165 protein-coding genes and 3 pseudogenes are annotated in these 192,615 nt (G+C 72.1%); 83 read left to right on the forward strand and 85 right to left on the reverse strand.

The window, feature by feature from the left end; all coding sequences use genetic code 11:
- The 7 genes and pseudogenes from ACWD4O_RS31040 to ACWD4O_RS31070 all read left to right on the forward strand — a co-directional run.
- On the forward strand, nucleotides 1–8,208 hold an 8,208-nt coding region (locus ACWD4O_RS31040), incomplete at its 5' end, for an SDR family NAD(P)-dependent oxidoreductase (RefSeq protein WP_451284896.1).
- A 12-nt stretch (nucleotides 8,209–8,220) separates the two neighbouring features.
- Nucleotides 8,221–11,079 (forward strand): aminotransferase class III-fold pyridoxal phosphate-dependent enzyme, encoded by a 2,859-nt coding sequence (locus ACWD4O_RS31045; protein WP_451284898.1) that lies wholly within the window; start codon nucleotides 8,221–8,223, stop codon nucleotides 11,077–11,079.
- Nucleotides 11,080–11,147: 68 nt separating this feature from the next.
- The gene (locus ACWD4O_RS31050; RefSeq protein ID WP_451284900.1) at nucleotides 11,148–12,659 is read left to right on the forward strand and encodes an MFS transporter; all 1,512 of its coding nucleotides are present in this window, start codon (nucleotides 11,148–11,150) and stop codon (nucleotides 12,657–12,659) included.
- Nucleotides 12,660–12,889: 230 nt separating this feature from the next.
- Nucleotides 12,890–14,092 carry an acyl-CoA dehydrogenase family protein gene (locus tag ACWD4O_RS31055; protein WP_451284902.1) on the forward strand — a complete coding sequence of 401 codons (1,203 nt, stop codon included), beginning with the start codon at nucleotides 12,890–12,892 and terminating at the stop codon, nucleotides 14,090–14,092.
- Between the two features lie 217 nt (nucleotides 14,093–14,309).
- Nucleotides 14,310–22,610: a type I polyketide synthase gene (locus ACWD4O_RS31060; RefSeq protein ID WP_451284904.1), complete on the forward strand. Its 8,301-nt coding sequence runs from the start codon at nucleotides 14,310–14,312 to the stop codon at nucleotides 22,608–22,610.
- A 49-nt stretch (nucleotides 22,611–22,659) separates the two neighbouring features.
- Nucleotides 22,660–26,328: pseudogene (locus ACWD4O_RS31065) on the forward strand (type I polyketide synthase); the annotation flags it as partial.
- A gap of 183 nt (nucleotides 26,329–26,511) precedes the next feature.
- A pseudogene (locus tag ACWD4O_RS31070) lies at nucleotides 26,512–28,095 on the forward strand (type I polyketide synthase); the annotation flags it as partial.
- Between the two features lie 64 nt (nucleotides 28,096–28,159).
- Here the strand turns inward: ACWD4O_RS31070 and ACWD4O_RS31075 are convergent.
- From ACWD4O_RS31075 to ACWD4O_RS31095, 5 genes are all read right to left on the reverse strand, one after another.
- The gene (locus ACWD4O_RS31075) at nucleotides 28,160–28,951 is read right to left on the reverse strand and encodes an MBL fold metallo-hydrolase (RefSeq protein WP_451284906.1); all 792 of its coding nucleotides are present in this window, start codon (nucleotides 28,949–28,951) and stop codon (nucleotides 28,160–28,162) included.
- Between the two features lie 62 nt (nucleotides 28,952–29,013).
- On the reverse strand, nucleotides 29,014–29,811 hold the full coding sequence (locus tag ACWD4O_RS31080) for an alpha/beta hydrolase (RefSeq protein WP_451284908.1): 798 nt from the start codon (nucleotides 29,809–29,811) through the stop codon (nucleotides 29,014–29,016).
- A gap of 35 nt (nucleotides 29,812–29,846) precedes the next feature.
- On the reverse strand, nucleotides 29,847–30,677 hold the full coding sequence (locus ACWD4O_RS31085) for an alpha/beta fold hydrolase (protein ID WP_451284910.1): 831 nt from the start codon (nucleotides 30,675–30,677) through the stop codon (nucleotides 29,847–29,849).
- 27 nt (nucleotides 30,678–30,704) lie between these two features.
- Nucleotides 30,705–31,529, reverse strand: a complete 825-nt coding sequence (locus ACWD4O_RS31090) for an alpha/beta fold hydrolase (protein ID WP_451284912.1) — start codon at nucleotides 31,527–31,529, stop codon at nucleotides 30,705–30,707.
- Between the two features lie 96 nt (nucleotides 31,530–31,625).
- Nucleotides 31,626–34,370 carry an AAA family ATPase gene (locus ACWD4O_RS31095; RefSeq protein WP_451284914.1) on the reverse strand — a complete coding sequence of 915 codons (2,745 nt, stop codon included), beginning with the start codon at nucleotides 34,368–34,370 and terminating at the stop codon, nucleotides 31,626–31,628.
- Nucleotides 34,371–34,508: 138 nt separating this feature from the next.
- Between ACWD4O_RS31095 and ACWD4O_RS31100 the strand changes: the two genes are divergently transcribed.
- The 3 genes from ACWD4O_RS31100 (at nucleotide 34,509) to ACWD4O_RS31110 (ending at nucleotide 35,947) form a co-directional block, all read left to right on the forward strand.
- Nucleotides 34,509–35,003, forward strand: a complete 495-nt coding sequence (locus ACWD4O_RS31100) for a MarR family winged helix-turn-helix transcriptional regulator (protein WP_451284916.1) — start codon at nucleotides 34,509–34,511, stop codon at nucleotides 35,001–35,003.
- A gap of 147 nt (nucleotides 35,004–35,150) precedes the next feature.
- Nucleotides 35,151–35,570, forward strand: coding sequence for an aspartate 1-decarboxylase (gene panD / locus ACWD4O_RS31105; protein ID WP_451284918.1), 420 nt, complete (start codon nucleotides 35,151–35,153; stop codon nucleotides 35,568–35,570).
- 29 nt (nucleotides 35,571–35,599) lie between these two features.
- Complete coding sequence (locus tag ACWD4O_RS31110; RefSeq protein WP_451284919.1) at nucleotides 35,600–35,947, forward strand: GNAT family N-acetyltransferase; 348 nt, start codon at nucleotides 35,600–35,602, stop codon at nucleotides 35,945–35,947.
- Between the two features lie 422 nt (nucleotides 35,948–36,369).
- On the opposite strand, the gene gndA is transcribed toward ACWD4O_RS31110, so the two are convergent.
- On the reverse strand, nucleotides 36,370–37,809 hold the full coding sequence (gene gndA / locus ACWD4O_RS31115) for an NADP-dependent phosphogluconate dehydrogenase (RefSeq protein ID WP_451284921.1): 1,440 nt from the start codon (nucleotides 37,807–37,809) through the stop codon (nucleotides 36,370–36,372).
- A 206-nt stretch (nucleotides 37,810–38,015) separates the two neighbouring features.
- On the opposite strand from gndA, the gene ACWD4O_RS31120 reads away from it, so the two are divergent.
- The gene (locus ACWD4O_RS31120) at nucleotides 38,016–39,233 is read left to right on the forward strand and encodes a transglycosylase family protein (RefSeq protein ID WP_451284923.1); all 1,218 of its coding nucleotides are present in this window, start codon (nucleotides 38,016–38,018) and stop codon (nucleotides 39,231–39,233) included.
- On the opposite strand, the gene ACWD4O_RS31125 is transcribed toward ACWD4O_RS31120, so the two are convergent.
- Nucleotides 39,223–40,434 (reverse strand): DMT family transporter, encoded by a 1,212-nt coding sequence (locus tag ACWD4O_RS31125; protein ID WP_451284924.1) that lies wholly within the window; start codon nucleotides 40,432–40,434, stop codon nucleotides 39,223–39,225. The genes ACWD4O_RS31120 and ACWD4O_RS31125 overlap by 11 nt on opposite strands.
- A gap of 209 nt (nucleotides 40,435–40,643) precedes the next feature.
- On the opposite strand from ACWD4O_RS31125, the gene ACWD4O_RS31130 reads away from it, so the two are divergent.
- The 5 genes from ACWD4O_RS31130 to ACWD4O_RS31150 all read left to right on the forward strand — a co-directional run bounded on the left by ACWD4O_RS31130 (nucleotide 40,644) and on the right by ACWD4O_RS31150 (nucleotide 46,990).
- Entirely contained in the window at nucleotides 40,644–41,423 is a 780-nt protein-coding gene (locus ACWD4O_RS31130) for a (2Fe-2S)-binding protein (RefSeq protein ID WP_451284926.1), read from the forward strand.
- A 37-nt stretch (nucleotides 41,424–41,460) separates the two neighbouring features.
- A complete protein-coding gene (gene glgA, locus ACWD4O_RS31135; protein WP_451284928.1) occupies nucleotides 41,461–42,624 on the forward strand; it encodes a glycogen synthase in 1,164 nt (387 codons plus the stop codon).
- 53 nt (nucleotides 42,625–42,677) lie between these two features.
- Nucleotides 42,678–43,898 carry a glucose-1-phosphate adenylyltransferase gene (gene glgC, locus ACWD4O_RS31140; protein WP_451284929.1) on the forward strand — a complete coding sequence of 407 codons (1,221 nt, stop codon included), beginning with the start codon at nucleotides 42,678–42,680 and terminating at the stop codon, nucleotides 43,896–43,898.
- 102 nt (nucleotides 43,899–44,000) lie between these two features.
- Nucleotides 44,001–45,377: a wax ester/triacylglycerol synthase family O-acyltransferase gene (locus ACWD4O_RS31145; RefSeq protein WP_451284930.1), complete on the forward strand. Its 1,377-nt coding sequence runs from the start codon at nucleotides 44,001–44,003 to the stop codon at nucleotides 45,375–45,377.
- Nucleotides 45,378–45,481: 104 nt separating this feature from the next.
- Nucleotides 45,482–46,990 (forward strand): SDR family NAD(P)-dependent oxidoreductase, encoded by a 1,509-nt coding sequence (locus ACWD4O_RS31150; RefSeq protein WP_451284932.1) that lies wholly within the window; start codon nucleotides 45,482–45,484, stop codon nucleotides 46,988–46,990.
- 9 nt (nucleotides 46,991–46,999) lie between these two features.
- On the opposite strand, the gene ACWD4O_RS31155 is transcribed toward ACWD4O_RS31150, so the two are convergent.
- Together ACWD4O_RS31155 and ACWD4O_RS31160 are read right to left on the reverse strand one after the other, a co-directional pair.
- Entirely contained in the window at nucleotides 47,000–47,758 is a 759-nt protein-coding gene (locus ACWD4O_RS31155; protein WP_451284934.1) for an SDR family oxidoreductase, read from the reverse strand.
- Between the two features lie 25 nt (nucleotides 47,759–47,783).
- Nucleotides 47,784–48,233: a hypothetical protein gene (locus ACWD4O_RS31160; RefSeq protein WP_451284935.1), complete on the reverse strand. Its 450-nt coding sequence runs from the start codon at nucleotides 48,231–48,233 to the stop codon at nucleotides 47,784–47,786.
- Between the two features lie 457 nt (nucleotides 48,234–48,690).
- On the opposite strand from ACWD4O_RS31160, the gene ACWD4O_RS31165 reads away from it, so the two are divergent.
- Entirely contained in the window at nucleotides 48,691–48,864 is a 174-nt protein-coding gene (locus tag ACWD4O_RS31165; RefSeq protein ID WP_451284937.1) for a hypothetical protein, read from the forward strand.
- Between the two features lie 99 nt (nucleotides 48,865–48,963).
- Here the strand turns inward: ACWD4O_RS31165 and ACWD4O_RS31170 are convergent, their stop codons facing one another.
- Nucleotides 48,964–50,307 carry an amidase gene (locus ACWD4O_RS31170; protein WP_451284939.1) on the reverse strand — a complete coding sequence of 448 codons (1,344 nt, stop codon included), beginning with the start codon at nucleotides 50,305–50,307 and terminating at the stop codon, nucleotides 48,964–48,966.
- Nucleotides 50,308–50,416: 109 nt separating this feature from the next.
- Complete coding sequence (locus ACWD4O_RS31175) at nucleotides 50,417–51,130, reverse strand: FadR/GntR family transcriptional regulator (RefSeq protein WP_451284941.1); 714 nt, start codon at nucleotides 51,128–51,130, stop codon at nucleotides 50,417–50,419.
- Nucleotides 51,131–51,308: 178 nt separating this feature from the next.
- On the opposite strand from ACWD4O_RS31175, the gene ACWD4O_RS31180 reads away from it, so the two are divergent.
- Genes ACWD4O_RS31180 through ACWD4O_RS31200 form a run of 5 tightly spaced genes read left to right on the forward strand, consistent with a single transcriptional unit; the run spans nucleotide 51,309 to nucleotide 55,501 of the window.
- Nucleotides 51,309–52,652: an L-fuconate dehydratase gene (locus tag ACWD4O_RS31180; RefSeq protein ID WP_451284942.1), complete on the forward strand. Its 1,344-nt coding sequence runs from the start codon at nucleotides 51,309–51,311 to the stop codon at nucleotides 52,650–52,652.
- Nucleotides 52,649–53,404, forward strand: coding sequence for an SDR family NAD(P)-dependent oxidoreductase (locus tag ACWD4O_RS31185; protein WP_451284944.1), 756 nt, complete (start codon nucleotides 52,649–52,651; stop codon nucleotides 53,402–53,404). Before ACWD4O_RS31180 ends, ACWD4O_RS31185 begins: the two co-directional genes overlap by 4 nt.
- Nucleotides 53,401–54,369, forward strand: a complete 969-nt coding sequence (locus tag ACWD4O_RS31190) for an aldo/keto reductase (RefSeq protein ID WP_451284946.1) — start codon at nucleotides 53,401–53,403, stop codon at nucleotides 54,367–54,369. The genes ACWD4O_RS31185 and ACWD4O_RS31190 overlap by 4 nt, the downstream gene beginning before the upstream one ends.
- Nucleotides 54,366–54,680, forward strand: a complete 315-nt coding sequence (locus tag ACWD4O_RS31195) for an L-rhamnose mutarotase (protein ID WP_451284948.1) — start codon at nucleotides 54,366–54,368, stop codon at nucleotides 54,678–54,680. Before ACWD4O_RS31190 ends, ACWD4O_RS31195 begins: the two co-directional genes overlap by 4 nt.
- Entirely contained in the window at nucleotides 54,677–55,501 is an 825-nt protein-coding gene (locus tag ACWD4O_RS31200) for an amidohydrolase family protein (RefSeq protein ID WP_451284950.1), read from the forward strand. The genes ACWD4O_RS31195 and ACWD4O_RS31200 overlap by 4 nt, the downstream gene beginning before the upstream one ends.
- Here ACWD4O_RS31200 and ACWD4O_RS31205 read toward each other — a convergent pair.
- Nucleotides 55,489–56,910, reverse strand: coding sequence for a lipase maturation factor family protein (locus ACWD4O_RS31205; protein ID WP_451284952.1), 1,422 nt, complete (start codon nucleotides 56,908–56,910; stop codon nucleotides 55,489–55,491). The genes ACWD4O_RS31200 and ACWD4O_RS31205 overlap by 13 nt on opposite strands.
- Nucleotides 56,911–57,062: 152 nt before the next feature.
- Between ACWD4O_RS31205 and ACWD4O_RS31210 the strand changes: the two genes are divergently transcribed.
- The 3 genes from ACWD4O_RS31210 to ACWD4O_RS31220 all read left to right on the forward strand — a co-directional run bounded on the left by ACWD4O_RS31210 (nucleotide 57,063) and on the right by ACWD4O_RS31220 (nucleotide 60,620).
- Nucleotides 57,063–57,563 (forward strand): hypothetical protein, encoded by a 501-nt coding sequence (locus tag ACWD4O_RS31210; protein ID WP_451284954.1) that lies wholly within the window; start codon nucleotides 57,063–57,065, stop codon nucleotides 57,561–57,563.
- A 74-nt stretch (nucleotides 57,564–57,637) separates the two neighbouring features.
- The gene (locus tag ACWD4O_RS31215) at nucleotides 57,638–59,725 is read left to right on the forward strand and encodes a SpoIIE family protein phosphatase (protein WP_451284955.1); all 2,088 of its coding nucleotides are present in this window, start codon (nucleotides 57,638–57,640) and stop codon (nucleotides 59,723–59,725) included.
- A gap of 31 nt (nucleotides 59,726–59,756) precedes the next feature.
- Nucleotides 59,757–60,620, forward strand: a complete 864-nt coding sequence (locus ACWD4O_RS31220; RefSeq protein WP_451284957.1) for an Fpg/Nei family DNA glycosylase — start codon at nucleotides 59,757–59,759, stop codon at nucleotides 60,618–60,620.
- Between the two features lie 94 nt (nucleotides 60,621–60,714).
- Here ACWD4O_RS31220 and ACWD4O_RS31225 read toward each other — a convergent pair whose 3' ends face one another.
- The 3 genes from ACWD4O_RS31225 to ACWD4O_RS31235 all read right to left on the reverse strand — a co-directional run bounded on the left by ACWD4O_RS31225 (nucleotide 60,715) and on the right by ACWD4O_RS31235 (nucleotide 62,716).
- Nucleotides 60,715–61,377: a zf-HC2 domain-containing protein gene (locus tag ACWD4O_RS31225; protein ID WP_451284959.1), complete on the reverse strand. Its 663-nt coding sequence runs from the start codon at nucleotides 61,375–61,377 to the stop codon at nucleotides 60,715–60,717.
- Between the two features lie 141 nt (nucleotides 61,378–61,518).
- Nucleotides 61,519–62,031, reverse strand: a complete 513-nt coding sequence (locus ACWD4O_RS31230; RefSeq protein WP_351914007.1) for a hypothetical protein — start codon at nucleotides 62,029–62,031, stop codon at nucleotides 61,519–61,521.
- 136 nt (nucleotides 62,032–62,167) lie between these two features.
- A complete protein-coding gene (locus ACWD4O_RS31235; protein ID WP_451284962.1) occupies nucleotides 62,168–62,716 on the reverse strand; it encodes a sigma-70 family RNA polymerase sigma factor in 549 nt (182 codons plus the stop codon).
- Between the two features lie 222 nt (nucleotides 62,717–62,938).
- Here ACWD4O_RS31235 and ACWD4O_RS31240 point away from each other — a divergent pair, with 222 nt between their 5' ends.
- Nucleotides 62,939–64,096, forward strand: coding sequence for a CapA family protein (locus ACWD4O_RS31240; protein ID WP_451284964.1), 1,158 nt, complete (start codon nucleotides 62,939–62,941; stop codon nucleotides 64,094–64,096).
- Nucleotides 64,097–64,167: 71 nt separating this feature from the next.
- Here ACWD4O_RS31240 and ACWD4O_RS31245 read toward each other — a convergent pair whose 3' ends face one another.
- Nucleotides 64,168–64,641, reverse strand: a complete 474-nt coding sequence (locus tag ACWD4O_RS31245; protein ID WP_451284966.1) for a universal stress protein — start codon at nucleotides 64,639–64,641, stop codon at nucleotides 64,168–64,170.
- 88 nt (nucleotides 64,642–64,729) lie between these two features.
- On the opposite strand from ACWD4O_RS31245, the gene lysX reads away from it, so the two are divergent.
- Entirely contained in the window at nucleotides 64,730–67,996 is a 3,267-nt protein-coding gene (gene lysX / locus ACWD4O_RS31250) for a bifunctional lysylphosphatidylglycerol synthetase/lysine--tRNA ligase LysX (protein ID WP_451284968.1), read from the forward strand.
- Nucleotides 67,997–68,113: 117 nt separating this feature from the next.
- Nucleotides 68,114–68,953 carry a polysaccharide deacetylase family protein gene (locus tag ACWD4O_RS31255; RefSeq protein ID WP_451284970.1) on the forward strand — a complete coding sequence of 280 codons (840 nt, stop codon included), beginning with the start codon at nucleotides 68,114–68,116 and terminating at the stop codon, nucleotides 68,951–68,953.
- Between the two features lie 52 nt (nucleotides 68,954–69,005).
- On the opposite strand, the gene ACWD4O_RS31260 is transcribed toward ACWD4O_RS31255, so the two are convergent.
- On the reverse strand, nucleotides 69,006–69,677 hold the full coding sequence (locus ACWD4O_RS31260; RefSeq protein ID WP_451284972.1) for a class F sortase: 672 nt from the start codon (nucleotides 69,675–69,677) through the stop codon (nucleotides 69,006–69,008).
- A 333-nt stretch (nucleotides 69,678–70,010) separates the two neighbouring features.
- Here ACWD4O_RS31260 and ACWD4O_RS31265 point away from each other — a divergent pair, with 333 nt between their 5' ends.
- A complete protein-coding gene (locus ACWD4O_RS31265; RefSeq protein WP_451284974.1) occupies nucleotides 70,011–70,517 on the forward strand; it encodes a hypothetical protein in 507 nt (168 codons plus the stop codon).
- Nucleotides 70,518–70,601: 84 nt separating this feature from the next.
- Here ACWD4O_RS31265 and ACWD4O_RS31270 read toward each other — a convergent pair whose 3' ends face one another.
- The 3 genes from ACWD4O_RS31270 to ACWD4O_RS31280 form a co-directional block, all read right to left on the reverse strand.
- On the reverse strand, nucleotides 70,602–71,114 hold the full coding sequence (locus tag ACWD4O_RS31270) for a hypothetical protein (protein WP_451284976.1): 513 nt from the start codon (nucleotides 71,112–71,114) through the stop codon (nucleotides 70,602–70,604).
- A gap of 196 nt (nucleotides 71,115–71,310) precedes the next feature.
- On the reverse strand, nucleotides 71,311–72,075 hold the full coding sequence (locus ACWD4O_RS31275; protein ID WP_451284978.1) for a bestrophin-like domain: 765 nt from the start codon (nucleotides 72,073–72,075) through the stop codon (nucleotides 71,311–71,313).
- Nucleotides 72,076–72,096: 21 nt separating this feature from the next.
- On the reverse strand, nucleotides 72,097–72,735 hold the full coding sequence (locus ACWD4O_RS31280; protein WP_451284980.1) for a hypothetical protein: 639 nt from the start codon (nucleotides 72,733–72,735) through the stop codon (nucleotides 72,097–72,099).
- Between the two features lie 344 nt (nucleotides 72,736–73,079).
- Between ACWD4O_RS31280 and ACWD4O_RS31285 the strand changes: the two genes are divergently transcribed.
- From ACWD4O_RS31285 to ACWD4O_RS31295, 3 genes are all read left to right on the forward strand, one after another.
- Nucleotides 73,080–74,063 carry an SCO0930 family lipoprotein gene (locus ACWD4O_RS31285; protein WP_451284982.1) on the forward strand — a complete coding sequence of 328 codons (984 nt, stop codon included), beginning with the start codon at nucleotides 73,080–73,082 and terminating at the stop codon, nucleotides 74,061–74,063.
- A 326-nt stretch (nucleotides 74,064–74,389) separates the two neighbouring features.
- Nucleotides 74,390–75,202 (forward strand): SAM-dependent methyltransferase, encoded by an 813-nt coding sequence (locus ACWD4O_RS31290; RefSeq protein ID WP_451284984.1) that lies wholly within the window; start codon nucleotides 74,390–74,392, stop codon nucleotides 75,200–75,202.
- The gene (locus ACWD4O_RS31295) at nucleotides 75,199–77,334 is read left to right on the forward strand and encodes a putative bifunctional diguanylate cyclase/phosphodiesterase (RefSeq protein WP_451284985.1); all 2,136 of its coding nucleotides are present in this window, start codon (nucleotides 75,199–75,201) and stop codon (nucleotides 77,332–77,334) included. The genes ACWD4O_RS31290 and ACWD4O_RS31295 overlap by 4 nt, the downstream gene beginning before the upstream one ends.
- A gap of 73 nt (nucleotides 77,335–77,407) precedes the next feature.
- On the opposite strand, the gene ACWD4O_RS31300 is transcribed toward ACWD4O_RS31295, so the two are convergent.
- Nucleotides 77,408–78,253, reverse strand: a complete 846-nt coding sequence (locus ACWD4O_RS31300) for a LysR family transcriptional regulator (protein ID WP_451284987.1) — start codon at nucleotides 78,251–78,253, stop codon at nucleotides 77,408–77,410.
- A gap of 124 nt (nucleotides 78,254–78,377) precedes the next feature.
- Between ACWD4O_RS31300 and ACWD4O_RS31305 the strand changes: the two genes are divergently transcribed.
- Nucleotides 78,378–79,268, forward strand: coding sequence for an NAD(P)H-binding protein (locus ACWD4O_RS31305; RefSeq protein WP_451284989.1), 891 nt, complete (start codon nucleotides 78,378–78,380; stop codon nucleotides 79,266–79,268).
- A 65-nt stretch (nucleotides 79,269–79,333) separates the two neighbouring features.
- On the opposite strand, the gene ACWD4O_RS31310 is transcribed toward ACWD4O_RS31305, so the two are convergent.
- On the reverse strand, nucleotides 79,334–80,218 hold the full coding sequence (locus ACWD4O_RS31310; RefSeq protein ID WP_450944753.1) for a LysR family transcriptional regulator: 885 nt from the start codon (nucleotides 80,216–80,218) through the stop codon (nucleotides 79,334–79,336).
- 130 nt (nucleotides 80,219–80,348) lie between these two features.
- On the opposite strand from ACWD4O_RS31310, the gene ACWD4O_RS31315 reads away from it, so the two are divergent.
- The 6 genes from ACWD4O_RS31315 (at nucleotide 80,349) to ACWD4O_RS31340 (ending at nucleotide 86,791) form a co-directional block, all read left to right on the forward strand.
- Nucleotides 80,349–81,020 (forward strand): succinate dehydrogenase, encoded by a 672-nt coding sequence (locus ACWD4O_RS31315; protein ID WP_451285178.1) that lies wholly within the window; start codon nucleotides 80,349–80,351, stop codon nucleotides 81,018–81,020.
- Nucleotides 81,021–81,022: 2 nt separating this feature from the next.
- Nucleotides 81,023–82,975, forward strand: coding sequence for a fumarate reductase/succinate dehydrogenase flavoprotein subunit (locus ACWD4O_RS31320; RefSeq protein ID WP_451284992.1), 1,953 nt, complete (start codon nucleotides 81,023–81,025; stop codon nucleotides 82,973–82,975).
- Nucleotides 82,972–83,721, forward strand: a complete 750-nt coding sequence (locus ACWD4O_RS31325; RefSeq protein WP_450944755.1) for a succinate dehydrogenase/fumarate reductase iron-sulfur subunit — start codon at nucleotides 82,972–82,974, stop codon at nucleotides 83,719–83,721. The genes ACWD4O_RS31320 and ACWD4O_RS31325 overlap by 4 nt, the downstream gene beginning before the upstream one ends.
- 225 nt (nucleotides 83,722–83,946) lie before the next feature.
- Complete coding sequence (locus tag ACWD4O_RS31330; protein WP_451285180.1) at nucleotides 83,947–84,711, forward strand: GNAT family N-acetyltransferase; 765 nt, start codon at nucleotides 83,947–83,949, stop codon at nucleotides 84,709–84,711.
- Nucleotides 84,711–85,613, forward strand: a complete 903-nt coding sequence (locus ACWD4O_RS31335; protein WP_451285182.1) for a lysophospholipid acyltransferase family protein — start codon at nucleotides 84,711–84,713, stop codon at nucleotides 85,611–85,613. The genes ACWD4O_RS31330 and ACWD4O_RS31335 overlap by 1 nt, the downstream gene beginning before the upstream one ends.
- Nucleotides 85,614–85,729: 116 nt before the next feature.
- A complete protein-coding gene (locus tag ACWD4O_RS31340) occupies nucleotides 85,730–86,791 on the forward strand; it encodes an NAD-dependent epimerase/dehydratase family protein (RefSeq protein ID WP_451284994.1) in 1,062 nt (353 codons plus the stop codon).
- On the opposite strand, the gene ACWD4O_RS31345 is transcribed toward ACWD4O_RS31340, so the two are convergent.
- On the reverse strand, nucleotides 86,788–87,804 hold the full coding sequence (locus tag ACWD4O_RS31345) for an LLM class flavin-dependent oxidoreductase (RefSeq protein WP_451284996.1): 1,017 nt from the start codon (nucleotides 87,802–87,804) through the stop codon (nucleotides 86,788–86,790). The two genes, ACWD4O_RS31340 and ACWD4O_RS31345, sit on opposite strands and share 4 nt — an antisense overlap.
- 64 nt (nucleotides 87,805–87,868) lie before the next feature.
- Nucleotides 87,869–88,039 (reverse strand): 50S ribosomal protein L32, encoded by a 171-nt coding sequence (gene rpmF, locus ACWD4O_RS31350; RefSeq protein WP_451284998.1) that lies wholly within the window; start codon nucleotides 88,037–88,039, stop codon nucleotides 87,869–87,871.
- A gap of 92 nt (nucleotides 88,040–88,131) precedes the next feature.
- Between rpmF and ACWD4O_RS31355 the strand changes: the two genes are divergently transcribed.
- Nucleotides 88,132–88,623 carry a phosphatase domain-containing protein gene (locus ACWD4O_RS31355; RefSeq protein ID WP_451285000.1) on the forward strand — a complete coding sequence of 164 codons (492 nt, stop codon included), beginning with the start codon at nucleotides 88,132–88,134 and terminating at the stop codon, nucleotides 88,621–88,623.
- 45 nt (nucleotides 88,624–88,668) lie between these two features.
- Here the strand turns inward: ACWD4O_RS31355 and ACWD4O_RS31360 are convergent, their stop codons facing one another.
- Nucleotides 88,669–88,884 carry a dodecin gene (locus tag ACWD4O_RS31360; RefSeq protein WP_351919604.1) on the reverse strand — a complete coding sequence of 72 codons (216 nt, stop codon included), beginning with the start codon at nucleotides 88,882–88,884 and terminating at the stop codon, nucleotides 88,669–88,671.
- 267 nt (nucleotides 88,885–89,151) lie between these two features.
- Here ACWD4O_RS31360 and ACWD4O_RS31365 point away from each other — a divergent pair, with 267 nt between their 5' ends.
- Nucleotides 89,152–90,411, forward strand: a complete 1,260-nt coding sequence (locus ACWD4O_RS31365) for an extracellular solute-binding protein (protein ID WP_451285002.1) — start codon at nucleotides 89,152–89,154, stop codon at nucleotides 90,409–90,411.
- Between the two features lie 28 nt (nucleotides 90,412–90,439).
- Here ACWD4O_RS31365 and egtD read toward each other — a convergent pair whose 3' ends face one another.
- Genes egtD through egtA form a run of 4 tightly spaced genes read right to left on the reverse strand, consistent with a single transcriptional unit; the run spans nucleotide 90,440 to nucleotide 94,849 of the window.
- On the reverse strand, nucleotides 90,440–91,402 hold the full coding sequence (gene egtD, locus ACWD4O_RS31370) for an L-histidine N(alpha)-methyltransferase (RefSeq protein ID WP_451285004.1): 963 nt from the start codon (nucleotides 91,400–91,402) through the stop codon (nucleotides 90,440–90,442).
- On the reverse strand, nucleotides 91,399–92,190 hold the full coding sequence (gene egtC, locus ACWD4O_RS31375) for an ergothioneine biosynthesis protein EgtC (RefSeq protein WP_451285006.1): 792 nt from the start codon (nucleotides 92,188–92,190) through the stop codon (nucleotides 91,399–91,401). The genes egtD and egtC overlap by 4 nt, the downstream gene beginning before the upstream one ends.
- On the reverse strand, nucleotides 92,190–93,551 hold the full coding sequence (egtB, locus tag ACWD4O_RS31380) for an ergothioneine biosynthesis protein EgtB (RefSeq protein WP_451285008.1): 1,362 nt from the start codon (nucleotides 93,549–93,551) through the stop codon (nucleotides 92,190–92,192). Before egtB ends, egtC begins: the two co-directional genes overlap by 1 nt.
- Nucleotides 93,548–94,849 carry an ergothioneine biosynthesis glutamate--cysteine ligase EgtA gene (egtA, locus tag ACWD4O_RS31385; protein WP_451285010.1) on the reverse strand — a complete coding sequence of 434 codons (1,302 nt, stop codon included), beginning with the start codon at nucleotides 94,847–94,849 and terminating at the stop codon, nucleotides 93,548–93,550. Before egtA ends, egtB begins: the two co-directional genes overlap by 4 nt.
- A gap of 306 nt (nucleotides 94,850–95,155) precedes the next feature.
- On the opposite strand from egtA, the gene ACWD4O_RS31390 reads away from it, so the two are divergent.
- On the forward strand, nucleotides 95,156–96,028 hold the full coding sequence (locus tag ACWD4O_RS31390; RefSeq protein WP_451285012.1) for a TIGR02452 family protein: 873 nt from the start codon (nucleotides 95,156–95,158) through the stop codon (nucleotides 96,026–96,028).
- Here ACWD4O_RS31390 and ACWD4O_RS31395 read toward each other — a convergent pair.
- From ACWD4O_RS31395 to ACWD4O_RS31410, 4 genes are all read right to left on the reverse strand, one after another.
- On the reverse strand, nucleotides 96,013–96,459 hold the full coding sequence (locus ACWD4O_RS31395; protein ID WP_451285014.1) for a type II toxin-antitoxin system PemK/MazF family toxin: 447 nt from the start codon (nucleotides 96,457–96,459) through the stop codon (nucleotides 96,013–96,015). The genes ACWD4O_RS31390 and ACWD4O_RS31395 overlap by 16 nt on opposite strands.
- A 74-nt stretch (nucleotides 96,460–96,533) precedes the next feature.
- Nucleotides 96,534–97,916, reverse strand: coding sequence for a flotillin family protein (locus ACWD4O_RS31400; protein ID WP_398421022.1), 1,383 nt, complete (start codon nucleotides 97,914–97,916; stop codon nucleotides 96,534–96,536).
- 157 nt (nucleotides 97,917–98,073) lie between these two features.
- Nucleotides 98,074–98,292, reverse strand: coding sequence for a hypothetical protein (locus ACWD4O_RS31405; RefSeq protein WP_351919620.1), 219 nt, complete (start codon nucleotides 98,290–98,292; stop codon nucleotides 98,074–98,076).
- Between the two features lie 27 nt (nucleotides 98,293–98,319).
- Entirely contained in the window at nucleotides 98,320–99,753 is a 1,434-nt protein-coding gene (locus ACWD4O_RS31410; RefSeq protein ID WP_451285016.1) for an amidase, read from the reverse strand.
- Between the two features lie 252 nt (nucleotides 99,754–100,005).
- Here ACWD4O_RS31410 and ACWD4O_RS31415 point away from each other — a divergent pair, with 252 nt between their 5' ends.
- Nucleotides 100,006–101,394, forward strand: a complete 1,389-nt coding sequence (locus ACWD4O_RS31415) for a glycoside hydrolase family 43 protein (RefSeq protein ID WP_451285018.1) — start codon at nucleotides 100,006–100,008, stop codon at nucleotides 101,392–101,394.
- Nucleotides 101,395–101,475: 81 nt separating this feature from the next.
- Here ACWD4O_RS31415 and ACWD4O_RS31420 read toward each other — a convergent pair whose 3' ends face one another.
- The 4 genes from ACWD4O_RS31420 to ACWD4O_RS31435 all read right to left on the reverse strand — a co-directional run bounded on the left by ACWD4O_RS31420 (nucleotide 101,476) and on the right by ACWD4O_RS31435 (nucleotide 106,487).
- Complete coding sequence (locus ACWD4O_RS31420; RefSeq protein ID WP_451285020.1) at nucleotides 101,476–102,816, reverse strand: DUF3500 domain-containing protein; 1,341 nt, start codon at nucleotides 102,814–102,816, stop codon at nucleotides 101,476–101,478.
- A gap of 201 nt (nucleotides 102,817–103,017) precedes the next feature.
- A complete protein-coding gene (locus ACWD4O_RS31425; RefSeq protein WP_451285022.1) occupies nucleotides 103,018–104,535 on the reverse strand; it encodes a sensor histidine kinase in 1,518 nt (505 codons plus the stop codon).
- Nucleotides 104,532–105,257, reverse strand: a complete 726-nt coding sequence (locus ACWD4O_RS31430) for a response regulator transcription factor (protein WP_451285024.1) — start codon at nucleotides 105,255–105,257, stop codon at nucleotides 104,532–104,534. The genes ACWD4O_RS31425 and ACWD4O_RS31430 overlap by 4 nt, the downstream gene beginning before the upstream one ends.
- Nucleotides 105,258–105,356: 99 nt before the next feature.
- Nucleotides 105,357–106,487, reverse strand: coding sequence for a PP2C family protein-serine/threonine phosphatase (locus tag ACWD4O_RS31435; protein ID WP_451285026.1), 1,131 nt, complete (start codon nucleotides 106,485–106,487; stop codon nucleotides 105,357–105,359).
- Between the two features lie 90 nt (nucleotides 106,488–106,577).
- Here ACWD4O_RS31435 and ACWD4O_RS31440 point away from each other — a divergent pair, with 90 nt between their 5' ends.
- The 3 genes from ACWD4O_RS31440 (at nucleotide 106,578) to ACWD4O_RS31450 (ending at nucleotide 108,872) form a co-directional block, all read left to right on the forward strand.
- Nucleotides 106,578–107,228 carry a TetR/AcrR family transcriptional regulator gene (locus tag ACWD4O_RS31440; RefSeq protein ID WP_451285028.1) on the forward strand — a complete coding sequence of 217 codons (651 nt, stop codon included), beginning with the start codon at nucleotides 106,578–106,580 and terminating at the stop codon, nucleotides 107,226–107,228.
- 7 nt (nucleotides 107,229–107,235) lie between these two features.
- Complete coding sequence (locus ACWD4O_RS31445; RefSeq protein WP_451285030.1) at nucleotides 107,236–108,291, forward strand: threonine aldolase family protein; 1,056 nt, start codon at nucleotides 107,236–107,238, stop codon at nucleotides 108,289–108,291.
- Nucleotides 108,292–108,395: 104 nt separating this feature from the next.
- A complete protein-coding gene (locus ACWD4O_RS31450) occupies nucleotides 108,396–108,872 on the forward strand; it encodes a hypothetical protein (RefSeq protein ID WP_451285032.1) in 477 nt (158 codons plus the stop codon).
- 25 nt (nucleotides 108,873–108,897) lie between these two features.
- Here ACWD4O_RS31450 and ACWD4O_RS31455 read toward each other — a convergent pair whose 3' ends face one another.
- Nucleotides 108,898–109,353 carry a MarR family winged helix-turn-helix transcriptional regulator gene (locus ACWD4O_RS31455; RefSeq protein WP_351919640.1) on the reverse strand — a complete coding sequence of 152 codons (456 nt, stop codon included), beginning with the start codon at nucleotides 109,351–109,353 and terminating at the stop codon, nucleotides 108,898–108,900.
- Between the two features lie 133 nt (nucleotides 109,354–109,486).
- Between ACWD4O_RS31455 and ACWD4O_RS31460 the strand changes: the two genes are divergently transcribed.
- Nucleotides 109,487–110,944 (forward strand): MFS transporter, encoded by a 1,458-nt coding sequence (locus tag ACWD4O_RS31460; RefSeq protein ID WP_451285035.1) that lies wholly within the window; start codon nucleotides 109,487–109,489, stop codon nucleotides 110,942–110,944.
- A gap of 74 nt (nucleotides 110,945–111,018) precedes the next feature.
- On the opposite strand, the gene ACWD4O_RS31465 is transcribed toward ACWD4O_RS31460, so the two are convergent.
- The 8 genes from ACWD4O_RS31465 to ACWD4O_RS31500 all read right to left on the reverse strand — a co-directional run bounded on the left by ACWD4O_RS31465 (nucleotide 111,019) and on the right by ACWD4O_RS31500 (nucleotide 116,024).
- Entirely contained in the window at nucleotides 111,019–111,663 is a 645-nt protein-coding gene (locus ACWD4O_RS31465) for a response regulator (protein WP_451285037.1), read from the reverse strand.
- Nucleotides 111,660–111,836 carry a hypothetical protein gene (locus ACWD4O_RS31470; RefSeq protein ID WP_451285039.1) on the reverse strand — a complete coding sequence of 59 codons (177 nt, stop codon included), beginning with the start codon at nucleotides 111,834–111,836 and terminating at the stop codon, nucleotides 111,660–111,662. The genes ACWD4O_RS31465 and ACWD4O_RS31470 overlap by 4 nt, the downstream gene beginning before the upstream one ends.
- Nucleotides 111,833–112,009 (reverse strand): hypothetical protein, encoded by a 177-nt coding sequence (locus ACWD4O_RS31475; protein ID WP_451285041.1) that lies wholly within the window; start codon nucleotides 112,007–112,009, stop codon nucleotides 111,833–111,835. Before ACWD4O_RS31475 ends, ACWD4O_RS31470 begins: the two co-directional genes overlap by 4 nt.
- Nucleotides 112,006–112,182, reverse strand: a complete 177-nt coding sequence (locus ACWD4O_RS31480; protein ID WP_451285043.1) for a hypothetical protein — start codon at nucleotides 112,180–112,182, stop codon at nucleotides 112,006–112,008. Before ACWD4O_RS31480 ends, ACWD4O_RS31475 begins: the two co-directional genes overlap by 4 nt.
- Complete coding sequence (locus ACWD4O_RS31485) at nucleotides 112,179–112,355, reverse strand: hypothetical protein (protein ID WP_451285045.1); 177 nt, start codon at nucleotides 112,353–112,355, stop codon at nucleotides 112,179–112,181. The genes ACWD4O_RS31480 and ACWD4O_RS31485 overlap by 4 nt, the downstream gene beginning before the upstream one ends.
- Nucleotides 112,352–113,605, reverse strand: coding sequence for a histidine kinase (locus ACWD4O_RS31490; protein WP_451285047.1), 1,254 nt, complete (start codon nucleotides 113,603–113,605; stop codon nucleotides 112,352–112,354). Before ACWD4O_RS31490 ends, ACWD4O_RS31485 begins: the two co-directional genes overlap by 4 nt.
- An 89-nt stretch (nucleotides 113,606–113,694) precedes the next feature.
- Entirely contained in the window at nucleotides 113,695–114,843 is a 1,149-nt protein-coding gene (locus ACWD4O_RS31495; protein WP_451285049.1) for an ABC transporter substrate-binding protein, read from the reverse strand.
- A gap of 176 nt (nucleotides 114,844–115,019) precedes the next feature.
- Nucleotides 115,020–116,024 carry a helix-turn-helix domain-containing protein gene (locus ACWD4O_RS31500; RefSeq protein ID WP_451285051.1) on the reverse strand — a complete coding sequence of 335 codons (1,005 nt, stop codon included), beginning with the start codon at nucleotides 116,022–116,024 and terminating at the stop codon, nucleotides 115,020–115,022.
- Between the two features lie 142 nt (nucleotides 116,025–116,166).
- On the opposite strand from ACWD4O_RS31500, the gene ACWD4O_RS31505 reads away from it, so the two are divergent.
- The gene (locus tag ACWD4O_RS31505) at nucleotides 116,167–117,501 is read left to right on the forward strand and encodes a TerD family protein (RefSeq protein ID WP_451285053.1); all 1,335 of its coding nucleotides are present in this window, start codon (nucleotides 116,167–116,169) and stop codon (nucleotides 117,499–117,501) included.
- A 97-nt stretch (nucleotides 117,502–117,598) separates the two neighbouring features.
- Here the strand turns inward: ACWD4O_RS31505 and ACWD4O_RS31510 are convergent, their stop codons facing one another.
- The gene (locus ACWD4O_RS31510; protein ID WP_451285055.1) at nucleotides 117,599–118,576 is read right to left on the reverse strand and encodes an alpha/beta hydrolase; all 978 of its coding nucleotides are present in this window, start codon (nucleotides 118,574–118,576) and stop codon (nucleotides 117,599–117,601) included.
- 288 nt (nucleotides 118,577–118,864) lie between these two features.
- On the opposite strand from ACWD4O_RS31510, the gene ACWD4O_RS31515 reads away from it, so the two are divergent.
- Nucleotides 118,865–119,836, forward strand: a complete 972-nt coding sequence (locus ACWD4O_RS31515; RefSeq protein ID WP_451285057.1) for a TerC family protein — start codon at nucleotides 118,865–118,867, stop codon at nucleotides 119,834–119,836.
- A 105-nt stretch (nucleotides 119,837–119,941) separates the two neighbouring features.
- Here ACWD4O_RS31515 and ACWD4O_RS31520 read toward each other — a convergent pair whose 3' ends face one another.
- Complete coding sequence (locus ACWD4O_RS31520) at nucleotides 119,942–120,889, reverse strand: FkbM family methyltransferase (protein ID WP_451285059.1); 948 nt, start codon at nucleotides 120,887–120,889, stop codon at nucleotides 119,942–119,944.
- A gap of 101 nt (nucleotides 120,890–120,990) precedes the next feature.
- Nucleotides 120,991–121,554: an NAD(P)H-dependent oxidoreductase gene (locus ACWD4O_RS31525; RefSeq protein ID WP_451285061.1), complete on the reverse strand. Its 564-nt coding sequence runs from the start codon at nucleotides 121,552–121,554 to the stop codon at nucleotides 120,991–120,993.
- Nucleotides 121,555–121,673: 119 nt separating this feature from the next.
- Between ACWD4O_RS31525 and ACWD4O_RS31530 the strand changes: the two genes are divergently transcribed.
- The 4 genes and pseudogenes from ACWD4O_RS31530 to ACWD4O_RS31545 all read left to right on the forward strand — a co-directional run bounded on the left by ACWD4O_RS31530 (nucleotide 121,674) and on the right by ACWD4O_RS31545 (nucleotide 125,318).
- Nucleotides 121,674–122,390 carry a TetR/AcrR family transcriptional regulator gene (locus ACWD4O_RS31530; protein ID WP_451285063.1) on the forward strand — a complete coding sequence of 239 codons (717 nt, stop codon included), beginning with the start codon at nucleotides 121,674–121,676 and terminating at the stop codon, nucleotides 122,388–122,390.
- A gap of 66 nt (nucleotides 122,391–122,456) precedes the next feature.
- Nucleotides 122,457–123,494, forward strand: coding sequence for a LacI family DNA-binding transcriptional regulator (locus tag ACWD4O_RS31535; RefSeq protein WP_451285065.1), 1,038 nt, complete (start codon nucleotides 122,457–122,459; stop codon nucleotides 123,492–123,494).
- Between the two features lie 46 nt (nucleotides 123,495–123,540).
- Nucleotides 123,541–123,842, forward strand: a pseudogene (locus ACWD4O_RS31540) (4-hydroxybenzoate 3-monooxygenase); the annotation flags it as partial.
- A gap of 39 nt (nucleotides 123,843–123,881) precedes the next feature.
- On the forward strand, nucleotides 123,882–125,318 hold the full coding sequence (locus tag ACWD4O_RS31545; protein WP_451285067.1) for a benzaldehyde dehydrogenase: 1,437 nt from the start codon (nucleotides 123,882–123,884) through the stop codon (nucleotides 125,316–125,318).
- 31 nt (nucleotides 125,319–125,349) lie between these two features.
- Here ACWD4O_RS31545 and trxA read toward each other — a convergent pair whose 3' ends face one another.
- On the reverse strand, nucleotides 125,350–125,724 hold the full coding sequence (gene trxA, locus ACWD4O_RS31550; protein ID WP_450944793.1) for a thioredoxin: 375 nt from the start codon (nucleotides 125,722–125,724) through the stop codon (nucleotides 125,350–125,352).
- A 119-nt stretch (nucleotides 125,725–125,843) separates the two neighbouring features.
- Here trxA and ACWD4O_RS31555 point away from each other — a divergent pair, with 119 nt between their 5' ends.
- Nucleotides 125,844–127,265 (forward strand): dihydrolipoyl dehydrogenase family protein, encoded by a 1,422-nt coding sequence (locus ACWD4O_RS31555; RefSeq protein ID WP_451285070.1) that lies wholly within the window; start codon nucleotides 125,844–125,846, stop codon nucleotides 127,263–127,265.
- A 36-nt stretch (nucleotides 127,266–127,301) separates the two neighbouring features.
- Here ACWD4O_RS31555 and ACWD4O_RS31560 read toward each other — a convergent pair whose 3' ends face one another.
- Complete coding sequence (locus ACWD4O_RS31560; protein WP_451285072.1) at nucleotides 127,302–127,946, reverse strand: peptide deformylase; 645 nt, start codon at nucleotides 127,944–127,946, stop codon at nucleotides 127,302–127,304.
- Between the two features lie 224 nt (nucleotides 127,947–128,170).
- On the opposite strand from ACWD4O_RS31560, the gene ACWD4O_RS31565 reads away from it, so the two are divergent.
- Nucleotides 128,171–129,568 (forward strand): PepSY-associated TM helix domain-containing protein, encoded by a 1,398-nt coding sequence (locus ACWD4O_RS31565; RefSeq protein WP_451285074.1) that lies wholly within the window; start codon nucleotides 128,171–128,173, stop codon nucleotides 129,566–129,568.
- Nucleotides 129,569–129,727: 159 nt separating this feature from the next.
- Here ACWD4O_RS31565 and ACWD4O_RS31570 read toward each other — a convergent pair whose 3' ends face one another.
- Genes ACWD4O_RS31570 through ACWD4O_RS31580 form a run of 3 tightly spaced genes read right to left on the reverse strand, consistent with a single transcriptional unit; the run spans nucleotide 129,728 to nucleotide 131,060 of the window.
- Nucleotides 129,728–130,084, reverse strand: coding sequence for a tetratricopeptide repeat protein (locus tag ACWD4O_RS31570; protein ID WP_451285076.1), 357 nt, complete (start codon nucleotides 130,082–130,084; stop codon nucleotides 129,728–129,730).
- A 50-nt stretch (nucleotides 130,085–130,134) separates the two neighbouring features.
- The gene (locus tag ACWD4O_RS31575; protein WP_451285078.1) at nucleotides 130,135–130,584 is read right to left on the reverse strand and encodes a MarR family winged helix-turn-helix transcriptional regulator; all 450 of its coding nucleotides are present in this window, start codon (nucleotides 130,582–130,584) and stop codon (nucleotides 130,135–130,137) included.
- Nucleotides 130,581–131,060, reverse strand: coding sequence for a MarR family winged helix-turn-helix transcriptional regulator (locus ACWD4O_RS31580; RefSeq protein ID WP_451285080.1), 480 nt, complete (start codon nucleotides 131,058–131,060; stop codon nucleotides 130,581–130,583). Before ACWD4O_RS31580 ends, ACWD4O_RS31575 begins: the two co-directional genes overlap by 4 nt.
- A gap of 187 nt (nucleotides 131,061–131,247) precedes the next feature.
- On the opposite strand from ACWD4O_RS31580, the gene ACWD4O_RS31585 reads away from it, so the two are divergent.
- Nucleotides 131,248–132,018, forward strand: coding sequence for an isoprenyl transferase (locus ACWD4O_RS31585; RefSeq protein WP_451285184.1), 771 nt, complete (start codon nucleotides 131,248–131,250; stop codon nucleotides 132,016–132,018).
- 28 nt (nucleotides 132,019–132,046) lie between these two features.
- Here ACWD4O_RS31585 and sigJ read toward each other — a convergent pair whose 3' ends face one another.
- Entirely contained in the window at nucleotides 132,047–132,988 is a 942-nt protein-coding gene (sigJ, locus tag ACWD4O_RS31590) for an RNA polymerase sigma factor SigJ (RefSeq protein WP_451285082.1), read from the reverse strand.
- A 158-nt stretch (nucleotides 132,989–133,146) separates the two neighbouring features.
- Here sigJ and wrbA point away from each other — a divergent pair, with 158 nt between their 5' ends.
- Entirely contained in the window at nucleotides 133,147–133,758 is a 612-nt protein-coding gene (gene wrbA, locus ACWD4O_RS31595) for an NAD(P)H:quinone oxidoreductase (RefSeq protein WP_451285084.1), read from the forward strand.
- A 175-nt stretch (nucleotides 133,759–133,933) separates the two neighbouring features.
- Here wrbA and ACWD4O_RS31600 read toward each other — a convergent pair whose 3' ends face one another.
- From ACWD4O_RS31600 to ACWD4O_RS31655, 12 genes are all read right to left on the reverse strand, one after another.
- Nucleotides 133,934–134,653, reverse strand: coding sequence for an SGNH/GDSL hydrolase family protein (locus ACWD4O_RS31600; RefSeq protein ID WP_451285086.1), 720 nt, complete (start codon nucleotides 134,651–134,653; stop codon nucleotides 133,934–133,936).
- On the reverse strand, nucleotides 134,650–135,120 hold the full coding sequence (locus tag ACWD4O_RS31605; protein ID WP_451285088.1) for a cupin domain-containing protein: 471 nt from the start codon (nucleotides 135,118–135,120) through the stop codon (nucleotides 134,650–134,652). The genes ACWD4O_RS31600 and ACWD4O_RS31605 overlap by 4 nt, the downstream gene beginning before the upstream one ends.
- Before the next feature lie 82 nt (nucleotides 135,121–135,202).
- Nucleotides 135,203–136,039: a helix-turn-helix domain-containing protein gene (locus ACWD4O_RS31610; protein WP_451285090.1), complete on the reverse strand. Its 837-nt coding sequence runs from the start codon at nucleotides 136,037–136,039 to the stop codon at nucleotides 135,203–135,205.
- Between the two features lie 342 nt (nucleotides 136,040–136,381).
- On the reverse strand, nucleotides 136,382–137,074 hold the full coding sequence (locus ACWD4O_RS31615) for a class II aldolase/adducin family protein (RefSeq protein ID WP_451285092.1): 693 nt from the start codon (nucleotides 137,072–137,074) through the stop codon (nucleotides 136,382–136,384).
- A 156-nt stretch (nucleotides 137,075–137,230) separates the two neighbouring features.
- On the reverse strand, nucleotides 137,231–138,109 hold the full coding sequence (locus tag ACWD4O_RS31620) for a fumarylacetoacetate hydrolase family protein (protein WP_451285094.1): 879 nt from the start codon (nucleotides 138,107–138,109) through the stop codon (nucleotides 137,231–137,233).
- A gap of 51 nt (nucleotides 138,110–138,160) precedes the next feature.
- Entirely contained in the window at nucleotides 138,161–139,486 is a 1,326-nt protein-coding gene (locus ACWD4O_RS31625; protein WP_451285096.1) for an MFS transporter, read from the reverse strand.
- 132 nt (nucleotides 139,487–139,618) lie between these two features.
- Nucleotides 139,619–140,518 (reverse strand): MBL fold metallo-hydrolase, encoded by a 900-nt coding sequence (locus ACWD4O_RS31630; RefSeq protein ID WP_451285098.1) that lies wholly within the window; start codon nucleotides 140,516–140,518, stop codon nucleotides 139,619–139,621.
- Between the two features lie 60 nt (nucleotides 140,519–140,578).
- Nucleotides 140,579–141,589, reverse strand: a complete 1,011-nt coding sequence (locus ACWD4O_RS31635) for an amidohydrolase family protein (RefSeq protein WP_451285100.1) — start codon at nucleotides 141,587–141,589, stop codon at nucleotides 140,579–140,581.
- Nucleotides 141,590–141,636: 47 nt separating this feature from the next.
- A complete protein-coding gene (locus ACWD4O_RS31640; protein WP_451285102.1) occupies nucleotides 141,637–142,872 on the reverse strand; it encodes a flavin-dependent oxidoreductase in 1,236 nt (411 codons plus the stop codon).
- Nucleotides 142,873–142,874: 2 nt separating this feature from the next.
- Nucleotides 142,875–143,996 carry a cupin domain-containing protein gene (locus tag ACWD4O_RS31645; RefSeq protein WP_451285104.1) on the reverse strand — a complete coding sequence of 374 codons (1,122 nt, stop codon included), beginning with the start codon at nucleotides 143,994–143,996 and terminating at the stop codon, nucleotides 142,875–142,877.
- 86 nt (nucleotides 143,997–144,082) lie between these two features.
- Nucleotides 144,083–145,186, reverse strand: coding sequence for an NAD(P)-dependent alcohol dehydrogenase (locus ACWD4O_RS31650; protein WP_451285106.1), 1,104 nt, complete (start codon nucleotides 145,184–145,186; stop codon nucleotides 144,083–144,085).
- Nucleotides 145,187–145,213: 27 nt separating this feature from the next.
- Complete coding sequence (locus tag ACWD4O_RS31655) at nucleotides 145,214–146,665, reverse strand: aldehyde dehydrogenase family protein (protein WP_451285186.1); 1,452 nt, start codon at nucleotides 146,663–146,665, stop codon at nucleotides 145,214–145,216.
- 334 nt (nucleotides 146,666–146,999) lie between these two features.
- Here ACWD4O_RS31655 and ACWD4O_RS31660 point away from each other — a divergent pair, with 334 nt between their 5' ends.
- A complete protein-coding gene (locus ACWD4O_RS31660) occupies nucleotides 147,000–149,423 on the forward strand; it encodes an ATP-binding protein (protein WP_451285108.1) in 2,424 nt (807 codons plus the stop codon).
- A gap of 59 nt (nucleotides 149,424–149,482) precedes the next feature.
- Nucleotides 149,483–149,668, forward strand: a complete 186-nt coding sequence (locus ACWD4O_RS31665; RefSeq protein WP_451285110.1) for a hypothetical protein — start codon at nucleotides 149,483–149,485, stop codon at nucleotides 149,666–149,668.
- 65 nt (nucleotides 149,669–149,733) lie between these two features.
- On the opposite strand, the gene ACWD4O_RS31670 is transcribed toward ACWD4O_RS31665, so the two are convergent.
- A complete protein-coding gene (locus ACWD4O_RS31670) occupies nucleotides 149,734–150,504 on the reverse strand; it encodes an IclR family transcriptional regulator (protein WP_451285112.1) in 771 nt (256 codons plus the stop codon).
- 78 nt (nucleotides 150,505–150,582) lie between these two features.
- On the opposite strand from ACWD4O_RS31670, the gene ACWD4O_RS31675 reads away from it, so the two are divergent.
- From ACWD4O_RS31675 to ACWD4O_RS31690, 4 genes are read left to right on the forward strand one after another with little or no spacing between them, the layout of a single operon-like run.
- Complete coding sequence (locus tag ACWD4O_RS31675) at nucleotides 150,583–151,737, forward strand: cupin domain-containing protein (protein ID WP_451285114.1); 1,155 nt, start codon at nucleotides 150,583–150,585, stop codon at nucleotides 151,735–151,737.
- On the forward strand, nucleotides 151,734–152,567 hold the full coding sequence (locus ACWD4O_RS31680) for a fumarylacetoacetate hydrolase family protein (protein WP_451285116.1): 834 nt from the start codon (nucleotides 151,734–151,736) through the stop codon (nucleotides 152,565–152,567). The genes ACWD4O_RS31675 and ACWD4O_RS31680 overlap by 4 nt, the downstream gene beginning before the upstream one ends.
- On the forward strand, nucleotides 152,567–153,211 hold the full coding sequence (locus tag ACWD4O_RS31685) for a maleylpyruvate isomerase family mycothiol-dependent enzyme (RefSeq protein ID WP_451285118.1): 645 nt from the start codon (nucleotides 152,567–152,569) through the stop codon (nucleotides 153,209–153,211). The genes ACWD4O_RS31680 and ACWD4O_RS31685 overlap by 1 nt, the downstream gene beginning before the upstream one ends.
- A gap of 17 nt (nucleotides 153,212–153,228) precedes the next feature.
- Nucleotides 153,229–154,494 (forward strand): FAD-dependent oxidoreductase, encoded by a 1,266-nt coding sequence (locus tag ACWD4O_RS31690; protein WP_451285120.1) that lies wholly within the window; start codon nucleotides 153,229–153,231, stop codon nucleotides 154,492–154,494.
- Nucleotides 154,495–154,810: 316 nt separating this feature from the next.
- Here the strand turns inward: ACWD4O_RS31690 and ACWD4O_RS31695 are convergent, their stop codons facing one another.
- The 3 genes from ACWD4O_RS31695 to ACWD4O_RS31705 form a co-directional block, all read right to left on the reverse strand.
- Nucleotides 154,811–155,776 carry a pirin family protein gene (locus ACWD4O_RS31695; RefSeq protein WP_451285122.1) on the reverse strand — a complete coding sequence of 322 codons (966 nt, stop codon included), beginning with the start codon at nucleotides 155,774–155,776 and terminating at the stop codon, nucleotides 154,811–154,813.
- Nucleotides 155,777–155,811: 35 nt separating this feature from the next.
- A complete protein-coding gene (locus ACWD4O_RS31700; protein ID WP_450944803.1) occupies nucleotides 155,812–156,255 on the reverse strand; it encodes a hypothetical protein in 444 nt (147 codons plus the stop codon).
- A gap of 67 nt (nucleotides 156,256–156,322) precedes the next feature.
- Nucleotides 156,323–156,784 (reverse strand): ATP-binding protein, encoded by a 462-nt coding sequence (locus tag ACWD4O_RS31705; protein WP_451285125.1) that lies wholly within the window; start codon nucleotides 156,782–156,784, stop codon nucleotides 156,323–156,325.
- Between the two features lie 129 nt (nucleotides 156,785–156,913).
- Here ACWD4O_RS31705 and ACWD4O_RS31710 point away from each other — a divergent pair, with 129 nt between their 5' ends.
- Nucleotides 156,914–157,144, forward strand: a complete 231-nt coding sequence (locus ACWD4O_RS31710) for a DUF397 domain-containing protein (protein ID WP_451285127.1) — start codon at nucleotides 156,914–156,916, stop codon at nucleotides 157,142–157,144.
- Nucleotides 157,145–157,295: 151 nt separating this feature from the next.
- Nucleotides 157,296–158,210 (forward strand): helix-turn-helix domain-containing protein, encoded by a 915-nt coding sequence (locus tag ACWD4O_RS31715; protein WP_451285129.1) that lies wholly within the window; start codon nucleotides 157,296–157,298, stop codon nucleotides 158,208–158,210.
- Between the two features lie 18 nt (nucleotides 158,211–158,228).
- On the opposite strand, the gene ACWD4O_RS31720 is transcribed toward ACWD4O_RS31715, so the two are convergent.
- Nucleotides 158,229–159,047: an SAM-dependent methyltransferase gene (locus ACWD4O_RS31720; protein ID WP_451285131.1), complete on the reverse strand. Its 819-nt coding sequence runs from the start codon at nucleotides 159,045–159,047 to the stop codon at nucleotides 158,229–158,231.
- A gap of 171 nt (nucleotides 159,048–159,218) precedes the next feature.
- On the opposite strand from ACWD4O_RS31720, the gene ACWD4O_RS31725 reads away from it, so the two are divergent.
- The 3 genes from ACWD4O_RS31725 (at nucleotide 159,219) to ACWD4O_RS31735 (ending at nucleotide 161,401) form a co-directional block, all read left to right on the forward strand.
- On the forward strand, nucleotides 159,219–159,920 hold the full coding sequence (locus tag ACWD4O_RS31725) for a helix-turn-helix transcriptional regulator (RefSeq protein WP_451285133.1): 702 nt from the start codon (nucleotides 159,219–159,221) through the stop codon (nucleotides 159,918–159,920).
- A complete protein-coding gene (locus tag ACWD4O_RS31730; RefSeq protein WP_451285134.1) occupies nucleotides 159,917–160,903 on the forward strand; it encodes a threo-3-hydroxy-L-aspartate ammonia-lyase in 987 nt (328 codons plus the stop codon). Before ACWD4O_RS31725 ends, ACWD4O_RS31730 begins: the two co-directional genes overlap by 4 nt.
- A 141-nt stretch (nucleotides 160,904–161,044) precedes the next feature.
- The gene (locus tag ACWD4O_RS31735; protein WP_351918497.1) at nucleotides 161,045–161,401 is read left to right on the forward strand and encodes a cupin domain-containing protein; all 357 of its coding nucleotides are present in this window, start codon (nucleotides 161,045–161,047) and stop codon (nucleotides 161,399–161,401) included.
- Nucleotides 161,402–161,422: 21 nt separating this feature from the next.
- Here the strand turns inward: ACWD4O_RS31735 and ACWD4O_RS31740 are convergent, their stop codons facing one another.
- Together ACWD4O_RS31740 and ACWD4O_RS31745 are read right to left on the reverse strand one after the other, a co-directional pair.
- Nucleotides 161,423–162,775: a VWA domain-containing protein gene (locus ACWD4O_RS31740; RefSeq protein WP_451285136.1), complete on the reverse strand. Its 1,353-nt coding sequence runs from the start codon at nucleotides 162,773–162,775 to the stop codon at nucleotides 161,423–161,425.
- Entirely contained in the window at nucleotides 162,772–163,629 is an 858-nt protein-coding gene (locus ACWD4O_RS31745) for an AAA family ATPase (protein WP_451285188.1), read from the reverse strand. Before ACWD4O_RS31745 ends, ACWD4O_RS31740 begins: the two co-directional genes overlap by 4 nt.
- Nucleotides 163,630–163,754: 125 nt before the next feature.
- Between ACWD4O_RS31745 and ACWD4O_RS31750 the strand changes: the two genes are divergently transcribed.
- Nucleotides 163,755–164,327: a hypothetical protein gene (locus ACWD4O_RS31750; RefSeq protein WP_451285138.1), complete on the forward strand. Its 573-nt coding sequence runs from the start codon at nucleotides 163,755–163,757 to the stop codon at nucleotides 164,325–164,327.
- Here ACWD4O_RS31750 and ACWD4O_RS31755 read toward each other — a convergent pair.
- From ACWD4O_RS31755 to rhaI, 6 genes are all read right to left on the reverse strand, one after another.
- The gene (locus ACWD4O_RS31755; protein WP_451285139.1) at nucleotides 164,318–164,977 is read right to left on the reverse strand and encodes a LutC/YkgG family protein; all 660 of its coding nucleotides are present in this window, start codon (nucleotides 164,975–164,977) and stop codon (nucleotides 164,318–164,320) included. The two genes, ACWD4O_RS31750 and ACWD4O_RS31755, sit on opposite strands and share 10 nt — an antisense overlap.
- Nucleotides 164,974–166,461: a LutB/LldF family L-lactate oxidation iron-sulfur protein gene (locus tag ACWD4O_RS31760; protein ID WP_451285141.1), complete on the reverse strand. Its 1,488-nt coding sequence runs from the start codon at nucleotides 166,459–166,461 to the stop codon at nucleotides 164,974–164,976. The genes ACWD4O_RS31755 and ACWD4O_RS31760 overlap by 4 nt, the downstream gene beginning before the upstream one ends.
- Nucleotides 166,458–167,213: a (Fe-S)-binding protein gene (locus ACWD4O_RS31765; protein WP_451285143.1), complete on the reverse strand. Its 756-nt coding sequence runs from the start codon at nucleotides 167,211–167,213 to the stop codon at nucleotides 166,458–166,460. The genes ACWD4O_RS31760 and ACWD4O_RS31765 overlap by 4 nt, the downstream gene beginning before the upstream one ends.
- A 73-nt stretch (nucleotides 167,214–167,286) precedes the next feature.
- On the reverse strand, nucleotides 167,287–168,723 hold the full coding sequence (locus ACWD4O_RS31770) for a rhamnulokinase (protein ID WP_451285144.1): 1,437 nt from the start codon (nucleotides 168,721–168,723) through the stop codon (nucleotides 167,287–167,289).
- Between the two features lie 5 nt (nucleotides 168,724–168,728).
- Nucleotides 168,729–170,768, reverse strand: a complete 2,040-nt coding sequence (locus tag ACWD4O_RS31775; RefSeq protein ID WP_451285145.1) for a bifunctional aldolase/short-chain dehydrogenase — start codon at nucleotides 170,766–170,768, stop codon at nucleotides 168,729–168,731.
- A gap of 141 nt (nucleotides 170,769–170,909) precedes the next feature.
- Nucleotides 170,910–172,070 (reverse strand): L-rhamnose isomerase, encoded by a 1,161-nt coding sequence (rhaI, locus tag ACWD4O_RS31780; RefSeq protein WP_451285147.1) that lies wholly within the window; start codon nucleotides 172,068–172,070, stop codon nucleotides 170,910–170,912.
- Between the two features lie 282 nt (nucleotides 172,071–172,352).
- Between rhaI and ACWD4O_RS31785 the strand changes: the two genes are divergently transcribed.
- From ACWD4O_RS31785 to ACWD4O_RS31830, 10 genes are all read left to right on the forward strand, one after another.
- Complete coding sequence (locus ACWD4O_RS31785; protein WP_451285149.1) at nucleotides 172,353–173,870, forward strand: sugar ABC transporter ATP-binding protein; 1,518 nt, start codon at nucleotides 172,353–172,355, stop codon at nucleotides 173,868–173,870.
- Nucleotides 173,867–174,961 (forward strand): ABC transporter permease, encoded by a 1,095-nt coding sequence (locus ACWD4O_RS31790; protein WP_451285151.1) that lies wholly within the window; start codon nucleotides 173,867–173,869, stop codon nucleotides 174,959–174,961. Before ACWD4O_RS31785 ends, ACWD4O_RS31790 begins: the two co-directional genes overlap by 4 nt.
- The gene (locus ACWD4O_RS31795) at nucleotides 174,954–175,931 is read left to right on the forward strand and encodes an ABC transporter permease (RefSeq protein ID WP_451285152.1); all 978 of its coding nucleotides are present in this window, start codon (nucleotides 174,954–174,956) and stop codon (nucleotides 175,929–175,931) included. Before ACWD4O_RS31790 ends, ACWD4O_RS31795 begins: the two co-directional genes overlap by 8 nt.
- 124 nt (nucleotides 175,932–176,055) lie before the next feature.
- Nucleotides 176,056–177,138: a rhamnose ABC transporter substrate-binding protein gene (gene rhaS, locus ACWD4O_RS31800; RefSeq protein WP_451285153.1), complete on the forward strand. Its 1,083-nt coding sequence runs from the start codon at nucleotides 176,056–176,058 to the stop codon at nucleotides 177,136–177,138.
- 33 nt (nucleotides 177,139–177,171) lie between these two features.
- The gene (locus tag ACWD4O_RS31805) at nucleotides 177,172–177,492 is read left to right on the forward strand and encodes an L-rhamnose mutarotase (protein WP_351918476.1); all 321 of its coding nucleotides are present in this window, start codon (nucleotides 177,172–177,174) and stop codon (nucleotides 177,490–177,492) included.
- 17 nt (nucleotides 177,493–177,509) lie between these two features.
- Nucleotides 177,510–178,934 carry a BNR repeat-containing protein gene (locus tag ACWD4O_RS31810; RefSeq protein WP_451285155.1) on the forward strand — a complete coding sequence of 475 codons (1,425 nt, stop codon included), beginning with the start codon at nucleotides 177,510–177,512 and terminating at the stop codon, nucleotides 178,932–178,934.
- Nucleotides 178,935–179,025: 91 nt separating this feature from the next.
- Nucleotides 179,026–180,060, forward strand: coding sequence for a LacI family DNA-binding transcriptional regulator (locus tag ACWD4O_RS31815; protein WP_451285157.1), 1,035 nt, complete (start codon nucleotides 179,026–179,028; stop codon nucleotides 180,058–180,060).
- A 104-nt stretch (nucleotides 180,061–180,164) separates the two neighbouring features.
- A complete protein-coding gene (locus tag ACWD4O_RS31820) occupies nucleotides 180,165–181,466 on the forward strand; it encodes an alpha/beta fold hydrolase (protein ID WP_451285158.1) in 1,302 nt (433 codons plus the stop codon).
- Nucleotides 181,467–181,494: 28 nt separating this feature from the next.
- Nucleotides 181,495–182,238 (forward strand): PIG-L deacetylase family protein, encoded by a 744-nt coding sequence (locus ACWD4O_RS31825; protein WP_451285160.1) that lies wholly within the window; start codon nucleotides 181,495–181,497, stop codon nucleotides 182,236–182,238.
- 25 nt (nucleotides 182,239–182,263) lie between these two features.
- Nucleotides 182,264–183,154 carry a pentapeptide repeat-containing protein gene (locus ACWD4O_RS31830; RefSeq protein ID WP_451285162.1) on the forward strand — a complete coding sequence of 297 codons (891 nt, stop codon included), beginning with the start codon at nucleotides 182,264–182,266 and terminating at the stop codon, nucleotides 183,152–183,154.
- On the opposite strand, the gene ACWD4O_RS31835 is transcribed toward ACWD4O_RS31830, so the two are convergent.
- Nucleotides 183,116–184,717 carry a cytochrome P450 gene (locus ACWD4O_RS31835; RefSeq protein ID WP_451285164.1) on the reverse strand — a complete coding sequence of 534 codons (1,602 nt, stop codon included), beginning with the start codon at nucleotides 184,715–184,717 and terminating at the stop codon, nucleotides 183,116–183,118. The genes ACWD4O_RS31830 and ACWD4O_RS31835 overlap by 39 nt on opposite strands.
- A 108-nt stretch (nucleotides 184,718–184,825) precedes the next feature.
- On the opposite strand from ACWD4O_RS31835, the gene ACWD4O_RS31840 reads away from it, so the two are divergent.
- The 3 genes from ACWD4O_RS31840 to ACWD4O_RS31850 all read left to right on the forward strand — a co-directional run bounded on the left by ACWD4O_RS31840 (nucleotide 184,826) and on the right by ACWD4O_RS31850 (nucleotide 186,609).
- Nucleotides 184,826–185,440: a TetR/AcrR family transcriptional regulator gene (locus tag ACWD4O_RS31840; protein WP_351918463.1), complete on the forward strand. Its 615-nt coding sequence runs from the start codon at nucleotides 184,826–184,828 to the stop codon at nucleotides 185,438–185,440.
- A 114-nt stretch (nucleotides 185,441–185,554) separates the two neighbouring features.
- Nucleotides 185,555–185,857: a hypothetical protein gene (locus ACWD4O_RS31845; RefSeq protein ID WP_451285165.1), complete on the forward strand. Its 303-nt coding sequence runs from the start codon at nucleotides 185,555–185,557 to the stop codon at nucleotides 185,855–185,857.
- Between the two features lie 26 nt (nucleotides 185,858–185,883).
- Entirely contained in the window at nucleotides 185,884–186,609 is a 726-nt protein-coding gene (locus ACWD4O_RS31850; RefSeq protein ID WP_451285167.1) for a DUF2470 domain-containing protein, read from the forward strand.
- Here ACWD4O_RS31850 and ACWD4O_RS31855 read toward each other — a convergent pair.
- From ACWD4O_RS31855 to ACWD4O_RS31865, 3 genes are all read right to left on the reverse strand, one after another.
- The gene (locus tag ACWD4O_RS31855; RefSeq protein ID WP_451285169.1) at nucleotides 186,577–187,854 is read right to left on the reverse strand and encodes a lactonase family protein; all 1,278 of its coding nucleotides are present in this window, start codon (nucleotides 187,852–187,854) and stop codon (nucleotides 186,577–186,579) included. The genes ACWD4O_RS31850 and ACWD4O_RS31855 overlap by 33 nt on opposite strands.
- A 114-nt stretch (nucleotides 187,855–187,968) precedes the next feature.
- On the reverse strand, nucleotides 187,969–189,030 hold the full coding sequence (locus tag ACWD4O_RS31860; RefSeq protein ID WP_451285171.1) for a hypothetical protein: 1,062 nt from the start codon (nucleotides 189,028–189,030) through the stop codon (nucleotides 187,969–187,971).
- Between the two features lie 45 nt (nucleotides 189,031–189,075).
- Complete coding sequence (locus ACWD4O_RS31865; RefSeq protein ID WP_451285172.1) at nucleotides 189,076–190,329, reverse strand: FUSC family protein; 1,254 nt, start codon at nucleotides 190,327–190,329, stop codon at nucleotides 189,076–189,078.
- A gap of 252 nt (nucleotides 190,330–190,581) precedes the next feature.
- Here ACWD4O_RS31865 and ACWD4O_RS31870 point away from each other — a divergent pair, with 252 nt between their 5' ends.
- Complete coding sequence (locus ACWD4O_RS31870; RefSeq protein ID WP_451285174.1) at nucleotides 190,582–191,964, forward strand: erythromycin esterase family protein; 1,383 nt, start codon at nucleotides 190,582–190,584, stop codon at nucleotides 191,962–191,964.
- On the opposite strand, the gene ACWD4O_RS31875 is transcribed toward ACWD4O_RS31870, so the two are convergent.
- Nucleotides 191,928–192,615: CGNR zinc finger domain-containing protein (locus tag ACWD4O_RS31875; protein ID WP_451285176.1), on the reverse strand; the 688-nt coding region annotated here is incomplete at its 5' end. The genes ACWD4O_RS31870 and ACWD4O_RS31875 overlap by 37 nt on opposite strands.

Below are 192,615 nucleotides of genomic sequence, written 5' to 3' on the forward strand. Positions count from 1 at the left end.
GCCGAGGAGGTCGTCACCCGGATCGCCGACGAACTCCGCAGCCAGGGACGCAAGACCAACCGGCTCACCGTCAGCCACGCCTTCCACTCCCCCCTCATGGACCCCGTGCTGGAGGAGTTCAGCGCGGTGGTGGGGGCGGTGGAGCTGGCGGAGCCGGTGATCGCGATGGCGGCGGGCAACGAGGAGGTGTGTTCGGCCGGGTACTGGGTCGATCACATCCGTCGGCCGGTGCGGTTCGCCGACCATGTCGTACGGCTCCGTGAACTGGGCGCGACGAGGTTCCTGGAGATCGGCCCCGACGGCGTGCTCAGCGCCATGGGCCCGCAGAGCGTGGACGCGACGTTCACCGCACTGCAACGCCGCGACCAGCCCCAGGCCCGAACCGCCCTCACCGCGCTCGCCCAGCTCCACACCCACGGCCACACCGTCGACTGGAAGCAGCTGTTCACGGACGCCGGGGCGGCCCTGGTGGACCTGCCCACCTACCCCTTCCAGCACCAGCACTACTGGCTGGAGGAGGCGTCGGCCGGTGGTGTCGTCTCGGCGGGGCAGGCGGCCGCGAGCCATCCGATGCTGGACGCGGTGGTGCGGGTGGCCGGCGCCGACGAGGTGGTGTTCACCGGCAGGCTCTCCGCGCGCACGCACGCCTGGATCGCCGAGCACGAGCTGGGCGGCCGGGCGCTGGTGCCCGGGACCGCGCTGATCGACATGGCGATCTGGGCCGGCGACGAGGCGGGCTGCGCCGGCGTGGACGAGATGGTGGTGACCGCGCCGCTCGTCATCCCCGGGACGGGCGGGGTGCGGGTCCAGGTCGTGGTGAAGGAGCCGCAGGACAGCGGGCACCGGCCGTTCGCGATCCACTCCTGCGGTGAGACCGATCAGGAGTGGACCTGCCACGCCACCGGTCTGCTCGCCGCCTCGGCGCCCGAGCCGCGCTTCGAGCTGAGCGAATGGCCGCCGGCGGGCGCCGAGCCGATGCGGACGGAAGGGTTCTACGACCGGCTCGCGGAACACGGCTACGTCTACGGCCCGGTGTTCCGCGGGCTGCACACGCTGTGGCGCCGTGACAGCGCCGCCGGCACCGAGTTCTTCGCCGAGGTCGCGCTGCCGGAGCACACCGACACGGCGCGGTTCGGCATCCATCCCGCCCTGTTCGACGCGGCCATCCACCCTCGGGTCGTCGCCGCGATCGCCGACGCGGGCGATGACTTCACGCTCCAGCTCCCGTTCGTGTGGAACGGCATCAGCCTCTACGCCACCGGGGCGACCGCGCTGCGGGTGCGGCTGGTCGTCGAAGGCGAGACCGAGGGCAGGACCTCCTGCCAGGTGCAGCTCGCCGACGCGTCGGGACAGCCGGTCGCCGAGGTGCGGTCGGTGGAGGCCCGCCCGGTGTCGGCCGCGCTGCCGGCCGCGCGGAACGAGACGGCCGGCTCGCTGCTCGGCGTGGACTGGGTCCCGGCCGAGCTGAGCCCGACCGAGCCGACCGGGCGCTGGGCTCTGCTCGGCGGCCCCGGCCGGGACGTCGACGCGACGCTGTCCCTCGACCGTTGCGCGACGCTGTCGGAGGCGGCCGGAGCCGATGTGCTGGTCGTCCGCTACGCCGGACGGCCGGACGGCGAGGTCGTCGTGTCCGTGCACGACACGGCCGTCGAGGCGCTGGACCTGGTGCGGGAGTGGCTGACCGACGACCGTTTCCTGGCCGGCCGCCTCCTGGTGCTGACCCGAGGCGCGGTGGCGACCGGTCAGGACGACGCCACCGCACCCGACCTGGTGGGCGCCGCGGTGTGGGGTCTGCTGCGGTCCGCGCAGTCGGAGCATCCCGAGCGGATCGTGCTGGCCGACGTCGACGACGACCCCGCCTCGCTCGTGATCCTCCCCGCCGTGCTGGCGGCCGGCCACGACCAGGTCGCGGTCCGCGCCGGCACGGTGAGCGTGCCACGGCTGGCTCCGCAGCCCGCGACGGACGCCGCCGGGCCGAAGACGCAGCCGCAGGGCACGGTCCTCGTCACCGGCGGCACCGGCGCGCTGGGCGGCCTCTTCGCCCGGCACCTGGTCACCGACCACGGCGTCACCCACCTGCTCCTGACCAGCCGACGCGGCCCCGACGCCCCCGGAGCCGGCGCACTCGCCGACGAGCTCACCGCCCTCGGCGCCACCGTCCGGATCGTTGCATGCGACGCGGCCGACCGCTCGGCCCTGGCCGCCGTGCTCGACTCGATCCCCGCGGCACACCCGCTCACCGGCGTCGTGCACACCGCCGGCGTCATCGACGACGGCGTCGTCACCGCGCTCACCCCCGACCGCATGACGTCCGTGCTCCGCCCCAAGGTGGACGCCGCCTGGCATCTGCACGAACTCACCCGCGATCGGCCGCTCACCCTGTTCGTGCTGTTCTCCTCGCTCGCCGGCACGCTGGGCAACGCGGGACAGGCCAACTACTCGGCGGCCAACTGCTTCCTCGACGCACTCGCGCGGTACCGCCGCGCCCACGACCTCCCCGCCGTCTCGCTCGGCTGGGGTCTGTGGGCCGCGGAAGGCGGCCTGCAGACCGGGGTCGCCGCCGACGACCGGCTGCGCCACACCGGCATGCGGCCCCTCTCCCCGGCGGCCGGGACCGCGCTGTTCGATCGCGCGCTGGCGGCGGACCGGCCGGTGAGCCTGCCGGTGCGGCTCGACACGCGCACGCTGCGGGGCGGGGCGGCCTCCGTCCCGCCCATGCTGCGCGGCCTAGTCGGCGGCCCGGCCCGCCGGGTGGTCCGGCGGGGCGCGGGCGACCAGCGGTCCCTCGCCGACCGGCTGGCCGTGCTGCCCGAGCACGAGCGGCAGGAGCAGATCGCCGACCTGGTGCGGTCCGAGGTGGCCGCGGTGCTCCAGTTCGGCGCGGGCGAACGGGTCGGCGAGACCGTGCCGTTCCGCGAGCTGGGCTTCGACTCCCTGACCGCGGTCGAACTGCGCAACCGGCTGTCCACGGCCAGCGGCCTGCGACTGTCGCCCAGCGTGGTCTTCGACTATCCGACGACCTCGGCGCTCGCCCGGTACCTGCTCGCCGAGCTGAGCGGCGACCTGCGGGCACCGGCGGCGGCCGTCGCCGCGGCCGTCCCGGGTTCCGGCGGCGAGAACGAGCCCATCGCGATCGTCGGGATGGCGTGCCGCTTCCCCGGCGGGGCCACCACCCCCGAGGAACTGTGGCGGCTGGTCGCCGACGAGGTGGACGCGATGTCGGACATGCCGGCCGACCGCGGCTGGGACATCGAGCGGCTCTGGGACCCGGACCCCGACAAACCGGGCACGTTCTATCCCCGGGTCGGCGGATTCGTCTACGACGCGGCCGAGTTCGACGCGGGCTTCTTCGGCATCTCGCCGCGCGAGGCGCTGGCCATGGACCCGCAGCAGCGGCTCCTCCTGGAGACCTCGTGGGAGGCGCTGGAGAGCGGCGAGATCGACCCGCTGTCGCTGCGCGGCAGCGACACGGGCGTCTACACCGGGTTGACCGCGCAGGAGTACGGGGCGGGCGCCGACGCGGCCGAGTCGGGCGCCGAGGGCTATCTGCTGACCGGCTCCACGACGTCCTTCGGTTCCGGCCGGATCTCCTACGCCCTCGGGCTGGAGGGCCCGACCATGTCCATCGACACGGCCTGCTCGTCGGTGCTGGTGTCGGTGCACCTCGCCGCCAACGCGCTGCGCAGCGGCGAGTGCGGCCTGGCGCTCGCGGGCGGCGCGACGGTGATGGCGCAGCCCATCGGGTTCGTCGAGTTCTCCCGGCAGCGCACGCTGTCGCCCGACGGCCGGTCCAAGGCGTTCGCCGAGTCCGCGGACGGCACCGGCTGGTCGGAGGGCGTGGGCCTGTTCGTCCTGGAACGGCTCTCCGACGCCCGGCGCAACGGGCATCCGGTGCTCGCGGTCATCCGGGGCAGCGCGGTGAACTCCGACGGCGCGTCCAACGGCCTGACCGCGCCCAACGGCCCCTCGCAGCAGCGGGTGATCCGGCAGGCGCTGGCCAACGCCGGCGTGGCGCCCGCCGAGGTGGACCTCCTGGAGGCGCACGGCACCGGCACCCGGCTCGGCGACCCCATCGAGGCCGAGGCGCTGATGGCGACCTACGGCCGGGACCGGGCGGCGGACCGTCCGATCTGGCTGGGATCGGTGAAGTCGAACATCGGGCACACCCAGCACGCCGCCGGGGCCGGCGGGCTGATCAAGGCGGTCATGGCCATGCGGCACGGCCTGATGCCGAAGACCCTGCACATCGACGAGCCGACGTCCGCGGTGGACTGGTCGTCGGGCGCGGTGCAGCTGCTGACCGAGTCCCGCCCGTGGCCGGAGCTGGACCGGCCGCGCCGGGCCGCGGTCTCCGCCTTCGGGATGAGCGGCACCAACGCGCACATCATCCTGGAACAGGCGCCCGAGGAGCCGGTCCGGGCTCCGGCGCGGGCCGAGACGCCCCTGCCGGTGGCGCCGTGGGCGCTGTCCGCCAAGTCGCCGCGGGCGCTGCGCGCCCAGGCCGCCGGTCTGCTGTCCCTGCTGGACTCCGCCGGCGCGCCGGACCCGCTCGACATCGGGCTCTCGCTGGCGACCCGCTCGGTGTTCGACCACCGCGCCGTGCTCGTCACCGGGGGCGGCGAGGAAGCGCTGGCCGGCCTGCGGGCGATCGCCGAGGGCGACGCGCCCCTCGCCGGGGACGGCCGGACCGCGTTCCTGTTCACCGGCCGGCCCGCCGACCGCCCGGAACGCGCCTTGTACGAGACGTTCCCGGCCTATGCCGAAGCCTTCGACCGGACCCTGTCCGGGCTCGGGCTCGACGGCCCGGGGGACGACGCGATCCTGTTCGCCGCCGAGGTGGCGCTGTTCCGCCTGCTGGAGTCCTGGGGCGTCACGTTCGGCTGCGTGGCCGGCGCCGGGGTCGGCGAACTGGCCGCCGCGTTCGTCGCCGGGGCGCTCCCGGCGGACGCCGCCGGCCGGCTCCTGTCGTCCGGGGACCGGGCCGCGGTGACGCTCGCCGAACCGCGGTTCCCGGTGGTGTCGCTGCGGACCGGCCGGCCGACGACCGTCGACGACCCGCTGGGCCTGGACGGCTCCGAGGGCGTCGCCGCCGCCGAGCGGTGGATGGCCGAACAGCGCATGACCCGGTTCGCGGAGTCGGGTCCCGGGCGGCTGCTCGAAGGGTCGGTGCTGCTCCAGGACGGCCGGCCGTCGGTGCGCCGGCTGTTCGAGGCCGTGGGCGAACTGTTCGTCGCCGGTGCGGCGGTCGACTGGACGACCGTGTTCGCCGGCACCGGGGCCCGCCGCACGTGCCTGCCCACCTACCCGTTCCAGCGCGAGCGGTACTGGTCGGTCGAGTCCGGCGAGATCGCGGGCCTCGACGTCGACTCCGCGCAGCACGCCCTGCTCGGCACGGCCGTAGAGGTCGCGGGCCGGGACGAGCTGGTGTTCACCAGCCTGCTGTCCCTCACCACCCATCCCTGGCTGGCCGATCACCTCGTCGCCGACCTGCCCGTGCTGCCCGGTTCGGCCCTGGTGGACCTGGCGATCCGGGCCGGCGACGCGACCGACTGCCCCGAGCTGGCCGCACTCACGGTCACCGAGCCGCTCGTGCTGCCCGAGCAGGGCGGCGTGCAGGTGCAGGTCGTCACCGGCGCCCCGGGCGAGGCCGGACGGCGGACGGTGGGCGTCTACAGCCGGCCCGCCGACGGCCCGGCCGGCGACGGCGCCGCCCGGGACCGGACCTGGACCTGCCATGCCACCGGCGTCCTCGCCCCCGCCGCCGACCGGCCGCAGACCGAGCCGGCCGCCTGGCCGCCGGCCAAGGCCACGGCGGTGGACTGGGCGTACGAGGACCTCGCCGACGCGGGCCACCGCTACGGCGCGGTGTTCCAGGGCCTGGAGTCCGTGTCGCGCCGCGGGGACGAGCTGTTCGCCGAGGTCCGGCTGCCCGAACGGGCCCTCGCCGACCTCGGCGGGTTCGGCGTCCACCCCGCCCTGCTGGAGGCCGCCGTCCAGCCCCTGCTGCTCGGCGACGCACAGATCGACGGTGCGCAGAGCGGTCCGCAGAGCGCGTCGGACGGCACGACCCGGCTGCCGCTCGCCTGGGAGGGCGTCGTCCTGCACGCCACCGAGGCAACGGCCCTGCGCGTGCACCTGGCCCCCGCCGGAGCGGACGCGTTCCGTCTGGCGGCGGTCGACGAGGCCGGACTGCCGGTGCTGACGGCCGAGTCGGTACGCCTGACTCCCGTCGCCCTGACGCCGAGGGAAGACGCGGCGCCGACGCCGTCCGGCACGGCCTCGCTGTTCGAACTGCGCTGGACCACGGTCGAGACGACGGACGACGACGAGCCGGACACCCTGCTCGCCCTGCTGGGCGACGGCACCGGCGACACCATCGGTGACGGCTCCCTCGACGGCTTCGGCGACCTGACCGCGGTGGCGCCGCTGAGGTTCGCCGACGTCAAGGAGGCGGCGGCCGCCTACACCCCGTGGGACGCCCTGCTGATCCAGCCGTCCCGGCCGGACCCGGCCGGTGACCAGGTCGCCGCGGTGCACCGGGCCGTGGAACGCGCGCTCGGCGTGGCGCAGTCCTGGCTGACCCAGGAGGACCTGCCCGACAACCGCCTGGTCGTGGTGACCCGGGGAGCGATGGCCGTCGAGGCGCAGGACGACATCCGGGACCCGGCCGGGGCCGCCGTCTGGGGCCTGCTGCGGTCGGCCCAGGCCGAGCACCCCGACCGGATCGTGCTGGTCGACCTGGACGACGACCCGGCCTCCACCGAGCTGCTGTTCGCGGCGGCCCTCGGGGGCGAGCCCCAACTGGCCGTCCGTGCCGGCCGGTTGCTCGCGCCGAGGCTCGTGCCGTCGACCGCGCAGGGCACTTCGCCGGCGCCGTCCCCTGCGCCGGAGGCCGGCGGGACCGTGCTGGTCACCGGCGCGGACGGGCCGCTGGGCGCGCTGTTCGCCCGGCACCTGGTCACCGCGCACGGCGTGCGGCGCCTGCTGCTCGCCGACCCGCACGGGCGGCCGGACTCGTCCGCCGGGCGGCTGCGCGACGACCTGGCCGCGCTCGGCGCGACGGCCACAGTCGCGGTGTGCGACCTGGCCGACCGGGAGGCCGTGCGCGGGATGCTCGCGGGCATCCCCGCCGAGCATCCGCTGACCGGGATCGTGCACACCGAGAACGTCCTGGACGACGGGGTGTTCACCGCGCTCACCGCGGAGCGCGTCGCGCAGGTGCTGCGGCCCAAGGTGGACGGGGCGTGGCATCTGCACGAGCTGACCGTGGACGCGCCGCCCGCACTGTTCGTGCTGTTCTCCTCGGTGGTCGGCGTCCTCGGCAGCCCGGGGCAGGCCAACTTCGCCTCGGCGAACGCGTATCTGGACGCGCTGGCCACCCATCGCCGGGCCGGTGGACTGCCCGCGGTGTCGCTGGCCTGGGGCCGGATGGTCGCCGGCGGACAGTCCGGGCTGCGGGTGATCGCCGAGGACGAGGCGTGCGAGCTGTTCGACGCCGCGCTCGCCACCGGGCACGCCGTGGTCGCGCCGGCCCCGCTCGATCTCGCCGCGCTGCAACGCGACACCGCGCAGATCCCGGCGGTGCTGCGCGGGCTGGTGCCGCGCGGGGTGCGCCGGAAGGCGAGCGCCGACCTGCCGGCCGACCGCTTCGCGGACCTGACCAGGACCGAGGTCGAGGCATATCTGCGGGACCTGGTGCGCGCCGAGGCGGCCGGGGTGCTCGGCCACGCGACCCCGGAGAACCTGCGCTGGGAGGTGTCGTTCCGGGACTCCGGATTCGACTCCCTGTCCGCCGTGCAGTTCCGCAACCGGCTGGCCGAGCAGACCGGTCTGTCGCTGCCGACCACGCTGGTCTTCGACTACGCCTCTCCCGGCGTGCTGGTGGACCACCTGCTCGAACGGCTCGCCACCGCCGACGGGGTCAGCCGCCGCTCCGCACTGGCCGAGCTGGACAAGCTGGAGGCCGTCCTGATGGCCGTCCCGGTCGACGTCGGACCGGCGGACGACACGGGGTTCGGGCAGTCCGAGATCGCCGACCGGCTGACCGCCATCCTCACCCGCTGGAACAAGGCATGGACCGACGCGCGGCCCGACGCGCTCCACGGCCCCGGCGAGAGCACCGACCTGGCCGACGCGACCGAGAACGAGGTCCTCGACTTCATCGACAGGGAACTGGGCCGCTCCTCCTCCGCACACCCGAACCGCTGAACACCAGGAGACATGGTGAACGCACCGACCCGATACGCCGAAGCCCTACTGACCGGAATGCTCGGCACCTTCGGCCTGGACATCGAGTACGTCCGGGCGGAGAAGAACAGCCTGTACTACCTGGACGACACCGGTGCGGAGGTGCCGGTGCTCGACCTGATCGGCGGCTGGGGCTCGCTGATGCTCGGGCACAACCACCCGGAGATCGTGGCCTACGCGAAGGAACTGCTGGACGCGGGCTGGCCGGTGCACTCGCAGCACTCCGCGCACCCGGTCGCCGACCAGGTCGGCGCGGTGCTGAACGGGGTGCTCGGCCGGGAGTTCCCCGGCGCCGAGCCGTACGCCATCACCTTCGCCAACAGCGGCGCGGAGGCGGTCGAGGCGGCGGTCAAGCACTGCGAGTTCGACCGTGTGCTGCGGATGAAGGCCCTGTTCGAAGAGATCGAGTGGAACGTCGACGTCGCGCTGCGGGCGGTCGGCGAGGGGACCGCGGCGCTGCCGGACGACGTCTCCCTGCTGCCCGGCGAGGTGTCCGCGCCGACGAACGCCGAGGAGTTCGGGGCGCTGCTCGGCGCGGTGGCCGCGCACAACATGGCGCGGGCGGGCACCGGCCCGGTGTTCTTCGCGCTGGAGCGGGCCTTCCACGGAAAGCTCGTCGGCAGCCTCCAGTTCACCTTCAACCCGCTCTTCCGGGCGGCCTTCGCCTCGCTCGGGCAGCCGGTGAGATTCGTGCCGCCGAACGACGCCGCGGCGTTCGAGAACGCGGTCGCCGAGCAGCGGGTCAGCGTGCTCGACGTCCAGGTCCTGGACGGCCGGGTCACGCTCGTCGAACGGGACTTCCCGGTGATCGCCGGACTGATCGTCGAGCCGATCCAGGGCGAGGGCGGGATCCACGAGCTGACCGCCGAGTATGCCGCCCGCGTCAGGGAGATCTGCGCCGAGGTCGAGTGCCCGGTCGTCGTCGACGAGATCCAGAGCGGCATGGGGCGCACCGGGAAGTTCTTCGCCAGCTCCCATATCGGGCTGCTCGCCGACTACTTCGTGCTGGGCAAGTCGCTCGGCGGCGGCATCGGCAAGACCTCCGCCCTGCTCGTCCGGCAGTCGCGCTACCGCCCCGAGTTCGAGCTGGTGCACAGCTCGACCTTCGCCAAGGACGGCTTCTCCACGGCCATCGCCCTGCGCACGCTCGAACTCCTCGAGGCCCACGACGGCGCCGCCTACGAGCGTGCCGCCGAACGCGGCGAGCGCATCCTGGGCATGCTGCGCGAACTGGCCGCCGCATTCCCCGACGTGGTGGCCGACGTCCGCGGCAAGGGCCTGCTCATCGGGCTGGAGTTCGCCGACCAGAGCCAGGCCTCGTCCCCGGTCATCCGGGAGAAGGCGCTGGCCGGCCTGCTCGTCTTCCAGCTGGGCAGCTATCTCCAGGCCGCGCACCAGATCCGCACCGGCCCGACCGCGAGCGTGCCGAACATGCTGCGGATCGAGCCGTCGATCTACATCAGCGACGAGCAGATCGAGCAGCTGCGGGGCGGTCTCACCGAGGTCTGCACGATCCTGCGCCACCAGGACGCGCTGCCGTTGGTCCAGGTGCTGACCGGGGCCGCGGAGGACGCTCCGCGCGCGGACATCAGGGACTTCCGGCCGGCCGCGGCCGAGGAGAGCGCCCCGGCCGAGCCGGCTGCCGCGAAGGTCGGGTTCGTCGGCTACCCGCTGACCCCGGACATGCTGCGGGAGTTCGACCCGTCGCTCGCCGACCTGGACGACGAGCGCCTGTTCGCCTACGCCCGGCGGTCCGAACTGCTCAAGGACCTGCCGGCGTTCGCGCCGGTCCGGTTCGACTCGCCGCAGGGGACGTCGGTGGACCTCACCGTCTACCCGCTGCTGGTGACCCAGGCGCAGCTGCGCGAGTACCAGGTCTCCGGGCAGACCTTCCTGATCGGCCTGGACCTCGACCGCCGGGTGCGCGCGGCGAAGGCCGACGGCTGCGAAACCGTCGGCCTCGGGTTCGGACTCGGCGCGGTGAGCGGACACGGCAGCGCGCTGCGGGTTCCCGGGATCACGGTGACCGCGGGCGGCGCGCTCACCGTCGGCTCGGCCCTGGCCGCCGTCCGGCCCGCCGCGGCCGAGCGGTTCGGCGGGCTCGACGGGACGACGGTGGCGGTCGTCGGCGGCGGCGGGCACCTCGGATCGGCCCTCGGCGCGATCAGCGCGCTGGAGGCCGCCAAGATCGTGCTGGTGGGCAGCGGCCGGTCGGGTTCGGCCGAGCGGCTGCGGGCCGCGGAGCGCCGGATCTACCAGGAGGCGTGGGAGCGGATCGTGGCCGGCGGTGCGCTGACCGGCATCCCGGCGGCGCTGTCCGTCGAGCCGCTGATCATCCGGTGGCTGTCCGAAGGGCGGGGCGGCGACGAGCCGAGCGGTGCGCAGATCGCCGCCTATCTCGACGACGCCTACGACCTGAACCCGTTCGTCGTGGTGACCGACGATCTTTTGTCGGTGCGGAATGCTCAGGTGGTGTTCTCGGCCCATTCGAGTCCGGTTTCCGTACTCGACGAAAAACATCTCGGAGACGGTGCCGTGATTGCCGACCTGTCCTTTTTCGGGACCGGTTCGGATGCTTCTTCGGTGGCTTCTCGTGGCGATCTACGCTACGTGCGGGGTGGTATACTTTCTGCGTCCAACCGCGGTATTCTGCCGCGTGGCCTCGGTGCCTCACAGGGTGCGGGTGAATTGTTGGCTGGGGTGGCGGAAGCAGTCACTCTCGGGTTGTCCGGCAAGAGTGGATCGATGGGCAACGGCCTCATTACCCGTGAACGGGTACACGCCATTGTCGACCTCGCGAAGCAGCACGGATTCGAGACAATTTCCACCTGATTTCCGCCAAACGCCAGTTTGCCGGCCATCGGCCGATGGTCCGGCCTGATCAATAGAGGGTAAGTGGAATGTCAGAGTCAGCAGATTCCGAGTCGAGGGTGGCGGCGAAAGGTGCGCCCGACCCCCACTACGCCAACCGCTGGTTGATCCTGGCGGTCATCGGCGTCGCGCAGTTAACGATCTTCCTGGACACGACGGTCGTCAACATCGCGCTGCCGTCTGCACAGGCGGATCTCGGGTTCGGCGACGGCGACCGGCAGTGGGTCGTCACCGCCTATGCGCTGGCCTTCGGCAGCTTGCTGCTGCTGGGCGGCAGGATCGTCGACCTCATCGGCGCCAAGCGATCGCTGATGATCTCGATCGTCGGGTTCGGCGCCATGTCGGTACTGGCCGGCGCGGCCAACGGCTTCGCCATGCTTATCACGGCCCGCGCACTCCAGGGCGGGTTCGCCGCGCTCGTCGCACCGGCGGCGCTGTCGTTTCTGCTGACCGTGTTCAAGGATCCGAAGGAGCGGGTCAAGGCCTTCGGCGTCTACGGCGCGCTGGGCAGCGGCGGCCTCGCGCTCGGTCTGGTCCTCGGCGGCGCGCTGACCGACTGGCTGGACTGGCGCTGGTGCCTGTACGTCAACGTGATCTTCACGGCCGCCGTGTTCGTCGGCGCGCTGCTCACGATGCACAACCGGCAGGCCGAACACCGCGCGGAGCGGCTCGACCTGCCCGGCACGGTGACGGCCTCGGTCGGCCTGTTCTGCCTGGCCTACGGTCTCTCCAACGCCGACGACGGCGACTGGGGCAAGACCGACGTCTGGGGCTTCCTCGTCGCCAGCGCCGTCCTGCTGGTCGCGTTCGTGCTGTTCGAGCTCCGCTCGCGGACGCCGCTGCTGCCCATCCGGATCGTGCTGCACCGCAACCGGGGCAGCGCCTACCTGGCGATGTTCCTGCTGGGCATCGGGCTGTTCGTGCAGTTCCTGTTCCTCACCTACTACCTCCAGCTGATCCTGGAGTTCTCCGCGATCGAGAGCGGCCTGGCCTTCCTGCCGATGATCGTCGGCATCGGCATCGGCGCGACCACCATCCCGCCGGTGCTGGAGCCGAAGCTCGGGACCCGTGTGCTGATCCCGGCCGGTCTCGTCCTGGCCGCGGTGGGCTCGTTCTGGCTCAGCCGGCTCACCGTCGACAGCTCCTACCTCGCCGGTGTGATGGTCCCGTCCCTCATCGCCGGCGTCGGCTTCGGCCTCGTCGTCTCGCTGGGCGCCGCAGTGGCCACCGTCGGGGTCGAGCCGCAGGACGCCGGCGCGGCGTCGGCGCTGGTCAACACCGTGCAGCAGGTGGGCGGCTCGATCGGCACCGCGCTGCTCAGCACCCTGGCCATCACCGCGGCGGACTCGTTCGTCGAGGGCAAGAAGCCGACCCCGCAGCTGATCTCGGAAGCCGCCGTGGAGAGCTACACCACCGCGTTCTTCTGGGGCGCCGTGGTCTTCCTCGGCGGGGCGATCCTGTGCGGCCTGATGTTCGACCGCCATGTGACGTCGCAGGCAGACCCGGAGGTCGGCCAACCGGCCGCCGTGCCCAGCGTCTGATCCGCTTCAGCAGCTGAACGGTCCGGCCCGACGGCGGATCGTCCGGCGGCGTTCGACCGGAAACCGGTCGTCGGCCGGCACTTGGTTCCCAGTGCCAGCCCGGCGGCCGGTTTTTGGGTGCTCGGCGCTGGGACCGCAGGCCCGCAGCCGATTGACTCGTCCGTGAGACGCGGTGCGATGAGCCTCCCCGATCGGGGCCGGCCCACGACGCGCAATCCAAGGAGGACTTCGTGACAGCAGTGGCCGGTGAGCTGGCGGACGAGACGACCGTGTCCACGGTCGACGTGGCGAAGATCGTGGCGCGCACCCGCGAGCTTGTGCCGCTGATCCGCGAGCACGCTGTGAAGACCGAACAGGACCGCAGGCTCGCCGAGGAGGTCGTCGTCGCGCTGCGCGACGCCGGGCTGTTCCGCCTCACGACGCCGACCCGCTACGGCGGCTACGAGCTTCGGATGCCGGATCTTCTGTCGATCATCGCGGAGGTCGGCAAGGGCTGCGGGTCGGCCGCCTGGAACCTGGCCATCGACACCGCGTCGACCCGGTTCGCGCTGACCGGGATGCCCGAGAGCGCGCTGTCGGACATGTTCGCGGACAACCCCGACGCGTACGTCATCTCCACCGCCCACCTGACCACGACGAAGGCCTCGCGCGTCGACGGCGGATACCAGGTGACGGGCACGTTCCCGTGGAGCTCGGGCTGCGAGATCGCGGACTGGGCCTACATCCCCGTCGTGCCCATCTTCGACGGCGAGGAGCCGACCACGGACCTCGTGGGCGTCGTCGTCCCCATGAACGAGGTGAAGATCGAGCGGACCTGGCACTCGGCCGGTCTGGCCGGTTCCGGCACCCACACGGTCGTCGCCGAGGGACTGTTCGTCCCGGAGCGCCGGGCGAAGGAGTTCAGCCTCACGGATCTGCCGGGCGAGGACGACCGGGACACCATGCTCGTCCAGGGCAGCACCCAGTCGCTCGCCGCGATCGTCGGCGCGGCGCAGGGCGCGCTGGAGGTCACCCGGGAGCTGCTGGACAAGAAGCGGCCGATCACCTACGTCAACTACGAGGCCGCCGCCGACGCGCCCTCGGTGCAGATGTGGTTCGCCGAGGCCACGCACCTCGTCGAGACCGCCCAGATGCATCTGCGCGAGATCGGCGACACCTTCGACGGGGTGCCGGAGATCGACCCGATGCCGTGGGTCGACCGGGCCCGGGCCCGTATGCACCAGCGGTCCGCCCAGGAGAAGTCGCGGGAGGCCGTGGAGAAGCTGCTCGACATCGTCGGCGGCAGCGCGTTCGCCCTGTCCAACCCGCTGCAGCGCCTGTGGCGCGATATATCGGTGATGAGCCGCCACACCGCGCTCAACGCACCGATCATCCTGGAGGACTACAGCCGCGCACTGCTGGAAGTCCGCCCGTCGGTGACCCTGCTGTACTGAGACGTTCATCCGGGGGTTTCCCCCTGACGTCGATGTGAATGCATCGGCATTGTGCCGCGGTCGAAACAATTCGATGTCCGCGGCACAATGCCGATGCATCTTTTTGTGCACAGATCAATGTCGATCAGTCCAGACTGTTATCGGCCACCAGATTTGCACCGGCATTTTGGGTCGGTGAAACAAGCCATATCGGCGACCCCCATTGTTGACTGTGGACATGAGACGGATCGCCATGGTGGGATTGGCTTGTCGGTTGCCCGGGGCCGGCGACGGCCACGCGTTCTGGCGGTTGCTGCGGGACGGGACCGACGCCGTACGCGAGGCTCCGCAAGGCCGCTGGCCCGGCGCCGGACTGCCGCACCGCCTCGGCGGATTCCTCGACGGGATCGAAGGCTTCGACGCGGGATTCTTCGGGATCTCACCGCGCGAGGCGGCCGCCATGGACCCCCAGCAGCGCCTCATGCTGGAGCTCGCCTGGGAGGCGCTGGAGGACGCGCGGATCGTCCCCGCCGAACTCGGCGGCGGCGACACCGGGGTGTTCGTCGGCGCCATGTGGGACGACTACGCGGCGCTCCAGGACCGGCTCGGCGACGCGGGCATCGGCCGGCACACCATGACCGGCACCCGCCGCGGGATCATCGCCAACCGGATCTCCCACCACCTCGGCCTGCGCGGACCGAGCCTGACGGTCGACACCGCGCAGTCCTCCTCGCTGGTCGCCGTCCAACTGGCGTGCGAGAGCCTGCGCCGCGGCGACTGCGCGGTCGCCGTCGCCGGGGGAGTGAACCTGAACATCCTGGCCGAGACGACCCTCGGCGCCGTGCGGTTCGGCGGTCTGTCACCGGACGGCCGGTGCTTCACCTTCGACGCGCGGGCCAACGGGTTCGTGCGCGGCGAGGGCGGCGGGGCCGTCGTCCTCAAACCGCTGGACGCCGCGCTCGCCGACGGCGACGACATCTACTGCGTCCTCACCGGCGGCGCCGTGAACAACGACGGCGCGGGGGAGGGCGAGCACACCGGCCTCACCGTGCCGAGCAGGTCCGCGCAGGAGGACGTCGTCCGGCAGGCGTACCGGCGGGCCGGCGTCGCACGGCGGGACGTGCAGTACGTGGAACTGCACGGCAGCGGCACCAAGGTGGGCGACCCGATCGAGGCGGCCGCGCTCGGCGCCGCGCTGGGGCGCGCGCGGCAGCCGGAGGCGCCGCTGCGGGTGGGCTCGGTCAAGACCAACATCGGGCACCTGGAGGGCGCGGGCGGCATCGCCGGGCTGCTCAAGGTGGCGCTGAGCATCCGGCACCGGATGCTGCCGCCGAGCCTGAACTTCGCTGCCCCGCACCCGGACATCCCCCTCGACGACCTCGGGCTGACGGTGCAGACCGAGCTGACGCCGTGGCCGGAACCGGACCGGCCGCTGGTGGCCGGCGTGAGCTCGTGGGGCATGGGCGGCACGAACTGCCACCTGGTGGTCGCCGAACCCCCGCCGGCCGGCCCGTCGACCGGCCCCGTGCCCCGTACGCCCGAGGCGGCCGGCGCGCTGGCGTGGCCGCTCTCCGGCCGCACCGACGCGGCGCTCCGCGCCCAGGCCGCCCGGCTGCTGTCCTTCGTCGAGGAACGGACCGAGCCCGCCGCGGACATCGGCCTCTCCCTCGCCACCACCAGGACCGCCTTCCGTAGCCGTGCCGTCGTCGTCGGCGACGACCGCGCCGAACTGCTGCACCGGCTCGCCGCGTTCGCCGAGGGCAGGGCCGTCGCCGGCGTCGTCGAGGGACAGGCCACGGCGGCCGGGAAGGTGGTGTTCGCCTTCCCCGGGCAGGGAGCGCAGTGGGCGGGCATGGCGGTCGGACTGCTGGAGGACGTACCGGAGTTCGCCGAGTCGATACGCGCCTGCGAGGAGGCGTTCGCACCCCATGTCGACTGGTCGCTGAGCGAGGTGCTGCGCGACGCCGACGCACTGGAGCGGGTGGACGTCGTCCAGCCCGCGCTGTTCGCGGTGATGGTGTCGCTGGCCGCCCTCTGGCGCTCCTGCGGGGTCGAGCCGGCGGCGGTGGTCGGGCACAGCCAGGGCGAGATCGCCGCCGCGTGCGTGGCGGGCGCCCTGTCGCTGCAGGACGCCGCGCGGGTGGTCACCTTGCGCAGCCAGGCCCTCTCCGCACTGTCCGGGCAGGGCGCGATGGTGTCGGTGCTGCTGTCGGCCGACGACGTCCGCGACCGGCTCGCCGAGGGGGACGGCGCGGTGTCGGTCGCGGCCGCCAACGGCCCCTCGTCGGTGGTGCTCTCCGGCGACCCCGAGGCGCTGGACGCACTGGTCGAGCGATGGACCGCGGAAGGCGTCGAGACCCGACGGATCGCCGTCGACTACGCCTCCCACTCACCCCAGGTGGAACAGATCCGGGAGCGCCTGCTCACCGTGCTGGACGGCATCCGGCCGATGTCGTCGCCCGTGCCGTTCTACTCCACGGTGACCGGCGCACCGATGGACACCGCCGGGCTGGACGCCGCGTACTGGTACCGGAACCTGCGGCAGACCGTGGAGCTGGAGCGGGCCACCGAGGCGCTGGTGCGCGACGGCCACACGGTGTTCGTCGAGTGCAGCCCGCATCCGGTGCTGCTGCCGGCCCTGCGGGACACGACGGAGCAGGCCGGGCTGGAGTCCGGCGTGGTCACCGGCTCGCTGCGGCGGCGCGAGGGCGGCCCGAGACGCTTCCTCGCGTCGCTCGCCGAACTGCATGTGCGCGGTGTCCCGGTGGACTGGTCGCGGGTGTTCGCCCTGCGCGGCGCCCGCACCGTCGGCCTGCCCGCCTACGCCTTCCAGCGCGAGCGCCACTGGCTCACCGAGCCCACGGACGGGACGGTCGTACGGGCCGCCGACCGGGCCGCCGACCGGACCGCGGTCCCCGCCCCGGGACCCGCGGCGGCGGCCGCCGCTGCTCCGGCCCGGCCCGAGCTGCTCGGGCTGGTCCGGTCGACCCTCGCGGTCGTGCTCGGCTACGCGGGCGGCGACGCGGTGGACGCCGGCACGACCTTCAAGGAGCTCGGGGTCGACTCGCTGTCCTCCGTGGAGCTGCGGGACCGGCTGAGCGCGGCGATCGGACGCACCCTGCCCACCGGCGTGCTGTTCGGCCACCCGACCCCGGCCGAACTCGCCGACCACCTGCGGACGTTGACCTCGGGCGACGAGGAGACCACCGCCGCCGGTCCCGCCGGTCCCGCCGTCCCCGCCGCCCTCGCCGGCGCCGACGACCCGATCGCGATCGTCGGGATGGCCTGCCGGCTCCCCGGCGGCGTCGCCTCCCCGGACGACCTGTGGCGGCTGGTCATGGACGGGACCGACGCGATCTCGGAGTTCCCCGCCAACCGCGGCTGGGACACCGACCGGCTCCACGACCCCGACCCGGACCGGACGGGCACGTCCTACACCCGGCACGGCGGCTTCCTGCACGACGCCGACCGGTTCGACCCCGAGTTCTTCGGCATCTCGCCGCGGGAGGCGCTCGCCATGGACCCCCAGCAGCGGCTGCTGCTGGAGACGTCCTGGGAGGCACTGGAACGGGCCGGCATCGACCCCGGCGGCCAGCGCGGCACGCCCGTGGGCGTCTTCGTCGGGGCCATGGCACAGGACTACGGCCCCCGGCTGCACGCCGCGCACGCCGAGTCCGACGGCTACCGGCTGACCGGCAGCACGATCAGCGTCGCGTCCGGCCGGATCGCCTACACGCTCGGACTCCAGGGTCCCGCGGTCACCGTCGACACCGCCTGCTCCTCGTCGCTCGTCGCGCTGCATCTCGCCGCGCAGGCCCTGCGCGCCGGGGAGTGCTCGCTGGCCCTGGCCGGCGGCGTCGCGGTGATGTCCACGCCCGGGATGTTCGTGGAGTTCAGCCGGCAGCGCGGACTGGCCGAGGACGGCCGCTGCAAGGCGTTCTCCGCCGCCGCCGACGGCACCGGCTGGTCCGAGGGCGCGGGGATCCTCGTCCTCGAACGGCTGTCGGACGCGCGACGCAGAGGCCACCGGGTGCTGGCCCTGGTGCGGGGCAGCGCGACCAACCAGGACGGCGCGTCGAACGGGCTCACCGCACCCAACGGCGTCGCCCAGGAACGGGTGATCCGGCAGGCGCTCGCCGGCGCCGGGATGTCCACGGCGGACGTGGACGTCGTCGAGGCGCACGGCACCGGGACGACGCTCGGCGACCCGATCGAGGCCGAGGCGCTCGCCGCCACCTACGGCCGCGACCGGGACCCGGGCCGCCCGCTGCTCCTGGGGTCGCTGAAGTCCAACATCGGCCACGCCCAGGCCGCCGCCGGGGTGGCCGGAGTCATCAAGACGGTGCAGGCGCTGCGGCACGGGGTGGTGCCGAGGACCCTGCACGTCGACGAGCCGACCCCCCATGTCGACTGGTCCGCCGGCGCGCTGGAGCTGGTGACCGAGGCGCGGGAGTGGCCGCAGACCGGCCGGGCCCGCCGGGCCGCGGTGTCCTCCTTCGGCATCAGCGGCACCAACGCCCACGTGATCATCGAACAGGCCCCGCCGGAGCACCCGCCCGGGGCGCGGCACCTCGCCCCCGTGCTGCCATGGGCGTTCTCCGCGAGCGGCGAGGACGCGGTGGCGGACCAGGCCGCCGCCCTGCTGTCCTTCGTGGACGCGAACCCCGGGCTGGACCCGGCGGACACCGCGTTCTCGCTGGCCGCCGCCCGCGCCGGCCTGCCGCACCGCGCAGCCGTCGTCGCCGCCGACCTGCCCGCGCTGCGCCGCGGCCTGACCGCGCTCGCCACCGGCGCCGAGGCGCCCGGCGTGGTGCGCGGGACCGCGCAGGAGGCGGGCGGGGTGGTGTTCGTCTTCCCCGGCCAGGGCGCGCAGTGGACCGGGATGGCGGCCGAACTGCTGGACTCCGCACCGGTGTTCGCCGAATCGATGAAGGCCTGCGCGGACGCCCTCGCCCCCTACGTCGACTGGAACCTGTTCGAGGCGCTGCGCGACCCCGACGCACTGGAACGGGTGGACGTCGTCCAGCCCGCCCTGTTCGCGGTGATGGTGTCGCTGGCCGCCCTCTGGCGCTCCTACGGTGTCCGGCCCGCCGCGGTGGTGGGCCATTCGCAGGGCGAGATCGCGGCCGCCTGTGTCGCCGGGGCGCTGGACCTCGCGGACGCGGCGAAGGTCGTCGCCCTGCGCAGCAAGGCCATCCTGGCGCTGTCCGGCGCCGGCGGGATGGTCTCGGTCGCCCTGTCCGAGGACGAGGCCGCCGAACGCCTCGCCCGGTGGGACGGCCGGATCTCGGTGGCGGTGGTCAACGCCCCGGGATCCGTCGTCGTCGCGGGCGACCTGGACGCGCTGGACGAACTCGTCGCCGAGTGCGAGGCCGCCGAGGTGCGGGTCAAGCGGCTACCGGTGGACTACGCCTCGCACTCGGCGCAGGTGGAGCGGATCGCGGACGAACTGGCCGCCGTCCTGGCCGGCCTGACCCCCCGTCCGTCGGCGATCCCGTTCTACTCGACGGTGACCGCCGGCCTGCTGGACACCACCGGTCTGGACGGCGGCTACTGGTACCGCAACCTGCGCCGCCAGGTCCGCTTCGCCGAGACGGTCGGGGTGCTCGCCGAACAGGGGCACTCGGTGTTCGTCGAGGTCAGCCCGCATCCGGTGCTGACGGCCGCGGTCGAGGACGTGACGGAGCACGCGGTCGCCGTCGGCTCGCTGCGCCGCGACGACGGCGGCCTGGCGCGGTTCCTGACCTCGCTGGCCGGCGCGTACACGCGCGGCGTGAACCCCGACTGGCGGGCCGTCTTCCCCGGTGCCCGGCAGATCGACGTGCCCACCTCCGTGTTCCGGCGGCGGCGCTTCTGGCTCGAACCGACGCCGGTCGGCGACACGGCGGACGTGGCGGCGGCGGGACTGGCCGCGGCGGACCATCCGCTGCTCGGCGCCGTCGTCGAACTCCCCGACTCCGGGGGCCTGGTCCTGACCGGCCGGCTGTCCCTGCGGGCCCAGCCGTGGCTGGGCGACCACGGGCTCGGCGAGTCGGTGCTGCTGCCCGGTGCCGCCTTCGTCGAGCTGGCCGTCCGCGCGGGCGACGAGGCGGGCTGCGCCGAGGTGGCGGAGCTGACCTGCGAGACGCCGCTGGTCCTGCCGCCGCACGGCGCGGTCGACATCCGTGTCACGGTCGGCGAGCAGGACGCGTCCGGCCGTCGTGAACTGGCCGTCCACGCCCGCCCGGCCGACGGCTCCGGCGAGTGGCGCAGACATGCGAGCGGGCTGCTCGCCGACGGAACCGTCCACCGGGCCGAGGAGTTCGACCTGACCTCCTGGCCGCCGCCGGGCGCGGTCGCGGTGGAGTGGGACGGCGGATACGAGCGCTGGACCGAACTCGGCTACCGCTACGGCCCCTCGTTCCGGGGCCTGCGCTCCTGGTGGCGGCGGGGCACGGAGATCTTCGCCGAGGTCGCGCTGCCGAAGGAGATCGAGGCGGACGCCGGCCGCTTCGGACTCCACCCGGCCCTGCTGGACGCCGCGCTGCACGCCGCCGTCGCCGACGGCTCCGACTGCCGGCTGCCGTTCTCCTGGCAGGGCGTGTCGCTGCGGGCCACCGGCGCGTCCGCACTGCGTGTGCGGATCTCGCCGGACGGCCCGGACACGGTCTCGCTGCGGCTCGCCGACACGACCGGGGCGCCCGTGGCGTCCGTGGAGTCGCTGGCGCTGCGCCCGCTCCCGGCCGGCGCGCCCGCCGCCGGACCGCCGGACGCGTTGTTCCGGGTGGACTGGGCCGAGACACAGGTGCCCGAGACGTCCGTCGACCCCCGGCCCTGGGCGGTCGTCGGCGCCGACGACCTCGGGGTCGCCCGCGGGGGAGTGCCCTCGCACGCCGATCTCGGCGCGCTCGCCGACCACGGACCGGTACCGGAGACGGTGTTCGCCGCGCTGACCGGGGAGCCCACCGCGGGCGGCGCCCACGCCGTGGCCGGCCGGGCGCTGCGACTGATCCAGCAGTGGCTCGCCGACGAGCGGTTCGCCGGCGCACGGCTGGTGCTGCTCACCCGGAACTCGGTGGTCGTGGAGCCGGCCGAGACGGACGCCCTCGGCGCGGCGGGCGCCACGGTGTGGGGCCTGGTCCGTTCGGCGCAACGGGAGCACCCGGACCGGTTCGTCGTCGTCGACCTGGACGGTCACGAGGCGTCGGTCGCGGCCCTGCCGGCCGCCCTGGCCACCGGCGAGCCGCAGCTCGCCGTCCGCAAGGGACGGCCCGTCGCGCCCAGGCTGGCCAGGATCACCGGCTCGCCCGCGACCCGGCGGGGCCTCACGGCGGGCACGGTGCTGCTCACCGGCGCGAGCGGCACCCTGGGCGGCCTGTTCGCCCGGCACCTGGTCTCCCGCTACGGAGTGACCCGCCTGCTGCTCACCAGCAGGCGCGGACCGGAGGCCCCCGGCGCCGCGGAACTCGCCGCGGAGCTGACCGGGTCGGGCGCGACGGTCACCGTGGCCGCCTGCGACACGGCCGACCGGGACGCACTGGCCGCGCTGCTGGCGTCGATCCCCGCCGAACACCCGCTGACCGGTGTGGTGCACGCCGCCGGGCTCCTCGACGACAGCGTCGTCGACGCGATGCGACCGGAGCAGCTCGAACGCGTCCTGCGGCCCAAGGTCGACGCCGCCCTGAACCTGCACGAGCTGACCCAAGGGCTCGACCTGTCGATGTTCGTGCTCTTCTCCTCGGTCGCCGGGATCCTCGGCCTGCCCGGCCAGGCCAACTACGCCGCCGCCAACGCCTACCAGGACACCCTGGCCCAACACCGCGCCGCGCGAGGCCTGCCGGCCGTGTCGCTCGCCTGGGGCCTGTGGGCCGAGGCCAGCGGCATGACCGGCCACCTCGCGGACGCCGACCTGAGCCGGATGCGCCGGGTGGGCCTCGCCCCGCTGTCCACGGCGGACGGACTGGCCCTGTTCGACGCCGCGTTCGCCTCCGGCGAGGCCCTGCTCGTCCCGGCCCGGCTCGAACCCGCCGCGATACGCGCCCAGGGCGTCGTGCCGGCGCTGCTGCGCGGGGTGGTCCGCGACCGGGTCCGGCGGGCGGAGGCCGCCGCCGCGGGCGGACCGGGCGGCGCCGCGCCGCTCGGCGACAGCCTGGCCCGGATGACCGAGGCCGACCGGGCGGAGGCCCTGCTCGGCCTGGTACGCGAGCACACCGCCGGCGTACTGGCCCACGGCACACCCGGCGCGGTCGACCCCGGCCGCACCTTCAAGGAACTCGGGTTCGACTCGCTGACGGCGGTGGACCTGCGCAACCGGCTGGGGACGGCGACCGGCCTGCGCCTGCGCGCCACCCTGGTGTTCGACTACCCGACGCCGACGGCCCTCGCCGCCCATCTCGGCGCCGCCTTCGGCCCGACCGATCCGACCGGCGCCACCCGGGAGACCTCTCCGACCGACCCGACCGACCCGACCGCGAAGCCCGCGCGGCCGGCCCGCGAGCTGGACGGGCTGGAGCTCGACGAGCTCTTCGACCTCATCGACGGCGAACTTGGCATGCCCTGACGGAGGACCCGTGAGCAACGAAGAGAAGCTGGTCGAGTACCTCAAGCGGGTCACGGCCGAGCTGCAGCAGACCAGACAGCAACTCCGGGACGCCGAGCAGTCCGGCTCGGAACCGGTCGCCGTCATCGGCATGGCGTGCCGGTTCCCCGGCGACGTCGGCTCGCCCGAGGACCTGTGGCGGCTGCTGGACGCCGGCGAGGACGCCATCACCGAGTTCCCCGCCGACCGGGGCTGGGACCTGGAGGCGCTCTACGACCCGGACCCCGACACCCCGGGCCGCACCTACACCCGGCGCGGCGGATTCCTGCGCCGGGCCGCGGAGTTCGACCCGGAGTTCTTCGGGATCTCGCCCCGCGAGGCGGTCGCGATGGACCCGCAGCAGCGGCTGCTGCTCGAGACCTCGTGGGAGGCGCTGGAGCGGGCCGAGCTGCGCCCCGCCGCGCTGCGCGGCACCAGGGTCGGGGTGTTCGCCGGGGCCATGGCCGCGGACTACGGCCCCCGGCTGCACCAGGCCGTCGGCGGCGCGGAGGCGCACCTGCTCACCGGCACCACGAACAGCGCCGCCTCCGGCCGGATCGCGTACACCTTCGGCTTCGAGGGGCCCGCCGTCACCGTCGACACGGCCTGCTCGTCGTCGCTGGTCGCGCTGCACCTGGCGGTCCAGTCGCTGCGCCGCGGGGAGTGCACGCTGGCGCTGGCCGGCGGCGCCACGGTGATGTCCACCCCGGGCATGCTCGTCGCGTTCAGCCGCCAGCGCGGGCTGTCCCCGGACGGGCGCTGCAAGTCCTTCTCCGACGCGGCCGACGGCACCGGCTGGGGCGAGGGCGTCGGCATGCTCCTGGTGGAGCGGCTCTCGGACGCACGACGGCTCGGGCACCCGGTGCTCGCCGTGGTGCGCGGCAGCGCGGTCAACCAGGACGGCGCGTCGAACGGCTTCACCGCCCCGAACGGACCGTCCCAGCAGCGCGTCATCCGCCAGGCGCTGGAGGACGCCGGGCTGTCCCCGGCGGACGTGGACGCGGTCGAGGCGCACGGCACCGGCACCAGCCTCGGCGACCCCATCGAGGCCCAGGCCGTCCTGGACGCCTACGGCGTCGACCGCGAACGTCCGCTGTGGCTCGGGTCGTTGAAGTCCAACATCGGACACACCCAGGCGGCGGCCGGGGTCGGCGGCGTCATCAAGATGGTGCTGGCGCTCCGCCACGCCGTGCTGCCGAAGACCCTGCACGTGGACACCCCGTCCTCGCACGTGGACTGGTCGGCGGGGACGGTCGACCTGCTGACCGAGCGGCGCGAGTGGCCGGCGACGGACGGGCCGAGACGGGCGGCGGTGTCGTCGTTCGGCATCAGCGGCACCAACGCGCACGTGATCCTGGAACAGGCGCCGGACGCCGAGCCGGCCGAGCCGCAGGCGGCTCCCGTGCCGCTGCCGCTCATGCCGCTGGTGCTGTCCGGCAGGACGCCCGAAGCGCTGGCCGGCCAGGCCGAACGGCTGCTGCCCGCCGCGGACGCCCTGGACCCGCTCGACGTCGCGTTCACGCTGGCCACGACCCGGACGGTGTTCGAACAGCGTGCCGCGGTCGTGGCGGCGGACCGGGACGGGCTGCTCGCCGCCCTGCGGGCCGTCGCCCACGGCGACACGGCCTCCGGTGTGGTGCGGGGCGTCGCCCGCCCCGGCCGCACCGCCTTCCTGTTCGCCGGACAGGGCACCCAGCGGCTCGGCATGGGCCGCGAACTGTACGCGGCGTTCCCGGTGTTCGCCGCGGCCCTGGACGAGGTGTGCGCCGGCTTCGACGGCCTCCTGGACCGCCCGCTGCGCGAGGTACTGCTCGGGGAGACGGAAACCAAGACGGAAACCAAGACGGACAGGGAGAAGGGCTCGGGCGGGGCGGGACTGCTGGACCGCACCGGCTGGGCGCAGCCCGCGCTGTTCGCGGTCGAGGTCGCGCTGACCCGGTTGCTCGGCTCGTGGGGCGTACGGCCGGACGCGCTGGCCGGGCACTCCATCGGCGAGCTGTCGGCGGCGTTCGTCGCCGGGCTGTGGACGCTGCCGGACGCCTGCCGGGTGGTGGCCGCGCGCGGCCGGCTGATGGAACGACTGCCCGAGGGCGGCGCGATGGCGTCGATCCAGGCGACCGCGGACGAGGTCGCGTCGGCGCTGACCGGCGACGACACGGGCGGGATCGGCGCGGCCGGCGAGGTCGGCGCGGCCGGTGTCGCCGCCGTGAACGGCCCGCGGTCGGTGGTCGTGTCGGGCGAGGAGGACGCGGTGCTGCGCTGCGCCGAGCACTTCGCGTCCCTGGGCCGGCGGACCAAGCGCCTACGGGTCAGCCACGCGTTCCACTCGTCCCTGATGGACCCGATGCTGGAGCCCTACCGCGCGCTGCTCGCCGACGTGACCTTCCACGAGCCGGTGCTGCCGATCGTGTCCACGCTCACCGGCGAGCCGGCGTCGGCCGAGGAACTGCGCTCACCGGAGTACTGGGTGCGCCAGGTCCGCGAGCCGGTGCGGTTCGCCGACGCGGTACGCCGTCTGCGCGAGGACGGCGTCACCCGGTTCGTCGGCGTCGGACCGGACGCCGCGGTCACCACGATGGCCGAGGGCTGTTTCCCCGAAGGGGACGCGCTGCCGGTCGCGGTGCCGGTGCTGCGCGCCGACCGCCCGGAACCGGTCACCGCGCTCACCGCGCTGGCCGCGGCGCACGTCCACGGCATGGAGGTCGACTGGCCCCAGGTGTTCGCCGGCACGGGTGCGACCGCCGTGGACCTGCCGACCTACGCCTTCCAGCGCGACCGGTACTGGATGGACGCCGCGACGCAGCCGGGCGACCTGCGGGCCGCGGGCCTGGCCGCCGGGGAGCACCCGCTGCTCGGCGCCGTGCTGACCCTGCCGGAGTCCGGCGCGACGGTGCTGACCGGCAGGCTCTCGCTGGAGACCCAGCCCTGGCTGGCCGACCACGCGGTGCTGGGCCGGGTGATCGTGCCGGGCGCGGCGTTCGTGGAGATGGCGCTGCGGGCGGGCCGCGAGCTCGGCTGCCAGCTGCTCGACGAACTGACCGTGCACACACCGCTGGTGCTGGGGGAGCGCACCGGCGCCCGGATCCAGGTCGTGGTCGGCGACGCCGACGAGTCGGGCCACCGGACGGTGTCGGTGCACGCCCAGCCGGACGGCGGCGAGTGGATCCGGCACGCCGACGGCTCACTGGCCGACGCGCCCCGACCGACGGAGTTCGAGGCCGCCCACTGGCCGCCGGAAGGCGCGGACGAGATCGCCGTCGGCGATGTGTACGCCGACCTCGGCGCGCGTGGTTACGACTACGGCCCGGCCTTCCAGGGCCTGACGGGACTGTGGCGGCGCGGCGACGAGATGTTCGCCGAGGTCGCCCTGCCGCCGGAGCCGGCGGCCGACGCGGACCGCTTCGGCCTGCACCCGGCGCTGCTGGACGCCGCGCTGCACACGGTCTGGTACGGCGGCTTCCTCGACGCGATGGACGGCGCCGTCCTGCCGTTCGCCTGGTCGGGGGTGTCCCTGTCGGCGGTCGGGGCGTCCGTGCTGCGGGTGCGGATGGCGCCCGCCGGCGAGGACGCGGTGACGATCCAGCTCGCCGACGCGGCCGGTGCGCCGGTGGCGTCGGTCGAAGAACTGCGGTTCCGTCAACTGCCGACGACCGGTTCCGGCGGGCCCGCGGAGTCGATGTTCCGGGTGGACTGGTCGGCGGTGCCCGCCGAACCGGCCGAGCGCGTCCGCTGGACGCTCGCGCACGGCACCGCGGACCTTCCCGCCGACCCCGAGGTGGTGTTCCTGCGCTGCCCGGCCGGCCCGGACGCCCGGCAGGTCACCGGCGCGGTGCTCGCCGTCATGCAGGAGTGGCTCGCCGACGAGCGGTTCGCCTCCGGCACGCTCGTGCTGGTCACCGAGGGCGCGGTCGGCGCCGAGCCGGGGGAGCGGGTCGGCGGCCTCGCCCAAGCGGGCGTGTGGGGCCTCGTGCGGTCGGCGCAGACCGAGAGCCCCGGCCGGTTCGGGCTGATCGACGTGGACGCCGAGCCGGTGCCGTGGGACGCGGTGGCGGAACTGGTCACCCTGGAGCCGCAGTTGGCGGTCCGCAAGGGCCGGGTGCTGGTGCCCCGACTGGTCCGGGCCGAGGTCGGCAGCGGCGCCGCCCCACCGGCGGCGTTCGGCGCCGGGACGGTGCTCGTCACCGGCGGCACCGGCATGCTCGGCGGCGTCGTGGCACGGCACCTGGTGAGAGCCCACGGCGTGCGGCGGCTGCTGCTCGTCAGCCGCGCCGGGGCCGGTTCCGCCCGGGGCGTGGACCTGGCGGCCGAGCTGACCGGGATGGGCGCCGAGGTCGTCCTGGCCGCCTGCGACACGGCCGACCGGGCCGCGCTGTCCCGGCTGCTCGCCGACATCCCGGCCGAGACCCCGCTGACCGGGGTCGTGCACGCGGCGGGCGTGGTCGACGACGGCGTCCTGACCGATCTGACCCCGCAGCGCCTCGACACCGTGCTGGGCCCCAAGATGGTCGCCGCCTGGAACCTGCACGAACTGACCCGCGACCTCGACCTGTCGGCGTTCGTGCTGTTCTCCTCGATGTCCGGCCTGATCGGCCCGGCGGGCCAGGCCAACTACGCGGCCGGCAACGCCTACCTGGACTCCCTCGCACAGTACCGGCGGGCCCAGGGGCTGGCCGGGGTCTCGCTGGCCTGGGGCATGTGGGCCGAACGCAGCACGATGACCGAGCAGCTCTCCGATGTGGACCTGGCCCGGCTGGGCCGGCTCGGGGTGAGCCTGTTCTCGTCGGAGCAGGGCCTCGCCCTGCTGGACGCCGCGCTGGGCCTCGAAGAGCCGGTGCTGGTCCCCGTCACCCTGGACCTCGCCTCGACGCGCGCCCAGTCGGACGTGCCCCCGATCCTGCGCCGACTCGCCGGCCGCACCGTCGTACGCCGCACCCCGCGTTCGGCGTCGAGCCGCTCGGGCCCGGTCCTCGACCGACTGGCCGGCCTGCCGGAGGACCGGCGCTTCGACGTGCTGCTCGACCTGGTGAGCACCCAGATGGCGGAGGTCCTGGACTACCCGACGGGACGCGCGATCGAACCCGACCGCGCGTTCTCCGAGCTGGGGGTCGACTCGGTGTCCGCCGTGGAGTTCCGCAACCGCCTCAGCGCCGAGACCGGCCTCCGACTCGCCCAGACGCTGGTCTTCGACCACCCGACGGCGTCCGCCGTCACCCGTGAGCTGATCCGGGAACTCGCGGCCCGAGCACCGGCCCCGACCGGCTCGGTGCTCACCGAACTCGCCCGCGTCGAGTCCGCCCTGACCCTGTCCTCGGTCACCGGCCCGGACGGCGACGAGGTCACCGACCGCATAGAGAGCCTCCTGGCGAAGGTACGCGCGTACCGCGACTCCACCGACCACCCCGAACCGAGACTCGACGTCACGGCGGCGACCGACGAGGAGCTCTTCCAGTTCCTGGACGGCAGCTGACGTGGCACGGGCCACCGTGCCCGGAGCGGACAGCCGCATACGCCGGTCGGCGTCGCCGTCGCCGTCACACGCTGACGTCGACGCCCGTTCCGGCGGGCAGCCAGCGGAAGCGGTCCCGGATGTCGGCGGGGGCCGCGGCCAGCTGCCGTTCGACGGCTTCGCGGTTCTCGTGGAAGTGGTGCCAGCCCTCGTAGTGGAGGGGGAGGACGGTTCGCGGGGTGAGCAGACTGCACAGCTCCACGGCCTGAGCGGCCGTCATCGTGTACCGGATCGGGCCCGTCAGCGGGAAGCGCACGCCGCCCATGTGCAACAGGGCGGTCCCCACGTCGAGGCGGCGGGCAAGGTGTCGTACGCCGTCGTGCAGGACGGTGTCTCCGGAGATCCACAGCACGCCGTGCTGTTGTCCCTTCCAGTGGAGTGCGAAGCCGGTGACGTCCCCGGTGATCGGCCGGGACAGCGGCGGTCCGTGGCGGGCGGGGGTCGCGGTGACGTCGATCGTCGTGCGACCCGGGGCCTGGAGGCGCGTGGCCGTCCAGGGCGTCAGGCCGCGGGCGTTGCCGCCGAGGCGTCGTGCTCCGGACGGCGTGGTGAGCACGGTGTCCACGGTCGGCAGCAGGGCGCGCCCGGCCGTGTCCAGGTTGTCGCCGTGGTGGTCGTGGCTGAGCAGGACGGCGTCGACCGGCGGCAGGTCCGCGACGGAGAGGGCGGGGCCGGACACCTTGCGGGAGGACGTGCCCCAGCCGAACGAGTAGCGGCGCCCCGGCGGATCGAACGTCGGGTCGGTCAGCAGCCGCCAGCCGCCGACCTCGATCAGTGCGGTCGGACCGCCGATGTGGGTGACGCGGACGTCGGTCATGCCGTGATCCCTTCCGGTGGCCCGGGACGGCGGATACGACCGTCCCGGGCGTGCTGGTACGCCTAGCGGGCGTGCGACAAGGCCCACGACAGCGCGTGGTCCGCGATCTCTTCCCAGCCCGGCGAGGCCGGCATCAGGTGCGGCTGCCCCGGATACACCTTGACCTCGGTGACGGTGTTCGACCTGTAGTGCTGGGCGTTGGACTGCTGGACCTTGGGCGGCATGAGGTGGTCCAGCTCGCCGGAGAGGAACAGCAGCGGTGCCCGGTCGTCGTTGTGGTAGTTCACCCAGATGTCCTGGTGGCCGGGCTGGAGGTTGGCCAGCACGCTGTTCCACAGGATGCGGCCCGACGCGGGAATCGCGTAACGCTCGTAGAGCGCCCGGGACTCGTCCTCGGGAAACGTGTTGGTGAAGGCGTAATGCCACTGCTCAGGGGTGAGGCCGACCGCCTTGTGGTGGTTGGCGGGGTTCTTGAGCACGGGGAAGGTCGCCTTCACCTGGCTCAGCGGGGTCACCTTCACGCCCTCGGTGGGCGCGGAGTTGACGGCCACTCCGGCCGCGCCGAAGCCGTGGTCGAGCAGGACCTGGGTGAACGCGCCGCCCGCGGAGTGACCGATCAGGACGGGCGGTCTGTCGAGCCCGCGGACGACGTTCGCCAGGCTCTCCAAAATCTGCGGGGCGGTCACCTTCTCGATCGGGGTCGGGTCGGCGTTCAGGGACTCGACCTCTGCCTCGAAGCCGGGGTAGGCGGGCGCGAGCACGCGGTAGCCCTGCTTCTCGTAGTGGTCGATCCAGTGCTCCCAGCTGCGCGGAGTCACCCAGAAGCCGTGGATCAGGACGATGGTGTCCGGTGCGCTCATCGGTGTTCCTTCCGACGTCAATGACGTCAATGACGTCAGCGGGTGGCGCGGTGGGCGGCCAGGATCTGGCGGACCACGATGTCGGGGTGCGACATCATCACGACGTGGGAAGAGCCCCTCACCTCGACGGTCGTGCTCCCGGCGCGCTCGGCCATGAAGCGCTGCACCGCGGCCGGGATGACGTTGTCGGCGGTGGGGATCACATACCAGGACGGCAGGCTCCGCCAGGCCGGGACGCCGCTGCCGGACGCCAACCCGCCCACACTGCCCGGGCGTTGGGCGGCCGCCATGAGCCGCGTCACGGAGGCCGGCAGATCCTGGGCGAAGACCTCGTGGAACTTCGCCTGGTCGATGTAGCCGTCGGTGCCGGTCGTGCCGTCGGGCAGCGGGAACGGGCGGGTCACCAGCGCGTCCTTCAGCCTGCTGCCGGGGAACATGTCGGCGAGCTGCAACGCGCTCTCGCCCTCGTCGGGCGCGAAGGCACCGACGTACACCAGTGCCTTGACCTGGGGGCGGCCGCGTCCGGCGTTGGTGATGACCTCGCCGCCGTAGGAGTGGCCGACCAGGATGACCGGGCCGGGGATCGTGTCGACGACGCTGGAGACGTATGCCGAGTCGCCCGCCAGGTCGCGCAGCGGGTTCGCCGGGGCGACGACCGGGAATCCGGCCTTCAGCAGCCGGGCGACGACGTCGTTCCAGCCGGAGGCGTCGGCGAACACGCCGTGGACGAGCACGACCGTCGGTTTTGCGCCGCCGCCCGCGCGGGCGGCGGCGGAAGCGGGGGCAGGGGCGGCGCCGAGCGTGACCGCTCCCGCCGCGAGCAGCCCGCCGAGCACTCGGCGGCGGGGCTGACCTTCGGGAATCATGTGGTGGTTCCTTCTGTGGTCAGGAGTTCAGGAGTTGAGGAAGTCCAGCAGGTCGGCGCCGAGCTGTTCCTTGTGCGTGTCCGTGATGCCGTGCGGCGCGCCCGGGTAGACCTTCAGCGTCGCGTTCTTGATGCGGGCCGCCGACGCCTCGCCGCCCACGTGGAAGGGCACGACCTGGTCGTCGTCGCCGTGGATGACCAGCGTGGGCACGTCGAAGGCGTCCAGGTCGGCGCGGAAGTCGGTGGCCGAGAAGCCCGCGATGCACTCGTAGGCGCCCCGGTGTCCGGCCTGCAGGCTCTGGCGCCAGAAAGCGTCCCGGATGCCCTGGGACACCTCGGCGCCGGGCCGGTTGTTGCCGAAGAACGGGCCGTCGGCCAGATCGCGGTACAGCTGTGAGCGGTCGGCGAGCGACCCGGCGCGGATCGCGTCGAACGCCTCGACCGGTACACCGCCGGGATTGTCGTCGGTCTTGAGCATGAACGGCGGCACGGCGGAGACCAGCACGAGCTGCGCGATGCGGGCGGTGCCGTGCCGTCCGACGTAGCGGGCGACCTCCCCGCCGCCCGTGGAGAAGCCGACGAGCGTCGCGTCGCGCAGGTCGAGCGTGTCGATGAGGGTGGCGAGGTCGTCGGCGTAGGTGTTCATCTCGTTGCCGTGCCAGGTCTGGGAGGACCGGCCGTGCCCACGACGGTCGTGGGCGACGGCGCGGAAGCCGTTCGCGGCGAGGAACAGCTGCTGTGCCTCCCAGCTGTCGGAGTTCAGCGGCCAGCCGTGGCTGAGCACGACCGGCCGGCCCGTGCCCCAGTCCTTGTAGAAGATCTGTGCTCCGTCGCTTGCGGTGACATAGGGCATGGACTGCTCCCGTCTCACAGGGTCTGTTCGGTCGCCCCAGCCTCGGCCAGGACGGTCGGTGCTCGAATCCCGTGAAGCGCGTAGGCGTGGCCGCAGTCAGTCCTCGAACACGTGGCGGAGTTGGCGCCGGGACGTCACGTCGAGCTTCCGGAAGACCTTCCGCAGGTGGTAGTCGACGGTGCTGGCGCTGATGTACAGCTGGGCCGCGATCTCGGCGTTGGTGGCGGCGCCCTTGGCGAGCCGGGCGATCTGGAGTTCCTGCGGGGTGAGCGTGCTCGTCGTCCCGGCCGTCCCGCGCCGGGGGTGCGCCCCGGTGGCGGCGAGCTCCTTGGCGGCGCGCGCCGCGTATCCTGTGGCCCGCATGGCGTCGAACATCGAGACGGCCGTGCGCAGGTGCTCGCGGGCGTCCTTGCGCCGCTTGCGGCGGCGCAGCCACTCGCCGTACAGCAGGTGGGCGACGGCGAGATCGGCGCGGGCTCTCGTGCCCGACAGGAGGGTGATCGCCTCGTCGTACAGCGGCTCGGCGTCGTCGACGGCCGCGAGCAGGGCGCTCGAGCGGGCCAGCAGGCCCAGGGCCCAGGGCGTGCCGGAGGCCGTGGCCCGGGAGGCCAGGGTGGCCAGCGCGGTCGTGGCCAGGACCCGGTCGCCGCAGCGTACGGCGGCCTCGACAAGGTAGGGGAGCAGCCGGGAGTGCACCGCGAGCACGTCCTGTTCGATCAGTTCGTGTGCGACGGTGCGGGCCTCGGCGTAGTCGCCGCGGCTCAGGGCCAGCACCACCATGCCGATGCGGGCGATGGACTCGACCGCCCCGCTGCCGAGCCAGGCGCCGGCCTCCAGCGACCCGCGCAGCACGGCGTCCAGGTCGTCGCGTTCGCCGTGCCAGGCCAGCAGTTCGGGATGCCGGTAGATGGCCCACACGTCGTCGTTCGCGCCGATCGCCGCGCGAATCTGGTGGCCCTCGGTCAACAGGTCGTCGGCGGCCGCCAGTTCGCCGAGATTGGTCTTGGACATCGTGGCGCAGTACAGCGCGGAGTCCAGCTGCCAGAGGGAGCCGGTCCGCCGGGCCACGTCGGCCGCCCGCCCGATGACAGCGGTGTGCGTCCGCTCATCCCAAAGGATCATCGACAGGGTGACGGCGGGCAGATAGGCGCGCAGCACCTCCTCCTCAGGGGTGTCCGGGTCCAGCACCATGGCGCAGGCCCGCCGCAGGTGCGGTACGGCCTGTTCGTAGCCGTCGGTGGCCAGGACCGCGAAGCCGCGCAGCACGAGGTCGACGCCGGTCGCCGCACCGGTGCGCGGCACGAGTGTCTCCACGGCCCGGGCGATCTCGGCCGGCGTCGTGTCCCGGATGAGGTGCTCCGCGGTGATCACGCGGTCGATCGCCCGCAAGAGCGCCTCACGGGCCAGGTCCGGAGCGCCGTCGGAGAGGAACCGGGCGGCGCGCACGCACAGCGCCGGCGCCTGCGCGAACGAATCCGCGCGGCCCAGCGCGATGCCCGTGTTCGCCCGGACGAGCAGTGCCCGGCCCTGGCCGACCTCCCCGAGCAGTTCCCCGTCGATCCCGTCCAGCAGCGACTCCGCCTGCAGCGGCGCCCCGGACCGCAGCGCCGCCTCGGCCGCCGCCAGCAGGCGCCCCACTCGTACGTCGCTCTCGGGCGTCAGCTCGGCTGCCCGGGTCAGGAAGGTGGCGCGTGCGGCGTAGCCGCCCCGCGCGCCCGCCCGGTCGGCCACGCGTTCCACCTCCGCGGCGACGGCGGCATCGGTCCCGATCGCGGCCGCGGCGAGATGCCAGGCCCGCCGGTCGGCGTCGGCGGGGCGGTCGGTGACCTGGGCCAGCGCGTGGTGCGCCCGCCTTCGCTCGACGCTGGTGGCGCCGCTGTACACCGCCGACCGCACCAGCGGATGGCGGAACTGCGCGGCGGCGTGCAGCACCACCAGACGCGCGGTCTCGGCCGGGCCGGAGGCCTCCGCGTCGATCCCGAGCCGGCCTGCCGCGCTCGTGAGGTACCTCAGGTCGCCGCCCGGCTCGGCGGCGGCGAGCAGCAGCCAGGTCTGCGTCGGCTCCGGCAGCTCACGGACCTGCTCGAGGTAGTGCGCCTCCAGCCTGCCGCCCACGGGCAGCGGTTCGGGCAGGGCGAGCCCTCCGGAGAGCTGGTCGGCGGACAGTTCCTGGCCCAGGTCGGCCAGTGCCAGCGGATTCCCGGCCGTGGCGGCCACGATCCGCGACGCGACCCGGGCGTCGAGCTGTCCGGGGACGGCCTCCCGCAGCAGTTCCAGAGCGAACTCTTCCTCCAGCCCGGCGACTTCGGTGCAGGGAATGCCCGCAGGCGCGTCGAAACCGGTCCGAGCGGCGAACAGCAGACCGACGCCGTCGGCGTGCACCCGCCGACCGACGAAGGCGAGCACGCCCAAGGACTCCTTGTCGAGCCACTGGACATCGTCGACGCAGGCCAGCACAGGTCGTTGCGTCGCGGCCTCCGCAAGCAGACTGAGCGTCGCGAGCCCCACCAGGAACTGATCGGCGGCCGGGCCGTCGGCCAGCCCACAGGCCACCCGCAGCGCCGCGCGCTGGGCCGCGGGCAGCGCGCCGGGCTCCTTGAGGCCGTCCAGGAACGGCAGGAGCAGACGGTGCAGCGCGGCGAACGGGAACCCGGACTCCGCCTCCACCCCCGCCACCCGCAGGACGCGCAGGTCGGCGGCCTCCGCGGCCGCATGATCCAGCAGGACGGTCTTGCCGATCCCGGCGTCACCGCGCAGGACGACGACACCGCTCAACCGCTCGCGCAGGTCCGCAACCAGTCGACTGAGGGCTTCACGTTCCCTGACCCGCCCCTTGAGCATCACGCCGACAGTCCGTTCACTGCCACGGTCAGAGCCCTCTTGCGTAACCTGCCCCCCACGACAACCCCTCCCGGGTCGCTCGGCATTCGACTATCTTGATAGTCGAGAGATGTTTAGCTTGATTGTCGTGTTACTTGAATGTCAAGGGAACCAGTGGAGTCCGTCGAAGAACTGCGCGCCCGGCTCGGCGAGGAGGCGCAGGCGTATCAGGCCGCGTTCGACGCTGTGGACGAGGCCGCCGCCTCACTCCTCGGTGTCAACCGCACCGACCTGCGCTGCCTGGAGATCCTGGTCGGGCAGGACAGCGTGCCCCCGAGCCGGCTCGGCGCCGCGCTGGGCCTCACCACCGGCAGCGTCACCGCGATGCTCGACCGCATGGAACGCCTGGGCTATCTGACCCGCACCCCGGACCCGGACGACCGTCGCAGGACCCAGATCCGCATCACCCCCGAAGCCGCCCGCCTGGCCTGGGAGATCTACGGGCCCATCGCCGAGGAGGGCGCCGCCGAGATCGCCGCCTACACCGGCGACGAACTCGCCGCGATCATGAACTACCTGCGCCGCAGCCGGGCTCTCCAGGACCGCCACCGCATCCGCATCGCAGCCATGCCCCCGGCTACCGGCCGCAGGTGACCTGGGGGGAGAGCTGCAGGTGAGGAGCCTGCCCGCGGCTGTGTGTCGATTTTCATAGACATCTTTGGGTCCAGGCGTGTCATTGTGCGGTGAAGAGTGCCTCTGACCTGCAGAAAGCGGGCGGAGAGCCGTCTTCCGGGAGTCCAGATGCTGCGCACCATGTTCAAGTCCAAGATCCACCGCGCCACCGTCACCCAGGCCGACCTGCACTACGTGGGATCGGTGACCATCGATGCCGACCTGTTGGACGCCGCCGATCTGCTGCCCGGCGAGCTCGTCCACATCGTCGACATCACCAACGGGGCACGGCTGGAGACGTACGTCATCGAGGGCCAGCGGGGGTCGGGGGTGGTCGGGATCAACGGAGCCGCCGCCCATCTCGTCCACCCCGGCGATCTGGTGATCATCATCAGTTACGCTCAGGTGACCGATGCCGAGGCGCGGGTGCTGGAGCCACGGGTCGTGCACGTGGACCGCGACAACCGGATCGTGTCCCTCGGGGCCGACCCGTCGCAGCCGGTACCGGGCTCCGACCAGGAGCGCAGCCCGCACGCGGTGTCGGTCTGACCGAAGCAGCCTTCGCACCGGGAGTGCCCATGAGCGACATCGAGATCCGCGACGACCGGGCGGCGGGCCGCCTCGAAGCCGTCGGCGACGGCGGCGAAGTCGTGGGCCGCATCGAGTACTTCGTCCTGGAGTCGCCCGGGCGCGCGCTGGTCCCGGTGCACACCATCGTCGAGCCCGCCCACGAGGGCAAGGGCATCGCGGGGTCGCTGGCGCGCGAGCTGTACGCCGTCTCCGAGCGCGAGGGCGTCCCCGTGGCGCCCCTGTGCCCGTACGTCGTGAAGTGGGCCGCACGCCATCCCGACGAGGCCCCCGCGGCCGACCCCGAGCTGCTGGCCGCGGCCAAGGACTGGCTGCGCGGGCACCCCGGCCGGTTCTGACCGACGCGGCCTGCGGCACGTCGGCCACCCGGGTGAGTGGCCGCGGCCGCCCCGGGTACGCGGGGGAGTAGTCCAGAGCCAAGCGTGACAACTGGCCGGAGGACACCATGACCGACCCACTCCCCACCCCGCCCCCGGTCCCCCCGGACCCCTTCCCCACCCCGGTACCCGCCCCGGAGCCGTCCCCCGCCCCGGAACCGACCACACCCCCACGACCGGGCCCGCCCCCGGACCCGTCCCCCTCCCCGATCCCCCCGGGCCCGGAACCGACCCCCGCCCCGGAACCGGGCCCACCCCTGACCTGACCGTCGACGATCCCCGACACCCCCAGGGGCGCACACCCAAGGGGCGCGGGGAACTGCGCGAGCAACCCCCGCCCACGCGCACCCGCGCCCCCACAGAACCGCCCGACCCACTGGGCGCTACGCGGAGACCTCCGACCGATCCCCGCCCCACAGCGTGTGGAAGGACCCCTCCCGGTCCACCCGCCGATACGTGTGCGCGCCGAAGAAGTCCCGCTGCCCCTGCGTGAGCGCCGCAGGCAACCGCTCCGCACGCAGCGCGTCGTAGTACGCGAGCGCCGCCGCGAAGCCGGGCGTGGGCACCCCCTGGAGCGTCGCCGACACCAGCACCTCACGCCACGGGTCCTGCGCCGCCGCGATCTCCGAGGCGAACGTCGCGTCCGACAGCAGGCTCGGCAGGTCGGCCCGGGCGTCGTACGCGGCGCGGATCCGGTCCAGGAAGGCCGCGCGGATGATGCAGCCGCCGCGCCAGATCGCGGAGACCGCACCGAGGTCGATGTCCCAGCCGTACTCCTGGCTGCCCGCGGCGATCTCGTGGAAGCCCTGGGTGTACGACACGATCTTCGAGGCGTACAGCGCCTGCTCCACCCGGTCGGCGAAGGCCTGCGCCTCCGCCGCGCCCAGCGCAGACGCCTTCGGCCCCGCCAGGCCGCGCGAGGCCTCGCGCAGCGCCGCGTGCCCCGACAGCGACCGCGCGAAGACGGCCTCGGCGATGCCCGAGACCGGCACGCCCAGGTCCAGCGCGATCTGGACCGTCCAGCGGCCGGTGCCCTTCTGCTCCGCCTGGTCCACGACGACGTCCACGAAGGGCCGGCCCGTGGCCGCGTCCACATGGGACAGCACCTCGGCCGTGATCTCGATCAGGTAGGAGTCGAGGCGTCCGGTGTTCCAGGTGCGGAAGATGTCCGCGATCTGCGCCGGCTCGTACCCGGCGACGTCGCGCAGCAACTGGTAGGCCTCGCCGATGAGTTGCATGTCGGCGTACTCGATGCCGTTGTGGACCATCTTCACGAAGTGGCCGGCGCCGTCCGGGCCGACGTGGGTGACGCAGGGCGAGCCGTCCGCCGCCTTGGCGGAGATCTTCTCCAGCATCGGGCCCAGTGAGTCGTACGACTCACGCGGCCCGCCCGGCATGATGCTCGGCCCGTGCAGCGCGCCCTCCTCGCCGCCGGAGACACCCATGCCGACGAAGTGGATGCCCTGCTCGCGCAGCGCGGCCTCCCGGCGGCGGGTGTCCGCGAAGTGCGCGTTGCCACCGTCGATGATCATGTCACCGGGTTCGAGGAGCGGGGCGAACTCCTCGATCACCGCGTCGGTCGGCCCACCGGCCTTCACCATGATCACCAGTCGGCGGGGGCGCTCCAGCGCCGCGACGAAGTCCTTGGCGGTCTCGGCCGCCACGAACGCGCCCTCGTGCCCGAACTCCTCCACCAGGGCGTGGGTCTTCGCCGCCGTGCGGTTGTGCAGGGCGACCGTGTAGCCGTTGCGAGCGAAGTTGCGGGCGAGGTTGCGGCCCATGACCGCGAGGCCCGTGACGCCGATCTGGGCTGAAGTGCTCATACGGTTGGCTCCTCCAAAGGTGTGCCCGTCGGTACGGTCCATACGGCACCGTCCCTGAGGACCATCTTGACGGGTTTCGCGAGCGGTTTCCCGACGGGGTCTCCCCGTGCTCCCGGCGGAGCCCACGCGGCCGGTTGTGGTCTTGTCATGGCCTGTTCGCAGCTCGTACTTTTGCTGCTCCTGACGCATGTCGATGGGGGATCTCCATGGCCGTACGCGGCCGGCACCGCCGGTATCAGCCGAACAGGATCAACCGCGCCTCACTCACCGTCACGGCGGGCGGCGCCGGCATGGCGATACCGCTGATCGGCACCGGAGTCGCCCAGGCGGCCGACGTGGACACCTGGAACAAGGTCGCCGCGTGCGAGTCGACCAACGACTGGAACATCAACAGCGGCAACGGCTTCTACGGCGGACTGCAGTTCACCCAGTCCACCTGGGAGGCGTACGGCGGCACGCGGTACGCGCCCCGTGCGGATCTGGCCACCAAGGACCAGCAGATCGCCGTGGCCGAGAAGGTGCTGGACGGACAGGGCCCCGGCGCCTGGCCGCTGTGCTCGGAGCGGGCCGGGCTGACCCGGGGCGGCGACGCGCCCGACGTTCACCCGAACGGCACAGCCTCGAAGGCGGCCGACAAGTCCGCCAAGACGTCGAAGACAGCGAAGACGTCCCTGGACGACGTACGGCCCCAGAGCACGCCCCAGTCCCGGGCCGGCACCGCGGAGGTGTACACGGTCGTCCACGGCGACACCCTCTCCGGCATCGCCGACACCGAGGAGGTCAAGGGCGGCTGGCAGGGGCTGTACGCGGCCAACCGGACGGTCGTAGGGGCCGACCCGGACCTGATCCTCCCCGGCCAGCGGCTCAGCCTCCAGGAGACGGCGCAGCAGAAGACCTCGCCGAAGACCTCCCCCAAGACCTCCTCGGGTGCCAAGGAGAGCAAGAAAGAGACCAAGAAGGAGAGCAAGCCGGCCAAGAGCTCCAAGACCAAGGAGACCGACGGCAAGGCGACGACCGGCCATTCCCTGGTCGCGCCGGTCACCGCCGCCACCGGAACGCCGTACCACGCGAGCGGCTCGTCCTGGTCGAAGGGCTACCACACCGGCGTCGACTTCCCGGTGCCCACCGGAACGTCCGTGAAGGCGGTCTCGGCGGGCGAGGTGGTCAGCGCGGGCTGGGGCGGCTCCTTCGGCTACCAGGTGGTCGTCCGGCATGCCGACGGCCGCTACTCGCAGTACGCCCATCTCTCGGCGATCTCGGTACGGGACGGTCAGTCGGTGAGCGGCGGCCAGCGCATCGGCCGGTCCGGCTCCACGGGCAACAGCACGGGCCCGCATCTGCACTTCGAGGTGCGGACGGGGCCCGGTTTCGGTACGGACGTCGACCCGGTGGCCTATCTCAGGGCCGGCGGCGTCAGGATTTGACGCGCACCCGGTGCCGGTCGGGGGCCGGCGCCGGGACGTACAGGCCACCGGGGAAGGTGTGGTGGAGGAGGAGAACCGGAGGTTCGTCCTCCGCCGGCATGTCGACGGGGACCGACTCACCGGCTTGGGCCGGCACCAGTGGCTGCGCTCCCTGCGCCGACACCGGCAGGTTCGCCTGCTCCTCCAAGGCATCCTCCAAGGCCTCTTCCAAGGCCTCCTCCAACGTGTCTTCCAGAGCCTCCTCCAGCGCCTTCCCGAGCGCCTCTTCCCGGCGCGGCTGCTGCGGAAGGCCCGTCGACGGGGTCCGGTCGTCGGGGTCCGGCGTCAGCGCCGGGGCGGCCTGGGCAGCCGGAAGCCCGGCCACTGGGGATCCGCTTTGAAGACGCTCTGTCGTCAGCAGGATCAGTCCGCCCGCCGCCACCACGCCGCAGCTCAGCGCGAGCGCGGTGCCGGTCGTGCCGTAGCGGAAGGTCTCGCCGAACATCGTGATGCCGACGGCGGCCGCCACCACCGGGTTGACCACGGTCAGCGTCGCCAGCGGGGCCGCGAGGCCCGCACCGCGGTAGGCGGCCTGCGACAGCAGCATGCCGGCCGTGGCCAGCACCCCGATCACGGCCAGGGACGGGAGGTCGGCGGCCGAGACGCCGCCGGTCCAGTCGACGGCGACGGTCTTGGTGAACACCGACGACATGCCGAACGCGATGCCCGACGCGGTCGCCAGCAGCATGCTGCGGACCGCCGGGTGCCGATGCGCGGCCCGCGCGGCGATCATCAGGGCCACGACCGCGCCGGCGGTGACCACGGCCACCGTCACCCGCTGCGGCGTGCTCAGGGACTGCGCGTCGGACGCCCCGACCAGGGACAGCAGACCGGCGAGACCGACCGTCGCCATGATCGCGCCCCGCCAGGCCGTCGCCCCGGCCTTGCGGCCGACGAACAGCGCGGCCATCGGCAGCGCGAACACGATGGTCAGCGCACCCAGCGGCTGGACCAGACTGAGCGGGCCATAGGCCAGCGCCACCACGTGGAGAATGCCGCCGAGGCCGTTCAACGCCACCGCGCCCCACCAGCTCAGCCGACGCAGCGGCGCGTACTCCTCGCCCGGCGAGGACTCCGCGACCCGCTCCTGCACGATCGCCCCGCCGGCGTACGCCACGGCGGAGACGAGCGACAGGACCACGGACAACGCGAGGGCGCTCATGAGCTGCTCCTCTGCGTGAGGCGGGGGCGCGGGGCCCGGCGCGGCGAACGGCTGGCTCTCATAACCAACACGATGCCTTGTGGATCTGTTCCCGTCGTCGTCCCTGAGCACGCAATGAGTCCTACTACCGATGGAGTACGAAGCCTCCGCTGTCCTCCCTCAGGCGGGTGACGTACCGGGGATCCCCCTGAGCGCGACCCCTACCGACCTTGGTACTACTGCACCTCGTGGACCTCGACCCGCAACTCGCCGCGCTCCGCCCGCTCGGCGGCTTCTTCGCCCTGCGCACCTCACTACCCGGCTCAGGAGAGCCGCCCCGGCCCCTGCCGACCCTGGCGCAGGCCTACGGGGAGATCCCTGACGGCGCGGCAGCGGACGTCCACGCGGATCCCCTGACCTTCCGGGTCCGCAAGGTGAACCGGACCCTGCGCGCCCCCGAGGACCGCATCGGCGCCTCCGTGGCGCAGCAGGGGCTCGCGGCCCGGCTGTGGTCGGTCACGCTGGGCTGCGCCGTCCTGTACGGGTCGATCCCCGACCTCTCCCCGAGGCTGCTGCGCTGGGACCCGGACGCCGGCGCCCCGGACGACCTGTGGCTGACCCAGGTGCGGCCGAGGCCCGCGGACGCGGCGACCGTGGCCGCGACCGTCCTCGACGGCCACCTCGAACCCCTCTCCGCCGCCCTGCGCGTCCGCCACTCCGTCGCGCCGGGCCTGCTGCGCGGCAACGCCGCCTCCGCGCTGGCCTCGACCGCCCGTCTGCTGGACCGGTGGGCGCACGCCCGGCGCCGCCCCGACGTCGCCGCACACGCGCGTGCCCTCACCGGCGAACTCCTCGCCCACCCGCTCCTCGCGGACACCGGCGCCCTGACCGGCACCGCGTTCCGCCGCCGCAGCTGCTGTCTCTACTACCGGGTGCCGGACGGCGGTGTCTGCGGCGACTGTTGCTTCACACGACCCCCGCGCTCTTCCCCACACGCCCCGTCTGGGTGACCATGAAGGGAGCCGACCGCTGAGATGGGGGTTCCGGGTGCGAGTGGGACTGCTGACCCGGGAGTATCCCCCGGACGTGTACGGCGGAGCGGGCGTCCATGTCGAGTTCCTCGCCCGGGAGTTGAGGCAGCTCATCGACCTCGAGGTGCACTGCTGGGGCGAGGTCTCGGGCGCGGACCGGGCGGTCGGCGTCCAGCGTCACCGCCCCTGGTCCGCGCTCGACGGCGCCAACGACGCGCTGCGCACCTTCTCCGTGGACCTCGCCATGGCGGCCGCCCTCGAAGGCCGCGAACTCGTCCACTCCCACACCTGGTACGCCAACCTCGCCGGACATCTCGCGAAACAGCTGTACGGCGTCCCGCATGTCGTCACCGCGCACTCGCTGGAGCCCCTGCGGCCCTGGAAGGCCGAGCAACTCGGCGGCGGCTACGCCCTGTCGAGCTGGGCCGAGCGGACCGCGGTGGAGGCGGCCGACGCGGTGATCGCCGTCTCCGGCGCGATGCGCGAGGACATCCTGACCTGCTATCCGTCGCTCGCCCCGGGCCGGGTCCACGTCGTGCACAACGGCATCGACACCGCCCTCTACCGCCCCGACCACGGCACCGACGCCCTCGCCCGGATCGGGCTCGACCCGGACCGTCCGTTCGTGCTGTTCGTCGGCCGCATCACCCGGCAGAAGGGGGTGCCCCATCTGCTGCGCGCGGTCCGGGACATCGACCCCGCGGCGCAGGTGGTGCTGTGCGCGGGCGCGCCCGACACCCCGGAGATCGACCGGGAGTTCCGTGACCTCTTCGCGGAGCTGAGCGGCGCCCGCGACGGCGTGCACTGGATCCCGAAGATGCTGCCGCGCCCCGAGGTGATCCAACTCCTGACGCACGCGGCGGTGTTCGTCTGCCCGTCGGTGTACGAGCCCCTCGGCATCGTCAACCTGGAGGCGATGGCGTGCGGCACGCCCGTCGTGGCCTCCCGGGTGGGCGGGATCCCGGAGGTCGTCGAGGACGGCGTGACCGGCACGCTGGTCACCGTCGACGACGATTTCGAGGCGGGCCTCGGCCGCGCGCTGGACGCGCTGCTCGGCGATCCGGAGGCGGGACGCCGGATGGGAGAGGCCGGCCGGGCCCGCGCGGTGGACGAGTTCGGCTGGGACGCGGTGGCCCGGCGGACGGTGCGGCTGTACGAGGAGATCCTCAAACAGGCGTAGAGGGCCCCGTGCCTGGGCAGCCATGGGTATCCAACAGGGTGAGGGGAGCGGCCATGCGTCGTGGTGGACCTTCGGTGCTCGGGATCGTGCTGGCCGGCGGCGAGGGCAAACGCCTGATGCCCCTCACGGCGGACCGCGCCAAACCGGCGGTCACCTTCGGCGGCACGTACCGGCTCGTCGACTTCGTGCTGTCCAACCTGGTCAACGCCGACATCCTGCGCATCTGCGTGCTGACGCAGTACAAGTCGCACTCGCTGGACCGGCACATCACCACCACCTGGCGGATGTCGAGTCTGCTCGGCAACTACGTCACACCGGTCCCGGCCCAGCAGCGGCTCGGCCCGCGCTGGTACCTCGGCAGCGCCGACGCCATCCTGCAGTCGCTGAACCTGATCTACGACGAGCGGCCCGAGTACGTGGCCGTGTTCGGCGCCGACCACGTCTACCGCATGGACCCGCGCCAGATGCTCACCCAGCACATCGACAGCGGCGCGGGCGTCACGGTGGCCGGGATCCGGGTCCCGCGCGGCGAGTCCTCGTCCTTCGGGGTGATCACTCCCGGCTCGGACGGCCAGACGGTCGAGGGCTTCCTGGAGAAGCCCGCCGACCCGCCGGGGCTGGCGGACGACCCGGCGTCCGTGTTCGCCTCGATGGGCAACTACATCTTCACCACCAAGGCGCTCATCGAGGCGCTCCAGCGGGACGCCGAGGACGAGACCTCCGTCCACGACATGGGCGGCTCGATCCTGCCTCAGCTCACCCAGCGCGGCGAGGCCCAGCTGTACGACTTCCGCGACGGCCATGTGCCCGGCGAGACCAGCCGCGACCAGGGGTACTGGCGGGACGTCGGCACGCTCGACGCGTACTACGACGCCCATATGGACCTGATCGCCGAGCGCCCCGCCTTCAATCTCTACAACCGCAGCTGGCCGATCTACACCCACTCGGGCCAGCTCTCCCCGGCCCGTTTCAGCGCGGGCGGCATCGCCGGTGAGTCGATCATCAGTTCGGGGTGTCTGATCCGCGGTCAGGTCACCCGGTCCGTGCTGTCCCCGGGGGTCGTGGTCGATCCGGGGGCGGTCGTGCAGGGGTCGATCCTGCACGACAACGTGCGCATCGGGCGGGGTGCGGTCGTGCGCGGGGCGGTCCTGGACAAGAACGTCGAGGTCCCTCCGGGTGCGACCATCGGCGTGAACCCGGAGCGGGACACGGAGCTCTACACGGTGTCCAAGGGCGGCGTGATCGCCCTGGGCAAGGGTCAGCAGGTGTCCTGAACTTAATGCGCTGTTAACTGTGCGTAGCATGATCGTACTTGACCGTAATCGCCCGGCGCGATTGACTGCTTGCCTCACCCTTCGTCGACGCGAGGCAAGTCCTTGACTGCTGATGATCTGCTGGCACCTCTCGACCTGGCGTTCTGGAACCTCGAGTCGGCCGAGCACCCCATGCACCTGGGCGCGCTCGGCGTCTTCACGGCGGACTCGCCCACCGCGGGCGCCCACGCCGCCGACCTGCTCGCCGCCCGCGCGGCCGCCGTCCCCGGGCTGCGCATGCGCATCCGCGACGTGTGGCGGCCGTTCGACTCCGCCCAGCCGTTCGACCTGCGCCGTCCGTTCGACCTGCGGCTGCCGCTCGCCTTCGGCGGCGCGACCCGGGAGCCGGACCCCGAGTTCGACCCCCTCCACCACGTCACGCTGCACGCGCCCACCGCCGACTTCCAGGCCGACGCCGGCCTGCTCATGCAGCGGCCCCTGGAGCGCGGCCGCCCGCCGTGGGAGGCGCATGTGCTGCCGGGCGAGGACGGCGCGTCCTTCGCCGTGCTCTTCAAGTTCCACCACGCCCTCGCCGACGGACTGCGCGCCCTGACGCTGGCCGCGGCCGTCCTCGATCCGCTGGACCTGCCCGCGCCCCGGCCCCGCCCCGCCGAGCCGCCCCGCGGGCGCCTCCCCGACGTCCGCAGACTGCCCGACCTGCTGCGCGGGGCCGTCTCCGACGTGGGCCGCGCGCTCGACATCGGCGCCTCCGTCGCCGTGCACACCCTGGGCATGCGCCCCAGCCCCGCCCTCACCGCCCGCTCCAGCGGCACCCGCCGCACCGCGGGCGTGGTCATCGACCTCGACGATGTGCACCGGATCCGCAAGGTCGCCGGCGGCACCGTCAACGACGTGCTGATCGCCGTGGTCGCCGGCGCCCTGCGCCGCTGGCTCGACGAACGCGGCGACGGCAGCGACGGCGTCGTGCCGCGCGCCCTCATCCCCGTCTCCAAGCGCCGCCCGCGCACCGCCCACCCGCAGGGCAACCGGCTCTCCGGGTATCTGGCCCGGCTCCCCGTCGACGACCCGGACCCGCTGAGCCGGCTGGCCACGGTCCGCACCGCCATGGACCGCAACAAGGACGCGGGACCGGGCCGGGGCGCCGGGGCCGTCGCCCTGCTCGCCGACCATGTCCCGGCCCTCGGCCACCGGCTCGGCGGCCCGCTGGCCGGGCAGGCCGCCCGGCTCTGGTTCGACATCCTCGTCACCAGCGTCCCGCTGCCCAGCCTCGGCCTGAAGCTCGGCGGGAACCCGGTCACCGAGGTCTTCCCGTACGCCCCGCTCGCCCGCGGGCAGGCCCTCGCCGTCGCCGTCTCGACCTACCGCGGCCAGGTCCACTACGGGCTCGTCGCCGACGCCGAGGCCGTTCCCGATCTCGACCGGTTCGCGCGCGCCCTGACCGCCGAGGTGGAGACGCTCATCACGGCCTGCGGCTCTTGACGGGAACGGGTTTGGAGGAGAGGCCCGGCGCTCCGTAAAATTCCCTGTTCGTAGGGCGGGCGCGGTCGGAGCGCCACCCGGGTCAGCAGGGAAGCGGCAGCGCGATGACGGTGACAGAGGACGGCTCGGCGACGATCACCGAGGAGGCCGTGGACGAGGGTCTGTACGGCCCCGGCATCGACCCGGAGCGGCTCGCCGTCTGCCTCGCGGTGCTGGACGAGCTCGACAAGCTGGACGTCGACCACCCCGACGCGATCACCGTGCGCCGGGCCACCGCAGGCGTCTACCGCACCGTCAAGCAGCGCCGCCGCCAGGAGCGCCGGGCCGCCAAGACCGCCCATGACAAGGCGGTCACCGAGGCCACCGCCACCGGCTCCGCCCAGCGCATCGACGACGAGACCGAGGGCATCCTGCCGTCCTCCGTCACGGAGGAGGGCAAGATCGCGGGGATACTCCAGCGCCCGCGCTCCTGCTACACCTGCAAGGCCCGGTACGTGGAAGTCGACTACTTCTACCACCAGCTCTGTCCCGACTGCGCCGACCTGAACCGCACCAAGCGCGACGTCCGCGCCGACCTCGCGGGCAAGCGGGCACTGCTCACCGGCGGCCGCGCCAAGATCGGCATGTACATCGCGCTGCGGCTGCTGCGCGACGGCGCGCACACCACGATCACGACCCGGTTCCCGAAGGACGCCATCCGCCGCTTCAAGGCGATGGACGACTCGGCCGACTGGATCCACCGCCTGGAGGTCGTCGGCATCGACCTGCGCGACCCGGCGCAGGCCGTGGCCCTCGCCGACCAGGTCGCCGAGGCCGGCCCGCTCGACATCCTCATCAACAACGCGACGCAGACCGTGCGCCGGCTGCCTTCCGCCTACGCCGCCCTGGTCGGCGGCGAGAGCGCGCCGCTGCCCGCCGGCGAGCTGCCCGCCCACCACGTCATCGGCGCCTTCGGCTCCGGCGCGGTCGACGGCCTCGCCGCGCTGCCCGCCGGCATCAGCGGCATGGACGCACAGCAGGTCGCCGACCTCGCCCTGGTCGCGGGCAACGCGAGCGTCGCCCGGCACCTCGACGGCACCGCCATCGACGCGGGCGGTCTGGTGCCGGACGTCGTCGACACCAACACCTGGGTGCAGACCATCGAGCAGATCTCCCCGGTGGAACTCCTCGAGACCCAGCTGTGCAACTACACGGCGCCGTTCATCCTGATCAGCAAGTTGCGCCCGGCCATGTCCGAGGCCGCGAAGCGGGCGGCGAGCGGGCGGGCGTACGTCGTGAACGTCTCGGCTATGGAGGGCGTCTTCGGGCGCGGCTACAAGGGTGCGGGGCATCCGAACACGAACGCGGCGAAGGCCGCGATGAACATGGTCACGCGCACCAGCGCGCAGGAGATGTTCCAGGCCGACGGGATCCTGATGACCTCCGTCGACACGGGCTGGATCACCGACGAGCGTCCCCACTACGACAAGCTGCGGCTCGCGGAGGAGGGGTTCCACGCGCCGCTCGACCTCGTCGACGGGGCGGCCCGGGTGTACGACCCCGTGGTGCGCGGTGAGGCGGGCGAGGACGTGTACGGGGTCTTCCTGAAGGACTACGCGCCCGGGAAGTGGTAGCCCGCCCCTTCAGGCCGGTGGACGCGCCGCTCTTACATTCGTGCCGCCGTCCACCAGCAGGTCGGCCCCGGTGATCCACTCCGCGGCGTCCGAGCACAGCCACAGCACCGCCCTCGCCACGTCCTCGGGCTCGCCTATGCGGCCCAGCGGCAGGGTCGGCGCGATCTCCGGCTCTCTCGGCTCCCACATGAAGCGGGCCATCTCGGTGCGTACGAGGCCGGGGGAGACGGAGTTGACCCGTACCCCCGGGCCCAGCTCGCCCGCCAGCTGCCGGGTGAGGTGGCGCAGGGCCGCCTTGCTGGTGCCGTAGGCGCCCACGGACGGGCCGACGTGGGTCGCGCCCTCCGTGCAGACGTTGACCACCGCCCCGCCGTGCTCCCGCATCCAGCCGCGCCACGCGCACTGCACGAGCCGTAGCGGCGCCTCGACGTTCACCGTGAACGTCCGGCGCCAGACGACGGGATCGGCGTCCATCAGCGGGCCGTACGGCTGGTTGGACGCGGCGTTGTTGACCAGTACGTCGAGCCGGCCGAACGTCCGCAGGCACAGCTCCGTCAGCTCCTCGGGGAGCCCGGGGTCCGTGATGTCGCCCGCGAGGCCGATCCCGCCCAGCTCCGCGGCCGCACGGCGCACCTCGTCGGCGTCGCGCGCGCTCACGCACACCTGCGCCCCGGCGTCCGCGAGGGCCCGCGCCACCGCCCGGCCGATGCCCCGGGTGGCGCCGGTCACGACGGCAGCCCTACCGCTCAACCCGTACGACGACGTCATCGGCGCACGGTCTCACGGCCCACCCTCAATCGACAGCCCCGAGACGTGAGTTCCGCGCCGCCACCAGTTCCAGCACCGTGCGCCAGTCCTCCAGCACCCCCGCGTCGAATCCGGCGACCCGGCCGTCCTCGTCGGCCTGACGCAGGCTGAAGAGATCGTCGTCGGCGGGAGCCTCGTGCCAGGGGTGGAGGCCTATGAGGCGGGAGACACGGGCGCCGAGCAGGGGCCGTACGGCGTCGGCGGCGCGCTCCGAACGGACGCCGGCGTCGGTGGGGCACAGGAGCCGGCCGATGGGGTGGACCAGCCCGGTGAGCTGGAGTTCCTTGTCGGCGGGGCGACTTCGGCGCAGCAGTGCCGCCGTCTGCAGCGCGTGATCGTGCAGATCGACGCCGACGACACCGCCGTCCGGGGCGTCCGACACGCCCCGGCAGGCGTACAGCAGGTCCATCAGCTCCTCGACGCTGCGCAGCTCCATGCGTCTGTCCTTCCGCGAGACAGCCGTTGCCGGACGCCACCAGATCATGTCCGGCTTGCGACCGGACGAACGGCACTTGAACGGCGCGACGGACCGGCAGGCGCGTTCGCCGGTGTAGGCCGGACGGGTGAACTCAAAGGGTGCGAATGTGACGGAAGGAGTTCAATTCACTTGCGAGGACATGCGGGTGACGCGCCATGGTTACCCCAAATTTTCAGCCCTATCGAGCGGCACCCCGCTCATTTGGTTAGTCTGTGTCGGACGGACAGCACGACGGAGTGCCACCCACACCCACCGTCCGTCTGGGACAAGCCGGTTCACAACGGCCAGCCCTCCTGGGAGTCACCGGCGCCACAGTGTCGCCACCGACTCCAGCCAGACCCGAGGGAGCGTCGAGCGCCGGATCGCAGACCGACCGGCACGCCCCGAGGGTGACCCGACACATAAGGAGTGCGCGGTGACACCGGAGAAGACGAATCGCGAGCAACGTCCCAAGGAACGCCCGGAGCAGGCCGGCCGCAGGCCCGGTGAGATCGGCAGCCTGGACGTGTGGGCCCGCTCCGCCCCGATCCGCCTCGCGGGCTACGAGGACGACCTCGCCGAGGACCACATCCTGCCCAGCGTGGACTGACCCGCTCGCGACCGCCCACCGCATGGGCGTGCGCCGCATCCGGCACGCCCATGCCGAGCGCTTCCGTCGTCTTCCCCCCGCCCCTCGCTTCCCCGTACCTCAGTCGAGCGGCGCCGTCCGCCGCCACGGCCGCAGGCTCTCCAACTGCTCCGCCAGCCGCAGCAGTTCGCCCTCCGTCCCCGGCCGGCCCACCAGCTGCACAGCGGTGGGAGCGCCCGACGGCAGCGTGCCGAAGGGGACCGCCATCGCGGGCCGGCCGGTCAGGTTCCACGGCGGGGTCAGCGGCGAGTAGTTCGTGTTCACCAGGACGTTGCGCAGCCAGCCCCGCTCGTGCCACGGCGCCGACTTCGGCGACCGCCGCGCGAGCGCCGGTGTGAGCAGCACGTCGTACTCCGCGAAGAACGGCTCCAGCCGGCGACGCAGCGTCTCCCGCCCCGAGCCGTCGCGCACCCCGGCCAGGAAGCGCCGGCCGAGGGCCGCGTGCACCCGGGTGCGCCGGGTCAGCAGCCGTGCGTCGAGGCTCGCGGCGTCCACCGCGGTGCCGGCCGTCCAGTGCGCGAGCGAGGTGACGCCCAGCGACAGCGGATACGGCGGGTCCGCCCGCTCCACGTGATGTCCCGCCCGGACCAGTACCCCGGCCGCCTCCCGTGCCGCGTCCGTGTACGGCCTGCTCACCGTGGTTCCGGCCAGCGGACTGCGCACCGACACCGCGATCCTCAGCGCGCCGGGCTCCTCGGCCGCCGTCACGTCGGCGCCGGCGAGGACCGACAGCATCAGCCGCGCGTCCTCGACCGTCGTCGCCAGCGGACCGTTCTCCGACATCCCGAACCAGTCGCCGTCCCCGATCCCGGCCGGCACCACCCCGTGACCCGGCTTGATCGTCACCAGGCCGCAGTTGGCCGCCGGTATCCGCAGCGACCCCATGCCGTCGTTGCCCAGCGCGATCGGCGTCATCGCGGCGGCGACCGCGGCCGCGCTGCCGCCGGACGAGCCGCCGGCCGTGCGGGAGGTGTCCCACGGGTTGCGGGCGGTGCCGTGGACGCCCTCCGTGGTGCCGAAGACGCACAGCTCCGGCACATTGGTCAGCCCCACGACCACGGCGCCGGCCGCCCGCAGCCGGGCCACGGTGACATGGTCGGCGTCGGCCGGGGTGTCCGGGGTCGCGGCCGAGCCGACCCGCGTCGACTCGCCCCGCACGCCGAGGTTGTCCTTGACCGCCACCGGCACCCCGGCCAGCGGCAGTTCGGCCAGGTCGCCGCGGGCGGCCACCGCGTCGGCCTCGGCGAGCGCCGCCTCGGCGCGCACCACCCGGAACGCGCCGATCCGGCCGTCCAGGCGCTCGATCCGCGCGAGATGCTCGGCCACCACCTCGCGCGGCGTGACTTCCTTCTCCCGAACGGCGGCGGCGATCTCGACGGCGGTCCGGCCGACCCAGCTGGTCACGGCGGCTCCTCGGTCCTACTGGTGAGTATGTGAGGAGAACTGTGCCCCGCCTCCACGCCCCGCGTCGAGAGCCCGCCGCCGTCCTGGCCGCCCGCCCGTCACTTCCCGGTCAGGGGCCCACCTGGGCCCTGAGCCACTCCGCGACCTCGCCGACGTGGGCGGCCGCCGCCGCGCGGGCCGCCTCCGGGTCGCGGGCGGCCAGGGCGCGGTGGATCGCGGCGTGTTCGCGGCGGGTGCGGTCGAAGGCGCCCTCCTCGCGGTAGCCGCGCCAGACCCGGGCCCGGAAGGTGCGCGAGGACAGGCCCTCCAGGATCGCCGCCATCGTCTCGTTGCCGGCGGCCGCCGCGATCGCGCGGTGGAAGGCGAGATCGTGGGCGAGGATCTCGTCGGGGTCGTCGGTGGCGTTCATCGCGTCCAGGTGGCCCTTCACGACGGCCAGCCGGTCGGGGGTGATCCGCGCGGCGGCCAGCGCCGTCGCCGTCGACTCCAGGATCCGCCGGACCTCCAGCAGCTCCACCAGCCGGGGTCCGCGCGACAGATCGGCGACCACCCCGAACGTCTCCAGCAGGTCCCCGGCCTGGAGCTGGGTCACATAGATGCCCGAGCCGTGCCGGGCCTCCAGCACGCCCAGCACCGTGAGCGCCCGGATCGCCTCGCGCATCGAACTGCGCGAGATGCCCAGCTGGGCCGCGAGATCGCGCTCGGTCGGCAGCCGCTGGCCCGGCTCCAGCAGCCCCTCGCCGATCATCGCCTTGATCCGCTCGATGGCGCGCTGCGTCACCGTGCCCTTGGGTGCTGGCGTGCCCTGCCGCGGCTCGTCCACGTGCTCTCTCCTGTCGCCGGTGCCGCGCAGTCTAGTCATCGATGTGGTCGGACCACTTGTGGCAACAATGGGCCCAAACTCGCCTCTGAGGGTGTTGTGAGGGGGAAGTGGTCTGATAAATATTGCGGCTGTCGCACGAAGCGCGACGTACCGAGCACGCCAGATGAGGAGCCGACCGATGGCGCCCCCGCCCACCGCCCGCGTCACCGCGGTCGACACCCACGACATCCGCTTCCCCACCTCGCGCGAGCTCGACGGCTCCGACGCGATGAACCCGGACCCCGACTACTCGGCCGCCTATGTCGTCCTGCGCACCGACGCGCCCGACGGCCACGAGGGGCACGGCTTCACCTTCACCATCGGCCGGGGCAACGAGGTACAGGTCGCCGCGCTCGACGCACTGCGCGAGCACATCGTCGGCCGGTCCGTCGACGAGCTCTGCGCCGACCCGGGCACGCTCAGCCGCGACCTGATCGGCGACAGCCAGCTGCGCTGGCTCGGCCCCGAGAAGGGCGTGATGCACATGGCGATCGGCGCGGTCGTCAACGCCGCCTGGGACCTGGCGGCCAAGCGCGCCGGCCTGCCCCTGTGGCGGCTGCTCGCCGACGCCGAGCCCGAGTGGCTGGTGCGCCAGATCGACTTCCGCTACCTCACCGACGCCCTCACCCCCGACGAGGCCCTCGACCTGCTGCGCCGCGGCAAGGAGGGCACCGAGGAACGCCGGGCCCGGCTGCTGGAGCGCGGCTACCCCGGCTACACCACCTCGCCCGGCTGGCTCGGCTACGACGACGAGAAGCTGACCCGCCTCGCCACCGAGGCCGTCGCCGACGGCTTCCGGCAGATCAAGCTCAAGGTCGGCGCGGACCTGGCGGACGACATCCGGCGCTGCCGCGTCGCCCGCTCCGTGGTCGGCCCGGACATCCGGATCGCGGTCGACGCCAACCAGCGCTGGGACGTCGACGAGGCGATCCGCTGGACCCGTGCCCTCGCCGAGTTCGACCCGTACTGGATCGAGGAGCCCACCAGCCCCGACGACGTCCTCGGCCATGCGGCCGTCCGCCGGGCCGTCGCCCCCGTCAAGGTGGCCACCGGGGAGCACGTCCACAACCGCGTCGTCTTCAAGCAGCTCCTCCAGGCCGGTTCCCTCGACGTCCTCCAGCTGGACGCGGCCCGGGTCGGCGGGGTCAACGAGAACCTCGCCATCCTGCTGCTGGCGGCCAAGTTCCGGGTCCCGGTGTGCCCGCACGCCGGCGGCGTCGGCCTGTGCGAACTCGTCCAGCACCTGTCGATGTTCGACTACGTGGCTCTCACCGGCACCACCGAGGACCGGGTCATCGAATACGTCGATCATCTGCACGACCACTTCCTCGACCCGGTGGTGATCCGCGAAGGTCACTACACGGCACCCACCGCGCCGGGTTTCTCGGCCGCCATGCGGCCCGAGTCGATCGCGCGGTACACGTATCCCGGCGGCGACTTCTGGGCCGCCGATCTCAAGGACCGGAAGGAGCAGACGCAGTGAGCGACTTCGAAGGGCTGACGGCCCTGGTGACGGGGGGCGCCTCGGGCATCGGCCGGGCGACCGCGGAGCTCCTGGCGGAGCGCGGCGCCCGGGTCGCCGTCCTCGACCTGGACCCGTCCAGCGTCGAGAAGCCTCTGCTCGGCTACCGCGCGGACGTCGGCGACGACGCCTCGGTGCGCGCGGCCGTCGAGGCGGCCGTCGGCGAACTCGGCGGGCTCGACATCCTGGTCAACAACGCGGGCATCGGCGCGCAGGGGACCGTCGAGGACAACGACGACGCCGAGTGGCACCGGGTGCTGGACGTCAACGTCGTCGGCATGGTCCGCACGGCCCGCGCCGCCCTGCCGCATCTGAGGCGCTCCGCGCACGCGGCCGTCGTCAACACCTGCTCCATCGCCGCCACCGCGGGCCTCCCGCAGCGCGCCCTCTACAGCGCGACGAAGGGCGCGGTGTACTCGCTGACCCTCGCCATGGCCGCCGACCACGTCCGCGAGGGCATCCGCGTCAACTGTGTGAACCCCGGCACCGCCGACACCCCGTGGGTCGGCCGGCTGCTCGACGCGGCCGACGACCCGGCCGCCGAGCGCGCGGCGCTGGAGGCCCGCCAGCCCACCGGCCGTCTGGTCAGCGCCGCCGAGGTCGCCGCGGCCGTCGCCTACCTGGCGAGCCCGCTGTCCGGCGCCACCACCGGCACCGCCCTCGCCGTCGACGGCGGTATGCAGGGCCTCAGGCTCAGGCCGGTCGGGAGTTGAGCGGGCTCGGGCGCAGCGGCGTCCCCGTCAGCCCGCTCGGCTTCGGCGCCGCGGTCATCGGCAACCTGTTCACCGAGGTCGGCGAGGAGCAGGCGCACGAGACCGTGGCCACCGCCTGGCAGCAGGGCATCCGCTACTTCGACACCGCGCCGCACTACGGCCTCGGTCTGTCCGAACGCCGCCTCGGCGCGGCCCTGCGCGAGCACTCCCGCTCGGAGTACACCGTCTCGACCAAGGTCGGCCGCCGTCTGGAGCCGACCGGCCGGGGCGGCGACGACCTGGCCGACGGCTTCGCCGTCCCCGCCACGCACGAGCGCGTGTGGGACTTCAGCGCCGACGGCGTCCGCCGCACCCTGGACGCGAGCCTGGAGCGCCTCGGCCTCGACCGGGTGGACGTCGTCTACCTCCACGACCCCGACGACCACGCCGAACAGGCCTTCCGCGAGGGCTACCCGGCGCTGGAGAAGCTGCGTTCGGAGGGCGTCGTCGGGGCGATCGGCGCCGGCATGAACCAGGCGGAGATGCTCACGCGCTTCGTCACCGACACGGACGTCGACGTGGTGCTGTGCGCGGGCCGGTACACCCTCCTCGACCAGCGGGCCCGGACCGAGCTGCTGCCCGCCGCCGTCGAGCGGGGCGTGTCGGTGGTCATCGGGGGCGCGTTCAACTCCGGCCTCCTGGCGGACCCGCGGCCCGGCGCGACGTTCAACTACGCACAGGCACCGGCCGAGTTGCTGGACCGGGCGCTGCGCATGAAGGAGCTCGCCGACCGGCACGGCACCACCCTGCGGGCCGCCGCCCTGGCCTTCTGCTCCGCCCACCCGGCCGTCGCGAGCGTCCTGGTCGGCATGCGCTCGCCGGACGAAGTGCGCGACTGCGCCGAACAGTTCGCGGCCCCGGTCCCCGCCGCCTTCTGGCAGGAGCTGCGGGACGCGGGCCTGCTCGCCGACGAGGAGCCGTCATGAGGGTCGCCCTGCACACCAAGGTCCGCGCGGACCGCGTCGCCGAGTACGAGGCCGCCCACCGCGAGGTCCCCGAGGAGCTGACGGACGCCATCCGGGCCGCCGGGGCCGCCTCCTGGACGATCTGGCGCAGCGGCACGGACCTGTTCCACGTCCTGGAGTGCGAGGACTACGCCCGTCTCCTTGCCGAGCTGGAGAAACTGCCGGTCAACGTGGTGTGGCAGGCCCGGATGGCCGAGCTGCTCGACGTGGCGCACGACTACTCCGACGAGGGCGCGGGCGCGGGCCTGCCCGTCGTCTGGGAGCTGCCGTGACCGTCGACGCGCACCACCACGTCTGGGACCTGTCGGTCCGCGACCAGGACTGGATCGCCGAAGACAGCCCGCTCCGGCGGGACTTCACCGTCGACGACCTCGCACCCGAGGCGCGTGCGGCCGGAGTCGACCGCACGGTCCTGGTCCAGACGGTGACCGTGGCCGAGGAGACCCCGGAGTTCCTCGCCCTCGCGGCCGGGAGCGACCTGATCGCGGGCGTCGTCGGCTGGACCGACCTCACCCGCCCGGACGTCGCCGACGAACTGGCCCGGCTGCGGGAGCTGCCCGGCGGCCGGTACCTCAAGGGCGTCCGGCACCAGGTCCAGGGCGAGCCGGACCCGGAGTGGCTGCTGCGGGCGGACGTACGGCGTGGTCTCGCCGCGGTCGCCGACGCCGGACTCGTCTACGACCTGGTCGTGCTGCCCGGCCAGCTCCCGGCCTGCGTGCGGGCGGCCGCCGGCCTGCCCGAACTCACCTTCGTCCTCGACCACTTGGGCAAGCCGCCGATCGCCACCGGCGCGCTGGAGCCGTGGGCCTCGGCCGTCCGCGCCCTCGCCGCCCTGCCCAACACGGTCTGCAAGCTGTCCGGCCTGGTCACCGAGGCCGACCCCGAGTCCTGGACCGTCGACGACCTGCGCCCGTACGCGGACACCGTGCTCGCGGCCTTCGGCCCGGACCGGCTGATGTTCGGCTCGGACTGGCCGGTGTGCACGCCCCTGGCGTCGTACGGCGAAGTCCTCGCTGTCGCAGGCCGGTTGACCGATCCGGGCGAACGGACCCAGATCTTCGAGACCACCGCCGTCCGCGTCTACGGCCTCTGAGCCGCCTCCGCCAGCCGGGTCGGCGGCAGATACTCCCGCACATAGGTCCGCTGCCACCAGGCGCCCGTCTCCCGCAGCTCCCGCCACGTCGTGTACCGGTAGCGGAAGAGGCGGGCGCGGATGTGGCGGGGCGGCTCCCCGGGCGGGAACGGGGAGCCGCGCAGCAGCTTCAGCGTGTCGCGGTCGTTCTCCAGCAGCCGCTCCACCAGGGCGCCGAACCACGGCCCGGCGTACGAAGGGGAGAGCGCCGCGAACCACATCAGCCAGTCGAGCCGCAGATGGTACGGCGCGAACTGGCGTGGCCGGCGCCGGGGATCGCCGGGCTTGCCCTTGAACTCGTACTCCCGCCAGTCGGAGTCCTCGCGCGGCACGTCGTCGAGCGTGCCCTCGACCACCACCTCGTAGCGGATCCGGCTGACGCTGCCGAACGCGCCGTAGGTGTTGACCAGGTGCAGCGGATCGAAGGAGCGGTTCATCACCTGGCGGCGGGAGAGCATGTTGACCACCGGGTGATAGCTGAGGAACAGCAGCAGCGCGGCGACGGCGAGGACGACCGCCTCGTACCAGACCGGGGCGGCCGGGAAGGACCGCTGTCCGCCCGGGAGTTCGAGCGCGGGCACGGCCAGGACGATCGCGATCCAGTTCAGCCAGGCGAAGTTGCCCGACGCCACCAGCCACAGCTGGGTCAGGATCATCAGCGACGCGGCCGCGGTCGCGACCGGCTGCGGGGCGAACAGCAGGAACGGCACGACGAGTTGGGTGACGTGGTTGGCGGCCGCCTCGACACGGTGCAGCGGTTTCGGCAGCCGGTGGAAGAACCAGCTCAGCGGGCCGGGCATCGGCTGCGTCTCGTGGTGGTGGTAGAGACAGGTGAGCTGGCGCCAGCAGGCGTCGCCCCGCATCTTGATCAGGCCCGCGCCGAACTCGACCCGGAAGAGGATCCAGCGCATCAGGAACAGCACGAGGATCGGCGGGCCCACCTCGTCGTTGCCGAGGAACACGGCGAGGAAGCCCGTCTCCAGCAGCAGTGACTCCCAGCCGAACGAGTACCAGGTCTGCCCGACGTTGACGATCGACAGATACAGCGCCCACGGCACCAGCCACAGCGCCATCGCCGCCCCGAGGGGCAGCAGGCCGTCCAGCCCGGCCAGCAGCGCCGCGGACACCGCGCAGCCCGTCCAGGCGCAGGCCGCGAACAGGCGGTCGGAGTAGCGCAGGTGGAACAGGCTCGGCGCGCGCCGGAAGGGCACCTGCTCGACGAACCGGGGCACCGGGAGCATCCCCCGCTCGCCGAGCAGCGCCCGGAACTGCAGGGCCGCCGTCAGGAACGCGACCAGGTACACACCGGCCAGGGCCCGCTGGAAGACCAGCCGGCTCAGCCCGTACTCGGGTGCGGTGAACCACTCCACGGACCTGCGCTCCTCTTCTCCGATCCGGCCGGGTCACTGTGCGTGAGGTCGTGCTCCACTTGCGTGACCCGGGCGGGTGAAGCAGACAATAGTGGGCGAATCACCTCCCGGTGGATTCATCTGGACTGACCGAGACGATGTGGGAGAACGTGGTGCGACTACCCATTGCCGCTCTCCTCACCGCCTGCGCGCTCTCGGCGGCGCTTCTCGTCGCCGGCCGTGACGGTGCGGGAGTGGACGGCACGATGCCCGGCTCGGAGGTCGTCCTCCCGGCGGCCGAGGGGCGGGCCCTCTTCGCGGACTCGGCCGCCGAGGCCGAGAGCACGGCCGAGACCGAGGGCGCGGCCGATCCCGACGCCGACCTGGGCGCCGACCTCGGGCCCGAGGCCGGCTCCGACGCCGAATCCGACCCGGGTCTCGACGCCGACGCCGGCACCGACATCGGCCTCGACCGCGGTCTCGCCCCCGAGGTGTTCGACCCGAACGCCGTCGGCCCCGAGACCGTCCCGGAAGTGCCCGATCTGCCCGACGGCGGCGGGCTGATCCCCGACGGCCCCGACGAGTCGGAGGAGTCCGGCACGTCCGGCGCGTCCGACGCATCCGGCGCGTTCGGCATCGTCTTCGGCAGCCCGGCCGACGCCCTCAGCGGCTGACCATGGGCGCCGCCTGGTCAGGCGAGCCCCGCCCCCCGGTCGAAGAATCGGGCAAATCCTGGCAAGGTGGGCGCATGGCTGATCGGGGAGCGAGGGCCCCGTCACTCCCGGACGACTGGCCCGCCCACCCGGATCCGATCCTGGCGCTCAACCGCATGGGCACCTTCGACTGGGACCTGGACTCGGGTCTGTTCCACATGGACGCCCGGGCCCACGAGATCTTCGACCTGCGCCCCGACGAATACGACGGGAACCCGGCCAGCCTCGCGATCCGGGTCCCGCCGACCGAGGGCATCCGGCTGGACGAACTGGTCGCCCAGGCCATCAAGGACGGCAGCGAGAACTACGGCGTCTACTTCCGTCTGCGCCGACGCGACGGCGTCCTGCGCTGGACCCACACCCAGGGATACATCCACCGCGACGACACCGGCCGGCCGCGCCGTATCGTCGGCATCATCCGCGACGCCGCCGACGAGCTCAAGGACCTCGCCGACCGCACCGAGGCGGCCGACCTCGACGACGCGCGCCGCGAGCAGACCAACGTCGTCCAGCTCACCACCGCCGCCCTCGCCCACGCGCGCACCGTGCAGGACGTCATCGACGTCCTCAAGGACACCCACGGCCTCACCCATCTCGGCGCGACCAGCCTGGTCATGGGCCTGGTCGAGGCCGGCCGCATCCGGCTCATCGCGGAGGGGCCGGAGGGCAGCTTCGTGCCGGGCACGCTGGTCACCCGGATAGACGAGCCGTACCCGATGAGCGAGGTCGTCCGCACGCTCACCCCCCGCTTCATCGAGTCGTCGCAGGAGTTCGCGGCCGGCTACCCCGTGCTGTGGCCGCACATCACCGATCTGAAGATCACCTCCGCGGCCTATCTGCCGCTCATCGTCCAGGCCCGCCCGATCGGCGCGATGGGCCTGCTCTACAGCAATCGCGAGGGGTTCACCCAGGAGGAGCGCAACATCCTCGTCGCCCTGGGCAGCAGCATCGCGCAGAGCCTGCAGCGGGCCATGTTCTACGAGCAGGAGAAGGACATCGCCCAGGGCCTCCAGCAGGCGATGCTGCCGCGCACCATCCCCAGCGTGCCGGGCGCCGACGTGGCCGTCCGCTACCGCGCCGCCACCATCGGCGGCTCGCTGGGCCGCGACATCGGCGGCGACTGGTACGACCTGATCCCGCTGCCCGGGGGCCGGGTCGGGGCCGTCATCGGCGATGTGCAGGGCCACGACACGCATGCCGCGGCCGTCATGGGCCAGCTGCGGATCGTGCTGAAGGCCTACGCGGCCGAGGGGCACACCCCGGCCACCGTGATGGCCCGTGCCTCCGTCTTCCTGCACGAGCTCGACACCGACCGCTTCGCGACCTGCCTGTACGCGGAGGTCGACCTGACCACCGGGGTCGTCCAGGCGGTCCGCGCCGGGCACATCGACCCCCTGCTGCGCCGCCCCGACGGGAGCTGCCGGCGCGTCCCGGTGCCCGGCGGGCTGCCGCTCGGCCTGTCCGCCGAGTTCGGGCAGCTCGACTACCCGGTGGGCACGGTCGAGCTCGACCCCGGCCACACCCTGCTGCTGTGCACCGACGGACTGGTCGAACAGCCCGGCGCCGACCTCGACGACGGCATGCGGGCCCTGGCCGCCTTCATCGCCGCGGCCCCCGACGACGTACGCAAGCTCGCCGACCAGCTCATCGAGGTCGCGGAACGGCAGGGCGGGGACGACGACGTGGCGCTGCTCCTGCTGCGCCGGCGCGGCCCGGACACCCCGCAGGCCGGGAGCCGGCTCCAGCAGCATGTGGCGCCCGGCGATCCGGAGGCCCTCAGCGAGGCCCGGCACATGATCCGCGCCGCCGTCCGCGCCTGGGGCGTCCGGGACCGCTCCGACGAGATCGAGCTGGTCGCCGACGAGCTGATCACCAACGCGCTGATGCACACCGAGGGCGCGGCGATCGTCACGCTGCGGGTCCTCACCGGCGGGGAGCGCCGGCTGCGGGTCGAGGTCGAGGACACCTCCAGCGCGCTGCCGCGCCGCCGTGAGGCCGGCGAGTCGGGGGTCTCCGGGCGGGGCCTGCTGCTGGTGGACCTGCTCGCCGACGCCTGGGGCGTGGAGGCGCGGGGCGGCGGCAAGTGCGTGTGGTGCGAGTTCGTCGCGTCGGAGCGGAGCTGACCGCTCCGGCGGCGGATGGCACTCTGGACGTATGCCGGAACTCCCCGAGGTCGAAGCGCTGAAGGACTTCCTGACCGAGCATCTCGTGGGCCACGAGATCGTCCGGGTGCTGCCCGTCGCCGTCAGCGTCCTGAAGACGTACGACCCGCCCGTCACCGCCGTCGAGGGGCAGCAGGTCACCGCCGTGCACCGGCACGGCAAGTTCCTCGACCTGGCGACCGGCGAAGGCCTCCACCTCGTCACCCACCTGGCCCGCGCGGGCTGGCTGCACTGGAAGGACCGGCTGCCCGACGGTCCGCCCCGCCCCGGCAAGGGGCCCCTGGCGCTGCGCGTCGCCCTGGAGACGGGGGAGGGCTTCGACCTGACGGAGGCCGGCACCCAGCACCGGCTCGCGGTGTACGTGGTCCACGACCCGCACCAGGTGCCCGGCATCGCCCGCCTCGGGCCCGACCCGCTCGCCCCCGACTTCGACGAGGCCCGCTTCGCCGCACTGCTCGCGGGCGAACGACGTCGGCTGAAGGGCGCCCTGCGCGACCAGAGCCTGATCGCGGGCGTCGGCAACGCCTACAGCGACGAGATCCTGCACGCGGCGAAAATGTCCCCGTTCAAACTCGCGGCCTCCCTGACGCCCCAGCAGACCCACACCCTGTACGAGGCCCTGCGCACCACGCTGACGGAGGCGGTCGAACGCTCGCGGGGCCTTGCCGCCGGGCGTCTCAAGGCCGAGAAGAAGAGCGGCCTGCGGGTCCATGGCCGCACCGGCGAACCCTGCCCGGTCTGCGGCGACACCGTCAGGGAGGTCTCCTTCAGCGACTCCTCGCTCCAGTACTGCCCCACCTGCCAGACGGGCGGCAAGCCGCTGGCGGACCGCAGGATGTCCCGACTGCTCAAGTGACCGATGCTCGAGTGACCGATGCCCGAGCAGCCGACCGGGGCAGCCGACTCGTGCGGCCGACGTCGAAGTGACCTGAACTCACTCCGGGCCGGTCTCACTGGGCGTCGAGCGTCACCAGGTGCTCTCCGGAAGCCGTGCGCAGCTCGTAGCGGGCGATCTCGTCGGGGTGCCAGGCCGCGGCGCCCTGCATGGTGTTGGGGCGGGCGTCGTGCTCGGGGACGCTCCAGCTGGTGACCGTCTGCTCGGAGCCGTCGAGGCCGATGGCGATCAGACGGCAGGAGCGCGGGCCGGCGCCGTCCTTGACCTCGAGCTGCACATGGCTGCCCCAGGTCTCGTTCTCGGTGGTGACCTGCGCCCACACCCCGGACTTCTCGTCCGTCGCGGTGAGCCGCACGGCGTCCTGGGTGTCGCCGCTGCCTGCGCCCGCCATCATCACCAGCGCGGGCGCGGCCACGGCGACCACCACCGAGGCCGCGAGGGCGAACATCAGCCGCCGACGCATCGCCCGGTGCCGGGTCGCCACCTCGGCGAGCAGCCGGTCGAGCAGCTGCGGGCCGGGGCCGGCGAAGGGGTGCACGGCGCGCGGGGTGGCGCGCCGGTAGAGCATCATCTGCCGTGCGGTGGGCCCGAACTCGGTGACCTGCGCCGCACACTGAGGACACTCCATGAGGTGGTCCTCAAAGCGGAAAGCCTCCGCTTCGTCCAGCACGCCGAGCGCGTACGCGCCGACGTCGCGATGCCTTTCCAGGGACCTCATGCCGAAACCTCGTGCCGTTGAGTGCCAGTGGGGTTACTCCTTGCTCCCACCGGTACGCACCCGACCGTCGAATCACTCAAGCCACGTACCGAATCGTGACCCAGATGTTCGGAGCGGTCCGGCCCGCGGATTGGTGTGAATCTAAAAAAGATGAATCGCCAAGTGGCCGAGGGGCAGTCCGAGCTGCCACGCGGGCGTCCAGACCTTGGGTCCTTCGTCCTCGCCGGGCGGGGCGCCGCCCGGCACCGCGTTGAGGTCGGGGGCCAACAGCTCCGTCTCCTCGAGCCAGCGCCACGCCGCGGCCGCCAGTTCGAGATCGGGCGCGGGCCCCTCCAACTCAGCGGCTTCGGCTGTCAGTTGGGACATACGTTCGTCGACCCAGTCCTGCCACGGCTGGTCGTACGCCGTGAGCGAAAGCCAGGTCTCGAGTTGGGTCACGACCCGGATGCCGGGCAGTTCGCCGTCGGTGTCGGACAGGAAGATGGTGAGCGCGAGGGCGTCGCGCCCGGCGCGGAACTCGAAGGACGTCGGCGGCATCAGATCGCCGGTCCGCAGCAGTTCGTCGGCGATGTACTCGGCATACAACCAGGCCATGGGGACGGTCAGTTCACCGCCGCCGGTGCCGTCCGTGCTCTGGTGACCTCTGTGCAGCATCCCTTCCTGCCTTCCTCCGGTGCTTGCGCGTCGCCCGTTGCCGGGACCCCAGTCCGGAACACGGATAAGGACACCCGATTACTCAAAGGGGGTCCTCGGCAAGGCGCTTTACGGAGGCTTGACCCAGCCGTGGGTTTCAGTGCAGGTCGGCTGCGTATCCCGGAAGCACCCTGCGCAGGGCGCGCAGCGCGTAGTAAGCGCGCGACTTCACGGTACCGGGAGGAATTCCGAGCGTTTCTGCGGCCTCCGCCACACTCGCCCCTTGGAAATACACCAGCACCAGTACTTCACGGTGTTCCGGAGTGAGTGTCTTCACAGCCTCGCGCACATCGAGGGCCGCCGCGGCCCGCTCGGCGTGGTCGGCGCAGACGGGCGCGTTCTCCAGTATCGCGTCCCCGACCTCCGCGGGCCGTGCCTGCCGGGCCCGCCGTGCGTCGATCGCGAGCCGGCGGCCCACGGTGAGCAGCCAGGGCCGGACGGATTCGAAGGCGTCGGTGCGCAGTGCCTCGGGATGCTGCCAGGCGCGCACCAGGGTCTCCTGGACGAGGTCCTCGGCGCGCTGGCGGTCGCCGTCGCACAGCCTCAGCAGCAGCGCGAAGAGCGGCCTGCCGTGCTCACGCTGCAGCGCGGCGAGCTCGTGCTCGGCGGTCGTCGTCCTGGCTTTGAGGGCGGTTCCGGCGGTCATGCGCGTATGGCACCGCAGTGCGCCGGTTCGGGACAGGGTGCGCACAACGTTCTGCGGCGGACGGTCGATCGAGTCGACGAACGGTTCGACGAACGGTCCGGGCTACGCCGATCGCGGGCATCGGTCCTGGACGAAGGGAGTGCCGGGCCGGTCGGGCGTCCGTCATGGACTAGTAGTGATACGTGCGTAAATACGACAATCCATGCGAGAGGGGGTGACCCGGTGATCGCCCGCAGACACCAGGTGGCTCTGGCTCTGACGGCCCTCCTCACATCGGCCGCCGCCTGCCAGGCCCGAGACCACCAGCCGACCGACCGGCCCGGACGCCCGGCGCCGTCCGCCGCCCGCGGCTTCACCCTCGTGGCCTCGGGCGACATCCTCCCGCACACCGCCGTCATCGACCGCGCCCGCTTCGACGCCGGCGGCGCCGCGGGCTCCGGTTACGACTTCCGCCCCATGCTCGAAGGGGCCAGGTCCGTCGTCTCCCGCGCCGATCTGGCCCTGTGTCACCTGGACACCCCGTACGGCGCGAACGGCGACTACACCGGACACCCCCTTTTCAGGTCCCCGCCCGAGATCGCCCAGGCCCTCGCCGCCACCGGCTACGACGGCTGCTCCACCGCCTCCGACCACAGCCTCGACGACGGAGCCGCCGGCGTACAGCGCACCCTCGACGCGCTCGACGCCGCAGGCGTACGGCACGCGGGCACCGCGCGCACCGAGGCGGAGGGCAACTCGGTGACGCTCCTGCGCGCCGGGCCGGCGACCGTCGCCCACCTCGCCTACACCGACGACACCGGCGGGCAGCCGCTTCCGCCGGGGCAGCCCTGGACCGTCAACCTCGCCGACGAGAACCGGATCGTCGCCGACGCCAAGGCTGCCCGGAAGGCGGGCGCCGACGTGGTCGTCGTCTCCGTGCACGGCGGCACCGCCTGGCAGGACGCCCCGGACGACCGCCGGCTCGCCCTGGCCCGCACGCTCACCGCCTCCCGCACGGACGGCCGCCCCGACATCGACCTGATCCTCGGCGCCCGCGCACACGTCCCGCAGGCCTACGAGAAGGTCAACGGCACCTGGGTCGTCTACGGGCTGGGCGACCAGATCGCCGGCGAGATGGTCAACCCGCAGGGCGTCCCGGACCCCCGCGGCAGCCAGTCCACCGTCGCCCGCTTCACCTTCGGCCCGCCCGCCCGGCCCGGCGGCCGCTGGGAGGTGCGCAAGGCCGAGTTCGTGCCCCAGATGTTCGACATCGACGCGGGCCGGGTGGTCGACCTCGACCAGGCCCTCGCCCAGGGCGCCGGGGTCGCGGGCGTACGCGACCGCATCCGCGACGTCGTCCTGAGCCGGGGCGCGGCCAAGGACGGGCTGGTGATGGGATAGCGACGACCCCGGGTCCCCGGGTCCCCGGGTCCTCGGGTCCTCGGGTCCTCGGGTCCTCGGGTGACGGGGTGCTACGGCACCACCGTCACCGGCCACCGTCCCGCCTTCACCAGCCGCACCGCGACGGATCCCACGATCCGGTGGCCGGCCTGTTCGGAGGCGCCCACCACCACGGCGTCCGCCTTCAGTTCGTCCGCCGCCTTCACCAGGCCGTTGAAGGGGTCGCCGCGGAAGGTGCGGAACTCCCAGCGCACGTCGAATATCCCGCGCATCTGCTCGGTGGCCTGCCGGATCTGCGCGGCCAGTTCCTCGGCGATCGCGTCCGTCGCCTCCGTGACCGGCGCTCCGAACGCGGCGCCCGTCGCCATCACCGGCTGCACGTACACCAGGGCGAGCAGCGCATGCTGCCGACGGGCCAGACCGGCGGCGTAGGCCGCGGCCCGCAGCGAGGACTCGGAGCCGTCCACGCCGGCCAGGATGACCTTGGGCCCGTCCGTACCCCGCTCGAACCGGTGCTCGGGCTGCTGCGAGTGCTGTTCCGTCACGGCGCAGAGGCTATCGGAACCCGCAGGTCCGGCCGGTGGGAGGGCCGCTCGACGGGCGGCCCGGCCCGGGTGTTCCTACAGTCGGAGCATGAGTGCCACCGTGGACACCGCCACGGCGAAGCGCGCCTCCGGCCCGTCCCGACGGCTCGCGGGCCGCTCCCTCGAACGGGTGCCCGAAGTCTTCGCCGCCTTCTTCGGCGCCCTCGCCCTGCTCTGCGTCCTGCTGGCCCTCATCCCGCCGCTGCGCCGCCTGCTGCGCCCGGTCGTCCGCTTCCTGGACCTCCTCATCGTCCCGGTCAGCGCCAACCTCGCCTACGCCGTCTTCCTCCTCCTGCTGGCCGCCGCCACCGCCGCCCGCAAGAAGGTCGCCTGGTGGCTGGTCGTCGTCTACCTCGGCCTGCTCGTCCTCACCGACATCCTCGGCGTGGCCCTCGGCCTCTACGCGCAGTCCATCCCGTCCCTGGCGGTCTGCGCGCTCGCCCTGGGCCTGCTGGTGCTCGCCCGCGGCGAGTTCTACGCCGCCTCCCGCCGCGGCGCGGTCCGGCGGGCGCTCGCCGTCCTGCTCGTCGGCCTGGCCCTGGCGATCCTCGCGGGGTGGGGCCTGGTGGAGCTGTTCCCGGGCACGCTGCCGGCCGGCCAGCGCTTCGGCTGGGCCGCCAATCACGTCCTCGGCGGCCTGGTCTCCACCCGCTCCTTCGACGGCCGCCCGCCCCGCGCCCTCTACTTCGTCCTCGGCCTCCTCGGCGCCCTCGCCCTCCTCAACGCCGCCGCCGCCCTGTTCCGCTCCCAGCGCATGGAAGCGGCCCTGCACGGCGACGAGGAACCCCGCATCCGCGCCCTGCTGAACGCCTACGGCGAGGCGGACTCCCTCGGCTACTTCGCCACCCGGCGCGACAAGGCCGTCGTCTTCTCGCCCAGCGGGAAGGCCGCCGTCACCTACCGCGTCGAGGCCGGCGTCTGCCTGGCCGGCGGCGACCCCGTCGGCGACCGCGAGGCCTGGCCGCACGCCATCGCCGTCTGGCTGGACGCGGCCCGCCGGCACGCCTGGGCGCCCGCGGTCCTGGGCGCCTCCGAGGACGGCGCGAAGGCCTTCGCCCGCGCCGGCCTGGGCGCCCTGCAACTCGGCGACGAGGCGATCCTGCACGTCGCCTCCTTCGACCTCGCCGGACGCGAGATGAGGGTCACCCGGCAGGCCGTCAACCGGGTGCGCCGCACCGGCGCCCGCTGCCGGGTCCGCCGCCACTCCACCCTCACCGACGAGGAGATGGAGGAGATCGTCGACCGGGCCGACGCCTGGCGCGACACCGAGACCGAACGCGGCTTCTCCATGGCCCTGGACCGCCTCGGCGACCCCGCCGACGGCGACTGCCTCCTCGTCGAGGCACTGGACCGGGGCGGCCGCCTCCTCGCCCTGCTCTCCTTCGTCCCCTGGGGCACGGACGGCGTCTCCCTGGACCTGATGCGCCGCGACCGCTCCGCCCCCAACGGCGTCATGGAGTTCATGGTCGCCGACCTGTGCGCCGCCGCCCCCAAACTCGGCGTGCACCGGATCTCCCTCAACTTCGCCGTCTTCCGGTCGGCCTTCGAGGAGGGCGCCCGCATCGGCGCCGGACCGGTCCTGCGGCTGTGGCGCCGGCTGCTGCTGTTCTTCTCCAAATGGTGGCAGCTGGAGGCCCTCTACCGGTCCAACGCCAAGTACCGCCCCGAGTGGTACCCCCGCTTCCTCTGCTACGGCGACGCCGGCTCCCTCGCCCGGGTGGGCCTCGCCTCCGGCATCGCCGAGGGCTTCGTCTCCGTGCCCTCGCTGCGCAAGCTCTGGGGCAAGCGGAATCCGAACGGCGGGCCGCGCCCCGCCACCACCGGGAGCCTGCCGCCCCTGGCGGCGCTCGGCCTCGACGGAGGGGACGAGGCCGGGGGCACCGGCCCGGACGCGGGCCTGCCCGAACAGGTCCGCGTCCGGCGCCGCAAGCTCGACCGGCTGCGCGCCGCCGGCGCCGACCCCTATCCCGTGGGCGTCCCGCCCCGCACCCACACCCTCGCCGAGGTGCGCACCGGCGAGACGGTCACCGTCGCCGGCCGGGTCATGCGGGTGCGCGACTTCGGCGGGATCGTCTTCGTGACGCTGCGCGACTGGTCGGGCGACCGCCAACTCGCCCTCACCCGCGAGGCCCTCGGCGGCTTCCGCGCCGACACCGACCTCGGCGACCACCTCACCGCCACCGGCACGGTCGGCACGAGCGACAAGGGCGAGCCCACCGTCTTCGTCACCTCCTGGCAGCTCACCGCCAAGTGCCTGCGCCCCCTGCCCGACAAGCGCCGCGGCCTCACCGACCCCGAGGCCAAGGTCCGCATGCGCTATCTCGACCTCATCGCGAGCCCCGCCGCCCGCGACGTCGTCCGCGCCCGCTCCACCGCCGTACAGGCCCTGCGCCAGGGCCTGTTGGAGCGCGGCTACCTGGAGGTCGAGACGCCGATGCTCCAGCAGATCCACGGCGGCGCCAACGCCCGCCCCTTCACCACCCACATCAACGCCTACGACCTCGACCTCTACCTGCGCATCGCCCCCGAGCTGTACCTCAAGCGGCTGTGCGTCGGCGGCCTGGAGAAGGTCTTCGAGATGGGCCGCACCTTCCGCAACGAGGGCGTCTCCTACAAGCACAACCCCGAGTTCACGATGCTGGAGGCCTACCAGGCGTACGCCGACTACGACGTGATGCTCGACCTGGCCCGCGAGCTGATCCAGGGCGCGGCCACGGCCGCCTTCGGCTCGCCGGTCGCCCGCAAGGACGGGCGGGAGTACGACATCTCGGGGGAGTGGCCGGTGCGAACGGTCCACGGCGCGCTCTCCGAGGCGCTCGGCGAGGAGATCGACGCCGACACCCCCCTGACGGTCCTGCGACGGCACTGCGACCGCGCCTCGGTCCCGTACACACCGGACGACGGCCGCGGCGACGTCGTCCTGGAGATGTACGAGCGGCTCGTCGAGGAGAAGACCCGACTCCCCACCTTCTACAAGGACTTCCCCACCGACGTCTCCCCGCTCACCCGGCAGCACCGCACCGACCCCCGGCTCGCCGAACGCTGGGACCTCGTCGCCTTCGGCACCGAACTCGGCACCGCCTACTCCGAGTTGACCGACCCCGTGGAGCAACGCCGCCGTCTCACCGAGCAGTCCCTGCTGGCCGCGGGCGGCGACCCCGAGGCGATGGAGCTCGACGAGGACTTCCTCGACGCCCTGGAATACGCGATGCCCCCGACCGGCGGCCTCGGCATCGGCGTCGACCGCCTGGTCATGTTCCTCACCGGCCTCACCATCCGCGAGACCCTGCCCTTCCCGCTGGTACGCCACCGCTGACGGGAGCGGACGAGACGGGGACAGGGACGGGACGGCACTGCGCCAGGCGGGTGGAATCGTGCCGCCGGAGCGGTGTCGCTGGGGTGGGCCGGGGCTCGGCCGGGCGACTGATAATGCATGAAGAAGGATCAGTTGTTCACGCGGCGCCGGGCGTTGCTCGCCGGGGCCGCCGTCGTCGCAGGCGTCGGCACGGCCCAGGTGTTCGTGCGGGGCGAGAACGGCAGGCCGGTCCGGGCCGCCGTCCCCGCCGCCGGCGCCCCGCCGCGTGGCGTCCCGCTGAAGCCCTCCGCCTACCGCCTCGAGCCGCTGACCGGCTACGGCCCCCCGCGCACCGCGCCGGCCCGCCCGCCGGTGCGCCGCGAACCGCTGCTGCGGATGACCGGCCACGGCCGCGCCATGGTGCTGACCTTCGACGACGGACCCGACCCCCGCTACACCCCCGGCATCCTCGACACCCTGGCCGAGTACGAGGTGCCCGCGATGTTCTTCGTGTGCGGGGAGATGGCGGCCGACCACCAGGACCTGCTGGGCCGCATGGCCGACGAGGGCCATATCGTCGGCAACCACACCTGGTCCCACCCCCTCCTCACGGGACTGACCCGCCGCCGGATCCGCTCCGAGATGTCCCGCACCTGCGACGTCATCGAGGAGGGGTACGGCGAACGGCCCCGCTGGTTCCGCGCCCCCTACGGCGCCTGGAACCGCGCCGCCTTCCAACTCGGCGCCGAACTGGGCATGGAACCCCTCGCCTGGACGGTCGACACCCTCGACTGGACCTCTCCCGGCGCCGGCGCCATCGTCGAGCGGGTCGAGCAGGGCGCCGCGCCCGGCGTCGTGGTGCTCTCGCACGACGCCGGCGGCGACCGCTCGCAGAGCGTGCGCGCGCTGCGCAGCTATCTGCCGGAGCTCCTGGACTCCGGCTACCACCTCACCGTCCCGCACCGGCCGTACGTCTGAACGGGCGGGGGCCGACGGCCCCTCGGCCTCCGCCCGCCCGGTCGGGCACCGCTCAGCGGACCTCGACCAGGCGGGCGAAGGCGACGACGTTCCCGTCGTATCCGTTCGCCTTGGAGAAACCGCCGCCGCAGGTGATGACGCGCAATTCGGGGGCGCCCTTGGAGGCGTAGACGCGGTCGCCGGGGAAATTGTTCTTCTCGAAGACCTCGATGCCGTAGATCTCGAAGATCGCGGTCTTTCCGTCCTTACGCGCCACCTCGACGCGATTTCCCTTCTTCAGGGCGCCGAGACCGTAGAAGACCGCCGGTCCCAGTTGGTTGTCCACATGGCCGACGACGACCGCGGTTCCCTTTTCGCCGGGCGATACGCCACCGGTGAACCAGCCGGCCAGATTGGGGTCCTCCGGCGGCGGCGCGCCGACCCAGCCGTCCGCGTCCAGACCGACCGCCATGACCGGCGCGTTCACCTGGATGGCGGGGATCCGCACCCGGTCCGGCTCGGCGTAGGGCAGCGGAGTCGGGGTCCGGCCGAAGGCGCCGCCCGCGGTGCGGCCGTCCGCGGCCGCCGCCGAGGCCGGCTGCGGCGGGCCGATGTCGAACTCCCCCGACCCGTTCCGGATGAGCGCGAGACCGGTCAGCAGAACAAGCGCTATCACGCCCCAAGGGGCGCGCTTCTTCCGCCGCTCCTCTTCTTCCGCCGCCTCGGACAGCTCGTACGCAGACATTCGCCATCCCCTTTCGACGCGGCCGTCGCCACGTCCTTTCGCGCATACGAGAACGCTAAGTCCCCCGGCCCGAACCGGCGACGGGGCGACAGCGAACGGGTGGCCCGGTGTCCTTGCGGTGCGCCATCCGAGTTGCCGACGGCAGGAATTTTCTGACGGGTCGTGACCTGCGGCGATATCCCTTTGCAAGCATTTTGCTCGGCGTGTCCGCTCACCAGGACGGACCATTCCCGAAATGCGGGCGCGTGCACGGCATCTGAGGGTCTTTTTGGGAGGCGCTTTCTCGCCGACATGCCGGGGACGGGCCCCGGGGCGCCTTCCGCGGAGGATCACATGCGTACCACTCGTGTTCTGGCGGCGTCAGCGGTCTCCGCTGTCGCGGTCGCCACCCTGGGAGTCGCCGCCCCCGTCGCCGTCGCACGCGACGGCATGGGCGCCAATCCGAGCAACATCGTCGTCCTGCCCGCCGTCATCGCCCGCGGCGGCCAGATCACGGTCACCGTCGACGGCTGCCCCACCGGCGGCACCATGACCTCGAACGCCTTCCGGCAGGCCAACCTGACGCCGATCGCCGGCGCCAACCAGACCGCCAAGGGCACCGCGACCATCGACGACAACGCCCGGCCCGGCACCTACGACATCACCGTCAACTGCTCCGGCCGGACCCTGACCCGCCCGGCCGCCTTCACCGTCATCGGCGGTGTCCGCGGCGGTCTCGGCGGCAGCACCACCACCGGCGCCACCCCCACCGACATGGCCATCGGCGGCGGACTCGTCGCCGCGGCCCTGCTCGGCGGCGGACTGTTCTGGATGCGGCGTCGCACCGAGCGCCGCATCTGACCCGTGAACAGGCCTTCGCCCCGGTCCCTGCTGGGATCCGGGGCGAAGGCCTGCGCGCGAACGGGGCTGCGCCTGCCCGAGCCGTCAGCCGCCGTCCTCTGCGGTGCGCCGCCGGGCGAAGCAGTACGCGGCGCCCACCGAACCCGCGATGAGCGCCGCGCCCAGCCCGATCTCCTTGAGGTCGAACCCGCCGACGGTGCCGCCCTCACCGGCGTGCACGCCCTGTGGGACCGGACGGCCGCCGACGATCGTCAACTCCTTGACGGCGCTGAGGCCACCGCAGCTGAACGTCACCCGGTACGACGCGCCCGCCTTGGCGTACCGGTCGACCAGGACCACCGCCGACGAGGAGCCCCGCGGGATGACGACCGAGTCGAACACCCCCGAAGTGACCGTCACGGAGCTTCTGCAGCCGCTGGTGTGGCGGTCCACCTGAACGGTGACCTGCCCGCCCGCCGAGACGGCCGAGGGCAGCAGGCTGTAACCGTTGGACATGACGTAGTGGTCGTCCTCGCCGCTGGCGACGGCGACCGGTGCGCAGAAGGTCAGGGCGGTGACGCCCAGCAGGGCGGCCGAAGCGACGCGTATCGCGCGCATGGTGGATCCTCCGGTCCCCGAGGAGCAGCTGCGGACCTGTTCCGCTTGCGCCATAAATGCACCTCGATGACCGAAACGCTAGGAACATGTGTGCGCTCGCGCGATCGCAGTCGGGCGAATGGGGCACGCGTGTGGGCCGCACAGGGGACGGCGCCGGCGTGGCGGCCGCCCCCGAACGCCCGAGCCGTTCAGGATCTCAGCCCTTGATGCCGGGGAAGAGGTGGAGGAACGGTTCCGCCGACGCGGTGATGCCCCGGCTGTAGGGCGCGTCGAAGTCCCAGATGAGGAAGAGCAGGAAGGCGATGAGTGCGGAGAACAGCCCGGCGAGGACGAGTTCGCGCGGGGTGCGCCGGATCTGCAGCGCGAACACCATGCCGATGGTGATGGCCGCCCCGGCCAGCAGCCCGAACCACACCACCCCGGGCATGGTCGCCCCGGTCGAGGCGGCGCGGGCGTTGCGTGCCTGGTCGGCCGCGGCCATCTGGTCGAGCAGCGGCTGGTAGGCCTGCGCCTGGAAGTCGGTCTTCGGCTCGTAGTCGGTGACGTCCACCCGGACCTGCTGCAGGAGTTCGTCGCCGCGCTCCGTCACCTCGCCGTCGTCGGCCATCTTCTTCCACTCGGTGGTGACGACGTGTCCGACATAGGCGTTGACATCCTCCCGAATACGGTCACGGGCGTCGGCCGGGTAGACCCGCACCCGCTCCGAGATCTCGTGCAGCGCCTGCGCCTCCGCCTGGACGTGGTCCTGTGCGACGCTGCGCGCCTCCCAGACCCCGGCGATGGCCAGGCCCAGGACGATGGCGTACACCACGCCGATCCACATCGTCATGTACTCGATGACGTCCGGGGTCTCGGAGGGGTCCTCGTCCTCGGGCGCCCTGCGGTGTCGAACGAGGGTCACGACGACCACCACCGCACAGGCGGCGAGCATCGCGAGGGTGAGAACAAGCCATTCCGGCAAGAGATGCCTCCAGCATCGGTGTCAGCGCGGTCGCAGCGCGGCGACGGCGATCACCGCGGGCACGGTGATGAGCAGGACGTAGGTGACCGGCGACTGGCCGCCGCGGGCGGGCCGCTGATGCGGCGAGGAGTGGTACACCGGATAGCTCACCGGGGTCGGGGAGGGCCGGGGTGTGGGCTTGGGCGGGGGCGTCGGCTCGGGGGTGGGAGTCGGCGTGGGTGTGGGGACCGGCCGGGGGAGCGGCGCCGCGGGCCGGGGCGCGGGCGCCGGCGGTGGCGGCGTCGGGCGCGGCTTCGGCGCCGGCGGCCTGGGCTTCGGGGGCGGCGCGGGCTCGGGTGGCGGCTTCGGCGTCGGCTTCGGAGGTGGGGGCGGGGTCGGTGTGGGGGTGGGAGCGGGGGGCGGCGTGGGCGTGGGCTTGGGCGGTGGCTTCGGCTTCGTCGGGGTGGGCGTCGGCGTCGGCTTCGGACACACCGGGGGAGACGGCCACTTGTGGCCGCCGGCGACCGCCACCGCCTCGGTGCCGTCCGGGCCCGTCGAGGCGTACGCGCACGCGTCGGCCGTGGCCACCCCGGCCGGTGCGGCCGCGAGGATCCAGGCCACGACTCCCAGGGCCACTGCCCTGGTGACGAGGGCGGATCGGGTCGGTTCGGATCCATGCACGACGGAGATCATGCGGCCTCGCGCACCGCCCTACGCCCGCGCCCTACGAGGATTGCCCCGAACGGGGGAAGTTCCGCTCCGCAGGTTTGCCCGCGATGCGCGCGCACATCCGGATGCCTCGTGCGCATGTACGACCGGCGCGGGCCTTCGCGGGCCCTTCGCGGCAGGTCACGGCACCCGCCGCGGTCGTCGCCACGGTGGCCGGTCGCGGCCCGCGTCACAGGTCGCAGAAAGAATTTTGTGCCGGGTTTGAACGCAACGACCACCCCCCTGCGTACTCAGGGCCGTGCGGCGGCGCAGCAGGGCGCTGCAACACCCTTGTGACGATCGGGGAGTTGTTGACGATGAAGACCACCTGGCGGAGCGCCTCACTCGCGGCGAGCGCTGTGGCCGTTCTGGCGCTGACGACGGCGTGCGGTTCTGAAAGCGGCACGTCGTCGAGCCAGAACGTCGGGGCCACGGCCCCGGCCGGTGGCATCGCGGGAGTCGGTGTCGGAACCGGCGTCGGCAGCGGTGTCGGCTCCAGTGCGAGCGCCAGCGCGACCGGCGGTGCCGGTGCCCAGGGCGCAGCGGGCGAACTGGCCATCTCCGCGAACACGGACCTCGGCAAGATCCTTACCGACGGCGCCGGCAAGACCCTCTACCGTTTTGACGCGGACACGGCCGAACCGCCGAAGTCCAACTGTGACGGCGACTGCGCGACCACCTGGCCGCCGGTCTCCGCCGATGACATCAGCGCCGGCGACGGCATCGACAAGTCGCTGCTCGGCGAGGTCACCCGCACCGACGGCAGCAAGCAGCTGACCGTGGCCGGCTGGCCCGCCTACTACTACGCCAAGGACGCCAAGGCCGGCGACACCACCGGTCAGGGCGTGGGCAACAAGTGGTTCGCGCTGACGCCCGAGGGCAAGAAGGCCGCCAAGTCGGGCGCGGGCTCGGGTTCCGAGGCCGGCACCGAGCTGCCCGGTCTGTCGGTGCGCAACGACCCCAACCTCGGCAAGATCGTCGTCGACAAGGACGGCATGACGGTCTACCGGTTCATCAAGGACAAGGCGTGGCCCGAGCCGGTCTCGAACTGCAACGGCGCCTGCCTCGAGAAGTGGCCGGCGGTCGCGCCCGTGGACTTCGCGGAGACCAAGGGCATCCAGGAGAAGGGCTACATGAACTTCACCCGGGGCGACGGCACCAAGCAGCAGACCATCAACTGCTCGCCGATCTACACCTTCTCCGGTGACAAGGCGCCCGGAGACATCAACGGCCAGGGCGTCGGCGGCACGTGGTACGCCGTCGCACCCGACGGAAAGCTGGTCGGAGCGCCGGAGCAGTAGAGATCACCTCCCCAGGGTTGATCCCCGCAACTGCCCCATAGCGCACGACCGTTGGTCCGCCCCCTCCGCGCCGCACGGAGGGGGCGGACCGCTGTGCTTGTCCGCCCCCCGCTTCCTGTGCGTAGACTTTCGCCGCCCTGTGGACCGCCCGGAACTCTCCGGAACGTCCCGGGCACCCTTCGTAGCCCCACGGGGGGCGTCGATTCGGCACGTGCCGCAGGCAGTGACCGGGAACGGACGGTCAATTTCCGTTTCCACTCGCCCGTTTGGCGGGCGATCAGTAGCCTCAGCTCGAACACCGGATCGCCTACGCCTTGGAGAGATTGATGGAGCGTCCCGCCTGGGCCCCTCGGAGCATCGACATCTCGGTGCCGAGTGTCTCGCGGATCCACGACTACTACCTGGGCGGTTCGCACAACTTCGAGGTCGACCGGGACGCCGCCCGCAGGGCCATGGAGTTCATGCCGGGGCTTCCCAAGATCATGCAGGCGAACCGGGCGTTCATGCGCCGGGCCGTGCGCTGTGCGGCGGCCGAGGGCGTCACCCAGTTCCTGGACATCGGCTCCGGCATCCCCACTTTCGGCAACGTCCACGAGGTCGCCCGGGCGGCGAGCCCCGGGGCGCGCGTGGTCTACGTCGACCACGACCCGGTGGCCGTCGCGCACACCCAGGCGGTGCTGGCGGACAACGCCGACGCCGACGTCGTGGCCGCCGATCTGCGCAAGCCGCACGACATCCTGAGCAGCCCGCAGGTGGAGCAACTGATCGACCTGGAGCGACCGGTGGCGCTGCTGCTCGTCGCCGTACTGCACTTCGTCGAGGACGCGGACGACCCGTACGCGGCGGTGGCCGCGCTCGGCGCCGCGCTCGCACCGGGCAGTCTGCTGGTGCTCACGCATGCCTCGTACGAGGGAATCCCGCAGCCGTCGGACCGGGCCGAGGGCGCGGTGGACGTATACAAGGACATTCGCAACCCGCTGATCATGCGCTCGCGTGACGAGATCGCGCGGTTCTTCGAGGGGTACGACATGGTGGAACCGGGACTGGTGCCGACGCCGCACTGGCGGCCGGACACGGCGCCTGAGGACGAGGACCCCTGGGCCTTCACCGGTTTCGCCGGCCTGGGGCGTACCGCGTGAGCGCGGAGCCGGACGGGCCGCAGGACAGACTGCGGCGGTTCGCGACGATCTGGAGCCGGGCCGTGTTCCCGGTGACCGCGACGTCGCTGACCCGGCCCGAGCTGGAGGAACAACTTCTGCCGCTGGCCCGGCGGTTGCGCGAGGCGCTGCTGGAGCGGGCCTTCGACGCCGCCGCGGGCAAGGCCGTCGGCGCCGCCCTCGTCGACGTGCACTGCACCGACCCCGAGGCGCTCAGCCGGTCCCTCGACTGCGTCGACGCCTACCTGGTGCTCTACTGCGGCGAGGACGGTCCCCAGGAGGACCTGCGCACCCGCGCCTCACGGCTGCAGCACGCCATGGCGGCCGGGTACGCGCACGCGCTGCGCGAGCGCACGCTCGCCGAACAGGAGACCATCGCCAGGGCCGCGCTGCAGGCCCAGGGCGTGGTCGCGCAGGCGCTGCACGCGAGCGAGGCCCGCTTCCGCGCGGTCTTCGAGGGCGCCGCGATAGGAATCAGCATCGCCGACCTGGAAGGCAACGTCCTCCAGGTCAACGGGGCGCTGCTGCGCATGTTCGGCGGGTCCGAGCAGAGTCTGCGCGGCCGCAAGGTCGAGGATCTGACGCATCCCGAGGACGCGCCGCAGATCTGGAAGCTCTACGACGAACTCGTCCGCGGCGAACGCGAGCACTTCCACACGGAGAAGGCGTTCAGCCGCCCCGACGGAACGGTCCTGTGGACCAACCTGACGGTCTCCCTGCTGCGGGACGCCGACGGCGCACCGCAGTACATGCTGGCCCTGATGGAGGACACCACCGAGCGCCGGCTGCTCAACCTCCGGCTGCGCTACGAGGCCACCCACGACGCGCTCACCGGCCTGCCCAACCGCACGCTGTTCTTCGAACGTCTGGAGAAGGTGCTGGGCGCCGGCGAGAGCAAGCGCTTCGGCCTGTGCTACCTCGACCTGGACGGCTTCAAGACCATCAACGACAGCCTCGGACACGCGGCCGGCGACCGGCTGCTCGTCGAGGTCGCCGACCGGCTCCAGTCCTGCGCGACCGCGCCCGGCGAGATGGTCGCCCGTCTGGGGGGCGACGAGTTCGTGGCGCTGACCACCGGCCGGGACACCCGCCACGAGGTCGACGAACTCGCCGCCCGCATCATGAACGCCCTGATCGCGCCGGTGAGCATCGACGGCCGGGAGCTGACCGTGCGCGGCAGCATCGGCATCGTCGAGGGCCCGGCGGGGGAGCGCAGCGCGGCGGAGGTGCTGCGCAGCGCCGACATCACCATGTACCGGGCCAAGTCGGCGGGCGGCAACCGCTTCGAGCTCGCCGACCCGGAGGCCGACGCCCGTGCGATCACCCGGCACGGTCTGACCACGGCGCTCCCGGCGGCCCTGGAACGCGGTGAGTTCTTCATCGAGTACCAGCCGCTGGTCCACCTCGGCGACGGCAGTGTGCGCGGCGCGGAGGCCCTGGTGCGCTGGCTGCATCCGCAGCACGGGGTGCTCGGCCCCGACCGGTTCATCCCGCTCGCCGAGCACACCGGGCTGATCGTGCCGCTGGGCCGCTGGGTGCTGGAGGAGTCGGTCCGCCAGGCCGGCGAGTGGCGGGAGCGGGGCGGGGACACCGACCCCCTCCGCATCAACGTCAACCTCTCCCCCTGCCAGCTCACCCACCCCGGGCTGGTGCAGGACACCGTCGACATCCTGGAACGCGCGGGCGTCGCACCGGAGGCGCTGTGCCTGGAGGTGACCGAGTCGGCGTTGATCGGCGCCGACGACGATCTGCTCAAGCCGCTGCGCCGGCTCGCCGAGATGGGCGTCGACATCGCCCTGGACGACTTCGGGACCGGCTACTCCAACCTCGCCAATCTGCGCCGCCTTCCGGTGAGCGTGCTCAAGCTGGACCGCTCCTTCACCCAGGGCATGCAGCAGTTCCCGGCGGACCCCGTCGACCTCAAGATCGTGGAGGGGATCGTTTCCCTTGCCCACAGCCTGAACCTCGCGGTCACGGTGGAGGGCGTGGAGACCGGCGCCCAGGCCGAGCAGCTGCGCATACTGGGCTGCGACACGGCCCAGGGCTGGTACTACGCCCGCCCCGGCCCGCCGGACAGGCTCCACGAGCTGGCCCTGGTGGACGCGACGGCCTGAGCGGCCAGGGGCGGACGACCACGCAACCCCACCGCAGCCAGGGGACGCCGGTACCGCCCGAGGCGGTCCGGCGTCAGCCCGCCCGCCGTTCCCGGACGTCCTCGGCGACCGCCGTGGCCGCCCGGACGAAGGCCGCCGTGGCCGTCGAGCGGGACTGCTGCGGCCAGGCCACGACCAGGACGGCATGCGGCGCGTCCAGGACCGGCCGGTAGACGACGCCCGGCCGGGGATACCGGTCGGCCACCGACGCCGGCAGCAGGGGGACGACCTCGCCCAGGCCCACCAGGGTGAGGAGCTGGGCGAGGTCGTTCCCCCTGCCGCGCACCTCGTCCATGTACGCGTGCGCCTCGTCGGGGCGCAGCCCCAGGTCGGCGAGGGTCAGCGCGACCCGGGCCGCGAGCGGATGGGCCACGGCGAGGGCGGCGACGCGCGGCTCGGCGGCCAGCTGCTCGGCATCGAGGCCGCCGCGGTCGTAGGGCTCGTAGACCAGGGCGACATCGGCCTCGCCCCGGCGCAGCAACCGGGTCTGCTCGTGCCATGCGCACAGCCGCACGGAGACCGGCGCCGCCGCGGGGTCGGCCGCGTAGCGCGCGAGGATCGCCTCCAGCAGCCCGGCGTCCCCGTCGGCCTTCACCGCCAGCGCCAGCTTCGGCTCGTCGGAGGCCGCACGCCGGGTCCGTCGCTCCGCGGCCTCCAACGCCTCCAGCGCGAACCGGGCCTCCGCCAGGAGCACTTGACCGGCGGCGGTCAGCGTCACGCTGTGGGTCGTCCGCTCGAACAGGACCGCTCCCAGCTCCGTCTCCAACTGACGGACGGCCCGGGACAACGGCGGCGGCGAGATGCCCAACCGGTCCGCCGCGCGGGCGAAGTTGAGCTCCTCGGCGACCGCGACGAAATAGCGCAGCGGACGGGACTCCATCGGCCTGCCCTTCGATCGGTATTGCCCTGAGGGTAACAAGCGGGAGCGAAGCGGTCCTTCAGTTCGGCGGGGTCCGGCGGCAGGCTCGACGACATCCCGACCACCGTTCTTCCAGGAGCAGTTCATGATCGTCGTCACCACTCCGACCGGCCAGATCGGCCGTGAGGTCGTCGCCCGTCTCCTCGACGACCCCGCCGCGGCCGCACCGGTCCGGGTGATCGTCCGCGACCCCGCCCGGCTCGACCCGCAGGTCCGTGACCGGGTGGAGGTCGTCCGGGGCTCGCACGCCGACCCCGCCGTCCTGAAGGAGGCGTGCGAGGGCGCGGACCGCGTGTTCTGGCTGGTCCCGCCGGACCCTGCCGTCGACAGCGTCGAGGGACAGTACCGGGCCTTCAACGAGTCGCTGTGCGAGGCGATCGGCGCCCAGGGCATCACCCGGGTCGTGGCCGTCTCCACCCTCGGCCGCGGCGTCGCGAGGAACGCCGGGCTGATCTCGGTGGGCCTCGCCATGGACGAGGAGATCGCCGCCACCGGCGTCCACTACCGGGCCCTGTGCCCGCCGGCCCTCATGGAGAACACCCTGCGCCAGGCCGCCGCGATCCGTGCCACGGGCGTCTTCGTCACGCCGCATCTGCCCGACCGGGTGCTGCGGCTGTGCGCCACGCGCGACATCGCCGCCGCGGCGGCCCGGCTGCTGCTCGACGACTCCTGGACCGGGCGGGCTGACGTCCCCCTGGTCAGCCCCGACGACCTCACCCCCGAGGGCATGGCCGCTGTTCTCGCCGAGGTGCTCGACCGGCCCGTGCGCGCCGAGTTCGTCACCGTCGCGGCACAGCAGGCCGCGATCCTGCGCTCCGGAGCGACCGAGGCCTGGGCGCAGGCGTACGCCGACATGATCGACGCCCAGAACGACCAGGGCTTCTACGGCGCCGTCCAGCTCCCCACCCCCGACCTCGCCCCCACCGGCTTCCGCCAGTGGTGCGAGGAGGTGCTCAGGCCGGCCGGGCCGGCCTGAGAGCCGGTGGTCCACCGGGTCCGAGCACGGATCAGCCCTGGTGGTTCACCGGGTCCGAGCCCGGATCAGCGCTCCAGCAGCATCCGCTGGAGCTCCCGGGCCGCCCGTGGCGGCGCGACGTCGCTGCGGTGCGCGAGGGCGATCGTGCGGTGCAGACCGGGCCGGGCGAGCGGGGTGACCCGCAGCCCGCGCCCGGACCGGGCGGCGACCATACGCGGGACGACCGCCACGCCCAGCCCGGCCCGCACGAACCCGAGCACCGCGTCCATCTCCCCGCCCTCCACCGCGAAGTCCGGTTCGAACCCCTCCGCACGGCAGGCGGCCACGGTGAGTTCCCGCAGGTCGTAGCCGTGCCGGAACATCACCAGGGGCTCGCGCTCCAGATCGGCGATCCGCACGGTCCGGCCCCCGTTCCCCGGCCTGGCGGCCTCGGGGGAGGACACCACGACCAGGTCCTCCCGCAGCAGCTCCACCGTCGTCAGGGCGGGGGACGGCGTCGGCAGGGGCAGGACGACCAGGGCCAGGTCGAGGGCGCCGCGGGCCAGCTCGCGGACGAGATCGTGCGAACCGCCCTCCTCGATCATCAGCCGGATGCCCGGGTAGCGGTCGTGGAAGGCGCGCAGCACGTCCGGCAGCAGGCCGGTGCACACGCTGGGCGTGGCCCCGAGCCGCACCCGCCCGCTGCGCAGCTGCACCAACTCCTGCACCTCGTACCGCGCGGTCTCGGTGTCCGCGAGGATGCGCCGGGCCAGCGGCAGCAGCGCCTCGCCCGCGTCGGTGAGCGTGATGTTGCCGCGCGCCCGCAGGAACAGATCCGCCCCCAACTCCCGTTCCAGCGCCTTGATCTGCTGCGACAGCGACGGCTGCGCGACATGCACGAGCTCGGCGGCGCGGGTGAAGTGCCGGGTCTCGGCGACGGCCACGAAGTACTGGAGCTGCTGGAACTGCATGCCGCAAGCCTAAACCGCCGATAGTCATCTCCTATGGAAACCAGGCAGACCATGTCTTGGACCGATGGGGTGGGCCGGTCCTACCGTCGGACCCATGGCTCTGGCACCGGGGACGGACCGAAAACCGTCCATGACGCGCATCATGTGGGACTCGTCCGTCGGCAAGAAGACCGTGATGGCCGTCAGCGGTCTGATCATGCTGTCGTACCTGGTCGTCCACATGCTGGGCAACCTCAAGATCTTCTTCGGATCGGGCGACTTCAACCACTACGCGCACTGGCTGCGCACCCTCGGCGAGCCCTTCCTGCACTACGAGTGGGCGCTGTGGATCATCCGCGTGGTCCTGGTCGCCGCCGTCGTCGCGCACGCCGTGTCCGCGTACCAGCTGAGCCGCCGCGGCATCAGGGCCCGTCCGACGAAGTACGTGCACAGCAAGCCGCGGGCCGACTACGCCACGCGCACCATGCGCTGGGGCGGAGTCATCCTCGCGCTGTTCATCGTCTGGCACATCCTGGACCTGACGACCGGCACCGTGCACAGCGGCGGCTTCCAGTCCGGACACCCGTACCAGAACGTGGTCGACACCTTCTCCACCTGGTACGGCAACGTCATCTACATCGTCGCGATGCTCGCGCTCGGCCTGCACGTCCGGCACGGCTTCTGGAGCGCCGCACAGACCCTCGGCGCCGGCAGCCGCACCCGTGACCGTGCCCTGAAGGCCGGCGCCGACGTCCTCGCGCTGCTGCTCACGGCCGGCTTCATCGCCGTCCCCGTGGGCGTCATGACCGGAGTGGTGAGCTGAACATGACTACCGAATACGCGGACTACCCGACCGGCGAGCCGATCGTCGACGCCAAGGCCCCTTCGGGCCCCATCGCCGAGCGCTGGGACAAGCGCCGGTTCGAGGCCAAGCTGGTCAACCCGGCCAACCGGCGCAAGCACACCGTGATCGTCGTCGGCACCGGGCTCGCGGGCGGCTCGGCCGGCGCCACGCTCGCCGAACAGGGCTACCACGTCGTCCAGTTCTGCTACCAGGACTCCCCGCGCCGCGCCCACTCCATCGCCGCGCAGGGCGGCATCAACGCGGCGAAGAACTACCGCAACGACGGCGACTCCGTGCACCGCCTCTTCTACGACACCGTCAAGGGCGGCGACTTCCGGGCGCGGGAGTCCAACGTCCACCGGCTCGCGCAGATCTCGGTCGAGATCATCGACCAGTGCGTGGCACAGGGCGTGCCCTTCGCCCGGGAGTACGGCGGTCTGCTCGACACCCGTTCGTTCGGCGGTGTGCAGGTCTCCCGGACCTTCTACGCCCGCGGCCAGACGGGCCAGCAGCTGCTGCTGGGCGCCTACCAGGCCCTGAGCCGGCAGATCGCCGCCGGGAACGTGGAGATGCACCCGCGCACCGAGATGCTCGACCTGATCGTCGTCGACGGGCGGGCCCGCGGCATCGTGGCCCGGGACCTCATCACCGGAAAGATCGACACGTACTTCGCGGACGCCGTCGTCCTCGCCAGCGGTGGTTACGGAAACGTCTTCTACCTGTCGACGAACGCGATGAACTCCAACGCCACCGCGATCTGGCGGGCGCACCGGCGCGGCGCGTACTTCGCCAACCCCTGTTTCACCCAGATCCACCCCACCTGCATCCCGCGCACCGGCGACCACCAGTCGAAGCTGACGCTGATGAGCGAGTCGCTGCGCAACGACGGCCGGATCTGGGTGCCGAAGGCCAAGGGCGACGACCGGCCGCCGAACAAGATCCCCGAGCAGGAGCGCGACTACTACCTGGAGCGGATCTACCCCTCCTTCGGCAACCTGGTCCCGCGCGACATCGCCTCCCGCGCCGCGAAGAACGTCTGCGACGAGGGCAAGGGCGTCGGCCCCGGCGGACAGGGCGTCTACCTGGACTTCGCCGACGCCATCGGGCGCATGGGGCGCAAGGCCGTCGAGGCCAGGTACGGCAACCTCTTCGACATGTACCAGCGGATCACCGACGAGGATCCGTACGAGGTGCCGATGCGGATCTACCCGGCCGTGCACTACACGATGGGCGGACTCTGGGTCGACTACGACCTGCAGACCACCGTCCCCGGCCTGTTCGCGATCGGCGAGGCCAACTTCTCCGACCACGGGGCCAACCGCCTCGGCGCCTCCGCACTCATGCAGGGCCTGGCCGACGGCTACTTCGTCCTCCCGGCGACCATCAACGACTACCTCGCCCGCAACCCGGACCAGGACGAGGTGAGCGACGAACACCCCGTCGTCCGCGAGGTGTTGGCCGAGACCCAGGACCGGCTCAACCTGCTGCTCGCGGTCGACGGAGACCGCACCCCGGACTCCTTCCACCGCGAAGTCGGCGAGCTGATGTGGGAGTTCTGCGGCATGGCCCGCACCGACTCCGGTCTGCGCAAGGCGCTGGAGCGCATCCCGCAGATCCGCGAGGAATTCTGGCGGCGCATCAAGGTCCCCGGCGTCGGCGAGGAGTTCAACCAGTCCCTGGAGAAGGCCAACCGGGTCGTCGACTACCTGGAACTCGCCGAGCTGATGTGCCTCGACGCCCTGCACCGCGCCGAGTCCTGCGGCGGCCACTTCCGCGAGGAGTCGCAGACCCCGGACGGCGAGGCCGCCCGCCGCGACGACACGTTCGGGTACGCGGCCGCCTGGGAGTTCACCACGACCGGCGAAGCCCCGACCCTGCACAGGGAAGACCTGGTCTTCGAGTACGTCCACCCCACCCAGCGGAGCTATGCATGAAGCTCAAACTGCGCGTCTGGCGGCAGCGCAACGCCGACGCCGACGGCCGGATGTCTACGTACGAGGTGGACGGCATCTCGCCCGACATGTCCTTCCTGGAGATGCTCGACACCCTCAACGAGGAGCTCATCCTGCGCGGCGACGACCCCGTCGCCTTCGACCACGACTGCCGTGAAGGCATCTGCGGCGCCTGCTCGCTCGTCATCAACGGCGACGCGCACGGACCGGAGCGCACCACCACCTGCCAGCTGCACATGCGGTCCTTCCGGGACGGCGACACGATCGACGTCGAGCCGTGGCGGGCCGCCGCCTTCCCCGTCGTCAAGGACCTGGTCGTCGACCGCGGCGCCCTCGACCGGATCATCCAGGCCGGCGGCTACATCACCGCCCCCACCGGCGCCGCGCCCGAGGCCCACGCCACCGCGGTGCCCAAGCCGGACGCCGACCTCGCGTTCGAGCACGCCGAGTGCATCGGATGCGGGGCATGCGTGGCCGCGTGTCCCAACGGGGCGGCGATGCTGTTCACCTCCGCCAAGGTCAACCACCTCAATGTGCTGCCCCAGGGCGCTCCCGAGCGCGAGACCCGGGTGCTGGACATGGTGGCGCAGATGGACGAGGAGGGCTTCGGCGGCTGCACCCTCGCGGGGGAGTGCGCGACGGCCTGTCCGAAGGGCATCCCGCTGATGTCCATCACGAGCATGAACAAGGAGTGGCTGCGGGCCACCCGCAAGGTCGCCAAGCGGTAGCGGCGCGGGGAGGTCCGCAGTCCGCGGGGCGCGCGTGCATCGTCGCTGGTCGCACGGTTGCCCGCGCCCCTCGTGGGCGGCGTCGCCCGGGATTCAGCAGCCGCACATCCCCGGGTTCCGCGCAGGACACGCCGAGGCCAGCCGGCCGCGGAAGAAAGCAGGTGCACATTCCCCATGCACCGTCCCCATCTTCTTCCGCTCGGCGCAGGAGACCTCATGACCGCCATGCCGCTCTCGCCCCCCGCCCTCGCCGTCCCGCCCGGCGGCAACGGCTACCTCGTGTCGCTGGCCCGGGACCAGGACGACGTCCGGGCCGCACAGCGACTGCGCCACCAGGTGTTCGCCGGGGAGCTCGGCGCCCGGCTCGACGGCCCCGAACCGGGCCTCGACACGGACGCCTTCGACGCCTACTGCGACCACCTTCTCATCCGGGACCGCGTCACCGGAGAGGTGGTCGGCACCTACCGGCTGCTGCCGCCCGAGCGCGCCGCGGTCGCCGGACGGCTGTACTCCGAGGGCGAGTTCGACCTGAGCCCGCTCGACGCGATCCGGCCCGGCATGGTCGAGGTCGGCCGCTCGTGCGTGCACCCCGACCACCGGGACGGCGCCGTCATCGGCCTCATCTGGGCCGGCATCGCCCGCTACATGGTGGACCGCGGCCACGAGTGGCTGGCCGGCTGCTGCTCGATCCCGCTGGCCGACGGCGGCACGCTGGCCACCGCGACCTGGGACCGGGTGCGCGACAAGCACCTGGCGCCGCCGGAGTTCCGGGTCCGGCCGCTGCTGCCCTGGACCCCCAGCGGCGTCGGCCCGGTCGCCCGCACCGAGCTCCCGGCCCTGCTGCGCGGCTACCTCCGCCTCGGCGCCTGGGTGTGCGGCGAGCCCGCCCACGACCCCGACTTCGGCGTCGCCGACCTGTACGTGCTGCTGTCGATGCGTCGGGTCAACCCGCGCTATCTGCGGCACTTCCTCTCGCTCGTCCCGGCGTGATGAGCGTCTGGCTGCCCAGCGCGCCCTGCACCCCGCGGGCGTGCGTGGAGACGACGGCGTCCCTCACGGGCCTGCCGCGGGCCGTGCTGCGGCTCACGACGGTCGTCCTGCTGGTCCTGGTCGGGGTCGTGCTGGCGCCGATCAGCGCCTGGATACCGTCCCGCGTGGTCCGCTCGTGGAGCCGGACCGTGGTGCGGGCGGCGGGGGTCCAGGTCCGGGTGACCGGGGCGACCGCGCCCACCTCGACCGGGCTGCTCCTGGTCGCGAACCACATCTCCTGGCTGGACATCCCGCTGCTGGCCGGCGTCCGCCCGGCCCGGATGCTCGCCAAGGCCGAGATCCGGCGCTGGCCGGTGGCGGGCGCGCTCGTCGCCAGTGGCGGAGTCCTGTTCATCGACCGGGACCGGCTGCGCGCCCTGCCCGAGACGGTCGCCCGGATCGCCGACACCCTGCGCGCCGGGCGGGCGGTCGCGGTGTTCCCCGAGGGGAGCACCTGGTGCGGCCGCGCCCAGGGGCACTTCCGGCGGGCCGTGTTCCAGTCCGCGCTGGACGCCGGAGTCCCCGTCCAGCCCGTGCACATCCGCTACCGGGACCGCGAGGGGGCGGCCAGCACCGTGGCCGCCTTCGTCGGCGACGACCCGCTGCTGGCCTCGCTGTGGCGGGTGGTGACGGCACGGGGCCTGGTCGCGGAGGTCGAGGTGCTGCCCGCGCTCGCCCCGGGCGACCACGCCGACCGCAAGGCACTGGCGGCGGCCGCCGGGACCCGGGTGCTGGGCGGTCCGCCGCAGCGCCAGAACCTCGCCCCGGCCCCCCGCCACGGCGAGCTCCCGACCTCGCGCCTCGTCCCGCGCGCCCGGCGCCGCCGGCCCGTCGGTCGCCGGGTCGAGGCGGGAGGCGGCTGACCCGTCGGCCCCGGGTGCGGGCGGCGGCGCCCGTCGAACGAATTTCCGGTGAGTGGGGGGCTCTCGGGCGGCTCCGATGGGATCATGGCGCATCCCGACCTCCGAGGGGAGCGCGCGTGAGCGGAAGCCCGGCCGGCCGAACGGTTCTCGTGACGGGAGGCAGCGGCTTCGTGGCCGCCCATCTCGTACATCAGCTGCTGGAACGCGGCTACCGCGTGCACACCACCGTGCGCTCCACGGCGGACCCGGCGAAGCTCAGGCCCCTGCACGCCCTGCGGGACGCCCATCCGGGTCGGCTCGAACTCTTCGAGGCGGACCTGCTGACGGAGGGCTCCTTCGACGAGGCGATGAAGGGCTGCGCGGTGGTCTTCCACGTGGCCTCGCCCTTCCTGATGCCGGAGAAGATCAAGGACGGCCGACGGGACGTGGTGGAACCCGCCCTGCGGGGCACACGCAACGTCGTGGCGGCCGTCGAGCGCACGGAGACGGTCGAGCGTCTCGTCCTCACCTCCACCGTGGGCGCGATCTTCGGCGACTACTCCGACGTACGGGCGATGGACGACCAGACCCTGTCGGAGAAGTACTTCAACACCACCAGCACGGTCGAGAACAACCCGTACCACTACGCCAAGACGGTGGCCGAGCAGGCGGCCCGGGAGGCCGAGGCCGCCCAGCGCCGCTGGCGGATGGTCTCCCTCAACCCCGGTCTGATCCTGGGCCCGTCGCTCACCCCGGCCTCGGACTCGGGCAGCCTGTTCCTTCTCGACGAGCTCTTCAAGGGCTACTTCTTCTACGGCGCCCCCGACTTCAGCTTCACCACCGTCGACGTCCGGGACGTGGCGGCGGCCCACATAGCGGCGGCGGAACACCCCGAGGCGCACGGCCGGTACATCGTCGCGGCGCAGGAGATGACCTCCTTCCACCAGATGGCGAAGGCCCTGCTGAAGCACCACCCGAGAAACCGGCGCCTTCCCCGCACCGCCCTCCCGCACTGGCCGGTCCGCATCCTCGGCCCCGCCTTCGGCCTCTCCCAGGCCTACATCCGCAACCATCTCGGCATCCGCTTCCGCGTCGACAACCGCAGAAGCACCGAGGAACTCGGCCTCGTCTACCGCCCGGTCGAGGAGACCCTGGTGGACCACTACCGCTCCTGGCAGGAGCAGCGGCAGCGGAGCTAGCGGTTCCGCTCCCGGTCCACGATCGCGGCCAGCCGGCGGTAGGAGTCCAGCAGCGCGGCACGGTCGTAGGTGCTGGTCGTGACGAGGATCTCCTGGGCGTCGGTCTCGTTCAGCAGGGTCTCCAGCTCGTCGGTCACCTGCTCCTCGGAGCCCGCGATGTGGCCGCCCAGGCCGGACTCGTAGAAGCCGCGTTCCTTCGCGGTCATCGTGCGGGTCTCGACCTGCCCGGCGGGCGGCAGCGGCGGGAAGGTGCCGTGGGTGCGGGAGTACGCCATCGACCAGGCCTCCGGCAGCAGCAGACGGCGTGCCTGCTCGGGGTCGGCGGCCACCACGACCGTGCCAGAGACGACGACGTAGGGCTGCGCCGCCCAGGGGGAGGGACGGAAGTGCGTGCGGTAGTGGTCGATGCCCCGCCGCATCCGCTCCCGGTCGCGGAGGTCGCCGATGACCAGCGGCAGGCCCGCACGGGCCGCGATCGTCGCGCCCTCGCCCATGGCCAGCACGAACGGGGGCACGCCGAGGCCCTCCGCCGGGTACGCGTGCACCCGGGTCGGGGAGCCGCCCCGGAACCAGCCGAGCAGTTCCGCCAGCTGGGCCGCGAAGTCGTCGGCGTCGGCGTCGTCCTTGTCCCGGCCGAGCGCCCGGCGCACGCCGTCGGTGAAGCCCACCGAGCGGCCCAGGCCCATGTCGATCCGGCCCGGGAAGAGCGACTCCAGGACGCCGAACTGCTCGGCCACCACCAGCGGCCGGTGGTTGGGCAGCATCACCCCGCCCGTGCCGACCCGGATCGTGCGGGTCGCACCGGCCACGGCGGCCGCGAGGACGGTCGGCGCGGAACCCGCCACCCCGGGCACGCCGTGGTGCTCGGACACCCAGAAGCGGTGGTAGCCCAGCCGCTCGGCCTCCCGTGCCAGCGCCACGGTGTCCCGCAGCGCCTCGGCGGCGGTGTGCCCCTCGCGGATGCGCGAGCGGTCGAGGACGGAGAAGCGGGCCGAGGCGATCACGGAACTCATACGAGGTTCAACACCGCACGGCCCGCAGGATTCCTGAGCCGCTCCACCAGTCAGAGCATGCCGGTCACCCCTCGGGGCGCAGCAGGCCGCGCTCGTAGGCCTTCACCAGGTGCTGGGGCACGAGGTGGCGGACGCCGTCGACCGTGATCGGCACGAGTCGCGGTGTGCTCGCCTTCCACTGGGCGCGGCGGTGCCGGGTGTTGCTGCGGGACGTCTTCCGCTTGGGGACGGCCATGGGAACCTCCTCGATCGGCTCGGGGTGAGCTGCGAGGACGCTATATGAAAATGGATTCCATGAGCAATAAGGCGTGTCCTAGGGTGGACGCCGTGACCGACAGCAGCAGGCGGCCCGTCGCCGTGTTCGATCTGGACAACACCCTCGCCGACACGGCCCACCGGCAGCGGTTCCTGGAGCGCAGTCCGCGCGACTGGGACGCGTTCTTCGCGGCCGCGCCGCACGACCCGCCGCTCCCGGAGGGCATCGCGCTGGTGCTGGCCAGTGCCGAGGAGTGCGAGGTCGTCTACCTCACCGGCCGGCCCGAGCGCTGCCGGCGGGACACCCTGGCCTGGCTCGTCGCGCAGGGCCTGCCGGAGGGGCGCGTCCACATGCGGCGCAACGACGACCGCAGGCCCGCCCGGCGCACCAAGCTGGAGGTCCTGCGCAGGCTGGCCCGCGACCGCGATGTCCGCATGCTCGTGGACGACGACGAACTCGTGTGCGACGACGCCGAACGGGCCGGCTTCACCGTCGTCCGGGCGCGCTGGACGGCTCCGAGCGGTGCGCTCGAGCAGGCGCAGGAGGGCGAGGGCCGGACCTGAAGGGCCTCGGCTCCGGCCGTCGGTCCGACCCCCCGGCCCCGGCCGTCAGTCCGACTCGTCCAGGCGGAAGCCGACCTTCAGACCCACCTGCCAGTGCGCGATCCCGCCGTCCTCGATCTGGCCGCGCACCTGGGTCACCTCGAACCAGTCCAGGTTGCGCAGCGTCTGCGAGGCGCGGGCGACGCCGTTGCGGACGGCCTGGTCGACACTGTCCGGCGAGGTGCCGACGATCTCCGTGACCCGGTAGGTGTGGTTCGACATCAGGTGCTCCTCTCGACCGTGACGGCGTCGTCACGTGTGTCACGCGTCACTCCACCGTGCCCCAAGGTGCGGCGGAGCGCGAGGCGTCGAGGCGAAGGGGCGACGGGATGACGGGGTGACGGGACGACGGGCCCGGGGTCGATCGCCCGGGCCCCTCTTGACCGCTCGCATTGGTCCATACCAAAATCCGGAGGCACCCGCTCGAGCGCCGCGCTCGTCCCCCATGTCGGGCCCCTCGCCCTGTCCGCCAGACAGAACAGGACCCCCGTGAGACGTCGCCTCCTCGCCCTTGTCTGCGTGTCCGCCTTCCTCCTCACCGCCTGTGGCGTGCTCCCCGGGACGGGGGGACCGGACCGGCGGACGGTCACCGTGTGGCTGATGAAGGACAGTGCCTCGCAGGAGTTCCTCGACCGGTTCACCGCCGACTTCGAGCACGACCACCCGGATCTCGACCTCGACATCCGCATCCAGCAATGGACCGGCATCGGCGACAAGGTGGAGACCGCGCTCACAGCCGACGACAAGAACGGGCCGGACGTCATCGAGGTCGGCAACACCCAGGTCCCGCAGTACGTCGACGGAGGCGGACTGCTCGATCTGACGCTGGAGTCCGCGGCGAAGTGGGGGAGGGACGACTGGCTGCCCGGCCTCTCCGAACCGGGACAGCAGCGCTTCCACCAGTACGGCATCCCCTGGTACGCGGCCAACCGTGTGGTGATCTACCGCAAGGACCTCTTCGCGCGGGCCGGCGTCACGGCCCCGCCCCGCACCCGCGCTGATTGGCTCGCCGCGACCGAGAAGCTGAACTCGGGCGGCAACCAGGGCATCTACCTGGCCGGCCAGGACTGGTACACCCTCGCCGGGTTCATCTGGGACGAGGGCGGCGACCTCGCCACCGAGGACGGCGGCCGCTGGACGGGCGCCCTCGACACCCGGGCCGCCCTGCGCGGCATGGACTTCTACCGACGGCTCCAGGCGCTCGGCGACGGCCCCGTCGCGGCGGACGAGGACCACCCGCCCCAGGCCGGGGAGTTCGCCGGGGGCAAGGTGGCGCAGATCGTGGGCGTGCCCGGACTGGCCCAGGCGGTGCTCGAGCAGAACCCCGCGCTGGAAGGCAAGCTGGGCTTCTTCCCCGTGCCCGGCAAGAGCGAGAGCAGGCCCGGCGCGGTCTTCACCGGGGGCTCCGATCTGGTCGTCCCCCGCAGGACGGACGTCCGCAAGGGCGCCGTCGCGGTGGTCGCGGCGCTGACCGGCGCCAAGTGGGACACCGAGCTGGCCCGCACCATGAACTACGTGCCGAACAAGGCGAAACTGGCGAAGGCCGTCGCCGGTGAGGAGGGGGTCGCGGCGATGGCGGCGGGGGCCGCGCAGGGCCGCGCGACCCCCAGCACACCCGAGTGGGCCGCCGTCGAGGCGGACAACCCGATCAAGGGCTATATGACGAAGGTGCTCACCGGCTCCGACCCGGCGACCGAGGCCCGCCGCGCCTCACGCCTGATCACGGAGGCGCTGCGGGTGGCCGCTTGAGCGCCGCCCGCCGCGCCTCCCGCGGTCTTCAGCGCACGGTGCTCAGCGACAGCGCGAAGCGGCCCGCGCCGTCGGTCCACCAGTGGGTCGACTCCAGTCCGGCGGCGTGCAGTTCCGCTCGTACTCCCTCCTTCCGGAACTTCGCCGACACCTCGGTGCGCAGTTCCTCGCCGGCCGCGAAGTCGACCGCGAGATCCAGCGCGGGCACCTTCACGGTCTGCGCCGTCCGGGAGCGCAGCCGCATCTCGATCCACTCGTTCTCCGCGTCCCAGAGAGCGACGTGGTCGAAGGCGTCGGGGTCGAAGTCGGCGCCCAGTTCCCGGTCGACCACGGCCAGGACGTTCTTGTTGAACGCGGCCGTCACACCGGCCGAGTCGTCGTAGGCCCGCACCAGGACCCCCTCGTCCTTGACCAGGTCGGTGCCGAGCAGCAGGGCGTCGCCCGGTGCGAGCAGTGCGCGCACCGAGGACAGGAACACCGCGCGCTCGGCCGGCAGCAGATTGCCGATCGTGCCGCCGAGGAAGGCGACCAGACGCGGGCCGGGGGTGTCGGGCAGCGTCAGCCGCGCGGTGAAGTCGGCGATCAGGGCATGGACGTTCAGGCCGGGCCGCTCGGCGATCAGGGCCTGCCCGGCCTGGGCGAGGGCGCTCTCGCTGACGTCGACCGGCACATATGTGTCCAGCTCCGTCATGGCGTCGATCAGGTAGCGGGTCTTCTCCGAGGAGCCCGAGCCGAGCTCGACGAGCGTGCGGGCGCGGGCCGCCGCGGCGATCTCACCGGCCCGGTCCACGAGGATCTCGCGCTCGGCGCGCGTCGGGTAGTACTCCGGCAGTTCGGTGATCCGCTCGAACAGCTCGCTGCCGTGCGCGTCGTAGAACCACTTCGGCGGCAGGGTCTTCGGGTTCGCGGTGAGGCCGCGCTGGACGTCGGCGCGCAGGGCGGCGTCCGTGGCGTCCTCGGGGAGGGTGCGGGTGATCTGGAACGGGCTCACGTGCCGGTCTCCTTGGGTGGTGCGGACGCCACGTCCGGGCTCGGGTCCTTGAGCGGGGTGAGCAGGACGTCGGCGCGGCTCGCCGCGAGCAGGGTGCGGTCGGGGACCTCCTGCCAGCGCGGATCGTCGTCGTACGGTTCGGAGGCCACGACCGTGCCCCGGCCGGGCTCCGCGAGATACCACAGGGTGTCGCCCCAGGCGGTCGCGGTGATGGACTCGCCGTCGGTGAGCAGCAGGTTGAGCCGGGACCCGGGGGCCGCGCCCGCGACCTCCAGGACGGTGTCCGTCAGCGCCTGGCTCTCCGTGTCCCCGCCGCGCAGCCGGGCCAGCACCAGCGCCCACACGAACGCGGAGTCGTTGCGGGCCTCCATCGACAGCAGGTCGGCGGCGGGCAGGGAGCCGGTCAGCGGCGCCAGCGAGCGCGGCCAGTCGGCGACCGCCCCGTTGTGGCTGAACAGCCAGGTCCCGGCCGCGTACGGGGCCGCGGCGGCCTCCCCGTCGGCCCCGGCCAGGGTGGCGTCCCGTACGGCGGCCAGCAGGGACCGGGTGCGGACCACCCGGGCCAGGTCGGCGAAGGACAGGTCCGCCCAGATCGGCCCCGCCCGGCGGTAACGGGCCGGCTTCGGGTCGCCGTCGGCGTACCAACCCACCCCGAAACCATCGGCGTTGACCGTCCCGTACCGCTGCCGCCGGGGTGCCCAGGACTGGCGGTACAGACTGTGCGGGGGCTCCGTCAGAAGCCGTCCGAGCTGCTCCTCGGGCCCCAGATAGGCGAGGTGACGGCACATCAGACGGCTTCCGAGCGGGCCGTGCGGAACCCGGAGAAGATCTGCCGCCGGATCGGGTAGTCCCAGTTGCGGAAGGTGCCCCGGCAGGCCACCGGGTCCACCGCGAACGAACCGCCGCGCAGCACCTTGTACTCGGGGCCGAAGAACACCTCCGAGTACTCCTTGTACGGGAACACCCGGAACCCGGGGTACGGAAGGAAGTCGCTGGACGTCCACTCCCATACATCGCCGATCAACTGCCGTACGCCGAGCGGGGATTCCCCCTCCGGGTAGCTCCCGGCGGGCGCCGGGCGCAGATGGCGCTGGCCCAGGTTGGCGTGCTCGGGGGCGGGGTCCGCGTCGCCCCACGGGTAGCGCGTCGAGCCGCCGGTCGCCGGGTCGAAGCGGGCCGCCTTCTCCCACTCGGCCTCGGTGGGCAGCCGGCGTCCGGCCCAGCGGGCGTAGGCGTCGGCCTCGTACCAGCACACGTGCAGCACGGGCTCGTCGGGCGGTACGACCTCGGTGACCCCGAAATGCCGGCGCAGCCACTGCCCGCCGTCGCGGCGCCAGAACAGCGGGGCGTGGATGCGGTGCCGGCGGATGTGCGCCCAGCCCTCCCTGGTCCACCACCGCTCGTTCCCGTAGCCGCCGTCGTCGATGAACGCCTGGTACGCGGCGTTCGTCACCGGCGTCGTGTCGATGTGGAAGGGCGCCACCTCGCGCCGGTGCGCGGGCCGTTCGTTGTCCAGCGCCCAGGGCTCACCGGAGGTGCCCATCGTGAACGGGCCGCCGGGCACGAGGACTTCGGCCGGGCCGGTGAACAGCGGTACCGGCTCCGGGTCGGGGGCGGTGAGGGCCTGCGGTCCGGTGCGGAGCTGATGGGTGATCAGCATCGTCTCGTCGTGCTGCTGTTCGTGCTGCGCGATCATCCCGAAGGCGAACCCGGCCTCCGTCAGCCGGGTGCCGTGGAAGTCGGCCGACTCCAGCAGGTCGGTCACCCGGCCGCGCACCTCCGCCGCGTACCGGCGTGCCTCGGCGGGCGGCAGCAGCGGCAGCGAGGGCCGTTCGGCGCGCGAGTGCTCGAAGGCGTCGTACAGTCCGTCGATCTCGGGGCGCATCGCCTCCCGGCCGCCCACCGCGCGCAGCAGCCACAGCTCCTCCTGGTTGCCGATGTGGGCGAGGTCCCACACCAGCGGGGACATCAGCGGGGAGTGCTGGGCGGTGAGGTCGGGCTCCTCCACACAGCTGGTCAGCAGCGTGGTGCGCTCGCGGGCCGTGGTGAGCGAGGCGAGCACGCGGGCGCGCAGGGTGTCCGCGTCGAGGGCGGCGGGCTCGGCGCCCGTGTCCGGGGCGGGCTCGGTGTCCAGGGCGGGCTCGGTCATGTGCGGAGGTCCTTCCCGTGCGCGCGGGTGTCCGTGCCGCGCAGGCGCTCGAGCTGGTCGTCGGCGGGCGTGCGGCCCTTGCGGACGTAGCGGTCCAGGTAGTCCGTCACGGCGCCCATCACCTGGTCGGAGGCGCCGAGGCGGGGCAGGGCCCGCAGCGCCGTGGCGAAGCAGGCGACGGCGACCTCGTGCAGTTCGGGGTCGGTCAGCGCGAACCGGGCCGCGTCGATCCACAGCGGATTGTGCGGGGCGGGCAGCGGCCGGGCGCGTTCCGTCAGCGGCTTCACGGCGCGGTAGGCCACCTCGGCGGCCTCCGGGTCCTCGAACAGGGCGGTCGTCACGGCGAGCGGCACGATCCAGCCGTCGTCGCCGGGCTGCGCGTCGATCATGCGCAGCTCCAGGTGGCCGCGCGGTCTGACCGGCGGGAACAGGGTCGTCAGGTGGTAGTCGAGATCCTCGCGGGTCGGCGCACCCGTCCGGGTCCACTGCCGGAACGTGAGCCGTTCGGGCACGTCCCACGGCCCGCTGTCGCGCCGGACGCACATCACGGGCGCGTCCAGCACATGCCGGGCCCAGGCCGCGCGCGGATCGCCGTCCAGGACGGGCCCGCCCGCGCGGTCCCTGCCGATCTCCATCCACAGCAACTGCCGGGTGGAGCGCCAGCCGGTGGGGGCGCCGCGGAGCAGCGGGGAGTTGGCGAAGGCCGCCACCAGCACCGCGCCCAGGGTGTGCGACAGCCACCAGCGGCGGCCGTGTCCCAGCGGGCCCGGCTCCTCGTACCCGGCGTCCAGGCAGACCTGCACGGAGGCCGAGGTGCACATCATGGCCCGGCCGGCCGGGCCCTTGCGGTCGAGGCACGCCTCCATGGCGTCGTAGCGCGGCTCGTGCAGGAACCGGCGCGGGGCGTGCCAGGGATCCGTGCCGCTGCCGGCGAGAGCGAGGCCTTGCTCGCCCAGGGTCGCGCGGACGGCGGCGAGGTCGGCGGAGACGATGCCCACGCACTCCATCAGGGAGGCGGCGGGCGGCGAGCTGAGTTCCAGCTGGCCGCCGGGTTCGATCGTGAGCGGTGAGCTCAGGGGCACGTCCCGCAGCGCGGCGTAGGCCGCTTCGAGTCGTTCGGGTGTGACGGGGAGCTGCGGCGTGCGCAGCTCGTGGACCAGCCATTCCACCTCGACCCCGATGGTGCGGGGTGGGCCGGTCTTGAAACAGATGCCCCGGACCAGGGCCTCCACCTCGGCTTCGGTGAGGGCGCTGCGGGGCTCTGTTCCGTCGGTACAGTCGCTGACCGAGTCGGACATGTCGGGATCCTCCTGAGATTCCACCATGCCACCGGTCCGGCCTCGGTGCGGCCGGACAGGCATCGCTCGTCCCACCCAAGACCCTCGATCCGGATCGCACAAGGGTGCACAACGGCACTTTTGGGACCGGGAATCGATGATTCCAGGCGTTTTCTGTGCGTGTGCAGAGTGTTCACGTACCCGGGAAACTCTGTTGCACACGATGTCCAGGATCGCTCACGATGCGTGCATGAGCACGACGGGGGAGACCGGCGGGGTGCGAGACGCCGCGCTGCACGCGATCATGGAGTCCACGGGGGTGGCGCCATGAGCGCGCGGCTGCGCGGTATCGCGCGGGAGACGGAGGAGATCGTCGCGGCGGGCGCCTACCGCACGTCCGACGGGCGCACGGTGGCTCTCGCGGAGGCGATCGAGGCGGCCCGCGCGGGCACGCGGATGCTGGGACCGGGACCGGTGGAGGTGCCGAGGAGCCGGTCCGCAGCCACGGCCGACACCCTGGACACGCCTGCCGAGCCCGTCGTCGAGGTCACGGGCGAGAGCAGCCTGGAGGCCGCCCGTCGGCTCGCCGACGCGCCGGTCGCCGTCCTGAACTTCGCTTCCGCCCGCAACCCCGGCGGCGGCTACCTCAACGGCGCCCAGGCGCAGGAGGAGGCCCTGTGCCGGGCCTCCGCGCTGTACACCTGTCTGCTGCAGGCCCGCGACTTCTACGACCATCACCGAGCCCACCGCGACCCGTTCTACACCGACCGGGTCATCCATGCGCCGGCCGTGCCCGTCTTCCGCGACGACCGGGGCCGCCTGCTGGACGAGCCGTTCGCCGCGGGCTTCCTGACGGCCGCCGCGCCCAACGCGGGCGTGGTGCTGCGGACGACGCCGGAGCGGGCGTCCGCGTTGCCGGCGGCGCTGGCCGTCCGCGCCGAGCGCGTTCTGGAGACGGCCGCCGCGCACGGCTACCGGCGGCTGGTGCTGGGCGCGTGGGGCTGCGGTGTGTTCCGCAACGACCCCGCGCAGGTGGCGGAGGCGTTCCGAACGCTGCTGGGCCCCGGCGGACGGTTCGGACGGACCTTCGAACACGTGGTGTTCGGGGTGCTGGACCGGACACCGGGAACCGTGGTGCTGGCCGCCTTCGAGAAGACGTTCGCCCGGACCTGGTCGAACCGGGCTCAGGTCCAGCCGTAGCGCTCGTGCAGTCGTCGGCGTACCAGGTCGAAGCGCATCCGGTCCAGCGCGCAGGCCTCGCGGCGCATGCCGTCCTCGTGCAGACGCAGGACGCGGTCGACGTCCACCCAGGAGTCCCGCCCGGTGCGGTCCCATGGGCCGCTGCCGATCGGCACCCACTCCCGGTCGCCGTCATGGCGCTTGCTGGAGAGCTGCACCGCGAGGAAGGTGCCGCGCGGCTCCCGGGCGACGACGAGCACCGGGCGGTCCTTGCCCCGGCCGTCGTTCTCCTCGAAAGGCACCCAGGTCCAGACGATCTCACCGGGGTCGGGATCGCCGTCGTGCGCAGGCGAGTACTCGGTGCGCACCCGGCCGACCTCGCGGGGGTCGGCCTCGATCGTGGCGGAGGGGCCGAAGCGGCCCGGATTGTTCTCATCGGTAGACGTGCTCACGGGGGCACCTTACGGTCCGCCCCCGTGAGCACGTCCATGACCTTCGTTACTTCTCCTCTGTCACTTCTCCACTGTCACTTCTCCTCGACCGGCACCTTCTGCGAAGGCGGCGCGGCGACCCCGTTGAGCGGCGAAGCCCCGCCCGGCGTCTGCCCGTTCTGGTTCATCGACGAGAGCAGCTGACGTGCCAGCCCCAGCCCCGTCCCGCCCATGGTGAGCGCCTTGGCCAGCATGTCGGCCACGCCGTCGGCGCCGTTGAGCACCACCATGTTGTCGACGTTGCCGAACGCGGACGCGCCCGCCTGGACGATCTCCGGCCACTTCTCCGCGAGTTGCTGCGCGACGACGGCCTCCTGGTTCTCGGCGAGGGCGGCGGCACGGGCCTTGATGGCGTCGGCCTCGGCAAGGCCCTGGGCCCGGTTCGCCTCGGCCTTCGCGAGACCCTTCGCCTGCGTGGCGGCGGCCTCCGCCTCACCGGTGGTGCGGGTCTCCGTCGCCTTGGCCTCGGCGGCCGAGATCCGCGCGTCGCGCTCGGCGTCGGCCAGCGTCCGCTTCTCGTACGCCTTGGCGTCGGCCGGCTTGCGGACATCGGCCTGGAGCTGCTGCTCACGCCGCTGCGCCTCGAGTTCGGCGACCCGGGTCTCCTGGACCACGACCTCCTGGCGGGCCGCGGCGTCGGCGAGCGGACCGGCCTGCCGGGCCTTGGCGTTGGCCTTGTCCTGCTCGGCCTGGTACCCGGCCTTGAGGATCTCGCTGTCCCGGGTGGCCTCCGCCATCCGGCCGAACGCCAGCTGCTCGGCCTCGGTGGCCAGCCGGTCGGCCTCGGCCTGCGCGATGCGCGCGTCCCGGCGCACGGCTGCCAGATGCGGGGCGGACAGGTTCTTGATGTACCCGGTCGGGTCCTCGATCTCGTGGATCTGCAGGGAGTCCACGATCAGGCCCAGCTTCTCCATCTCCGTACCGCACGCGGCGCGGGCCTGTCCGGTCAGCTTCTCCCGGTCGCGGATCATGTCCTCGACCGTCAACCCGCCGACGATGGCGCGCAGATGACCGGCGAACACGGTGTGCACGCGCTCCGCCATCAGCTTCTGCTGGTCGAGGAAGCGGCGGGCCGCGTTGGCGATCGACACGAAGTCGTCGCCCACCTTGAAGATGACCACGCCCCGCACCTTCAGCGGGATCCCCTGGTGGGTGACGCAGTCCACGTGCAGTTCCGTCTGGTTGAGGTCGAGCGAGAGCTTGCGGACCGCCTGCATCCCCGGCGTCACGAGGGTGCCCCGCCCGGTGACGATACGGAAGCCCATGCCCTCCTCGAGGCCCTCCAGCTTGTGCTTCGAACCGGAGATGATGAGCGCCTCGTTGGGCTCCGCGACCCGCCACATCAACTTGAACGCACCGATCAGGACGAGGACGGCGCCGAATGCCGCCCCGACGAGAATTCCGACTTCCATGGGCATGCGCTCCCCCTGTTCAGGGTGCCCTGGGGGCACCGAACGTAAAGGGAGTGTGAGCCCGCGCACGCGCCGTGTACACACGCTGTCGAACCGCTGTTGCCCGCTCGGTACCCACTGTTGCGCGCTCGGTACAGACGACGGCCCACGCGCATCAGCAGCCTCAACCGCCGTACATCGCCGAGACGTAGACCGTCCGCGGCGGCAGGTACTCCACCACCGTGACCATCGTGCCGCGCTCGATGCGTTCCGTGCCGGTGGCGGCATATGCGAGAAAGTGCTCGGCGCCGCCGCGCACCCGGACGATCACCTCGCCGACGAGCCCGGGCCCGACCGTTCCGGTGACCCGCCCCATGAGCCCGACCATCGACGCTTCGTCCATGGTCACAGAGTAGGGGCCACAACGCCGTTACACCGCCGGGCTTTCCACGCCGGCCTGCTCCGGGGGCCAGCTCTCGTGCCAGCGCAGCTCCGCCTCCAGCTGTGCGGCGAGCGAGATCAGCAGCGGCTCGCTGTTCGCCGGGCCGAGCAGTTGCGCCCCGACCGGCAGCCCGCCGGGCGTGAAGCCGGCCGGCACGTTGACGCCGGGCCAGCCCAGCACGTTCCACGGCCAGGCGTACGGACACGCGGCGATCATGGCGCGGTCGGTGGCGAATCCGCTCAGGTGCAGCATGGCCCCGACGCGGGGCGGGGGAGCGGCCGTCGTCGGCGCGAGGACCACGTCGTACGTCTCGAAGAAGCGGCCGATACGGCGGTGCAGGACGGCCTCCGCACGCCGGGCCGCGCGCAGCGGGACCCCGCCCAGCAGCCGGCCCAGCCGGGCGGCTTCGTGGGTGCGCCGGTCGAGGAGCGCGGGGAAGGGCGCCTCGGCGACCCGCTCGGCGAGACCCGCGGTCGCCCGCGGCAGAAAGGTGAGCCCGATCTGCCCGTACGGCGGGTCGGCCTCCTCGACGGTGTGCCCCAGGTCGGCGAGTCTCTCCGCGAGTTCGAGGACCCGGGCGCGCACCTCGGGGAGCAGTCGGGCGGGCGCGGCGGTGAACGGAGGTTTCAGCGAGAGCGCAATCCGCAGCCGCCCGGGGTCACGGCCCGCTGCCGCCGAGGCGTCCACGGCGGGCGGCCGGTGCGGGTCGTGGGCGTGGTTGCCGCTCGCCGCGTCGAGCAGCAGGGCCGCGTCGGCGACGGTCCGGGCGAGGGTGCCGTTGACCGTGATGCCCTGGAAGGACTCGCCGAGCGGCCAGGTCGACACGCGGCCGCGCTGCGGCTTGATGCCGATCAGATGCGTCCAGGAGGCCGGGATGCGCACGGAGCCGGCCCCGTCCGAGCCGAGCGCGGCCGGCACCAGGCCCGCCGCCACCGCGGCCGCCGAGCCGCCGGAGGAGCCGCCCGGGGTGTGCTCGGGGCTCCACGGGTTGCGGGTCGCGCCGAAGGCCGGGCCCTCGGTGAACGGCCACTGCCCGAGCTCGCAGGTGTTGGTCTTGCCGACGATCACGGCCCCCGCCGCGCGCAGCCGCCGTACCGCCTCTCCGTCCTCGGCGACCGGCGGATGCGCGCCCTGGCAGCCGAAGGCGGTCGGCTCGCCCGCCACGTCCATGTCGTCCTTGACGGCGACGGGGACGCCGAGCAGGGGCCCGCGCGTCCCGGGCGCGACGGCGCCCAACTCCCGGTCGGCGGCGTCCGCTTCGGCGAGCGCGGCCTCCTCGCGCACGATCCGGAAGGCGTTGAGGGTGCCCTGCGTGGCCGCGATCCGGGCGAGGGCCCGCTCGACGAGCTGCCGGGAGGTCACCTCCCCGGCCGCCAGGGCGCGGGCGGACTCGGCCAGGCCTTGGGCACGGTCAAGCGTCATGGCGGGACCACCTCCGGGTGCACGGTGTCTGCGTACACGATGTCTACCGGAGAGTAACTCTCGAGCGGGCGGTGCTGTACAGGTTTCGCACAGGTGTCGTCCAGTCCCGCGCAAACCATTGACGTGCACCTGCCCCAGCTCTACTTTCTGCTCGACTTCTCGAACTTTGTTCGACATGTCGGACACCTGAAGCCGTATACGAACCCGTACCTGAGCCCGCGCCTTATGCACGAGTCCCTGGGAGAGCCGCCCGTGACCACACGCCCCTCCACCCCCTCCCGCCGCGCCCTGCTCCGGGCCATGGCCGCCCTGCCCGTGTCGGCCCTGGTCCTGGGCGAACTGCCCGGACTTCTCGGCACGGCCGCGGCCGCCGCCCCCGCGAGCGGCTCCGCCACCCGCTACACCATCGTCCCGTTCCTCAACAGCAACGACGGCACGGTGAACGTCTACCAGTCCGACGACGCCACGGACTTCCGGCTGGTGCAGTCCTCCGCCTACACCCCGCCGAGCAACCGCATCCGCGACGCGAGTGTCTTCAAGCACACCAACGGCTACTACTACGTCACGTACACCACCCACACCTGGCAGGACACCAGCACCACCATCGGCTTCGCCCGCAGCTCCGACCGGGTCAACTGGACGTTCCTGTACGACTACACGGTCCCGATCGCCAACCTCTCCCGCGCCTGGGCGCCGGAGTGGTTCGTCGACAGCGACGGCAGCGTCAACGTCATCGTGTCCTGCTCGGTCACCAGCGACGAGTGGATCTTCACCCCGTATCTGCTCAAGGCGACCAACACCGCTCTCACGGCGTGGAGTTCACCGGTCGCGCTGTCCGGCATCGGGTCGAACCACATCGACACGTACATCGTGAAGGTCGGCTCGACCTACCACGCGTTCACCAAGAACGAGACGGCGAAGTACATCGAGTACGGCACGGCGTCGAGCCTCGCCGGCCCGTACACGATCACCAGGACCGGCGACTGGGCCGGCTGGGGCAGCTACCGCGAGGGCCCCTCGGTCATCCAGCTCGACAACGGCGCCTGGCGCATCTTCTTCGACGGCTACGGCGACGGCAACTACTACTACAGCGACAGCTACGACACCTTCGCCACCTGGACCGCGCCCAAGGCGCTGCCCGGCATCTCGGGCACGGCACGGCACTTCACGGTCATCAAGGAGACGGTGACCGGCGGCCCGACCCTCGCGAAGAGCGTCACCCGGTCGTTGAGCTCCGCCAACTACACCACCCGCTACTGGCAGGAGCAGTCCGCGCTGCTCAACCTGCCCGTGGTGACCAGCTCCAGCACCACCGCCGAGAAGCAGGCGTCCACCTTCACCGTGGTGGCCGGCCTCGCCGACGCCAACGGATACTCCTTCCGCGACGCCGCCGGCAACTATCTGCGCCACTACAACTACCGGGCCCGCTTCGACGCCAACGACGGCACGGCCACGTTCGCGAAGGACGCCACCTTCGTCGCCCGGACCGGCACCACGAGCAGTGCGATCCGCTTCGAGTCGTACAACTACCCCGGCTACTACCTGCGCCACTACAACTACCAGCTCAGCGTGGCCCTGACGGACGGCACCGACCTCTTCCGCCAGGACAGCTCGTTCGTGCCGGCCACCGCCTGGGCCTAGAGCCTGTTCGAGCCGGCCGCATGACGCGGAACCGGGCCGGGATGACGGGTCCCCGGCCCGGTGGTCATGCGCTCGTCTCCGTCACCGGTGGTGCGGCGACGTCAGGTAGTGCTGCCTGAGGAGCTCCTTGCCGTAGTCGTTGCCGTTGGGCGTGCGGACGACGGAGTGGACGTGCTTCTGGGTCGCGCCGCTGCCCTGGCTCGCCCCGTACGCGCCGGCGAGCGGGCCCGGCGCCTGGCAGTCGACCTCGATCCAGACGACGGGGCTGTGCACGCGGACGTAGAACGCGGCGTCGTCCCCGGTCCCGCCGGCCCAGGTCACGTAGGTGTCGTCGAGGTGCTTGCGGACCTCGGCCAGATGCGCCTTGGCCACATCGGCCTTGGCGCGGCCGGCGAAGGCCTGGACGATGCCCAGGAGCTTGGTCTTCTGGGCGCCGGTCAGCGCGTCGCCGCGGATGCCGGTGTACGCCTGGACGGCGTTGTCGTTGAACGCGCCCGCTTTCATCGACTCGTTGGACTTGGTCGTCGACTCGATGGCGACCGCCTGCTGGGCCGCGGTCAGCGAGTTGATGAAGGCGAGGCCGGCGACGACCTCCTCGTGGCAGACGGTCACCGTCTCGCCGTCGATGTCCATCGAGGTCGGCTCCGAACCCCAGAAGCAGGGGCTCATCACGACCTGGCCGCCCAGCACGAAGTAGTTGATCACCAGGTGGTGGCCGTCGAACTGGAAGCCCCAGGGCTCGGTCGCCGACGGGGTGCCCATCACGGTCCAGTAGTAGGCGTCCTCGTTGAAGGCGGTGGTGTTGCCGATCGCCTCGCCGGCCGCCTGGTTGATCTTCCGGATCTTCTCGGTGGTCTCCAGCCCGTCGGCGCTCAGGGCCGACTTCAACAGGGCGGTTCCCAGGGCCTTCTGATCGTCGCTCAGATCGGCGAGGGAGACGCCCTGACGGTCGTAGGAGTCGATGTTGCTCCACAGCCGCCACTCGGTGGAGTGGACCGTGAACTGCGTCGAGGACTTCTGGGTGTCGGTCAGCCCGGCCAGGAACGCGTTCGCCGCGGCGATCACCGGCGCGGTCTTCACCCCGGTGGAGTGGATCGTGAACAGATCGTCGATCCGCTTGCCGTCGGTGGTGAGGCCGAAGAAGTCCTCGGTGATCGACTGGTTGCCGGGGCCTCCGGCGCCGCCGCCCGGGCCACCGCTGGGCGCGCCGCTGGGGGCCGGGGAGGCGGAGGCGTCGGCCGTGCCGGTGGTGTCGTCGGCCATCGCCGCCCACGCTCCGGCGCCGCCCATGGTCGCGACGGCCGTGGCGCCACTGGCGAAGAAGACCTTGCGCATGAAGTTGCGGCGGCTCGCGTGAGCACCGCCGCCGGCTTCGGACTGCGGCTCGTGGGCCGTCGGTTCACCGGTGTCGAGCTCGGTCATCGTCGCTGATTCCCTTCGTCATGGGCACGTCCACGCTGGACGGCCGCCCGGTGATCACTGTGGGGGAGCGAACTGAGGCAGGCCTGAAGCGCCGGCGCGACGAGGGTCGGAAACAGCCCGCAGGGCCGACGCGCACACGGCCTGAACTGCGGTTCTATGAGAGCCCTTAGAGTTGCGAGGCCTTGGGGTCCGGGTCCGGAGTCAGGCGGTCACGGGGAGCGTGACCGAGAACTCGGTGCCGCTCCCGACCTCGCTCCGCACCTCGATGCGGCCGCCGTGCGCCTCCGTGAGCGCCGCCGCGATGGCCAGCCCCAGGCCCGTGCCGCCCTCCCCGCCGGAGGTACGGGAGCGGGAGCCGTCGGCTCGGGTGAAGCGCTCGAAGATCGAGGGGAGCAGGTCGGCCGGGATGCCCGGCCCGTCGTCCCGTACCCGGATCACACACTGTCTGCCGCCGGACTCCGTACCGCCGGATTCCGTACCGCCGGACTCCGTACCGGCCGCCGGTGAAGGCGTCAGGCTCTCCACGACGACGGTGATCTTCGTGCCGGCGGGTGTGTGCACCCGGGCGTTGGCCAGCAGGTTGGCCACCACCTGATGCAGCCGGGAGGGATCGGCGACGACCGACACGGGACCGTCGAGCCGCAGCGAGAGCTGCCATTCGTGCTCGCCGCCCGCGGCCTGCGCGTCCCAGACGGCCTCCGCGACCAGCGTCGCCAGGTTCACCTCCGTGCGCTGCAACGGACGTCCCTCGTCGAGCCGGGCGAGCAGCAGCAGGTCCTCGACCAGGCCGGTCATCCGGGCCGACTGCGCCGAGACACGGCGCCAGGCGAGCTCCGGCTCGATCGTCCGGTGGTCGTTGTCGCCCTTCATGTATTCCGCGTAGCCGGCGATCGAGGCGAGCGGGGTGCGCAGTTCATGGCTGGCGTCGGCGAGGAAGCGGCGCATGCGTTCCTCGGTGCGCCGGCGTTCGGCGAGCGAGGACTCGACATGGTCGATGAGCCGGTTGAGCACGACGCCGACCTGGCCGGCCTCGGTGCCGGGATCGGTGTCCTGCGGGGCGACCCGGGTGAGCGCGGCGACCTCGCCGCGGTCCAGCGGCACTCGGGCGACCTCGGCGGCGGTCGCCGCGACCCGCCCGAGCGGGCGCAGCTGCCGTCGGATGACCAGCGCGGAGGTGCAGGCCGCGGTGGCCAGTCCGACGGCGGCGATCACCGTCTCGACGACGACCAGCCGGTCGATCGCCCGCTGGACGTCGGCCATCGGCAGCCCGGCCAGGACGGGGACCCCGTCGCCGCCGAGCGCGGTCACCCGGTACGTCCCGAAGCCGGGAACGGTGCGGGTGTGCAGCGACCCGTCCGCGGTGATCCCCTTCAGGGCGGCGAGCTGGGCGGCGGTGAGCACCTGCTGATGGCCGTCCGCGGTCACCACCTCGGCGGCGATCACCTTGCCGTCGGCGAACCGGGCGGCCAGCGTGCCGGCCGGCTGCCCGCGCTCGTTGAGGAACCCCAGATCCGTCGCACCGCCCGTCCGGCGCTGCAACCCGCCCTGGCTGCGCTCGGCGGCGTCGGTGACGCGCTGGTCCAGATCCCCCAGGAGATGGACGCGCTGGACGAGCACCGTGGTCAGCGCCATGGCCGCGCACACGACGACCAGGGTCGCCGAGACGAACAGCACGAGCCGGACCCGCAGCGAACGCCAGCCGAGGCGCAGCTTCGTCACGTCCACTCGTCCGCGGCCCTGATGGCGTATCCCACACCGCGCACGGTGCGGAGCATCGGCGCCCGCCCCTTGTCGATCTTCGCGCGCAGGCCGTAGATGTAGACCTCGACCAGATTGCCCTCGCCGTCGAACGAGGCGTTCCAGACGTGGTCGAGGATCTGGGCCTTGCTGAGCACCTGGTGCGGATGGCTCATCAGGAACCGGAGGAGGTCGAACTCCTTGGTGGTCAGCGTGACGGGGACGCCGGCGCGCTGCACCTCGCGGGTGCTCTCGGACAGCACGAGGTCGCCCAGCGTCAGCACGGAGCCCTGGTCGGAGGTCTCGGCGGGGCGGGCCCTGCGCAGCAGACCGCGCAGCCGCAGGATGACCTCCTCCAGGGAGAACGGCTTGGTCACGTAGTCGTCCGCGCCGGCCGACAGCCCGTCGATCCGGTGCTCCAGCGCGTCGCGCGCGGTGAGCATCAGCACGGGCAGCCGGGCGTTCTCGCTGCGCAGCCGGCGCAGCACCTGGACCCCGTCGACGTCGGGCAGCATCCCGTCGAGGACGACGACGTGCGGGGCGCAGTCCCGCGCGAGGCGCAGCGCGTTGCGGCCGTTCTCGGCTGTGAAGGACCGCCAGCCCGCCTCGGTCACGGCGGCGGACAGCAGCTCGGTGAGCTCGGGCTCGTCGTCGACTATCAGCACGCGAACCGTGCCTTCACGGGGAGCGGAGGCGGCAGACATGGATCGACCCTCTCTTCGTTCGCCATCAGGGCGCTGTGCGCAGGCTGTGCATTTCTCATGGGTCGGTCGCGGTCGCAGTCGCGGTGGTCGTCGCCGTGGTCACAGGCGTGGCGACCGGCGGACGGTCAGGACGGCGACGTCGTCGTGCCGGCGGCCGTCCCCGGCGAACGCGCGGGCGTCCTCGTGCAGTGCCCGGGGCAGTTCGGTGGGGGAGACGTCGAGCTGTTTCATCAGGCGTTCGTCGACCGGGTAGAAGGTGCCGTCGGCGGCGCGCGTCTCGGTGAGACCGTCGGTGGTCAGCACCAGCGTCGAGCCGGCCGGGAAGTCGAACCAGTCCACGGTCGTGGGCTCGGCGGCCAGTTCGGCGAGCCCGAGCGGGACGCCGGAGTCCAGCGCGGGAGTGGTGACGGCGCCTTCGTGCACCAACCGGGGCGGAATATGGCCGCAGTTGACCACCTGCGCCTCCGGGCCCGCGTCGACGCCGATGATCAGGGCGGTGACGAACCGTTCGTCGTCGCCGGTCTGCTCGGCGTAGGAGTTGTGGCGGACGACCGAGGCGTCCAGGGCGTCGACGAGCGCGGTGAGCGTGGGCTCCCGGTGGGCGGCCTCCCGGAACGCGCCGATGACGGCGAACGCGGCGCCCACCGCGGCCAGCCCCTTGCCCTGCACGTCTCCGATCAGCACCCGCGCACCCCAGGGCGAGTCGACGACGTCGTAGATGTCGCCGCCGACCAGCCGGTCCTCCTGCACGGGCTCGTAGACGCCGTTGACCAGCACGTCGTCGGTGAGCAGCGGCAGCGGGTGCAGGATGTGCCGCTGCATGGCGGCGGCGGTGGAGCGCAGCCGCAGCATCTCGCGCTCGCGTCCGATCCGCCGGTGGCAGGCGTAGACGGAGACGGCTCCCAGGGCGAGGGTGAGCAGCACCAGCAGCGCCCGGTCGAGCCAGCGGCCGCCCTCGGGGGCCCGCACCAGCACGGTGACGGTGACGAAGAGGGTGGTCCAGGCCGCGATGAACTTCGTCTGCTGGACGGTGCACAGCGCCGACGCCGCGCTCGGCAGGAAGATCAGCAGCCCGAGAAGCCACACCTCGGAGCCGGACAGGATGCCGAGCAGCTCCACCAGGAGCGTCACCGTCAGCACGCCGAGGACCGTCTCGGCGTTGCCCGGGGGCTCGATGGCGTCGAGGGTGTCGAGGGCGACGGCGGTCCGCTTCCGACGGGTACCGATCATGGGAACTCCCGCGCAGGTGATGATCTCCCTGCCAGCTTAGACAGCTCTCCGGCCGCAGCTTTCGATACGGCGTACCGTACGATGACCCGTATGCCTCGTCACTCCCCTTCGCTGGACCGTGCGACACCGGACCGCATCGCCGAGACCGCCCTGCTCCTGGTCGACGAGGGCGGCCCCGAGGCGCTGACCTTCCGGGCGCTGGCCACGCGACTGGAGATCTCCCTCGCCTCCCTCCAGCGCCGCTGCACCGACCTGGCCGGGCTGCTGGACCTGTGCACCGACCACCTCGCCGCCCGGCTGCCCGAGATCGCGCCGGGCACCGACTGGGCGAGCGCCACACAGACCCGGTTCACCGCGCTGTACCGACTGCTGGCGGATCGTCCCGGCCTGCTCGCCCTGCGCGGCTCCCGTCCCTGGCTGAGCCCGAACCTGCTGGCCCGCCTGGTCGAGCCCCAGCTCGCCGACAGCATCGCCGCCGGGATGACCCCCGAGGAGGCGTTCGCCGCGTACCGGCGGATGTACCTGCTCACCCTCGGCAGCGCGAGCTTCGTCGACCACCGTGACCCGAGGTCCACCGGCGCGGCGGCCCGCACCGCCCTGGCCGCGCTCGACCCCGAGATGTTCCCGGTGCTGACCGGCCATCTGGCGTCGATCGTGCCCGCTCTGACCGACCACGAGGTCTACCACGGCGCGCTGCGCCAGCTCATCCACGCGGCCGACCCGCGCCACGACCATCAGTGAGGACCCCATGAGCACCACCATCACCCCCACCGCACGCGTCTTCAGCAGCGACAACGCCGCCGGCGCCTCCCCGGAGATCGTCGAGGCCGTGGCCCGGGCGGCCGCCGGACCGGCGCTGCCCTACGGGGCCGACGACAGCACGGCCTCGGTCCGCCGCCGCCTCGCCGAGGTCTTCGAGCGCGAGGTCGACGTCCTGCCGGTGTCCACCGGCTCCGCCGCGAACGGCCTGAGCCTGGCCGCGCTGACCCCGCCCTGGGGGAGCGTGCTGTGCCACCGCGACAGCCACATCAACAACGACGAGTGCGGCGCGCCCGAGTTCTACACGGCGGGCGCCAAGCTCGTCCCGCTCGGCGGCGACGACGCCAAGATCGACCCCGACGAACTGCGCGCGGCCGCCCGGCGCAAGGCCGGGGACGTGCACAGCGTCCAACCCTCGGTCGTGAGCGTCACCCAGGCCACGGAGACCGGGGCGGTCTACAGCCTCGACGAGGTCCGCACCCTCGGTTCGATCGCGCGGGAGGCGGGGCTGGGTCTGCACATGGACGGCGCCCGGTTCGCCGGAGCCGTCGCCGCCCTCGGCTGCACCCCCGCAGAGCTGACCTGGCGGGCCGGCGTCGACCTGCTGTCCTTCGGGGCCACCAAGAACGGCACGATGACCGCCGACGCGATCGTCGTCTTCGACCGCTCCCGCACCGCCGAACTCTCCTTCCGCGCCAAGCGCGCCGGCCAGCTCGCGTCGAAGATGCGCTTCCACGCCGCCCAGCACGACGCCTACCTCACCGACGGCCTGTGGCTGCGCAACGCGGCCCACGCGGGCGTGACGGCCGCCCGGCTCCAGGCGGGCCTCAAGGCGATACCCGAGGTCGGCCTGCTGGGCGCCGCCGACGCCAACATCGTCTTCTGCCGCCTGCCCCACCGGATCACCGAGGCGCTCCTGGTGGACGGCTACGCCTTCTACCACGACCGCTGGGAGCCGGGCGTGGTCCGCTTCGTCACCTCCTTCGCGACGACGGAGCAGGACGTCGACGGCCTTCTCGCCGACATCCGCCGACACGCCGTCTGACCTCCCGGCAGGCGCTTGAACGGTCGCCGCCGTTCGCGCGTACTGCCTGGCGAAACGCCCGTCCACAGGCGCGGACGGGCAGAGCGCCGAATACGGAGTCGTACGTGCTTCAGCAGCCCCCGTCCCGCCGTGTGCGCAAGTTCGCCCTGGCCGGCAGTCTGGCCCTGCTCTCCCTCGTCACCGCGTGCAGCGGTGGCGGGGACGACGCCGCCGGGAAGGCCACGCCGACGCCGACCACGGTGACCGCCGCCCCCGAGGCCGGCGTCGTGGCGCCGGCGAAGGTCGAGGTGATCGCGGGGCTGACCGGCTGCACGGCCAAGATCCGCATCGAGGCGGACGAACTGCGCCAAGGCGTCTGCCACACCGAGGAGGCCGACTACTTCATCACCACGTTCCCCGAGGAGCAGCTCAAGGAGACCTGGCTGGAGGCCGCCAGCATCTACGGCGGCCAGTACCTGGTGGGATCCCGCTGGGTCATCAGCGCGCAGCCGAAGAAACTGACCGAGCTCCGCCCCAAGCTCGGCGGCACCATCCAGCAGCTCGGCGGCACCGGCCCGAGCGCGGTCGCGACCACGTCCTGACCCACCGCATGCGGGCGGGGGCGCGCTACGGGCGCGGCCAGGGGCGCGCGCCGATCGCCTCGATGCCGTAGTTGAAGCGCCGCAGATAGGCCGCGAAGGCGGCGATGTCCTCGTCGGACCAGTCGGCCATCACCTCGCCCAGGATCTCCACGATCCCCTCGCGCTCCGCGTCGAGCAGCCGGTCGCCCTCCTCGGTGAGCCGGAACTTGCGCGCCATCCCGCCCTCCGGGTCGGGGATCCGCTCCAGGAGCCCCGCCCGCATCGCCGCCGCGGTCTGCCGGTTCAGCGTGGAGGCGTCCAGCCCGAAGGCGTCGCTGAGTTCCCCGATCGACATGGGTCCCTGGATCCGGATCCGGCTCAGCATGATGTACGCGCTGCGCTCCATGACGCTGTCCTTGCGACGGCCGCCCCGCTGGTTCAGAAACGAGTGGCGGCTCAGCAGCATCTGCTCGTACTCGACCTCGTGCGCCGGCGTCTCCATGTGCCCGACCTCCTGCTTCGCTGCGCTCACACCATCCTGGCACACCGGTATGCATGCCCCATGTCATGTGCTCGATACATACGACATGTACGATGCACATCCTTCACCGCACACCCCACGTCGAGGAGTCCCCATGGGCGCCCCCGCCCCCCAGCCCACGGCCCGCCCAGGAGCCGTGATCGCCACGCTGGCCTTCGCCGGCACCACCGCGGCGGTCATGCAGACCCTGGTCACGCCCCTGATCGCCGAGCTGCCACAGATCCTCGACACCTCGTCCGCGAACGCGGCCTGGGTGATCACGGTGACCCTGCTCGTGGCGTCCGTGTGCGTGCCGGTCGTCGGCCGCCTCGGCGACCTGGTGGGCAAGCGCAGGATGCTGCTCGCCTGCTCCGTGCCGCTGGTCGTGGGCTCGGTGGTGTGCGCCTTCGCCTCCGACGTCGTGACGATGATCGTGGGCCGCGGGCTGCAGGGCATGGGCATGGGCATGGTGCCCCTCGGCATCGCGCTGCTGCGGGACGTCGTACCGGCCGAGAAGCTCAGTGGCGCCATCGCGCTGGTCAGCGCCTCCATGGGCATCGGCGGCGCCATCGGTCTGCCGGTGGCGGCCGCGGTCGCCCAGTACGCCAACTGGCGGGTGCTGTTCTGGGGCGCCGCCGCCCTGGCCGCCGTCGTCGCCGTCCTGATCTTCATGCTCGTCCCGGACGTCCCCGCCGGCGCCCAGGGCCAGCGTTTCGACCTGCCCGGCGCGATCGGCCTCGGCGTCGGCCTGGTGTCCCTGCTGCTCGCGATCTCCAAGGGCGCCGACTGGGGCTGGGGCTCGGCCACCACGCTCGGCCTGTTCGCCGTCGCCGCCCTGGCGCTGGTCGGCTGGGGAGTGTGGGAGCTGCGCACCACCGACCCGCTGATCGACCTGCGCACCACGGCCCGCCCCCGGGTGCTCTTCACCAACATCGCCTCGGTCTTCATCGGCTTCGGCATGTACGCGAGCCTGCTGGTGATGCCGCAGCTGCTGCAGTTCCCGGAGGCCACCGGCTACGGCCTCGGCCAGTCGATGCTCGCGGCCGGTCTGTGGATGGCGCCCGGCGGCGTCATGATGATGATCGTCTCCCCGCTCGGCGGAAAGCTCACCAACGCCCGCGGCCCGAAGTTCACGCTGGTCTGCGGCGCCCTGGTGCTGGCCGCCGGCTACTTCGTCTCGCTGGCCCTGATCGGCTCCGCCTGGGGCGTCATGCTGGTCACGATCATCACCAGCAGCGGTGTGGGCCTGGCCTACGGTGCCATGCCCGCGCTGATCATGGGCTCGGTGCCGCTGTCGGAGACCGCCGCGGCCAACGCCTTCAACACCCTGATGCGCTCGCTCGGCACCTCGATCGGCGCGGCCGTCATCGGTGTGATCCTCTCCCAGATGACCACCACCATGGGCGGCCACACCTTCGCCTCCGAGGACGGCTTCCGCACCGCGCTGCTCGTCGGCGGCGGACTCGCCCTGGTCTCCGGGGCCATCGCGGCCGTCATCCCCGCCCTGCGCAAGACCGCGGCGGACGAGGACACGGCCGAACCGGTCGCCGCACCCGAGCAGGCCAAGGTCTGATCCGACGGAGTACGAAAAGGGGCGCCCGGGCAGTGCCGGGCGCCCCTTTTCGCATGTCTCACGTTTCGCATGTCTCACGCCAGGTCCAGCAGCCCCCGGCGCACCGCCTCCGACACCGCCGCGGCCCGGTTCTCCGCGCCCAGCTTGCGGTAGACCCGCACCAGGTGCGTCTTGACGGTGGCCTCGCTCAGGAACAGCGCCTCGGCGATGGACCGGTTGCTCAAGCCGTCGGCCAGCAGCCGCACCACCTCCACCTCCCGGCCGCTCAACTCCCGCTCGGGCGCGACCACTCGGCCGACCAGCTCGTCCATCACCTCCGGCGCGAGCCCCAGCGCCCCGGCCGCGGCCCCGCGCACCGCCCGGAACAGCTCCTGCGGCGGACCCGCCTTCAGCACATACCCCCGGGCCCCCGCCTCCAGCGCACGCACCACATCGGCCCGGCCCGAGTAACTCGTCAGCATCACCACGGGCACCCCGGGGGCCTCGCCCGCCAGCCGGCGCACCGCCTCGATGCCGTCGATGCCACCGCCGCCGCCGAACCGCAGATCCATCAGCACCACGTCGGGCGCCAGCCGTGCCGCGAGCCGCACGGCCTCCTCGCCGCTGCCCGCCTCGGCCACCACCTCGACGTCCGGCTCGCCCTCCAACAGCGCCCGCAACCCGGCCCGTACGACGACATGGTCGTCCGCCAGCAGCAGCCGCAACGGCGCGCCGGTCATCGGACGGTCACCGGGGTCGGGCGGGTCGTGGGCGAGGTCGGCACGGTCGCTCGCAGTCGCGTGCCGTGGCCGGGGGCGTGGCCGATGTCGAGGTGGCTGCCGTGCTCGTGCGGGTCGGCCGGTACGGCGGCGTGGTCGCGCGCCCGGAGCGGGCGCGGTGCTGCGCCGGTCACCGGACGGTCACCGGGGCCGGGCGGGTCGTGGGCATGGTCGGCACGGTCGCTCGCAGTCGCGTGCCGCGGCCGGGGGCGTGGCCGGCGTCGAGGTGGCTGCCGTGCTCGTGCGGGTCGGCCGGTACGGCGGCGTGGTCGCGCGTCCGGAGCGGGCGCGGTGCTGCGCCGGTCATCGGACGGTCACCGGGGTCGGGCGGGTCGTGGGCGAGGTCGGCACGGTCGCTCGCAGTCGCGTGCCGCGGCCGGGGGCGTGGCCGGCGTCGAGGTGGCTGCCGTGCTCGTGCGGGTCGGCCGGTACGGCGGCGTGGTCGCGCGTCCGGAGCGGGCGCGGTGCTGCGCCGGTCATCGGACGGTCACCGGGGTCGGGCGGGTCGTGGGCGAGGTCGGCACGGTCGCCCGCAGTCGCGTGCCGCGGCCGGGGGCGTGGCCGGCGTCGAGGTGGCTGCCGCGCTCGTGCGGGTCGGCCGGTACGGCGGCGTGGTCGCGCGCCCGGAGCGGGCGCGGTGCTGCGCCGGTCATCGGACGGTCACCGGGGTCGGGCGGGTCGTGGGCGAGGTCGGCACGGTCGCCCGCAGTCGCGTGCCGCGGCCCGGCGCGCTGCCGACGTCGAGATCGCCGCCGCACTCACGCAGCCGCGCCCTGACGGCGGGCAGCCCGAGCCCACGGGAGCTCTGGGACGGCACGCCGATCCGGCCGGTCTCGAACCCCGCGCCGTCGTCGCGCACCTCCAGCTCCACCCGGTCCGCGTGCCCATGCAGCGTGACCAGCACGTTCACCGCACGCGCATGCTCGCGCACATTGGCCAGCGTGCTCTGCGCGACCCGGAACAGGGTCGCCGCCGACTGCCCGTCCAGGGCCGGCCGACGCTCGCCCGCCGAACGGAACCGCACCCGGGCCGCCGCGCCCTCCGCCTCGGCCCGCGCGCACAGCAGCCGCAGCGCGCCCTCCAGACCGGCCTCGTCCACGGCCGCGGGCGTCAGATCGCTGATGATCCTGCGGGTCTCGGCGAGATTGGCGTGCAACCCGTCGGCGACCGCCCGCAGCCGGGTGCGGGCCACGTCCGGACGCGCGTCCCAGTCGCGGTCGGCGGCCTGGAGCAGCATCACCCCGCCCGAGAGCTCCTGGGCCAGCGTGTCGTGCAGGTCCCGGGCGATCCGGGCCCGCTCCGCCAGCACCCCGGCCTGCCGCTGCTGCCGGGCCAGCACGTCCCGGGTGCCCCGCAACTCCTCGACCAGCCGCAGCCGTTCGGCCGCGTCGCGCTGCTGGGTGCGGTAGAGGGCGACGGTGCCCCACACGGCCGCCACCGGGATCAGGACGACCTCCGGGTCGAACGAGCCCGTGCTGCGCACGAGTTGAGCGGCGAGGACGGCGGTCAGCACGGCCAGCGCCACCCCGGCCGCCCGCCGGCCGAGCGCCCGCAGCGCCACACAGGCCAGGGGCACCGCGCACCACACGTAGGCGGCCGTGAGCGACTGCGGGGCGAGGGAGACCAGAGTCGTCCACAGTGCCACCAGGGCCGCCACCCACAGATGCCGGCCGATCCGCCCGAGCCGCTCCCCGGCCGCGAGCCCGCCCGCGTACACCAGTGCGAGCAGCCCGCTGACGGTCACGATGTCCCAGCACAGCCCGATCCTCAGCTGCACCAGCCGGACCAGCCCGGCGCCCACGACGACGAAGAACGTCAGATGGGCGAAGTGGGCGGGCGTCGGCCGGCTCCCGCGGACGGCTCTCGCAGAGCCAGAGCTACGGACGGGAGCACGGTCGGACACGGCAGATCCCCTTGGACGATGATCCGTTCGAACGGGGGTCCGAGTCTATCCACCGCCTGTAGGGACCGTGTGAGGACGGCCGCCCTCGGTCAGGCGCCCGGGCGCAGCCCGAGGAAGCCCGGCGTCGGGTCGCCCTTCACCTCGCCGAAGTACAGCGCGAACGTCTGCTTCAGCCGCTCCACCTCGGCCCGGTCGGACATGAAGCGGGGGAAGCCGTCGACATTGGCGTTCGGGTACTCCCAGACCGGCTTCAGACCGGCCGGGGGAGTGATGTCGGTGCGCACCGACCAGCCGCTGAAGGACGATCCCTGCGTGGCCGTCGACAGCTGCCAGTTGAGGTAGAGCTTGGCGGCCGCGGTGTTCTTCGCCGCCTTGAGGATCGCCGCCCGCTGACCCCACGCCATGAACGGGGCGCTGTCCGGCAGGGCCCACTTCACCGGGCCGGTGGACAGGGCCGAGCCCGAGCCGCCGACGCCGATCGCGTACTGCCCGGCGCGCACGGCGTCCCCGGGCGAGTTGCTGCCGCGCGCGAACCGGACGTTCTGCGCGGCCAGCCGGGCCATGAAGTCCCAGCCGTAGTGCTTCACGTAGAGGGAGTACAGGAAGAGCACCGCGTCGTCGTCGTGCGGGAACGACGAGGCGATCTTCCCCTTCCACTTCGGGTCGAGCAGGTCCAGCGGGGTGCGCGGCGCGTCCGGGCCGACCGCGTCCGTCCCGTACATGAAGCTGAAGCCGATCGCCGCGATGGCGACCCACGCGCCCTGCGGATCCTTGAAGCCCTCGTGGACCTTGGCGAACCCGGCGGGCTTGTACGCCAGCAGTCGGCCCTGCGACTTCCAGCGGACGAAGTCCTGGAGGGTCTGGAGCTGGACGACGTCCGGGACGAGGGTGCGGGTGGCGAACTGGTTGTCGACGCGGACGTCGTGGTACTTGCTGTAGTCCACGATCAGCTTCAGGTCGATGCCCGGGAAGGCCTTGAGGAAGGCGGCCTTCGTGCCGTCCTGCTGGGTCGGGGTGTCCCCGCCGGCGTAGACGACGAGCTTGCCGCCCTCCGCGAGCGCGGCCCGGTACAGCTCGTCGAGCGACCTGCTCTCCTCGGCGCCGGAGCTCCGCCGGGCGGAGGGGGAGGCGGAAGCGGCGGGAGTGGCGACGGCGGGCGACGCACCGAGGGCGCCGACGCCGAGGGCGGCGCCCGCACCGGTCACGAGGAGGCGCCTTCTGCTGGGGAAGCTGGGCATGCTGGGGAGACCTCTCTGCTGCTGAGGGGGGGGGTGGGGACCGGGCGCCTCGGTCGAAGCCGATTCTGCTGTGCCCCGCCGGTGCCGCGCGTCGTCCGGACGGATCGGACGGCCCGCGTTCGATGGAACCCCCGTTCAACCGAACGGTTGAACGCTCTCCTCGGGCGAGGTCCCCGCTACGGCCTCGCCAACCGCCGCATCGTCAGCGCGAGATGCAGCCGCAGCCGGCCCTGCGGGGTGCGCACCGGCCACCCCAGCAGATGCTCGGCGTGCGTCAGCCGGTCCTGGAGGGTGGAGTGGTGGACGTTCGCCTCGGCGGCCGCCGCCCGCAGACTCGCCGTGGCGGTGACGGCGTACAGGGTCGCGAGCAGCCAGGGGGCGTCCGCGGCCGCCGCCTCGACCGCGTGCACGTCCGGCGGAGGCTCGGCCCCCGGCAGCACGAGGTCCGCCAGCAGGGCGATGCCGCCGAGCTCGTCGGCGTACACGACCCGGGGACCGGGGTCCTGCGCGGTGCCGTCCGCGGTGAACCTGAGCGCGGTGCGGGCCGCGGCCCAGGAGCGGGGCAGGTCCGCCGCGGGCACGGCCGGCCCGAACCCGGCCCGGCCGAGGGGAACCGCGTCCGTGGCGGCTGCCGCCCGGGCGTCCGCCGACAGCACCCGGGGTCGGCCGCCGGGAGTGGCCAGCGCGCGGGCCGGGGCGGCGGGGTCGAGGCCGAGGCGGCGGGCCGCGTGCAGCCGGGCCGGTTCGGCGGCCGTGGCGTCGAGGAGGGTCTCGACCAGGGCGGGATCGTCCAGCGGCGCGCGTCCGCGCGTGCGATCGAGGACCAGCCGGGCCACGCCGGCCGCCCGTTCCAGGATCACGGCGTCCACCACGCTGGGCTCGGCGCCGGCGCGTTCCAGCCACAGCGCGGGAGCGCCCTCGGGCGTCAGCCCGGCGGACGGCCAGGCCGGGTCCGGCGGCAGGTCCGTGTCCCGGCGCGTGCCGTCGGCCTCCACCCGGACCCGCACCCGCCGGTCGGCGTCGACGAGCCGTGCGGGCACCCCGGCGAGCACCGCGGCCCCGCGCACCAGCGCCTCCACCCCGGCCCGTGACTCGGCCAGCCGGTCGAAGTAGGCGATGACCCGCACGGCGGCGCCGGCGTCCGGGTCGAGCGCGGTCAGGCGCCCGGCCAGCTCTTTCATACGGCCATGATGCGTCATGCGGGCGCCCACGAGGAGGGGTCCCGCCTCCGCTTCCTGTGAGGTGCCGGCACGGACGGTCCGTTCCCGGCCGCCTATGGCAAAGTGGCGGCAAAACCGACGGGATCGCGTGGGGGTGGGCGACATGCCGGAGCTGGGCAAGGGCGGGAACACGGCGCTGGGGGCCGGACCGGTACGGATGGAGCTGTTCGCGCAGGGCGACCAGGTCGACCTGAGCGCTCTGCTCGTCGCGGCGGACGGCAAGGTGAGATCCGACGACGACCTGGTCTTCTACAACCAGCCCTCCGCGGAGTCCGACGCCGTACGGCACCGGACCGCCGACGCCGACGGCCCCGAGCGCGTCGAGGTGGACCCGGCGGCGCTGCCCGCGGACGTCGACCGGGTCGTGCTGGTGGCCAGCTGCGACCCCGACGACCGGACGCGCACGTTCAGCGAGGTGAAGAACGTCGAGGTGCGTGCCGTGCAGGACGGCGGCGAAGCGGTCGTCTTCCGGCCGCCGACCCTCACCGACGGCGAACGCGCGGTGCTGCTGACCGAGCTGTACCGGCGCGGCGGCGTATGGAAGCTGCGCGCCATCGGCCAGGGCTACGCCGACGGACTCGCCGGCCTCGCCACCGACTTCGGCATAGACGTCGCGGAGGAGGACGACGCGCCGGAGCCCGCGCCCGAGGAGACACCGGCGCCCGCCGCGCCCCCGGCCGCTGCCGTCGTCGCCCCGCCCCGGCCGAGCCTGGTCAAGCCGCCGCTCGGAAAGATCAGCCTCGACAAGGGCAGCCAGGTATCCCTGAGCCTGGACAAGGCCGACCGTGAGCTCGTCGTCACCGTCGCCCTGGAGTGGGACGGCGGCAGCGACCGGCGCCGCCGGGCGGGCGCCGACCTCGACCTGTACGCCCTCTTCGTGCCCGCGAGCACGGCGCTGCGCGGCCCGCAGGCGCCCGGCGCCCTCGTGAAGTCCGGCCACGTTCCGCAGGGCGAGCCGCTGCGCCCCGGCGGACAGCACACCGCCGGGGCCACAGCGAAGAAGGGCAAGAAGGAGAAGGCCGACGTCGTCTACTACAAGCGTCTCGGCTCGCTGGGGAGCCGTCCGTACATCGTCCTCGACGGCGACTCCAGGGTCCCCGGCCGTGAGGCCGTGCGGATCGCGCGCCCCGACGAGCAGGGCTACGTCCTGCTGTGCGCGTACTCGGCGGTCAGCAACGGCTTCGGCTCGTTCCGCAGCTTCGGCGCGAAGGTCGTCGTCGACGACGGCCGGGGCTCCAACGTCACCGTCCCGCTCTTCGAGAACACCAAGACCCGGTACTGGGTGGCGATCGCGCTCGTCGACTTCACCTCCGCCGACGGGGCGGCGATCCACCACATCGAGGCCTACAGCTCCCGGATGACGGAACGCCGGCCGGTGCTGCACCCCGACGGGACCATCGAGATGAACGCGGGCCCCGTGGAGTTCAAACGGCGCTGAGCGCCCCGAAGGGGCGCGAGGAACTGCGCGACCAGCCACGACGGCGCCGCAGCAAAACGACGGCACAGGCACGTCGTAGGCACTCCCAGCGGAGCGCTTACTCGGCGAGCAGCCTGCGCAGCCAGTCGAGGTGGGCCGCGCGGGCCGACTTCGACAGCGCGGCCTGCGGAGCGAAGCCGTCGAAGCCGTGGAAGCCGCCCGGCCAGACGTGCAGCTCGGCGACCCCGCCGGCCTGCCAGATCCGGGAGGCGAACGCGACGACCTCGTCCCGGAAGGTCTCGGCGGAGCCCACGTCGAGGAAGGCCGGGGGCAGCCCGGTCAGGTCCTCGGCCCGGGCGGGCGCCGCGTACGGGGAGACGTCCGGGCCGCCGCGCCGCTCGCCGAGCAGGGCGCCCCATCCGGTCGCGTTGGCCGTGCGGTCCCAGACGCCGAGGCCCGCCATCTGGTGGCTGGAGGGGGTGTCGTTGCGGTCGTCCAGCATCGGGCACATCAGCAGCTGTCCGAGCGGCCGCGGCCCCTGCCGGTCGCGCAGCAGCAGGCCGAGCGCGGCGCCGAGGCCGCCGCCCGCACTGGCCCCGGCGATCACGATCCGCTCGGGGTCGGCGCCCAGCTCCTTCGCGTGCTCCACCGTCCACAGCAGACCGGCGTACACGTCCTCGACCGGCGCCGGGTGCGGGTTCTCGGGCGCCAGCCGGTACTCCACGGACACCACGATCATGTCCAGTTCCCGCGCCCACTCCAGCGGTACGTCCACGCCGACCCGGTTGTTGCCGATGACCATGCCGCCGCCGTGCACGTGGTAGACGACGGGCCGCGGCCGGTCGGGAGCCGGCGAGGCGGGCCGGCAGATCAGCAGCGAGATCTCGGGGGAGCCCTCGGGTCCCGGCACCGTCCGGTCCTCGACCTCGAAGGCCCCGCCCAGGGTCAGATCCAGGTCGGCGAGCAGCGCGATGCCCGGACCCTGGCGGACGAACTCGATGTCCTCGGGGGTCATCCCCGGCTGGATCATCTCCTTGATGAGTTCCAGGGCGGCGGCGAGTTCGGGGTCGAAGGGCGGCGGCGGTACGGACGTCATGGGCTTCTCCTCACGCGGAACGCGGATGCGCGGCGGCTCGTGCGACGCGGTGCGACTTGGTGCGACTCGTGCCGGTCGTGCGGCCCATGTTCGGCCCGGCCGCCACTCGCCGGAGCACCGCCGTCCGGCGGAACCTGCCCGCCGTTCGGCGGGTGACAGCCGCTGCCGCCGTCCTCCGCCTCCGCAGCTTGCCAGGACATGACCTTTTGTTCACCTGTGAGGGGTGGAAAGCATCCGGTCTTCACGACAACGATTTTCACCCCCACACAGGTATCAGGAGTCCCACCCGTGAACATCTCGCTCTCCGTCTGGCTGCTGACCGTCGCGGCGCTCTGCGCGCTGGTCGCCGTCGACTTCCTCATCGGCCGCACCCCGCACGACGTCTCGGTCCGGGAGGCCGGCACCTGGACGGTCGTCTGGGTCGTCCTGGCCTGTCTGTTCGGACTCGGTCTGTTCCTCTTCGGCGGCGGGAGACCCACGGGGGAGTTCTTCGCCGGGTACATCACCGAGAAGTCGCTGAGCGTGGACAACCTCTTCGTGTTCGTGCTGATCATGGGCAAGTTCGCGGTGCCCACGCAGTACCAGCAGCGGGTGCTGATGGTGGGCGTGCTGATGGCCCTGGTGCTGCGCACGCTGTTCATCGCGGCCGGCGCGGCGATCATCTCGACGTTCTCGTGGGTGTTCTACCTCTTCGGCGCGTTCCTGATCTGGACGGCCTGGAAGCTGATCCAGGACGCCAAGAAGGGCGGGCACGAGGAGGAGTACGAGGAGAACAAACTGCTCAAGTCGGTGGAGAAACGATTCGGCGTGGCCGACCGCTACCACGGCACGAAGCTGTGGGTCGAGCAGAACGGCAAGCGGGTCATGACCCCGATGCTGGTCGTGATGCTCGCGATCGGCTCCACCGACGTGCTGTTCGCGCTCGACTCCATCCCCGCCATCTACGGGCTGACCGACGACCCGTACATCGTCTTCACGGCCAACGCCTTCGCGCTGATGGGCCTTCGGCAGCTGTACTTCCTGATCGGCGGCCTGCTGAAGAAGCTGGTCCACCTCAGCTACGGGCTGTCGGTCATCCTGGGCTTCATCGGCGTCAAGCTGCTGCTGCACGCGCTGCACGAGTCCGGGGTGCACGTGCCCGAGATCGGCATCCCGTTCTCGCTCGGCTTCATCGTGCTCGTCCTCGCGGTCACGACCGTCACGAGTCTGCGGGCCGCCAAGCGGCAGGAGGAGGCCGCGGCGGCCGGTTCCGCGGCATGACCGGCTCCGCGGCGTACCGCTCGGTGGCGTGACGGCTCGGTGGCGTGACGGATCCGCGGGCGCGCCCGGCTCAGGGGGGCGCCCGGCTAGGGGGTGGGCGCCCGGCTACGCGGTGGGCGCCGCGTCCGCGCGCATCAGCACGCAGTCGAACTCGATCACCCGCCCGGTGCTCGCCTCGCGGGTCACCGGGTACATGCCGGTGATGCCGAATCCGGCGGCCTCGTACACGGCGACGGCCTCGCCCATGCCGGGGCTGCCCTCGTACAGCTTCAGCACGGCGACCTCGGACTGCATCCCGACGAACTCCGCGGTCCGCTCCCCGGCCCCGGCGAAGACCTCCAGGTCGTAGCCCTGGGTGTCCATCTTGAGATAGGGGCGTGGATCGGTGAGGCCGTCCAGCGCCTCGTCCATGACCTCCGCGAGCCGCCGGACGCGGATCTCCTCGGTGTCGGGCGTCGTGAACCGGCTGTAGCGGCCCTTGCCGTAGTCGCTGGCCGGGAGCAGCGAGTTCATCGTCTTCCAGCCGGTGTGGATCTCGGCCGTGGTCTCCTCGCGGCCCAGTCCGTACCGGTGCACCCGCCAGGCGGGGTCGTTCGCGGCGGCCGCCTCCAGCCGGGCGAACGCCTGCGACGTGGGCTCGAAGGACACGATCCGGCCCGTGTAGCCGTGTCTGCGCAGCCCCTTGGCGTACTGGCCGGTGTTGGCGCCGACGTCGAGGACGCAGTTCACGCCGTAGAGCTCCAGCATCGCGGCCACGTGCTGGGTGCAGAGGTACGCGGCGGCCGCCAGCTGCAGTTTGCGCTCGTCCTGCCGGTCCGGGGCGTCCATCAGGAGCACGGCGCCCGTGTCGCCCAGCCGCACGACGTCGCTTTCGACGACCTCGGACCGCGCCGCGTCCGTCGTCCGCCGCAGTACCCAGGTGTCCTTGTCCGTGCCGGTCACCCGGTACGGACCGCCGCGCCGCGAGACCACCGCCGTGCCCGGCCCGAGGTCGGTCACCTCGACGCCGATGCGCGGCAGCAGGGCGAGCAGTCGTCGATACAGGGTTCGCATCCCCCAGCCCTATCAGACGCGACCGGCTGCGGTCTGCATGTCGACTGACGACAAAAAAAGGGGCCCGGCGGTCGCGCCGGGCCCCTTCTCGGTCAGCGTGCTCAGGCGGCCTTGACCTCGCCCGCGTGGCCGTGCAGCCGGGCCACGACCTCGGTCAGCTGGGCGGCGACCTCGGTGTCGTCGACCGGGTGGGTCTCCGCGAAGCGGGTCAGGGAGCCCGGGATGGAGAGCTTCAGGTCCTCGATCACCTGGCCGCCGGCGATGCCCACGGCCTTGCGGGCCTCGTCCTGCGCCCAGACGCCGCCGAACTGGCCGAACGCGGTGCCGACCACGGCGACGGGCTTGCCGCCGAAGGCGCCGGCGCCGTAGGGGCGGGACAGCCAGTCGATGGCGTTCTTGAGCACGGCCGGGATGGTGCCGTTGTACTCGGGGGAGAAGAGCAGGAAGGCGTCGGCGGCCTGGGCGGCCTCGCGCAGCTTGGCGGCGGCAGCCGGGACGCTGCCCTCGACGTCGAGGTCCTCGTTGTAGAAGGGGATCTCGGCAAGGCCTTCGAAGAGGTCGACCTGGGCGCCCTCGGGAGCGACCTTGACGGCCGCCTCGGCGAGCTGGCGGTTGGTCGAACCGGCGCGAAGGCTGCCGACGAGCGCGAGGATGCGGACAGACATGGGTACTCCCAGAGAGCTGAAACATTGCCGTTACGAATCCGGACCGGGGTCCGTTTAATGTTCTAGCACTCTAACCGGACCACGGTCCAGTTTCATTCCCGGTGCTTTACGCTGAGTTCATGTCCAGCCTTCTGCCACCTTGTCCGGAGCCCGAGGAGAGGACCGACGAACCCGAGTTGCTGCAGCTCGGGTCGGCCGGCGACGAGCCGTGCCTGCGTGCCGACGCGGCCCGCAACCGGGCCCGGCTGCTGGACGCGGCCGCCCGGCTGATCGCCGAGCACGGCGCGGCCGGGGTCACCATGGAGGCGGTGGCGAGCGCGGCGAACGTGGGCAAGGGCACGGTGTTCCGCCGCTTCGGCGACCGCACCGGGCTGCTGACCGCGCTCCTGGACCACTCCGAGCGCAAGTTCCAGGCCGCCTTCCTGAGCGGTCCGCCGCCGCTGGGGCCGGGCGCGCCGCCCGTGGAGCGGCTGAGGGCCTTCGGCGTCGCCCTGCTGAGGCGCTGCGTCGACGAGCTGGATCTGCAGCTGGCGGCCGAGCCCGGACCGGACCGCCGCTACTCGGTGCCGGTGCGCCGCGTCCACCACAGCCATCTGGCCCTGCTGCTGCGCCAGGCGCTGCCCGACGCGGACGGCGAACTGCTCGCCCACACGCTCATGGGGTACCTCAACCCGGTCCTGGTGCACCACCTCACCCGGCAGTGCGGCATGCCGCCGGCGCGGCTGGAGGCCGGCTGGAGCGAATTGATCGACCGGGTCACCAGCGGTGCGACCGGCGGGGTGACCAGTGGTGTGACCAGCGCGGTCACCGGCGCGGTGCCCTCGGCCCGGGGCTGAGCCGCCGATCCCGTCGTCCCCCCGCCCGACACGCCGCGCACAGCTTCTGCCAAGATGCGTCACGTCATGGTGCAGATACCGAACACGCCCGCGCCGACGAAGTCGCCGGCGACGCGCCCCGTGCCCACGAGCGCCGACGTGGCCCGCCTGGCCGGCGTCTCGCGCGCGACCGTCTCCTATGTCCTGAACAACACCAGCGCCGTACGCATCAGCGAACCCACCCGCCGCCGGGTCCACGAGGCCGCCAAGGAACTCGGGTACGTGCCGCACGCGGCGGCCCGCACGCTGCGCGCCGGTCACAGCCGCATGGTGCTGATGCCCACCCTGCCGGTCCCGGCGGGGCCGCTCTACAGCCAGTTCGTGCACGAGTTCCAGGGCGCGCTCAGCCGCCTCGACTACACCGTCGTCCAGTACGGCGCCAGCGGACTGTCCGGCGACGCCGCCGCCCGCGCCTGGGCCGAACTGCGGCCGGTCGCCGTGCTGGTGCCCGTGCCGGGCCTCGGCCCGGAGGGGGTGGCCGTCCTCAAGCGCTCCGGGGCCCGGGCCGTGGTGACGTTCAGCCCCGAACAGGTCGAGGGCGCCCACGCGGTGCTCCTGGACCACGCCGGCGTCGGACGCCGGGCCGTCGGGCACCTGTACGCCCGCGGCCGCCGCAGGATCGGCGTGGTCGTCCCCGAGGAACGGGGCATGGAGATGTTCTCCGCGCCCCGGCTCCGCGGCGCCCGCGAGGCCCTGCAGAGCGCCGACGCCACCGTCACCGAGCTGTCCCTCGCCTACACGCAGAGCTCCGCGGCCGCCCTCGCCGCCCGCTGGCCCGACCTCGGTCTCGACGCCGTGTTCGCCTACAACGACGAGTACGCGATGCTGCTGATGCGCGCACTCCAGGACGTGGGCCTGCGCGTTCCCGAGGACGTGGCCGTCATCGGCGCCGACGACCTCATGCTCGGGCGGCTGCTGCGGCCCCGGCTCAGCACGGTCCGGATCGAGCTGCCCTCCGGCCGTGACCTCGCCTCGCTGGTCGACCGGGCCGTCCGCAACCCCGCGGCCGCCCCCGAGTCGCACGGGCTCATCGAGGCCACCGTGGTGCACCGCGACTCCAGCTGAACTACGGTTCCTGGGGAGGCACGTCATGCGCACGACGGTCGGCGTCATCGGCTGCGACCGGGAGCTGCGCCGTGGCCCGGTCACCGCCAAGTCCGTGACCCCGATGCGCAGTTGTGTCCGCGAGCCGCTCCACCCGACTGCTGGACGGGGTATGCGGAGCTGGGTCTGCAACGTGTGTGGCAGGCGACACGTTTTTCCTACGACATGACTAAGATGTTGCACGCTCAACCAGATGGGGATGCGTTCGACCACCGGATGCAGCTCGCCCGGCTGCGCCGGATCACCGCATCCCGCCATGCCGCCGCCGAACCGGCGGCCAACTACACGGGACTTCCCCTCCCCCTGTGAGAGCCGCGAGTCCCGCGGGTCACCGATCGGAGAGCCTTCATGCCGCTGCTCGACCCCCAGACCTGGCAGCCCCGCACGCTGTCGGGGCCCCGGTACACCGTCACCGAGCCCGCCACCGGCGACCAGCTGGGCAGGGTCGTCCTGGCAGGCGCCGAGGACGTCGGCCCCGCCGCCGAGGCCGCCCGCGCCGCGCAGACCGAGTGGGCGCGGCTTCCGCACTTCGTCCGTGCCGGAGTGCTGCGCAAGGCCGGCGATCTGTTCGCTGCGCACGCCGAGGAACTGCGCGAGTGGATCGTCCGCGAGTCCGGCTCCATCCCGGGCAAGGCCGACTTCGAGCTGCACGTCGCCGCCCAGGAGTGCTACGAGGCCGCCGCCCTGGCCTCCCGCCCGGCCGGCCAGGTCCTGCCCAGCGAGGCGCCCCGGCTCTCGTACACCCGGCGCGTCCCGGTCGGCGTGGTGGGCGTGATCTCCCCGTTCAACGCCCCGCTGATCCTCTCGATCCGCTCCGTCGCGCCCGCCCTCGCGCTCGGCAACGCGGTCGTCCTCAAGCCGGACCCGCGCACCGCCGTCTGCGGCGGCCTCGCCCTGGCCGCGGTCTTCGCCGAGGCCGGACTGCCCGAGGGACTGCTGCACGTGCTGCCGGGCGGCGCCGAGACGGGCGCCGCGCTGGTCGCCGACCCGCGGGTCCCCGTCATCTCCTTCACCGGGTCCACCGCGGCCGGCCGCGCGGTCGGCGAGGCCGCCGGACGTCACCTCAAGCGGGCGCATCTGGAACTCGGCGGCAACTCCGCGATGATCGTGCTGGAGGACGCCGACCTGGACGCGGTGATCTCCACGGCGGCCTGGGGCTCGTTCTTCCACCAGGGCCAGATCTGCATGACCACCGGCCGCCACCTGGTGCACGCCTCCCTCTACGAGGAGTACGTCGAGCGGCTCGCGGCGAAGGCCGACGCCCTCGCCGTCGGCGACCCGCACCGCGGGCAGGTCCACCTCGGGCCGCTCATCGACGCCGGCCAGCTCAGCAAGGTGCACGGCCTGGTGGAGGCCAGCACCGCGGCCGGCGCGAAGCTCGCCGCGGGCGGCACGCACGAGGACCTCTTCTACCGGCCGACGGTCCTCGCGGGCGTCGACGACACCACCCCCGCCTACGCGGAGGAGGTCTTCGGCCCGGTGGCCCCCGTGCGCCCGTTCACCACCGTCGACGAGGCCGTGGCCCTGGCCGCGCAGAGCTCCTACGGCCTCTCGCTCGGCATCGTCACCCGGGACGCCGCGCGCGGCCTCGACCTCGCCGAACGCATCCCGACCGGCATCGTGCACATCAACGACCAGACGGTGAACGACGAGGCCGTCGCCCCCTTCGGCGGGGTCGCCGCCTCCGGCACCGGCGCCCGCTTCGGCGGCGAGTCCAACCTGGAGGCCTTTACCGACGTCCGCTGGACGACGGTACGGGCCGACGTGGCGCCGTACCCGTTCTAAGCCCTCATCAGGGGTAAGCCCTCATCAGGGGTTACTCGCTCTTGGCCTGCTCGGCCTCGACGGCCTTGCGGACCTCGTCCATGTCCAGCTTGCGCGCCTGTCCGATGACGTCCGTGAGGGCGGCCTCGGGCAGGGCGCCCGGCTGGGCGAAGACGGCGACCCGGTCCCGCACGATCATCAGCGTCGGGATCGACTGGATGTTGAACGCCGCGGCCAGCTCCGGCTGCGCCTCGGTGTCCACCTTGCCGAACACCAGGTCCGGGTTCTCCTGCGCCGCCTTGTCGTAGACGGGGGCGAACTGACGGCACGGCCCGCACCAGGACGCCCAGAAGTCGATCAGCACGAAGTCGTTCTCGGTGACCGTCTGGTCGAAGTTCTCCTTGGTGAGCTCCACGGTGCTGCTCATGACCTGATTCCTTCTTCCTGGTGTGGGGCGAAGCAGTCCGCACAACACGGTCGGCGGATCGCGTATTCCGCGCCCCTACCCGTGTGGCCGCCCCGCACACCACGCACCAGACTGGCCCCATGACGGAAACGGAAACCATCGCGTACGACGTCGTGGTGCTCGGGGCCGGGCCCGTGGGGGAGAACGTCGCCGATCGCACCCGCGCAGCCGGTCTCACCACCGCGGTCGTGGAGAGCGAGCTGGTCGGCGGCGAGTGCTCGTACTGGGCCTGTATGCCCAGCAAGGCCCTGCTGCGCCCGGTGCTCGCCCGCGCCGACGCCCGCCGCGTGCCCGGTCTCGCCCAGGCGGTCCAGGGCCCCCTCGACGTCCCCGCGGTCCTCGCCCATCGCAACTACTACACCTCCGACTGGCACGACGACGGCGCGGCCCAGTGGCTCGACGGCATCGGCGCCGACCTCTACCGCGGCCGGGGCCGGCTCACCGGCCCGCGCACGGTGACCGTGGGCGACAAGGTGCTCACCGCCCGGCACGCCGTGGCGATCGCCACCGGCACCCGCGCCGCCCTGCCCGATCTGCCGGGGCTCGCCGAGGTGAAGCCCTGGACCAACCGGGAGGCGACCAGCTCACAGACCGTGCCCGGCCGGCTCGTCGTGGTCGGCGGGGGAGTCGTGGCCGCCGAGATGGCCACCCTCTACCAGGCGCTCGGCTCGCGGGTCACCATGCTGGTGCGCGGCAAGGGCCTGCTCAACCGGATGGAGCCGTTCGCCGGCGAACTCGTCGTCGAGGCGCTCACCGAAGCGGGCGCGGACATCCGCACCGGCGTCTCGGTGGAGTCCGTGAGCCGTACGGCGGACGGCGTCGTCGTGGTCGTCACCGGGACCGGGGACCGTCTCGAGGCCGACGAGATCCTCTTCGCCACCGGACGCACCCCGCGCACCGACGACATCGGTCTGGACACCGTCGGCCTGGAGCCCGGCTCCTGGCTGGGCGTCGACGACAGCCTGCGGGTGAACGGCACCGACTGGCTGTACGGGGTCGGCGACGTCAACCACCGTGCCCTCCTGACCCACCAGGGCAAGTACCAGGCCCGGATCGCGGGCGCCGCCATCGCCGCCCGCGCCGCCGGGACGCCCCTCCTGCAGACCGAGCCGTGGGGCGCCCACGCGGCCACGGCCGACCATCACGCCGTCCCCCAGGTGGTGTTCACCGACCCGGAGGCGGGGGCGGTCGGCCTCTCCCTGGCGGAGGCGGAACAGGCCGGGCACCGGGTGCGGGCCGTCGACGTCGACATGGCCTCGGCGGCCGGAGCGGGTCTGTACGCCGACGGGTACAACGGCCGCGCCCGGATGATCGTCGACCTGGACGAGGAGATCCTGCGCGGGGTCACCTTCGTCGGACCGGGCGTCAGCGAGCTGGTCCACTCGGCGACGGTCGCGGTCGCCGGCCAGGTGCCGATCGCCCGTCTGTGGCACGCGGTGGCGGCCTACCCGACGATCAGCGAGGTGTGGCTGCGGCTGCTGGAGGCGTACCGGGACAACTGACCTGCGACCTACGGCAACTGCCCTACGGCAACCGACCTACGGCAACTCGAAGTTCAGCGCCCGCGCCGCCTCCTGCGGCGTGGGCTGCGTCCAACGCTCCAGCACGGCCTGGTTGGCCGACAGCGAGCGCGGTTCGGCCCGGTCGAGGTAGAGCAGCCCGTCGAGGTGGTCCGTCTCATGCTGGACGATACGGGCGGGCCACCCGGCGAACACCTCGTCCAGCGGCCGCCCCTGCTCGTCCTCGCCGGTCAGCCGCACCTCGGCGGGCCGGGCCACCACCGCCTGGTAGCCGGGCACGCTCAGACAGCCCTCGAAGAAGCCGACCCGCGCGGAACCGACCGGCTCGTAGGACGGGTTGACCAGGACCCGGAACGGCAGCGGCACCCGCCCGCGGGTCAGCCGCACCTCCTCCGGCACCGGAGCGGGGTCCTCGATCACCGCGATCCGCAGTTCCACACCGACCTGCGGGGCGGCGAGACCGACGCCCGGGGCGGCGAGCATGGTGACGCGCAGCGCCTCCACGAACCGGGCCAGCAGGGCGGGGTCGAGCTCGCCGTCGTAGCGTGCGGTCCCGGCCCGCAGGACCGGGTCGCCGGCCGCGACGATGGGCAACGGGCCGCCGGGGGCGAGGAGTTCCTCGATCCGGTCGGCAAGGGGCGCGCGGGGACTGGGAGATGCCATTCGGCCAGGATGCCACGACCGAGGCCCATGTGACGCAGGTCACTCGAAGTGGTCGGAACTCGGCGGGGTCCCGTTCCGACTACCTGTGCGACCACCTGTCCGATCGTCTGTGCGATCGCCTGATCGCCCCGCCCGGGAACCGTCCCCTTCCCGGCGACTCCCCGCCTGTCGAATCCTTACCCGCCGACTCCCCGCCCCGTCCCCGACCCCGGAGAAGCCCGCCGATGTCCATCGCTCCCCCGACCAGCACGGACGAGGTCCCGCAGGCAGCGGCCCCCGCGCCGAAGTCCCGCGGCCCATGGGCCCCGCTGCGCCCCCTGGTCCTGCGCCTGCACTTCTACGCCGGCCTGTTCGTCGCGCCCTTCGTGCTGATCGCCGCCGTCACCGGGTTTCTCTACGCCGGCGCGTTCCAGGCCGAGAAGCTCCTGTACTCCCATGAGCTGACCGTGCCGGTCGGTGACACCAAGCTGCCGATCTCCGAGCAGGTGGACGCCGCCCGCAAGGCCCATCCCGAGGGAACGGTCTCGGCCGTGCGCCCCTCGCCGGAGGACGACGCCACGACCCGGGTGATGCTGTCGGGCGTCGAGGGGGTCACCGCCACCCACACCCTCGCGGTGTTCGTCGACCCGTACACCGGCAAGGTGCGCGGCGCGCTGGAGCAGTACGGCTCGACCGGCGCGCTGCCGCTGCGCACCTGGATCGACGAGTTCCACCGCGACCTGCACCTCGGTGAGAACGGGCGTCTCTACAGCGAGTTCGCCGCGAGCTGGCTGTGGGTGATCGCGGGCGGCGGGGTCGCGCTGTGGTTCTCCCGCCGCCGCGCCCTGCGCAAGGTGCGCGGCACCAGCGGGCGGCGGCGCACGCTCGGGCTGCACGGCACGGTCGGCGTGTGGGCCGCCGCCGGGTTCTTCTTCCTGTCCGCGACCGGACTGACCTGGTCGACGTACGCGGGCGCCAACGTCGACGAACTGCGCACCTCTCTCGGCCAGTCCACCCCGTCGGTCTCCGCGGCCGCGGGCGGCGGCGAGCACGCCGGGCACGACTCGGCGTCCGCTGCGGGCGGGGACGGCGAGCACGGCGTCGGCCTCGACAAGATCCTGTCCGCCGCGCGCGCCGAGGGCCTGGGCGACCCGGTCGAGATAGTCCCGCCCGCGGACGCGTCCTCCGCGTACGTGGTCAAGCAGGTGCAGCGCAGCTGGCCCGAGAAGCAGGACGCGGTCGCGATCGACCCGGCCACCGGCGAGGTCACCGACGTGCTGCGGTTCGCGGACCACCCGCTGCTCGCCAAGCTGACCCGATGGGGCATCGACCTGCACACCGGCGTTCTGTTCGGCCTGGTCAACCAGCTCGCGCTGATGGTCCTCACGCTCTCCCTGATCCTGCTGATCGTGCTGGGCTACCGCATGTGGTGGCAGCGCGGCCGCGGCTCCTCCTTCGGCCGGCCGATCCCGCGCGGCGCCTGGGCGCAGGTTCCGCCGTACGTCCTGGTCCCGCTGATGGCGGGGGTCGCCGTGGTCGGCTACTTCATCCCGCTCCTCGGCATCCCGCTGGCCGGCTTCCTGCTCGTGGACATCGTCCTCGGCGAGATCGCGTACCGACGGGGGCGGCGGACGGCGGTCTGAGCACCGGTACGGAGCGGTACGGCAGCGGTACGGCAGCGACATGGGAGCGACACGAGAACGGCCCGGCGGTGGGTTCCATCGCCGGGCCGCTTCTTCGGCTCCGCTTCTTCGTCTTTCCGGGAGTCTCCCCGTGCGGCTTCCCGCGCGTCTCCCGTGCCGTCACTCCTGCGGGAAGTCGCCCGCCAGCGCCGAGGCGATCCGCAGGTGCGGTCCCGCCTCGCCGGGCCGGCCCTGGCGCTCCAGGGTGCGGCCGAGCATCAGCCGGGCGTAGTGCTCCACCGGGTCACGCTCGACGATCACCCGCAACTCGGCTTCGGCGCGGAGCAGTTGGGCCGAGTGGTAGTAGGCGCGGGCCAGCAGCAGCCGGGGCCCGGTCTGCTCCGGCACCTCCTCGACGAGTCCGACCAGCACCTGCGCGGCCGTCGCGTACTCCTTGGCGTCGAAGAACTGCTGTGCTCGCTCCCACCGCTCCGCCGCCGTTCCGTGGGCGTAGTACGTGGTGTATGTCGTGTCCACTCGTGACCTCCTTCGGGGCGGTCAACCGGACTAGGTAGTTGAATATTCCACTACGACTGGCCGGCGAGCGCGGCCAGCTCCGCCTCGGCCCGCTCGGTGACGTGGACGAGGACCCGGCCGGCGGCCGCCAGATCCTCCGGCGGGATTCCGGCGTAGATCCGGGCGGTGCTCCCGCCCGTCTCGGCGAGGACGGCGGCGATCAGCTCGCGTCCGGCGTCCGTGGGCCCGACCAGGGTGCCGTCGGCCGCCAGCAGCCCCTTGGCGAGGAGCTCGTCGACGGTGCGGTGCACGTCCGCCGGGTCGTTCTTGAGCGACCCGGCGATCTGCTCGACGAGCGCGTCGAGCTCCAGCGGCCCGTCGGCGAGGACGGTCGCCCGCAGGGTCAACTGCTCGAGGAAGGTGGCCCCGTGGCGGGCCAGGAAGTGCTCCAGGACGGCGCGGCTCGCGTAGTGCGCCCGGCCGATGAGGCGGCTGTCGGCGGGAGGTGCGGTGGTGGTCATGACTCCCCCTGGGAGGTCTCGATGGGTTCGAGCGGTACGTCGAGCAGGGTCCTCAGCTCGTCGGTCAGCGCGCGTGTCCGGGCGCTCTTCAGGCCGCCCAGAGGCGCCAGCAGCTGCTCCAGCAGCCCCTGGACGACCGTGATCGCGCGGCGGGTCACGTCCTCGCCCTGTGCGGTGAGCGCGAGTTGGACCGCTCGCGGGTCGCGGGGGTCCCGGTTCCGCTCGATCAGGCCGGCGGACTCCAGGGCTCGGGCGAGCTTCGAGACGTAGAGCGGCTCCAGGCCGGTGTGGTCGGCGAGCCGCCGCTGGCTGGGGCGCTCGCCCGCGTGCTGCATGCCGTACAGCGATGCGACCAGCGAGTACTGCGCGTGGGTGAGACCGAGCGGAGCCACCGCCCGGTCCACCGCCACACGCCACTTCGTCGACAGACGCCATACGAGGAAACCGGGCGTGGCCCGTTCGGAACCCTTGCTCATGCTCGATAGAGTACATGGCTACTATGTCCATGGCTACTATATTCAGGAGTGCCGTGCGACGCCGAACAGCACATCGCCGGCCGCGTCGAGCGGGGCTGCCGGGCCCCCGGGCCGGGTAGCGGGCGCCGGGCGATACGGTGGCCCCCGGTCGGTCGTTGGCGGGGACGAAGGGACATGGCACGTGGCACTGAGGGCGCTTCGCTCGGCATTGGAAGCCCTGTACGTCAGGCGCCTGGCGCGCAAGTTGGAGGGCAAACCCCGTCCCCGGCACGTCGCCATCATGCTGGACGGCAACCGCCGGTGGGCGCGCGGAGCCGGGCACGACGACGTCCGCGAGGGCTACCGCGTCGGCGGTGCGAAGGTCGGCGACTTCCTGCGCTGGTGCGCCGCCGCGGACATCGAGCACGTCACCCTGTGGATGCTGTCCGACGACAACCTCCACCGGCCGCCGGCCGAGCTCGAGCCGCTGCTCGCCATCATCGAGGAGACCGTGGCCAGCATCTGCGCGGCCGACGAGGACTGGCGGATCGAGGTCATCGGCGCGCTGGACCTGCTGCCGGCGGACACCGCGCGGGCCCTGAAGGACGCCGTCGCGGGCACCACCCACCGGGCGGGCCTCAAGGTCGATGTGGCGGTCGGCTACGGCGGGCGCCGCGAGATCATCGACGCGGTCCGGTCCGCCTTCGACAAACACATCTCCGCCGGGGGCGACCCGCGCGAACTGGCCGAGAACTTCGACCTCCAGCACATCTCCGACAACCTCTACTCCTCGGCGGGCCGCGACACCGACTTCGTCATCCGCACCTCCGGCGAGCAGCGGCTGTCCGGCTTTCTGCTCTGGCAGTCCGCATACGCGGAGGTGCACTTCGTCGAAGTCCTGTGGCCTGCCTTCCGTGAGATAGACCTGCTGCGCGCACTGCGCTCGTACGCGGCCCGGGAGCGGCGCTACGGCAGGTGAGCAACGGCAGGTGAGCATCGGACGGCGGTCAGCCCGCCGTCCGCCAGGGTCGGAGCTTGTCGGGGTTGAGCACCGCCCAGATCCGCTTGATCCGGTCGCCCGACACGTCGAACGCCAGCACCGACACGGAGACGCCGTCCACCTGGGCGACCAGCCCCGGCTGACCGTTGACCGTGCTCTCCACCAGCGTCACGCCGGGCGCCGAGTCCATCCGGCCGGCGAAGAAGTGCGCGATCCGCTCGGCGCCCTCGACCGGGTGGAGCGCGGCCGGGACGAGCCCGCCGCCGTCGCCGGTCGCCGTGGCGTCGGGGGCGAGCAGCCCGATGAGGGCGTCGATGTCCTTGGCCTCCCACGCCTGCTTGAAGGCCCGGACGGTGTCGGCGCGCAGGGCTGCCGGGGCCGCGGCGGACTGCGAGGCGCGTATCCGGCGGCGGGCCGACGAGGCCAGTTGCCGGCACGCCGTCGGCGTCCGGCCGACGATCGCGGCCACTTCGGCGAAGGAGTAGCGGAAGACGTCGTGCAGGATGAACGCGACCCGCTCGGCCGGGGTCATCAGGTCGAGGACGACGAGGAAGGCCATGTTGATCGACTCGTCGAGGGTGACCCGGTCGGCCGGGTCGGCGGCGGCGGTGCCGACCCACCGCCCGCTGACCCACTGGGTGCCGTCGGGCAGCGGCTCCGGGACCCATTCCCCGACGTAGCGCTCCCGCCGGGCCCGTGCCGAGCCGAGCAGGTCGAGGCAGATGCGGCTGGCGACCGTCGTCAGCCAGGCGCCGGGGGCGTCGACGGCGTTCCGTTGCTGCGGCGACATGGCGTACCAGCGGGTGTAGGTCTCCTGCACGACGTCCTCGGCCTCGGTCAGTGAGCCGAGGAGCCGGTACGTGAGGCTGATCAGCTGCTGCCGCTCGCTCATGATCGCGTTCAGGCTCGGATCGGGCCTGCCGTGCTCGGACGTGGACGGTTCGGTCATGGTGTCGCCGACTCCCTCGGTCGCTCTGTCCCCGTTCAGTTCGACGAGACAGCACGGCGGAATGTGAGCCGGGCGCCGCGTCGCCTCACGTTCCGCAGGGCTGCGTCGTCGGCACTGATGAACGGAAACGCTATCCCGGTGATGAAAGTAGGCAACCGATGTCTGAGTCGGTCAACGTCTCGATCATTTACTACAGCTCGACGGGCAATGTGCACGCTTTGGCGCAGGCGGCCGTCGAGGGTGCGGAGAAGGCCGGCGCGCAGGTGCGACTCCGCAAGGTCGCGGAGACGGCCCCGCAGGAGGCGGTCGACTCCCGGGCGGAGTGGGCCCAGCACCTTCAGGACACCGCCGACGTCGCCCAGGTGAGCCTCGACGACCTGGAGTGGGCGGACGTGGTGCTGTTCGGCACCCCCACCCGCTTCGGCAACCCGGCCAGCCAGCTCAGGGCCTTCATGGAGACCACCGGCCCGCTGTGGTTCCAGGGCAAGCTCGCGGGCAAGGTGTACTCGGCCTTCACCGCCTCCAACACCGCCCACGGCGGCCAGGAGTCGACCCTCCTGGCGCTGGGGAACACCTTCTACCACTGGGGCGGAGTCATCGTGCCCCCTGGCTACACCGACCCCGTCCAGTTCCAGTCGGGCAACCCCTACGGCACCTCCCACGTGGCCGGCGACGGCGCGCCCGGTGAGGTGCCCCTGCAGGCGGCCCGCCACCAGGCCCGCCGTGCCGTCGAGATCGCGGCCGCCCTCAAGGCCGGCCGCGCGGCCTGATCCGGCGCGGAACGCATGGGCCGCTGACCGCCGAAGAGCTCGCCGCCGCCGACGACGGCAGTCGTCGTCGGCGGCGACAACGCGTCAGCGCACCCTGTCGTAGGCGTTGACCGCCTGGATCGGATGCCGCCTCCGCGCGGTAGATGGCATCCGACCGGCCGGGCGCCGGAACCAGTTACGCGCTCTGGGTCAGCAGACCGGCGTCGATGACCTCAGCGATAAGGGCGGCGCCGCGGCTGTTCTGGTGGATGTGGTCGGTCGTGAGCACGAGACCTCGCCGCCGCGAGATCGTGTCGAGGCTGCGGCGCAGCACTGCGTGCTGGACGAGGACGCCGACGCCCGCTGCGGGCGTCACCTCCCGGTATGAAATCGGGCGCGGGTCCGCTTGGCGCAGCTCCTCGATCTGGCGTTCGTGGAGCGGCAGGTAGGCCACCTCGTGGGTGGCGGCGACCTCGGCGATCATCCGGCTGTACGCCTGCGATGCCTGTGCCGCTGCTCCGTCGAGTTGTTGGCCGAGTACCGGTAGCGACAGCAGACCGATCGTCGCGTCGGTCTCCGCTCGCAGCCGTGCGACGACGGCTCCCAGGCACTGTCGGAACCAGCCGGCCGACGGGCGATCGGGGAGCTGTTTGCGCTTCATGGCCTGCTCGACGGGGTAGCCGGCAAGGCTCGCTCGGGCGTCGTTGGTCCCGATCAACACGGTGATCACATCGGGTGGGTTCGTGACGACGGCATCGAGGCGCTGCAAGAGGTTGTAGGCGAAGTCGCCGTTGGCGCCGAAACGGGCAAGCTGCACGTCACCGGGAGTGTGGCGTCGTCCGAGAAGATCCAGGTAGTCGACGCTGAACTGCGCGCGGGTGAGGCTGTCGCCGAGGCACGCGATGCGTGTCGTCACGGCGCTTCCTCCGGGCTGGGCGTGCCGACGCGTTCGGTCGGGCGGGTGTCGGTCCGAGGACGGTGGTCGGTGCCGAGGGTCGCAGTGACGGCCAGGATGGACGTCGGCCCTTCCATGTCGACCACGTGCCATACCCCGGCCGGGTTGATGGTGGCCTCGCCCGGCCCGAGCAGAACGCGGTCGGGCACCCCGTCCACGTCGCGGGTGACCGTCACAGACCCGCTGAGGCAAACGACCAGTTCGTCGCCTGCAGGGTGGCTCTCCCCATGGTCGCCGAGCCCGTCGCCGTCGAAGATCATCACCATCCGGCCCTCGGCGCCGTCTGCCGCGACCGCGGCGCTGTAGGCCTGGAGCACCTCCGGGTCCCAGGTGAAGCCCTCGACGGGTTTCGCTCTCGATCCCGGTCCGAGGTGCACGGGGGTGGTCCGCAGGTCAATGGCATTGCGTTCGTGGTGGAGGAGTCTCATGCCGACGATCGTCCACGACGGCGATCGGGCGGTCTTGAAGAAAAGGGAAGAGAAGCCGACGCGAAGGACAGACGGTTGGCGGCTACCGGGCTCCGAGGAGGACTTCGCCACGACGCCAGGCCGTCGGCGTTCGGCCCGTGAACTCGCGCCAGTCCCGAACGAGATGGGCCTGGTCGGCGTAGCCAGTGACGGTTGCCACATCGCCCCACGGGAGCGGGTCCTGCGCCACCGCCAGTTCGTGCGCGTGCTCGAAGCGCAAGACTCGGGCGAAGGTCTTCGGCGACAGGCCCACCTCACCGCGAAACCGCTCGGTGAGGTACCGACGGCTCCAGCCGAGTTCCGCGGCGACCGCACCGACCTGGACGCAACCCCGCGCGACGACGAGGCGGCGCCACGCCTCGGCTACCTCGGGGCGCACCCGGCGCACATGGTCGCCGCAGGCGCCACGGCCGACAGCTCGGAGGAGCAGTTCGTCCAGCGCGGTGAACCGCGCCGCCCATGTTGTCGCCGATCGGAGCCGGTCGACCAACTCGACGGCAAGCGCTCCGAGAAGCTCGTCGAGCGGGACCAGTCGGTGGGCGAGCTCGGCGGGCGGCATGCCGTAGATGGCCCGCGCCCCGAGCGGTGTCAGCGATACCTGAACACCTTGCTGGCGTCCGTCGTGGTGAATCGCGACGGACCGGCACATCAGACCGCCGGCCACGCTGCCGAATCGGGTGACCGGTGACCCGTCGTCAACGCCCGCCGCCACCTCCAAAGGATCTGACAGGCTGATCACCGCGGTGAGCGCGCGGCTCGGCGGGCCGCAGTGCACCCCCGTCGGGAGTCCGCGGAGGTCGAAGCCGACATACGAGTCGACGTACTGCCGCAGGACGGGCGCCGGACGTGCACCGATCCCAGTGGCCGTGTGGTCCTCCATTCTCGTCAGTGTACGAGCCGCCCAGCCCAGGAAGATCACAATCCAAGGCTGCGCGTAGTCAGGCGGCTGCTACGGATCCGCCGGATCACGAAGGATCAGAACCACGGAGATGGGGTGATCGGCGCCGATGACTCCGTCTCTTGCCAGGATCAACCCGCGCGTCAACCCGGCGGCCGGCGCTGCGTGGCACCGCGAGCGGCACTCTCACGGGCGTGACGGCGTCTGACTCCTTCGCCCGGCCGAGGAGCCGGCCGGGGACTTTGTGGCGCTGCTCCTCGATGGCGGTGGTTGCGGTCCTCGCCCGGATCCGCGTGGTCGTCCGCTCTCCCGACGACTCCGTCGTTACACGCTCCGTTCCGAGAGACGCTGCAGGTAGTTCCAGCCTGCGTCCCGCTGGGCGGGGTTCCAGACCTGGTTGCGTTTGAAGGCCGCCTCGGCATCGTCGGACCACGTCTTGGGGCCTCCGGCGGCCATGGCCATGAGTTGCGTACGGCACGCCCGTTCCAGCAGAACGGCGTACATGACGGCAGTTGCGGCGTCCGGACCGACGGTGACGGCTCCGTGCCGCGGCATGAGGCATGCGGGGCCGTCACCGAGCGTCTCGGCGAGCGCCGCGCCGAGGTCGCGGGTCGCGATGAGCGCACCCGTCTCGGTGAAGCGCGGCACTTGCGGATCGCAGAACACGACGCCGTCGTGGGAGATGGGCAGCAGGGGTGTGTCGAGGGAGGCGAAGGCGCTCAGGGCGGGTGCGTGCGTGTGCACGACGCAGCCGACGTCCGGGCGCCTCGCCATGATCTCGGTGTGGATCGGGTACTCGATGTGCCGCTTGCCCTCGCCGTGGAGGACCTCACCCTCGCGGCTGACCAGCAGCACCCGCTCGGCGAGAATCTCCTCGAATCCCCAACCGGAGGCTTTCATCCAGACGCCGCCGCCATCCGGGTCACGGACGGCGGCGTGCCCCCACACCATGTCGGTCAGACCGGCAGCGGCCAGGGCTCGGCTGGCACGTACGGTCTCGTCGATCTCTTCCTTCATCAGGGTCCATTTCAGTCGGTCGGGTGGCGTACGGCTGGTGGAGCCGGTCCGCACCCGTGTCGTCGTCGGTGCAGTGGTGCCCCATGGCGCGGTAGCCCGGGGCCGGGGTCAGGCGGGCGTGGAGAGGGCAGCGCACGCCTGCGGGGGAGGCGGCCGTCACCGCGTCCCTGGTGTGGACGGCTGGTGGAACGGGTCGCGGGCCGTGACGTGGATGGTGAGCGGCGGCACCTGCGACACCTCCAGCGACACCTCGTCACCGGGGCTCAGCGGTCCGACCCCGTCCGGGGTGCCGCTCGCGATGATGTCTCCCGGCTCGAGCGTCATCGCCCGGGAATACACTTCGATGAGCTGCGGGACGTCGTAGATGAGGTCGGCGACCCTCCCCTTCTGGCGAAGACGACCGTTGACGCTCAGTTCGAGCTCGAGCACCGACGGGTCCGGGATCTCGTCCGCGGTGACGATGGCCGGCCCCAGCGGCGTGAAGGTGTCGAAGCTCTTGCGATACGAGCGGTCCTCGTCGCCCCGCATCGTCACGTCGATCAGGGCGAGATAGCCGAAGACGTGGCTCAGTGCGTTCCCACGGGATACGTGGCGTGCCGGGGCACCGATGACGATGCCGAGTTCGGCTTCGTAGTCGATGCGACGCGTGGGATCAGGATGCTCGATCGATCCGTCCGGCCCGACGATCGACGAAGGTGCCTTGAGGAAAGCGACATACTTCTCGATCGTTCCCGGCACGTCCTTGAAGGCTCCCGCAGCAATCATCTCTTCACGATGCGGACCGTGATTGACCGGGGCGGCGAGGATCTTCGACGGTCTTGGCTGGGGCGGTCTGAACGTGACCTGTGAGCGGGGTGTTCCGGTGCTGCGTGCGGCGTCCCGGATCTTGGGCTCGATCCTCGCCCAGTCCGCTATCAGCGCACTCATACGATCCGATGGACGAGTTGTCTCCGGCAGCACACTTGTCACGTCGACTATCGAGTCGTCCCGTGCCCAGACGCCGAGCCGAAAATCGTCGAACAGGCTCAGTTTCAACGTACTTTCCTCTCCGTGAATACCGTCGGCGGTGTCCCGCGCCCCGGACTCTCACCCACGCAGGTCGCCGCTTGCGAGGTTTCTGGGCAGGAACAGTCCCGCCACGAGCGTGATCAGGGCGACGCCGGAGATGTAGAAGGCGGGAGACACGGCGCTGTCCGTCACGTCGATGAGCCAGGTGCAGATGATCGCGCCGAAGCCGCCGAAGACAGTCACAGCGGTTGCCGAGCCCATGGAGACCAGCGAGCCGCGGTGCTTGGCGCTGAAGAGCTCCGTGATCGTTGCGGAGCCGGTGCCGGCGATGGCCGCCGTGAACACCGCGAAGACCAGTTGCGCGATCACCAGCGACCCGAACGACCTGTTGTCGACCATGAGCAGGAAGAGCGGATACGGCAGCACCACGTAGCCCACGGCACTGAACACGATCAGGGCTTTACGCCCGAACTTGTCTGAGAGATGGCCCGCGACAGGCAGCAGGACAACCGTCACCATCGCGCCGATGAGCGTCGCCACCAGGGAGGTCTGCAGCTCGATGTCCAGGAACTCCGAGGCGTAGCTGGGCATGTACGTGAGCGCGACCATGGCCGTCACTCCCCAGAGAGCGACCACCCCGACCGTCAGCAGGAATCCGACACTCGGCCGCGGGTTCGTTCCGTGGTCGATCTCCGCGCCGGACTGCGTGGATGCCTGACCGCGGGACGCGGTGAAGACGGGGGTCTCTTCTATGCGTCTCCGCAGGAACAGGGCGACCACGGCGAGCAGAGCGCCCAGGACGAAGGGGACACGCCAACCCCAGTCGCGCATCGCCGTCGAGCCCAGGGCGCCGGTCAGCCCGGCGGTGACCAGCACACCGAGCAACAGGCCACCGTAGGTCGCGACTTGGTGGAAGCTCCCGAAGAATCCCCGGCGCCCGCGGTGGGCCCACTCGATGAGGAAGACGGCCGAGCTCCCGAATTCGCCGCCGGCCGAGAATCCCTGCGCGAGGCGTCCGATGACGATGATGACCGCACCGAGCGATCCGGCGACGGCATACCCCGGTGCGAGGCCTATAAGGAGTGAGCCGGATGCCATCAGCAGCATCGACAGCAGCATGACCGACTTGCGTCCCTTGCGGTCGATGAACGGACCGAGGACAAAAGCTCCCAAGGGCCGGGCGATGAACCCGACCGCGAAGACCGCGAAGGCCGCGAGGATCGACGTGACGCCGTCCTGTTCGGGAAAGAAGGTGGCTCCGATATGAACGGCGAGGAAGCCGTAAACGGTGAAGTCGTACCACTCGAGGACGTTTCCGAGAGTGGCGAGGACCGTCACACGCTTGAGAGTGGACGGGTCCACTTGGGTGGGATCCGCAACCGATATTTCTTTTGCAACAGCCATGGAAGTGTCCTTTGCATGACCTGCCGGAGAACGGAATGTGCCGCACGCGGGCAGCGGCCGGCCCTGAATGCTCGACCGCTGCCCAGGAGATGTTCCGCGTGGCTCAGGTGGTGCGGGACGCCGAGGAAGGCGTCACAGAATGTGCGTGGGGATCGGCTCCCAGGTGACCTGGCCCTGCTCGTCGCGGACGACACGGCCGAAGGGCTGGTCGCCGAAGTGGAAGGCGAAGGCGTAGGTGTCGGGCTTGAGCAGCTCCGACAGCACGCGGGCACGTGCTTCCTGTACGGACTCGGTGTGGCTGTCGGGTGCCGAGCCCCAGTCGGGGTGGGTCAGCTGCGCGGGCGAGTGGAACGCGTCGCCGAAGACCACCAGCCGCCTGCCGCTCGACGAGGTCACGATGTAGGTGGCGTGCCCGGGGGTGTGGCCGGGCGTGACGAGTGCCGTCACGCCCGGCACCACCTCTCCGCCGTCGTCGACGAGGGTGAGCTTCGGGTGGTGCAGCAGCGGCTCCACCACGGTGGTCGGGTCCGGCATGTCGGCCGGCGGCACCCCTTGGGAGAGCGGCTCCCACTCCTGCCGCGACATCACATACGACGCCGACGGGAAGGTTGCCTTCCGTGCGCCGTTCCCGTCCGGGACGAACGCCCACCCCGTGTGGTCGATGTGGATATGGGTCAGGGCGAGAACATCGATGTCCTCGGGCGCGTAGCCGACCGACGCGAGTGTCTCCAGCATCGCGCCGCCCTGGATGGGCCCGTAGTGCGAGTTGACGTTCATGACACCGAGTCCGGCGTCGACGAGCATGCGGTGGCCGTCCCGCTCGACGAGCAGTCCGCCTGCCGTCATCGGCACGCCGCCCGCCTCGTCCAGCGCCTCGGGGTGTTCGCGCCAGTAGGCGTCGGGGAACGACTTGAGGAAGCCGGTGGGGGTGAGCGACATGGGTCCGTCGACGATGTAGGTGAAGGTGAACTCATCCATCGTCCACCGACGCACCGCGGACTGGGATCCCAGTCGTCCGATATTGGCCGTCATATCGCAGTTCCTTTCTCGGGTGGTGCTTGACTTCCGTCAGGAGGATTCGAGGGCTCTGGACTATGCGTCCGAGCGTGCTGTCAGGTTCGGGAAGAGAGTTGTCGCAGTGGTCGAGAACTGCGCCAGATGTCGGTCACTGAGGAGGGTGGTCCGACTCAGCGCGTCCATGTGGGCTTCGATCACCTTGAGGTCCCCCGGCGGATAGTCGGACCCGAACACGATGTGATCGGGGGACGTGATCTCCAGGAGTGGAAGAAGCGCGTTGGGTGATGTCGCGAGCGCGGTGTCGTAGAACAGGCCGGCGATCTGCTGGCGCACCTCTGCCTTGGTCACGCCGCGGGGATTGCTCACCCACGGCAGCAAGCCGGTCGACCCGATGCGTTCGGCAAGGATGGGTAGGACTCCGCCGGCATGCGAGAGGACGAAGTTGATGTTCGGGAAGTCCAGGAAGACCCGCGCATAGATGGCGTCGACGATGGTGCGCGTCGTGTCCATGGGGAATTCGATGACAGGCCCCGGGCGTCCGCACGCAAGCACGTCGAAGCCAGCAGGCACCACCGGATGCAGGAGGACCGTGGCCCTCTTGGCGTCGAGCGCGGCGAAGACATCGGTGAACCGAGGGTCCCCCAGATAGGCGCCGTCGTAGTTGGTGACGAGAACGAATCCGTCGGCGCCGAGTTCCTCGGTTGCGCGGGCGACTTCCGATACCGCGCCGGCCGGATCGATCAGCGGAAGGTTGGCGAGCAGCCCGAACCGGTCGGGGTGTTCCCGCACCACCTTCGCCCCGAACTCGTTGTGTGTCTTCGCCACGTCGGGAGTGAGCCGGTTCGGGCTCGACAGCATCTGTACCGAGATGCCATGACCGTCCATGAACTCCAGGGCGCTTTCGACCGACCAGGGGCCGGCCGGCGGCGCGGTGAAGTTGCCGGCGCGGAAGGAGGCCAGCAGACCCGCAAGCCCGGCTTCCGTGAGTGGCGGGGTGTAGTGGGCATGGACGTCGATCAGGTCGCCGCCGCTGCGTTGACGCAGGCGGGCGACGGCATTCGCCACGTCAGTCTCCGGATTCACCATCGTCGTTCTCCTCCGATCGTTGTCACGACCGTCTCTTTCGGTTGGTGTTACTGCCGCAGGGCTGTCGGAGCGAAGCCGGCAACGCGTTGGTACGCGGCGGCGAGCGCCTCCCGTTCCCCGGGAGCGAAGACTTCGCCCACCTCGGTGAAGCCCTCGGGGGCACGTTCCTCGGCCAGGTCGAGAATGCGTGCGGCTCCCTGGCTGCGATTGGCTTCCACGACGCCCGCCGTGGCGGCGAGGCGTTCGCTTTCGTAGCGCTCCAGGGCGATGTCGGGATCGCCCTCCTCAAGGAGGGCCTGGGTCAGCGCACGCGCGTCGAGGATCGCCTGGGAAGCTCCGTTGGAGCCCACGGGGAACATGGGGTGCGCCGCGTCGCCCAAGAGGGTCGTCCGTCCCGCGGTCCACGTCGGCAGTGCGTCGCGGTCGACCATGGGAAAGACGTGGACGCTCTGCGCGCCGCGCATCAGCGCCGCGACGTCGAGCCACGGGAACGACCACGAGTCGTACTGGTCGATGAAGTCCTCGATATTTCCCGGTCCGTTCCAGGATTCGACGGGCGGGATCCGGCGCGAGCTCTGGTCCAGGACGGCAATCCAGTTGATCAGGACGTTGCCCTGGTCGTCGGGAGCGGAGAGTGGATAGGCCACGACCTTGTGCCCGCGCGTGCCGATCAGCGTCATGGACTTTCCGGTGAGGAACGGCGGTGCCATGGTGGTGCCGCGCCACATCACTTCCCCGCTCCATCGAGGGCTGCCGTCCTCCGGGTGGAGCTGCTTCCGGAGTGCCGAGTGCAGGCCGTCGGCGCCCACCAGCACATCCGCGGACTCCTGGGACGTGCGGCCGGTGACGCTGTCGATCAGCTGGAACTCGGCGCCCTTGCGGTTGTCCGGGTGGGAACCGCTGACCTTCATTCCCGTGCGCACCGCGGATTCGCCGAGGCGCCGGCGGACGATGTCCAGGAGGGCCATCTGGAAGTTGCCTCGGTGGATCGAGAGCTGCGGCACCGGGTATCCCGCCGATATCCCGCGCGGCTCCCGCCACAGGAACTGGCCGTGCCGATTCACGTAGCACAGCTCTTCGGTGGCGACGGCAAGGGGGAGAAGCTCCTCCAGGACGCCGATTCGTTCGAGTTCCCGGACGGCGTGGGGAAGTACGTTGATTCCCACGCCGAGCGGTCGCGGTTCGGGGACCGCCTCGTAGATGGTCACGTCGATGCCGGCGTCATGGAGCATCAACGCGGTGGTGAGTCCGCCGATCCCGCCTCCGGAAATTGCGATTCTCACGGTTACCTCCTTCCTCGGCCGACAGCGGGCACCGTTTCGTCGGCTTCCGGCGCGGCGGCCGGCTCGAATGTGTCTGTCACCTGCTGCCGGTCGGGCAGCTCGGTCTCGCGGTAGAGATGCAAAGCCTCGAGGGCCGCCCGGTCACTGGCGACAAAGAGGTCGGCGGTCTCTTCCGCTTCGTGCTCGACGGGCACCCAGGAGGGGACGACGAAGACGTCACCCGGACCCCAGGTGAATTCCTTTCCGCCGATCACGGACCTGCCGCGGCCGCGGAACACGGTGTGGATCCGGCCGCCGGTCTGACGTCGGGGGGCCGTGGGCTTTCCCGGACGAATCCTCGTCATCTGGCAGGTGAGGGTGGGCAGAGCAGGGCCGCCGGTGACCGGATTCCTGTACTCCAGCGTCACGCTGGAGTCGTCACTCTGCTTCTGCAACGCTGCCAGTGCGGCATCGACCTGGGCATAGGGGTAGCGCAGCAGCGGCGAGTACGGTTTCGGCCAGGCGGCGCCGTCGGAATGCTGAAGTCCCGCATGCCCGAACTTCTCCTCCGAGAGGGAGAAACCCGCGACGTCCTGCATCCCGGCCGGATGGTCCTCGAAGAAGATCGACTCCAAGGTGGCGACCATCACCACGTCGATCACATCGAGCCAGATGGCGGGCTCACCGCTCTGGTTGGTGTGATCGTGCCACGCCCCGCTGGGCGTGAGGACGAAGTCGCCGGGCTCCATCCAGCAGGCGTCTCCGTCGACGGTGGTGTAGACATTCGAGCCGGTCATCATGAACCGGATCGCTGCCGGAGAATGCCGATGGGCCGGTGCCGTCTCACCCGGATCCAGATACTGGTAGGCGCCGAACAGGGCTTCGGTCGTTCCGATGCGCAGCCCGGGGTTGCAGAACTGCAGGGCCCGCCGCTGAGCCGCGCCTTCGTCGACCTCCAGAACCCTTCCCGCCTGCCGAGCCAGCGGGGCGACGGTGTCCCAGCGCCACAGATGCGCACGCGTCTGCGGCATCGGGTGTGCCGGCATCGGCGGCCTGCTCCACAGGCCCGCCATATCGCGCGATGCGAGCGCACCACAGAATTCTTCGATCGATACTTTCGCCGTGTCGACACTGCCGGGAAGCATTGCGTCTTGCCTATTTTCTTTTTGCATCGTCAGCCCACCTGTTGCCTCTCTCATGGCTCGCCATGCGTTTTCAACAGAATTGGGGACTAGAACAGCATGACCGGTTTGATCGTCGCCCCATCGTGCATTTCGCGGGCAGCGGTGTTCAGGTCCCTGAATTTGTAGTGCTTGATCAGCTTTTCCAGCGGGAGCTTTCCCTGCCGATGCAGCGTGGCCATCCGGGGCAGCAGGGTCTCCGGCTCGCCGTCCCCCAGCGTCACGCCCAGCACGCGCCTGCCGAGCAGCAGATCGTGCATGTCCAGCGCCACGTCGACGCCGGGAGGGGCCACGCCGACGACCGCGCACGCTCCGCCGGTGCTGAGGGCGTCGACGGCGGTGCGGAGGAGAGCGGGAATTCCGGTGGTGTCCACTGCGTTGTCGACGCCGCGTCCACCGGTGATCTCTGCCAGGGCGGTCGCCGGATCCACTTCGGTGGTGTTGATGGTGTGCCGTGCGCCGAGCTCCAGGGCGAGCTCGAGCCGGGAGGGCACACGGTCGATCGCGATGATGTCACCCGAGGGCAGAGCAGCGGCGGCCATGATCGCCGACAGGCCCACCGCGCCGGCGCCGAAGACGGCCAGGCTCTCACCGGGTCTGGGCGCCAGGACGTTCCAGACGGTGCCGACTCCGGTCTGGACGCCGCAGCCCAGCGGCGCGAGTACCGTCAGGTCGGCTTCGGGGTCCACCTTCACTACACTGCGAGCGTCGACGACGGCCGCCTCGGCGAAGGAGGACTGGCCGAAGAAATGCCCACCGACCGGGACGCCTTCGCGCGTGATCGGAGAGCTCCCGTCTCTGCGTTTGCCTCCCGTCACATTGCGGGGCAGCCAGGTGTCGCAGTAGGCCGGGTGGCCATTGCGGCAGCTGGTGCAGTGTTCACATGATGTGAAACTCAACAGGACCTTGTCGCCGGGCCGGACTTTGGTGACAGAAGCCCCGACCTGCTCGACGATTCCGGCTCCTTCGTGGCCGATGACCCCGGGCAGCGGGAAGGGCATACGGCCCGCCTGTACGTTCAGATCGCTGTGACACAGACCGGCGGCGACCATTCGTACCAGGACCTCGTCCTTGCGAGGTTCGTCGAGCACGACTTCGGCAAAGGTGAATGGGGCACCCGGGCCTTCGATTATGGCTGCTGTGGTGGAATGCATGTTGCCTTTCCCTTTTTCGGTCGATGCCTACAGGGCCACGATGACCGACTTGGTCTGCAGGTATTCGTCCAGGCCCTCGGGGCCGTTTTCCCGCCCGTAGCCGGACTGCTTGTAGCCGCCTATCGGCATGGAGATGTCCATGGCAGCCCACGTGTTGACCCACACCGTTCCCGCGTCGAGGCGCGCTGCGACGCGATGCGCACGGGAGACGTCACGGGTCTGCAGGCCGGCGGCGAGGCCGTAGGGAGTTCCGTTGGCCATCCGCACGGCCTCGTCCTCGGTGTCGAAGGGCTGGACGGTCAGGACCGGCCCGAAGATCTCTTCCTGGACAAAGGCCGATTGCTGGTCGACGCCGGTGAGGACCGTCGGGGCGACGTAGAAGCCCGGCCCGTCCGGGCACTCGGCGCTGGTGACACCGACCCCCTCGCGCCGGGCCCGTTCGAGGAACGAGACGACCTTTGCCTGGTGAGCGGGGCCCGCCAGGGGCCCGACCATGGTCTCCTCACTCAGCGGGTCGCCGACCTTGATCCGCGCACAGGCTGCGCCCAGCCGCTCGAGTACTTCCTCGTAGACGGGCCGCTCGACGAGAAGCCGGCTGCCCGCCATGCAGAACTGTCCCGTGTTGAAGGTGAACGCCTTGACCGCCGTGGGCACGGCGGTATCCAGATCGGCGTCGGCGAAGACGAGGTTCGCGCTCTTCCCGCCCAGTTCCAGGGTTGCCCGGGTGAGGGTCTCGGCCCCCTGGACCACGATTCTCTTCCCGACGACGGTCGACCCGGTGAACGCCACCTTGGCGATCCTCGGATCGCACACCAGCGCCTGTCCGGCTTCCGCATCCCCGGTGACCACGTTGTAGGCGCCGTCCGGCAGACCGGCTTCCTGGAGCACTTCCGCGAGCCGGAGAGCGGTGAGCGGGGTCTCCGCGGCCGGCTTGTGTACGACGGTGTTTCCCGCGGCAAGGGCCGCGGCGATCTTCTTGCTGGACAGTACGAGCGGGAAGTTGAACGGGGTGATCGCCGCGACCACACCGATCGGCTCCCGCCGGGTGTACGCCAGAGCGGGGGCGGCAGGCGAGCGGACCGCGCCTTCGATGCCTGCTGCGAGATTGCCGTAGTACTCGAATGTCTCGATCGCCATCGGGATGTCGACCCGCCGGGCGAGCGTGATGGGCTTTCCGACGTTGAAACTCTCCAGGAGGGCGAACTCCTCGGCGTGCTGCCGCAGCAACTCGGCGGCGCGCATCAGGATGCGCCCTCGCTCGCGCGGGCTCATCCGCGGCCAGGGACCTTCTTCGAAGGCCTTGAGCGCCACAGCGGCCGCACGTCCGGCGTCGCCGGCACCGGCTTCGGCGACGATCGTCGCCCTCTGCCCGGTCGCAGGATCGACCAGTTCCCGGACGGCCTCTGCCTCTGCCGGCTCCCATCGACCGCCGATGAACAGCCTGCCTGGGGCAACCGCGGGCCGGGCTCCCACGTGCATCGTCGTCACGTTGGGTCCTCCTCACTTCGAACCGAGGGCCAATCTCAGCCCCGGCGAGGTTCCGGGGATACGGGTAGAACCACCCCTTCGCGAGGTCCCGCAGGTCTACCCCCCATGACCGGGCCCTCGACGCGGGTGGGGGCTCGTACTGGCTCCGGCCGACCCGCGCGGTATGTACGCTCCCGATGGTTGCGTGGACAGAAAACCACCTGTTAGCGTCTTAATGTTCGGGACACAAATCCGCATCATGCGGCATTGGGTCAGTTCGGCCTCACATCTCACCCATTTACTCGGCACGGTATCGATGGAGGAAATCCGGGTGTCAGGACCCGGAGTGCGTCAGAGCCGCGTGGAATTCGGCTGGGTCGATCCGCCGAATTCGGGTGACGGTCGGGCTCTCAAAGAGAAGCTGGAATTCATGGTGGATGAGATAGCTGAGGGTGGTTCGGGAAACCTTCCCAACGCCGTCACGAGTTTTGTGGGACGCCGCAGTGAACTGGCGGAGGTTCGCGGGCTGCTGGGATCGGCCCGCCTGGTGACGCTGACCGGACCGGGTGGCGTCGGGAAGAGCCGGCTGGCGGTCGAGACGGGAATCGCGGCCCGTTCGGCGTTCCCCGACGGGGTCTGGCTGATCGACCTGGCGGCCGTCCGTGAGCCCGAACTCGTCGAGCACGCCGTGGCGACCGCTCTCGGGGTGGCGAATTCCTCGAACCGGCCGGCGGCGGACCGGCTGATCGAGTACCTGGGCCGCCGGCAGACGCTGCTGCTCTTCGACAACTGCGAGCATCTCGTCCAGGCCTGCGCCGTGCTCGTCGACCGGCTGCTGCGGGGCTGTCCACACGTCCGGATCCTCGCGACCAGCAGACAAGTCCTGGACATCATCGGCGGGGAGAACGTCTATCAGGTTCTGCCGTTGCCGGTCCCGGACCCCGACACCGAGTCCTCCGTGGAGGTGCTGTCCCGGTACGAGTCGGTGCGACTCCTCGTGGACCGCGCAAGGGCGATCACCCCCGGGTTCGTGGTGGACGACATCAACGGCCCGGCAGTGGCCCGGCTCTGCGCCCAACTGGAGGGCATCCCCCTGGCGATCGAGCTGGCCGCCTCACGGCTGCGATCGCTGCACCTCGACGCATTGGTCGAACGGCTGGCAGACCGCTTCGGGCTGCTCACCAGCGGGAGCCGTTCCGCACTTCCCCGTCAGCGCACACTCCGCGCGCTGATCGACTGGAGTTACGACCTGTGCACACCCGAGGAACAATTGCTGTGGACTCGCCTCTCGGTATTCTCCGGTGGATTCGACCTGCAGGCCGCTGAACACATATGCGCCGGCGACGGTCTGCCCCGCGAGCGGATTCTCGACCTCACGGATCATTTGGTTGCCCAGTCGATCATCCAGGCCGTCGAGGGAAGTGGGCTGTTGCGCTTCCGTATGCTGATGACCCTCCAGGAATACGCCGGAGAGCGCCTGAAGACGCATGAGAACGTGGAAACTGTGCGAGACCGGCACCAGGAATACTACGGAGCACTGGCCGTACAGGTGGCGGCGAATTGGAGCGGGCCGGGCCAGGAAGCCGGACTGGCCAGGCTACGCGCCGACCGCGGCAACGTGGAATCGGCCCTGGAAAGGTGCATCAGCACGCGTCGGACCCAGCGCGCCCTGTCCATGGTGTCCGCGCTGCGCCATCACTGGTGTGCCGACGGAGCGCTGAGCGAGGGGCGGCGCTGGCTCGACCTGGCTCTCGCGCTCGACGCACCACGACTGCCCGAGCGGGCCACCGCACTCTGGGTGGCGGCATGGGTCTCACTGCTCCAGGGCGACGACTCCGCCGCCGAGGTGCGACTGGCGGAATGCGACGAGTTGGCCGGAGAGTTCGGCGATCAGGTCTCGCTCTGTATGACGCGCTCGCTCCGCGGTACCGTCGCCTTCTTCCGCGGGGACCTCCGTGCTGCCCTCGGCCACTTCGATGCGGCCTCCGCGCGGCTCGCGGAGCAGGGAGATCTCGAGGGCGTCCTCTTCAACGGTTTCCAGACCGCCATCGCCCGGGCTCTGCTCCAGGACGACCAGGCCGAGCAGGCTGCCCGGCAGGTGATCGCGGTGAGTGAGCGCAATGGCGAGCATTGGGCCAGGGCGCGCGCACTGTACGCGCTGGGCCTGTACGCCTGGCTGAACGGCGACCCCGACCAGGCGAAGTCGGCGGCCCGCGCGGGTCTGCAGATCCAGCGTGGCTTCAACGACCATGTCGGTGCCGCGGTCATGATCGAACTCCTCGCGTGGGTCGCCACGACGAACGCGGAGTACGACCACGCGGCTCGTCTGCTCGGTGCGATCCAGTCGATCTGGGGTGTGATCGGCACGTCACTCACTGCCTTCGGACCGCACCTGGCGGGCTACCACACCCAGTGCGAGGAGGAACTGCACCGCAGACTGGGTGGCGCCGAGGCCTTGCGGGCCAGGCTTGACGAGGGCGGTCGTATGGACCGACGGCAGGCCATCTCCTACGCGCTGAACGGCCCCGAACCGGTGGCCACACCCGAACCCGCGACGACGGTCGAGGTGTTGACCCCACGACAACAACAGGTCGCCCGCTTCGTCGCCGAGGGCCTCAGCAATCGCCAGATCGCCGAGCGGCTTGTGGTGTCCACCCGCACGGTGGACGGACATATCGAACGGATCCTGGCGAAGCTGGAGTTCTCCTCCCGGGCGCAGGTAGCTGCCTGGGTGGCGGGGGCGGCGTCCGGCGTGCCCGCTTCACGCTGAAGGAGCCGAACGGCGAGCCGTCGTCGTGACGCCGCGGGGCCACCGGCCGGTCAGGCGCCGTGCGTGTCCTCGCGAGGACCGGTTCGGCCTCGCCGGTGCAGGGCAGCAGGTGTGCGCTCCAGCCGGTCCAGGACGGCTGGAGTCTCGGCGCGCTCGGCGTCACGGAGATCGCCGACGGCGTACCCCTCCACCTGCGCCCACAGGCCCTCGACCTGGCTGCACGGTCCCCGCTGCCCGAGCCGTAGCCGACGACGCGGCCCTGTTCCTTGCAGTCGGCCGACTTCGTCCGAGGTTTTCTGACCGGTGTGCTCTACCGCCCTCCCCCATGCATCTCGGCAGAGATCCTGTCCGCCGCCACGGTCAGAGCCGACACGATCTCCTTCACGCGGTCGGGGGAGTACCGCACGCTCGGCATGGACACCGACACGGCGGCGATCGTGGCACCGCTCGCATCGATGACTCCGCGCCCGATGGCGACGAGCCCTCGCTCGGAACGTTCGAGGTTGACGGCGACGCCACTGCTCCGGACGGCTCTGAGCTCGCCGCGCAGCTCCGCCGGATCCGGGCGCTCCTCGGACCCGGGGGCGGGTGCGTAGAGCGCGGTCAGTTCGTCGTCGGCCAGAGCGGCGAGCATGACCAGACCCCCGCTCACCTGGTGTGCGGGGAAGACCATACCCTCGCGGTTTCCGACCCGGAGGGCCTGTGTGCACTCGACCGAGGCGATGAACCTCGCGGTGCGGCCGGTGCGGATGGCGAGGTTCGCGGTCTCGTCGAGGGTGTCGACGAGGGTGCGCAGCGGGCCGAGGGCGGCGGTCCGGAGAGCTCCTACGTTCGACTGGGCCTTGGCGGCGATCTCCAGAACCGGTCCGGCCCGGTAGCTGCGGTCGTCGTTCTGTACCGCGAAGTCGCGGTACACCAGTGTGGACAGCAGACGATGGGCACTGGAACGGGCCACGCCGAGCCGCCGGGCGGCTTCGGAGACTGTGATGGGGCCCTCCACCTGCAGAATCACCGCCAGCTGCAGCGCGTGGTCCACACTCGTCACGCCGTACGCCGGCGGGCTCTTCATTGACTTGGCCACGACGACCGCCTCTCACCGTTTGTTCCGCAAGACAGAATCTACTGTTCCAGCCGAGGGTCTGCGGAGCACGGTGTGGTCATGACCGACCAAGACAGCGCCGTCTCCCCCCTCTCGCTCATCGCAGAGGACCGGCCGGACCAGCCGCCCGTCACTCCCGAACTCGTAGAGCTCTACCGGGGCTTCGAGAAGGCCCTCCTTGTTCCGCTGTGGACCCGGATCGGCGATCTGATGCCAGAGCACCCCAGGTCGAAGGCGCAGCCGCACCGGTGGGAGTGGAAGACACTGCTCGACCTGGCCGGTCGTTCCGGCGACCTGGTGCCGGTCGGCCGCGGCGGCGAACGGCGGGCCATAGCCCTGGCCAACCCGAGTCTGGGCGGCAGGCCCTACGCGACGCCGACCCTCTGGGCGGCCATTCAGTACCTGATGCCCGGCGAGAACGCGCCCGAGCACCGGCACACCCAGAACGCTTTCCGGTTCGTCGTCGAGGGCGGGGGCGTGTGGACCGTCGTGGAACGCGATCCTGTGCCGATGCGCCGTGGTGACTTCCTGCCGCAGGCCGGTATGAACTGGCACGCCCATCACCACTCGGCCGACGAACCCATGGCCTGGATCGACGGCCTCGACATCCCCTTCCAGTACGACGTCGAGGCGCAGTTCTTCGACTTCGGCCGGGACGAACTGTCCGAGGAGGAGCACGCGACGCCCGACCGATCGCGCTCGGAGCGGCTGTGGGGCCACCCGGGGCTGGCGCCGGTCTCGCAGCTCGGGCGCAGAGAGGGCACCGCCCTGCTGTGCTACCGCTGGGTGGACACCGACGCTGCTCTGACCGAACAGCTGGAACTGGAACGCGCGGGCCACCCCGGCACCGTCGGGCCCGGCCACGCGCTGGTGCGCTACATCAACCCCACCACCGCCGGCGACGTGCTGCCGACCATCCGTGCCCAGTTCCACCGTCTGGTCCGCGGCGCCGAGATCGCTCCGCGCCGCGAGACGGGTTCTTCGGTCTACCAGGTCTTCGACGGCACCGGCCGGGTGACCGTGGGCGACTTCTCCTGGTCGGTCCAGCGCGGCGACCTTTTCGTCGTCCCGTCCTGGCAGCCGCTGTCGATCCGGTCCGAGGCGTCCCCGTCCGACTCCGACTCCGGCGCGCTGGACCTGTTCCAGTTCAGCGACGCCCCCCTCTTCACCAAGCTCAACCTGTTCCGCACCCGTATCGAGGAGAACCTCGCGTGAAGCTCGCCACCATCCGTCTCGGTGACCGCACCGCCGCCGTCCGCGTCGACGGCGACACCCTCGTCGACCTCGGCCTGCCCGACGTCGGCGCCGTACTGGCAGCCCCCGGCGGTCTCGAAGCGGCGTCGGCGGCCGACGGCCGGCGATACGCGGGCACCGACGCCGAGTTCGCCCCGCTCGTCCCCCGCCCCACCAAGGTGGTCTGCGTCGGCCTGAACTACCAGAAGCACATCAAGGAGATGGGCCGGGACCTGCCCGAATACCCCACCCTCTTCTGCAAGTTCGCCGACACCCTCGTCGGCGCCCTCGACGACGTCCGACGCCCGGTCGAGACCGAGCAGTTCGACTGGGAGGCCGAACTCGCCGTGGTCGTCGGCCGCCAGGTCCGGCGCGCGAGCGAGGCCGAGGCCGAGGCGGCCATCGCGGGCTTCGGCATCCTGAACGACGTCACCTGCCGCGACTGGCAGTTCCGCACGCGCGAGTGGCTGCAGGGCAAGAACTGGGACTCCACCACCCCGCTCGGCCCGTTCCTCGTCACCACCGACGAGGTCGGCGGCCCGCGCCCCGCGCTCGACATCCGCTGCGAGGTCAACGGGCAGGTCATGCAGCAGGACAACACCGGTGACCTGCTCTTCGACCCGGTTCACCTGGTCCGCTACGTCTCGACGATGATCCGGCTCAACCCCGGGGACGTCATCGCCACGGGCACCCCCGGCGGCGTCGGACACGCCCGCAAGCCGCAGGTGTTCCTTCAGGAGGGCGACACCATCGTCACCGAGATCGAGGGCCTGGGCCGTCTCGAGAACCGCGTCGTCTCCGAGGGGGCGTGATGAGAACTCTGCCGACGACACTGGCCTGGGTGGCCGAGGGCACCGAACTGTGCCGCAAGGCCGTCGCCGACCTCGACAACGATTCGTACGGTGCGCCCTCGCTGCTCCCCGGCTGGACCCGCAAGCACGTCGTGGCCCACGTGGCCGCCAACGCCCGGGCCCTCAGGAACCTCATGCACTGGGCCCGCACCGGTGAGCCCACTCCGATGTACGGCTCGCCGGAGCAGCGCCTGGCGGACATCGAGTCGGGCGCTCGGCTGCCCGTCGCATGGCTCACCGCCTGGTTCGAGGAGTCGGCGCAGCTGCTGGCCTATGCGATGGCCGAACTGACCGAGGAGCAGTGGCGGGGGGAGGTACTGACCGCCCAGGGGCGGACCGTGCCGGCGAGTGAGGTCCCGTGGATGCGCACGAGGGAGGTCATGGTGCATGCCGTCGACCTCGGCACCGGCATCCGATTCGCCGACCTGCCCGAGGAGTTCTGCGCCGAACTCCGCCACGACATCGTCGGCAAGCGCGGCAGCGACAACGTCCCCACCGTCCAGGGCGGCGACGCCGACATCACCGCCTACCTGGCGGGCCGCCCGTACACCGGTGTGACGACCGGGAACGGCTCCCCGGCCGAACCCCTGACTCCGTGGCTGTGACCACGCGGGAGAGAGACATGAACAGCACAGACTCCCACCGCCCCGACGTCCTCGTCATCGGTGGCGGGATCGGCGGACTCTCGGCCGCGCTGGCCCTCACCCTCCATGGCCTGCGGGTCCGCCTGTATGAGCAGGCCCCCGAGTTCGGCGAGGTCGGCGCAGGCCTGCAGCTCGCCCCGAACTGCACCCGGATCCTGCACGACTACGGGCTCCTGGACGAGGCGGTCCAACTCGGCGTGCTGCCCGAGCACATGATCATGAAGGACGCGCTCGGCGCGGCCGAGCTGACCCGGGTGGACCTCAAGGACGTGGAACGCCGTTACGGTTTCCCGTACTTGGTCATCCACCGTAGTGACCTGCACGGCGTCCTCCTGCGCGGCTGCGAGCGGGCGGGCGTGGAACTGGTGACCGGCACCCGCTGTGTGAGGTACGAGAACATCGAGGGCGGCGCGCGCGTCACCTTCGCCGACGGCAACAGAGACGAGGCCGAGGTCGTCCTCGCCGCTGACGGGCTCCACTCCATCGCGCGCACGCTGCTCGTCGACGACGAGCCCGTCAACTCGGCATATGTCGCCTACCGCGGCGCGGTCCCCTTCGAGCAGGTGCGCGCCAACGAGGTGCACGAGAAGGACGTCGTTCTGTACGTTGGACCGCACTGCCACTTCGTCCAGTACCCGCTGCGTGGCGGCCGGATGTTCAACCAGGTGGCGGTGTTCCAGTCGCCGAAGGCCCTGGCCGGCGAGGAGGACTGGGGCACCCCGGACGAACTCGACCGGGCCTTCGAGGGAACGTGCGACCAGGTCCGGAAGGGCCTGCCGTTGATGTGGCGCGACCGCTGGTGGCGGATGTTCGACCGTGAGCCGCTCATGAAGTGGGTCACCGGACGCATCGCCCTGCTCGGTGACGCGGCCCACCCGCCACTGCAGTACATGGCCCAGGGTGCCGTCATGGCCATCGAGGACGGCTGGGTGCTGGCCCAGCACGTCGGTGCGCAGGTCGCGAAGCGGTCCGACGGCGCATCCGGCGTCGACTGGGACGCGGCACTCGCCGCCTATGAGGCCGTACGCCCCGAACACTGCCGCCGGGTGGTGCTCACCGCACGGTCGTGGGGCGCGCTGTGGCACCACGTCGGGGTCCGACGGGAGCAGCGCAATGCGGTGATGCGCTCCCGAGACACCTACGACTATGCCTTCATGGACTGGGTCTACGGCCCCACGGCGCTGACGCCCGACGAGGAGCCGGAGATGTTCACGTCCATCCCACTGGACTCCGTCGAGGTCTGAGACTCACATGCTTCGTGCGACGCGGGACACGGATTCCGCGTCGCACGAAGCTGTCGGTCTGCACTATGGGAAAGCCCCGGCAGGTTGCCGACGCGATCGGGCACGTGGACGTGCTGGTCGACTCGGCCGGCATCGTCGGGCCGAACAAGCCGCTGCCTCGCTGAACAATGATGTGACGATCCGTCAGGATCGTCGGCATCGGGTCAGCATTCGTTCAGCCAGGCTGCCCACAGATGCCCACACCTTGGAAACGCGGACTACCCCGGAGGTGCCTGGGCGGCAGCCTCCGGGAGTCCGTGGTCCGACTTCTCCCAGGTCAGCGCACCCTTCCCCGTGGTTTCAGCGGCACCGGTGGCAGTTCCGGTGCGGGTAGCGGGTCGCCGTCGTAGCCCTGTACCTCGCCGAAACGGTCGCCCTTCGTCCAGTCCTCGCGGGCCTGCACGATCTCGTCCTGAGACCGGCCGACGAAGTTCCAGAACATGATCAGCTCCTCGTCGAACGGCTCGCCGCCGAGCAGCATCAGGCTCGCGTCGGACTCGGCCCGCAGAGGCAGTTCGGTGCGGCCGCAGCCGAGGTAGAGCATCGAGCCGGGGAGGACGGGGACGCCGTCCACCTCCACCTCGCCGGACATCGACAGCACGCCGTACTCGAAGTCGGGCAGCAGCGGCAGCCGTACGTCCGCGCCGCGGGCGAGCGTGAGGTCGGCGCCCACGATGGGGGTGTACGCCGTGCCGGGCGAGGTGGAGCCGTCGAGGTCGCCGAGGATCACCGTGGCCGTGAGGCCGGGGGCCGTGACCGTGGGCAGTTCGGCGTGGTGCTCGAAACGCGGGTCGGTGTGCCGGTGGGCGTCCGGCAGCGCGACCCAGAGCTGGGCCCCGTGCAGATACCGGGCGTGCGCCTTGGGGCTCTCCTCGGAGTGGCTGATCGCCCGCCCCGAGGTCATCAGCCCCAGTTCCCTGGGCCGGATGGTCTGCAGGCTGCCGGTCGAGTCGCGGTGCAGCACCTCGCCCTCGTGCAGCCAGCTGACGGTCTGCAGACCCATGTGCGGATGCGGCGGGACCTGCATTCCGGGTTCGTCGGCGATGTCGTCGGGGCCGTAGTGGTCGACGAAGGCCCAGGCGCCGATCATCCGCCGGCCGAGGTTCGGCAGCAGTCGGCGTACCTCGGTCGACTCGCCGAGCTTCACATGCCGGGGGCTCAGCAGCTCGCGGACGGGTTCGGCGACGACGAATCCACGGCCGCCGCACACACTGGGCACGGGGGCGCGGTCAAGGTTGCTCATGCGGTCAACCTAGCGCTCCGGTGCGGGAGTGCGCTTCAGTCGGTGAGTGTCGCCACGAGTTCCGTCGTGGCCCGGACGATCTCGGTGTCGCGCTCGGTCAGCAGCTGGGGCAGCACGTCGCGCTGGGCGTGGACGGCGTCGCGGGCGGCCCGTTCCCAGGCCACGTAGTTGTCGGGATGGTGCAGCAGCTTGGGGTAGGCGACGGCGGTGGTCTCCCACTGCCGGGTGTCGGCGATGCTCTTGAGCAGCTGCAGGATCTGCGGGCGACAGGTGACCTCGGGGCGGCGTACGAGTTCCCAGAGGAAGGGCACCGTCGCCGCCGTCGCCTCGTCGACGATGAAGCCGAACTGACAGATGCGTCGGCGCAGTTGGCCGAGCGCCGAGCCGGCGCTGTCGGCGTCGCCGCGGGCGACCGTGGTGAGCAGGAACGGGATGGCCGCGGCGGATCCGGTGGAGTCCTTGATCTCGGGCCACGGCACGTGTCCCAGGGCTGCTAACGGTGCGGTTCTCTTCGTGGCAGTCATCTCAGATATCAGGTGTGGGGGATCAGGGTCGGTGGTGGGTCGGCAGCATGGCCCAGACGGTCTTGCCCACGGGGGAGCGGCGGGTCCAGCCCCAGTGCTCCGAGAGGGCCTCGACGATCTGAAGTCCGCGGCCGTGTTCCAGCAGGGCGTCCGCGCTGTGCGGGTAGACGGGCAGGCTGTCGCTGGGGTCGGTGACGGCGCACACGAGGTGCGAGCGGCGCAGGGTGAGCCTGAGCCGGGCGTGGAACTCGTCCGCCCACGGATGCGGGAGTCCGTGCAGGACCGCGTTGGCGGCCAGTTCCGTGACGACGACGACCGCGTCGTCGCCGCAGTGGCCCAGGGACCAGCAGTCGAGCGTGCGGTGGGTGAAGTCCCGTGCCTGGGCGAATCCCTCCCGGCTGCCCGTGAGGTGCAGGGCGGCCGTTCTGGGCGAGTCGTGCACCGAAGCGGACTGGTGGCTCCGGATCTGCGCAGGTGATGACACGGGGCAGCTCCCTGAGACGACGTCAGGACGGGGCGCCGGAAGTGCGGTTGACGGCATGGATATTATCCACGCTGACGGTGTCCCCGTGCAATTTCACGGGAAATTGCGCGTACGAGCAAGGAGGGTGCGGTGCCTTCAGTGCCGAACGGAGTGCGGGCGAGCTCACTGGGCGTCCGCTGGATCAAGAGCAGTCACAGCAACGCCGAGGGCAACTGCGTGGAGGTCGCGGCCCTGGACGGGGGAGGCGTCGCGATGCGCAACTCCCGTGACCCCGACGGGCCGGCCCTGGTGTACACGCCGGCCGAGCTGGCCGCGTTCGTGGCCGGGGCGAAGGACGGGGATTTCGACCACCTCGTGTGAAGGTCGCGTGAGGGTCGTGAAGTGGGCGCGTGAAGACCCGAGAGGGATCCGACGGGCGTCCGGCGGGAGCTCGATCGCCTTGCCGCGTGCGGCCGGAGGGCTTCGGATGCGATACTGCCGTCTGTCGTCTGCCGGTCCACGGGGAGTCAGGATGTCTCTCGAGTCGCCTCGCGTCTCCCGTCTCGAACCGTATCTGAACCGCGCCGAGCCCGCCCCGACCTTGCTGAAAATGCTGGTCGGAGTTCAGCTGGCGGGTATCCGGGAGGACTTCGGCCTCTCCCAGGACCAGGCGGCGCGTGCCATCGGGTTCAGCGCGGCGAAGCTGTCGCGCATCGAGGCGGGCAAGGGGCGCAGGCCACCCGTCGAGGCGGACGTCCGTGCGCTGCTGTCGCTGTACGAGACCGACGAGCACGAGGCGTCCGTGCTGCTGCGGTTGCTGCGGCAGGCGGGTGAGCCGGGCTGGTGGCAGCGCTACGACAAACGGCTGATGCCCGAGTGGTTCGATCGGCTGGTCGGCCTCCAGGAGGCGGCCACCGCGATCCGTACCTTCGAGATCCAGTATGTGCCGGGCCTGTTGCAGACCGCCGCGTACGCGCGCGCCGTCGTGGAGCGCGGGCTGCCGACGGCGACGCCGCGGGAGGTCGAGCGCCGGGTCGAACTGCGCACCAGGCGCACCGAGTTGCTGCGCCGACCGGACGCCCCGCGGGTGTGGGCGATCCTCGACGAGTCGGTGCTGCTGCGAGTGCTGGGCAGCCGCGAGGTGATGCGCGACCAGCTCTCCCACCTTGTGGAGCTGGCCGCGCTGCCCCATGTCACCGTCCAGGTGGTGCCGTTGGACGTCACGCACGCCTCGGCGCCGGCCATACCGGTCACCTATCTGCGCTTCGGCGGCTCCGATCTGCCCGACGTCGTCTATCTGGAGCAGATCAGGAGCGCCACCTTCCTGGAGGACCGGGACGAGACGGAGGAGTACCGGGTAGCGCTGGACCGGCTCGCCGACGAGGCCCTCAACCCACGTGAGTCCGTCGCCCTGTTGGAGACGGTCGCCCGGCAGCGCTACGCCTGACGTCCGTCCGGCCGGTGTCTAACCCAGCCGAGCCACGCCGCCGAACTCGATCCACTCCTGGGTGAGTTGGCGGGGCGCCACCTCGGTGTCGGGGCGCCAGGTGGAGACCTCCACCAGACCCGGGTCGAGGATCTCCGTGCCCTCGAACAGCGCGGTGACGTCCTTCTCCCGGCGGACCCGGCCCCAGTGGCCCTGGGTGGCCTTGTCCATGAAGTCGGTGACGAACTCCCGGACCGCGGGGTCCTCGCTGACCAGCTGACACATCACCAGACAGCTGCCGGGGGCCAGGCGTTCGGACACCCGGCGGACCACGGCCTGCGGGCCGTCGGTGTCGCTGTCGGGGATGCAGTGGAAGACCGAGTTGAACAGCACGGCCACCGGCTGCGAGAAGTCGATGAGGCGCTTGGTGTCCTCGTGCTCGAAGATGACCTCCGTCTCGCGCATGTCGGCGTGGATGACGGTGGTCCGCTCGTCCTGCTCCAGCAGCGCCCGGCCGTGCACCAGCACCATCGGGTCGTTGTCGACGTAGACGACGTGCGTGCTCGGGTCGATGCGCTGGGCGACCTGGTGCACGTTGTCCTGGGTGGGCAGGCCGGAGCCGTGGTCGAGGAACTGCCGGATCCCGTGCTCCTGGGCGAGGGTCTTCACGACCCGCTGCAGGAAGCGCCGGTTGTTCAGCGCGAGGACGCGGGTGCTGGGGACGACCTTGTCGAGTTCCTCGCAGGCGGCGCGGTCGGCCGCGTAGTTGTCCCTGCCGCCGAGGTAGTGGTCGTACATGCGTGCGGCTGTCGGGACCGCGGCGTCGATCGACGTGGACAGCGGCTTGCCAGGCTGCATCTCTTCCCCCAGTTCCCTGCCGTGCCCCGGACCGGCGCGGCCGCAACACATCCTAGGGAAACGGCAATTGACGACACCACCCCCGTGATCGACGGTTCCCCCGAAGGCGTCAACGCGCCGCCGCGATCTGGACGCCTGGTCCAGGCTCTGGACGTATGGTCTAATGACGGCATGGAATCCCAGGAATCCGAGCGGGACGCGATCCTGCGTGCGCTCACCCCCGTCGTCGACGGCATCGCCGCGACCTTCGGGCCGGTGTGCGAGGTGGTGCTGCACGACTACCGGCGGCCGGAGGGATCCGTCGTCGCCGTCGCCGGGGCGGTGACCGGGCGGACGGTCGGCGGGGCGATGAGCGAGATCGGCATGCGGGCCCTCGCCCGCGGCGAAGCCGCCGTCGACGAGCTGAACTACGTCGTCCGCACCGGCGCCGGAAAGCTGGTGAAGTCGTCCACGATGCTGCTGCGCGACTCCACGGACACCGTGTTCGGCGCACTGTGCGTCAACGTGGACGTGGGCGAGGTGGACCGGGTGCAGGGACTGCTGGCCGCGCTCGCGGGGACGGCGGGAGCGCGGGCCGACGCACCGGTGACCACCTTCGGCGACGACATCGACTCCGTCGTCGACACCCTGCTCGACACCCATCTGCTGCGCCAGGACCAGACCTGGGCGGGACTCGACCGGGCACGGCGTCTGGCGCTCTTCCGGAGCCTGGACGAACGCGGTGTGTTCGCCGTGCGCCGCGCCATCGAGCAGGTCGCCGCCCGGCTCGGCATCTCCCGCGCCTCCGCCTACAGCTACCTCTCCCAGGCCAGAGCCACCCACGAGGCGGCGGCGAACGGCACCGACGACACCCACCAGGGGGCCCACCCGTGACGACCACACCCGCGCTGCCGATCACCCTGGACGACGTACGCGACGCGGCCGCCCGGCTCAAGGGCGTCGCACACCGCACGCCCGTGCTCCGCTCCCGCACCCTCGACCGGATCGTCGGCGCCGAGATCCTGCTGAAGTGCGAGAACTTCCAGCGCGTCGGCGCCTTCAAGTTCCGCGGCGCCTACAACGCGGCCTCCCGGCTGACCCCCGGACAGCTCGCCCGGGGCATTGCCGCCTACTCCTCCGGCAACCACGCCCAGGCCGTCGCGCTGGCCGCGCGGGAACTCGGGACCACCGCCGTGATCGTCATGCCCGAGGACGCGCCCCGCTCCAAGCGCGCGGCGACGGAGGGCTACGGCGCCGAGATCGTGACGTACGACCGCTACACCGGCGACCGGGTGGCGATCGCCGAGGCCCTGGCGGCCGAGCGGGGACTGACCCTGATCCCGCCCTACGAGCACCCGCACGTCATGGCCGGGCAGGGCACCGCCGCGCTCGAACTCCTGGAGGAGGCCGGGGAGTTGGACGCCCTGCTGGCGCCGGTCGGGGGCGGCGGGCTGATCGCCGGCAGCGCCACCGCCGTGAAGGGGCTGCGACCGGACATCCGGGTCGTCGGCGTGGAACCGGAGGCCGGGGACGACACCAAGCGGTCGCTGGAGGCGGGCCGTCGGGTCGAGATCCCGGTGCCGCACACCATCGCCGACGGCCAGGCCCTGCACACACCGGGCGAGCTGACCTTCTCGGTGAACCGGCGACTCGTGGACGAGATCGTCCTGGTCTCCGACGAAGAGATCCGCGCGGCCATGCGGTTCGCCTTCGAACGCCTGAAGATCGTCGTGGAGCCGAGCGGGGCCACCCCGCTCGCCGCGCTGCTGACCGGGCGGATCGGCGCTCTGCCCCGGCGGGTCGGTGTGATCGTCTCGGGCGGCAACATCGACACCGCCCGCTTCGCCGAGCTGTGCGGCGACGCCGACGCCGTCTGAGCGGCCGGGCCCCGATTGGCGGCCCCCGCCGGCCGGGCGGACGATGGAGGTGCGGGGTGCGGCCCCCAGCCGGTGAGGTACCGGGCCGCCGGGGGGACCGGCCCCGGCCGCGGTGAAGTGCGGCCGGAAGGGAGGAGCGTCATGCTGGAAGTGAAGACGCTCGACAAGCCGGACGAGCGGCGGGACTTTCCCCGAGGGCATCTCGAAGCCGTCCACATGAGCGGACTCGACTTCGCCGTGGCGACGTTCGAGCCCGGCTGGCGCTGGTCGGAGTCGGTGGCGCCGATAGCGGGCACCAAGAGCTGCGAGGTCCACCACAACGGCTATGTCCTCCAGGGACGGATGCACGTCAAGATGGACGACGGCGGCGAGTCCGAGCTGGGCCCCGGCGACGTCTTCGTGGTCTCGCCCGGACATGACGCCTGGGTCGTGGGCGACGAACAGTGCGTGGTGTACGACTTCGCCGGCGGCATGGCGAAGGAGTACGCCAAGGCGTAGGACAGCCGGCCGGGGCATGCCCTAGACCGGCAGCAACTTTCCTACCAGCACGCCGAGTTGGTGAGCGTTGCGGCACTCGTGCATCGCGACCAGCTCGGCGTACTCGGGTGCCGCCGAGTCGCCCGTGCCCCACTGCGGACGCGGCTCCGGGTTCAACCAGTGGACCTGACGGGCCTGTCGGGCGAGCTGCCGCAGCGCCGCCAGGTTCGGGTCGCTCATGTTCGTCCGGGCGTCGCCCAGCACGAAGAGCGTGGTGCGCGGGCCGACCGCGGCGCCGTACCGCTCGGCGAACTCGCCCAGGGCGACGCCGTAGTCGCTGCTGCCGTGGTAGCCCGTCAGCGTCGACTCGGCCCGGATCCGGGCGCCAAGGCCCTCCGGGTCGGCCGCGCCGTGCGCCAGCAGCCCCGTCACCTCGTCGATCCGGTTGACGAAGGCGAACACCCGCACCTTGGCGAACTGCTCGTGCAGCGCCTGCACCAGCAGCATCGTGAAGTCGGAGAACCCCGACACCGAGCCCGACACATCGCACAGCAGCACCAGTTCGGGGCGGACCGGACGCCGGCGGCGCAGCACGGGCCGCATCGGCACCCCGCCCGTCGAGAGCGAGCCGCGCAGCGTGCGCCGCAGATCGATCGTGCCCCGGGCGGCCCGGCGGCGGCGCGCGGCCATCCGGGTCGCCAGCTTGCGGGCCAACGGCTGTACCGTGCGGCGCAGTTCGGCCAGCCGGTCCTGCCCGGCGTACAGGAAGTCGACCCGGTCGGCGGTCGGCGCCACCGCGCGCCGGGCGATCTCGTCCCGCCCCCGCCGCTCGGCCACCCGGCGCCGCGCCTCCCCGGCCGTCAGCGTCCGGAAGACCTCGATACGACGCCGGATCTCGTCCTCCAGCAACCGGTCGGTGAACCCGGAGGCGCCGCCCCCGGCGCGGATGTCGTCCCGGACCCGCGCCAACAGCGTCTGCGGGCGCAGCCGTTCCAGGGTCTGGTACGACGACCAGCCGTCCGCGCCCGGTGAACTGCCGTATCCGCCCAGTCCGTCGACGGCCTCGATCGCCATCCGGGCCAGCATCGCCTCGTCGCCCGCGGCGAGCGCGGCGGCCAGCCGGTCGCGCAGGTCGTCCCGGTCGCCGGGCTCGCCCCGGGGCGCGCCGACGCCGCGCGGGAAGTACAGGTCGAAGACGGTGTCGAACACCCGCCGTTGGTCCGTCGAGTGCAGCAGCGTCGCGGCCAGCCCCTCGCGCAGCAGGGCGCGGTCCGCGAAGCCCAGCGCCGCCGCGGCCTCGGCGGCGTCCACCGTCTCACCGGTGCCGACGCGCAGGCCGTGCGCGCGCAGCGCGGCCACGAAGCCGACCAGCCGGTCGGCGACCTCGGCGCTCACACGGCGTCCAGGTCGAGCTTGGCGCCGGCCTTGAGGATGTCGTCCTGGTGCTTGAGGATCACGCCCAGACTGTCCCGGACGACCGTCTCGTCGAGGGCGGTCGCGCCGAGCGCGAGCAGGGTGCGCGCCCAGTCGATGGTCTCGGCGACGGAGGGCGCCTTGCGCAGGTCCATCGCCCGCAGCGCGCCGACCACCCGGACCACCGACTCGGCCAGCGCCGCCTCGATGCCGGGCACCTTCAGCCGGACTATCCGCCGCTCCAGCTCCTCCTCGGGGAACCCGATGTGCAGGAACAGACAGCGGCGGCGCAGCGCCTCCGACAGCTCACGGCTCGCGTTCGAGGTCAGCACGACGAAGGGGCGGCGGGTCGCGGTGATCGTGCCCAGCTCGGGGACGGTGACCTGGAAGTCGCTGAGCACTTCGAGGAGCAGTCCCTCCACCTCGACGTCGGCCTTGTCGGTCTCGTCGATCAGCAGGACGGTCGGCTGGTCGCCGCGGATGGCGGTCAGCAGCGGGCGCGGGAGGAGGAACTCCTCGCTGAAGATGTCCGTGCGGGTCTCGTCCCAGGTCTCGTCGCGGCCCGCGCTGATGCGCAGCAACTGCTTGGCGTGGTTCCACTCGTACAGCGCCCGGGACTCGTCCACGCCCTCGTAGCACTGCAGCCGCACCAGCCGGGCGTCCGCCACCTGTGCGACGGCCTTGGCGAGTTCCGTCTTGCCGACCCCGGCCGGGCCCTCCACCAGCAGCGGCTTGCCGAGCCGGTCGGCGAGGAAGACGGTGGTGGCGACGGCGGGGGAGGCCAGATAGCCGCTCTCGGCGAGTCGGGCGGAGACATCGTCGACGGACGTGAACAACAAGACCTCCGGGCGGTCGGCGCGAACTGGGCTGAGCTTGATCCGCTCACTATCTAAGCGCTTGTTCACCGGCTTTGTCATCAGCCGCCGGAGCCGTTGTCAGTGGCGCGGAGTACGTTGCGATCATGGGTGTGTATCTGGTGAGCGTGAGCGCGGAAGACTGGTCGGCGCCTGGGGAGGACGGCCATGGAGACGTCGCCGCCGCACTGAACGAGGAGTTGGCGCGGCGCGGGCTGCCGCCGTACGAAGCGGGCCGGCCCGAGGCCTCGGGCTGGTTCGAGGAGAAGATGAGCCCGTCGATGGACGGCTTCGACGCGCTGTGCCGGGCGCGGCTCACCCCCGAGGAACACCGGACCCTCCTCGGCTGGACGCTGCTCGTCCCGTTCGTGCTGGAGGAGGGCATCGAGCTGCCCGTCGGCTCCGCGTACGCGGACGGGACGGTGGTCGTCGGAGCGCCGTACGTCCTCGCCCTCGCCGAGCGGCTCGCCGAAGCACTCGCCCTGCCGCTGGACCTGATACCGGCGACCTCCGGCAACCTCGAACTGACCCTGTGGTTCCTGGAGGGCGAAGGGGAGCAGGCCGCCGCGGCCCGACCGGGTCCCTGGGCCGAGGACCTGGCCACGGCGTTCTACACGGCGGTGTACCTGCGGGCCGCCCAGTACTCCCTGCGGCACGGCTGCGCGATGACCTACTCCTGAGGCTCGGCAGGCGCCACCAGGATCACTTCCAGGGTGCGCGGACCGTGCACCCCCTCCACCCGGTCCAGCTCGATGTCGCTGGTCGCCGAAGGACCGGAGATCCAGGTCAACGGGCGGGTCGGGTCGAGGCGTTCAAGAGCCTGGGGCACCGAGGCGACGACCTGGTCAGGGACGCGCACGACACAGATGTGGTGGTCCGGGATCAGGGTGATCCGGCGGCGTCCCTGGTCCGGGCCGCCGTCGAGGACGATCGTGCCGGTCTCGGCGATGGCGAGGGCGCAGCCGGTGACCACGCTCGCCACCTCGTCCAGCTCATGGGCCGTGCTCACGGCGCGGTCGTGGACCCGGGTGGGGTCGGCGGCCGACATCCACTCCGGTGGGAGCCCCGGCGGCACGAGCACGTATTGCGGCCCGCGCTCGGCGAGCAGCCGCATGACGACGTACGGCAGCTCCTCGTCGGTGGTGCGGTGCACGATCGCCCGGTAGTCCGCCAGGTTCTCCGCCAGCAGCTCCACCGTCTCCTCGACGCTCCGCTCGCCGTGCTCGCGCAGATAGTCGCGCGCGACGGCCTCCGCGTACGGAGGATCGCCCGGCTCCACGTCGGCCAGCGCGCGCCGCACCCGGCCCAGGATCCGCTCCCTGCTGCTCACTTCGCCGCCCCCTTCTCGTCGGTGCCGCCGTTCGTCCGCTGCCACCAGTCGCGGAACGGCTCCGCGGGCACGGCCGGCAGATCCCGGGTACCGCTCCACGCCCGGCCGGGGCCGGGCAGCGTCCGGGGGTGCAGGCGGCGGGTGCGGGAGGCCAGCCGCTGGCCGGTGCGCAGGGCGCCCGGGTGGGAGAAGGCCCAGCGTGCCGCGCGCATCGCCGCCCGCTCGGCCGCGTGCCCCTTGGCCGGCTTGAGGACCGCCTTGTTGCCCTCCCGTACCACCGGCCCGCCCTCGACGACCCGCTCCCGCAGGTGCACCAGCACCTCGGGGATGTCGATGGCGACCGGGCACACCTCGTAGCAGGCCCCGCACAGCGAGGAGGCGTACGGCAGCGAGGCGTCGATCTCGCTGGCGGTGCCCCGCAGCTGAGGGCTGAGGATCGCGCCGATCGGGCCCGGGTAGACCGAGCCGTAGGCGTGCCCGCCGGCCCGCTCGTACACCGGGCAGACGTTCAGACAGGCCGAGCAGCGGATGCAGCGCAGGGCCTGGCGGCCGACCTCGTCGGCGAGGGTGTCGGTGCGGCCGTTGTCCAGCAGCACCAGGTGGAAGGTCTGCGGTCCGTCGCCGTCCGTCGTGCCGGTCCACGTCGAGGTGTACGGGTTCATGCGTTCGGCCGTCGAGGAGCGGGGGAGCGTCTGCAGGAAGACCTCCAGATCCCGCCAGGTCGGCACGATCTTCTCGATGCCGACGACCGAGATCAGCGTCTCGGGCAGGGTGAGGCACATCCGCCCGTTGCCCTCGGACTCGACGACCACCAGCGTGCCGGTCTCGGCGACCATGAAGTTCGCGCCGGAGACGCCGACCTTGGCCCGCAGGAACTTCTCGCGCAGGTGCAGGCGGGCCGCCTCGGCGAGTTCGGCGGGCGTGTCGGTGAGACCCTCCGGGGCCGGCCGCCCCCACTCGCTCATCTCCCGGCGGAAGATGTCCCGGATCTCACCCCGGTTGCGGTGGATGGCCGGGACGAGGATGTGCGAGGGACGGTCGTCGCCCAACTGCACGATCAGCTCGGCGAGATCGGTCTCGTAGGCGCGGATGCCCGCTTCGAGAAGGGCCTCGTTCAGCCCGATCTCCTGTGTGGCCATGGACTTGACCTTGACGACCTCAGACTCGCCCGTCATCTTGACGAGTTGCGTCACGATGTCGTTGGCCTCGTCGGCGTCGGCGGCCCAGTGGACCGTGCCGCCCGCCGCCGTGACCGCCTCCTCCAACTGCACCAGATACCGGTCGAGATGACGGAGCGTGTGATCCTTGATCCGCTTGCCGGCCTCCCGCAGCTCGGCCCAGTCGGACACCTCGGCGACCGCCTTCGCGCGCTTGGCGCGGATGGTGTGGGTGGCGTGCCGCAGATTGCCGCGCAGGGTCGCGTTGCCGACCGCCTCGCGCGCCGCCTCCGGAAACGCCGGCATCCCGACGAACGTCCCGCTCACAGGGCCGCATCCCCTTCCGTGCTCGCCAGGATCTCCGCGATGTGCACCGGCCGCATGCCCGTCTTCAACCGGGTCATGGTCCCGCCGATGTGCATCAGACAGGAGTTGTCCGCCGCGCACAGCACCTCGGCGCCGGTCGACTCCGCGTTGCGCACCTTGTCGGCGCCCATCGCCGCCGAGACATCGGCGTTCTTCAGCGCGAACGTCCCGCCGAAGCCGCAGCACTCGTCGGCGCCGGGCAGTTCCACCAGCTCCAGCCCCTCGACCGCCTGGAGCAGCCGCCGGGGCCGCTCCCCGAGGCCCAGGCTCCGCAGCCCGTGGCAGGTCGGGTGGTAGGTCACGGTGTGCGGGTAGTACGCGCCGACGTCCGTCACTCCGAGCACGTCCACCAGGAACTCGGTGAGCTCGTACGTCTTCGGGACCACCGGCGCCAACGTGGCGGCCAGGGCGTCCCCGCGCCCCTCGGCCCGGGCCCGCTCGCCCATCCGCGGATACAGCTCCCGCACCATCGCCCCGCACGACCCCGACGGCGTCACGATGGCCTCGTACTCGCCGAAGACATCGGAGAAATGCCGGGCGAGCGGCTCGGCCTCATGGCGGTAACCGGTGTTGTAGTGGGCCTGACCGCAGCAGGTCTGGGCCATCGGGAAGTCGACCTCCACGCCCAGCCTGGTCAGGAGTTTCACCACGGCGCGGCCCGTGTCCGGATAGAGCGTGTCGTTGACACAGGTCAGGAACAGTGCGACACGCATCGCGGCTCCTAGCGGTAGATCATCGGATGAGTGCAGGGTAGACCGGAGCGATGGCCCGAGGGGAGACCCCGGCTCACCGGGCGGTGAGCCGGTCCTCCGCGGCGCGCCATCGCCCGGTGTCGCCCTGCGGCTCGTAGCGCGTCAGGGGCTGGGTGCGGGCGAGCAGCCGCCGGATGTCGGCGCGGTCGCCGACCAGCCCGTGCGTCCGGGCCTGGACGAGCACATTGCCGAGCGCGGCCGCCTCCGTCGGACCGGCCACCACCGGCAGCCCGCAGGCGTCGGCGGTGAGCTGGCACAGCAGCGCGTTGCGGGTGCCGCCGCCGACGATGTGCACCACGTCGACGGGACGGTCGGCGAGCCGCTGGGCGTCCTCGACCGCCCTTCGGTGGGCCAGCGCGAGCGAGTCGAGGATGCAGCGCGTGACCTCGCCGGGAGTCCCGGGCACCGGCTGTCCGGACGCACGGCACGCCTCGGCGATCCGCTCCGGCATCCGCCCGGGCGCCAGGAACGCGGCGTCCCCCGCGTCCACCACCGACCGCAGCGCGGGCACGGCGGCCGCCTCCCGCAGCAGCCCGCCCAGCTCCGGGTCCCCCCAGGCCCGTACGCACTCCTGGAGCAGCCACAGGCCCATGATGTTGCGCAGATAGCGGACCGTGCCGTCCAGCCCCAGCTCATTGGTGAAGTTGGCGGCGCGGCTGTCCTCGGTGAGCACGGGCGACGCCAGCTCCAGCCCGGCCAGCGACCAGGTGCCGGTGCAGATGTAGGCGAACCGCTCGCCGGTGGCGGGCACGGCGGCCACCGCGGACGCGGTGTCGTGCGAGCCGACGGTCGTCACCGGCACCGGACCGCTCAGCCCGGTCTGCTCCAGCACCTCCGGCAGCAGCAGCCCCGCCGGGTCGCCGGGCCGGCGCAGCGGGGCGAACAGGTCGAGGTCGATGCCGAGCCGGGCGGCGACGTCGTAGGACCAGTCGCGCGTCCGGGGATCGATCAGCTGGGTCGTCGAGGCGTTGGTCAGCTCGGTGCCCTGCTCGCCCGTCAGCCAGTACGCGAGCAGATCGGGGATGAGCAACAGCCGCCGGGCCTGCGCCAGTTGGGCCGAGGAGGCCGCGGCCGCCAACTGGTACAGGGTGTTGAAGGGCGCGTACTGCAGTCCCGTGGCCGCGTACAGTTCGGCCGCCGGAACAGTGCCCCACACCTTCTCGGCGACGCCCTCGGTGCGCGCGTCCCGGTAGTGGACGGGGTTGCCGAGCAGGGCCCCGTCGGCGTCCAGCAGACCGTAGTCCACGGCCCAGCTGTCGATGCCGACGGAGTCCACCGGGCCGGCCGCCCGCAGCCCGTCCAGCACCCCCGCGTACAGGGCCAGCACATCCCACCGCAGCCCCTCCGGCACCCGCACGGGACGGTTCACGAACCGGTGCGCCTCGGTCAGCTCCAGCGAGTCCGGGCCGACGCGGCCGACCATGACGCGCCCGCTGGACGCGCCGAGGTCGACGGCGGCGTACGACTTCACGGCCGTCACCGGAGGAAGGCGGCCGCCACACCCGCGTCGACGGGGACGTGCAGCCCGGTGGTGTGGGTGAGCTCGCCGCCGGTCAGCGCGAACACCGCGTTCGCGACATGCTCCGGCAGCACCTCGCGCTTGAGGATGGTCCGCTGCGCGTAGAACTCGCCGAGCTTCGCCTCCTCGACCCCGTACACGGCCGCCCGCTGGGCGCCCCAGCCGCCCGCGAAGATCCCGGACCCCCGCACCACGCCGTCGGGGTTGACGCCGTTGACGCGAATCCCGTGCTCGCCCAACTCGGCTGCCAGCAGCCGCACTTGATGGGCCTGGTCGGCCTTGGTGGCGGAGTAGGCGATGTTGTTGGGGCCGGCGAAGACCGCGTTCTTCGACGCGATGTAGACGATGTCGCCGCCCAGCTCCTGCGCGATCATCACCCGCGCCGCCTCCCGCGACACGAGGAACGACCCGCGGGCCATGATGTCGTGCTGGAGATCCCAGTCCTTCGCCGACGTCTCCAGCAGCGGCTTGGAGATGGAGATCCCGGCGTTGTTGACGACGAGGTCGACCCCGCCGAACGCGAGCGCCGCGGCCTGGAAGGCCTGCCGGATCTGCTCCTCGGACGTCACGTCGACCGTGACGGCCACCGCCTTGTCGGCCCCGCCCAGCTCCTGCGCGACGGCGGCGGCGTTCTCGCCGTTCAGATCGGCGACGACGACACACGCGCCCTCCGCGACCAGCCGGCCCGCGATCGCCTTGCCGATCCCGCTCCCGGCCCCCGTCACCAGCGCCACCCGGGTGGCGAGCGGCTTCGGCTTCGGCATCCGCTGAAGCTTGGCCTCCTCCAGCGCCCAGTACTCGATGCGGAACTTCTCCGACTCCTCGATCGGCGCGTAGGTCGACACCGCCTCGGCCCCGCGCATCACGTTGACGGCATTGACATAGAACTCACCCGCGACCCGGGCGGTCTGCTTGTCCTTGCCGAAGGAGAACATGCCCACGCCCGGCACCAGCACGATCGCCGGGTCGGCGCCCCGCATCGCGGGGGAGTCGGAGTCGGCGTGCCGCCGGTAGTAGGAGGCGTACTCCTCGCGGTACTCGGCGTGCAGCTCCTTCAGCCGCGCGACCGCGTCCGCCACGGGGGCGCCTGGCGCCAGGTCCAGCACCAGCGGGCGGACCTTCGTCCGCAGGAAGTGATCGGGGCACGAGGTGCCGAGCGCGGCGAGCCGCGGATGCTCGGTCCGCGCCAGGAAGTCGAGGACGACGTCCGAGTCGTCGAAGTGCCCGACCTGCGGCCGGTCCTGCGAGGCGATCGCCCGCACGTACGGCGCGAGCGCGGCGGCCCGCTCCCGCCGCTCGCCCTCGGGCAGCGCCTCGAATCCGGCGACGACGGCCCCGAACGGCTCGGCCCGGCCCTTCTCCGCCAGGAACGCCTCCGCGGTGCGGATGATGTGCAGCGAGTTGCGCTCGCACTCCTCGGAGGTGTCGCCCCACGCGGTGATCCCGTGTCCGCCGAGCACACACCCGACGGCCTGCGGGTTGGCGGCCTTCACGGCGGCGATGTCGAGCCCCAGCTGGAACCCGGGCCGCCGCCAGGGCACCCACACCACGGTGTCCCCGAAACACTCGGCGGTCAGCTTCTCCCCGTCGGCCGCGCAGGCCAGCGCGATCCCGGAGTCCGGGTGCAGATGATCCACGTGCGCGGCGTCGACGAGCCCGTGCATGGCGGTGTCGATGGACGGCGCCGCCCCGCCCTTGCCGTGCAGGCAGTAGTCGAACGCGGCGACCATCTCGTCCTCGCGCTCGACCCCCGGGTAGACGTCGACGAGCGCCCGCAGCCGGTCCAGCCGCAACGCGGCGAGCCCCGCCTCGGTGAGCGTCCCGAGGTCCCCACCGGACCCCTTCACCCACATCAGCTCGGCGTCCCCACCCGTCACCGGGTCGGTGTCAGTGCCCTTGGCGGAGGTGTTCCCGCCGGCGTAGTTGGTGTTCCGCGGATCAGCGCCGAGCCGATGAGAGCGGGCGAGGAGCGCGGCGGCTTCGGGGTGGGTGGACATGAACATTCCTTACTTCTGGATCGAGGGTGAGAGGAGCGCCCCAAAGGGGCGCGGGGCTGTTCTCGATTTGCGGCTCCGCCGCGGGGCGCGACCAGCCACATACGGCCCGCACCCCGCGACGAAACAGATCCCGGCAGACGCTCACGCCCCCCAACCGGCCTGTTCCCCACCAACCCGCTCAGCGACAACCTTCTCGGCCCACCCGGAACGGCGATACGCAGACATGGGCTCGGGGTCCACCCCCATCTCCTCCCGCACCTCACGAAGGAGCGGCCGCACGTCGGTGTTATATGCATCCATCACCACCGCATTCGCCTCCAGCACATCCCCGGCAGCCTGGGCGGAGCCCAACGCCGAGCGATCGACGAGCAGCGCCTTCGCCGTGGCCTCCTGCACATTCATCACGGACCGGATGATCGCCGGAATCTTCGCCTCGATGTTGTGGCACTGGTCGAGCATGAACGCCACCTCGGAGGTGAACCCACCCCCACGCACGACCTCGTACATGATCCGGAACAGCTGGAAGGGATCGGCCGCGCCCACCATCAGGTCGTCGTCCGCGTAGAACCGCGAGTTGAAGTCGAACCCGCCGAGCTTCCCCTCTCGCAGCAGCGTGGCGACGATGAACTCGATGTTGGTCCCCGGCGCGTGGTGCCCGGTGTCGACCACGACCTGCGCCTTCGGGCCGAGCTTGAGGCAGTGCGCGTACGCGGTGCCCCAGTCCGGGACGTCCGTCGCGTAGAAGGCCGGCTCGAAGAACTTGTACTCGAGCAGCATCCGCTGCCCGTCGCCCAGCCGCTCGTACACCGCGGCCAGCCCCTCCGCCAGCCGGTCCTGCCGCTCGCGGATGTCGTCCTGCCCGGGATAGTTCGTCCCGTCGGCGAACCACAGCTTCAGGTCGGCGGAGCCGGTCGCGTCCATGATGTCGACGCACTCCAGCAGATGATCGAGCGCCTTGCGGCGTACCGCCGCCTCCGGGTGGCAGATGCTGCCCAGCTTGTAGGCGTCGTCCTGGAAGGTGTTGGAGTTGATCGCCCCCAGCTTCACGCCCCGGTCCTCGGCATGTTTCGCAAGTGCGGAGTAGTCCTCCACCTTGTCCCAGGGGATGTGCAGCGCCACGGTTGGGGCCACGCCGGTGAACGCGTGCACCTGCGCCGCGTCGTCCAGTTTCTCCTGCGGGGTGCGTGGGACGCCCGCTTGCGCGAACACCTTGAAGCGGGTCCCCGAGTTCCCGTACGCCCACGACGGCGTCTCGACGGCCTGGGTCTTCAGCGCGGCCTTCACCGCGGAGAGGTCGGTCACTTCGGGCTCCTGAGACATCGGTCCGGAACAACTCCCGGATGAAACGATTCAGAACGGGAAGCTATGAGGCCGTCGAGGGAGTGTCAACCCCTGCGTCCAGGACCGTTGTCCGTGACCCCGGCGTGACCTTCGGCTATCGAAAAATTTTCGAGACGGACCCATTGACGTGACATGCCCCCGATGCCTAACGTCCCGGCAATCCAGTTGAAACCTTTCACGACGTCGTGACGGCCCCTCGGATCTCGGTGGGAACGGTTTGCGGACGTCGTCGAGGAGCCACCCATGACCCACCCGTCCGACACGGGAGCACCCCCGGTGCTGGCACTGAAGGACGTGACCAAGTCCTTCGGCGCCGTCCGCGCCCTGCGGGGCGTCTCCCTGGAACTGTTCCCCGGCGAGGTACACGCCCTCGCCGGCGAGAACGGCGCGGGCAAGTCGACTCTCATCAAGACCCTTGCGGGGGTGCACCGACCCGACGCCGGTCGGGTGCTGCTCGACGGTGAGCCCGTCGCCTTCCACGGTCCCGGCGACGCCCGCGACGCCGGCATCGCCGTGATCTACCAGGAGCCCACGCTCTTCCCCGACCTTTCGATCGCCGAGAACATCTTCATGGGCCGCCAGCCCCGGCGCGCCCTAGGCCGCATCGACCACAAGGCGACCCACGCGGCGACCGCCGCCCTGATGAGCCGTCTCGGCGTCGACCTCGACCCCGACCGCCCGGCGCGCGGGCTGTCCATCGCCGACCAGCAGATCGTCGAGATCGCCAAGGCGCTCTCCTTCGACGCCCGCGTCCTGATCATGGACGAGCCGACCGCCGCCCTCACCGGCAGCGAGGTCGCCCGTCTCTTCGGAGTCGTGCGCACCCTGCGCGAACAGGGCGCGGCCGTGCTCTTCATCTCCCACCGGCTGGAGGAGATCTTCCAGATCTGCCAGCAGGTCACGACCCTGCGCGACGGCGCCTGGATCGCCAGCGAGCCCATCGAGGGCATGACCGAGGACGACCTGGTCCGCCGGATGGTCGGCCGCGACCTCGACGAGCTCTACCCCAAGCAGGACGTCACCCCGGGCGAGGTTGCCCTGAGCGTGCGCCGGCTGACCCGCGAGGGCGTTTTCACCGACGTCTCCTTCGAGGTCCGGCGCGGCGAGATCGTCGGCCTAGCCGGACTCGTCGGCGCCGGCCGCACCGAGGTCGCCCGGGCGGTCTTCGGCATCGACCGCTGGGACGCCGGCGAGGTCTCCGTGGACGGCCGCCGGCTCACCAACGGCGCCCCCTCGGCCGCGATGTCCGCGGGCCTCGCCCTGGTCCCCGAGGACCGGCGCGCCCAGGGCCTGGTGATGGACATGTCCATCGAACGGAACATCGGCCTCACCGGCCTGCGCACGACCGTCAAGGCCGGTCTGATGGACCGCGGCGCCGAGCGCAGCCGCTCCCTCGACTGGGCGGTCAAGCTCCAGGTGAAGTACGCGCGGATCGCCGACACCGTCAACACGCTGTCCGGCGGCAACCAGCAGAAGGTCGTCCTCGCCAAGTGGCTCGCCACCGGGCCCAAGGTGCTGATCGTCGACGAGCCGACGCGCGGCATCGACGTCGGCACCAAGGCAGCGGTGCACCGGCTGCTGAGCGAACTGGCCGCCGACGGGGTCGCCGTCCTGATGATCTCCTCCGACCTGCCCGAGATCCTCGGCATGGCCGACCGCGTGCTGGTGATGCACGAGGGCCGGATCACCGCCGAGATCCCCCGCACCGAAGCCACCGAGGAAACCGTGATGGCCGCAGCCACCGGGAGGGCCGCCGCATGACGGTGACCACGTCCCACGAGGCGCCCGTCGCCGAGGCGCCGAAGTCCAGCGGCACCCGGCTGGTCGACCGCGTCTTCAAGATGCGCGAACTCGCCATCCTGGCCGTCTTCCTGGTGATGATCGCCGTCACCCAGGCCGGCAACAGCGAGTTCCTGTCCGAGCAGGGCATCAAGGACCTGCTGCTGAACGCGACCATCCTGGTGCTGGTCGCCACCGGTCAGTCCCTGGTCGTCATCACCCGCAACGTCGACCTGTCGGTCGGCTCCACGCTCGGCATCAGCGCCTTCGCCGCGGGCACGTATCTGCACGGCGGCGGCAACCCGGTGATCGCGATCGTGCTGGCGATCCTGACCGGCGTCGGCTTCGGGCTCCTCAACGGACTCCTGGTCAGCCTCGGCCAGGTGCCCGCCCTCGTCGTCACCCTCGGCACGCTGTACATCATCCGCGGCATCGACTCCATCTGGGTCGGCTCCCGCCAGATCACCGCGGCCGACCTGCCCGGATCCTTCGTCGACTTCGGCTCCGGCGGCCTCTCCGCCGTGCCCTGGCTCGCCCTGATCGCCGTCGTCGTCCTGGTGGCGACCGCCTACTACCTCAAGCACTTCGGCAGCGGGCGCGAGCTGTACGCGCTCGGCTCCAACCCGGAGGCCGCTCGCCTCGCCGGCATCCCGGTCCGCAAGCGGATCCTCGTCGCCTACACCTTCTGCGGCGGCCTCGCCGGACTGGCCGGGGCGATGTACCTGGCCCGGTTCGGCAACGTCGACTCCAGCACCGGAAACGGCTACGAACTCACCGTCGTCAGCGCCGTCGTGGTCGGCGGAGTCGTCTTCACCGGCGGCTCCGGCAGCGTCTACGGCGCGGCCCTCGGCGCGCTGCTCCTCACCTCCGTCAACAGCGTCCTGCCCGCCCTCGGCGTCAGCTCGGTCTGGGTGCTCGCCATCAACGGCGTGCTGCTCCTGCTGGCCGTCGCCGTCGACCGGATCGTGGCGCTGCGGGTGGCGTCCGCCCTGAAGAAGAAGTCGGCCGCCGCCAGGACTGCCACGGCCCCCGAGAAGACCACCGCCAAGAAGGGAGACGCGGGCCATGCCTGAGTCGCTCACCCGCGCCGTCCGCTGGGACACGGTCGTCGGCGCCCTCCTGATCGTCCTGCTGCTGTTCTCCTTCTCCACGGTCGACGGCTTCGGCAACGCGCTGAACCTGTCGTTCCTGATCGGCAACACCCTGCCGATCGCCCTGATCGCCCTGCCGATGACCCTGCTGGTGGTCTCCGGCGAGATCGACCTGTCGGTGGCCTCCACGGCCGGTCTGTCCGGCGCGGTCATGGGCGCCCTGTGGAACCAGGGCCTGACCATCGAGGCGATCATCCCGATCTGCCTGCTGCTCGGCGTGGTCTGCGGGCTGATCAACGGTCTGCTCGTGACCCGCCTGGGCCTGCCCTCGCTCGCCGTCACCATCGGCACCCTCGCCGCCTACCGGGGCATCGCCCAGATCGTGCTCGGCTCCGACGCGGTGACCGACTTCCCCACCCAGTACCTGGACTTCGCGGCCGGCCGGATCGGGGACAGCTTCCTCCCGCAGGCCTTCCTGCCCTTCGTCGTGCTCCTCGCGATCGCCGTGGTCGTGCTGCACGCCACCCCGTTCGGCCGCTCGGTGTTCGCCACCGGCGCCAGTGAGGAGGCCGCCCGGTTCGCCGGCATCCGCGTCAAGCGGCAGAAACTGATCCTTTTCACCGTGACCGGCCTGATGGCCTCCCTCACCGGAATCTTCTGGGCCCTGCACTACGCCAGCGCTCGCTATGACAATGCGACCGGCCTCGAACTCTCTGTCATCGCAGCGGTGTTGTTGGGGGGTATCGACTTCGACGGCGGTAAGGGCACGTTGGGCGGTGCGATCGCGGGGGTGTTCCTCCTGGGCGCGCTCCAGAACGTGATGAGCCTCGTCAATGTCTCCGCGCAGTCCCAGATCGTCGTGACCGGTGTGCTGCTCGTCGTCTCGGTGCTCGGCCCTCGGGTGGCTCGTCAGATTTTGGTCGCTCGGGCGGCAACTCGTTCCGCCGGATAGGGCGCGTAGGCCGGCCGCAGGTCCGTCGTGGCTGGTCGCGCCCGCGCGGCGGAGCCGCACATCGATACAGCCCCGCGCCCCCAAGAAATACGCCCTCACCTCACCTTTCTCACGAAGGAACCCCATGCGCAAGTCATCCCTCCGGCGTGCCTGTGCCGCCCTCGCCGTCGTCTCCTCCCTCTCCCTCGCCGCTACCGCCTGCGGCGGTACCACCAAGGAGGACGTGAAGAACGAGTCCACCGGATCGGCGGCCTCCGGCGGGAAGGCCGACCCCGATGCGGCCACCAAGAAGGGCCTGACCGTCGGCTTCCTGCCGAAGCAGGTCAACAACCCGTACTTCACCTCCGCCGACAAGGGCGGCGAGGCGGCCCTGAAGGAGCTGGGCTCCAGCTACAAGGAGGTCGGCCCGTCCAGCGCCACGGACACCTCGGGGCAGGTGTCGTACGTCAACACCCTGACCCAGCAGCAGGTCGACGCGATGGCCGTGTCCGCGCAGGACCCGGGCGCCCTGTGCACCGCGCTCAAGCAGGCCATGAGCAACAAGATCAAGGTCGTCACCTACGACTCCGACACCAACCCCGAGTGCCGCAACGCCTTCGTCTCGCAGGCGTCCGCCGAGGACCTGGGCCGCACCGAGGTGCAGCTGCTCGCCGAGCAGATCGGCTACAAGGGCGAGATCGCGATCCTGTCCGCCGCGCAGACGGCGACGAACCAGAACACCTGGATCGACTTCATGAAGGACGAGCTGAAGGACGCCAAGTACAAGGACGTCAAGCTCGTCAAGGTCGCGTACGGCAACGACGACGCCCAGCAGTCCTTCCAGCAGACCCAGGGCCTGCTCCAGGAGTTCCCGAACCTGAAGGGGATCATCTCCCCGACCACCGTCGGCATCAAGGCAGCCGCCCAGTACCTGTCGGGCTCCAAGTACAAGGGCAAGGTCAAGCTGACCGGCCTCGGCACCCCGAACGACATGCGCAACTACGTCAAGAACGGCACCGTCGACGCCTTCGAGCTGTGGGACCCCTCGAAGCTCGGCGCGCTGGCCGCGCAGACGGCGGTGGCGCTGGTCTCGGGCCAGATCACCGGCAAGGAGGGCGAGACCTTCAAGGCCGGCGGCACCACGTACACCATCGGCAAGGACGGCGTGATCAGCCTCGGCAAGCCGACCGTGTTCGACGCCAAGAACATCGACCAGTTCAACTTCTGAGCCCCTGTCACCCCCCACCGGGAGCGGTACTTCATGCAGCGCGTCTGTTTCCTGCTCAAGGTCCGACAGGACCGCCTCGCCGAGTACCGCGAACGCCATGCCGCCGTGTGGCCGGAGATGCTCGAAGCTCTCTCGGCCACCGGCTGGCACAACTACTCGCTCTTCCTGAGAGACGACGGCCTGCTCGTCGGCTACCTGGAGACCGAGGACTTCGAAGCCGCCCTCGCCGGTATGGAGGCCACCGACGTCAACGCCCGTTGGCAGGCCGAGATGTCCCCGTTCTTCGAGTCCCTCGACGGGTCCCGCCCTGACGAGGCGATGAAACCGCTCACCGAAGTGTTCCACCTCGCATGACAAGGGAGTCCCCCGAGATGAGACGACGTTCCCTCCTGGCCGGCGCGCTCCTCGGCGCCGCGGCGTCCCCCGTGCTCGCCGCAGGCACCGCCCGCGCCGCCGACCCCGGCCCCTCGGTGACCGAGAAGGCCACTTCCCGACTCGACGCGCAGGCCGTGTTCTTCGTGTCCTACGACGGACTGGTCAACAACAACTCGTTCCAGAAGAACGGCCTGTTGACCTACAAGGGCTACCAGTACGCCGCCTGGTACACCTCCACGAAGAACGCGGTCGTCGCCCGCCGCGTCCTCGGCGGCAGCACCTGGTCCACCGTCACCCTCTCCCACCAGCTCAAGGCCAGCGACTCGCACAACGTCATCTCCATGGGCGTCTCCAAGGTCGACGGCCGGCTCCACCTCGACATGGACTCCCACAGCGACGGCTTCTTCTACGTGAAGTCGACCGCCGGACTCCTCGACAACCCGGCGACCACCTCCTGGACCTCGGCCCGTTTCGGCGCCGTCCAGACCACCCTCGACGGGCTCGCGCTCACCTCCCAGTTCACCTACCCGCAGTTCGTCGCCACCCCCGAGGGCAAGCTCCAGCTCAGCTACCGGGTCGGCATCTCCGGCAACGGCCGCAACGCGCTCGCCGAGTACGACGGCTCGACCTGGACGAACCTCGGCGAGTGGACCAGTTCCACCGGCACCTACACCAGCGAGCACGGCTCCAGCACGGTCCGCAACATGTACCTGCACGGCATCGACTACGACGTCAACGGCCGCCTGCACTCGTTCTTCACCTGGCGCGAGCAGAACGGCGCCGTGATGTGCTCCAGCGGCGGCATCACCAACCACGACACCGGCTACGTCTACTCCGACGACCGCGGCCGGACCTGGCGCAACAACGCGGGCACCGCCGTCGGCACCACGGGCGGCTCCGACAAGGTGGCCGTCACGGACAGCGGACTCGTCGTGGACGCGCTCAACCCGGACCACTCCCTGATGAACCAGGAGAGCCAGGCCACCGACTCCACCGGCCTCCCGCACGCGATCATCAGCTACGTCCCCGGCCGCTTCGGCCAGTGCACCACCAACTATGTCAGCGACCGCACCGCCAACGGCCGCGCCTTCCACGTCCGCAAGAACTCCGCCGGGACCTGGCAGAAGACGGAGATCCCCGTCGTCCTCGGCTCCAGCCAGCGCACCAAACTGATCCTCGACAAGTACGACAACGCCTACGCGATCTTCCCCTTCGGCCGGATCGCCGGCGCCTCCAAGGCCTCCGGCCACACCGACTGGACGGTCCTCTTCGACGGCAGCGGCCTCAACGCCTTCGGCGAGGTCGTCATCGACGAACTGCGGGTCAAGGCCGACAACGTGCTGTCGTTCATGTACCAGGAGAAGTCGACCGGGACGACCCCGTCGGCGCTCCATGTCATCGACTTCGCACTGCCCGCATGATCCGTATCCACACGCGGACAGGGGCCCGGCGGGATGACGGTAATGTGAAGGCCGTCCCGCCGTGCCCCGTTCACCTGGAGGTCCCCGCCTGATGGCCCATTCGGTGGGTATCAAGGACGTCGCCCGTGCCGCCGGAGTCTCGGTCGGCACGGTGTCAAACGTCATCAACCGCCCGGACACCGTCGCCACGGAGACCCGGGCCCGTGTGCTCTCGGCGATAGACCGGCTCGGCTACGTCCGCAGCGAGTCCGCCCGCCAGCTGCGCGCGGGGCGCAGCCGGATCATGGGCCTGCTCGTCCTCGACATGGGCAACCCCTTCTTCGTGGACGTCGCCCGCGGCGCCGAACGGGCCGCCCGGGACGCCGGGCTCGGCGTGATGGTCTGCAACAGCGCCGAGAGCGCCGGCGAGGAGGCCGAGTACCTGTCGCTCTTCGCCGAGCAACGGGTGCGCGGCGTGCTGCTCACCCCGGCCGACGCCACCGGCCGCAACATCGAGTCCTTCCGCCGGCACGGCATCCCCTTCGTGCTCGTCGACCGGGTCTCCGAGGGCACCACCGAGTGCTCGGTCTCGGTGGACGACGTGGCGGGCGGCGCGCTCGCGGTCCGGCACCTGATCGACGCCGGACACCGCTCCATCGCCTATGTCAGCGGCCCGCCCGGCTTCACCCAGGTCCGCGACCGCCGCACCGGCGCCCTGAACGCGCTCGCCGAGGCGGGCCTCGGGCCGGAGGCCCTGCGCGAGCTGCCCACCGAACGGCTCGACGTGGCCGCCGGCCGGGACGCGGGCGCCCGCCTCCTCGGCCTCGCCGACCGCCCGACCGCCGTGTTCTGCGCCAACGACCTGCTCGCCCTCGGCGTCCTGCAGGCCATGTACGCGGCCGGCGTCGGCGTCCCCGACGACCTCGCCATCGTCGGCTACGACGACATCGAGTTCGCGGCCGCCGCGGCCGTCCCCCTCACCTCGGTCCGCCAGCCCGCCGTCACCATGGGCGCCCTGGCCGCCGAGATGCTGCTGGAGGAGACGGAGGAGAGCGAGAACGGGGTCGGCGTCGCCTCGCACCGACACCGCAGGGTGGTGCTCCAGCCGGAGCTGGTGGTGCGCAGGTCCAGCCTCTCGGCGCGCTGAGCGGCCGTTCAGCAACCGTTCATGATCCCCCGGGCTCCGGAGCCGTCCGGACATGTGCTGAACTGGGACGCGGCCCGCACACCGAGCGTCCCAGGAGACCCCTGTTGTCCCTCAGCTACCGCCAGCCCGGCGTCGTACTCACCGACCGCCGCTTCACCGTGCCCCTCGACCACGCCGACCCGACCGGGGAGACGATCGGGCTCTACGCCCGTGAGGTCGTCGCGAGCGACAAGGCCGGCCAGGACCTGCCCTGGCTCCTCTACCTCCAGGGCGGCCCCGGCTTCGGGGCCAACCGCTTCGTCGGCAAGCCGGCCTGGCTCGGCCGCGCCCTGAAGGAGTACCGGGTCCTCCTGCTCGACCAGCGGGGCACCGGCCACTCCACCCCGGCCAACCGTCAGACGCTCCCGCTGCGCGGCGGCCCGGCCGAACAGGCCGACCACCTCGCGCACTTCCGGGCCGACTCCATCGTCCGGGACTGCGAGCTGATCCGCCGCGAGGTCACCGGCGGCGCCCCGTGGACCGTGCTCGGCCAGAGCTTCGGCGGCTTCTGCACGGTCACCTACCTCTCCACCGCCCCCGAGGGCCTCGCCGCCGCCCTGATCACCGGCGGCCTGCCTTCCCTGGACGCCCACGCCGACGACGTCTACCGCGCCGCCTACCCGCGCATGGAGCGCAAGGTCGCCGCGCACTACGCCCGCTACCCGCAGGACGTCGAACGCGCCCGCCGCATCGCCGACCACCTCCTCACCCATGAGGTGACGCTCCCCAGCGGCTACCGCCTGACCGTCGAGGCCTTCCAGACGCTCGGCATCCTCCTCGGCGGCAGCGAGGGCAGCCATCGACTGCACCACCTCCTGGAGGAGGCGTTCGTCCCCACCCCGCGGGGGCCGGAGCTGTCCGACGCCTTCCAGGAGGAGATCCAGGGCCTCCTCTCCTACGCCGGACACCCGCTGTACGCCCTCGTCCACGAGGCGATCTACGGCCAGGACGGCCGTCCCACCGCCTGGTCGGCCGAGCGGGTGCGCGCCGAGTTCCCGCAGTTCGACGCCGCGAAGACGCTCGCCGGCGACGGACCGCTGCTGCTGACCGGAGAAACGATCCATCCCTGGATGTTCGAGACCGACCCCGCGCTGCGCCCGCTGCGCGAGACCGCCGAACTCCTCGCCGCCCGCACCGACTGGCCGCCCCTGTACGACTCCGCCCGCCTCGCCGCGAACGAGGTCCCGGTCGCGGCGGCGATCTACCACGACGACCTCTATGTCGACACCGCCCACTCCCTGCGCACCGCCCGCGCGATCCGCGGACTGCGCACCTGGGTCACCGACGAGTTCGAACACGACGGCGTACGGGCCGGCGGCCCCCGCGTCCTGGACCGGCTGCTCGCCCTGACCCGTGACGAAGCGTGATGTCAGTGTCACGGATTAGTCTTCAGGCATGACCGATTCGCCTGTCTCCCAGCTCCAGCCCATGCCCGAGGACTGGCAGCGTGCCCTGGCCGTGGTGGCGCATCCGGACGACCTCGAGTACGGATGCTCCGCCGCCGTCGCGGCCTGGACCGACGCCGGCCGTGAGGTCGTCTATGTGCTGGCGACCCGCGGCGAGGCGGGCATCGACACCGTTCCGCCGGCCGAGTGCGGGCCGCTGCGCGAGCGGGAGCAGCGGGCGAGTGCGGCCGTCGTCGGCGTCTCCACGGTCGAGTTCCTCGACCACCGGGACGGCGTCATCGAGTACGGGCCCGCCCTGCGCCGGGACATCGCCGCCGCGATCCGCCGGCACCGCCCCGAGCTCGTCATCACCCTCAACCATCGGGACACCTGGGGCGGGGTCGCCTGGAACACCCCGGACCACGTCGCCGTCGGCCGCGCCGTCCTCGACGCGGCGGGGGACGCGGGGAACCGCTGGATCTTCCCGGAACTCGTCGAGCAGGGCCTCGAACCCTGGAACGGTGTGCGCTGGGTCGCCGTGGCCGGATCGGCGACGCCCAGCCACGCCGTGGACGCGTCGGCGGGCCTGGAGCGCGCGGTGGGTTCGCTGCTGGAGCACCGCTCCTACATCGCCGCGCTGACCGACGAGGAGCCGGAAACCTACGTACGGGGCTTTCTGACCGGGGTGGCGAAGTCCGTGGGCGAGCGGTTCGGCGGTCGCCCGGCCGTGGCCTTCGAGCTGTTCAACCGGTAGACCGCAGGTCAGTAGGGTGGACGGCATGCGAGACACGACGGCCGACACGACCGCGGACCCGGCGGCGGACCCGACCGCGGACCGGGCGGCGGATCCGACCGCGGACCGGGCCGGACTGCGCGGCGACTGCGAGAACTGCTTCGGGCTGTGCTGTGTGGCCCTGCCCTTCGCCCGCTCCGCGGACTTCGCCATCGACAAGCCCGCGGGCAAGGCGTGCCCCAACCTGGGCGAGGACCACCGCTGCGGCATCCACGCACGGCTGCGGCAGAAGGGCTTCACCGGCTGCACGGTCTACGACTGCTTCGGCGCCGGCCAGAAGGTCTCGCAGCTCACCTTCGGCGGCCGGGACTGGCGCACGGCCTCCCGGGCGGACGCCCGCCGGATGGCCGACGTGTTCCCGGTGGTCCGGCAACTCCACGAACTCCTCTGGTACCTCACCGAGGCGCTCACCCTCCCCGCCGCCCGCCCGATCCACGACGACCTGAGCCGGGCCCTGGAGGAGACGGAGGAACTCACCCGGCTGAACCCGGACGAACTGGCCGCGCTCGACGTCCCGGCACACCGTCAGGACGTCAACGCACTGCTCCTGAAGACCAGCGAACTGGCCCGGGCCGGCCTGGGCGGGCGCAAGAAGGAGCGCCGGGGCGCCGACCTGATGGGCGCCCGCCTCAAGGGCGCCGACCTGCGCGGCGCGAACCTGCGCGGCGCCTACCTGATCGCGGCCGACCTCACCGGCGCCGATCTGCGCGGAGCGGACCTGATAGGCGCCGACCTGCGTGACACCGACCTGGCGGACGCCGATCTGACCGGCGCGTTCTTCCTGACCCAGCCGCAGCTGAACGCGGCCCGGGGCAGCGCGGGCACCAGGCTGCCGGGGTCAGTCACCCGCCCGGTGCACTGGACACCGCAGCTCTGAGGACGGCCCCGCGGCCTCCTGATCGACCGGCACGCCCGACGGCGTCGGCTTCGGCGTCGGCACCTGCGTCGGCGCCTGTGTCGGGAGCTGCGTCGGGAGCTGCGTCGGTGTGCGCCGCTCCAGGTGCAGCCGCAGCCCCTCCGGCATCAGCGTCAGCCGCTCCGTGACCCGCAGCCGGTACGCCGGGTCGGGCCGCAGCTCATAGCGGCGCAGCAGCAGCCCGAGCACCAGCGTGGCCTCGTGCAGCGCGAACTGCCGTCCGATGCAGGCCCGCGCCCCGGTGCCCCACGGCTTGTAGGTGTGCGGGGCCCGCGCGCGGACGGCCGCCGCGTCGAAGCGGTCCGGGTCGAACCGTTCGGCGTCCGGCCCCCACACCTCGGGGTCCCGGTGCAGCATCGCGGTGAGGACCAGCGCCCACCCGCCCCGCCGTATCGGATGCTCCCCGCCCAGCACCGTGTCCGCCCGGGCCTCCCGCGCGAACGCGGGCGCCGTCGGCCACAGCCGCAGCGCCTCGTCGAGCACCCGGCGGACGTAGCGCAACTTCGCCACCTGCTCGTAGGCCGGCACGGCCGCGTCCCCCCACACCTGGTCCACCTCGGCGCGGGCGCGGGCCGCGATCCGCGGGTTGAGGGAGAGGTAGTGCAGGGCGAAGGAGAGCGCGCCGGAGGTGGTCTCGTGGCCGGCGACCAGGAAGGTGATGACCTGCCGCCGCACGTTCTGCGCCGACAGCCGTTCGCCGGTCTCGGGGTGGGCGGTGTCGAGCATCCGGTCCAGCAGATCACCGGCCCCGCCGTCCGCGCCGCTGCGGCCGCCCTGGTCCCGGCGGGCCCGCACCAGGTCGTCGACGGTGCCGTTGAGGTACGCGATGTCGGCCTCGTTGCGCCGAGTGGCCCGCCGCAGCAGCGCGGGGGACGGCACCGTGTTGAGGCGCTGGGCGTAGGTGAGGGTGCCCACCATCGCCGTCACGAAGGGATGCGGCCGGGCGCGCTCGAAGGAGCCGAAGTCGTGGCCGAAGCCGGTGCGGGCGATCGTCTCCAGGGTCAGTTTGGTCATGTCGCCCGGCACGTCCACCGCCCGGCCCGCGGTCAGCTCCCGGTCCCAGTGGCCGGTGAGCCGCTCCGCGACGTCCAGCATCATCGGGTGGTAGGCCGCCATGGCCTCCCGGCTGAAGCCCGGGGCCAGGACGTCGTGCGCCAGCTGCCAGTTCGGCTCGTGGTTGTACGCCGTGAACAGGGCGTCCCCGACGACGGGCCGCAGATTGGCGATGCCCAGCCCGACGTGCTTGGCGAAGCGCGTCTCGTCCGCCATGTCGGCGGCCAGCGCCGCGCCCCCCACGAACACGAACTCCCGGCCGAACGCCTTGCGCCGGAAGATCGGCCCCAACTGTCCGGCGTACCGCAGGGAGTCCTGCAGGGGCGTGCGCCGGCTCGCGCCCAGGATGTCGCCGAGCAGCGGGATCCGGTGCGGCGGATGCGGAATGCGCTCCAGCTCGGGCCAGCCGAGCTCCGCGCTGCGAAACCCCTTCGGCAGTACGTCCCCGGTCGTCGTCCCCGTCTCCGCCATGACGCGATCTCCCTTGATGCAGCGGCAGGTTGAGCATGTTGTACGTGGGTTCAATAACGCGCCTCAGTCTGGTCCCGTCGTTGAACCGGCGTCAAGTAAAGTGCGGGCATGGCCGCGAACCAGGGGGAGCGCACCCGGCGCCGACTCAGCACCGGGGAACGCAGGGAACAGCTCCTGACGGTCGGCGCGCGCCTGTTCTCGGAGAGTCCGTACGACGACGTCTGGATCGAGCAGGTCGCCGAGATCGCGGGCGTCTCCCGGGGGCTGCTGTACCACTACTTCCCCACCAAGCGGGACTTCTTCGCGGCGGTCGTCGAGCGCGAGAGCGAGCGGATGCTGCGCATGACGGCGGCGGTGCCCGGCATCCCGGTCCGCGATCAGCTCGCGTCCGGTCTCGACACCTACCTGGAGTATGTGGAGACGCACGCGCACGGCTACCGCGCCTTCCATCGTGCGGACGCGGCCGGCGACCAGGCCGTGCGCAAGGTCTACCGGCGGGCCCTGCAGGCGCAGGAGCGCCAGATCCTGGCGGCCCTCGGCGCCGACCCGGAGTTCGGCCCGCTCTTCGGCGAGCGCCCCGACGTACGACTGGCGGTGCGCGGCTGGCTGGCGTTCACGACGGCGGTCTGCCTGGAGTGGCTGCGCGGTTCGGACCTGTCGCGGGAGCAGGTCCGGGAGTTGTGCGCGCGGGCGTTGTTGGGGGTCATTTCCCTACCGGGGTGATCTTCGGCGGGGGAGAATGGGGGATGACTTCCTCCGACTCCCCGGACTCCCTCGCGAGCGCCGAAGACATCCACGCGCATCTGGTCGAGCAGGTGAACTCGATGCTGAGACGCCTTGGCATGTACGGGGGCGGCCCTGATGCTGGGCGGCACCAACCCGTACTACGGCAAGACGCTCGGCTACTTCGGGCCGGATCTCGCGGAGCCGATGGTGTGGTTCCACCTCTGGAACGGCACGGAGCCGGACGGGGAGTGGCCCCCGAAGCGCTCGCAGCCGATCCTGTTCGCGGTGCGCTTCGGTGAGGACGGCCCCCTCGACGACACCTTCACCTTCACTCCCGAGGGCCGGCGGCTGATGCCCGGACCCGACGGGTGTGGCCATGGCGGTTGGCGCGGGCACGGATCTCCGATAGGTTAGGCAAGGCTTACCTAAGGAGGTTTGGGATGGGTGACAGCCAAAGCTGGGCTGCCGTGCCTGCCGCTGCCGAGCGGGCCCGTTCGGTGCTCGCGGCCTCGTGGTCCTGCGCGGTGACCGCGGACGGCGGGCGCGAGGAGTTCGTCGGTGCGCACACCGTCGACGAGGACGGCAGGGTGATCCTGCACGTGCCCGAGGACAGCGCCCTGCTCACCGCGGCGATCTGCGCGCCCCGCGGCGAGCCGTGCGCGGTGCTGGAGTTCGGCGACGTCGCCCCCGTCCCCGTCCGCAACCGTATCCGGGCCCGGCTCTGGCTGGCCGGCTGGTTCGCCCCCGAGGACGAGGCTCTCGTCTTCCACGCGACCCGCGTCGTGCTGAAACAGCCCACCGGCGCGGTCGTCGTCGGCCTCGACGAGTTCGCGCAGGCCGAGCCCGACCCCCTCGCGACCGCCGAGGCCCACTTGCTCACGCATCTCGCCGACTCCCACCCCGACGCGGTGGAGCGGCTCACCCGGCTCGTCGACCCAGGCAGCCTGCACGGCGCCGTCCGGGTCCAGCCGCTCGCCGTGGACCGGCACGGGCTGACGCTGCGCATCGAGCGCGCCCGCGCCCACGGCGATGTACGCCTGCCCTTCCACGCGCCCGCCGACGACGTCTCCCAGCTCACCGAGCGCATGCACGTCCTGCTCACACAGGCGGCCGCCGCCTCCTGCCCGCGCGCCCTACAGCGGCAGCGCACAGACGGCGACGGGTGACGCGAACGGCTCGCCCGCGAGCCGCAGTCCACCGTCCGCGCCGTCCACCCGGAAGACGCTGACCGTGCCGGAGCGCTGGTTGGCGGCGAACAGCAGACCGCCGTCCGGGGACAGGGCGATCTGCCGAGGGAAGTCCCCTTCCACCGGCACCGTGCCGAGCAGCCGCAGCCGGGCCCCGGCCGACTCCACCGCGTAGCGCGCGAGGGTGTTGTCGCCGCGGTTGGCCAGGTACGCGTACCTGCCGTCCGGCGTGACGGCGAACTGCGCCGGGTAGTTGGTGTCCGCCTTCGAGCCCGTGGACTGCGGCTTCCCGATCGTCAGCCGGCCGCTCGACGGGGCGTAGGAGCAGACCGCGACCGTGTCGTCGACCTCGTTCGCGAGGTAGGCGTACCTGCCGCCGGGATGGAACGTGAGGTGGCGCGGACCGGCGCCCGACCGGGTGTGCGCCTGCGCGACCTCGGTGAGGGTGCCCGCCGTGCCGTCCAGACGGTAGCTGTACACCGTGTCCGTGCCGAGGTCGACGGCGAGGACATGGCCGCCGTCCGGGGACGTGATGAACTGGTGCGCGTGCGGCCCCTGTTGGCCCGACCGGGGCGCCGGACGGCTGTGGACGACCTTGTCGGTGCGCTCGCCGAGCGCCCCCGAGGCGTCGATGGGGTGCACGGCCACGCTGCCCGAGCCGAAGTCGGCGCTCAGCAGCCACCGGCCGCTCGGATGGACCGACACCTGGCAGGTGTGCGCCCCGCCCGTGGCCCTGCTGCCCAGCACCTTCTGATCCGACAGCCGTACGGCGGTCACGGCGCCGCGCTCGCGTTCGTTCGCCGCGTACAGCGTTCTGCCGTTCGGGTGCACCGCGAGATACGACGGGTCCGGGACGCCGGTGATCGTGCCCCGGCCGGTGATCCGCCCCGACGCCGAGTCGTACGAGGCGACGCCGATGCCCTTCCCGCCGCCCTCGGCGGAGGTGTACGTACCCAAGTAGAGAGGGCGGGGGCCGGAGAGACTCCGCGAGGCGGACGGCGACGGCTCCGGCGACGCGGACGACGACGGGGACGACGACGGCTGCTGCGGCGCGCCCTGCTGGGCGTCCCGCGCCTCCTGGGCCTCCCGGGTTCCCTGGGCAGCGGATGAGTCGCCCTCGTCGCCGCACGCGGCCAGGGCCGAAGCCGCGGCCGCGCCGCCGAGCAGTCCGACGAAACGGCGCCTGCTCAGGCCGCCGCACGCCGCTTCCGTCCCACTGCCCATTGCCGGCACCTCAGGTCGTCGTCCGTCTCCGCCGTGACTGCCACTTTGACCCGGACCGGCCGTCGAACGCAAAAGCGGAACCCCCCCCCGGGCGGGGGAGCCGGGGGAGCGGAGCTACCAGTCGCCGTCCTCCACCGGCTTCCCCGGTGCGTCCTTCAGAGGGTGGACCTGGCCGGGGGCGGGCGGCTGCCACGGGTCGAGATCGGCGCCGAGCCAGTCGCCGACCGGCTGCACGTCCGCCAGGGCGTCGCTGGGAGCGACGTCGTGCGCGTCGTTGTCGTAGTAGTCGTACCAGGGCAGCCCGGCCGCGGTGTACGCGGCGCGGTCCACCGGAGAGGCCGGAGGCTCCTCGCCGGTGATGCGACGCCACTCCGGGGGCGTCACGAGATGCACGAAGACCCGGGCGGCGGGCCCGTCGGTGTAGTCCGCGACCGGACGGACGTCCTTGTAGACCTCCTGCCGCATCGAACCGCCCACCCCCAGGCCCATCGCCGCGGCCGCCCGGGCCCGGGGCGCGCCGCCCGGAGCGGGGGCGGCGGCGGGCATCATCGGGGCCGCGCCGGGCGCGGGCGGCGGGGCGCCGTAGCCGGCGACCCGCACCGACTTCACGCTGCTCGTCTCCAGGGCGCGGCGGCGCTCCGCCTCCAGCCACTCGGCGCGCTTGCGCTCGTTCAGCGGGAACGACTGCAGCTGGACCCCGCCCCAGACCTCCTCGCCGGTGACCTGGCCCTCCACGGTCGCCCCCAGGCCCAGCGGCACCGCCACGAACTGGCGCACCGTGCCCCGGCCCGAGTTGATGCCGTCCAGCCAGGGCTGACGGGGCAGCGTGACGTAGTTCTGCGGATCACGGGAGAGCCGGTCGCTCCACGGCTTGCCGGAGACCGCGCACACCTTGCCCGCTCCGACCTGCAGCGCGGCCGGCTCCGTCGAGCCCCCGAAGCTCAGCCACATCGCCTCGCGCAGACACATCGGCAGCATCACCCCACCGCGCGCCAGCCAGTCGGCGGGCACCGTGTCGGGGTGGTCGGAGACCCGCCGCACCGGGAACGTGCCGAGGCCCGGCGGCAGGTCGTGCGTACCGCTCTCCGGCAGCCGCAGGGTCCGCATGAACCGCACCGCCACCCCGCCCGGCAGCCGCAACGTGTCCCCGTCGATCCGTACGGTGGTCCCGGTCATCGGCCCGCTCCCTCGCGTCGCGCGCCGGCCCCGCCCGGCGCTCCCTCACTGAAAACGCCCGCCGATCCCCGTACGGTTCCGCCACAGCTGCTCCTGAACGCCCAGGCGCTCGCGCAGCCGGGTCAGCCGCGGCATCCGTTCGCGCTGCTCCCGTGAGACGAGGTCCAGCTCCTCCAGGAGCCGGCGGGAGCGGTGCTCGGTGTCGAGCTCGTCGATGATGCGGTTGACCTCGGTCAGCGCCGCGCCGTGCAGCTGCCACTGGCGGGCGTCGTGCTGGAGCTGCTCCAGCAGCAGTTGGGCGAGCTTGTCGCGGGTGGCCGCGGCCTGTCGCAGCTCGGCGCTGAGCCGGGCCTCGGCGGCGTCCGCGTTGAGGCTGACGGACGTGGTCACCAGCACCCCGAAGCTGACCACCGCGTCGGCGATCTCCGACAGCAGCCGCTCCACGGTCTCGCCGATCTCGGGCGGGAACAGCGGCTGCGGCTCGCGCTCCTTGGCGAGGTCGGTGAGGGTCCGGGCGAGCACCCGCAGCACGACCGTGCAGATCTCCAGCGTGTCCAGACCGGTGCGCAGCACCACCCGGTGCAGCAGCCCCTCCCGCACCCGCGGGTTGAGCCGCAGGCTGTCCTCGGCCTGCCGCAGGGCCGCGTCCACCGACACGATGTCGTGGTCCAGCCGGCGGGCCTCGTGCAGCCGGGCGGCCGCCTGCTCGAACGGCGTGCGTCCGGCGGCCTCCTCGCCGATGCGCAGCATCAGCTGCCGCAGCCGGCGGGCCAGTCCCTCGATCGACTCGCCCGCCTCCTCCACCCACACGGGAGGCGGCAGCAGCACATTGGTGCCGAGCCCGACGACCGCGCCGATCAGCGTCTCCACCACCCGCGCCCACGCCGTGTCGCCGACGGTGGTGACCCCCAGCACCAGCATGGCGCTGATCGCCACCTCGGGGACGTACTCGTCGACCCGCACCAGATGTCCCACGGCCAGCGAGGCGATGATCAGCAGCGCGAGGCTCCACCAGGTCAGACCGACCAGCAGGCTGAAGGCGATGGCGACGAGCACGCCGGCCACCACCGAGTTCACCCGGCGGACCCCGTTGGTGAGCGTCGCGTACAGGGTGACCTGGACGACCAGCAGCGCCGTCAGCGGCGCGGTCAGCGGCAGCGCCTCGGGGCTCAGGCGCAGCGCGATGACATACGCGACCGTGGCCGCGGCGGCGGACCGCAGCGCCTGGACGACACTGGGCTCCCGGTAGCGCCGGGCCAGCCGCACGAGGGGCGCCGCACGCTCACGTACATCTCGCATCGCCAGTCCCGTTCCCTTTCCCCGGCAGCCTCGAACGTCTCTTCACCACCTCGCGGGACCCGACGGACCATCGGCTGCATCGAGGACCGGAACTGTCCGCGAGCGAGCCTAGATCGTTCTCACCTGCCGGGGAAGACACCGGGCGCACGCGGGCGCGAAGGGAATCCCCCGTGCTCACGCCCGGGCTGCCCGCACCCCCGGACGGTGGATCACAGGATGGTGTGCCGGGCGCCGGGGCGGCACGCTCGGAGCATGAAACGTCACCGGACCGGCATCGCCGCCGGCATCGGCATCGGCATCGTCCTCTCCCTCCTCGGCACCCTCTCCGTCGCGGCCGTCGCCGCGCCGGCCTCCGCCTCCGCCACCACCGCCTCCGTCACCACCGCTTCGGACGACGCGGGCGTCGTGACGGCCCTCGACCGCGGCGCCCACCCCCTGCGCACCGTCGAGCCCGGCGGCGACACCGGCGATCTGCGCGCCCTGGACCGGATGATCGGCGACGCCCAGGTCGTCGGGCTGGGCGAGGCCACCCACAGCTCACACGACTTCTTCGCCCTCAAGGACCGCGTCTTCCGCCACCTCGTCGAGGAGAAGGGCGTGCGCACCTTCGCCCTGGAGGGCAGCTGGAGCACCGGACGGCGCCTGGACGACTACGTCCTGCACGGCACGGGCGACCCCGGGCGCATCATGAGCGACGAGTTCCAGAGCGAGTACCTCTGGTGGAACAACGCCGAGTACCTGCGGCTCGTCGAATGGATGCGGGCGTACAACGTCCGCCATCCGGGGGACCCGGTCCGATTCATGGGCGACGACTTCGCCTGGACCGGCCCGGAACTCTACGACGACGTCACCCGGTACGTGGCCGACGCCCACCCGGAGCTCACGAGCCGCCTCGACGCCCTCTACCGCGGTCTGCGGCCCACCGTGACGGTCGAGACGTACATGGTGGGCTCCTACAACCAGCCGCTCGCCGAGCGCCGGGAGAAGGCCGAGCGCACCGCCGAGGCCCTGGAACTGCTGCGCGGGCAGGCGCCGGGCGCGGACCGCGAGGCGTACGACCGGGCCGTGCAGCACGCGGCGGTCATCGACCAGACGGCCCGCTGGTACGCGTTCGACTTCGCGGACCCGGAGCAGAACGCCGCCTCGCTGCTGTGGCGCGACCGGACGATGGCCGAGAACGTCCTGTGGTGGCGGGAGCACACCGGCGCCAAGGTGCTGGTGTCGGCGCACGACGCCCACGTCGGCTACGAGAGCTTCGACCCGGCCACCTATCCCCGGATGCAGGGCGCGTTCCTGCGCGACCGGCTGGGGGCGGGCTATGTGAGCGTCGGGGTCACCTTCGACCAAGGCTCGTTCAACGCCCTGGACGCCGACCAGAACCTGCGGACGTGGACGCTGGGCCCGGCCGGGCCGGGCACCGCCGAGGCCGTGCTGGACCAGGTCAGGTACCGGGACTACGTCGTCGACCTGCGGACGGTGTCGTCACCGGCCCGGGAGTGGCTGGACGCCGTGCGGCCGGTGCGGTTCTTCGGCACCGACTACCCGGGACCGGAGTTCAGGATCGCCCTCGGCCGCAGTCACGACGTCCTGATCCATCTTCACCGGGTGGAGGCGGCCCGGCTGCGCGACCGGTAGCCGGCGACCTTCGCCTGGTTGCCGCAGCGGTCCATGGAGCACCAACGGCGGCGGCGGGCCTGGGAGTCGTCGAGGAACATCAGGGAACAGTCCGGGTTCTCGCACTTCTTGACCCGCTCCAGCAGCGGACCGCGCACCAGCAGGACGGCGTCCCGGGCCACCGTCGACAGGGCCGCCCGGGCCGGGTGCCGCGCGGTCCAGGACGGGTCGCCCAGCCGGGGTGCGAGGTCGGGCCGGGCGGCCGCCGCGTTGACCCGCTCGACGTCGGCCGGCTCCGGCTGCCGCCCGGCCAGCGCGGCGCGGACCAGCCCGTACACGGCCTCGCGCAGTCCGCGGGCGTCCGTGAGCTCCCGGGCGTGCCCGGAGCACGGCACGAGTCCCGCCGGGCCCGCGAGCCCGAGGTACGGCCGCCGGCCCGCCGGCACCGGGTAGGGCCGCCGGTCCACCGGCACCGGGTGCGGCCGCCGGCCCGCCGGCACCGGGTAGGGCCGCCGGTCCACCGGCACCGGGTGCGGCCGCCGGCCCGCCGGCACCGGGTAGGGCCGCCGGCCCACCGGCACCGGGTGCGGCCGCCGGCCCGCCGGCACCGGGGAGGGCCGCCGGCCCCCCGGCACCGGGTCGGGCCGCCGGTCCACCGGCACCGGGTGCGGC

Source organism: Streptomyces sp. NPDC002623 (genome assembly GCF_053592635.1).

Excerpts from the sequence above, each read along its gene's own strand:
- ACWD4O_RS31045 (WP_451284898.1), top strand. The coding sequence starts at position 8,221 with ATGGTGAACGCACCGACCCGATACGCCGAAGCCCTACTGACCGGAATG.
- ACWD4O_RS31050 (WP_451284900.1), top strand. The coding sequence starts at position 11,148 with ATGTCAGAGTCAGCAGATTCCGAGTCGAGGGTGGCGGCGAAAGGTGCG.
- ACWD4O_RS31060 (WP_451284904.1), top strand. The coding sequence starts at position 14,310 with ATGAGACGGATCGCCATGGTGGGATTGGCTTGTCGGTTGCCCGGGGCC.
- ACWD4O_RS31075 (WP_451284906.1), bottom strand. The coding sequence starts at position 28,951 with ATGACCGACGTCCGCGTCACCCACATCGGCGGTCCGACCGCACTGATC.
- ACWD4O_RS31080 (WP_451284908.1), bottom strand. The coding sequence starts at position 29,811 with ATGAGCGCACCGGACACCATCGTCCTGATCCACGGCTTCTGGGTGACT.
- ACWD4O_RS31085 (WP_451284910.1), bottom strand. The coding sequence starts at position 30,677 with ATGATTCCCGAAGGTCAGCCCCGCCGCCGAGTGCTCGGCGGGCTGCTC.
- ACWD4O_RS31090 (WP_451284912.1), bottom strand. The coding sequence starts at position 31,529 with ATGCCCTATGTCACCGCAAGCGACGGAGCACAGATCTTCTACAAGGAC.
- ACWD4O_RS31095 (WP_451284914.1), bottom strand. The coding sequence starts at position 34,370 with ATGCTCAAGGGGCGGGTCAGGGAACGTGAAGCCCTCAGTCGACTGGTT.
- ACWD4O_RS31100 (WP_451284916.1), top strand. The coding sequence starts at position 34,509 with ATGTCAAGGGAACCAGTGGAGTCCGTCGAAGAACTGCGCGCCCGGCTC.
- panD (WP_451284918.1), top strand. The coding sequence starts at position 35,151 with ATGCTGCGCACCATGTTCAAGTCCAAGATCCACCGCGCCACCGTCACC.
- ACWD4O_RS31110 (WP_451284919.1), top strand. The coding sequence starts at position 35,600 with ATGAGCGACATCGAGATCCGCGACGACCGGGCGGCGGGCCGCCTCGAA.
- gndA (WP_451284921.1), bottom strand. The coding sequence starts at position 37,809 with ATGAGCACTTCAGCCCAGATCGGCGTCACGGGCCTCGCGGTCATGGGC.
- ACWD4O_RS31120 (WP_451284923.1), top strand. The coding sequence starts at position 38,016 with ATGGCCGTACGCGGCCGGCACCGCCGGTATCAGCCGAACAGGATCAAC.
- ACWD4O_RS31125 (WP_451284924.1), bottom strand. The coding sequence starts at position 40,434 with ATGAGCGCCCTCGCGTTGTCCGTGGTCCTGTCGCTCGTCTCCGCCGTG.
- glgC (WP_451284929.1), top strand. The coding sequence starts at position 42,678 with ATGCGTCGTGGTGGACCTTCGGTGCTCGGGATCGTGCTGGCCGGCGGC.
- ACWD4O_RS31150 (WP_451284932.1), top strand. The coding sequence starts at position 45,482 with ATGACGGTGACAGAGGACGGCTCGGCGACGATCACCGAGGAGGCCGTG.
- ACWD4O_RS31155 (WP_451284934.1), bottom strand. The coding sequence starts at position 47,758 with ATGACGTCGTCGTACGGGTTGAGCGGTAGGGCTGCCGTCGTGACCGGC.
- ACWD4O_RS31160 (WP_451284935.1), bottom strand. The coding sequence starts at position 48,233 with ATGGAGCTGCGCAGCGTCGAGGAGCTGATGGACCTGCTGTACGCCTGC.
- ACWD4O_RS31180 (WP_451284942.1), top strand. The coding sequence starts at position 51,309 with ATGGCGCCCCCGCCCACCGCCCGCGTCACCGCGGTCGACACCCACGAC.
- ACWD4O_RS31195 (WP_451284948.1), top strand. The coding sequence starts at position 54,366 with ATGAGGGTCGCCCTGCACACCAAGGTCCGCGCGGACCGCGTCGCCGAG.
- ACWD4O_RS31215 (WP_451284955.1), top strand. The coding sequence starts at position 57,638 with ATGGCTGATCGGGGAGCGAGGGCCCCGTCACTCCCGGACGACTGGCCC.
- ACWD4O_RS31220 (WP_451284957.1), top strand. The coding sequence starts at position 59,757 with ATGCCGGAACTCCCCGAGGTCGAAGCGCTGAAGGACTTCCTGACCGAG.
- ACWD4O_RS31225 (WP_451284959.1), bottom strand. The coding sequence starts at position 61,377 with ATGAGGTCCCTGGAAAGGCATCGCGACGTCGGCGCGTACGCGCTCGGC.
- ACWD4O_RS31230 (WP_351914007.1), bottom strand. The coding sequence starts at position 62,031 with ATGCTGCACAGAGGTCACCAGAGCACGGACGGCACCGGCGGCGGTGAA.
- ACWD4O_RS31235 (WP_451284962.1), bottom strand. The coding sequence starts at position 62,716 with ATGACCGCCGGAACCGCCCTCAAAGCCAGGACGACGACCGCCGAGCAC.
- lysX (WP_451284968.1), top strand. The coding sequence starts at position 64,730 with ATGAGTGCCACCGTGGACACCGCCACGGCGAAGCGCGCCTCCGGCCCG.
- ACWD4O_RS31255 (WP_451284970.1), top strand. The coding sequence starts at position 68,114 with ATGAAGAAGGATCAGTTGTTCACGCGGCGCCGGGCGTTGCTCGCCGGG.
- ACWD4O_RS31260 (WP_451284972.1), bottom strand. The coding sequence starts at position 69,677 with ATGTCTGCGTACGAGCTGTCCGAGGCGGCGGAAGAAGAGGAGCGGCGG.
- ACWD4O_RS31265 (WP_451284974.1), top strand. The coding sequence starts at position 70,011 with ATGCGTACCACTCGTGTTCTGGCGGCGTCAGCGGTCTCCGCTGTCGCG.
- ACWD4O_RS31270 (WP_451284976.1), bottom strand. The coding sequence starts at position 71,114 with ATGCGCGCGATACGCGTCGCTTCGGCCGCCCTGCTGGGCGTCACCGCC.
- ACWD4O_RS31285 (WP_451284982.1), top strand. The coding sequence starts at position 73,080 with ATGAAGACCACCTGGCGGAGCGCCTCACTCGCGGCGAGCGCTGTGGCC.
- ACWD4O_RS31290 (WP_451284984.1), top strand. The coding sequence starts at position 74,390 with ATGGAGCGTCCCGCCTGGGCCCCTCGGAGCATCGACATCTCGGTGCCG.
- ACWD4O_RS31300 (WP_451284987.1), bottom strand. The coding sequence starts at position 78,253 with ATGGAGTCCCGTCCGCTGCGCTATTTCGTCGCGGTCGCCGAGGAGCTC.
- ACWD4O_RS31305 (WP_451284989.1), top strand. The coding sequence starts at position 78,378 with ATGATCGTCGTCACCACTCCGACCGGCCAGATCGGCCGTGAGGTCGTC.
- ACWD4O_RS31310 (WP_450944753.1), bottom strand. The coding sequence starts at position 80,218 with ATGCAGTTCCAGCAGCTCCAGTACTTCGTGGCCGTCGCCGAGACCCGG.
- ACWD4O_RS31315 (WP_451285178.1), top strand. The coding sequence starts at position 80,349 with ATGACGCGCATCATGTGGGACTCGTCCGTCGGCAAGAAGACCGTGATG.
- ACWD4O_RS31320 (WP_451284992.1), top strand. The coding sequence starts at position 81,023 with ATGACTACCGAATACGCGGACTACCCGACCGGCGAGCCGATCGTCGAC.
- ACWD4O_RS31325 (WP_450944755.1), top strand. The coding sequence starts at position 82,972 with ATGAAGCTCAAACTGCGCGTCTGGCGGCAGCGCAACGCCGACGCCGAC.
- ACWD4O_RS31330 (WP_451285180.1), top strand. The coding sequence starts at position 83,947 with ATGCCGCTCTCGCCCCCCGCCCTCGCCGTCCCGCCCGGCGGCAACGGC.
- ACWD4O_RS31335 (WP_451285182.1), top strand. The coding sequence starts at position 84,711 with ATGAGCGTCTGGCTGCCCAGCGCGCCCTGCACCCCGCGGGCGTGCGTG.
- ACWD4O_RS31345 (WP_451284996.1), bottom strand. The coding sequence starts at position 87,804 with ATGAGTTCCGTGATCGCCTCGGCCCGCTTCTCCGTCCTCGACCGCTCG.
- rpmF (WP_451284998.1), bottom strand. The coding sequence starts at position 88,039 with ATGGCCGTCCCCAAGCGGAAGACGTCCCGCAGCAACACCCGGCACCGC.
- ACWD4O_RS31360 (WP_351919604.1), bottom strand. The coding sequence starts at position 88,884 with ATGTCGAACCACACCTACCGGGTCACGGAGATCGTCGGCACCTCGCCG.
- egtC (WP_451285006.1), bottom strand. The coding sequence starts at position 92,190 with ATGTGCCGTCACCTCGCCTATCTGGGGCCCGAGGAGCAGCTCGGACGG.
- egtB (WP_451285008.1), bottom strand. The coding sequence starts at position 93,551 with ATGACCGAGCCCGCCCTGGACACCGAGCCCGCCCCGGACACGGGCGCC.
- egtA (WP_451285010.1), bottom strand. The coding sequence starts at position 94,849 with ATGTCCGACTCGGTCAGCGACTGTACCGACGGAACAGAGCCCCGCAGC.
- ACWD4O_RS31390 (WP_451285012.1), top strand. The coding sequence starts at position 95,156 with ATGAGCGCGCGGCTGCGCGGTATCGCGCGGGAGACGGAGGAGATCGTC.
- ACWD4O_RS31400 (WP_398421022.1), bottom strand. The coding sequence starts at position 97,916 with ATGCCCATGGAAGTCGGAATTCTCGTCGGGGCGGCATTCGGCGCCGTC.
- ACWD4O_RS31405 (WP_351919620.1), bottom strand. The coding sequence starts at position 98,292 with ATGGACGAAGCGTCGATGGTCGGGCTCATGGGGCGGGTCACCGGAACG.
- ACWD4O_RS31410 (WP_451285016.1), bottom strand. The coding sequence starts at position 99,753 with ATGACGCTTGACCGTGCCCAAGGCCTGGCCGAGTCCGCCCGCGCCCTG.
- ACWD4O_RS31420 (WP_451285020.1), bottom strand. The coding sequence starts at position 102,816 with ATGACCGAGCTCGACACCGGTGAACCGACGGCCCACGAGCCGCAGTCC.
- ACWD4O_RS31430 (WP_451285024.1), bottom strand. The coding sequence starts at position 105,257 with ATGTCTGCCGCCTCCGCTCCCCGTGAAGGCACGGTTCGCGTGCTGATA.
- ACWD4O_RS31435 (WP_451285026.1), bottom strand. The coding sequence starts at position 106,487 with ATGATCGGTACCCGTCGGAAGCGGACCGCCGTCGCCCTCGACACCCTC.
- ACWD4O_RS31440 (WP_451285028.1), top strand. The coding sequence starts at position 106,578 with ATGCCTCGTCACTCCCCTTCGCTGGACCGTGCGACACCGGACCGCATC.
- ACWD4O_RS31445 (WP_451285030.1), top strand. The coding sequence starts at position 107,236 with ATGAGCACCACCATCACCCCCACCGCACGCGTCTTCAGCAGCGACAAC.
- ACWD4O_RS31455 (WP_351919640.1), bottom strand. The coding sequence starts at position 109,353 with ATGGAGACGCCGGCGCACGAGGTCGAGTACGAGCAGATGCTGCTGAGC.
- ACWD4O_RS31460 (WP_451285035.1), top strand. The coding sequence starts at position 109,487 with ATGGGCGCCCCCGCCCCCCAGCCCACGGCCCGCCCAGGAGCCGTGATC.
- ACWD4O_RS31465 (WP_451285037.1), bottom strand. The coding sequence starts at position 111,663 with ATGACCGGCGCGCCGTTGCGGCTGCTGCTGGCGGACGACCATGTCGTC.
- ACWD4O_RS31475 (WP_451285041.1), bottom strand. The coding sequence starts at position 112,009 with ATGACCGGCGCAGCACCGCGCCCGCTCCGGACGCGCGACCACGCCGCC.
- ACWD4O_RS31480 (WP_451285043.1), bottom strand. The coding sequence starts at position 112,182 with ATGACCGGCGCAGCACCGCGCCCGCTCCGGACGCGCGACCACGCCGCC.
- ACWD4O_RS31485 (WP_451285045.1), bottom strand. The coding sequence starts at position 112,355 with ATGACCGGCGCAGCACCGCGCCCGCTCCGGGCGCGCGACCACGCCGCC.
- ACWD4O_RS31495 (WP_451285049.1), bottom strand. The coding sequence starts at position 114,843 with ATGCCCAGCTTCCCCAGCAGAAGGCGCCTCCTCGTGACCGGTGCGGGC.
- ACWD4O_RS31500 (WP_451285051.1), bottom strand. The coding sequence starts at position 116,024 with ATGAAAGAGCTGGCCGGGCGCCTGACCGCGCTCGACCCGGACGCCGGC.
- ACWD4O_RS31505 (WP_451285053.1), top strand. The coding sequence starts at position 116,167 with ATGCCGGAGCTGGGCAAGGGCGGGAACACGGCGCTGGGGGCCGGACCG.
- ACWD4O_RS31510 (WP_451285055.1), bottom strand. The coding sequence starts at position 118,576 with ATGACGTCCGTACCGCCGCCGCCCTTCGACCCCGAACTCGCCGCCGCC.
- ACWD4O_RS31520 (WP_451285059.1), bottom strand. The coding sequence starts at position 120,889 with ATGCGAACCCTGTATCGACGACTGCTCGCCCTGCTGCCGCGCATCGGC.
- ACWD4O_RS31525 (WP_451285061.1), bottom strand. The coding sequence starts at position 121,554 with ATGTCTGTCCGCATCCTCGCGCTCGTCGGCAGCCTTCGCGCCGGTTCG.
- ACWD4O_RS31530 (WP_451285063.1), top strand. The coding sequence starts at position 121,674 with ATGTCCAGCCTTCTGCCACCTTGTCCGGAGCCCGAGGAGAGGACCGAC.
- ACWD4O_RS31535 (WP_451285065.1), top strand. The coding sequence starts at position 122,457 with ATGGTGCAGATACCGAACACGCCCGCGCCGACGAAGTCGCCGGCGACG.
- ACWD4O_RS31545 (WP_451285067.1), top strand. The coding sequence starts at position 123,882 with ATGCCGCTGCTCGACCCCCAGACCTGGCAGCCCCGCACGCTGTCGGGG.
- trxA (WP_450944793.1), bottom strand. The coding sequence starts at position 125,724 with ATGAGCAGCACCGTGGAGCTCACCAAGGAGAACTTCGACCAGACGGTC.
- ACWD4O_RS31555 (WP_451285070.1), top strand. The coding sequence starts at position 125,844 with ATGACGGAAACGGAAACCATCGCGTACGACGTCGTGGTGCTCGGGGCC.
- ACWD4O_RS31560 (WP_451285072.1), bottom strand. The coding sequence starts at position 127,946 with ATGGCATCTCCCAGTCCCCGCGCGCCCCTTGCCGACCGGATCGAGGAA.
- ACWD4O_RS31565 (WP_451285074.1), top strand. The coding sequence starts at position 128,171 with ATGTCCATCGCTCCCCCGACCAGCACGGACGAGGTCCCGCAGGCAGCG.
- ACWD4O_RS31575 (WP_451285078.1), bottom strand. The coding sequence starts at position 130,584 with ATGACCACCACCGCACCTCCCGCCGACAGCCGCCTCATCGGCCGGGCG.
- ACWD4O_RS31580 (WP_451285080.1), bottom strand. The coding sequence starts at position 131,060 with ATGAGCAAGGGTTCCGAACGGGCCACGCCCGGTTTCCTCGTATGGCGT.
- sigJ (WP_451285082.1), bottom strand. The coding sequence starts at position 132,988 with ATGACCGAACCGTCCACGTCCGAGCACGGCAGGCCCGATCCGAGCCTG.
- wrbA (WP_451285084.1), top strand. The coding sequence starts at position 133,147 with ATGTCTGAGTCGGTCAACGTCTCGATCATTTACTACAGCTCGACGGGC.
- ACWD4O_RS31605 (WP_451285088.1), bottom strand. The coding sequence starts at position 135,120 with ATGAGACTCCTCCACCACGAACGCAATGCCATTGACCTGCGGACCACC.
- ACWD4O_RS31610 (WP_451285090.1), bottom strand. The coding sequence starts at position 136,039 with ATGGAGGACCACACGGCCACTGGGATCGGTGCACGTCCGGCGCCCGTC.
- ACWD4O_RS31615 (WP_451285092.1), bottom strand. The coding sequence starts at position 137,074 with ATGAAGGAAGAGATCGACGAGACCGTACGTGCCAGCCGAGCCCTGGCC.
- ACWD4O_RS31625 (WP_451285096.1), bottom strand. The coding sequence starts at position 139,486 with ATGGCTGTTGCAAAAGAAATATCGGTTGCGGATCCCACCCAAGTGGAC.
- ACWD4O_RS31630 (WP_451285098.1), bottom strand. The coding sequence starts at position 140,518 with ATGACGGCCAATATCGGACGACTGGGATCCCAGTCCGCGGTGCGTCGG.
- ACWD4O_RS31635 (WP_451285100.1), bottom strand. The coding sequence starts at position 141,589 with ATGGTGAATCCGGAGACTGACGTGGCGAATGCCGTCGCCCGCCTGCGT.
- ACWD4O_RS31645 (WP_451285104.1), bottom strand. The coding sequence starts at position 143,996 with ATGCTTCCCGGCAGTGTCGACACGGCGAAAGTATCGATCGAAGAATTC.
- ACWD4O_RS31650 (WP_451285106.1), bottom strand. The coding sequence starts at position 145,186 with ATGCATTCCACCACAGCAGCCATAATCGAAGGCCCGGGTGCCCCATTC.
- ACWD4O_RS31655 (WP_451285186.1), bottom strand. The coding sequence starts at position 146,665 with ATGCACGTGGGAGCCCGGCCCGCGGTTGCCCCAGGCAGGCTGTTCATC.
- ACWD4O_RS31675 (WP_451285114.1), top strand. The coding sequence starts at position 150,583 with ATGACCGACCAAGACAGCGCCGTCTCCCCCCTCTCGCTCATCGCAGAG.
- ACWD4O_RS31685 (WP_451285118.1), top strand. The coding sequence starts at position 152,567 with ATGAGAACTCTGCCGACGACACTGGCCTGGGTGGCCGAGGGCACCGAA.
- ACWD4O_RS31690 (WP_451285120.1), top strand. The coding sequence starts at position 153,229 with ATGAACAGCACAGACTCCCACCGCCCCGACGTCCTCGTCATCGGTGGC.
- ACWD4O_RS31695 (WP_451285122.1), bottom strand. The coding sequence starts at position 155,776 with ATGAGCAACCTTGACCGCGCCCCCGTGCCCAGTGTGTGCGGCGGCCGT.
- ACWD4O_RS31715 (WP_451285129.1), top strand. The coding sequence starts at position 157,296 with ATGTCTCTCGAGTCGCCTCGCGTCTCCCGTCTCGAACCGTATCTGAAC.
- ACWD4O_RS31720 (WP_451285131.1), bottom strand. The coding sequence starts at position 159,047 with ATGCAGCCTGGCAAGCCGCTGTCCACGTCGATCGACGCCGCGGTCCCG.
- ACWD4O_RS31725 (WP_451285133.1), top strand. The coding sequence starts at position 159,219 with ATGGAATCCCAGGAATCCGAGCGGGACGCGATCCTGCGTGCGCTCACC.
- ACWD4O_RS31735 (WP_351918497.1), top strand. The coding sequence starts at position 161,045 with ATGCTGGAAGTGAAGACGCTCGACAAGCCGGACGAGCGGCGGGACTTT.
- ACWD4O_RS31750 (WP_451285138.1), top strand. The coding sequence starts at position 163,755 with ATGGGTGTGTATCTGGTGAGCGTGAGCGCGGAAGACTGGTCGGCGCCT.
- ACWD4O_RS31765 (WP_451285143.1), bottom strand. The coding sequence starts at position 167,213 with ATGCGTGTCGCACTGTTCCTGACCTGTGTCAACGACACGCTCTATCCG.
- ACWD4O_RS31775 (WP_451285145.1), bottom strand. The coding sequence starts at position 170,768 with ATGTCCACCCACCCCGAAGCCGCCGCGCTCCTCGCCCGCTCTCATCGG.
- ACWD4O_RS31785 (WP_451285149.1), top strand. The coding sequence starts at position 172,353 with ATGACCCACCCGTCCGACACGGGAGCACCCCCGGTGCTGGCACTGAAG.
- ACWD4O_RS31790 (WP_451285151.1), top strand. The coding sequence starts at position 173,867 with ATGACGGTGACCACGTCCCACGAGGCGCCCGTCGCCGAGGCGCCGAAG.
- ACWD4O_RS31795 (WP_451285152.1), top strand. The coding sequence starts at position 174,954 with ATGCCTGAGTCGCTCACCCGCGCCGTCCGCTGGGACACGGTCGTCGGC.
- rhaS (WP_451285153.1), top strand. The coding sequence starts at position 176,056 with ATGCGCAAGTCATCCCTCCGGCGTGCCTGTGCCGCCCTCGCCGTCGTC.
- ACWD4O_RS31805 (WP_351918476.1), top strand. The coding sequence starts at position 177,172 with ATGCAGCGCGTCTGTTTCCTGCTCAAGGTCCGACAGGACCGCCTCGCC.
- ACWD4O_RS31810 (WP_451285155.1), top strand. The coding sequence starts at position 177,510 with ATGAGACGACGTTCCCTCCTGGCCGGCGCGCTCCTCGGCGCCGCGGCG.
- ACWD4O_RS31815 (WP_451285157.1), top strand. The coding sequence starts at position 179,026 with ATGGCCCATTCGGTGGGTATCAAGGACGTCGCCCGTGCCGCCGGAGTC.
- ACWD4O_RS31825 (WP_451285160.1), top strand. The coding sequence starts at position 181,495 with ATGACCGATTCGCCTGTCTCCCAGCTCCAGCCCATGCCCGAGGACTGG.
- ACWD4O_RS31830 (WP_451285162.1), top strand. The coding sequence starts at position 182,264 with ATGCGAGACACGACGGCCGACACGACCGCGGACCCGGCGGCGGACCCG.
- ACWD4O_RS31835 (WP_451285164.1), bottom strand. The coding sequence starts at position 184,717 with ATGGCGGAGACGGGGACGACGACCGGGGACGTACTGCCGAAGGGGTTT.
- ACWD4O_RS31840 (WP_351918463.1), top strand. The coding sequence starts at position 184,826 with ATGGCCGCGAACCAGGGGGAGCGCACCCGGCGCCGACTCAGCACCGGG.
- ACWD4O_RS31850 (WP_451285167.1), top strand. The coding sequence starts at position 185,884 with ATGGGTGACAGCCAAAGCTGGGCTGCCGTGCCTGCCGCTGCCGAGCGG.
- ACWD4O_RS31855 (WP_451285169.1), bottom strand. The coding sequence starts at position 187,854 with ATGGGCAGTGGGACGGAAGCGGCGTGCGGCGGCCTGAGCAGGCGCCGT.
- ACWD4O_RS31860 (WP_451285171.1), bottom strand. The coding sequence starts at position 189,030 with ATGACCGGGACCACCGTACGGATCGACGGGGACACGTTGCGGCTGCCG.
- ACWD4O_RS31865 (WP_451285172.1), bottom strand. The coding sequence starts at position 190,329 with ATGCGAGATGTACGTGAGCGTGCGGCGCCCCTCGTGCGGCTGGCCCGG.
- ACWD4O_RS31870 (WP_451285174.1), top strand. The coding sequence starts at position 190,582 with ATGAAACGTCACCGGACCGGCATCGCCGCCGGCATCGGCATCGGCATC.